The organism is Pantoea sp. NSTU24, assembly GCF_050157905.1.
In the GTDB taxonomy this organism is placed as follows: domain Bacteria; phylum Pseudomonadota; class Gammaproteobacteria; order Enterobacterales; family Enterobacteriaceae; genus Pantoea.
Genome location: NZ_JBKIWZ010000001.1, coordinates 1,481,378 through 1,712,063, shown reverse-complemented (window position 1 = coordinate 1,712,063; position 230,686 = coordinate 1,481,378). Strand labels below are relative to the sequence as shown.

The following is a 230,686-nucleotide window of genomic DNA, read 5'->3' as shown; positions in this document are numbered from 1 at the left end:
GAAGCGGCAACGATCAGCGGCGAAACCGTGCTGGTGCCGAAGCTTTATCTGGCTGCGAATGATACCTCTATTAATAATGGCAGTATCATTGCTGGCAAAACCGTCACAGTGGATGCAGGTCAGGTAAGTAATAACGCTAGCACCCTGTTGGCAAAGAATACCATAACGCTTAACAGTGAGAACGGCGTTGATAATCTTAACCATGCACTTATTAAAGCTGGTGATAATTTAAAAATCAGCGCCGTCAATGATATTAATAATATCGGCTCAGTGATTGGTGGTAAGCGTATTGAGCTCGAAAGCATCAGCGGTAATATTAACAACATCACGCAGATCACGAAAAATGATAATAGTTCAACGCTAAGTCGTTCATTATTTGATGAGCAGGGCGAAAAGGCGATCATTGATTCAATCGATAATCTTATCCTCAATGCAGGTAAAAATATCACCAATCATGGTGCATCGATTTACTCGGGTGGCGATACCTTACTTAACGCAGCTGGGGATGTGTCGATCGGTGCCAACGTTATCGATACCTTTTTTGATAATGGCTGGCGTAATTACACAAGCAAAACATCCATCGCTTCAAGCGTTGAGTCAGTGGGTGCAATGAATATTAAGGCGGGTCGTGATGTAACCATTACCGCGAGCAGCCTTAATGCAGGAGGTAATACCACACTCGCGGCAGCTAACGATCTCAATCTCAAGGGGGTAGACACAAGCCTGAACGATAGTCAGTGGCGGGATAAATCTTACGTAACCGGCAAGGATCGCACTGCTATTAGCAGTGGCGGCAATCTGGTGTTAACCGCCGGACGCGACCTCAGCAGTGACGCTGCAGCAATCGCGGCGGAACAGGATATTGCTCTGGGGGCAGGGCGTGACGTCAATCTGCTGGCCGCTGAAACGGGTTCTGGCAATAGCTACAAATCCGGCAAGAAGGTTGAGATTAATGAGTCAGTACGCCAGCAGGGTACTGAAATTGCCAGCGGCGGCAGTACGACGATTAAAGCGGGTAGGGATATGGTCGCGGAAGCGGCGAGAGTGGATGCACAAGGCGATCTTACTGTTCAGGCAGGACGCGACGTGGCTATCACTACGGCCACAGAAAGCGATTATCACTACGACGAAGAGACAAAGGTTAAGAAAAAGCTCTTTTCTAAAAAAACCACACACACAGTTCATGAAAACTCAGCAACAACTGAACAGTCATCGGCGTTGAGTGGAAACAATATCGCGATTGTCGCCGGACGTGATCTGGGCGTGACGGGTTCAAGTGTAGTAGGCGATAACAGTGTTGCGCTCAAGGCAGGACGTGATCTCGCGATCGGTGCGGCCACTGAAGAGCAGCATATCTACAGCCTGAAAGAAACTAAAAAGAGCGGCATGATGAGCGGCGGCAGTATCGGCGTGACGTTCGGCAGTGCTTCTACTCGCCAGCAGGTTAATCGCGACGGCACAACACAAAGTCAGAGCGCCAGCGCTGTAGGCAGTACCGGTGGTAGCGTCACGTTAATCGCCGGTAATAATGCTCACATCAGTGGTTCAGACGTCATCGCTAAAAAAGACATCAGCGTGGTCGGCGGCTCTGTGAATATCGATACGGGTAACGATCTTGTCAGTCGCCGTCAGGTATATGAGCAGAAGAAAAGTGGCCTGACTCTTCAGCTGACCAGTCCGATTACCGATGCTCTGTTAAGCATCGGAGAACAGGCAAAGTCTGCCAGCGAAGCGGGCGACGATCGTCTTAAAGCACTGGGTGCCGTGAAAGCCCTTGAAAGTGGCTGGGCAATGTCAGGCAAACAGACCATGCAGTCCGGACAGGCTCTTGCCAACGGCAATATGAGTGAGGCGGGGATCAAAATTGAACTCAGCGTCGGCGCGAGTAAGAGTAAATCCTCTTCGGAATATAACGCCAATGCCGTCAAAGGCAGTTCGCTTAATGGCGGCGGCAATATTGCCGTGGTGGCGACCGGTGCCAATGGCAGCAGCGGTGATATTACGCTTTCGGGCAGCGGTATTACCGGCAAGAATGTTACGCTGGCTGCGGCGCACGATCTCAATCTCACGGCGGCAACCAATAACACTGAACAGAAGAGCAGCAATAAAGCGTCTGGCTGGAGTGGCGGCATTCATGTCGCAATAGGTCAAGAGACAGGCATTGGTGTGCAGGCCAGCGGCTTTATGGCCAGCGGCAAGGAGAACGGCAAAACCACCGATTACGTCAACAGCCGGGTGAACGCCAGCAATGACCTCACCCTGAGCAGCGGCAACGATACCGTGCTGTCTGGCGCGCAGGCACTGGGTAACCGGATTGTTGCTGATGTTGGTCATGACCTGACGATGACCAGCCTGCAGGATACCGATGATTACCAAAGTAAACAGCAAAGTGCCAGTGGTGGCTTCAGCTTCACGTTCGGCAGCATGACCGGCTCTGCTGGCCTCAGTCTGAGCCAGAGCAAAGTGAACAGTGAATATGCCAGCGTCGGCGATCAGAGTGGCCTGTTTGCAGGCAACGGCGGTTATGACGTTTATGTGGGTAACCACACCCAGCTGAATGGTGCGGTGATCGCCTCAACAGCACAGTCCGCCAACAATGCACTTTCCACCGGTACGCTGGGCTGGTCAGACATCGACAATCACGCTTCCTATAAAGCCAGTAGCTCATCCATCAGCATGGGGGGAGGCAACGAAAATAATAAGATGTCAGGCGGAGCGATACCTACCTCTGCCAACACTAGTGCCAGCGCATCCGGTACGACACGTTCAGCCGTAGCAGAGGGTGCCATCACGGTGCGTGATAGCCAGGCTCAGACACAGAGTGTCACTGACCTGAGCAGAGACACTGATAACGCCAACGGCCACATCGATAAGATATTTGACAAGGATAAGGTCGCTCGCAAACTTGAGTTCGCACAGGGAATTCAGGAGCTGGGTCAGCGTGTAGCAGGTGATGTCAGCAGTTATAAAATGCAGGCTGCTGAAGATGAGACCAGAGAAAGACTGCTGAAAGCGGACCCAAAAAATGCCGAACTATCTACTGCAGAATTTAACAAGCTGGTTGTAAACGACGCAGGCTACAAGGCCGTTGCAGAGAAATGGGGCACAGGCGGCAGCTATTCGATGGCAGCAGCAGCGGTGACCGGCGTTCTGGGTGGCCTTGGCGCAAGTAATTTGGGTGCAGCCGCAGCAGGTGGAATGGCGCCTTATATAGCTAATAAAATAAAGCACGCTACCAGCACATTTGTTAATGGACAGGAACAGACTAACGTCCTGGCTAACACCATGGCGCACGCAGTCGCAGGTGCCGTGCTGGCGCAGCTTGCAGGCAACAGCGCATCAGCGGGGGCAGCCGGAGCTGCAGGTGGTGAGTTGATGGCCAGAGCGATCCTCAGCTCGATGTATCCTGGCAAGCAGGCCAGCGATCTGACGCAGGAAGAGAAGCAGGTTGTCAGCGCGCTTGGCCAGCTTGCCGCACAGTTGTCAGCTGGAGTAGCATCTGATTCTGTTGAGGGTGGCATTCAGGGGGCTGTAGCAGGGAAAAATGCGGTTGAGAATAATTTCCTGAGCGTGCAGAAAGCCGAAATATTGAATAAATCCATCGAAGATCAGAAAGCCGGTAAAAACCTGTTAGAAGCTTCACAGAATATTGTCAGGTTGACGAACGAAGATCGAGCCAGCAATTTGTTGCTGCAACAGTTCCAATCAGGTCAGCCACTGACAGAAGGCCAGAAGAAAGAGCTGGCTGGATTACTTAACCAATATGGTTATGAACTTCAGTCTCTGTATGGATATACCCCACAGCAAGCGGCTGACGCTATTCACTCACTGATTGCAGGTAAGGCGTTTATCGCCTCAACAGGAAATACAAAAGCGTATAACGAGGCGCTGATTTATCTGAAAGGGTACAGCGTACAATCCGGCCAGGCTGCAACAGGAACGGATGCTTTGCTCGCTTTGCCTGGTGCTCCTGGTGTTATTGCTCGTTCAACGCTGGCAGCCGGTGGCGGTTTTCAAACCGGTACAGGAATTGGCCAGGTAGTCGATGGCAACTACGGCGAAGGTGCACTGAATATAGGTTTGGGCACAGCGGCTATATTTGGTGGTGTTGCAGGAAATAATGCTATATCGAAAGGAGAAACTGGCATTACTTCTCCGAACAGAGAATTAGCATGGACAAATAGTTCTCAACCACTTGATCCTAAAACACCTTCTGCAAATCCTAAAGTGACAGCAGAGTTAACTGACCCACAAACAGGTATAATCTTTACCGATACTAACCAAGGCAGTAGACCTGACTTTTTCTTGGGTGATGCGAGTCGACCAACACTGATTAACGGAAGGATTGTTGCAAAAATTGAAAGTAAAGGTAGAACCTTACCAAATGGAAATATGGCGACAGCTCATGCGGAAGTTGGTGTTATTCAGCAAGCTTTCGAACAAGGTATCACTAAAGGTCGTGATATGACATTAACAGTATCACTAGAGCCGGTGTGTGGTTTTTGCAAAGGTGATATTGCTGCAATGGCGGACAAAGCAGGTTTGAAATCTTTGACAGTAGTCGAAGAAAAAACCCAAACGATTCTATATTGGCAGCCTGGTATGAAATCCATCAAGGAGAAAAAATAGTGATGTTCTTATCCTTAAAATGGACATTCAATAATCAGGGAGGTAAAAAAAGATCACCTGCATGGGAACAGGTTGAAGAATACCTGAGTAAACTTGAAGGCGAAGCAGGAACTCTGACTCTTGTTGCCCTTGATGGTGCAGACGTTGGACCTGATATGCTTCAGGTAAGAGCAGAGAATGGTAATTATATGCTGACTCTTGGTGAAGAAACAGATGATGACTATAGGGTGCGATTTTACTGGGATCAATCCCGGCCTAATGATAAATTATTGATATTGGGTGATTATTGGTCTGAGCAACAATTGACAAAAGACTTTGAACTTGTTGTTAGAGTGTTTAAAGAGTTTTTTGATACTGGTAATGTATCAGGGGATATTTTGAACTGAGATAAGAATCCCGGCCAGTTGGCTAGAGTTCTCAAACATTGAAAATTATCACCTTCCACGGCTGCAATCGGGACACATCAGGTACGATGTTGTGATTGGTTTTTCTTTAACTGCATTGGGTAAAATGGCTTAACAGGCTGAAAAAACGTGCCTGAGAAAAAATTGCCCGCGCTAAAATGCACAGGAAAAATTAGATTATAAAGTGCTCAGTGTTTCAGGATGAATTCTGTTAGATGGCTGATTGCGCCCAGGATAAAGTTGTTGTTGCGAATAATGCTTTGTGGAGCAACCCCGTACATGAGGAAGATGAGCGGAAAGATGAGTGTAGGAATCATTCATTAAAATCATACTGACAAATTCGATGCTCTTGGTATTATTAATGCGGATGGAGAAGCTTTGATAAATGGAATATCCAAAACTTAAGTTCCTAAGATACTGCCAAAGTTACATGAGTTTACAACCCCGGCCCAAGAGTCAGTCATTCCTCAGGGTGAATAAGCAAGCCTGCGCGAACATACGGAAGCACTATTTATTACCCACCAAATACGAATCCTGGTAGTTTCGATTGGGTTTTATGCATGTTCACCTATTTAAGTAGCTTCTACAGTATGATGTTTATCAAATTAAAGAACATTTATTTACGTTTTCTGTTCGAAGTAACAGTTATTAACCCAGGACTTTCGTTTTGTTTTATGGCATTTTTCAGTTCATCACTTTTTTAGCCATAATATTCAGAGGGAAGCATACATTCCAACTGCTTTTACTCATTCATACTCCTGAACCCAAAAGATAAAAGCCCCAGGCATCATTCTCAGGCTTTTACCTCCCGGTTGCCTCATGATTAGTGCGTTGACTGACTGACCAGCGCGGTCAAATCGGCTTCCTTATTAATTACGCTTGCGGAAGAGGCTTTATCAACCAGCTGAGGCAGATATTTCACAAGCAGGTTCAGTGCGTCGCTGGTGTTAATGCCCGTTTGATCAGCAGGTTGTTCAATGACCTCTGGGTTAATCATCTAGTCCCATCCCAGCAATCCGGATCGTATTGCCCCGGGTCAGGTGCTGAAAATCCCTGAATATCGCCAGCCGACTAAGCCAGCGGGTCTGTTATGACGGCGGTTTTTTTTGCGGGTTGCTGCGTATGTAACCTGGTATCTGAAGGATGTGTGCCTGTGCGGGCTAAAGCCAGCTGGCGTTGACGTTATTTGCAGAGGGACATCAAAGAAACAGTGCGCAGGAAACGAAATCCGGGCCGTCTGAAAAGCAAAAAAGCAGCTATCCGGGGATAGCTGCTTTTTCTAATCTGGCTCCTCTGACTGGACTCGAACCAGTGACATACGGATTAACAGTCCGCCGTTCTACCGACTGAACTACAGAGGAATCGTTGGAACGAGGCGAATATTAACGACGTCGCCCGAAGGTGTCAACAGCAAAAAATACATTATCATTCAACTGGCTAGCTTTAAAGCAATGCGATCACGAATTAAGCACTTTGGGCCGTCTCTTCGGCCATTCTGCCCAGGGGATCCTGCTGATAAAAATGCTGAAGATGCTGGTACATGGCCGGAAAGCGTTCAGCCAGCAGAGCCGGGGCCGTAAAAAAGTATTCAGAGAGAACGGCGAAGCACTCTGCCGGATCGCTGGCGGCGTAGGGATCGATAGTCGCTGCCTGTTCACCCACCAGTTCCACTTCCGTTTCAATCTCCGCCATCGCGGCACGCAGGTCGTTTTCCCACTGCGCTACATCACGCAGTGGCATCACAGGCACGCCGCTGGTGTAACCACTGCCGCGCGCATCCAGCTTGTGTGCCACCTCGTGGATGACCAGATTGAATCCGGAGAGATCAAACGAATCCTGAATATCGAGCCAGTTGAGCACCACCGGTCCCTGCGTCCAGCTCTGCCCGGCATGAACGGCGGGGGAACGGTGAACCAGTCCATCCTCATCCTGCCACTGATCTTCAACGCTGAACGGCTCAGGATAGAGGAGTACGTCATGAAACCCGTCCAGCCATTCCAGACCCAGTTTCAGCACCGGCAGGCAGAAGAGCAGGGCGATGCGTACGCTGCGTAGTTCATCCAGCTCAGCACCCGCCATTACCACCAGTTTTTTCTGTTGTAAAAAGCGCGTCGCCAGGGCGACCAGCGCCTGCTGCTCGGTCTCACTGAGCGGGCTGAAGATCGGTTGCGCCAGTCCCTGCTGCCAGGGCAAGGCAACCAGCCTGTCGTTATGCGTTTTCCAGGGCCATTTAAACATCGCAACTCCTGCACAGAACCGGACTCTCTGGCTATCCTGACGGGCCAGATATAAAAATGCCAGCATCAAATGCTGGCATCAGATTCTGACTTCAGGGCTGAAAGCCTATTCAACCTTTTAGCGCGACCGTTGTCTGTGATTTAGCCCGCAAAGCACGGGACTGAAAAGTTACTTTCGTTCAACACGCTGAAATTCAATGACCCAGACCCAGGGGTTCACTTCCCAGCTGGTGGCACCGTACTGCTTTTGCCACGCTTTACGGTACGCCTCTTTGGGTGACTCGGAATTGACGTTCATGGTGAAAAAATTATTCAGGAAGTGAGAGTCGGTCTGTACGCCTTCCGCCATGATGTCATCTTCACTGATATCCTGGATTTTTTCCGCACGCACGCCGGTGATCTCCAGATTGATACGGCTGGCCCAGCGCGGCATGTGGATGGCGGTCTGCCAGCCAAACTCTTCAGCTTCTGGCGTGCTCATCGCATGCTGCCCCAGCTCGTTGCTGTCCGCCCGGTACTGGCAAAATTCCGGCTGACGAAACGGCGTCGGGTCGCGTTCATATTCTGCCAGATCGTGCTCTGGTACCATGGGGCCGCGCCAGGTCTCACGCACCCAAAGAATGTCACCGGGTTTGCCATACGGGCACTGGTAGCTGATGTCTGACATCGACATTATTTTATAGCCATGAAGATGGTTCGCGCTCACATCGAAAGCGTGTACGCCTTCATGGTGATCCTGTCCCGGACCAAAAGCCTGCGTTTTCATAATGCGCCGGGTTTGTGTTTGCTGGCCAACCAACAGGGCACGAACACGCTGTTCGGAAAAAAGAATCGGCCGTTCTTTCATGGATTACCTCTTTTTATTAGTAGAACCCGGTTACTGCTGTAAACGTCCATTTGCTTCACATCTGAGAGTTATCATAAAGGCTTTAAATCAGTCTGCTTAATAATTTTTCGCCTGACAGTCACTTTAATAGCGCCACGGCAGGGGTAGAAAAGCAGCAAAATGCAAAAAGCGCACCAACACTTCAACTGCCAGCGGCAGAAAACGATGAAGAGCACGGATACAGTACGTTATAACGGTAAAAATAGGAACCTTTTCAGTTTTTTTCCCCCCTTGCACGCCACAATTTTACAATTATTGATCACGAAAAAAACAGTTCAGGTAATTCCGTCGACACCTTGCAGGCAGAACAAAACATTACTGATGTTAAACTAATTTTCTTAGCAGCAATTCACTGAGGAAAGGCTGAAAACCGCCGAAATTGCGGTTATTGTGTAACAGAGATGCTATATAGATGATCCAGATCTCATTTTCCTGCCCGACTTTGCAGGCAGCCCCGCTCTTTTTGACCGCACTGTAAAAAAAGTGTCATTAGCCAGTCGCTATGATGGCTTGCCGTTCGCGCACTGATTACGACAGAGAAACCGCTGTCGATTACTACAGGGAGACAGACTATGTCACTTACACTCTGGCAATCTCGTTACGAAAGCTGGTTTCAGGCGAACTGGATCCACGACGATGGCGCGCACGATATCGCCCATCTGCGGCGTGTATGGATGAGCGCACAGCGAATCATGACCGGGACACCGGCCGATCCATTGGTGATAGTCACTGCCTGCTATTTTCACGATGTCGTTAATCTGCCTAAAAATCACCCGGAGCGTCATCTCGCCTCAACGTATGCCGCAGTGGAAACCCAGCGAATACTGCAGCAGGATTTTCCCGATTTTCCGGCTGAAAAAATAGAGGCTGTTATGCATGCCGTGAAAACGCATAGTTTCAGCGCAGGCATACCGCCGCAAACACTGGAAGCGAAGATTGTGCAGGATGCTGACAGACTGGAGTCACTGGGCGCGATAGGGCTGGCGCGGGTCTTTTATACGGCAGGAGCCCTGAATCGGCCGCTGTTCGACAGCCAGGATCCGCTGGGTAAAGATCGCGAGCTGAATGATGTTAAATGGACGCTGGATCACTTCCAGAAGAAACTGCTGCGTCTGCCAGAGACGATGCACACGGAAACAGGTCGCCGGCTGGCGGAACACAACGCAGATTTTCTGGTGCGTTATATGGCGAAACTCTACGCCGAACTGCAGGGCAATCTGACAGGAATTGATGAGGCGGTGCTGCGGGATTTCACGCCATTGCGCGCAGAATATTAAATTTTTATGACAGTATGTTAATCGAAACGGTCATCCGGTAGCGTGTAGCAATAACAAAAAGGAGTGGCGCAATGACCGAAACTGTTAATTTGACGATTAAAATTGACCCTGAACTGAAAGAAACGATCAAACAGCTGGCGCTGGAAAATCAGATTTCAATGAGCCAGGAGATCGTTCAGCGATTGCAGGCCAGTCTGGAAACGCATCCGCATCCGGCTATTGATAGTCAGGACCTCACCGAAGCGTCAGCAGACAAAGCAACGGCTGCTGATGAAAAGGCTGATGGGCTGACTGCGACCGAGCTGAAGCAGATTCGCCTGCTGCTGAAAAAGCAGGGTAAAAAGAAGAAATAAAAAAGAAACCCGTCGAAAGACGGGTTTTTCTTTTCAGCGCGATGATGACATCAGCTGGCGGATATGCGGCAGCAGCAGCTGAGCCACCGCGGCGAACACCGGCACCACCACCGAATTACCAAACTGCTTATACGCCTGCGTGTCTGATACCGGAATGCGGAAGGGCGCCTGGCCTGGCACATCAAAACCCATCAGGCGGGCGCACTCGCGCGGCGAGAGGCGACGCGGACGGCGGGCCATGTTGTCAGCATCCTGAAATCCGGCTTCACCAGACGCACTGTCCCAGCCGCGGTCAATCAGAATCTCTGAGCCATCTTTATAATAACGTGCCGACAGCGTTCGTACACAGCAGTCTGGATTTCGCGGATCGTTCAGGCCAAAACCAAATCCATTGCCACGGGCTTTGTGCTTCTTTGCATACTGATAGAGATAGCGCCACAGCACCGGCGACAGAATATATTTGTCGTCCGGAGCGTGCTCCAGCAGGCTCTGCAGGCTTGGCACCTGCGCAGGATAGAACTGGCGGATATCGCGCAGCGTAAAGTCCTGTTTTTTCAGATCGCGGCGAATGCCCACCAGCACAATGCGTTCACGATGCTGAGGCAGAAAGTGACGCGCATCGATCACTTTGGCATCCGGGCTGCTGGCACCGGCATCGGCGACGTCATAACCCAGCTCATCCAGCGTCTCCATGATTATGGTGAAGGTCCGGCCTTTATCATGGCTTTTCAGGTTCTTCACGTTTTCCAGCACAAAAAATGGCGGCTTTTTGGCGGCCAGAATGCGGGCCACATCGAAGAACAATGTGCCCTGAACCTGACATTCAAAGCCGTGTGCACGGCCCAGCGCATTCTTTTTGCTGACGCCCGCCAGTGAAAAGGGCTGACAGGGGAAACCGGCCAGCAGTACCTGATGATCGGGAATAGCGGCATCAATTGCCCGGTAGATGTCGTCATCACCGGTCAGCCCTTCCGGCTGCGTAACCTGACGGATATCGGTGTTGAAGTGATGCTCCAGCGGATCGCTATAGTGGTTCGCTTTATATGTGCGCACCGCCTCTTTATTCCATTCACTGGTAAAAACGCACTTGCCGCCAATCGCCTCAAAACCTTTACGAATACCGCCAATCCCGGCAAAGAGGTCGATAAAACGGAATTCAGGATTATCATAATGGGCGGGCCGCGATGGCAGCAGCGACTGCAGCAGCCGCTGTTCCGCCTCACTCAGGGGAGGCAGTGAGCTTTTACCCTGACGTATGCGGTTCAGCAGGGCTGGCGTCCAGCCGGTCAATCCGGCCTGTTGCAGGCGGGCCGTGAGATCACGCACCGAATAGATTTCCAGCACCTGCTGCACGCGTTCAGACGCATCGGCAGAGGGAAGGGCGGCAGAGAGTGGTTCAGCGAGGGCGGCGGGATGCATGCATTTTTCCTTAACAGTAAGGCGCCTATGCTATCACTCCCTGCGCTGTGAGGAAATTCCGGGATGTGCTCTGCCATAGCACCCCGGAATCTTCTGCTTTTACGGCCCCGCTTCCAGCGTCAGCCAGCCGCGACTTTCGCTTTTCGCTATGCAGGCTAAAGTTACATAACCAGCAAAAAAGGAGAGGTTATGGCTGATGTTCACTCCAGCGAAACACGCAGCAAAAATATGCGTGCGATTCGCGCTCAGGATACGGCCATTGAGCAGCGTATTGCGCTGTTGCTGAAAGACCGTGGCTTCAGCTATCGCGTGCAGGATAAAAACCTGCCGGGGCGGCCTGACTTCGTTCTGACAGAGCAGCAGGCGATTATTTTTGTTCATGGCTGTTTCTGGCATCGTCATCACTGCTATCTCTTTAAACTGCCCGCGACGCGCACAGAGTTCTGGACCGGAAAAATCAACAGTAATGTTGAGCGCGACCAGCGCTACGTGCGCCAGCTGCAGGCGGCAGGCTGGAAGGTACTGATTATCTGGGAGTGTGCGCTGCGGGGCAAACTGCGCCTGGCAGACCAGGATTTGCTGGAACGGCTGGAGGAGTGGCTGCTGGTGATGTCAGAGAGTGCTGAGATCGATTATCAGGGCATCCATCATTACCACGCAGATTGCTAATCCGCGACATAATTGGTTAGATCTGCGCTTTCTCCGTGGCCAGGAGGCCGAAATGAGCAGCATAAAACTGACGGTAAAACGCCTTTACCAGATCCGTGATGAGCGGATGGTTAATACAAAAGCGACCGCGCGGGTCTACTGCGGGGAAAGGCTGATCGCCACGGAGGAGATCACCGGCATGACCGAAAGCCCGGTCAGTAAATATCTGCATGCGGCAGGCTCAGCAGGCGAAGCGGTGCGGGTAGAGTGGGATTGCGAGGGCATCGCCGAGATGACCGTGACGGAAATTGAACGCTGCCCATGTTGTCAGCATAACGAACCAGACTAAGGATAAGATTTTGGCAGGAACCAGTTTACTCACTTTACTTGATGATATTGCAACACTTCTGGACGATATTTCCGTCATGGGGAAAGTGGCGGCGAAAAAAACGGCAGGCGTGCTGGGTGACGATTTGTCACTGAATGCCCAGCAGGTCACAGGCGTCAAAGCCAATCGCGAGCTGCCGGTGGTCTGGGGCGTAGCCAAAGGGTCGTTTCTCAATAAACTGATCCTGGTGCCACTGGCGCTGATCATCTCCGCGTTTGCGCCCTGGCTGATTACTCCGCTGCTGATGATTGGCGGTGCCTACCTGTGCTATGAAGGCGTCGAGAAGGTGCTGCACAGCCTGCAGCATGACAAGCAGAGTAAATCACCGGAAGCACGGCAGAAGCGACTGGATTCTCTGGCGAATCAGAACCCAGCGGAGTTCGAAAAGAAGAAGATTAAAGGCGCAGTACGGACCGATTTTATTTTGTCTGCGGAGATCGTCGCCATCACACTGGGCATCGTCTCGGAGTCGCCGCTGCTGAATCAGGTTATCATCCTGGCGGGCATCGCAATTCTGGTCACTATCGGCGTTTACGGCATCGTCGCGGCGATTGTGAAAATTGATGACCTGGGCTTCTGGCTGCGTGATAAACCCTCGCGCATTGCACAGGGCATCGGTGGCGTGCTGCTGGCTGCTGCCCCCTGGCTGATGAAGATTCTCACCGTCGTCGGCACGATTGCAATGTTCCTGGTCGGCGGCGGCATTGTGGTGCACGGCATTGCGCCGCTGCATCATCTGATTAAGGATGTCAGCGGCGGCTTTAACGGTTGGATCGCGATGTTGCTCAGTAACGGTGCCAATCTGGTACTGGGCTTTATCATTGGGTCGATCGTGCTGTTGGTGGTCAACCTTATTGCCAGAGTGCGCGGAAAATCGGTATAAAGCGCACTGTGATTTACGGTCAGGAGAATGACAATGAACGACGACATGTTTGAATTTGATATCGACGCACAACTTGAGCAGGCTGAAGCGAAAGCGGAGAAAAAAGCCAGCGAAGTGCCGGACGATTTGGGTGACGAAGCCGACTGCGAAGGTTGCAAAATCTGACCTGAGCGTCAGCGCCTCAACGTTTCTTCAAAGCGGATAATATTTTTTATCCGCTTTTTTTATTTTCCGCATATCTCTCTGCTTAATTCTGAATTTGCCCTTTTTTTGCGTGCCTTAACAGGCAGGAACCCCGTTCGCCTGCTATAAAGGAAATCATCACCCCGGTTATTAACATTGGTAAAAGGAGCGCATCATGGTTTTTGCAATCAGTGAGGAAGTGCAACACAAGGAAGAAGGGCAGACAATGGTGGTGACTGGCTACGCCAGTGGCATGGTCGAGTGCCGCTGGTACGACGGCTATGCGGTGCGCAGTGAAGCTTTCCGCAGTGATGAGCTGCGTGCAACTGCACCGGCGCAGCAGCTGGCGGGCTGAATTTCCAGGCCCGGGCTTGACGACCCAACAGGCCCGGTTTCTGACAGGCGGTGGCGGGCACGTCCTGTGCCGCCCGGTCAGTTTCAGACGTTGCCGTCGTTATCCTCTTCTACGGCCTGATAGATGCGCTGTAAGACATCCGGGAAAGCAGACTGAACCCGACTCCAGCTCGGGATAAAAGGCTTATCATTAGGCCGTTCAATAAAGGCCTGTCCCGCTTCCAGAATCGACTGGGTAAACATCTCTACTGCCGCTTCCTCAACATGCTGATCAAACTTCAGGCCGTTCATTGCCGCCTCATGGTTATACGTCTCCATCATATCCAGCGCATTACGGTAATAAGTCGCTTTCAGCACACGGAACGAATCGCTGGTCAGCGGGACGCCCATCGTCGCGAGCTTACGCAGCAGAGACTGAACGATGTCGTTACTCATGCGTTTCAGGCCTCCCGTACCATCCTCTTCCGCCAGCGGCTGGTGTTTATGATCATAATTGTCAGCAATTTCAACCTGACAGGACTGGCGGGTTGTGTAGTTACGGTAAATCTCCGACAGCACGCCAATCTCCAGCCCCCAGTCACCCGGAATTTTAATGCCATTCAGGACATGCGTCCGCATCGCGAACTCGCCAGAAAGGGGATAGCGGAAGCTCGACAGGTAATCCAGATACTCTGAATGGCCGTAGACTTTCTGCAGCGAGCGCAGCAGCGGGCCGACCAGTAGCCGGCCTACGCGGCCATTAAGTTTGCCATCGGCTACGCGTGCATAGAAGCCTTTACAGAACTCATACTGAAAGGCGGGATTTGCCAGCGGGTAGAGCAGGCGAGCCAGCATCCCGCGCTCATAGGTGACGATATCGCAGTCATGAAGGGCAACACAGCTGGTGCGATCTGAGGCCAGTGTATAACCGGTGCAGAACCAGACATTGCGGCCTTTGCCAGGCTGAGTAGGGGAGAGGCCCTCTTTGTCCAGCTCAGCATCAATCGCCTTCAGGCGCGGGCCATCATTCCAGAGAATGCGATGCCGTTGTGGCAGCCGGGAGAAAAATTCGCGGGCATGCAGAAACTGGTCGCGGTCAGCCCGATCCAGACCGATAACAATCTCATCCAGATAGGGCACTTTTGCCAGCTCATCGACGATATTCGTCAGCGCCGGGCCTTCCAGTTCGGAAAACAGCGATGGCAGGATCAGCCCCATTTTGCGTTTGCGGGCAAAGCGTACCATCTCTTTTTCCAGCGACTCCACGCTGCGGTGGGTCAGATTGTGGAAGTTAGTGATTACGCCATTCTGATAAAAGTCACTCATCGCATCATCCTTACAATGCCCGTGGGCAGCTTATTGAGGTTGAGTCAAAAAATAGTCCAGCCCTTCACGCCAGCCCTCCGGGCCGTGATGCGCCGTGTGATAGACCTGCTGCTGATCGGTGCGCGTGAGCGTGACCGGGGTTTTACTGTAGCCCCGGATCACCACGGCGTAATCCACCGCATCCAGCATCGGGGCATCGTTGGGTCCGTCGCCCAGGCCGATGGTGATGCGCGCCTCGCCGGGTGAGTTGTCCAGCAGCCAGCGCAGCGCTTCGCCCTTGCCGCTGCCTGCGGGCATCACATGCCAGAAACGGCCGCCCTGGGTCAGCGCCAGGCCTTCGGGCCCCAGTGCTTCGCGGAACTGCGCCAGTGCCTCCTCACTGTCGCGCCAGACCACCACCTCGGACGCATCGCGTTGACGCGCCAGTGCCGCATCCGCCTCGCTCAGCCCGGTCATTGAGGCGACGTCCGGGTCAGAGAAGTCATGAAAACCGGTGAAGCGATAAGTCGATTTCATGGCGGCCAGTCGTTCGCAGATTGCTTCATAGTCCAGCGTATGATTCGGGCAAACCCGTTGCTGATCGTGTGTCTGTACCACGGCGCCGTTTTCAGCAATAAAGGGCGAGCCACTGATACCCAGCCTTTTCTGCAACGGTATAATCTCGGCGGCCGTTTTACTGGAACAGATCACCAGCGGCACGGCCTGCTGTTTCAGCGTGGCAAGCCATTCGCTGGCCGCATCCCAGCGATAGGTATGATGGTCGAGCAGTGAACCATCCAGGTCGGTAATAATCATTAACGGCTGATGGAGATCGGGCATAGGCAGGCTCCTTTCATCACGTTCGCGGCTAAAGCAGCGATTTTTCAATATTATAGTTGAATCTGGCGCACACCCTGGCCAATGCGCCGCCCGCGATTAATCCAGGAATAATCTTAAAAAAGAGGGGCAAAAGCAGGGAAGACGGTAAGCAAGCAGGAACTAAGTGGCTGTCTGGCACGGTGTTTTCGGTAACATGGCAACCGTAATTTCCAGATAGTGTGCAGAAATGTGCATATCAGGTACTTGTTTCAGTGGTGGGATAGCGTAATCTTCAGAGGTGTTAAGAATTCCCTGGTGTAACGAATTGAATTTTTACCCGGCCATCCCGCCGGGTATTTTTTTGAAATCGATTTCAGCGGTTGGCTTCACTGGCACGGTAGTCGCAGATGTCGATTTCAAACGCCTCAGCCAGTTCACTGTAAGAGTGAAAAATCCGGCCATCCGCTTCAAGCCGCGGTGCCTGCTCCTGCTCCATATAATCCCGCACTTCGCCCGATGTTCTGGCCTGAATGGCCGCGAGCAATCTTTCGATATCCACCTTCAGTCCGGACGGTTGCCTGTCGCTGTGCTGTTTTTCGTCTGTCATAGTCTGACTCCTGCGTGCAAACAGAGTGATCAGTATAGAACGCGACAATGGCAGCGGAGATCGGACAGATTACAGATAAAAAAAAGCCCGCGCTGCGCGGGCAAAATCCTTGTTACTAACAGGTTGGCTGCACCTCTGGGGGGGCAGCAGCAGACAGAGTGTAAAGGCCCCGGGCGTCAGAAGTCCTGCAGCAAACTGTCAGGAAATCGAAAAGGTGCATCCTTACTCAGATTTACCTGACTTTTCGCCTGACCAGAGCAGATTCGGCTATAGTTAAAGATAAAGCTGATTTATTTCAACACCTAAAGGAAGGGTTATGGATATCTTAAAAATTATTATCGCCATTCTGCTGCCACCTCTGGGCGTGTTTATGCAGGTAGGTTTTGGCGGCGCTTTCTGGCTGAATATCCTGCTGACGCTCTGTGGTTATATCCCGGGTATCGTTCACGCTGTCTGGGTTATTGCCCGTCGCTAGGGCGCTGCATCGCCACGGTTCTTCGTTTAGACTGTATGCAGCTAATCATCAGGAGAACCGATAATGAAGGTTAATGACCGCGTCAGCGTCAAAACCGACGGCGGCCCGCGCCGCACGGGTACTATTCTGGCTATTGAGCCATTTAATGAGGGCACTATGTTTCTGGTAGCGCTTGAAGATTATCCGCTGGGCATCTGGTTTTTCAATGAACTGCACCAGCCGGATGGCATCTTTGTCGAGCCTTATCAGGATGCCTGACCTGACGCGACGTAAAAAAGCCGCCTTCCCGCTAAGGGGCAGGCGGCTTTTTGCTGTCTGAAGCCGGGCGACGGCTGGGGAGCGCAAGGCCCGGCTCCCACTGGCATTCCGGTGAATGCTGCCCGTAGCCTTAACCGGTGAGAATCAGAAGGTTTCCCAGTTATCGTTACCGGCAGCCAGTACCGGACGTGGGGCAATAGCAGGGCTCTTCAACTTTACAGCCTCACGCGCAGGCGCACGGGTAGTTTCAGGCGCTTCCTGCAGACGAAATGCTGCCACGGCCTGGGTCAGTTTACCTGCCTGATCTTCCAGGGAGGCGGCCGCCGCGGTGGCTTCTTCCACCAGAGAGGCGTTTTGCTGGGTCACATTATCCATTTCGGTAACGGCCTGGCTGACCTGCTGAATACCCCGGCTCTGTTCGTCCGATGCCGCCGCAATCTCTGACATAATATCGGTCACGCGACGTACCGCTTCGACAATCTCACCCATAGTGCTGCCAGCGGCGCCAACCTGAAGCGAACCATCATTAATCAGCGTGACCGACTCCGAAATCAGGGATTCAATCTCCTTAGCCGCCTGCGCACTGCGCTGCGCCAGATTGCGCACTTCACTGGCCACGACGGCAAAGCCGCGACCCTGTTCACCCGCCCGTGCAGCTTCAACGGCCGCATTGAGTGCCAGAATATTCGTCTGGAACGCAATGCTGTTAATGACGTTGGTGATTTCGGCAATTTTCTTCGAACTGCCAGAAATATTGTTCATGGTTTTCACCACGCTGCCGACCAGCTCGCCCCCGCTGCGCGCTTTACCGGACGCATCGGCGGCAAGCTGACTGGCGTGATGCGCATTCTCGGCGTTCTGTTTCACCGTCGCGGTCAGCTGCTCCATACTGGCTGCGGTCTGCTCCAGCGCGGCAGCCTGCTGCTCAGTCCGGGACGAGAGGTCAGTGTTACCGGCTGAAATTTCACTGGAACCCTGGTAAATCGCCACCGCACCTTCACGTACGGTTCCCACCGTGGTGACCAGCGCCTGCTGCATAAGCTGCAGGTTATGGATCAGCGTGCCAATTTCACTGCGACCATGAGGCAGAGGCGGGGAGGTCAGATCACCCTGAGCAATACGTTCGATACGCTGCACTGACTGGCGCAGCGGCGTAATGACTACGCGGCGCAGGAAAATAAAGGTCATCAGCACCAGCCCCAGCGCGGCGGCGAAGGCCACCGCCATCGAGATAAAGCCGACGCGCGACTGATGATCCGCCTGTGCATTGATTGCCATCGCCCGGTCAGTACGGATTTTGATCGCCTTCAGCAACACCGCATTGTAGTCATCATCCAGTTTACGGGTGACATCGGTTTCGTGAGCGATGATGCCCTCAAAGCTGCCCTGCTTACCGGCGTCGATCATCGGTATCAGGCCTTTAGTAATGTAAGCGTTAAAGCGCGCCCTGAGGCTGGCATCCAGTTCCGTATCGGCGGGCGATTTTACTTCCCGCGCCTCATAAACGGCGAAGCCCTCTTTTGCCTGCTGTATACGTTTCTCAGCCGCCGCTACATTGGCGCGAAACGCATCCATTTCACCAATACGCGCGGCGGCACCGGCCTGAATAATGGTCAGACGAGCGGTACGAAGGTGGTTGGAACTGTTTGAAAGGCCCATGCGAACCTGAATTTCATTGGTCGCATCATCAAGGGAATGATTGCTCAGAACCAGAAAGTAACTGGCGACACCAATACAGAGTGCAAACAGCAGCAGAATGCCGCCGAAGATCAGGCTAAACAGCGGCACCAGACGGAGATTCTGCCAGAGGCCCGCGTTTTTCTGTCCATCATTATCTACTGCAGTATTCATATCCTTGCTCTCTTAAGGCTGATGTTATAAATCTTAACATCGGCAAAAGAGCGTAAACACTTAACGGCAAGAGTGAGATATAGCTCTCAATTTTAAGCAATAAAAAACCGGCCATTAAGGCCGGTTTCAGCTGCGCGACAATCAGCGAATATTAACGTAAATACCCGAGGTCACATTATCGGTTAAACGCACCACATGATAAATAACCTGTTTATTATGGGTTTTGATTTTGCGTTTAATATTCCCTTTGTGTGACGATACCGTTTTGGCCTTAATTTGCATTTTGTCTGAAATCTGGATGGTGTCATGACCTGACATCCACATTTTCAGCATGTTTGACTCAGTCTGGCTTAGCGTCAACGGGTGCACATCCATGCCCGAAGAGATGCGCGCAGACTGATTAAGTTTTTTCTGCAAATAGGTGCTGAGTAAGGAGTCAAGGGTCGAGGTCTTCATCGATTTTGATGTAATAATCAGGTTCTTACGAACGTAGAGATATTCCTCAAAATGGATATTGCTGATCGCCATGAAGATAAAAAACAGTGTGTCAGGATGCTGCGTAATAATAGTGCGAATGCGTTCGCTGGAGTCTGACTCATGAATGAAACAATCTTCATTAATAAAGACGACACCAGGATTTAATTGCTCACATTTTTGCTGTAGTTGCTCAATATCGGAGACAGACGAGATGTTCTTCTTCTTAACTCCTTTTAAAGACATGTAGTCTGTTAATCCCAGGCGTGTGTAGTTGCAGGAATCCATAATAATAGTTGGCATAATAGCGACCCTCACCAATTTGTTATCCGTTTAAATCAACGATGAATACGCGTTGCGGTACGAGAGAGATTTCTTAGGTACTTTTTTATTCTGCTCGTGCAGTTTGGCAACAGGCAAACGCCCATAAAAGTCTTCATCCCTGACCCGTTCTGCAAAATTTTTGTGCTGCCCTGACGTCACACATTCTCCGGTCATGGCGGGGAGTGCCAATGAAGTGCCGGAGGTAAAGTAAAACGCATTTTTTGAGAGCAAAATCACTATCCCTGAAAACACAGAGCTTTCTGATAGGATAATTCTCAAAATCATTTGTTTTCCGAAAGTGTGACGCCTCAGCGTGCGATGACAATGCCGGAAAAAACATTTTTTAACAAGAAAAATCACTTAAAGTTTTTTTTCTCGAAAAATCAACGCTTTATCGTTATTGCCCGCTAATTCACAGTCTGACTGCTTCTGTGAACCACCCAACTAAAATACGCGAAGCCCGGTTTAATAAGTATTATTTTCAGACTCTGCGCACATTTATCAGAATTTCCTTAGTTGCATTCTGGAAAACATGGTTCGGAAAATGCAGTGATGGTTTTGCGATACTTAAGTTTTGTGATGGGAAGATAGTTAGAAACTTAATGTTCAGGGACGGGACAGTTCCGTCAGGAAGCGGGTGAGTAAATCAAAGACTTCCCCAAACAAATGCTCGCAGAACGGGGCGAGAAGGGGCATCAGCAGGCTAAGGGTTAAAATTCCGACTGTTAAGGTAATCGGGAACCCAATGGCGAAGATTGATAACTGTGGTGAAACACGGTTTAACAAACCTAGTACCAGATTTAGCATGAGTAACAAAACGATTAAGGGTAGCGCTAACATCATGCCATTAAGGAAAATTAATCCGCCCGATTTCACCAGTGCCATAAATGCGTTGGCATTAAGCGGGTGGCCGCCGATCGGCAGCGTATGAAAACTGTCCGCCAGCAGCGAGATCAGCCATAAATGACCGTTAAAGGTCAGGAAAAGTAACATTGCCAGCATGTCGAGAAAACGGGCCAGCACCGGCATGTTAAGACGACTGCCAGGATCAAAAAAGGTGGCAAAGGAAATACCCATCTGCAGACCAATTACCTCGCCCGCGCAGCGCACGGCGGCAAAGGCAAACTGCATAGTGAAACCGAGTGCAATACCAATCAGCATCTGCTGAATGAGCAGCCAGAAACCAGCCGGAGAAAACAGCGTGACATTGACGGCAGGTAACAGCGGCATCAGTAGCCAGGTAATCATTACGGCCAGCCCAATTTTGACACGCTTGCTGACCGATCGTTCACTGAGAATCGGTGCGGTGGCGAACAGCGCCATGATGCGCACCAGAGGCCAGAAGAACTGGCTGACCCACTGAACCAGCTGACTGCTGTCGAGAGTAATCATCAGCCGATGATATAAGGCAGGTTAGTAAAAACGGTACGGATATAGTCCAGCAGCAGGTTCAGCATCCACGGACCGGCAATAATACCGGTAGTGGCGACCGCCAGAATTTTAGGAATAAAGGATAAGGTCTGTTCGTTGACCTGAGTCGCCGCCTGAATCAGGCTGATCAGCAGACCGCTGACCAGCGCGGCCAGCAACAGTGGGGCGGCCAGCATCAGGGCGACGCGCATCGCTTCCTGTCCCATTACCATTACTGATTCAGGTGTCATGTGTTGCTCCGGTAAAAAAGGGGGATCAGGAGTAGAAGCTTTGCGCCAGTGAACCGACCAGCAGCTGCCAGCCATCGACCAGAACAAACAGCATCAGTTTAAACGGCAGCGATATGGTCGCTGGCGGAACCATCATCATGCCCAGCGCCATGAGCACACTGGCGACAACCAGGTCGATGATCAGAAACGGGATGAAGACGGTAAAGCCGATCTGGAACGCGGTCTTGAGTTCACTGGTCACGTAGGCTGGCAACAGAATACGCATCGGCACCGCTTCCGGGCCGGCAATCGGTGCGGTGTTGGCCAGTCGGGCAAACAGGGCCAGATCCGCTTCGCGGGTCTGACGCAGCATAAAGTCACGCAGCGGCTGGGCACCTTTCTCAATCGCCACATCCATGCTGATCTTGTCCTGACTGAAGGGCAGATAAGCATCCTGATAAATTCTGTCGAAGGTTGGCGCCATAATAAAGAACGTCAGGAACAGTGACAGACCGAGCAGCACCTGGTTCGGCGGTGCCGACGGCGTGCCCAGGGCGTTACGCAGTAAACCAAATACAATGATGATGCGGGTGAAGCTGGTCATCATCAGCAGCACCGCCGGAATAAAGGTCAGTGCAGTGATAAAAACCAGCGTCTGAACCGGCAGGGACCAGCTCTGTCCGCCGCCAGGCAGCGAGTGGCTCACCAGGCCCGGCAGCTGGGCATGGGCAGCCGGTGCCAGTACCAGCAGTGGCAGTAAAGGAAGCAGTCGACGCATCATTGTGGTTTTCCGGGACGTTTAACCAGGTTCTGTAATAACTGACGAAAATCCTGTGGCGCACGGTTGTCGGGCGTCACGGAGACCGGCTGACCCGGCGGCAGCGTATGCAGGTGCGTAATCTGCTGGGCGGTAACACCCAGTACCAGGCGGGCATCGGCCGTATCAACGATCACGACGCGTTCACGCTGGCCAACGGAGACGCTGGCGGTGAGCTTCAGCTCCTGGCCACTGACTTTCTTCGGCGCGAAGCCGGCACGACGTGCCAGCCAGGCGCAGGCCAGAATCAATAAAATAATAACGGCTAAAACGCTGCTGACCTGCGCCAGCATTGAGCCGGTTGAGATCGCCTGCGCGTGCGGTGTCGCCGTTTGCAGCGTTTGATTCTGGCTGTTCATAGTCAGGGACTCTTTAGCGACTCAGACGACGCATACGTTCAGACGGGGTGATGATATCGGTGATGCGTACGCCATATTTGTCGTTCACAACTACCACTTCACCCTGCGCGATCAGGTATCCGTTGATCAGAATATCCAGCGGCTCACCTGCCAGGCCATCCAGTGACACCACCGACCCCTGCGTCAGACGCAGCAGCTCTTTGATGGTCATCTTGGTGCGGCCCAGTTCCACGGTCAGCTTCACCGGGATATCCATAATCAGGTCGATATCCTGCAGCGAGCCAGCGACGTTGCCGCTGTCGAATGATTTAAAGACGTCGTCGGTCTGCGGCGCGCTGCTGCTGCTGCCGACCTGCTCATTCATCGCTTCAGCCCACAGATCGTCTGCAGAGATATCGTCAGACGGTTTATTACTGTCAGTCATGGGGCTGTTCCTCGTTCAGCGAATTCAAAATCGGGTTAATCAGGTGTTCGACACGGAGCGCGTACTGGCCATTCATCGTGCCATATTGGCTGGTTAAGACCGGGACGCTATCGACATGGGCGATAATACGTTCCGGCTTCTCAATCGGCAGCACGTCGCCAGGTTTCAGCTGCAGGATCCGTGACAGACGCAGTGAGGTTTCGGCAAAGTGTGCAATCAATTCCAGCTCAGAGTGCTGCACCTGTTTGACCAGGTTGTCGCGCCAGTGGTTATCTTCCTGACGTGAGTTTTCGAGCGGTGGGTTCACCAGCAGCTCGCGCAGCGGTTCAATCATTGAAAACGGGATGCAGATGTTAAATTCACCCACCAGGTTTCCGATCTCCACCTGGAACGGCGTGTTAACCACGATGTCGTTCGGAGAGGTCGTAATGTTGGTGAACTTCACCTGCATCTCTGAACGTACATACTCGACGTCCAGCGGATAAATCGCTTTCCAGGCATCACTGTAACCATCCAGCGCCAGCTTCAGCATGCGGCGGATGACGCGCTGCTCGGTATGGGTAAACTCACGGCCTTCGACTTTGGTCGGAAAGCGTCCGTCGCCACCAAACAGGTTGTCGACGGCAATAAACACCAGGCTCGGTGAGAACACCACCAGCGCCGTGCCGCGCAGCGGTTTCAGGTGGATCAGGTTCAGGTTAGTTGGCACCGGCAGGTTGCGGGCAAACTCATGGTACGGCTGAATCTTGATCGCTCCGACGCTGATATCCGGGCTGCGGCGCAGCAGGTTAAACAGCGCCATACGAAAACTACGGGCAAAACGCTCGTTAATAATCTCCAGCGCCTGCAGACGCTCGCGCACCACGCGGCGCTGGGTATTCGGGTCGTAAGGGCGAATATCGCCTTCCGGCCCCATTTGTTTCTTTTCTTCTTCCACACCGCCACTGTCGCCGTTCAGAAGGGCGTCAATTTCAGCCTGGGAGAGAATACTATCGCCCATTGATTCACCTCAAAATGAAGGCAGTAAACAGCACGTCGTTTACAGCCTGCGGAGGTTGACCTTTTACCAGCGGAGGGGTCAGCACCTGTTTAATTTGTTCAACAAGTGCCTGTTTTCCCTGCTCTGTCGCCAGCGCCGCAGCACTCTGACGCGAGAGCAGCAGCAGCAGACGGCTGCGCACCTCAGGCAGATAATCATTCAGCCGACGACGGGTATCCTCATCGGCCAGACGCAGGGTAAAGCCTACGTAGAGCACGCGGTCAGGATCGTTGTCGGGATTGACCAGGTTAACCGTAAATGTATCAAGTGCAAAAAAGACCGGAGCGGGAGGCGGTTCAACTTTCGCCACCTCAGGCTTATCGCCCTCGTGTTTGTTCATCATTCGCCAGACTGCATAGCCTGCTACGCTGCAAGCGGCCAGCGTCACAATGAGCAACACCGGTATTAAAAGTTTACGTTTGCGGCCTTTTGCTTTTGCGTTATCAGACATGGTTGCAGTTACTTCCTGTGAATTATGGGCAAGCCTCTCGGCTCACGGGACAGATTATCCCGCGTCTTAAGTCAAACCAATGGGAAGAAAAGACGCGGGTTTTACGCTTACCTTCAGCGTTTGTCGCTGTCAGGCAAAAGTGTCGACGGCGCTGTTGCCGCTGACGCGAGCCTGAAGGGCGGCGGGGACGGCAATCGGCGTGATGTCGTTGTCATTGTCCTGGGAGAGGGAGAAGCGGCCATGCTGTCCATCGCGAGGCGCCTCCTGCTGCTGGAAGCTCTGGCCCTGCGCGGAACTGTCACTGCTCACCTGACTCTCGCCCAGGTTGATACCGCTTTCTGCCAGCGCGCTGCGCAGTTGCGGTATCGCGGCTTCCAGCGCCGATCTGACATGGCTGTGGCTGGAAACCAGACTAATTTGTGCCTGGTCGTTATCCAGCTTCAGGCTAATCTGGATAGCGCCAAGGTCTTCCGGATGCAGGCGTAACTCCGCGTTATGCTGACCGTTACGGCTGAACATCACAATCTGCTGACTCAGTGCCTGCTGCCACTCATCGCTGCCCAGTTGCGCATTCAGCATCGGCGTGGCCGGTGTGCTGGTGGTTGCGGAAGCGGTCACAGGCGCAGGCAGGCTGCTGGCGCTGGTCACAGGCAGTGCGGTAAGCGTGTTATCGCCGTTGCTGGCTTGTCCCGCAGCCTGATCGTCCTGTTTCACAAACGTGTTCAGTGCCTGCTGAAAACTGCTGTCGGGCGTCAGGCCATTGCCGGGCGCGCTGTGCGCAGCGGCTGAAGCCGGGCTGGCTGGTCTGCTGAGCACTGGCGAGTCAGGGGTGGCCCCTTTAGCGTCATGCTTGTCATCTTTCCCCGCTGGCGCACTATTCTGTGCACTGTTAAGCAGTGACATCAGCGGGTTCTGTGTTTTGCGGCCGCCATCCACCTGGGCAGTCAGCTCGCCTGCCTCACTACTGGCTGGCGTCGGCGTTGCGGCAGCAGCGGTGGTCGCGCCCGGTAACATCGCGAACAGCGCCTGCACATTCTGCAGGTCGCTGGCGCTCAGGGAGGCCACGTCCGGCTTGTCTTTATCATCGGCTGATTTTGTATCAGCTTTAATATTTTCCGCTGTAAACAGACCGCTTAACGCAGCCGGATTATCCAGCGCCACCATGAGCCCATTCAGAGGGGCCTTTGCGGGCGTGTCTTCTGCCTTTTCTGCTTTGACATCAGCCGATTGCAATGTTTTTCCGGGCTGTTTAGCCAGGCCCAGCAGCTGGTTGCCCAGTGCCGTCAGAAAGTCCTGCGGCAGGGCCTCTTTTCCCGCCGCCGCATCAGCGGAGACGAGGGGGTCTGCGTCGGTTTTCACCGCCGCTTTTGTGGCAATGTGTGGCAACGTGATCATTCGCCTCTCCTCAATGCGGCCCGTTGGGCAAATTCGTCCATCCGTTTCTGGTCGAGACGGTTTTCCTGTCGTGATGCGTTTTCTGCTGCCCGTGTAATCAGGGTCTGATAGGCGTTCAGTCGCTGCTGCTTGTCGCGCCAGTTGATCAGCGCCTGCTCAAGCCGCTGATTCCAGTGATTGAGCTGGTTACGGTGCTGCTCGATCGCTTTTTCCAGCGTCTGAATAAACTGGTGATAGTTAGTCCAGCGGGTGCTGGCGATACCCGATGACATGTCATCATTGAGTTTGTTGCGATATTCGTCCTGATAGTCGAGCAGCATCGTCAGCTGCTCGCTGGCGGCATGCTGGCCGCGACGCATATCGCCTAAGTAGATGGCGGCACGTTCAAGATCCTGCTCCGCTAAATCACGCAGCGTATCGATGGCATTTGCTGTTTTCATTGCCGTTACCTCGCGTTAAAGGGTGTCACTGACCAAACAGCGCATGCAGATGCAGGGTGGCGTCATCGTAATCGCTGCGCTCAAAAATTCCCTGCTGCAGGAAGGCTTCCATCTGCGGATAGAGTTTGATGGCTTTATCGAGCATCGGGTCGCTGCCGGCGGCGTAAGCACCCACGCTGACCAGATCGCGGTTACGCTGGAAGCTGGAGAGCAACTGCTTGAACTGGCGTACCTGCGCATAGTGGTTCTCATCGATCAGATGCGTCATCGCACGGCTGATTGAGGCTTCGATATCGATGGCCGGATAGTGACCCGCTTCGCCCAGCCGGCGCGACAGCACAATGTGGCCGTCGAGAATAGCGCGCGCGGAGTCGGCGATCGGATCCTGCTGATCGTCGCCCTCGGTCAGAACGGTATAGAAGGCGGTGATCGACCCGCCGCCGTCGATGCCGTTACCGGCGCGCTCAACCAGCGCAGGCAGTTTGGCGAAGACGGAAGGCGGATAACCTTTGGTCGCGGGTGGTTCACCAATCGCCAGGGCAATCTCACGCTGTGCCATGGCATAGCGGGTGAGGGAGTCCATAATCAGCAGTACATGCTTGCCGCGATCGCGGAAATCTTCAGCAATGCGCGTGGCATAGGCGGCACCCTGCATACGCAGCAGGGGCGACACGTCAGCCGGGGCGGCGATGACCACGGAACGGGCGCGGCCTTCGGCACCGAGAATATTCTCAATGAAATCTTTGACTTCACGGCCACGTTCACCAATCAAACCCACCACGATGACATCCGCTTTGGTGTAGCGCGCCATCATGCCCAGCAGCACGCTTTTACCTACGCCCGATCCGGCGAACAGGCCCATACGCTGGCCACGGCCGACCGTCAGCAGAGCATTGATCGCCCGCACGCCGGTATCCAGCACGTCGGTAATCGGCGTACGCTGCAACGGGTTAAACGGCGGCGTGATCAGCGGCGCGCGATAGCCGGTATCCGGTGAGGGCAGACCATCCAGCGGGCGGCCACTGCCGTCGAGAACGCGACCCAGCAGTTCCGGTCCCAGCATCAGCTGCTTGCCCGCCTGCGGGTTATCGCCATTCTGACGCGCATAGACCCGCGCGCCCGGTAAAATCCCGTCCACCTCTTCCAGTGGCATCATCAGCAGTTTCTGGCCGTTGAATCCCACCACTTCGCTTTCGATTTCACTGATAGCTTTGCCATCGTTTCGCTCAATAATGCAGGTTGCGCCCAGCGGCAGCTGTAAACCGGTTGCTTCCAGTACCAGACCCGTAGCACGAGTCAGGCGACCATAGCGGCGCACCGGTTGCACCTGAGCAATGCGTTTTTCAAACGCATCGAGCGATCCCAGCCAGCGGTTCAGACGGGTGGTCATTAAATTTCTCCTGGTGCCGCAAGACGGCAGAGTTCCTGCCAGCGCGTGGCGACGCTGGCATCCAGATCCCCATCTTCTGCGCTGAGTTTGCAGCCGCCGGGATGAAGAGTGCTGTCGGCGATCAGACGCCAGCCGTGCAGATCCAGCGTCGGGCCCAGCGTCTGCTCGATGCGCTGTAAGTCATCCGGATGAACACGCAGCTGCGGTTTGCCGCTGAACATCGGTTCCTGCTGCAGTAGGCCCTGAATCTGGCGCAGCAGGGCGGTGCCATCGACGGCGGTCGCCTGGCCGATAACGGAGCGCGCCGCTTCCAGCGCCAGCTGCATCAGACGGGCGGCGATGACGCTGTCCAGGGATTCCAGGGTGTTCTGGAACTCAGTGACCAGCTGCTGCATCCGTGCCTGAAGCGGCGCCTGCTGCTGCTGTGCATCCATCAGGCCCTGCTGAAAACCGGCGTCGTAGCCCGCTTTCTGACCTTCGGTCATGCCCTGCTGATAACCTTCGTTATAGCCCTGGCCCTGAGCCTCTTTACGCATCTGCTGCTGCAGGCGTTCAAGCTGCTGTTGCTGCTCATCCACGCCATCATCAGATTCGGTAAACTCGGGCTCCGGCTCGGCTTCAGGCTCATCGAAACGGCCTAAATCTGTAGGCTGCCACAGCTGCCAGGGACGGGCAGAAAATGCATCAGACATACGTTTCCTCGCCACCACCAATTACCATCTCGCCGGATTCGGCCAGGCGGCGAACCACCAGCAGGATCGCTTTCTGTTCGTTTTCCACCGCAGACATACGCACCGGCCCCCGGTTGGCCAGATCGTCGCGCAGAATGTCGGCTGCCCGGGCTGACATGTTTTTGAGGAACTTCTCGCGCAGTGGCTGTTCGGCACCTTTCAGCGCCACCAGCAGCTGCTCGGACTCCACTTCCTGCAACAGACGCTGGATACTGCGGTCGTCCACTTCCACCAGATTCTCGAACAGGAACATCTCGTCGATAATTTTTTGCGCCAGTTCGCCGTCGAAATCGCGTACCGCTTCGATAACCGCCTCTTCCTGCTGCGTTTTCATCAGGTTGATGATCTCGGCTGCGGTTCTCACGCCGCCCATCTTCGCGCGCTTGAGGTTGGTGCCATCCAGCAGGCCGTTCAGGACTTCGGTCAGCTCGGCCAGCGCGGCTGGCTGTACACCCCCGAAGGTGGCGATACGCAGCATCACGTCGTGACGCAGACGCTCGTCGAACAGCGCCACAATGTCGGCTGCCTGCGAACGTTTCAGGTGCACCAGGATAGTCGCGATGATCTGCGGATGTTCGTCGCGAATCAGATCGGCAGCCGCCTGCGGCTCCATAAAGTTGAGTGTTTCCATGCCGCTGGTGGTGTCGCGCGTTTCCAGAATGTCCTCCAGCAGGCTGGAGGCGCGCTCTTCGCCCAGCGCCCGGGTCAGCACCGAACGCAGATATTCGTTGGAGTTCAGGCTCAGCGCCGCGAACTGCTCGGCATCCGCTTCGAACTCCCGCAGGACTTCGGTCAGCTGTTTATGCGATACCTGACGCATGTTGGCCATCGCGCCGCTCAGGTGCTGCACCTCACGCTGGTTCAGGTGTTTGAAGACTTCCGCCGCGCGCTCTTCACCAATGGTCATCATCAGGATGGCGCTTTTTTCAGTTCCGGTCAGACTCATAGCTCTTTACTCATCCATTCACGAATGACCAGCGCTACCACACGCGGATCGTTTTCTGACATGTCGCGGATGCGTTGACTCATCACTTCTGCGCTCATGCGGTTGTTAGACTTACGTTCCTGGTCCAGCTCATCTTTGCTGAGCTGCACGCTGAAGGCTTCTTCTTCCGGTTTCTCAGCTGCGCGAGCGGCAATCGCTTCAGCAGCGGCTTTATCAGCGGCCTGCTTACGCATCAGATGCGGACGGACCATTTTGCGATAGAGAATGAAGGCAATCAGGGCAATCAGCAGCCACTTACCGGCATCCATCAGCTGTTCAAAGAACGACTGCTGTTGCCAGAAGGGCAGGTCAACACTCATTGGCTCAGTGGTGTTGAACTGCGAGTTCACCACGTTGACGCTGTCGCCACGGTTCTGGGAGTAGCCCATCGCTTCGCGCGTCAGGTCTTCAATCTGTTTCAGCTGCTGCTCATTCAGCGCAACGGCTTTACCTTTATCATCCGCACGGTAGTTCACCACCACGGCAACCGACAGCCGCTGCACGTCACCGACATTCATTTTGGTGTGACGAATGGTGCGATCCAGCTCGTAGTTCACCGTATCGTCACGGCGGGAATTCGTCGGCGACGCGCTGGCTGCGGCGGTGCTGGTGGTCTGAGTAGCGTTACTGGCCGCGTTATTCTGTCCGTTTGCGTTCTGGCCATTGGCCGCATTGTTGTTCGGTGTTGTCACCGGCGCAGTATTGGCTGGTGCAGGCTGATTAGAGAGTGCGCCTGGTACGCCGCCCGGATACGGAGAGCCTGACTGGTCGCTGGTGCTGGTCTGACGCGAACGGATAGCCGTGTTCGACGGGTTAGCGTTAGGCTGATATTTCTCATCCGTCTGCTCACTGGTGTCGAAGTTAATCTGTGCGGTAACCTGCGCGTGCACATTACCCTGGCCGAGAATCGGATTCAGGATCGCTTCGATACGCTGCTGGTAACGTGCTTCAACTTCTGCGGCATATTTCAGCTGTGCATCATTAAGATCGCGACCGGCGGCATCGGAGCGGGTCAGCAGGCGACCGGTCTGATCAACAACGGTGACATTGCCCGGGGGTAAACCTGCGACGCTGCTCGACACCATGTGGGCGATCGCCTGAATCTGACCTTCATCCAGCGCGCGTCCGGGCTGCAGGGTTAAGGTGACAGAGGCGGAAGGTGCTTTTTGCTCGCGCACAAACAGGGTGGGTTTTGGCATCGCCAGATGAACACGGGCAGCTTTAACCGGACCGAGTGATTCGATAGTGCGAGCCAGTTCGCCTTCCAGCGCACGCTGGTAATTCACCTGCTCGCTGAACTGGCTGATACCAAACTTCTCTTTATCCAGCAGCTCAAAGCCCACCGAGCCGCCTTTTGGCAGACCCTGCTGAGCCAGACGCAGACGCAGTTCATGCACATTCGCTTCCGGCACCATCAGCGCGCCGCCATTTTCGGCGAAACGGTAAGGAATGTTCATCTGCGTCAGCTGCGTGACGATGGCACCGCCATCCTCATCGGAGAGATTGTTGTAAAGGACGCTGTAGCTGGGCTGCTTCGCCCACAGCACCATCGCGATCACAATCGCCACCACTGCGGCAGCGGCAACGATTAAAGGGATACGCGGATTTGCGCGCAGGCGAGCGAGCAGGTCACCGAAGCCTTTCTTATCTTGTTCTGTTGTGGCGGCTGTGCTCGCATTCATGACCGATTCCTGCCTGACGTAATTGACCGGGTAAGTTGAGATGGCAAAACAGACTCCCTGACCTGCGTAGATAAAATTTCCACTTCAATGCCAGGCATTATTAGGTGATAAGCAAAATTCGATGGGTGGATAAGGTAGGTTTTTTGCTGTCATTTAGCGGCTTTGTCTCATTGACAACGTGCTAACTTTTGAGAACAGAAAACAGGCTTCCCTCTTTAAAAGGTATCGTTCATGTCTATTCAGGCAATCGACGGCGTACTGCAGCAGCTGCAGGCGACCTCACTGCAGGCCAGCAATCGCAGCAGTGAAACCCCCAATCAGATTGATTTTGGCGCCACCATGAAAGCGGCGCTGGATAAGATCAGTGAAACCCAGACCACCGCCCGTACCCAGGCGCAGGATTTTGAGATGGGGAAACCCGGTATCGCCCTGAATGATGTGATGGTCGATCTGCAGAAATCCTCGATCTCTATGCAGATGGGTATTCAGGTCAGGAACAAACTGGTTTCAGCGTACAGTGAAATCATGAATATGCAGGTTTAGGCGGGTAACTGTCTGAAGATGCTAAGGTTTATCATACTGCCACTTTAGTGGAGCACGTATGTAGCACAAGATCGCTCATTTTCGTATTGATGAGCGATAGCTGGTCAGTGTTGTTCTCTGATATCCAGGCGCCATAAACCCGGTACACCATCTGCGCATCGGAGTGACCCGTTTGCGATGCAACGTAGTTCGGGTTTGCGCCTGCTGAAAGAGCCCAGCATGCGAACGTGTGACGGGACTGATAGGCTTTCCGGTGACGCAGGCCTGCACGCCTCAGTGCGCCGGTCCATATCTGTCCCAGTGACTCTGTTGAGTAATATGCTCCCGACCTTCCGTTGACTGCGTTCACGCCGGGATTGAACACGAATGTCTTTTGCTCCTCAATTCGCTCGCCATACTCCCTGGTATGAAAAGTGAATGAGATCTGAGGGTACATTCTGGTCACCTCCCTTTGATCACGCAGAATATCAACGGCTGCATCTGGCAGGCATATAACCCGGTTTCCTGCTTCTGTTTTGGGCGGCGTGAATAACCCCTGTGGCGTAAGGTTGCGGCTGACTGTCAGCGTCTTCGCCTCAAGGTCTACATCCTCCCAGGCCAGCGCACATATCTCTCCGTGGCGTAAACCCGTCAGGATTGCAAGCGACCATATATTTGTCGTCTGTCGTGTTGAGCATGCCGCGATGAGGCGAGGGTACTCCTCACGCGTTATTGTGTCCTGCCGCTTATTCGACTTCTTCAGAGGCTTAATGCCCGTCATCGGATTTGCTTCTATAGACCCGTTGCCATGAGCAAAGGCGAAGATCGCTTTCAGATCTGCCATGCTGGCGTTAACCGTGGCCGCCGTCCTGCCTTTCTTTTCTATATTCATCTTCTTGCCGGTAAAGTAGCTGCCATTGAGAAGTTCAATGCGCAGGTTGAGCAGGTCTTTTTGCATGACAGACCGGATGTCCTTTCCGTTGCCTGTGATATCCAGTGTAACTCTGACGCGACGCTCTGTTGTGACATAGGAGCTATTTGCCCAATCAGGCTTTTTAAGTTTAAGCCATAAATCCGCCACCTCACTGATAGCTATCGACCCGGACGAGCCAAATTCGCTCTTGAAAAGAGGTGAATCGGGAAACTCTTTCCTGTAGTCAAAGGTCCCTGTCTTGATGCGGTAGACAATGTTGCTACGTAACTCGCCTGCCATCTTCCTGTTTTTGGGAGTGTCGAGAACCCCGATCGCCTCCCACCGTCTTTGCCCTTCATACATGAACCAGATTCGAAGATGATTCTTGTTGGGGGCCACTCCTGTTGGACAACCCCACCGACACTTACATCCTGATTCAGGCCATTGATGATCATCAGGCGTTTGTGTCCGCGAAGGTCAACACTACGTTGGCAGCCGGTTACACGGTGGCAGACCTGCATGCTGCCACAATGCAGAGCTTCCAGCCTTTCGGCGTCACTCAGGGCATCACAGCTCAGATGGCGGATACCGTATTCCCCCGCGGTCGCGTGATGTATGGCATGGCGCGGGACGTGATGAGTAACGTGGCTGACCCGTGCAAAGCTAACTGACAGATTGTGGATGGTCAGGCGCAGATGGTCAGCACTGAAAAGTACATCCATGAGGCGATCGTACTGAACAGCCGAACCGGCCTCGTCGGTATGCTTCAGCAGACAATGGGCGCGGGCGTTAACGTCCGCTGCCTGATCAACCCCAACATCAGGGTAAGCGGCCTGATTGAACTGGACCAGGCTCCCGTATACCGCACAGCGCTATCCAGCGATGAAGTTCAACGATCAGGCGGTCACATATTTGAGACCGAAAATAACGGGAATCTGAGCGTTAACGTAACACTGCAACAGCCCGCAAGTATTGCGACCGATGGCGTGTATATCGTGCATACCATCAGTTATACAGGTGATACACACGGACAAGCCTGGTATATGGATTTGATGTGCAGCGCCAGAGGTTTTGCAGACCTCCAGACGAACACGGCACTCAACAGGACATTCTGACGGTGAAATCTAAATTTACACTGACGCTGTTACTAATCATGGCCTCACCATCATTAACGGTTTTAGCAGACCCTCAATGTGGACCATTCCACCTTGGTACTAGATGAGATAAAGAGGGTTGGGCCAGAATCAATTGAGCAAAGCTAACCAGCCAAAAGGTGACCTTTCTTAGGCAGCAGGGTGATTACGACAACATCCAGATGCGGTGGATGGTTCCGCGCACAGACTATCCTGGCTACTACGGCATGGACTATGTTAAGCGTAATGGAAAAGCTTTACTAAATGTAGAAGCGATCCGCAGCAGTATGGACTAACCAAGAGTTTTTGGCTCGTTTAAACGTCGTAAGTTAAATTGATGCAATTCCAATAGGATTTATCCCATTAGCTATTCCAAAGTGTTTAGAAACTGTTAATATTCTCATCCTCATTGCTTTAGGGATAATGGAATGTCATATATTGATTCGAACTTGGTAGGTAATGAAGCGGTTCTATACCGTGGTAAAGTAACGCTTTGGGCTTGGTTGCCTTGGCTGATTTGGGGTGTAATATTGGGATTTGCCACGATTGTTGGCTTTTTATTAATCCCGTTAGGTTATTTAATAATCAGATCGAACGAAGCTGGCGTTACAAACAAGAGACTCATCGCGAAGTCTGGTCTAATTCGCAGGGACACAGTCGAAATCCCGATAAAAAAAGTGTCCAGCCTTCAAGTGAAGCAAGGCATCATTGGTCGCATGCTGGGTTACGGCACTCTTATCATTAGTGATGTCGGCGCTGCACATGCCCCTATCAGATACATTAGGGAACCTATGAAGTTCAGACAAAGGTTCTTCGAGGTTCAGGAGGAGTTGGAAAGCTCCTGAGAATTCAGCTAACCCGCTTCGGCGGGTTTTTTTATGCCTGGAGTAAGTCTGCCAGTATCACCACAATCACAGGCTGGCGGTGAATCGCAGGCCTATAAAGCGCTATCAGACTCCATCTTCGCCATGCTCCGTGTTTCGATGCCCGGCATTATCCAGACCTTTGACCCAATCGTCTGTACCTGCACTGTTCAGCCTGCCATCAGCGGGCAAACAGCTGACGAACTGGGCAACTTTAAGTCTGCACCGCTGCCTTTGCTTCTCGACGTCCCGGTAGTGTTCCCGCGTGGTGGCGGATGCACGATCACTTTCCCGGTAAAAGAGGGTGACGAGTGTCTGGTCATCTTCAGTGACCGATGCATTGACTTCTGGTGGCTGAACGGCGGAATTCAGGAGCCGGTAGACCCGAGGCAGCATGACCTTTCAGACGCCTTCGCAATCATCGGCCCGCAATCGCAGGCCGAAGTGATCAGCAACATTAGTTCCTCAACGCTGCAAATGCGCACCGATGACGGAGCGGCCTATATCGAGCTGGACCCGAACAGCCATGCAGTAAATATCGTCGCTCCGGGCGGCCTGAACGTAACAACCCCTCTTGCGAAGTTCAGCCAGGCAGTAACGATAACAGGCCTTCTGACGTGGATGGGCGGCATGGTGGGCAGCCTTGCGACAGGTACCGCAGCAAAAATTACCGGCGCAATCGAATTCATTAGCAGTCTTAAATCCAACGGCAAAGACATCAGCGACCAGCATACGCATAACGGCGTTCAGTCTGGCTCTGGCAATTCCGGCAAGGTGAACTGATGCGATACAGACGCGAAGATGAGAAGGGTGATTACACCTTCGGTAAAGGTGATGACACCTGGCTAATTAACTCACCAGAATGCGTTGCTCAGGCAGTTAGGACGCGATTTCTGCTCTGGTACGGACAGTGGTTCCTCGATACGACAGAGGGCACTCCATGGGTTCAGTCAGTGCTGGGTAAGCAGAAGCCTGAAACCTATAATCTGGCTATCCGTAAACGGATACTTGAGACGCCCGGCGTGAACTCAATCAAGTCATTCGATACCAGCCTCAATACCTCTTCCCGACGTGTGATTTTCACCACAACTATCGACACCATCTACGGAACGACGACCGTCACAAGCGAGGCATAATGGCTCTCAATCTCGACACGCTGGGGCTCTCCGCTACGGTGACCGCCTCAGGGATAAGTGCGCCTGATTACCAGACAATCCTGAGCACTATCACTGAATACTTTCAACAGATTTACGGCACCGATGCCTACCTGGAACCGGACAGCAAAGACGAGCAGATGGTGGCTTTAGTGGCCCTGGCTGTACATGACACCAACAACATGGCTATTCAGGTTTACACCTCATTCTCTCCATCTACCGCCATGTCAGATGCGCTTACCCGCAATGTTAAAATCAACGGCATCACGCGCAAACCATCGATGAATTCAACGGTAGATCTGACCCTTAGCGGAACTGCCGGCACAACAATCACCAACGGCTCAGTGAAGGATGCGAACGGCGTTATCTGGAATCTTCCCGCTAGTGTGACTATCGGCGTTGGTGGGTCGGTTTCGGTAACAGCAACAAGCGCAGTGGCTGGTGCGGTGGCGGCGGTTATTGGCTCAATTACGCAGATCAACACGCCTACGCGCGGCTGGACTGCGGTCACTAACTCAGTTACGGCCACAGTAGGTTCTGATGCAGAAAAAGACTCAGCACTGCGTATCAGACAGGTCCAGAGCGTTGCTATCCCATCCCTGACACCATTTGAGGCAGTAGATGGTGCGCTGGCCAATGTGTCCGGAGTAACCCGCCACAAGTTTTATGAGAATCACACGGGCGCAGCGGACGCTAATGGTATTCCCGGCCACTCTATTGCAACCATAGTGGAGGGTGGTGATGTCACGCTGATAGCGCAAACCATACGGGGAAAAAAGGGTCAGGGCGTGGGGACGTTCGGCAGCACAACGACTCAGGTGCCAGACAAGTACGGCAACCCCCATGCCACCAGTTTTTCACGGCCCACCAATGTTCCGATTTACGTGGCGCTGGTCCTCAAGGTTTTCACCGGTTACACCACGCAAATTGGCGAGCAGATTAAGCAGGCGATAGCAGACTACATCAACTCGCTTACGATAGGAGATGACGTCCTTCTCAGCCGCCTTTATTCACCTGCAAACCTTGGCGTGGTCAGTGGTGGAAATGCCCGTTATTACGACATCAACAGCCTGCAGATAGGAAAGTCAGCCGGTGCGGTATCTGCTTCAAACATCGTCATCGCCTATAACGAATCGGCCACCGGCAGCACAGCAAACATCTCTATCACGGTATCGCCATGAGTAAATATACCGACCGGATTACCAACTACCACAGGGGAAAGCCCCTGTTTGTTGAGCATGTTGATTTGTCGACCCGTCCACTTAGCGACATTTGCGACGCGATGTATGAGCTGATTTCAGCGTTTGATATTGATGAGGCAATCGGCGTGCAGCTTGATGCGCTGGGTGAATGGATCGGCAGAAGTCGTATTGTCAGCCAGCCAATATCAGGGGTTTATTTCTCATTCGATACTGCGGGGCTGGGTTGGGACCAGGGTGTCTGGCAGGGGCCTTATGATCCCGATGCGGGTTACACCAGCCTTAGCGACGACACCTACCGCATCATTCTCAAGGCAAAAATAGCCATCAACAACTGGGACGGACAAAACGACTCACTTCCTTCGATTCTTGAAACCGCCCTGGATGGCTCCGGCCTGAAAATGCAGATTGTCGACAATCAGGACATGACTATTTCTGTATGGGTATTTCCTGAAGTGGACATTTCTCAGGTCTCTCTCGAGTTACTGGCCGTAATCAGGCAAGGCTATCTCACCGTTAAAGCCGCAGGCGTTTGGGCTGGCGACATACAAACCCCTTCAATAAAAACCCCATCAGTAGGAACCCGATTTTTTGGTTTCGACATGGATAACGAATATATCGCCGGATTTAATGATGGCGCATGGGAGACAACACTGTAATGGCTACGAATAACTTTAAGGCGTTTGGTATCGGCGCTGGCGCCAATGTTACAAGCCAGGCGGATTATGAGGCGCTGGCCGCATTGCTGACCGGATTCCAGTCAGGTAAGGCGTCATCTGCGCAAATCAATAAGGCCTTACGCCAGTCATCAACAATGGCGTATGTGCTGGCACAGTTTATTGCCGACTCAGCGTCGGTTGATGTGCTGGATAATGGTACTCCTGTCACTATACTCGCAAACCTCAAGTCCTCTATGACAGCCCTCACTCCCGGCAGGCTTCTTAATGTTCAGGTGTTTACATCCAGCGGAACCTACACCAAAACAGCTGGAACAAAAAAGTAAGAGTAAAGGCCCTTGGCGGTGGTGGTGCCGGCGGAGGAACGGAAGTTACATCTTCATCTCAGATTGCTGCTGCGTGGGGTGGCAATTCTGGAGCTTATGCAGAAAGCACCATGATTGATGTATCTGCTGTAGCTTCGGTGGCAGTGACTGTTGGATCTGCTGGGGTGCCAGTTACAGGGGGCGCTGGTGGTGCAGGCGGTGCAGGCGGGCAAAGCACGTTCGGAACGTATTTGATAGTGCCCGGGGAAGCTGGCGGCTTTATTGGTCAGACTGGTGCAGGGATCAGCGCTGGGGTTGATATGGATGCAGGTAGCGGCCCATCAGGAAGCGGCCTTGCTTTTGGCACTCCAGCCTCTGTAGGAGTAGGCCCTCTTTCATTAAGCGCTACAGTAGGACAAAGTACGCTTAAGTCGGGAAGGGGTGCAGACAGTAAGCTTGGAGTTGGTGGCGGAGGAATTCGTGGGTCTAACGTGGCTAAATCTGCCTTTGGATATGGTGCGGGCAGGGGCGGTTCTGCTGTTGGCCGATCAGCTTCCGTAACCACTGCAGGCGGAAACGGGACCAGTGGGATAATTATCGTAGAGGAGTACGCATAATGAGCCATTACGCTTTAATCAAAGATGGATTGGTAGAGAATGTTGTGGTCTGGGATGGCGAGGGTGATATATTTTCTGAATATACAACTTATGAACTGTCAGGTGGAGAGGTTGCAGCGCCAGGCTTCTCAGCGACTAAAAACAGCAAGGGTAATTGGACATTCAAAGCCCCGGAAGTGAAGTTAACTCCTCAACAACAATCAGAATTGAATATCATTTCCGCACAATCCGAATATGATAGGGTATCGTCGAAAATAAATTCTATTAGGGGTCAAATTGAAGATGAAGACTTTGCGACTATCTCAGAGGATAATCTAAATAAACTCCTTGTTACTTGGACTGATTATAGAAAATCCCTAAGGTCTTACATTGCATTAGGTGACGGGAGTAAAGACGTTCCACTCCCGCCTGAAGATTGATTCGTAACTCTTCGTTATACAATGTCAGGTGAAAAACCTTCTGTAAACACTTAACCTGTTAAGCGTCAGGCCAAACAACAAGGAAAGAACAGATACAGCAAAGAAAAGTAAAAATTGATTTGCTATATGAGATTTCAAAATCAGATAGAAAAAATAGTGAACAAAATAAATGCTTGATGCCGTGCATGCTATGTTGAACGGGAGGTTAATGTTTACGTTTAGGGTTAGCACAAAAGTATAAACTGCTACAAACGGAGCAAGTAGTAATAAATCATTATCATAAATACCCAATTTTAGCCTGGAAAACCCCTCAAGCAAAAGCATAACGGTAAGAAGCAAGAGGACTGCCAGGCCTGGGTAACCGGTCTTGAATGAAAGTCTTTGCTTCTTTAATGCCGCCCCCATGGCAATCAGTGGGAAGCCAAATGTTAAAAAGTTTCTATAAAATAAAATGGAATATTCGCCATGTTCGATGTTTGACTGTATCATAAACCCAATAGCATAAAGTGAAAATGCTATGATGTTAACTTTCTTATTCGAGTGCAATAAATAGTAAACGGCTATCCCAAGTATTAATGCAGGCATAAACCATAGATGCCGCCATCCTTTCACAAAGATATATAAGGACTCCCAGAGGTACCCACTAGCAGAAAGTGGTTTTGTGGATATATCTGATATTTCGAAAGGCAAATAAAACACGCACCATGCGATATACAATGTCGCGAGCCTGAAAACAGCCTTCTTAATATCTACTGATCTTGGGTTTGCGGTAAAATAATATCCGGCAGCAATAAAGAAAAATGGTACGGCAACCCTTGCTACGCTCTGCGTCAGAAGGTAATCAAAAACCCCATCAGGAGTTATTGTATGAATTGAGATTACAAGGATGGCCATCAAAATCTTTAATAAATCGATAGCGTTGTTTCTTCCCTGCGTAGCCATAAACAGAACCTGATTAGCGATAAGTTATCTCATTATTATGCACTAATGATGAGCCCCATTGAACGAAAAAAGCCCGGCGATCAGGCAATGACTCAGCCGCGCCTCTCTGAGCAGACTGCGGGGTGGGTAATTTGAGGTTAGTCACGCCCAACCGAAGGTGCCAGTCTAAAAAGCCAGCACTCTCCGCAGCTTTACAAATTTGCTACCCGCTTCGGCTTGATCAAATCCACTGATCGATATCACTGTTTATCCACACAGCATTCGTCAGGGGAGGATTTAGCATGGCGAGAGAGAGTGACATACGCGGCGCATTTATGGCTGCGATAAAGAAAGACAGCCGGGGTAGACAGATTGTCACCACAGCGGCGTTCCAGAAGCAACTGGATGATGTTAACCATGTGTGGACGCTGGCGGAGTGCAACCGGTGGATTCGGTACTATCAGAACTTCTTCTTCGAACTGATTACAGAGGAAAGCGAGAATAAGACCTGGGCGCTTCGCAACATGGGATATGTGAGGTAACTATGGGATTTCCATCACCTGCAAGCGACTATATTGAGAAGCGCATCGACCTTAACGACATACTGATGCCGCACCGGAACAACATGATATTGATTGAGACGCCGGACGGGTTCGTGCTGGCCGATAAATCAGTAAAGCCAAAGCCGGGCGATAAGGTGGCATTTCAGGCGGGCGAGTTCCCGCAGTTGGGCAGGCTGTTCCGGACGGGCATCATTACCCTGGACGGTGAGGCGATCGACGGAGAAGGGCTGGAGGGAATTATCGTGCTGGGGAAGGTGACTGCGGAGGTCTTGTCTGTGCATGAGCCCAGCAGGCCGATAATTTAGCCGTAGCACACATGTAGCACAAAAAAATACCGCAAATCACCTCAAAACCACCAACGCGGCAGTTTGTGACTTGCGGTATGTCTCTGTAAAACCACGCTTCAACGCACATCAACCTGATACACTAAATATTCAAAGTGAAATTATGAATATGCAGGTTTAAGTAGCCTGAGCGCACTCAGCAAATCTGTCCGGAAATCTCAGTTCTTTGCCGCCACACTTTCAGCATCTGAACGTCGTGGCTGCTGAGCCAGAGGTGATGAGATGACCACTGACGGCTATACTTCTCCTCATTCCAGGCGGTGGCAGAGAAAGCCTGTTTCATCTTTGCTGCACCTTTTCCGGCACTCAGCAGGACGCTCACCCTATGTTGAAAAAAATTGCCCTTATCGCCTGTTTAGCCAGCCTCTCTCCCGCAGCCCTTGCCACCACGCAGTGCGGGCCATTTACCCTTAAACCTGACAGCAGTGGATGGTTCTTCGTAAATGGTGAGCGCGCAAAAACACAGAAGGTGACATTTACAAAACAGAAGGGCGATTACGACAACGCCACAATTAAACTGCGGGTCAAAAACAGCCGGGCGCCGGGAATGGTGGATATGGAGCAGACGACACGGGAGGGTAAGGGGTTGTTAAGAGCCGAGATTGTCCGTACCAGTCAGAGTCAGATTCGTATACGCGGCGCTTACGACTGTGAAAGGTCAAACTAAACTGACGCAGACGGGATTCCGGATAGTTTTAGCTGCTAAAACAGCCTGACCGGACTGGCGTCTGGTGAAAAGAGGCAGCAGAGAATCTGCGAGCTGCAAACGGCCGTAATGTGTCCTCAGTCCCTCCCGGTAATTAGCGCGCCCATCGGACGCGCCACACGTCTTAGCTCGCTTTAAACGGATCTTTTTTATCATCCTGGCTGTCGTCATTTTTACGCGGCACTTCGCCATGGTCTTTAGGCGCATCCGTTGCAGGATGGTCGTCTTCTTCATACATGTTACCTGCATGAGGAGCACCCTCTGGCAGACTTTTGCTGACATCACCTTCTTTATTACGTTCTTCGTTCGAATTGTGCTTAAACATGCGTCGCTCCTTTTATTAGTGTCTTAAGTTTAGACCAGCCAGTACAACCTGACAGACTCAGGTGCGTTAAGTTAGCAAAGTCTTTTAAGCTCTGACTGTGTTGCGGGTTACCGATCCGGCCTGAATAAAGAGAAGAGCTGTATAAACCCCGTAAGCAGGTCGGTGTGATCAGCCGTTTCGCAGAGGCAAGTACCGCCTGAAACAGGGAATAAGGCATGCCATCTTCGATAAATAAATTCGATTGAAGTGATTCATAAAAAGAATATAGTGACCCGCGTTACCAGGAGATGGATATAATGTTAAGAGACTATTTAAAGATTGCAGCGGACGATCAACTGATTGAGCAACACACGCGGAGCCTGAAAAACCGTGGTCAGGAAGAGATCACAGAGTGGATTATCATCAACAGTCAGGGAATAAAGATCGGCAGCGTTACCCTGTTTGACAAGCTCAGTACACGCCGCTCCTGGCCGGTCAGTTATCGCATCATGCAGACTGATCGGCAGGGCAACGTGGTGGTTGATAAACTGACTGACGCCCTGTAACAGCGCTCACGACAGTCAGCTGCTGATACTGAGCCTGCTCCACAGTCTATATCTGACGGTAGCGGCGCAGTTCAACCAGTGTGCCTATCAGTTTCAGGCTGTCCCGAGTGGAATGCAGATCGGGGAAGTTAATGTTAACCGGGGCCAGTTCAAACTGCATGACGCCATCCTGTGAACCGCGCTGACGCCAGGTACGCAGCAGGGGAGTCTGCTGCTGCAGGGCCAGCACGCAGTCGCCAGGCTGGGGTAACTGCGTGGGGTCGATAATCACCACATCATTTTGCAGGATGGCGGGCGTCATTCCCTGTTCCTCAACGCGAAAAGCAAAACTCTGCTGCGCAAGCGCCATGTCGTTATGCATCAGCCATTCACACTTCACAGCATCCGCATCCGCCAGCCATTGCGTCACGTTCCGCTGAGCCAGTAAAGGGATTTGATGGAGACCACTCCAGGCGCTTTCGCTGAAAACAGGACCATCCCCATCTATCAGAAAAGCTGGTGCGCAGCCCAGCGCTTCAGCGAGCCGCAGCAGGTTCTCACCACGCGGCAACGTCTCCTCTTTTTCCCACTGTGATATAGCGACATGGGACACTTTTACCTGTTGAGCCAGTTGCTTCTGCGTCAGTTCCAGTGCTTTACGGCGAAGTCGGATGCGGTCACCCAGCGTTCTGTTTTTCATCGGCTTGACTTTTTGATTAAGTTTGCCTTAAGTATACTTAAGTCTGGCATTTAAGCAATCTTAAATTCATGACGGGGATTGTGCCTGATAAGCACGAAATAAGTTCCAGAGACCTTACCGGGTAAAGGGGTGTGGCATGGAAAGTAGTCTGATTACCAGTATGGGTGCGTTAGTTCTGGGTGGGGGGGCAGCAGCACTGTTCTGGAAGCCATTACTGGCAGGTATTGCTTCTATCGTGACCAGTAATCGTGCTGGTGGCGAAATTATCACCAGCTATAAAGAGCAGGTGCTGTTGCTGAAAGAGAGTAATCAACTGATGCGGGAGGAGAACGACGAGTTGCGCGAACGTCATGATAAGAATCTGCGCCGGATTGCGACACTCGAAACCGATCTTCGATTAATCAAAAATGCGGTAGGCATTTTGCTGGCCATGACGGAAACCGATCAAAACAACAAGTTCCGTATTGAGATTGATCGGCTTATCTCAACTCTGGAGGATCGCAGTGATGACAACCATTAAAGACATTCATGCTCCGGTGTCAAACCGGCGCAAGATCATTCTGGGCAGCATTCTTCTGGGCTGTTCAATGATTTGCATCCTGATGACGATAATTTTTCTCTATGTCAGTAACTCCGCCAACAAGCGAGTAGAGGAGATCCGGGCAGATTACGGGGCAATGGCTGCGCGACGGGATGATCGTGTCGATACGCTGACGACGCAGGTAGCAACTCTTCAGAAGAAACTGGATGCCATTCCCGACCGCACCGCCGACAAGGCGGTCATTAAAGTCAAAAAGGTAGTGGTGGATGGAGAACTGCCACCGGTCAAATCAAACGCAAAACCGTAACTTCCGATAATTCTTAGTGCGGCTTCGCTATTATCGACTACATTTAAATCTCGCGGCGACATTTTATCTCTTAATGTATGCCGATTGATTGGCCGGTTGATGAACCGCTAAGCCTAATCACTTTGGATAACTGACCAGAAGGAAATTCAGCATGAGCGATTCAACTGAAACCAAAACCAAAACTGAATATCTGCGTGACGTGACCTCTCAGCTTAAAGAGATGCGCCACTACGCGCAGACCAACACCGAAACGCTCTCCAGCCACTGGTTAGCCTTTGATGCCGGTGAGTACAAAGACAAAACTAACGCCGATAGAATCGATGCGTTGCTTAACAAGCAGGGAAAACTGCTGGAAGATCTGGATGCCGCCATTCAGGACATCGAGATCGAAATCAATCACAGTGAGCAGGAGAGCTGAGTTTTCTCCCGCTAACTGATGCGGTGGCCGTTAAGGGATTACTCGGCCACCAGCCACATTTCCGCTTCGTCGAACATCTCTTCAACAATCCGCGCAACTGTCGCTTTATCGTTCTTACTTAAATCAGTCTCAATGGCGTTACGCTCCATCGGCTTAACCCTGACTTCAAGATCAGGAAACACCCGATGCACCCGCTTTTCCAGCTCTTCACGAATCATTTCGCGGGCCCCTGGCAAACCGGCAACGTTGCGCTTGTCATAAATCAGTTCAACAAACATGATGGCAATCCATTCTGAGCAAAATCGCTGATCTATGATACTGTAAATAAAAACAGTATCAAGGCGGTACAGCCAATTTCGGGCAAAATTTTCTCGGGAAAGCAGGCATCATCTTCGGCTGGCAAAACAGGTGTGCCTCACGACATAATGGCGGCTTACTTTTCAGGAGGTGCGCGATGCGACAACTGGTGATTGATATTCTGCTCAAGCTGGCAAAAATGGACGTTGATGCAAAGGAGCTGACCGCACAGCTGGAGGCTCAGTCCCTGCTGGTTGCTGCGCTGCTGGTACAGGCGAAACAGGATAACTCACTGACCATCACTGAGACGGTACAGGATGCCATTATCACTGCATCGCAGTCTTCAGCTGAATTTATGCAGTCCGATGTTGACCTGTTGCTGACGCATATCAATCGTCTGCTGGCCGTAGCAAGCTATGTGGAAGTGAAAGGCAGGATTGCAGAAGAAAGAGAATAAACGACGGGCCTCTGCGCGTCATCGGGACCGCGCAGAGGCACGCTACTTTCAGGGCCAGTTAACACCAGTGTAATATTTTAAAAAGCGCTTTCCGGCTTGTTATACACTCCGTCGTGCGACGGCCCTGCAGAATGAATCTGGCCCCTGACTGCGGTGCCAGTCAGAGTTCGTTTTTGATACAGAACGCTTCCCAGCTCATCCCCAGCGATTCCGCATGAGATTTGAGATAGGTTTCAATTGCTTCCGCCGCAACCGCTTTATCGGGTTCGGCGAGCTGAATAGAGAAGATCATCCCATCCAGATTCTTCTGCCGTAAAAAAGCGGCATAGATGCGTTCTGCATGCCATGCGCGCAACTCGCGCAGCGACAGGTTGGCGGCACGGGCATCGCTCTCTGTTAATTCATCTAGCGCAGCCTGGAAGTCGGGGTGCGCGGTAAAAAACATATCGCGCGCCTGGGCATAGTAGGCTTCTGGCGTTTTCATACTTATATTCCTGAAAAAAGTAGTGCAGCGCGTCAGTGTAGCGGGTTGTGTTTCGGTTGTCAGGCGCGACAAAGCCGGCGTTCCTTAACCTTACAGCACGTGTTCTGCTGGCCGACCCGGGCATCTGGCATGCGCTGACGGTGAAATGCGGCTTTTATTGCCTCTTCGTCTGATACCAGACGCCAGATACCTTGCGTAACGCGGTGGAAAAATTATAACGTAGCCGCCATTGACGCGATTTTAGGGATTAAACATGAAAAAGTGGATGCTGATTGCTGCGCTGGCATTGGGTGGCTGTGCGCAGATCAACGATTATGAAAATGCGGTGCAGACGCCGGCACCTGCGGATTTGCAGGGGAACTGGCAAACCGTCGGCCCGCAGAGCAGCCTTGTCAGTGACCAGGCCATCGGCAGTCTCTTAATTACTGCGGAGGGGACCACGCTGGATTGTCGTCAGTGGCAGCGGGTGATCGCGAAACCGGGCAAACTGACCCGACTGAATGGGGATTATGTCAACGTTACGCGTCAGATGCGCGTGATGCCGCTGAACGTGGATAACGGCGAGCTGAAATATGACGGGCTGACCCTGCGCAAAGTTGAACGTCCGACCGTTGAGTGTCAGCAGGCGATGAAAGAAGTGGCGAAACAGCCTAAAGCAGCGGTCATTCAGAATATCGAACCACAGCTACTGCGCACGGCGATCACCGAACATAACGCCGGTTAACCCCCCCCTGAAATGCACCGCCCCGAAGGACAGATGGCGTACGTCACGCCTCTGCCCGCCGGGGCGGTGCTGTTTTTGCTGTGTAACTTATTCTGCTAACACCCAGACGCTGACGCTGCCGCCATTGCAGGCAAAGACCGCAGTGCCGTGCTCGTCGGCGGTAATCGTCTCTTCACGGTTACCCAGATGATCGCGCCAGACCTTACCGGCAAAGCCATCACCCATCGGCACGCTTTTCTCACCCGCATCGCCATTTGACATGATGACGACACAGCCCGGCTGGGTTTCGGTGCCGCTGCGGCTGAACGCCACACAGTTCGGATGATCAAAATAGTCGGTCTGGACACCCCAGCCATACTGCTGACGGGCACGAATTAACCCTTCCAGCTCCGGGATCACCGGCATTTCGATTTTGTGCTTCTCGCCGTCGCCGCCTTCATCCTCATAAGTCGCACCGAACAGATCCGGATAAAAGATAGTCGGCACGCCCTGTTCGCGCAGCAGAATCAGTGCATAAGCCAGCGGTTTAAACCAGGCTTCAACCGGCGCTTCCAGCGACTGCAACGGCTGGGTATCGTGGTTGGCCACAATGGTCACTGCATGCCATGGATCGGCCACCACCAGCGAGTTAGCAAAAATCTGGCTCATGTCGTAGGCGCTGCCAGCGGTAGAAGCCTGATGGAAGTTCATGTGGAGGGGGGCATCAAACAGCATGGTTTTGCCTTCCACCTGATGCACATACTCCTGCAGTTTCTCCGTTTCAAATGACCAGTATTCCGCCACAATAAACATCGGCTCCTGGGCGGCTTCCTGAATATGGTCGATCCACTCTTTATAGAACCAGGCGGGGATATGTTTTACCGCATCCAGGCGGAAGCCGGTGCAGGGCACCTGTTCCATCACCCAGCGCGCCCAGTATTTCAGCTCTTCCCTGACCGCGTTATTACGAAAATCGATGTTGGCACCCATCAGATAATCGAAGTTACCCAGCTCATTATCGACCTGATCGTTCCAGCCTTCGGCGGTGTAGTCATTGATGACTTTAAAGACGCCGTTTTCGTCCGGATTTTCGATGTGGTCTACGCCGCTGAAGCATTTGTGATCCCAGATGAATTTCGAATACTTTCCTTCACGCGCCGGAAAGGTGAATTTGGTCCAGGCCTCACACTCTACGACCTCGTCATAGATTTCATCACGGTTGTCCGGATTGACGCGGTTGACGCTGATCGCCTCTTTCTCATCGGCGCCCATTTTGTGGTTCAGCACAACGTCCAGCAGCACCCCAACGTTATGGCTGCGCAGCGCCTCTGTTGCCGCCAGTAACTGCTGTTTATCACCATATTTGGTAGCAACGCCGCCTTTTTGATCGAATTCACCCAGGTCAAAAAGGTCATAGGTGTCGTAACCGACAGAATAGCCTCCTGAATCCCCTTTGTAGCTCGGAGGGAGCCACGCCATCGTAATGCCAATTTCACTGAGCCAGGCTGCACGTTCGGCAACTTCAGGCCACAGTTTGCTGCCATCCGGGTAATACCAATGGAAAAACTGTAATAACGTCGGGTTTTGCATTTACCACACTCCAGGGGATGATGAAAAGTAAGTATGGAGTAAGCGGCAGAAAAGAGACGCCGCGCAGAAAAATAATTCTGGCGGCGTGAGGAGCAGACTTTCAGGAGAGGGTTTCGCGCGGCACCATGACGACACCGCCTTGCTTACCATAGGCAGAGAGCACCGATTTCTGGCGGCTGCTCTGATTCACTAACGAGGCCAGCTCATCCATCCGCGCCTGCAGCAGGCGTTTCACTTCACTTTCATTATCGAGGATGCGGCGCAGCACCGGGCGTAACAGCGCCTGCGTCTGAGAAGAGGGTGACATCGCCTCTGTCGAGTGCGCTAAATTCTGCACCGCGCTGACATACTCCGTCTCCCTGTTGATCAATTCATCCCATTCGCCCTGTGCCGCATGATGCAGCATCCCCTGGCTGAGATCGAGTAACTGTTGGTAAACGGTAAGCAGATGCGGTGCAGTTGTCATTAAACGGCGTCCTGAACAGGGTTAGGTTGAACCACTTCTTTCCACGCGTCAGCGATGTTGCGCAGGAGGCCTTCGACCTCCTCGATTGCGGCCACATCATTATGCAGGTTGGCCTCTAAGAGGCGACGCGTCATATAGTTGTAAAGATCCAGCAGGTTATCTGCCAGCTCATCACCACGGTTTTCAGCCAGACCCTCTTTCAGGCCTGCTTCGATAATATTGATGGCTTTGGAGATCGATTTGCCTTTGCCTTCAATATTGCCATCCTGCATAAACAGGCGTGCGCGGATTAACGCGCTCAGTGCGCCGTCGAACAGCATGACCACCAGCTGCTGCTGGCTGGCACTCATGACGGCACTTTCGACGCCAATTTTTGCATAGGCTTTGGTGCCTGTAGCGGTGTACATGGTCACTCCTATGATTTATTAGAAGAACTTGACGTATCGAACTGCTGCGTCAGATAGGTGCTGGTCGAGTTAAGTTTACTGATTGCCATATCCAGCTGAGTAAACTGCGTCTTATAACGGGCGATGTCTGCATCTATACGATCGCTGGTGGTGTTATAAAGCGCGGTTAAATTATTCAGGGTCTTACTCACACCGTCGGTGGCAGCCTGAACAATTCCTTTTGAAGACAGCCATTCGGTCAGTTTGGTGTCCATTTTTGCGGTAATGCCGGTTTTGCCGTCACCCACAATCATCTCTTTCACGCCCGGCGCATCTTTATTCAGGGCGGCACTGAGCTTGGTCGAGTCCAGCTTCAGTGAGCCGGTCGTCGGATCGGTAGTCACGCCAATCTGGCCCAGTGATTTATATTCAGAGGAGCTCTGCGCATTGGTCAGCAGGCTTTTCAGCTGGGTCTGAATGGTCCGGAGCGTGCTGTCACCGAGCAGCGCACCGTTGCTGCTGTCCTGCGAATCGGTATTAGTATCGACCTTGGTGTACTTGGTCAGCGTATTAAACTGATCCAGCAGGGTATTATAAGCATCCACCCAGGTGCTGATGGCGGTAGACGCTTTTGAGGTATCTTTGGTGATCGTCAGCGTCTGATCGCCCACCGTCTGCGCCGTCAGATTCAGCGTAATGCCTTCCAGCGCGTCGCTGATCTGGTTGCTGCTGTTTTCAATGGCGATGTTGTTCACGGTCAGTTTTGCATTCTGTGCCGCCACGCTCTGCGTCATCGGATTGCTGCTGGCGGTGGCGTCAAAGCCGACGATCCCCTGCAGGGTGCTGTCGCCAGTAACGGCAACAGAAGCTACCGCATTATCGCTGCCGGTCTTGTTGGCACTCATGGAAAGGCGGAAGCTGCCATCGGAGACTTTGATAATCGTGGCGGTCACGCCAGCGTTAGCGCCGTTAATCGCATCGCGCATGCCGGTCAGCGACGTCTGGTCGTTAGTAAGCGTGACGCTTTTGCTGGTGCCATCTTTCAGGGTAATCGCAATGCTGCGACTGGCCACGGAGCTGTCGCCCAGCGCAGCAGTGTTGCTGCTCTGCACTGCCGAGGTCAGAACCTGCGCCTGTGCCAGCTGCGTCACGTTAATCGAATATTTACCGGCTACGGTGCTGCCAGACGTCGTGGCGCTGAACGCGCTTGAGCTGCTGGTCGCGGTCGTGGCGGTAAAAAGGTCGGCGCTGTTCAGCTTGCTGTTTGCGGTCTGAAACGTGGTCAGTGCGCTTTTCAGCGTGGAGTAAGCGCTGAGCTTGGCGGTGTAAGCCGACTGCTGCGTTGAGATAGGTTTCAGCGCTGCTTTTTCAGCGGTCTGCAAACTGTCCAGCATCGTACTGAGCGGCAGGCCGGAGCCAACACCGAGATTGCTAATACTAGCCATGTTTAATCCTTTATAAGGTCGACAGGGAAATTGATACCGGAGTTATCGGCCTTGATGAAGGAAAGTTTAAGGCTATTTGCCTTAGGGTAATGAGTTAAATAAGCACTATAGAGAAGGGCAATTCAGCGGCTAGAAAATTGATGAATTAAGTCTAAAGAAGTCGGAACTGGTGGCGATAACTTCCAACGTGACAGGCAGAAGCAGAAAAGTTCGCCTGGTACTAAAAAAATTCTAAAGGTTGTTTGACGGCAGACGATAACAACCTTGACGGCGCTGAAGCCGGCGGGTTGAAGCCCACACCTTAACCGAAAGACTTGATTAACAGGAAAATTTATCATGGCCCAAGTCATTAATACCAACAGCCTCTCGCTGATCACTCAGAACAACATCAACAAGAACCAGTCAGCTCTGTCTACCTCTATGGAGCGTCTGTCTTCTGGTTTACGTATCAACAGCGCGAAAGATGACGCTGCTGGTCAGGCGATTGCCAACCGTTTCACCTCTAACATCAAGGGCCTGACTCAGGCTGCGCGTAACGCTAACGACGGTATCTCTGCTGCGCAGACGACTGAAGGCGCACTGTCAGAAATCAACAACAACTTACAGCGTATTCGTGAGCTGACTGTACAGGCTTCAAGCGGTACTAACTCTGATTCTGACAAATCTTCAATCCAGGACGAAATCAAATCACGTCTGGACGAGATTGACCGCGTATCCGGTCAGACTCAGTTCAACGGCGTGAACGTGCTGGCTAAAGACGGCAAAATGAACATCCAGGTTGGCGCTAACGATGGCGAAACCATCACTATCGACCTGAAGAAAATCGACTCCAAGACCCTGGGTCTGGACAGCTTCAACGTTAACGGTCCTTCAAGCACCCCATCAGGTGCAGTTGCAGCTGACTTCAAGGCGGCATATGGTTCAACCACCAACGTAACAGGCGCAACAGTTTCTGAATCAACTGCTAATTCACTCTCTACCCGTCTGGGTGTGGCTGCCTCTGGTGTTGCTGTAGATACTACTCAGGTTTACAAAGATGATAGTGGCAAAATGTTTGCTAAAGTCACTGTTACTTCAGCAAGTGCTGCTGAAACCAACAACCTGAAAGCAAACGGCTTTGACATCGCCAGCGGCGCGTCTAAAGACTTCTTCGTAGCGGTTGACCCGCAGTCAGCAGATACTTCTGCTTCTGGCACTGATGGCAAAGCTGTATTCAAACTGGATACCGCCAACATGAGCCTGTCAAGCCTGACCACGGGTGCTTCATCAAGCCCACTGGCTAAACTGGACGAAGCAATTGCGAGCGTGGACAAGTTCCGTTCTTCACTGGGTGCGATTCAGAACCGTCTGAACTCAGCCGTGACTAACCTGAGCAACACTACGACTAACCTGTCAGCTGCACAGTCTCGTATCCAGGATGCTGACTACGCAACTGAAGTATCAAACATGTCTAAAGCGCAGATCGTACAGCAGGCGGGTAACTCCGTGCTGGCGAAAGCTAACCAGGTTCCACAGCAGGTTCTGTCTCTGCTGCAGGGCTAATCGACTCCTCCGGGAATCAATGAAAAAAACCCCGCTCTGGCGGGGTTTTTTTTTGCCTGTAAAAAATGAGTCCGCAGCCGTTAAGCCAGATTGGGCCCTGTTTGCTGTTTTACTTCTCCGATTGAACGCGTATCTGGAGATTATGCTAAAGCAAAATGTGTACTGCTCTGAGTCGGTCATGGCCAGGAGGAGTCAGTGAGAGAGAGTAAAATGCATCAACATGAGCTTGTCAGCGTTATCATTACCGCACGCACGCCCACCTGGTTCACCCAGGCACTGGACAGCGTGCTGAGCCAGGATTACCCGCACATTGAAATCATTGTGGCGGATACCAGCGACAGCCCGTTCATTCATAAAAAACTGCAGGACTACCTTCCACAACACGGTCATTTTCTCCGCTATGAGAAGGTCGATGAGAAAACCGTGGCGGTTTATGAAGCAGCCGTGCGGGTGGCGAAGGGCAAATATATTAAGTTTCTGTCAGACGCCGATCTGCTTAAACCTGCCTGCGTTTCCACGCTGGTTTCCGGTCTGAATGCCTTTCCTCAGTGCCGCGTGGCGGTTTCCAGCCGTGAACGCGCAGGCCCACAGGGGGAGACGCTGCCCGCGCTTATCTCGACCGCACCCTTAATCAGCGAAAACAGCATTATTCATGGTCAGGATCTGCTGCGTAATCAGACACAGAAAGCGTACAGCCTGCCGGGCGAGTTAACCGCCGCGCTGTTTCACCGCGACGATCTGACGCAGAGCCTGATTGAAGAATCGTTGCTCACCACGGGTGAGTCCGCGTTGCAGGCGATCCCGGCGCTGGTCATCTTTCACCGTCTGCTCAGGCATACGCATCTTCTCTGGTTTGCCGCACCGCTTTGCAGCGTGCGCGCTTCTGACGTCGGACGTCAGCCTCATCAATGTGAAGGTGATGAGATCTTCAGAATCGGGCGTGACGTTTTATACGAGAAGATTCGTCAGGAGAGCGGATCGGACGATGCTGAACCTGCACTTCATCTGGCGCGGGTGGCTCAGGTTGAACAGCCTGACGCCTTTATCATTAAAAATCTCTCTGAAGAACAGCAGAAGAATTTTACGTTAGCGATCCTGGCGTCGTGGCGGAACTCGCGTACCCTGAATCCTTTACAGCAAGACATGTTAGAGGATATTGCCGCGGCAAACGCGCATCCCATCAGCGTTGCCTTTTTCATTACCGTCACCGAAGAAACCGTTGCGGGCCTTGAACCGCTGTTAAGGTTCATCAGCCAGATAGCGATACCTGGCGTCGGGTTTGAGCCGGTCCTGATTACGATCGGTGTCTCCCCGGACACGCGGACTGAATGCCATGCCGCCACACAGCAAAGCCGGATCGCTGTCATCAATCAATGCATCCAGGCGCGTCAGGATGACTGGGTCATGTTTCTGGATGCCAGTTGCACCTTACATGCGTCCGGATTGATTGCTTTAAGCACCATGCTGCTCGTTCAGAACGCCTTTTTAGCGATCTACGCGGATGAATTCTTCTATATCGACGGGGCGCCGATAGGGGCCGCTTTCCGGCCAGATTTCAATCTCGACTTATTACTGAGTTCGCCTAAAACCATGGCGCAGCATTGGCTGTTCCGCCGGGAGTTACTCTTAGCAGCAGAGGGTCTGGATGCCCGCTATCCCTCATCCGCTGAGTTTGATCTTATTGTTAAGCTGATCGAATCGCAGGGGTTTGAAGGAATCGGCCACCTGGCGGAGCCGTTGTTAACCGGTTATCTGGAAAGCAGAGATATTCTCGAAGATGTGTCGATCATCGAGCGACATCTGCAGAACCGCGGCTACCCCGAGGGGAGAGCGGCACTGGATAAATTCTTTAATTACCGCTTGCGCTATAACCATCCCGACAAGCCGGTTGTGTCGATTGTGATTCTGGCAAACTGGCATCTTGCCTCGTTGATTAGCAGCGTCACCACGCTGCTGGAAAAAACCACCTGGCACAATTATGAACTGATTCTGGTCGCTGATAATCAGCGCACGCCTGAGCGGGATCAATGGTTATCGGACATCGCTCGCGTGGATCCTGCACGGATCAAAACCGTGAGCTATGACGGTGTCTTCAGTCACGGCCCGATGGCAAATCTGGCTGCTGAGCAGGCCATCGGTGAATATCTTGTTTTTATGCATTGTGAAATGGCCATCACGGATGGTGAGTGGCTGGATAATCTGCTTAATCATGGACTGCGGCCTGAAGTCTTTGCTGTTGGCGCTAAGCACCTCTCGTCTGAGAACAAAATCAGGCATGCAGGCTATATCCTGGGCGTCAATGGTGCTGTCGGTGAAGTTTTCCGTGGAAATGACGATCGTGACGCGAATTATCTGGGACGGATGAATGTGGATCAGAACTACAGCGCCGTATCCGGCGATCTGGTACTGATGCGCAAAGCCGTATTTGATGAGCTGGGCGGGTTCGATCGCGAGCAGCGTTTATATGGCGATGTGGACCTCTGTCTGAGAGCACGTGAACAAGGGTATCTGACGGTCTGGACACCCTATGCCCGGGTGCATCGGCCTGCCGCACGCACCAGCCCGTTCCCGGATGAAACGGCGCAGGCCTCCAGTAAGCTGAAACAGCTGGAAGAGGACAAAATCTATTCCCGATGGATGCCGGTTGTTGCCCGGGACCCTGCCTATAACGCCAATCTTTCGCTGAGAAGTCGTCACTTTGAATTAAGAAATGATGAGGTCAATGGGCTGCCGGTTAAAGCAGAAAATCTGCCAACCTTCCTGGCACACAATGCGGATATATACGGCTGCGGCCACTACCGCATTACGCAACCGCTTCAGGCGATGGTCGCTGACGGGGTGGCGCAGGGTAAAAGCGGCATGACACTGCTGACATTAAGTGAAATGGGTCAATTCCGGCCCGATAGCCTGATTATTCAGCGTCGCTATTCACCGGCTTTCCATAACTGGATGGAGCGGGTCAGTAAACTGCACCACGTATTTAAAGTGTTCGAACTGGACGATTACATTATTAATTTGCCAATGAAGCATTATGGTCGTCAGGCTTATAAGCAGGAAACGGCAAAATTAATCCGTAAAAGCCTGAGCTATTTTGACCGTTTCGTGGTTTCTACCGCGCCGCTGGCGGACGCAATGAGCAGTATGCATCCTGACATCGTGGTGATTAAAAACCGTCTTCCTGTTGATGCCTGGGGAACGCTTCAGTCTCTGCGCAACCAGGGACAGAAACCCCGTGTAGGCTGGGCGGGCGGGATAAGCCATCGAGGCGATCTTGAAATGATTTTTGATATCGTGCGCGAATTTTCAAATCAGGTTGAATGGGTCTTTATGGGCATGTGTCCGGATAAACTCCGGCCCTACGTGCATGAAATACATACGGGTGTGGATCTGAGTCTGTACCCCGCAGCACTTGCGTCGCTGAATCTTGATCTGGCGCTGGCGCCGGTTGAAGAGAATAGCTTCAATGCCTGCAAAAGTAATCTGCGACTGCTGGAGTATGGTGCCTGCGGCGTGCCGGTAATCTGCAGTAATGTGGCCTGTTACCAGCAGGATGATCTGCCGGTTACGCGCGTGAATAACCGTTTTATAGAGTGGCGCGACGCTATCCGGATGCATCTTGCCGACCCGGCAGCCAGTGCAGGAATGGGGATGAAATTACAGGCCAGCATACGACGTAACTGGATGCTGACAGGCGAGAACCTGCGTGAATGGGCAAAAGCCTGGCAGCCCTGATTGATTCTGAATACCTGAGGCTCTCTGGATTGATGGCAGAGAGCCTGAAACACCCCATACGAAGTTTTCAAAAGTGTTATCAACGCCCCAGCAGGAGTCGTGATGTCTGATTTGAAGCATCCTTATTATATTGTGTCGCCCGATTACCGGGAATCTTCCGGTGGAATTCAGGCGTTACACAAGCTCTGCCATCAGATCAACCTGCACGGGGGCAGCGCATGGATGGTTGACTGCACAGTGGTTAATCCGGCCTGGAATACGCCCAGACTGGATGCAAAAACCTATGAGCAGCATAAAGAAGCTGAGCTCATTCCGGTTGCGGTCTACCCTGAAATTTACTCCGGCAATCTGCTCAATGCTGACGTCTGCGTGCGCTACATGCTGAATCATGAAGCCCTGCTTAACGGAAACCGTCTGGATGAAACAGAAGAGGACCTCTTTTTCTGGTACAGCTCGCAGCTGATCATAAAAGAACCTGAAGTCGATTTTTTAACGATGGTCGGGCCTGACCTGGAAATGTTTTCAGATGATGGCAGAGTTAAAACGACCCGGTTGCTTTATCTCAACAGAGTGCCTGAAGAGAAAGTCGATTTCACCCGTCTGCCTGAAGACATCCTTGTTATCTCGGTTAAAAAGCCTCGCCCGCTTGCTGAACTGGCTGAGATTTTAAAATCGGCGCAGGTGATGTATACCTTTGAGTGGTCCGGGACCTGTAATCTCGCCGCACTTTGCGGCACACCGGTCGTGTCGATGGTGGCTGAAGGTTATGAGAAGCTTGCCATTTCTGAGGCTTCGATTCGTGACATGGGGGGCGCAGGCGTCTGCTTCAGCGACGATGAAGCAGAACTGAACCGCACACGTGCCGGGCTGTATAAAGTCCGCGAGCACATGAATCAGTTTGAAGCGAACTTCTCCCGGCAGTTAATGCACTTTTTCACTGTCACGCAACTGGCCGCGCAGAGAAAGTGTGACGAGAAGTATGTCTCTGCGGCAGCCTGGCTGGCCTCATACTCCGCCTGTTATCCCTCACGCTCAAAAGCGGAACCCGGTTTATCCGTCAGAGTCGTGATGCTGGGGGAGAACGCTTCACCGGCTGCGGCCAGAACGCAATCATCGCTCAGTATGCTGAAGCTGAAGGTAGACAGTTATTCTGAATCTGTGACAGTCGCTCAACAGCAACGTTTCAGCCACTGGTTAACCAGCCTGCTGGCTGATGATGAGCATGAGTGGGTGCTTTTCCTGCACGCCGGCGACAGCCTTTTTCCGGATATTTTCTCTGGCCTCTCGCACTTTAATGAAGAAATCAGTCAGTCACTGGCCTTTTACACTGACCGGGCGTTTCTGAATGCACAGAACAGTCTGACGTCGCTGTTTTTGCCTGATTTCGATCTGGATTATTTTCTGGCGATGCCCGATCATTTTGCCCGAGGCACTTTCTTCCGACGGGAATTGTGCCTTGAGATTGTCAGATCACGCGATATCCCGGCCCAGGCCGTTGAAACCGCGTTTTTATTACAACTTGCCAGTGCTGGCCTGACACAGGACATCCGGCATATTCCGCTGCCGCTGCTTGAAGTCGTGACGCCTGCCAGTCAGGAAAGTGTGACGATGCCTTTGCTGGCAGAGCATCTCGCTGCACGAGGCTACCCGGACGCGTGGGTGAATCGTTCCGGTGACATGCTTTTCTCCATCGACTATCCCAGCCAAAAAAACGATAAACTGACGGTTATTATTGTCGTCGAGGATGAAATCGACCGCGTGAAGCGTCTGCTATCAACTTTCGTCGACAGCGTCAGTGATGTGGACTATGAGATCATTTTCGTCGACAACTTCTCAGGCGATCAGCGTGTCAGAGAATGGCTCTCTGCACTGTCTGAGTTGAACAGCGATATCTTCAGAGTGTTTCTGGTTGATGAAAAAATCAGCGCTGTCAGTGCGCTGAATTATGCACTCTCAGTCGCACGCGGCACATTTGCACTCTGCCTTTCCTGTGGGGTCTATTTTAATAACAAAACCTGGCTTCAGGCGCTGCTGAATCATTGTGGCCGCCCTGATATCCTCGCCTGCGCACCACGTTTACTGAATGAAAATAACCGTCTCTGTTCCTCTGCACTCATAAATGGGCATATCCGGCGACATTATGGTCAGGCTGACGCAGCGCAGTCCGCAGAGGGCGGAGTTACACCGGAGCAGGTCGTTCCGCAGCAATCTCTGCTATTGAGTAGTGAATGCATAATGATACGCACCGCTTCCTTCCATCAGGCTGGCGGGCTTCGTGAAGAATTTACCACTGTCCATGCGGCGATCAGCGATCTGCTGCTCCGGGCGGCAGAAAAAGCGTCTGTGAATCTGTTTGTGCCGATGTCACAGGTCTGTTGCGACAAACTGATGTCAGAGACGGAACTCAGCCTGGATGCGCCAGCTTTTACGGAAAAATGGATTGGGCGTTTAGCGCATGATCCTGGCGACAATCCCAATCTTTCCTGGAACGGCACCGCGTTCGTCAGAGAGAACTGCTGTTTGCGGATAGCGGCGCGGTCAGGCATGGCGCTCAGCGCCCTGTTTATATTCGACCCCGCTGATTTTGTCGGGGCGCATCGGGTGAAAGCGTATGCCCAATCGGTGACGCAGGCGGGAGCAGACAGCGTCGCCGCGGCCAGTCACTCTGTTTCCCTGAGTGAGGTTTACCGGATGAAGCCGGCGTCACTCGTACTTAACGATGTCATGGCGCATCGGCATTCATCACTGTTCAGCAATAAACACCTTCTTCCGGATACGCGATTTGTTGTCGAAGTGACCCGGGCGTCCATGCGTCCGGGTCATCAGCCGTTCGCTTGTGACAGAATCCTGCAGGAGGCCGATTGCTTACTTTTCAGAAACGCCGCCATACTGAAATTATTCCACCATCACAACAGCCTGCTGCAGGCCGACAGACTCGATGCAGCATGGCAGGGGCTGGCTAACGCCGCCCGACAGATTACGGAGAACGGCGGTCAACCCCGGGTCGGCATTGTGCTGACGGATCTGCGGCAGGAAGACTGGCGGCACATTGACACGCTTATCCGGGAAATGAGTGAACAGGTCAGCTGGATTATTTATGGTGCCTGTCCTGACGCATGGAAACCCTATATTCACGAGTATCACCGGAAAGTGCCGCAGAACAGGCTTCCGCAGAAGTTTCAGGCGCTGAATCTCACGCTGGCGCTCGCCCCGCTTGCCGATTGCTGGCAGAACCAGGCGGAAGGGCATCAGGTGATTGCACAACTGGGAGCCTGTGGTTATCCGGTTCTTGCCAGCGATCACGATGCCTATAAAGCGATCAGGCATGTTCAGCGACTCAATAATAAGACGTCGCAGTGGCGATTTATGATTAATAAAATGGTCAATGATCCCCTTGCATCCCGGACGCTGGGTGACAGTCTTTATCAGGAAGTTAACGCTGACTGGATCTATCCGCAGGGTGAACTGCCTGTATGGCTGGCGGCTGACGAGTCGTAACCTCTGGAGGAGGGGGCGCCCGGCGTCTTCCTCCTCTGCCTGTATTTCCGGGTCCGGCAGCATTCAGGTCGTCCCCCCATCCCGTTACAGTTCCCCCCGGGCCTGCCGATAACTCTTCACAGAACAACATCATTTTGATTTCAACTTTGTGGATTGTCTATGCGCTTCAATTATGACCTTTTGCCGGGCGAGAGGCTGACCTTCGAGGAGATCGCCCGACGCTATGCTCTGCAATACCCGGATGACAAAGAACTGACGGCGCGCGCCTTATTAAGTCCCTCAACCGGTCTGCGTACACTGAAGATTCGTGCGGTCTTCGCTCAGGAAGAGAGCAACAGCCCGTTAGAGGATCTGCTGTTTATCTCCAGTGACAACGAGCGAAAAAATTACCTGCGTCGCTTTGAGCACTACCTGAAACAGCATCTCTCGTTTCTCTATTTTCGTCGTAGCGAAAACGAGAAGCGCGAAAACCTGTGGAAGGTGATGGGCAACAGCCAGGTCTTTGCGATGATCGACCCGCAATCGGCCACGGCCCAGAACCTGCTGAGCAGCCGCGGCTATAAGCTGGTGCTGATGCATCAGGATGATGACGAGGCTTACTGGCAGCTCTTTAATCCGCAGGCGAATCCCTGTTTCCCGCAGTCACGGCGCATTCAGTTCATCGTGGTGCTGAGTACACCGCATCTCAAAGTGCCCGCGTCCGTCATGCCGGGAACAGAGGTCGGGCGCCGTGTCAGGGCCCGGGTGTTGCAGCGCGCCAGCCAGGCTGAATTCAGTGCCGGTGTCAAAGCGCGCTACGGTGCCTGCGTCATGACCGGTACTGAACTGACCGAACGGCATAACTGGCCGTGGGTTGAGGCCTGCCATATCGACACGCGAGAGGGCGAGGATGGTCTGCTGGCCGACAACAGCATCGACAACGGCCTGTTTTTGCGCAGCGATTTGCAGCGGCTGTTTATTAACCGATTGATTAGCATTGATGGTGAGTCGGGCGAGATCCAGGTGCACCCGGGTGAGGAGGCGAGGCAGCATATCGCGCCCTGGTATCAGGAGCTGAATGGACGTGTCTGCAGCCTGTGGGCAGCCGTGCCGCCCGCCACGCGGCAACGGCTGCGTGCCCGTCGTTAATTCCGGCTGATGAGTGCAGAAGGATTTGCGCTCTGATGCAACAAAAATGAAATAGCCTTGTTTTACCCCGCCTATTCATCCAATCGAAAGCGCTACAGAATTGGATAATCATGCCGATAACTTCATTAACGCAGGGTAGTCAACGTGAACGATTTCTATACCGCCGAAGGCGTGATGGACAAACATTCGCTCTGGCAGCGCTACGTGCCGCTGGTTCGCCATGAAGCGTTGCGTCTGCAGGTTCGCCTGCCAGCCAGCGTTGAGCTTGACGACCTGCTGCAGGCCGGGGGGATAGGGCTGTTAAACGCCGTGGAGCGCTACGATGCGCTACAGGGCACAGCGTTTACCACCTATGCCGTGCAGCGCATTCGTGGCGCAATGCTCGACGAGCTTCGCAGTCGGGACTGGGCCCCACGCAGCGTTCGTCGTAACGCGCGTGAAGTGGCCGGAGCAATGCATAAAGTGGAGCAGGCGCTGGGGCGTTCTGCTTCCGAGCAGGAAGTGGCGCAGCAGCTGAATGTCTCCATAGAGGAGTACCGGCAAATCCTGCTGGACACCAACAACAGTCAACTCTTCTCCTACGACGAGTATCGGGAAGAGCACGGCGACAGCGCGGAACTGGTGACGGAAGGCCATGAAGAGGCTAATCCGCTTCATCAGCTACTGGAAGGGAGTCTGCGTGAGCGCGTCATTGAAGCGATCGAAGCGTTACCCGATCGCGAAAAGATGGTGCTGACACTGTACTACCAGGAAGAACTGAATCTGAAAGAGATTGGCGCGGTACTTGATGTGGGTGAATCCCGTGTCAGCCAGCTGCACAGTCAGGCGATAAAACGCCTGCGGGCCCGACTTACGGGAGCGCGCTAGCAGTATCAGTTCCTGGCGATTCAAATTATAAGAAACCGGGGACTCAGTAATGGGAGCCAAGACCAAGGCCAGACCGTTAAGTCGTTATCTTAAAGACTATAAACACAGCCAGAGCAATTGTTCACACTGTGGCAAGGTATTAGATCGAATGGCGCTCGTTTTTCGTGGCCAGATCATCAATAAAGAGGCCATCGCCAGAATGGACCAGATGATTGATGAACAGCTGTGGCTGAAACTTCAGCCCGAGCTGACCGCGCTTTGTCGTTTTTGTAGTGATATTTTTTGCAATACTCATCCTAATTATTTCGACATCATGTCATTCAAACAGTATCTGTTTGAGCAGACAGAGATGAGCCCAAGCACGATTCGCGAATATGTGGTGCGTCTGCGTCGGCTGGACGAGATGCTGAAAGCCAAGAATTTCCCGGCCGACAGGCTTCAGGGAAATAGCTGGCATCAGTGTCTGGAAAGTGATCTGCCCGATGCCGGTAATAACAATTATCGCATCGCGTTGCGCAAGTACGATCAGTTCTTAGGCTGGCAGCAGGGTTAACCTGATCTGCTTCGATTGCTCCCCCTTGTGCCTGCGGTACATTGCCTGTTGCCTGCGCGTCGGGTACCGGGAAGGGGGAGCACGGCGCTTCTTTCGTTTTATCATGCTATTACTCTTCGTCCTTTTCCCCCTCCGCTGTCAACGGAATCAGGGTGATCCTTTCTGCATCTTCTGCAACACTGTATAGATTATTCCCGTGCCCGAACGGAGGCCGCTTTGTCTTTACACCTGTTGCACCAGTTTCCTCGTCTTGAACTGCTTGGCGCACCGACGCCGCTGGAACATCTGCCACGGCTGTCCGATTATCTCGGGCGCGATATTTTTATCAAACGCGATGACTTCACCCCGGTGGCAATGGGCGGCAACAAGCTACGAAAACTGGAGTTCCTGGCGGCAGATGCGCTGCGTGAGGGCGCTGATGTGCTGCTGACGGCAGGTGCCATTCAGTCTAACCATGTGCGCCAGACGGCTGCTGTTGCGGCCCGGCTGGGTCTGAAGTGCGTTGCGCTGCTGGAAAACCCGATTGGTACTGACGCTGAAAATTACCTCAGCAACGGCAACCGTCTGTTGCTGGATCTGATGGACGCTGAAGTGAGCATGGTGGAGGCGTTGCACAATCCGGCGGAGCAGTTAGCTGAAGAGGCCACCCGGCTGGAAGCGCAGGGTTTCCGGCCCTATATTGTGCCGGTTGGCGGCTCAAATGCGCTGGGTGCGCTGGGCTATGTCGGGTGTGCCCAGGAGATTGCCCATCAGAGCGAAGGTGTGGTCGATTTCGCCGCTGTCGTCGTCGCCTCGGGCAGTGCCGGGACCCATGCCGGGCTGGCCGTCGGTCTGGAGCATCTGCTGCCCCAGAGCGAACTGGTTGGCATTACTGTTTCCCGTCAGGTTGCGCAGCAGCAGCCGCTGGTTGAGCGGTTACGTGACGCCCTGGCGGAGACGCTGGAAGTCCGGGCCACGGCACCCGTTACGCTGTGGGATGACTACTTTGCGCCACGCTATGGCGAGCCGAATGAGGAAGGGATGGCGGCAGTGAAGCTACTGGCGCGTCTGGAAGGGATCATGCTGGACCCGGTCTATACCGGCAAGGCCATGGCCGGATTGCTGGATGGCATCAGCCAGAATCGTTTCCGTCGTGAAGGTCCGTTACTGTTTATTCATACGGGTGGCGCACCGGCGTTATTTGCTTATCATCCTTCGATCTGAGACAAGTCAATAAAACAGTTTATACTCCGTGCGTTATCATTCTGGACTGGCAGCGACTCGCGGTGCTGCCCTTATAAAAAAACACACACACAATACTGTCAAAAATGGGGTGAATATGTCCTTTTCTCGTACAGGTCGTCAGATGTTGATGGGCGTCATGGCTGTGGCGCTGATTGCGGGCGTTAACGTTAAAACCTTTGCAGCAGAAAACCTGCTGAACAAAATCAAAGAGCGCGGCACGCTGCTGGTGGGTCTGGAAGGCACCTATCCGCCGTTCAGCTTCCAGGATGAAAAGGGCAAGCTGACCGGCTTTGAAGTGGAGTTTGCCGAGCAGCTGGCGCAGCACATGGGCGTTAAAGCGAGCCTGAAACCGACCAAATGGGATGGCATGCTGGCGTCACTCGATGCAAAACGCATCGATGTGGTGATCAACCAGGTCACCATCTCTGATGAGCGTAAGAAGAAGTATGACTTCTCCACGCCGTATACCGTTTCCGGTATCCAGGCGCTGACCATGAAAGCCAATGCCAACACCATTACCAAACCGGCCGACCTGGCGGGTAAAAAAGTGGGTGTGGGTCTGGGCACCAACTATGAGCAGTGGCTGCGTGAGAATGTGAAAGGTGTGGACATCCGTACCTATGATGATGACCCGACCAAATATCAGGATCTGCGTTCTGGTCGTGTGAATGCCATTCTGGTTGATCGTCTGGCCGCGCTGGATCTGGTGAAGAAGACCGGCAATACCATGGCCGTGGCCGGCGACGCCTTCTCGCGTCAGGAGTCGGGCGTGGCGATCCGCAAGGGCAACGAAGACCTGCTGAAAGCGGTCGATCAGGCCATTGCTGAAATGCAGAAAGATGGCTCGCTGAGCAAGCTGTCGCAGAAATGGTTTGGCGCGGACGTGACAAAATAATGCAGGAAAGCCTTCAACTGGTGCTGGATTCAGCACCTTTTTTATTCAAAGGCGCGCTGTTTACGCTGCAGCTCAGCATCGGCGGCATGTTCTTTGGGCTGCTGCTGGGCTTTATTCTGGCTCTGATGCGCCTGTCGCGCATCTGGCCGGTGCGCTGGCTGGCGCGTATCTACGTCTCGATCTTCCGTGGCACACCGCTGATCGCTCAGCTCTTTATGATCTACTACGGCCTGCCGCAGTTTGGCATTGAGCTGGATCCCATCCCCTCAGCGATGATCGGTCTTTCCCTGAATACTGCCGCCTATGCGTCAGAGTCTCTGCGTGGCGCGATTTCATCGATTGAGCGCGGGCAGTGGGAAGCGGCGGCCAGTATCGGCATGACGCGCTGGCAGACGCTGCGTCGGGTTATTCTGCCGCAGGCCGCACGTACCGCACTGCCACCGCTCGGCAACAGCTTTATCAGTCTGGTGAAGGACACCTCGCTGGCCGCTACCATTCAGGTGCCGGAGCTGTTCCGTCAGGCGCAGCTGATCACCTCGCGTACGCTGGAAGTCTTTACCATGTATCTGGCGGCCTCTCTGATCTACTGGGTGATGGCGACGGTGTTATCTGCTCTGCAGAACCGGCTGGAGCAGCATGTTAATCGTCAGGATTCGGAGTCGAAATGAGCGCTATCGAAGTCAGAAAGCTGGTGAAATCTTTTAATGGCCAGAGAGTGCTGCACGATATCGACCTCGATGTGGCTGCAGGTGAAGTGGTCGCGATAATCGGTCCCAGCGGCTCTGGTAAGACGACGCTGCTGCGCAGCATTAACCTGCTGGAAGTGCCGGATAGCGGCACCATCCGGGTCGGTGATATCACTATTGATGCGGCGCTGGCTGAGAGTAAGCAGAAAGAGCAGGTACGTCGTCTGCGTCAGCAGGTCGGGTTTGTCTTCCAGAACTTTAATCTGTTTCCGCACCGTTCGGTGATCGATAACATCATTGAGGGGCCGGTGATTGTTAAAGGCGAAGCGAAAGCGGAGGCAGCAGCCCGCGCCCGTACACTACTGGAAAAAGTGGGACTGCAGGGCAAAGAGGCGAGTTTTCCCCGTCGTCTCTCTGGCGGGCAGCAGCAGCGCGTGGCCATCGCCCGGGCGCTGGCGATGCGGCCGGAAGTCATCCTGTTTGATGAACCCACTTCGGCGCTGGATCCGGAGCTGGTTGGCGAGGTGCTTAACACCATTCGCGCGCTGGCGGAAGAGAAACGCACGATGGTCATTGTCACGCATGAGATGAGCTTTGCCCGCGATGTGGCCGACCGCGCCATCTTCATGGATCAGGGACGGATTGTGGAGCAGGGCGACGCGAAGGCGCTGTTCAGCAACCCCCGCCAGCCACGAACCCGTCAGTTCCTCGACAAATTCCTGAATCAGTAATCACACTGCCTTCTCCGGAAGGCAGTTTTTTATCTGCCCGCCTGAACGTCCCTCACGTCATTTATACCGCTCTCACTGCTGCGCTATCATAATTATTTATTTACGTGTTAAACGTTTTGACACATCTGACAAAACTTTTCTTTTCATCTGGGATTTACTGGCTTCTGCTATTACGTCTTTCTCTTAATTATATTTATCGCTTTATCAAATAATTATTATCTTTTGCGGTGGGTTTGGTCGCGCTTATTCACGCGATGCGTTGCTATTCGTAAGTGTAAGGAAACGTTCTGCTGAGTAAATAACTGTGGCATCAGGGCCACTATGTGTCTTTTAAGAGTTTCGCTACATTCATCATCTGGTCAAAGGCGAATAATTGGCGGATAACGATAAAGCAATAGTGATTTCCTCGCTTTGACTTTTCACTCTTCTGACCTACACAGCAGGAGTCATTGAATGAACCAGATTAAGTCAGACAAAATACTCTGGGTAGACACCCTGAAAGGTGCCTGTATTATGCTGGTGGTGCTCTACCACACGGTGCTGCCCGGTTTTGAAGGAACGCTGAAATACCTCTCTGCCGGATGGATCCCCGCCGAAATATGGATACAGTTTAATACGGTCCTGTCACCACTGCGGATGCCCGCTTTTTTCTTTGTGTCGGGTTTGCTGGCAACGAATGGTATTATTAACCGGCCCTGGAAACAGGTCTTTACCAGTCGCATCACCAATCTCTTTTATCTCTATATTCTGTGGGGATTTATTCAGTGGTGGTCAATTGTCGGTATTTCAACAGAAATAACCGGCCAGCGCATTTCTCAGAACCTTAATGCCGCCTATGCGGGTTCTCTGTGGGAATTTCTCCGGCTGACTTTTATGGCCATGAGTACCTCATGGTATCTGTATGGGCTGGGACTTTATTTCCTGTGTGCCAAAATTTTCCGTGAATATAAGCTGGCCCTGGTAGCCGTTGCGGTTGTGCTGAATTATCTGGCAGTGGAAAAAGTGATCCCTTACTGGGGACCGCAGAGTCTGGCGCAATATTTCCTCTTTTTCCTGCTAGGCGCGTTCTGGAGTCAGACCATGCTGCGGCTGAGTGAATGGCGGCGAGAGAATCTGATGCCCTGGGCGGTGCTGGCAGCGATTGCCGGTATTCATGTGATATTCGGGCTGGATAAGAGTCTGTTCCTGTGCGTGCTGGCAGTGCTCTTCAGTATTGCCGCCTGCCGCTGGCTGAATCAGCATTTCAGTATGCGCTATCTCAACTGGGTAGGGCGTAACACGCTGCAGATTTACGTACTGCATCGTATTTTTATCGAATTCTTTGGAATGACCGCGATCCAGTTTGCGCAGCGGCATCATCTGTTTGAGCAGGCGTGGTTTTCGTGGTTCTGGGCCTGCTTCTATCCGGTTGTCATTGTGGGGCTCTGTTCGCTCAGTTCGGTTGCCATCTGGTCGCTGACCAATCGCGGTGTTGGCCAGTCGCTGTTTGTTTTCCCGACACTGCTGAAAAGGACGCCGGGCGGCGTGAGCAGGGGATAAAGGGAAGTGGTAACAGGCTGGCGCTGGACAAGACTCGGATGGCAGCGGGTTTACGCTGAGCAGGTTTCGCCCGCCAGGCGACAGTGAGTTTCAGGTTGCCCGAGCGGGCGGACGCGTTAAGGGGCGGACGCCCGCCCCTTAACAATCCCGGCGTCCGGCGGCCTCCGCGTCCCGCTTCGCGGGGTGCCCTCGTCACGCCCTGCGGTCTGCGGACCGTCCGGACGCGCCCTCCCTGGCGCGTGCCGTCCTTTCGCCGACGTCCTGTCGGCTCATCCTGGCCTCCGGTTGTTCCGCGGCGCTGCGGACGCCTCCTGAATACACCGTTGCCGGTGGGTTTATTACCAGGACTGGCAGGGGGGATTTTATGGCAGCGGGTATGCTCTGAGCAGGTTTCGCCCGCCAGGCGACAGGGAGTTTCAGGTTGCCCGTGCGGGCGAACGCGTCAAGGGGCGGACGCCCGCCCCTTAACAATCCCGGCGTCCGGCGGCCGCCGCGCCCCGCTTCGCGGGGTGCCCTCGTCACGCCCTGCGGTCTGCGGACCGTCCGGACGCGCCCTCCCTGGCGCGTGCCGTCCTTTCGCCGACGTCCTGTCGGCTCATCCTGGCCTCCGGTTGTTCCGCGGCGCTGCGGACGCCTCCTGAATACACCGTTGCCGGTGGGTTTATTGCCAGGGCTGGCAGGGGGGATTTTATGGCAGCGGGTATGCTCTGAGCAGGTTTCGCCCGCCAGGCGACGGTGAGTTTCAGGTTGCCCGGCGTCCGGCGGCCTCCGCGCCCCGCTTCGCGGGGTGCCCTCGTCACGCCCTGCGGTCTGCGGACCGTCCGGACGCGCCCTCCCTGGCGCGTGCCGTCCTTTCGCCGACGTCCTGTCGGCTCATCCTGGCCTCCGGTTGTTCCGCGGCGCTGCGGACGCCTCCTGAATACACCGTTGCCGGTGGGTTTATTGCCAGGACTGGCAGGGGGACTTTATGGCAGCGGGTATGCTCTGAGCAGGTTTCGCCCGCCAGGCGACGGTGAGTTTCAGGTTGCCCGGCGTCCGGCGGCCTCCGCGCCCCGCTTCGCGGGGGGCCCTCGTCCGCCCTGCGGTCTGCGGACCGTCCGGACGCGCCCTCCCTGGCGCGTGCCGTCCTTTCGCCGACGTCCTGTCGGCTCATCCTGGCCTGCGGTTGTTCCTCCGCGCTGCGGACGCCTCTGTCAGACCGTCGCCTGTAAGTTCTTTTTGTTTTTTTGCATGTAGCGGTGTCTGGCAGACCTGTAGCCAGCCCCGCTATCGGCAAAGCCCGATAAAAAACAGATAAAATGACGGGTACATGCACAAAAGGTGATTGCCTGTGATTAAGCCAGTAAGTCAGGGAAGCCCGGACACCTGCCGCGATAAAAGACCAGACATTAAGAGAAGAAATAACAGCGGGGAGGGAGGCCGTCAGAACCGCTGAACGGATAGGAGATTTCAGGACGAGCGACAGGGATGTCGCGAAGAGGCGGGTTCGCGCCAGGGAGGGCGCGTCCCGCCGGTCCGTGAGAAATCCGGAAAGCGTGAAGGGACCGCGAAGCGGCGGTGATGCAGGCCGGAGCCCGGGGTCAGGGAGGCGCGGCGACTGGCGCCCCCCTGTCGGTCGCCTGCAGAGGCGGGCCTGAAACTGCCCGGCCCGCCAGGCGAACGAAACCCGCACAGCGTAAAACCACTGTCAGGCAAAGCACAGCCCGTTTGCGCAGCCAACTCCCACTGCCCGTCAGACGAACGAAACCCACTCAGCGTAAAACTACTGCAGGCCTCCGTGCCTGATCCACGCAGCGAATGCACCCGCCGCTGGGCGAACAAAAAGAGCTGTTCGCGCAGCGGACCCCTGTTGCACCCTCGTTACCCGATAGTCATCAGGCTGGCATTGCCGCCTGCTGCCGCGGTGTTCACACTTAGCGAACGCTCGATCAGCAGACGTTCCAGCAGCAGATTCGTCTCGCCGCGGGCAAAGCCCTGCACCGATACAATCGCGCCGTCACGCGCCGCGATCTGTTCACACAGCGCGCGCAGCTGATCGGCATCGCCGTGGTAGATCACCGCATCAAACTCTGCCGTTAACGGATCACGCGCCAGTTTAATGCGCGTTTTTACCGCATCCGGTAGCGAGGTCAGCAAGGCGCGATGCAGCTCATCATCCTGCCACAGGGCTTTACTGCCGACGCTGGTTACGGCGGCCAGCTGGATCAGCGCATCCTGCTCATTGTCCGCCAGACAGAGTACACGTTCGCGAGGTAGCAGCGAGAAGGTATTACGCTCGCCAGTCGGGCCAGGCAGGAGCCGGACGACGCCCGCCTGGGCCAGTTCGCTATAGTGCTGGCAGAGTTCAGCCAGAGCAGGCTTCTCTTTCGCCCAGTTGCTCAGTGCCTGATGAGGCCCCAGCAGAGACTGACGCAGCGAACTGTCTGCCGTGCGCTCGGCATCCTGACGATCAAAGGTCCGACGCAGAGCACTATCCGGGCGATTCGCCAGCAGGCGATAGAGGTAGAGCGGGCCACCGGCTTTCGGGCCTGTGCCTGACAGACCTTCGCCGCCAAATGGCTGCACGCCGACCACAGCACCCACCATGTTACGGTTGACGTAAAGGTTGCCGACCTGAGCCTTCGCCGTCACCTGCGCAATGGTTTCGTCAATGCGGGTATGCACACCGAGTGTCAGACCGTAGCCGGACGCATTAATCTGATCAATTACCTGCGGCAGTGCGGTACGGCTGAAGCGAACGACGTGCAGCACCGGACCAAAAATCTCTTTATCCAGATCGCTGACCTGATTCAGTTCAATCAGGGTCGGTTTGATAAAGGTGCCACTGTTCCACTCTTTGCTATCCTGCGGGTTTTCCTGCACCGCCTGATAAACGGTAAAGCCTTTGTTGCGCATCGCCTGAATATGGCGCTCGATATTGGCTTTCGCTTCGGCATCGATCACCGGACCGATGTCAGTTGAGAAACGCTCCGGATTGCCCATGCGGCACTCGGCCATCGCGCCGCGCAGCATCTTCAGCGTATGGTCAGCCACATCCTCCTGAATACAGAGCAGACGCAGGGCAGAGCAGCGCTGTCCGGCACTGTCAAAGGCGGAGGCGACGATATCGACGACTACCTGCTCGGTGAGGGCGGAAGAGTCGACGATCATGGCATTCATGCCGCCGGTTTCTGCGATCAGCGGCGTCGGTCGACCCTGAGGATCAAGACGGCCAGCCAGATTGCGCTGCAGCAGCGTCGCGACCGCCGTTGAACCGGTAAACATCACACCGCGCACCCGCTCGTCGCCGGTCAGCTGCGCACCCACGGTTTCACCCTGGCCCGGCAGCAGTTGCAGCACGCCGGCTGGCACGCCTGCATCCAGCAGAATCTGAACCGCCTGGGCGGCAATCAGCGGCGTCTGCTCGGCTGGTTTAGCCAGCACGCTGTTGCCCGCAGCCAGTGCAGCAGCAATCTGACCGGTGAAGATGGCCAGCGGGAAGTTCCAGGGGCTGATGCAGACCACCGGTCCCAGCGGACGATGCGTTTCGTTGTCAAAATCGTCACGCACCATACCGGCGTAGTAATAGAGGAAATCTACTGCTTCACGCACTTCGGCGATGGCGTTGTTATAGGTTTTACCCGCTTCACGCACCAGGATACCGATCAGTTGCTGCATCTGGCCTTCCATAAGCTGAGCAGCACGTTCCAGAATGGCGGCACGCTCCTGTGGCGGTGTGGCAAACCAGATGGGTCCGCTGTTGACGGCCGCTTCCAGCGCCACGGAAACCTCCTGTTCTGTCGCTTCGCGCACCTGACCCACGCGATCGCTAGGTGCAGCCGGATTGAGAATGTCGCGTAACGCGCCAGCCCCGGCTTCGCCCTCGATCATAGGTTCAGCCATGCAGGGCTGTGCGGCGCTGCTCAGCAGAGCGCTGGAGAGAGAAGCGAGACGATGTTCATTCGCCATATCCAGCCCCGCAGAGTTCACACGGTTTTCACCATAGAGTTCGCGCGGCAGCGGGATCTTCGGATGTGGCAGGCCAATAGCCCCTTCGCTGACGCCGAGTTTTTCAACAGCGCTGACCGGATCGGCGACCAGCTCATCGATTGGCAGCGACGTGTCGGCAATACGGTTGACGAAAGAGGTGTTTGCGCCGTTCTCCAGCAGACGACGAACCAGATAGGCCAGCAGGGTTTCATGGGTGCCGACCGGTGCATAGATACGGCAGGGGCGATTCAGTTTGCCATCCGCCACTTTGCCGACCACCTGCTCGTAAAGAGGCTCACCCATGCCGTGCAGACACTGGAACTCATACTGACCCGGATAGTAGTTATTGCCCGCCAGCTGATAGATCGCCGCCAGCGTGTGGGCGTTATGCGTAGCAAACTGCGGATAGATCAGGCTCGGCACAGAGAGCAGCTTACGGGCACAGGCCAGATAAGAGATGTCGGTATAAACTTTGCGGGTGTAAACCGGATAGCCCTCCAGGCCTTCCATCTGCGCGCGTTTAATTTCGCTGTCCCAGTAGGCTCCTTTCACCAGACGAATCATCAGACGACGACGGCTGCGTTGCGCCAGATCGATGAGCTCATCAATCACAAACGGGCAGCGTTTCATGTAAGCCTGAATCACGAAACCGATACCGTTCCAGCCTTCCAGCTCCGGTTCGAAACAGAGTTTCTCCAGCATATCCAGCGACAGCTCAAGACGGTCGGCTTCTTCGGCATCGATGTTGATACCGATATCATAAGAGCGGGCCAGCAGCGTCAGCGATTTCAGAATCGGGTAGAGCTCCTCCATAACGCGCTCATACTGTGCGCGGCTATAGCGGGGGTGCAGGGCGGAGAGCTTGATGGAGATGCCGGGGCCTTCATAAATTCCGCGACCATTTGAGGCTTTACCAATTGCATGGATCGCCTGCTGATAAGAGAGCAGGTAGGCTTTGGCATCACCTGCCGTCAGCGCTGCTTCGCCCAGCATGTCATAGGAGTAGCGGAAGCCTTTCTCTTCGAGCTTACGCGCATTCGCCAGGGCTTCGGCAATGGTTTCACCGGTGACGAACTGCTCGCCCATCAGACGCATCGCCATATCCACGCCTTTGCGGATCAGCGGTTCGCCACCTTTACCGATAATACGATTCAGTGAGCTTGAGAGATTCGACTCGTTGTGGGTCGACACCAGACGGCCGGTAAACAGCAGGCCCCAGGTCGCGGCGTTGACAAACAGCGACGGGCTGCGGCCCAGATGTGACTGCCAGTTACCATTGCTGATTTTGTCACGGATGAGCGCATCACGCGTGGGCTTATCCGGAATACGCAACAGCGCTTCGGCCAGGCACATCAGCGCCACGCCCTCGTGGGAAGAGAGAGAACTCCTGCAGCAGGCTCTGCACCATGCCGGCGCGTCCGGTTGCACCTTTCTGGTGCCGCAGCCTGTCGGCAAGCTGGTAGGCCAGCTGATGTGTTTTCTCCGCCAGTGCGGCCGGTAAACGCGCCTGCTCCAGCAGCATGGGGACCGCATCGGTTTCCGGGCGACGCCACGCAGCGGTGACGGCGGAGCGGGTCACAGACTGAGGTAAAATCTGCTCTGCGAAGTCGAGAAATGGCTGGTGCATCTCCTCGGGCTGGATGTCTTCAGCCTCAGCGACTGCCTGGGCAGAAAGCGGGATCTCCGGCAGGCTGTCACCGCTCTCCAGCTGGCCCAGATAGGTAAAGATCGCCTGTTTAATCAGCCAGTGTGGCGTACGATCAATACGCTGCGCAGCCAGTTTGATGCGCTCACGTGTTGCGTCATCCAGTTTTACACCCATGGTGGTTGTACCCATGACTCCAGAGCTCCTTAAATAGTGGTTCGGTACGGCGTTGGCTGCACTATCACTTAAGTTGCAACTTTGTGCAACCGTGTTAAATGTGAGCCAGTTAACACCCTTTTAACGTTGTCATTTGTTAAATCCTGCAAGGCGGCACGAATCTTGCTGCAAAATCCTCGCCAGGTTTGCAGGCCCGTTAAACGGCGGGTTTACGGCAGGTAATACTCAGGTGCAACCAGATAACTGTGAGCGAGTGCAACCTATGAGCACGTTTTGACAACTGGTTAGTGAAAACACTGTAACGCCTGTGTTAAATCCATTGTGTGCGCTCCGGCTTTCCGGCAGGATACCGCGCCACTGGGAAATGAGTGACCCCCTGACACAGAAAATTGGCTCGTGCTGCCCCGTTCCGGCAGGCGGATAGCTGACGATTTCTCTGGGATTTCAAATAATAAGTGGAGAGACAGATGAGTGTAAGTACACCAATGCTGGTGACCTTTGTAATTTATATACTCGGGATGGTGTTAATTGGTTTTGCAGCTTACCGCTCAACCAAAAACTTTGACGATTACATCCTTGGTGGCCGCAGTCTGGGTAGTGTGGTCACGGCACTCTCTGCCGGTGCATCAGACATGAGTGGCTGGCTCCTCATGGGATTGCCCGGTGCTATCTTTATCTCCGGTATTTCGGAAAGCTGGATTGCGATTGGTCTGACAATCGGTGCCTGGCTGAACTGGAAAATTGTGGCGGGTCGCCTGCGGGTACAGACCGAACATCACAACAATGCGCTGACCCTGCCGGACTTCTTTACCAGCCGCTTTGAGGATCACAGCAAAATTCTGCGGGTCATCTCTGCCATCGTCATTCTGGTGTTCTTCACTATTTACTGTGCGTCGGGTGTGGTCGCTGGGGCACGTCTGTTTGAAAGCACATTCGGCATGAGTTATGAAACCGCGCTGTGGGCTGGTGCAGCCGCAACCATACTGTATACGCTGATTGGCGGTTTCCTGGCTGTGAGCTGGACCGACACCGTGCAGGCCAGCCTGATGATTTTTGCGCTGATTCTGACGCCGGTCTTTGTGATCATCGCGGTCGGCGGCTGGTCAGATTCCATGGCAGTCATTCAGGCGAAGAGCCTTGAAAATCTTGACATGCTGAAGGGACTGAACTTCGTAGCGGTAATCTCGCTGCTGGGCTGGGGCCTGGGCTACTTCGGCCAGCCGCATATTCTGGCGCGCTTTATGGCGGCGGATTCGCATCGTTCTATCCGGACGGCGCGTCGAATCGGCATGGCGTGGATGGTGCTCTGCCTGGCCGGTGCCGTGGCGGTCGGCTTCTTCGGTATCGCCTACTTCCAGAACAACCCGGCGCTGGCGGCGGGTGTAAACGCCAATGCCGAGCGGGTCTTTATTGAGCTGGCGCGTATCCTCTTTAACCCCTGGATTGCCGGTATCCTGCTCTCTGCTATTCTGGCTGCCGTGATGTCCACCCTGAGCTGTCAGCTGCTGGTCTGCTCCAGCGCCCTGACCGAGGATCTTTATAAAGGCTTCCTGCGTAAAAAGGCGAGCCAGAAAGAGCTGGTGTGGGTCGGGCGTCTGATGGTGCTGCTGGTGGCGCTGATTGCGATTGCGCTGGCTTCCAACCCGGAAAACCGTGTTCTGGGTCTGGTGAGCTACGCGTGGGCAGGTTTCGGTGCCGCCTTTGGTCCGGTCGTGCTCTTCGGTGTCTGCTGGAAGCGTATGAACCGCAATGGTGCGCTGGCCGGAATGATTGTCGGTGCCGTGACCGTGCTGGTGTGGAAGCAGTATGGCTGGCTGGGACTGTATGAAATCATCCCGGGCTTCATTTTCGCCAGCATCGCGATTGTGCTCTTCAGCCTGATGGGACGTGAACCTTCTGCGGCCGCGCAGCAGCGCTTTGCCGCAGCGGAAGCGGAATATCTGGCCAAGTAAGTCAGGCTGCTATCACCCAGGCCCGCCCCGAAAAGGGCGGGCCTTTTTGTTACAAAGATAAATCACCTGAGAATGAAATTATCTCCGCCGGTAACTTGTTTTTTTCGCAGCGATAATGATAATCGGTATCGTTTACACTTTACCTGATTTTACCGTCGACTGACGCTGCTTAACATTCAAGAGGCTGGCAATGTTTGTTCCCTTTCTCATCATGCTGCGTGAAGGCATTGAAGCCGCGCTGATTGTCAGCCTTATCGCCAGCTACCTCAAACGCACCCAGCGCACCCAATGGTTTCCGGCAATGTGGGCTGGGGTGTTTATCGCTGCCGCACTCTGCCTGGGTCTGGGCCTGTTCATTAACGCCACAACAGGTGAGTTCCCACAGAAACAGCAGGAGCTGTTTGAAGGCATCGTGGCGCTGATTGCGGTGGTTATTCTGACCTCAATGGTCTTCTGGATGCGCAAAGTGGCGCGCAACATCCGCGTCGAGCTGGAGCATGCGGTCGACCAGGCGCTGCAACGTTCAGGCCGTGGCGGAATGGCGCTGGTACTGATGGTGTTCCTGGCTGTCGCGCGTGAAGGGCTGGAGTCGGTATTCTTCCTGCTGGCCGCCTTTACGCAGGATGTGGGCTATGCGCCACCGCTCGGCGCCGTGCTTGGGCTGGCAACGGCAGTGGTGCTCGGCATGCTGCTCTACTGGGGCGGTATTCGCCTGAACATGGCGCGTTTTTTCCGCTGGACCAGCGTTTTCATTCTGTTTGTTGCGGCGGGTCTGGCGGCGGGGGCGATTCGGGCTTTTCACGAAGCGGGGCTGTGGAACCACTATCAGTCGGTGGCTTTTGATCTCAGCAATACCTTATCCACCCATTCGCTGTTTGGCACCCTGCTGGAAGGGATACTGGGTTATCAGGAGGCGCCCAGCGTGAGTGAAGTGACGCTCTATTTCGTTTACCTGATTCCGGCAATGATTCTGTTTTTCATGCCTGCGCGGCCTGCTGCGTCGGCCACTGTGTAATACACCATTTAACGGGCGCACCTTGTGTCCGCAACGTGATAGGGAAAGAGAGATGACAATGCATTTCCGCCGCAAAGCACTGCTGCTTCCGCTGCTGGCGATCTCCGCAACGGCTACCGCAGCGGTTCCTCAGGTTACCGTCAGCGTCAATGACAAACAGTGTGAGCCGATGAACCTGACGGTCAAGGCCGGTAAGACCCAGTTTCTGATTAAGAACAACAGCCAGAAAGCGCTGGAGTGGGAGATCCTGAAAGGGGTACTGGTGGTTGAAGAGCGTGAAAACATCGCGCCGGGCTTCAGTCAGAAGCTGACCGCCACGCTGGAGCCGGGCGAATATGAGATGACCTGCGGCCTGCTGAGCAACCCCAAAGGTAAGCTGATCGTCGAAGCGGGTGAGGGGGCGGCAAAAAACACGCCATCGGCGCGTTTGCAGCTCGAAGGCCCGATCACTGCCTATAAAGCCTATGTTACCGGACAGGTCACTCAGCTGGTGAGCAGTACGCAGGCTTTTACGGATGCCGTCAAAGCGGGCGACATTGAAAAAGCTAAAGCGTTGTTTGCCCCGACCCGCCAGTATTATGAGCGTATTGAGCCGATTGCTGAACTCTTCTCTGACCTCGACGGCAGCATTGATGCCCGCGAGGATGATTATGAGAAAAAAGCCGGGGATCCTGAAATTTACCGGTTTCCACCGTCTGGAGAAGGCGCTGTTCGGCGATAACAGCACGCAGGGCATGGCAGGCTATGCGGATCAACTCAATAAAGACGTCAAAGATTTGCAGGTGCGCATCAGCGAACTCGCCTTCCCGCCAGCCAAAGTGGTCGGTGGCGCAGCAGGTCTGATTGAAGAGGTGGCTTCCAGCAAAATTTCGGGTGAGGAAGATCGCTACAGCCGTACCGACCTGTGGGATTTCCAGGCGAATATTGACGGCGCGCAGAAAATTGTGGCGCTGCTGCGTCCGTTGATCAGTAAAGAGAATCCGGCGCTGCTGGCGAAGGTGGATGCCAACTTTAAGAAAGTGGATGCGATCCTGAGCAAATATCGCACTGATGCGGGCTTCGAATCTTACGAGAAACTGACCAGCGCCGACCGTAATGCGCTGAAAGGGCCGATCACCGCGCTGGCGGAAGATCTTTCTTTACTTCGTGGTACGCTGGGTCTGGATTAATCATGAGTCGCAAGGAAGATGATGCGCAGCCTGCGCGTCGTCGTTTATTAAAAGGTCTGGGCCTGCTGGGCGGCGCAGCGGCCCTGGGCGGAGGCTGCCCCTACCACACTGCCCGCGCGGAGAGTTTTTCGCCGGGTACCGTGACACCTCAGGCGCGGCAGCAAAGTCAGCCGTTTTATGGTCAGCATCAGGCAGGTATCACGACACCACAGCAGGCCTCGATGATGCTGGTGGCGTTTGATCTGCTTAGCAGCGATAAGGCGGAGCTGGTGCGTCTGTTCCGTCTGCTGACCCAGCGCATCGCTTTTCTGACCCACGGCGGACCAGCACCAGCGGTAACAAATCCGCAGCTGCCGCCTATGGATTCCGGCATTCTGGGGCCGACGATAGCGCCCGATAACCTGACGATAACCGTTTCGGTCGGTCACGCCCTGTTTGACGACCGTTTCGGGCTGGCCCCGCACAAGCCGGCAAAGCTGCAGCCGATGACGCGCTTTCCCAATGACTCGCTCGATGCCAGTCAGTGTCATGGCGATCTGCTGCTGCAGATATGTGCCAACACCCAGGATACGGTGATTCATGCTCTGCGTGACATCATAAAGCACACGCCTGATTTGCTCGGCGTACGCTGGCGGCGCGAGGGGTTTATCTCTGAGCATGCTGCGCGTAGCCAGGGGCAGGAAACCCCGATCAACCTGCTGGGATTCAAAGATGGCACGGCCAATCCGGATACCCACGACCCGGCGTTGATGAATCAGCTGCTCTGGGTAACAGCCGACCAGCAGGAACCGGCCTGGGCGCGCAACGGCAGCTATCAGGCGGTCCGGCTCATCCGCTTCCATGTGGAAATGTGGGACCGTACGCCGCTGGGAGAGCAGCAGACTATCTTTGGACGGGAAAAGCTGAGCGGCGCGCCGCTGGGGATGAAGCATGAACATGATGTACCGGATTACACCCGCGATCCGGATGGCGAGGTGATCGCCCTGGATGCTCACATCCGTCTCGCGAATCCCCGGACCGCAGAGACGGCCAGCAGTCTGATGTTGCGCCGCGGCTACAGCTACTCGGCTGGGATTTCCGCCGCCGGGCAGCTGGATATGGGCCTGCTGTTTGTCTGCTATCAGCACGACCTGGAGCGCGGTTTTCTCACCGTACAACGGCGTCTGAATGGCGAAGCGCTGGAAGAATATATCCGGCCTTTTGGCGGCGGTTACTTTTTTGCGCTGCCTGGCGTCCCTGATGCCAGCCGTTATTTAGGACAGTCGCTGCTGGAAGCCTGATTAAAATTTAATCGCAATGGGCGTGCCGTTTACTGGCCGCCCATGATTCCCCGTCAGTACGCATCAGGCGGTGAGTTTTTACTGAGATTTAGCGCATTTTCAGAAAATGAGAAATAATCTAACTTTCTGAAATTTATGGCTTTTACATTTTTTCGTAAAACAAATGTTTACCCGCTATTAGCAATTCCTTTGCCAGCAGATAAAATTACAGTTGCAAAGGCCCAACAAAATGGTGCACTTTATTAAACAGGCGTAATCGGATGTGTTGATGTATCACACTGGAGTTCGCGCATGGGTCGATTCTTTTCTGGAAAGTCATTGCCGTTAAATAAATTGCGCCCGAACGCGAGGGCAATTTCGCCTCGTTATCTCTCCCTTTCTTTAACGCTTTCTTTTGTCTTACAACCTGTGCTATCCGGTGTTCAGCGACGCCTGTGCGCGGCTGTATACCTCTTATCCTGTCCTGTCATGGCTCTGAAGGAAGCCAACTGAAACCTCTAAAGCGTTCACGTAATCGCAACGGGCTACGCGCCTGACGCGGGAAATGAAACCAACTGAAAGGTGCCACTATGGGAAGACAGAAAGCAGTGATCAAAGCGCGTCGTGAAGCAAGAAGAGTGCTTCGCAGTGACTCCCGGAGTCACCGTCAGCGTGAAGAAGAGTCGGTCACTTCGCTGGTGCATATGAGCGGACTGGACGCAATTGGCATGGCGCGCGACACGCGTGACCGACTGCCGATTGAGGCCCGCAATGACGCTCAGGCGCACTATCTTAATGCCATAGAAACCAAGCAGCTGATCTTCGCAACCGGTGAAGCCGGATGCGGTAAAACCTGGATCAGCGCCGCGAAAGCGGCTGAGGCCCTGATTCATAAGGATATCGACAGGATTATCGTTACTCGCCCGGTACTTCAGGCAGATGAGGATTTGGGATTTCTGCCCGGTGATATTTCTGAGAAATTCGCCCCCTATTTCCGTCCGGTCTATGACATTCTGGTTAAACGTCTTGGCGCATCATTTATGCAATATTGTCTGCGTCCGGAAATTGCCAAGGTAGAGATTGCGCCTTTCGCCTACATGCGAGGCCGCACTTTTGAAAACGCCGTGGTGATCCTGGATGAGGCGCAGAACGTTACCGCCGCGCAGATGAAAATGTTCCTGACCCGACTGGGCGAAAACGTCACGGTCATTGTTAACGGCGATATTACCCAGTGCGACTTGCCCACTGGGGTGCCTTCTGGTCTCGCAGACGCGCTGGCGCGTTTTGAAGAGGATGAGATGGTTGGCATTGTCCGCTTTGGCAAAGAGGATTGTGTGCGTTCTGCGCTGTGTCAGCGCACCCTGCATGCATATAGTTAGCGTTTGATTGAGTAAGATGTGTAGCGCCCAAACCCGGCTCCGGCCGGGTTTTTTTATTGTTGAATGCTGAAAGCCTGCACAGACATAAGCGTCATAATAGCAGGCTGCCCGCTGTCATCGTCAGTGAAACAACACTCTTTTTGCCGGATGGCTTCCGGTTTCCGCATTGCCAGAAGTGTGATCTGCCGTATGTGATGACTCAGTGCGCGTCTATTATCGCGAATATTTTCCTGCTCCCTGGTTCGCCTTCGCTCAGTAATATCCGTTCTGCAGAGAATGGCTACGACTGCATGGATAGCGGGTTTAAAAACCAGCAGATCGATGCGGTCACAGATCTGCGCGTTACCTGACCTGAAATAGGTGAACTGACTCTCACATTCCCATGAAGCCGGTTGCATGGCTGCTCCACCAGGTTACGGTGAAACCGGTTGCATGGCTAGTGTTCCGGATTACCGCAGAGGCCGTCTCACAGTTGCGTGGGACGCAATGACTGAATAAAAAAGGAAAATTGCATGGCTGTTATCAGGGATTACAACAGGTTAGCAAATGATATTCTCCGGGAAGTGGGCGGGGAAGAGAATATTGTGAGTTTTACTCGCTGTGCCACCCGGCTGAGGCTGGTACTGAATCAAACTCCGGCAGAGGCGAAGCAGAAAGTGCAGAGTCTGCCGGGAGTGATTGCAGTGGTAGAGAGCGGCGGGCAGTTTCAGGTGGTTATCGGCACCCATGTCGCCGACCTGTTTAATGCAATGTCGGGTCTTGTGAAAGAGACAGCCGCTTCTGCCAGTCAGACAGGGAAGACGCGCAGGCTGGATGCTGTGATTGCCACCATGTCGGCCGTCTTCGCCCCGATTGTGTATATTCTGGCGGCAGCCGGTATCCTGCAGGGAGTGCTGATCGTTGTCAGTCTGATTGATGCTGATATTAAAACGACAGGCACCTTTGCGGTGCTCAATTTTATGTCCTGGACGCCGTTTGCATTTTTGCCGGTCTTTATCGCCATGACGGCAGCCCGGCATTTCAAATGTAATCCGTTCATTGCTGTGCTCTGTTGCTGTGCATTGATCAGTCCGGACTGGGCATCGCTGGCCGGACGGATTGCTGGCGGAGAGAGTATAAATTTTCTTTTCTTTCCTCTCTCCAAAACGGTTTATACCTCCTCGGTTCTGCCCCCGCTATTTCTGGTGTGGGCACTCTCCTGGCTTGAACGCCGTGTGGAGAAGGGGATACCGGATGTGGTCAGCCCGCTCTTTACACCGCTGATCTGCTTCGTGATTATTGTGCCGCTGACGCTGATTGTCATCGGACCCATTACCACCTGGGCCGCAATGGGGGTAGCGGGGGGGTATAACGCCCTGTTCCAGGCGGCACCGCCGGTTGCGGCAGCGGTGATTGGTGGCGTATGGCAGATTATCGTTATTTTTGGTGTTCACTGGGGCATTACGCCCGTCATCATGGCGAATTTTGACACACAGGGGTATGACTCTTTTCAGGCTTACCAGACGATCGCGGTGATCGGTCAGATGGCTGCCGTGTTTGGGGTGTTCCTGAAAACCCGCAATATCCAGTTAAAAGCTACCTCCATGTCGGCCGGTATTACGGCTATTTTCGGTATTACAGAACCCGCCATTTATGGCGTGACGCTGCGTTTTAAAAAGCCCTTTATCTGTGGCTGCATCGGGGGTGCGATTGGGGCGGTCGTTGCCAGCCTGTTCGGCAGCCTGTACTACGCCTATGCGGCATTACCAGGCCTGTTTACGCTGGTCAATGCCATCAGTCCGGCTGCGCCGATGTCGTTTATTGGTGAGCTGGTGGGCGCGGTTACCGCGATTGTACTGACTATCCTCATGGTGCAGTTTGTGGGTTTTGACGATCCTGTCAATGAAGAAGTCACGCCATCGCCAGACGGCAAAACCCAGACGACACCGGAACCCGGCCTTGCCCGGAGCATGGATATTCTCAGCCCGTTAAAAGGCAACGTTGTTGCGCTTGAAGACGTGGCTGATGAGACCTTTGCCGGGAAATTTCTTGGCGACGGTGTCGCGATCAAGCCTGAAGAAGGTAAAGTGGTGGCCCCCTGCAAGGCGACAGTCGTGTCATTACTTCCCTCACATCATGCCATTGGACTAGTCTGTGAGAATGGCGCAGAGTTACTGATCCATGTTGGTTTAAATACGGTTGAGCTGCAGGGTGAACATTTCACGCCGTTAGTGAAAGAGGGCGATGTGGTCAGCGCGGGAGCGCCACTGCTTGAGTTCGATCAAATCAGTATTGAACATAAAGGCTATGACCTGACGACACCGGTTCTGGTCGTGAACAGCGACGATTTCACGCTGATGAAGTATCTGTCTCAGGGCGCGGTCGGCAGAGGCGTGCCTCTGATGTCGCTGGCATAAGAAAACGTGAACAGGCTCAGGCGCGACGTGTCGGTTTGCCACGGCTGCGCTTTCCGCCCGGGCCTGTTTTCAGCGGTACAGAAGGTCGGGCAGGAGTCATCCAATCACGGGAGTGTAAACATGGTAACAATACTGGATGTCGCCAGACGGGCCAGCGTCTCCAAAGCAACCGTATCTCGTGCACTGAGCGGTAAAGTCTTTGTGCGGGAAGAGGTGAAAGCCCGGATTCTGCAGGCGGTGGCAGAGACCGGTTATCGGCCCAACAGACTGGCGCGCAATCTGTCGAATAATACGACCCACTCGATCGGGCTGGTCATTACTAACGGGCTCTATAACGGCCCGTTTTTTTCGGGGATGGTTTATCAGGCGGCAACACTCAGCGAGAAGCAAAATCGTCAGCTGGTGCTGGCGGACGGTAAACACAGCGCTCAGGACGAGCGCAATGCCATTGGATTGCTCCTCGAACTTCGCTGCGAAGCCATCATGATCTATCCCAAATATCTTTCCGTCAGCGAACTGGATGAGATCATTGATGAAAATCAGACGCCGATAGTGGTGATTAACCGCGAACTTATCAGAAACCGGCATCGCTGCGTGTTTACAGATCATCGGCGCAGTAGTGAGGAGATGATGGCGCATCTGCTGGCTCAGGGACATACCCGGATTGCCTTTGTCATGGGTAACACGGGTTCGCCCACGGGGGAGCAGCGTTTAGCGGGCTACCGTCATGCGCTGCAGGAGGCGGGGATTAGCCTGGATCCGCAGCTGATAGTGCAGGGTGCCTGGAGTACAGAGAGCGGTTACCAGGCTGGATGTGAGCTGCTGGCACGCAGTGTTCCGTTTACCTGTGTACTGGCCGCCAATGACGATATGGCTATTGGTCTGGCAAAAGCTTTTCAGGAGGCGGGGAAAAGCGTGCCGGAAGCGATCTCGCTTGCCGGATTTGATGATGCGGTCATCGGAAAGTATTACACACCCTCTTTAACGACCGTTCATGTTCCTGTCGATGAAATGATCCGTGATGCGATGGAAATTATATTGCGACCTGAAGAGAGAGCGCTATTTTCGCATCAGGGAACGCTGGTGAGCCGGGACTCAGTCGCTCGCTGTCCTGAAATCTGTTAATGGATGTGGCGGTGAGAGGGGGATGGATTCGCTGCGCTCACCCTGCGGGCAGCGTCGCAGGCGCCGCTGTCCAGCGCGCTGCGCACGCTGTCGCACTCCGGCGGGACTTCTCACCCCCTCTGTGCGGTGCAATAGGCAAAAAAAAAGCCTGAACTTTCGTTCAGGCTCTTCTTCAGAATGTGGCGGTGAGAGGGGGATGGATTCGCTGCGCTCACCCTGCGGGCAGCGTCGTATACGACGCTGTCCAGCGCGCTGCTCACGCTGTCGAACCCCTGCGGGGCTTCTCACCCCCCCTCTGTGCAGTGCAATATGCAAAAAAAAGCCTGAACTTTCGTTCAGGCTCTTCTTCAGAATGTGGCGGTGAGAGGGGGATGGATTCGCTGCGCTCACCCTGCGGACAGCGTCGTATACGACGCTGTCCAGCGCGCTGCGCACGCTGTCGAACCCCTGCGGGGCTTCTCACCCCCTCTGTGCAGTGCAATAGGCAAAAAAAAGCCTGAACTTTCGTTCAGGCTCTTCTTCAGAATGTGGCGGTGAGAGGGGGATGGATTCGCTGCGCTCACCCTGCGGGCAGCGTCGTATACGACGCTGTCCAGCGCGCTGCGCACGCTGTCGAACCCCTGCGGGGCTTCTCACCCCCTCTGCACGGTGCAATAGGCAAAAAAAAAGCCTGAACTTTCGTTCAGGCTCTTCTTCAGAATGTGGCGGTGAGAGGGGGATTCGAACCCCCGATACGTTGCCGTATACACACTTTCCAGGCGTGCTCCTTCAGCCACTCGGACACCTCACCACATTTACTTCGCTGACCGCGCTGGGTCAACGGGGCGCTACTATAGGGAGTCGACTGAAAACGGTCAAGCACTATTTTTTTCTTTTGATCTATTCGCTTAAGCTCTGTACGAATCGATCTGCCCGACCCTGAAACGGGCAATTTACAGGCCCTTATCTGCCGGAATTTTCAACGTTATGGAAAAGCAGACCGAATAAGGGCGACATCCCGGCGAGGCTGCCGGTCCGATGTCACCCTGACGAATCAGCTTTTCACACGGTCAGCAAAACTTTTACGCAGTTTCTGCAGCTTGGGTGGGATTACCGCCATGCAGTAGCCATTGCGCTGACCTGCGCCTTCCCAGTAATCCTGGTGATAGGCTTCCGCCGGATACCACTCTTTCAAAGGCTCGATGGTGGTCACTACCGGCACCTCATGGTCCGCCTGGGCGCGAGCAATGGCGGCGCGCGCTTCCGCTTCCTGTTCCGCATTGGCCGGGAAAATCGCCGAGCGGTACTGCGTGCCGATGTCGTTACCCTGACGGTTAAGCTGCGTCGGATCATGCGTAACGAAGCTGATATCCAGCAGATCGCCGAAGCTCACTTTCTCCGGGTCAAAGCCAATACGAATCGCTTCCGCATGACCGGTGGCCCCGCTGCAGACCTGCTCATAGGTAGGATTAGGCCGGGCGCCACCGGTATAACCACTTTCCACCGACTCAACGCCGATCACATCTTTAAATACTGCTTCGGTGCACCAGAAACAGCCACCTGCGATCACTGCATATTCGATTGCCATAATATTTTACTCCTGTCAGGTCGAAAGAGTTGAATGGGGACGGAATGAGGGGCTTTCAACTACAACAGCATCTCAGGTTTAAAATCGCCGCTCTTATCCAGCATTTTATCGCCCATTACGCTGAACCGGCCTTCACCGGTGTAGTGCAGCGTCGCGGGATACTCCGGCTGTTCGGCGACATGCGCTTTCACGATTTCAAAAATAAACAGGTTATAACGGGCCACCATCGCATCGTCATAGAGCTGGCATTCGAAGCTGGCAAAACATTCGGCAATCATTGGGGCGCCCACCACCTGAGCCGGTTCCGGCGTGAGGTTGAAAGCGCTGAATTTATCGAGCTGGTCACCATGGCTGTTGCCGATGGCGACCACTTCGTCAATCAGCGAGGCGGAGGGGATGTTCAGGACACACTGACCGCTGTGACGGATCAGCTCATGACTGTGATTCATGCCCGCGATCATGCAGCCGACGAGGGAGGGCGAAAACTCCAGCACGGTGTGCCAGCCGAGGGTCATGATGTCGTGGTGATCCTGATACTGCGAACTGAGCAGCACCACCGGACCGGGTTCCAGATATTTGCGGGCTTTACTGACCGGAAAAGCATATTTGTGCATGCGCGGGCTCATGGCGTCACTCCGTCAATGAAACGTAACCATTAAGTGTAGAGCACACGGCAGAGGCAGCAGGCCGGATGACGGGCTATCTGCACGCGCAGAGAGCGGTGAACCAGAATTCTGTGTGGCAGTATCGCGAGCTTAAGGTTTCCTTAATATGCCGTCGCGATACTGTCTGCTCCAACTGAGGAGAATGCGATGAAAACGGTTTCTGCTGACCTGCCTGTAACGACCCCGCGCCCGGTAAGCGAATATGCTGCACTGCTGATTGCTGCGGGGACGGTCATTCTGTTTCTCTCGGCCTGGTTCAGCGCTTAAAACCGGACCACTGCCCGACAGCCGCTTTGATCGCGACGGTTCTCCAGGAAAAACTGGAAGCGGTGTAACTGAACGATGCGGCTGACGATGCTCAGCCCGAGTCCGATCCCGCCATAGCGGCTATCCATCCGGATAAAGGCTTTACTCAGCTCGCCACTTTTACTCTCATCAATTCCCGGTCCCTGATCTTCCACCACCATCATTGGCTGTGGTGACGCGAGCAGATGCACACTGATAGTGCTGTTCTCCGGGCTGTAGCGATGGGCGTTTTCCACCAGATTCCGCAGCAGCATCTTCAGCAGTGTTGCATCACCGCGTACAAACTGTTCCTGCGGCAGGTCGAGCAGCAGCGTCTGATTGTGCGCCTCCAGCATGATGCTCAGCTCCGCCTCCATCGGCAAAATCACATCTTCAATCAGCCCCACGTTCTGATAGGTGCCGGAGGTGAAGGACTGCCCGGCGCGTGCCAGACTCAGCAGCTGCGACACGCTGTGGGTCATCTGATCCAGCCGCTGAACCAGCGGCTGAACTTTGACATCGCTGTGACGTTCGATTAACTCCAGATGCAGGCGCAGACCGGCCAGCGGGGTGCGCAATTCGTGCGCCACATCCGCGGTAAAGAGGCGCTCACGTTCCAGGCTGCTGTTCAGGCGGGCCACCAGCTGGTTGATCGCCTGCGTCACCGCGTCAATCTCATGCACCTGGCTGTGGCATGCAACCGGGTCGAGATTCTCTTCGCTGCGGCTTTCCAGTTCTCTCTGCAGACGATAGAGCGGCCGTGTTATCCATTTCACCGCCTGATAGCAAAGCAGCAGGGTCAGGGTGATCATCACCAGACTCGGCACCGCCAGACTGGCCACGGCTTCGCGGACTTCACGCTCGACGTTGCTGTCCATATTGCGCTTCTGCAGATGCGCTTCCACCAGATACTGAATCTGCTCTTTACTTTCGTGCCAGAGCCAGACCACGCTGATCACCTGGAAAACCAGCAGGATCAGGCCAATAGTCAGGATAAGGCGAAAGCGCATACTGCGATGATCGAAACGTCCTATCATGTTGCCTCACGAAGGCCATCCTGCGTGACAAGCGCATAACCAAAGCCGCGCACGGTGCGGATGGCGCTTTTGCCAATTTTGTCGCGCAGATTATGAATATGCACTTCCAGGGTATTGGTCGAAGGTTCGGTTTCCCAGTTGTAGATATCCTGATAGAGAATTTCGCGGTGAACCGGATTGCCGGCCTTAAGCATCAGCCGCGACAGGATTGCGAACTCTTTAGGCGTCAGGTCCAGCAACACGTCGCTGAGCGAGATCTGACGATGGGTCATATCCAGCGCCAGCGCGCCCACTCTCACCTGGGTATCCCCCTGATTGACATTACGGCGGATCAGGGCACGGATCCGTGCCAGCAGCTCATCCAGCGAGAACGGTTTAATCAGATAGTCATCCGCGCCAGCGTCAAGCCCGGCGATGCGCTCGCTGATGGTGTCGCGTGCGGTCAGGATCAGTACCGGCGTCATCTTCTTCTGCCGCCGCAGACGGATCAGGAAATGGAGTCCATCTTCGTCCGGCAGACCCAGATCCAGCACTACCAGGCTGTAAAGCCCGCTGGCAAAGTGCGCCTCGGCATCGCGTACCCGTGTCACGCCGTCGCAGACATAGCCTTCACCTTCCAGCGCCAGCATCAGCCCCTGCAGCAGCAGGGCGTCATCTTCAACAATCAGTATCTTCATTAGGGTTGGCTCCGACACGACGTCAAAATATCATCCGCAGGTACATATTCGTGGGTTGCGGTGCCGGTTAATCCCAGCAGGGTAGAGAACAGATTATCCTGAGAGAAATCATCTGTCGCGGCCAGTTTAGTCAGGCAGCTGCGGTTAACCGCAAAACGATGCTGATAATCGTCTGACAGCCAGAGCAGCAGCGGGACATGTTTCTGCGTATCCGGCGCGATAGCATAGGGCAGACCATGCAGATAGGCGCCATTTTCGCCCAGCGATTCCCCGTGATCAGAAAGATAGACCAGGCTGGTAGTAAAACGATCCTGATGCGCGCGCAGGATGCCGATGGCCTTATCAACAATGTGATCCACATTAACTATCGTGTTGTCATAGGTGTTGACCAGCTGCTGCTGCGAGCAGTCCTGGATCTGATTGGTATCACAGGTCGGGGCAAACTGACGCAGCTGCGGCGGATAGCGATGGCTGTAGGTCGGCCCATGGCTGCCAATCGTGTGCAGGACAATCACTGCGTTACCTTTCAGCTGGCTGATGTATTCATCCAGACCATGGAACAGGACGTCGTCATAGCATTCGCCATCGATACACATGCCGGGCAGATTCAGGCTGGTCATATCCTGATGCGGAACCCGATCGCAGGCACCTTTGCAGCCCCCGTCATTCTCATTCCATAGCACGCTGATCCCGGCGCGCTGAATCACATCCAGCAGCCCCTCCTGATGGGCGGCCAGTACATCGTCGTAGTGGGCGCGCGGCATGTTGGAGAACATGCAGGGCACCGACACCGCAGTCGCCGTTCCGCAGGAGGTGGTGTGCGGGAAGTAGATTACATCATCTTTTGCCAGCAGCGGATTGGTCAGCCGCGTATAGCCGCCCAGCGAGAAGTTCTGTGCACGCGAGGTCTCGCCCAGAACCAGAATGGTGAGCTGAGGTTTACCGGTGCTGTGGCCGGGCAGCAGATGCGCATCCTCCCCGATGCGTACCAGCGGCACGTTCTGCAGCTCCTGATGCTTATACCAGGAGAGCGTCGCGGCGATGCTGTTTGACGGGCTCAGTGCTTTCACCAGTTCACGGTTATTACGGAACAGCGACGCGTAATCTTTATAGAAGAGCAGAGCAACCAGCACGATCAGCGCGGCCGAAAGGATCAGGCTGAGCAGGCGTGCCAGTACGCCGCGCAACTGCTGCCGTTTTACCCGTGGCCAGAACATCAGCAACGCCATCAGTACGCCCGAGGTCAGCAGTGTAAAAATCAGTTGCGGTGTGATCAGCGCAAAGGTTTCTGAGGCGGTGGTGTCCATCATATTGGTGATCATCGAGCGATCAATCACGATGTGATAGGTCTGAATAAAAAACTGCGCCGAGGCGGAAACCAGAATAAACAGCGCAGCCAGCAGCCTGTCCAGCCAGAAAAATGAGGCCAGGGTCAGCGCGATATTAATGACGCTGAAGGCGACCAGCGGCATCGATAAAAAGACCAGCGTGGTATGAAGGCTATCCAGCGGCATTACCGCCAGCACCTGCCGGTAATAGGCAATATTCAGAAATACCGCGATGTAGATCGCAGCGAAGATCAGCAAGCTGAGGCGGCTAATCAGCGGCCTTTTAAGGGTAAACGCCATGAGAGCAGAAACCAGAGTAATAAAAGTGTCACGATAGTGCGCTTTCAATATTAGGAATACCTTAAGACGCTTAAGGTTTGATCGCGGCCTGTTGTCCCAATTGCAATGCAGGCCATACCCAGGTCATGCCTGGACCGGAGCCGCGCTCGTTAGCCTGAAAGGTACAGGCTGACGAGGCGCTTTTCTGCTTATTTAACCGCAGCGGCTGGCATGAAAACTGCATATTTCTGGCGTAACCCCTATTAATGACTACACTTAACGCGAAGGTGTTCTCAGGTAGTCAGTATTGTCAGCAACGCGTTTGCACGTTTGAGGAGAGTGACCTATCGAATCACCCTGTTTTACCCCTCAATCACCGCCTTTCAGAATTTCCCGCTTGCTGACCTGACTGCGTCAGGACATTCTTGTTTTAACTCAATGTTTTATTCAATACGATTTCAGGAGAAGTGACGTGAATCAGGTGGCAGACCCTCATGCCAGTTACCCGACATTAACGAACGGACAGTACGCCTTCTTTTTTGATGTCGATGGAACGCTGGCAGCAATTCAGTCCCGTCCCGAAGCGGTCTTTATTCCTGAGCAGGTTATCGCCCAACTTCAGCAGCTCTCTGCCCACTCGCAGGGCGCACTTGCGCTGGTTTCTGGCAGACCCATTGAACAACTCGATGCGCTGGCTGCGCCCCTGAAGGGGCCGGCGGCGGGTGTGCACGGTGCTGAACGCCGTGACGCAGAAGGGCACCTGCAGCGCATCAGCCTGCCCGTTGAGGTTGAGCAGTCGCTCAGGACCGAACTGCAGGATGCGATGGCCGCCTGGCCAGGTACCCAGCTGGAAGTCAAAGGCATGGCCTTTGCCCTTCACTACCGCCAGGCAATGCAGCACGAGCAGGATGTCCTGCGTCTGGCCGAACAGTCCATAAGGCGTTTTCCGGGACTGGCGCTCCAGCCGGGAAAATGTGTGGTAGAAATTAAACCGCAAGGTATCGATAAAGGCGCTGCTATCAGCGACTTTATGCAGCAGCCCCCGTTTGCCGGACGGACGCCGGTCTTTATCGGTGACGATCTGACAGACGAGAAAGGCTTTGCCGCCGTGAACGCAGCGCAGGGCATTTCCATAAAAGTGGGTGAGGGTGCCACTCAGGCCAACTACCGGCTTGAAGATGTGAATGCAGTTTACGGCTGGCTGGAAAAAACATTATTACTATCAGAACAAGACAACGTCGGTAAGGAGTTTAGGTTATGAGTCGTTTAGTGGTTGTATCTAACCGTGTCGCCATGCCAGATGGGTCTAAAACCAGCGCAGGCGGCCTGGCCGTCGGCATTCTCGATGCACTGAAAAGCACCGGTGGCTTGTGGTTTGGCTGGAACGGTGAAATCAGCGAATTCACAGGCGAAGAAGAGGAAGAGGTCAGAGTCCAGGAACATGAAGGTATCGAATATGCCTCATTCCCGCTGAGCCAGAATGATTACGATCTCTATTATTGCCAGTTCTCCAATACGGTTATCTGGCCTGCTTTCCATTATCGCCTTGATCTGGTGCAGTTCCAGCGTGAAGCCTGGGAAGGCTACTGCGATGTTAATGATGCGGTGGCGCAGCGTTTAAAACCGCTGATTAAGCCGGACGACATTGTCTGGATCCACGATTATCACTTTTTACCGTTCGCCGCAGCACTCCGTCGCGCAGGCATCAATAACCGTATCGGTTTCTTCCTGCATATTCCTTTCCCGACGCCCGAAATATTCAATGCGCTGCCGCCGCATAAAGAGCTGCTGGAAATGCTGTGCGAATATGACCTGCTGGGCTTCCAGACCGAATCAGATCGCGTGGCCTTCCTCGACAGCGTCAGCCAGCTGACGCAGTTGCAGAACAAAGGCGATAAAAAACATCGTGCCTTTGGCAATACCTTTATGACCGAGGTTTATCCGATTGGGATTGAGCCAGACAGCATTAAAGAGATGGCCGAAGGACCGCTGCCGCCAAAAATGGCCGCAATGAAGAAAGAGCTGGGCGATGCGCGCAATATTATCGCCTGTGAACGTCTCGATTATTCCAAAGGTCTGCCAGAACGTTTCCTCGCCTATGAAGCTCTGCTGGAGAACTTCCCACAGCACCGTGGCAAAATTCGTTACTCGCAGATTGCACCGACGTCACGTGGCGATGTGCAGGCCTATCAGGATATCCGTCATCAGCTGGAAACCGAGGCAGGGCGCATTAATGGTAAGTACGGTACGCTGGGCTGGACTCCGCTCTACTACCTTAACCAGCATTTCGACCGTCGCCTGCTGATGAAAATCTTCCGTCTGACCGATGTGGGTCTGGTAACACCGCTGCGTGACGGTATGAACCTGGTGGCGAAAGAGTATGTGGCGGCGCAGGACCCGGACGATCCGGGCGTACTGGTGCTGTCGCGTTTTGCCGGCGCGGCTAACGAGCTGACGTCAGCGTTAATCGTTAATCCTTATGACCGTGATGAGGTTGCCGCTGCGCTGGATAAAGCGATTACCATGCCGCGCACTGAAAGAATCTCCCGCTACAACGATATGATGGCGGTTTTGCGCAGGAACGACATCACAGCCTGGCGCGAGAGCTTCCTGAAAGATCTGGAACGCATCGATCCACGCAGCGTGGACCACAACACCGTTAACAAAGTCGCGACCTTCCCGAAACTCGCTTGATCACACTGACAGCGGCAGCGGTATCTTCGGGTATCGCTGCCGTTTTACGTTTTTCTTCCGACACGCCCATTTACGCTGCATTGTCATCAGCAAACGCTTTTCTGCGCGCGTTATCCGCTGCAAAGTGTGACCCAGTTCATGCAGGGCTCAGTGCAACCTCCTGTCAGCCTGCGGCTGGTCACTTTCTTTACCTTTTTTACTCAAGTCTGGCGTTGCGCTGCCGATAAAAAAAGAGGCGAAGCATAACCTGTTGTTAATTCATTCGTCTTTCTTATATAAAAGCCTGTTACATCAGGCGCTGGAGCCTTAATACTTTGTCGAAATGAGTTACATACGCTTGCCAGAAACCCGTCATACTGCCGCCTGAGACTTACGCTTTCATTACTCACTTCCTGCGATACTCCCATTAAGTAACTAATTTACCTGCAAATACTCACCGCTATGAACAGCATAAAATGCTGTTAACTCATCGCCAGATGGTTCTAAATAGGGCGATAAAACAATTAGCACACGATATCGATCCCCGCCTGTTCAACGCGTCGAATAACGCTGCAATTACCCTCTATTAAGCCTTTCTCAGGACAAATTGGACTTAAAAACACAATTTTCTGCTCATAAATTGACCAGAAGGTAAGCGATGGTAAAGGGTTGCTGAAGAAATTTGCCTTAAAAGTGTGATCTGCATCACACTTTATCTAAAATTTCATCTGGCTGTCGTTGTATGTCGAAATCAGACGATATAGATTTGCGTTGTTTTCGGATTAGTCCTAAAAAACGTAAGAAGACATCACGGAAGGTGTCCAGAACCCAAAAATAAAATGGCATGGTTTTTTGACCTTCGGTGGGTCTGAAACCCACAAAAAACAGAAGGCAGAAAGCATGGTATTAATGATATCTGAAGGTTTCTTTGCCATCTTTTGATTTAACAAACAGCAGCTCGAACCGCAGGGAACTTTCTGCGATACAGTTACGTCTCATCTCTCAGGATGGAAAATAAATGGGCACCTCTGAAGTACTGAAACATATTTACGACCTCAACTTGTCTTATTTACTGCTTGCGCAGCGTTTAATTAACCAGGATAAAGCTTCTGCAATGTTTCGCCTCGGCATTGATGAGAAAATGGCAAGTGCATTATCTGAATTAACATTACCTGAGATGGTAAAAATGGCGGAAACCAATCAACTGGTTTGTCAGTTCCGTTTTACCGACAGCACAGCGATTAATCGTCTGACACAGGAATCCCGCGTGGATGATTTACAGCAAATCCACACCGGTATTTTATTATCAAGCGGCTTACTGCGTAATGCGTCTAAAGATGATCTGCCTGCTAAAAAGAGAGCAATGTCATGAGTGAAAAAAGTATTGTTCAGGAAGCCCGTGATATTCAACTGGCAATGGAGCTGATCACCTTAGGTGCGCGCTTACAGATGTTAGAGAGCGAAACCCAGCTGAGCCGCGGCCGGTTGATCAAGCTCTATAAAGAACTGCGTGGCAGTCCGCCACCCAAGGGCATGCTGCCGTTTTCGACTGACTGGTTTATGACCTGGGAGCAGAATATTCACGCCTCGATATTCTGTAACGCCTGGAAATTTTTGTTGAAAACCGGTCTGTGCAGCGGCGTCGATGCCGTGATCAAAGCCTACCGGTTATATCTTGAACAATGTCCGCAATCGGACGAGGGCCCGCTGTTGGCGCTGACCCGCGCCTGGACCCTGGTCCGATTCGTTGAAAGTGGCATGCTGGAACTGGCGGATTGTAAGTGTTGCAATGGCAGCTTTATTAATCATACGCATCAGCCCGTTGGCAGCTTCACCTGCAGCCTGTGCCAGCCGCCATCACGTGCCGTAAAAAGACGTAAACTTTCTGCAGAACCTGCCGATATGTTTCCACAACTGCTGGATGAACAGGTTAAACACGCCGTTTAAGTTTGTTCGCATTGTGGAAGTCATCCAGCAGCGGTTAATACCGCTGCTTTTTTTTGCTTGCGGTTCAGGAATAACAGCTGCTGCGCTGGCGTCGCTTCCACCAACACGTTTCGGACGTAAGGAATTTTTGTGCTGATAATTATAGGTTACCTGGTTGTTTTAGGCTCCGTGTTAGGCGGATACGCACTGGTAGGTGGCCATCTGGGCGCGCTTTATCAGCCGGCTGAATTATTAATGATCGGAGGTGCCGGAGCGGGTGCTTTTTTAGTCGGCAACAATGGCAAGTCGATTAAAAAAACGCTGAAGGCGCTGCCTCTGTTATTCCGCGGGTCAAAATACAATAAAGCGGTTTATATGGATTTGATGGCGCTGCTTTATCGCCTGATGGCGAAGTCGCGTCAACAGGGGATGCTGTCGCTGGAACGCGATATTGAAGATCCCAGCCAGAGCGAAATTTTTGCTAATTATCCTCGTATTCTTGCCGATAAACAGTTAGTCGATTTTATCACTGATTATTTGCGCCTGATGGTGAGCGGCAATATGAACGCCTTTGAAATTGAAGCGTTGATGGATGAAGAGATCGAGACCTACGAACACGAATGTGACGTACCAGCGCAAAGTATTGCCGCGGTGGGTGACGGCCTGCCCGCTTTCGGTATCGTGGCGGCGGTAATGGGGGTTGTCCATGCGCTCGCCTCAGCTGACCGTCCGGCGGCGGAACTGGGCGCGCTGGTGGCTCACGCGATGGTAGGAACTTTCCTGGGGATCCTGCTGGCTTACGGATTTATCTCGCCGCTGTCATCGGTGTTGCGCCAGAAGTGTGCGGAAACGACCAAGATGATGCAGTGCATCAAGGTGACCCTGCTGTCGAGCCTCAACGGATACGCGCCACAGATTGCGGTGGAATTTGGTCGTAAAACGCTTTACTCCGCCGAGCGTCCGTCGTTCAGCGAACTGGAAGAGCATGTGCGTAACGCCAAAAACCCGGCTAAACAAACTTCGGACGAGACCTCATGAAACACGGCAATCGCCCAATTGTGCTGATTAAAAAGCGCAAACATAAAGGCCATGAAGGCAGCCACGGATCGTGGAAGATTGCCTACGCCGACTTTATGACGGCGATGATGGCCTTTTTTATGGTGATGTGGCTGCTGTCGATCGCCAACCCGCAGGAGCTGGTGCAGATCGCTGAGTATTTCAAAACGCCGCTGAAGGTGGCTCTGACCGGGGGGGCGCGCAGCAGTGACAGCGAAAGCCCCATTCCGGGTGGCGGTGACGATCCGACGAAGAAAGAGGGTGAAGTGAAGAAAGCTGTCGATATGGATGCCCAGAAACGGCAGCTGGATGAGATTCGCCTTAACCGGCTGCGTGAAAAGCTGGACCAGTTGATTGAAGCCGATCCGCGCCTGAAAGCGCTGCGTCCGCATCTGATTATCAACATGGTGGAAGAGGGGCTGCGTATTCAGATTATCGACAGCCAGAACCGCCCGATGTTTAAGACCGGCCGGGCCGAAGTTGAGCCTTACATGCGCGACATTCTGCGCGCAATAGCGCCGATTCTGAATGATATTCCCAACCGCATCAGCCTGGCCGGGCATACTGACGATTTTCAGTATGCCAGCGGCGACAAAGGCTACAGCAACTGGGAACTGTCGGCTGACCGGGCCAACGCCTCGCGCCGTGAACTGGTGATGGGCGGCCTGGATGGCGGCAAAGTTTTACGAGTGTTGGGCATGGCTGACACCATGCGCCTGAAAAATCGCGGCGGGAATGACGCAGTGAACCGCCGCATCAGCCTGCTGGTGTTGAACCACGACACCGAAGCAGCAATAGAAAAAGAAAACGCAGAAAGTGATGCCGTCCAGATCAGCGATCCGGCGGCGATTGAACAGATTCGCGCACCGCTGGCAACACCAGGCAGCGCGGTGAATACAGCAGCCCCCTCACAACCGAGGTGATTCCCGTGAGTATGGACATCAGCGATTTTTACCAGACGTTTTTTGATGAAGCCGATGAGCTATTAGCGGATATGGAACAACACCTGCTGGGTCTTGACCCGCAGGAGCCAGATTCTGAGCAGCTTAACGCCATCTTCCGTGCCGCTCACTCCATCAAGGGTGGGGCCGGAACCTTTGGTTTTACGGTATTGCAGGAAACGACTCATATCCTGGAAAACATTCTGGATGGTGCTCGTCGCGGCGAGATGCAGCTCAGCACCGACATCATCAACCTGTTTTTGGAAACCAAAGATATTATGCAGGAACAGCTCGATGCTTATAAAACCGCGCAGGAGCCTAACGCGGAGAGCTTTAAATATATCTGTGAAGCATTACGCCAGCTGGCGCTCGAGGCGAAAGGCCTGCCGGTCGACGCGCCTGTGCCTGTCGCGGCTGTCAGCCACGCGCCGGTGAGCGCAGACGCGGCCAGCACGGGCGGCCTGCGTGTCCGCCTGATCGATCTCAAAGAAAAAGAGGTCGATCTGATGCTGGAGGAAATGGGCAATCTTGGCACGCTGACCGACGTGAAGAAGGGCACCAGCACGCTGGATGTCTGCATTGACGGCGTGGGTAAAGATGACATCGTGGCCGTGCTCTGCTTCGTTATCGACGAAGCGCAGATCCACTTCCCTGAGGCAGACGATGCCGCAGCCGTCCCGGTGGCGCTGGCCACCGCGCCGCAGGTTGAAGAGGTTCACACCGCCAGCGTCACCGAACTGCCCGTGGCAGCGGTGAAGCGGGAGAGCAAGCGCGCAGCGGCGCCAGCCAAGTCGAGCGAATCCACCAGTATCCGCGTGGCGGTCGAAAAGGTCGATCAGCTGATTAACCTGGTGGGCGAACTGGTGATTACCCAGTCAATGCTTGCCCAGCGTTCCGGTGAACTCGATCCGGTGGCGCACGGCGACCTGCTGAACAGCATGGGTCAGCTGGAGCGTAACGCCCGCGATCTGCAGGAATCGGTGATGTCGATTCGTATGATGCCGATGGAATATGTCTTCAGCCGCTTCCCGCGTCTGGTGCGTGATCTTGCCAGTAAACTGGGTAAAGAAGTTGAACTGACACTGCTGGGCAGCTCAACCGAACTTGATAAGAGTCTGATTGAGCGCATCATCGATCCGTTAACACACCTGGTGCGTAACAGCCTCGACCACGGTATCGAAACCCCGGAAAAACGCCTGGCAACCGGTAAAACGGCGACTGGCAACCTGACGCTTTCTGCGGAACATCAGGGCGGCAACATCTGCATTGAAGTTTCGGACGACGGTGCAGGCCTGAACCGTGAACGTATTCTGGCAAAAGCCCTCTCTTCCGGTCTGCCGGTTCACGAAAACATGAGCGATGAAGAAGTCGGCATGCTGATCTTCGCGCCGGGCTTCTCTACTGCCGAGCAGGTGACCGATGTCTCAGGACGCGGCGTCGGCATGGACGTGGTGAAACGAAACATCCAGGAGATGGGCGGTCACGTTGAAATCGCTTCGAAGCAGGGCAAAGGGACCACTATCCGTATCCTGCTGCCGCTGACGCTGGCGATCCTGGATGGCATGTCCGTCCGCGTGGCCGACGAAGTCTTTATTCTGCCGCTGAATGCGGTGATGGAATCGCTGCAACCGCGCGCCGAAGAGCTGAAACCGCTGGCCGGTGGCGAGTGTGTACTTGAAGTGCGTGGCGAATATCTGCCGCTGGTCGAGCTGTGGAACGTCTTTGATGTGCAGGGCGCGAAAACCGAAGCCACGCAGGGCATCGTGGTGATCCTGCAGAGCGCGGGCAAGCGTTACGCGCTGCTGGTCGATCAGCTGATTGGTCAGCATCAGGTGGTGGTGAAAAACCTGGAAAGTAACTATCGCAAGGTGCCGGGCATCTCCGCAGCAACCATTCTGGGCGATGGTAGCGTGGCGCTGATTGTTGATGTTTCAGCACTGCAGTCACTTAACCGTGAAAAACGTGTGGCCGGCGCTGCCGCCTGATTGATAACGAAAGGGTAAATATTATGAATGGAATGGCAACCGTGACAAAAATCGCTGGCGAAACTGTCGGCCAGGAGTTTCTGGTCTTCACACTCGGCGACGAAGAGTACGGCATCGATATCCTTAAGGTTCAGGAAATTCGTGGCTATGATCAGGTGACGCGCATCGCGAATACCCCTGATTTTATCCGTGGCGTTACTAACCTGCGCGGCGTGATTGTGCCGATTATCGATCTGCGCGTGAAGTTTGCGCAGCCCGATGTTGAATACAACGAAAACACCGTGGTGATCGTACTGAATCTGGAAAACCGTGTGGTCGGTATCGTGGTTGACGGCGTGTCAGATGTCCTGTCACTGACCCAGGATCAGATCCGTCCTTCACCAGAGTTCGCCGTCACCATGTCCACCGAGTACCTGACCGGTCTGGGTGCCCTGGGTGAACGTATGCTGATTCTGGTTGACATCGAGAAGCTGCTCAGCAGCGACGAGATGGCGCTGGTGGATAATCTGCGCACCGCATAATCACCGCATCACGGGCCGGATATGACCGGCCCGTAATCGTTTCGCCCCGCAATAAATCCTTTAAAATCATCACTTGCGCACGATCCGATCCTAATTTCCTGCCTGCCGCTGCCGATAAACTCAAAGCTACCTTAAATCACCTACTTTTTTCAGGGTTAATTATGTTAACGAAAATTCGCGTTGTCACCAGCCTGTTCATGGTGCTGCTGGTCTTTGGGCTGCTTCAGGCCATATCCGGTTCTGTTTTCTACTCGGCGTTAAGTCACGACAAAGAGAGTTTTGCGGTGTCGCAGCTGGCGACGCAAAACACCCAGTCGCTCAACGATGCCTACATGAGCCTTAACCAGAGCCGGGTACTGCTGACCCGTATTCAGCTGCGTTTTGCCACCAGCAAACTGGAAGGGAAAACTGCAGACGTTGCCGGTCTGTTCGATGAGAGCAAAAGTTTCCTGCGGGCGGCCGACGGCTTCTATAAAGCGTTTAAATCCACGCCGGATACGCCGGGGTTAGATCCGGCGCTCAACAGTCAGCTTGATCAGCGCTACAGCGACTACGCTGCCGCGTTAAACAGCATGCAGGGCGCTCTGCAGGCCAGCGATCTGGCGGCTGCCGGAAAAATTCCTGTCGCGCCCAGCCAGAGTGCCTTCATGACGCTTTACCGCGAATGGCGTGCCGACCAGAATCGGCTGGCGACACTGGGTGTGCAAAAGAACAGCGAAGCCTACAGCCGCATGATGTGGACACTGGCCTTTATCATGGGGGCGGTGCTCGCGGTCATCGTGCTCTGCTGGGTAGGACTGCGCCGAATCGTGCTGACGCCGCTGAACAGCAGTATCAGTCACATTCAGCACATTGCCCAGGGGGATCTGACCCAGCCGATTGAGGTGACGGGGCGCAACGAGATGACGCAGCTTGCGGCCAGCCTGCATGATATGCAGCAGTCTCTGGTGCGGACCGTCACCCAGGTGCGCGAAGGATCGGATGCGATTTTCACCGGCGCCAGCGAAATTGCTGCCGGTAATAACGACCTGTCTGCCCGTACGGAACAGCAGGCAGCCTCGCTGGAGCAGACCGCAGCCAGCATGGAGCAGCTCACCGCGACGGTGAAACAGAATGCTGAAAATGCCCGTCAGGCTTCAAAACTGGCGCTCAGTGCGTCGGAAACGGCTGAAAAAGGCGGCAGCGTCGTGGATGGGGTGGTGAAAACCATGAGCGACATCGCGGGCAGTTCGAAAAAGATCGCCGATATTACCAGCGTCATTGATGGCATCGCTTTCCAGACCAATATCCTGGCGCTGAACGCCGCGGTAGAAGCCGCGCGTGCCGGTGAGCAGGGGCGGGGCTTTGCGGTGGTTGCCGGCGAGGTGCGAAACCTGGCGCAGCGTAGCGCCCAGGCAGCCAAAGAGATTAAGGGACTGATTGATGACTCCGTTAACCGGGTTAATGTCGGTTCTCAGCTGGTCGGCACTGCGGGTGAAACCATGAGCGACATCGTAAACGCGGTTACGCGCGTCACCGATATCATGGGGGAAATCGCTTCGGCATCGGATGAGCAGAGCCGCGGTATCGATCAGGTCGGTCAGGCCGTCACCGAGATGGACCGCGTAACCCAGCAGAATGCCGCGCTGGTGGAAGAGTCCGCCACGGCCGCCGCCTCGCTGGAAGATCAGGCCAGCCGGTTAAGCCAGTCTGTTGCCCTGTTCAGAATAAAACGCGGCGACGTGCAGCAGAGTCTGACGAAACATCTGCCCATCGCGGCGCCGGTCACGGCGGCGCAGATCCCGCGCAAGGCACTGACCGCGCCAGTCAGTGACACGCACTGGGAAACCTTCTGACAGCACGATGCGCATCCTGCGGGATGCGCAGTTTCGGCAAAGGTTATGCTACGTAAAGCCAGACTCAGAAGTACATGCTGATAAAAATAATTACAAAAGCCACTTCTCTCCTGAAAGCGCTTAAAAGCGTTAATCAATCCCGCGAACGCGCCGATATAGCGGCTGCACCTTAATCAACCTCCAGGGGAAAGTGATGTTAAAAAAAATAAAAGTCGTAACCAGCCTGATCGCGGTACTGGTTATCTTTGGCGCGCTCCAGCTGGTTTCGGGCAGCCTTTTCTGGTCAGCACTGCATAAAGACAAAGAAGCGTTTGCGCTATCGCAGGTTTCTAATCGCAATGTCACGGAGATGACCGACGCCTATATTTCGTTAAACAACAGCCGTACCACGCTGAACCGCGGCATGCTGCGCTTACAGACCAGCATGGCATCACAAATGAATGGCGGGCAGCTTGATGAACTGATCGCCAAAGCACAGAAACAGTTAGTGGAAGCCGATCGCCACTTCAAAATCTACTACCACCTGCCGACCACGCCGGGTCTGGATGAAACGCTCGGCGACAAGCTGGAAGCTGACTATGCCAGCTATGAGAATGGCCTGAAGGCGATGGTGAAGAGTCTGCAGGCGCGCGATCTGGAAGGGATGTTCAAAGAGAACATCGAACAGAAACAGGTCGCCATGCAGAGCAGTTATGACCAGTGGCGTACACGCCAGACCGTCCTGTCCGATCAGGGCATGGCACAAAACCAGAGAGCGTTCACGCAGATGATGTGGCTGCTGGCCGTTATTGGCGTGGTCGTGCTGGCGGTGATTATCAGCTGCTGGTTTGGCCTGCGTCAGGTGCTGATTCAGCCGCTGCAGCAGCTACTGGTGCAGATTCGCACCATCGCGTCCGGAGATTTGACGCAGTCAATCAGGGTGGAAGGACGTAACGAGATGAGCCAGCTGGCCGCCGGTATCCATGAGATGCAGCAGTCGCTGGTAATGACCGTCAGCAATGTGCGTGATGGCTCCGATGCCATCTTCACGGGGGCCAGTGAAATCGCCGCGGGGAATAATGATCTTTCTGCCCGCACTGAAGAGCAGGCCGCCTCCCTGGAGCAGACCGCCGCCAGCATGGAGCAGCTCACCGCCACGGTAAAGCAGAATGCCGATAACGCCCGTCAGGCGTCACAGCTGGCGCTGACTGCCTCTGAAACCGCGCAGCAGGGCGGTAAAGTGGTGGATGGCGTGGTCACGACCATGAAAGAGATTGCGGGCAGTTCAAAGAAGATTGCTGACATCATCAGTGTGATTGATGGCATCGCTTTCCAGACTAATATCCTGGCGCTGAACGCGGCGGTCGAGGCGGCCCGCGCCGGTGAACAGGGGCGCGGTTTTGCCGTGGTCGCCGGTGAAGTACGCAGCCTGGCGCAGCGCAGTGCCCAGGCCGCCAAAGAGATTAAAGGGCTGATTGAAGATTCTGTTTCTCGTGTCAACAGCGGCTCACTGCAGGTGGAACGCGCCGGTAGTACGATGAATGAGATCGTGGGTGCCGTAACGCGCGTCACTGACATCATGGGCGAGATCGCCTCTGCGTCCGATGAGCAGAGCCGTGGCATCGACCAGGTGGGGCAGGCCGTGACCGAGATGGACAGGGTGACGCAGCAGAACGCCTCGCTGGTGGAGGAGTCGGCCACCGCGGCTGCCGCACTGGAGCAGCAGGCCAGCGCATTGACCCAGGCAGTTTCCGTTTTCCGGATTTCCCGCGCCTGATTTTCTCCCCGTCCACGACAGCGGCGGCGTAAAGCCGTCGCTGTGCATAAAGTTCCCCCCTCGCCGCCGATAAATAAACACGAATCGCCAACCAATGAGGTGTTTATGTTCAGTCGAGTACGTGTTGTTTCCGGCCTGCTGTGTGTGCTGGCGCTCTTTGCGCTGCTGCAGCTCTTTTCCGGTGGGATGTTTTTTAAAACGGTTAGTTCAGATAAAGACAATTTTGCTTATAACCAGCGGTTAAACACTCTGCAACAGGCGATGGGGACTTCATGGGTTTCGCTGGTTCAGGCGCGTAATACCCTGAACCGGGCCGGTATCCGTTTTCTGCAGGATGCGCAGATGTCAGGCTCGGGCGCCAGCGTTAAAGAGCTGGTGGCACTGGCCGGCGAGGAGCTGAAACAGGCAGAAGTCAATTATCAGATCTTTAACGACAACCTGTCAGAGCAGGGCAAAACTGCCGAAAATGTGCTGGCATTACAGGCAAACTACAAGGCCTATCACGATGCACTGGCCGAACTGATGGTTTTCTTTACCACCGGCAACTTCAAAGGTTTTGTGGATCAGCCTACTCAGAGCTATCAGGATAAGTTTCAGAAAGATTACAGCGCCTGGCTGGAGCACAACAAGGAACTGGCTCAGCAGGGCGTGGAAGCGAACCAGCAGGCTTACAGCCGTTCAATCACTATCGTCATCGCCACGCTGGCCGTTACGCTGCTGATGATTATCCTGGTCTGGAACCTGATGCGCTCAGTACTGCTTCGCCCACTGCGTCAGAGTATTGAACATATTCAGCACATCGCGCGTGGCGATCTGACCCAGCCCATTGAGATTAACGTCCGTAATGAAATCGGCGAGCTGCTGACGTCGTTACAGCACATGCAGCAGGAGCTGGTGCGCACCGTTCGTACCGTGCGTGACAGCTCGGACGCCATCTATACCGGCGCCAGCGAGATCTCTATCGGCAATAACGATCTTTCTTCCCGCACCGAGCAGCAGGCTGCTTCGCTGGAGGAGACGGCAGCCAGCATGGAGCAGCTGACCGCCACCGTGAAGCAGAATGCCGAAAACGCCCGCCAGGCGTCGAAGCTGGCGCTGACGGCCTCCGAAACCGCGCAGCAGGGCGGCAAAGTAGTGGATGGTGTGGTGACCACCATGAAAGAGATTGCCGGCAGCTCCAAAAAAATCGCTGATATCACCAGCGTCATCGACGGCATAGCCTTCCAGACCAATATTCTGGCACTGAATGCGGCGGTTGAAGCCGCGCGTGCCGGTGAGCAGGGGCGTGGGTTTGCGGTTGTTGCAGGGGAAGTACGCAGCCTGGCACAGCGCAGCGCGCAGGCCGCCAAAGAGATCAAGGCTCTGATTGAAGATTCAGTCAGTCGCGTAGATACCGGATCGGTGCTGGTGGAGAGCGCCGGTGACACCATGAGCAACATCGTCAGCGCGGTCACCCGGGTGACCGACATCATGGGCGAGATTGCCTCTGCCTCAGATGAGCAGAGCCGTGGCATCGACCAGGTGGGCCTGGCCGTCACCGAGATGGATCGTGTAACGCAGCAGAACGCCTCACTGGTGGAAGAGTCGGCAGCAGCTGCTGCTGCGCTCGAAGATCAGGCAAGTCATCTCAAACAGGCCGTATCAGTGTTCAATATTGGTAAAGAATTTGTCGTTCAGGCCGTTAACAAGACAACGGCGATAAAAACGCTTCAGTCAGATGCACCGTTAGCCGTTGGTCGTTCCTCTGCGGCACGCAGTGACGACAACTGGGAAACCTTTTAATCGCCCGTCGCCCGGCCGCCGTTGAGCCGCCGGGCATCGCAGCAGACAGTTATTCTATTCAGTTCGGGCCAGGTGCAGAGATGAAAAAATCGACGGTATTAGATCAAAATGAGACGACAACGCTGCTGTCGCAGATGGTGCAGCGTTTACCGCTCTCCGATACGCATTTTCGCCGTATCAGCCAGCTGATCTATCAGCGTGCCGGTATCGTACTGGCCGACCACAAGCGTGAGATGGTTTATAACCGTCTGGTTCGTCGTCTGCGCACGCTGAATATCGACGACTTTGGTCGCTATCTGGCGCTGCTGGAGTCCGATCCTAACAGCGCCGAATGGCAGGCTTTTATCAACGCCCTGACCACTAACCTGACCGCGTTCTTTCGCGAAGCGCATCACTTTCCGATCCTGGCGGAGCATGCACGCAAGCGCCAGGGCAACTACAGCGTCTGGAGCACCGCGGCCTCAACGGGAGAGGAGCCTTACTCCATCGCGATGACGCTGGCGGAAACGCTGGGCACCGGACCGGGCAAGTTCCAGATCCATGCCAGCGATATCGATACCCAGGTGCTGGAAAAAGCGGTGGCGGGTGTCTATCGCCAGGAGGAGCTGCGTACGCTGTCACCGGCGCAGATGCAGCGTTTCTTTCTGCGCGGCACCGGTCCGCATGCGGGCATGGTACGTGCGCGTCCCGAGCTGGCCAATCTGGTCACCTACGCGCAGCTGAACCTGCTGGCGAACGACTGGTCGCTGCCGGGACCCTTTGACGCCATTTTCTGCCGCAATGTGATGATCTATTTCGATAAAGAGACGCAGGAGAAGATTCTGCGTCGGTTTGTTCCCCTGCTGAAGCCCGGCGGCATCCTGTTCGCCGGACACTCTGAAAACTTCAGTCAGATCAGTAAAGAGTTCTGGCTGCGTGGACAAACTGTCTATGGACTGACGAAGGAAAGATGATGAGCAAAATCACCGTGATGTGCGTGGATGACTCTGCGCTGATGCGGCAGTTGATGACCGAAATCATCAACAGCCATCCGGATATGGAGATGGTCGCGACAGCGCCCGATCCCCTGGTCGCCCGCGATTTAATCAAACAGTTTAATCCGCAGGTGCTGACGCTGGATGTGGAAATGCCGCGCATGGATGGCCTCGATTTCCTGGAAAAACTGATGCGGTTACGGCCGATGCCCGTGGTGATGGTCTCATCGCTGACCGGCAAAGGCTCTGAAATAACCCTGCGGGCACTGGAGCTGGGGGCGGTCGATTTCGTCACCAAGCCGCAGCTGGGGATCCGTGAAGGGATGCTGGCCTACAGCCAGATGATTGGCGACAAAATCCGCGCGGCTGCCCGTGCCCGCGTGCACAACCGGGCCGCGATGCCGGTGCCCGCGTCGCTGAAGGCGGGGCCGCTGCTGAGTAGCGAGAAGCTGATTGCGATTGGCTCCTCGACGGGGGGGACTGAGGCGATTCGCCATGTGCTGCAGCCGTTACCGGCGACCAGCCCGGCGCTGCTGATAACGCAGCACATGCCGCCAGGCTTTACCCGCTCCTTTGCCGAACGTCTGAACAAGCTCTGTCAGATCACGGTAAAAGAGGCCGAAGATGGCGAACGTATTCTGCCGGGCCACGCCTACATCGCGCCAGGCGCGATGCACATGGAGCTGGGGCGCAGCGGTGCCAACTATGTCGTGAAACTGAATGAAGGGCCACCGGTTAACCGGCACAAACCTTCTGTGGATGTGCTGTTTAAATCGGTGGCGACAAACGCTGGCCGGAATGCGGTGGGAGTAATCCTCACTGGCATGGGCAATGACGGGGCCGCCGGAATGCTGGAAATGCATCGGGCAGGCGCCTGGACCATTGCGCAGAATGAGGCCAGCTGTGTGGTATTTGGCATGCCGCGTGAGGCCATTGCCACGGGCGGCGTGAGCGAAGTCGTGGATTTAAGCAACATCAGCCAGCACATGCTGGCGAAAATTAGCGCCGGACAGGCATTGCGTATTTAACAGGCCCGTCCTGCCGGGCGAGACAACTCAGGAGTAGATATGGCTGATAAAAACATGCGCTTTTTGGTAGTAGACGACTTCAATACGATGCGTCGTATTGTACGTAACCTGCTGAAAGAGCTGGGCTTCAATAACGTGGAAGAAGCGGAAGATGGTGTGGATGCCCTCGGCAAACTCAAAGCGGGTGGTTTCGACTTCGTGATTTCCGACTGGAACATGCCAAACATGGATGGCCTGCAGCTTCTGCAGACCATTCGTGCCGACGCGGCAATGAGTTCACTGCCGGTGTTGATGGTGACTGCGGAAGCGAAGAAAGAAAACATCATCGCCGCCGCCCAGGCGGGCGCCAGCGGCTATGTCGTGAAACCTTTCACGGCGGCCACCCTGGAAGAGAAGCTGGGTAAAATTTTCGAAAAACTGGGCATGTAAGGAGATGTGATGAGCGACCTTCCGAAACCAACTATGGATGCCTCGGCACACGACATCATTACCCGCATTGGCTCTCTGACGCGTATGCTGCGCGACAGTCTGCGCGAACTGGGTCTGGATAAAGCCATTGCCGATGCGGCTGAAGCCATCCCTGATGCCCGCGATCGTCTGGACTATGTTGTGCAGATGACCGCACAGGCTGCTGACCGTGCGCTGAACTGTGTTGAAGCAGCACAACCTCATCAGGATAAAATGGAAGCCGGGGCAACCCAGCTGAAAAAACGCTGGGATGAGTGGTTTGAGAACCCAATCGAGCTGAGCGATGCGCGGGAGTTGGTGACGGATACGCGCGCATTCCTCACCGACGTTCCCGGGCACACCTCGTTTACCAACAAGCAGTTGCTGGCCATCATGATGGCGCAGGATTTCCAGGACCTGACCGGTCAGGTTATCAAGCGCATGATGGATGTAATCCAGGAAATTGAGCGTCAGCTGTTGATGGTGCTGCTGGAGAACATGCCAGAAGTCAGCGCAGAGAAGCGTCAGGAGGGCACCAGCCTGCTGAACGGTCCGCAAATCCACGCCGATGCACCGGGCGTGGTTGCGAACCAGGATCAGGTTGATGACCTGCTGGATAGCTTAGGATTTTAATCCCCTGATGGCCCGCCTGCGGGCAGGCCATCAGGCTGCGGTTAAGCAAAAAAGGGTCACCTCCCGGGCGGCCCCTTTTCCCATTGTCAGACTCATCCCCGAAAGAACGCCTGTTTTCCCCATCTTATCTCCGCTTTGACTCAAGCCAGATTTGGCATCCTATGCTCAGAATTCCTGCCAACCGAGGTTTGTCGTGGCTGAAGAAAGCGACGAGGACAAAACAGAATCGCCCACGGCCCACCGACTTGAGAAAGCGCGTGAAGAGGGCCAGATTCCGCGTTCGCGCGAACTGACATCCTTACTGATGCTGCTGGCTGGCATCATGATTCTGTGGATTGGCGGCAACATGATGGCGCACCGGCTGGCGGCGATGATAGCCACCGGCCTGCGTTTCGATCACGGTATGGTCAGGGATGACAAGATTATTGTCGGCCATATCGGCAGCCTCATCACCCAGGCGCTGATGGCGCTGCTGCCGTTGATGGGCGGCCTGGTGCTGGTTGCCATCGCCGCGCCAATGCTGCTCGGCGGCATCGTGTTCAGCGGCAAATCAATTAAGTTTGACCTGAAGAAACTCAGCCCGATGGCAGGTTTCAAGCGGATGTTCGCCGCGCAGGCCTGGACCGAACTCTTTAAAGGCATCCTGAAAACGATCTTAGTGGGTGCGGTGGGCTGGTGGTACATCTGGAGCCACTGGCCTGAGATGCTGCGGTTGATCAGCGAAGCGCCGGTCACGGCCCTGATTCATGGCATGGAGATGATTGCGGTCTGCTGTTCGCTGGTCATGCTGGGGCTGATCCCTATGGTGGGCTATGACGTCTTCTGGCAGCTCTACAGCCACTTCAAAAAGCTGAAAATGTCCATGCAGGAGATCCGCGACGAGCATAAACAGCAGGAGGGTGACCCGCACGTGAAAGGGCGTATCCGCCAGCAGATGCGCGCCGCCGCCCGACGTCGCATGATGGCCGATGTGCCGAAGGCCGACGTGATCGTGACGAACCCGACGCACTACTCGGTGGCCCTGCAATACAACGAGAAGAAGATGAGTGCGCCGAAAGTCATTGCCAAAGGCGCGGGTGAAATCGCCCTGAGAATTCGGGAACTGGGTGCTGAACACCGCATTCCGGTTCTGGAAGCACCGCCGCTGGCGCGTGCGCTGTACCGTCACACTGAAATTGGTCAGCATATTCCCGGCGCGCTCTATGCGGCGGTGGCCGAAGTGCTGGCCTGGGTCTGGCAGTCGCGTCGCTGGAAGCGCGAAGGCGGCCTGATCCCAGCCAAACCAAAAAACCTGCCGGTTCCGGCAGAGATGGACTTTGCAGGAGAGAGCAAAAACGATGGCTAATAACCTGGCCGCTAAACTACGTTTACCGGGCAACCTGAAAGATATGCAGTGGCAGGTGCTGGCCGGGCCGGTGCTGATCATGATGATTCTGTCGATGATGGTTCTGCCATTGCCGCCGTTCATCCTCGATCTGCTGTTCACCTTTAACATCGCCCTGTCGATCATGGTTCTGCTGGTGGCGATGTTTACCCAGCGAACCCTGGAGTTTGCGGCATTCCCGACTATTCTGCTCTTCTCAACCCTGCTGCGCCTGGCGCTGAACGTGGCCTCCACCCGTATCATCCTGATGGAAGGGCACACCGGCGCTGCGGCGGCCGGTCAGGTGGTGGAAGCGTTTGGCCACTTTCTGGTGGGCGGAAACTTCGCCATCGGTATTGTGGTGTTCATCATCCTGGTCATCATCAACTTCATGGTTATTACCAAGGGTGCCGGTCGTATCGCCGAAGTGGGCGCACGCTTTGTACTGGATGGAATGCCCGGCAAGCAGATGGCGATTGACGCCGACCTCAATGCCGGCCTGATCGGTGAGGATGAGGCCAAGCGCCGCCGTGCCGAAGTCACCCAGGAAGCAGACTTCTACGGCTCGATGGATGGTGCCAGTAAGTTCGTGCGCGGTGATGCTATCGCCGGGATCATGATCATGGTGATCAACGTTATAGGCGGCCTGCTGGTGGGCGTGGTTCAGCACGGGATGGATGCGGGACATGCGGCCGAAACCTATACGCTGCTGACCATCGGTGATGGTCTGGTGGCACAGATCCCGGCGCTGGTTATCTCTACCGCGGCCGGTGTGATCGTGACGCGGGTTGCCACCGATCAGGATGTCGGTGAGCAGATGGTCACCCAGCTATTTAAAGATCCGCGGGTTCTGATGCTCAGCGCCGGCGTCATTGGCCTGCTGGGCCTGGTGCCTGGCATGCCAAACTTCGTCTTCCTGCTGTTTACCGCCGCCTTGCTCGGGCTGGCCTGGTGGCTGCGTGGCCGCGAAATGCAGCCGAAGAAGAAACCGGAAGCGGCAGGCGGCATCACCAAAATGCCGGACACGCCTGCCACGACGGAAGCCTCCTGGACTGATGTACAGCTGGAGGATACGCTGGGCATGGAAGTGGGCTATCGCCTGATTCCGATGGTCGATCATCAGCAAAACGGCGAGCTGCTGGGCCGTATTCGCAGTATCCGTAAGAAAGTGGCGCAGGATGTTGGTTTCCTTCCGCCGGTGGTGCACATTCGCGATAACATGGAGCTGCCACCCGCACGCTATCGCATTCTGATGAAAGGGGTAGAGATTGGCAGTGGTGATGCTTACCCGGGCCGCTGGATGGCGATTAACCCGGGTACGGCTGCGGGGTCGCTGCCGGGCGAAGCCACGGTCGATCCCGCCTTTGGGCTGGCGGCGGTCTGGATCGACAGTGCGCTGAAAGAGCAGGCACAGATTCAGGGCTTTACCGTGGTAGAGGCGAGTACCGTCGTGGCAACGCACCTTAACCATCTGATTGGCCAGTACGCCAGCGAACTGTTTGGTCGTCAGGAAGCGCAGCAGCTGCTGGATCGGGTGACGCAGGAGATGCCGAAGCTGACGGAAGATCTGGTGCCAGGCGTGATCACGCTGACCACGCTGCACAAGGTATTACAGAATCTGCTGGTTGAGCGGGTGTCGATTCGCGATATGCGCACCATTATTGAGACGCTGGCGGAACATGCGCCAGTGCAGAGCGATCCGCAGGAGCTGACCAGCGTGGTGCGTGTGGCACTGGGCCGGGCGATTACGCAGCAGTGGTTCCCGGGCAATGATGAGGTGCAGGTTATCGGTCTGGATTCCACGCTGGAACGTCTGCTGCTTCAGGCACTGCAGGGCGGCGGCGGACTGGAGCCGGGTCTGGCCGATCGGCTGTTAAGTCAGGCTCAGGCGGCGCTTCAGCGCCAGGAGATGCTGGGTGCGCCACCGGTTCTGCTGGTCAATCATCCGCTGCGTGCGCTACTGGCGCGCTTCCTGCGTCGCAATCTGCCTCAGCTGGTGGTGCTCTCAAACCTTGAGCTGAGCGACAACCGCCAGATCCGCATGACGGCAACCATCGGAGGCAAATAATGCGCGGACTGATAATGTGTCTGATGTGGCTGCCCCTGATGGCGCAGGCGGGCGGGGGGGCCTGGAGCGCCAGCGCCAACGGCCCGCCGCTGGCAAATCGCGGCAGCTGGCAGCGGTCGCAGCCGCTGGTTCCGCCTGCGGATATTGCGGGTGAAGTCAGCGTCATCAGCTGGCGTTATCAGCTGAGCAGAGCGGCGCCAGCCGGGCTGGAAGTGCGGCTGTGTGGTGAGCAACGCTGCGCAACACTGGAGGGGGCCAGCGGTATCACGCGTGGACTGGCCCATCTGAACGCCCGTGAAACTCTGCACATGGTGTTTGGCTTTGCGGGCAGCGGGGCGCTGCCACCCGGATTGCGGGTGGTGAGCAGCGAAGTGATGGTGAATTACGAGTAGCAGCCGGGCGGGGGCCAGCATGGCTATGGCTTCCGCGATTTGTTGCCGCTATAAGCTGGAAGGCGTGACGCTGCAGTGGCAGCGTCCGCCTGATGCCGGCTCGTCATCCTGATAACGTTCTGCATTCTGCGATCGGTTCTGTTCCATCAGTCTTTGACCGCCAGCCGTTCATTTCCCATCGCTGTGCGTTTCCCACTGAATCTGCTCTCCCGATCATCAATCGCCACGAATCTGTGCGCAGTTTTCCCTCAGGCGTTGACACCTTTCATCCCTTCCGCAGAGTAACGACCGCCTTTTATCTCTACCTGCTGATGGAGGGTGTTCAGCAACCGGATATCGTCCGCGTCCAGCATCAGCTCGGCGGCTTTCGCGTTCTCGGTCAGATAGGCCAGCTGTTTTGTGCCCGGGATTGGCACAATCTTTTCATACTGAGCCAGCAGCCAGGCGAGCGCGATCTGTCCGGTGGTGGCGTGATATTTTTCCGCCAGCGGCGTCATTACCTTCAGCATTCGCAGATTGTGATCGAGATTTTCCTGACGGAAGCGGTCATTATTTTTACGGAAATCGCCCTCGGCAAAATCGCTGTTTCTGCGGTATTTACCGGTCAGAAAACCCCGGCCCAGCGGCGAGTAGGGCACCAGGCCGATACCGAGTTGTCTCACCATCGGCAGGATCTCCGCTTCGATATCACGCGTCCAGAGCGAATACTCGGTCTGCAGGGCGGACAGCGGATGGACGGCATGAGCCCGCGCAAGCGTAGAGGCCGACGCTTCGCACAGTCCGATGCGGGCAATTTTCCCCTCCTGCACCAGACGGCTGAGGCACTGCATGCTCTCCTCTATCGGTGTCGCCGGGCTGATGCGATGCAGGTAGAAAAGATCGATACGTTCGACACCCAGCCGTTTCAGGGAAGCCTCGCAGCAGCGGATAATATAGTCAGGCTGATTATTGATGGTGCGGGCATACGCCTCCTCTGCCGGACGTTCGATACCGCATTTAGTGGCGATGCTGACATTCAGCCGCCTGGCCGGGCTCAGGCCTGCCATAAACTGCCCGATCAGCTGCTCATTGTGGCCGCGACCATAGAGATCGGCGCTGTCGATAAAGGTGATTCCATGGTCGTGCAGCTGGTTCAGCAATTGCAATGACTGGCGGTCATCGGTCTGACCATAAAATTCACTGAGCCCCATCGCGCCATAGCCGATGGCGCTGACATTCAGATCCTGACCTAATGTGCGCTTTTTCATTGTTTCTCCTCGTAAGTGAGAAGCGATTGTTTCACTCCCGACGGGCGCAATGAATTGCTCTTTGCGTTATACAAAAAAGGTATCACCAGGAGGGATAAAACAGGGCGACGGGCGGTTTTCCTCACCACACCAGGCGGCTGTGAGGATCAGGGAGAGAGGTGCTGCAGGGCAGTGAGGACAGCCGTGTTTTTTTCACCAGCCCGAATGACAGCGTAAAGATCAATCGCCAGTGAGTCAGCGGCCCCGGCGGTGAGCGGACGGTAGCAAAGCCCGGCCTGATTAAAGGTACACGTTGACTGAGGCAGCAGGGCAAATCCCCGGCCGCGGGCGATGTGCGACAGCATCAGCAGGGAGTCATCTGGCTCTCTTACGCGTTTTAGTGTCAGGTTCAGCGTGGAAAAGTAGCGCTCACATTTGTCATAAAACAACGGGTTGGCGCTGCGCGAAAACCAGAACAGTGGCAGATCAGCCAGCATAGCCAGCGAAACCTGCACCTGCTGGCTGGCTGCGTGTGCGGCGGGTATCGCTGCCAGCAGCGGTTCACGGCAGAGCCACACGTACCGCAGGTCGCGGGTTTCAGATCCTTTCTCGCCGGTAATCACCAGATCCAGACTGTTGCGGGCCAGACTCTGCAGCAGCTGGACGGATGTCTGGGTGGGCATCTCGATCTCATCGCGGGCCTGAAGTCCCGTGAGCTGCTGACTGAGGGGGGTAATCCGTTCAATGTTCAGCGTCCGGGTCAGGCCGATGCGTACGCGGGAAGCCGCGGGCTGTGCAGCCTGCGTCAGTGCGCTCAGTGCGCTCAGGATGGCTTCAGCTTTTGCCACCAGCGCCTGCCCCGCATGGGTCAGCGTCACCTCATGCGTATTGCGGTCAAACAGCGCCTGCCCCAGCAAATCTTCCAGACTCTGAATCTGTCGGGTCAGCGGTGGCTGCGTCATACTGAGCCGCTCTGCGGCACGGCGAAAATTAAGTTCGTGCGCGACGGCCAGAAAGCACTGCAATTGCTTAATCGTGGGAAGGTGACTGCTGATGAGATGCATGGCGACAGACACGAGATCATCCTGCGGCTGAATAGCGGACGTTCAGAAAAGGAGACAGGATCAAAAACGGAGAGGGTAGCCCTCTCCGTTTCAGCGATTACATACGCTCGACGGTGTCGATGCCCAGCGTATCCAGACCCTGCTTCAGCGTTTTCGCGGTCAGCGCGGCCAGCTGCAGTCGGCTCAGACGAACGGCGTCCGATTCGGCGCTGAGGATCGGGCAGTGCTCATAGAAGCCAGAGAACAGCCCGGCCAGATCGTAGAGGTAGGCACACATAACGTGTGGCGTGCCGTCGCGCGCCACCTGCATGATGACTTCTTCAAACTGGAGCAGACGCGTGGCAAGCTGTGCTTCACGCTCTTCACCGATCACGATCTCTGCATCCAGCGAATCGGCGTCGATACCTGCCTTGCGGAACACGGAGAGGACGCGGGTATAGGCGTACTGCATGTAAGGTGCCGTGTTGCCTTCAAAGGCCAGCATATTGTCCCAGTCGAAGATGTAGTCCGTCGTGCGGCTCTTGGAGAGGTCGGCATATTTCACCGCACTGATCCCGACGACTTCCGCCAGCGCTTTGACTTCCTCTTCGCTCATCTCCGGGTTCTTCTCACGCACCAGCGTGTAAGCGCGCTGCCAGGCTTCATCCAGCAGGTCGGCGAGCTTAATAGTGCCGCCGCTACGGGTCTTGAACGGACGGCCATCTTTGCCCAGCATCATGCCAAACGCATGATGCTCCAGCGGCACCGATTCCGGCACGTAGCCCGCTTTACGGACGATAGTCCAGGCCTGCACCAGATGCTGATGCTGACGGGAATCGATGTAGTAGAGCACGCGGTCGGCTTTCAGGGTTTCATAACGGTATTTCGCACAGGCAATGTCCGTGGTGGTGTAGAGGTAGCCACCATCCTTTTTCTGGATGATAACGCCCATTGGCTCACCTTCTTTGTTCTGGAACTCATCCAGGAACACCACGGTGGCGCCTTCACTCTCGACCGCCAGGCCTTTCTGCTTCAGATCGGCGACGATGCCGGGCAGCATATCGTTGTAGAGGCTTTCACCCATCACGTCGTTGCGCGTCAGGGTGACGTTCATCCGATCGTAGATTTTCTGGTTCTGGCTCATGGTGATGTCGACCAGCTTCTTCCACATCTGACGGCAATACTCATCACCGCCCTGCAGTTTCACCACGTAACCGCGCGCGCGCTCGGCAAATTCAGGATCTTCGTCATAGGTGCGTTTAGCTTCACGGTAGAAGCCTTCAAGATCGGCGAGCGCCATCTCGGCGTGATCTTCATTCTGCTGCTTTTCCAGGAACGCAATCAGCATACCGAACTGCGTACCCCAGTCACCGACGTGGTTGGCGCGGATCACATTGTGACCCAGGAACTCCAGCGTGCGCACTGCGGCATCACCGATGATAGTGGAGCGGACGTGGCCGACATGCATCTCTTTCGCCACGTTAGGCGCAGAATAGTCAACAACGATGGTCTGTGGCTCAGCCAGCTGCACGCCCAGGCGGGGCAGGGTCAGCACTTCGCGGGCCTGTTTTGCCAGCCAGGCGTGGTCAAGGAAGATATTGATGAAGCCCGGGCCGGCGATTTCAACTTTACTGGCGATACCGGTCAGATCGAGGTGCTGAATAACCGTTTCCGCTAACTGTCGCGGTGCCTGTCCCAGCTTTTTTGCCACGGCCATGATGCCGTTAGCCTGATAATCTCCAAACTGAACCCGTGCGGACTGACGAACCTGCGGTTCGCAATCGGCGGGTGCGCCGGCTAAAACCATTGCCTGACTGACTTTTTCGGAAAGAAGTGCCTGAATATTCACCGCGTTACCTTCATGTGCTGAACAACGCCCTGCCTGTGCAGCCGGGCTGTCTTCATCTTGCCTGAACCGGGCACGTTACCAGGATAGCGAAACGGATACGGCAGACAAAACGGAAAAAAATGAGGGGAAAAGTATACGTGAAATGTGAGTGGGCGTCAGTAGTTGGATGAGGTGGGGAAACAGAGCTGAATGAGATGTTTCCCGGAGGCGTTAACGGCGTCGTAAATGACGGCGAGGGTTCTTTACGCTTTTATCTTCACGCACCTTCCAATGGCGGGAAATTGCAAATCCCATCAGTGCGATAAGGACAGCGACAACGATGAGCATAGACATAGAGCCATTCCTTTTGGTTGTGTTAGGTCAAATTTATAGGAAGGCGCTAAGGGCTGCAATTGTTTCGTCTTCAAATAAGAGTTATCTTATTGTATAAAAGAACGCCATTTAAATCATGTGGTTATATGACTTTCATCAAGCAATCCATGGTCCTAAACAGAAGATAAATCCGAAATGAAAGCTGTTATTATAGGGTTTTGCGTTAAATTTCCGGTCAAATAAGATGAATCTTATCATTATATGACGCTCAGCAGGCGGCGCACAATAAACCAGACTGATTATAAATGCTAAACAAATTATGAGGAATCACGGAAGTGAAAAGATCTTTTCCGACAGAATTGGATGATTTAAAGACAGATTTAGAACGTTTTGAAGAATCGTTGCTGAATTTTGCACAGCGACTGGGTCTGCGCCTTAACGATCTTGAAATCGATCATATTGCTGTGCGTTGTCACCAGGACACCACCGCAATGCGCTGGCAGCAAGGCTTGCAGCTGATTGGCCATCAATTTTCGGCAGCCACGATCAACGGACGGCAGATTTGCCTGTTTAAGCTGCATGATCCACTGCGTGTCGCTGAACGGGAGATCGATGTGATAGAGCTGCCGTGGCCGGGTGAAAAACGGTATCGCCATGAGGGCTGGGAGCATATCGAGGTGGTGCTGCGTGGCGATCATCAGACGCTGGGGATGCGCGCCATGGCGTTACTGTCAGACGATGCGCTGACGCAGCCGGGAATCTCTTTTAAAACCAGCTCACCTCGGGGCGAGAATGAGCGTCTGCCCAATCCGACTTTGGCAGTGACGGATGGACAGACGACTATCAAGTTTCATCCATGGCGACTGGAAGAGATTGTTGCCAGCGAACAGCCCTAAATGCGGGCGGCTAGCGCGCGCTTCAGGCGCGCAACGGCCTCATCCAGCAGTGCCCGGGTACAGCCAAAATTGAGGCGGACAAACTGATCGTTACCAAACTCGCGTCCGGCCGTCAGGCCGAGTCCATATTTTTCAAAATAGAGCGCAGGACTGGCGACGTTCAGCGCGCTGGCGTCAATCCAGGCAAGATAGGTTGCCTCCGGTGAGGCGACGCTCAGGCCGTTCATCTTATTGACCTGCGACACCAGCCAGTCACGGTTGCTGCGCAGATAGGCATTCTGGGCCTTCAGCCAGGGCTCCCCCTCACGCCAGGCAGCAGCGGCGGCCGTGAGGGCAAGAATATCCACCTCCGGCACAATGCCGCGACGCAGCCGGTTAAAGCGGGCACGCAGTTCTGCATTGGGTATGATGGCAACAGAAGCACCCAGACCGGCGATATTAAAGCTCTTTGAAGGCGACATCAGCGTGACGCTGCGCTGTGCCGCATCTTCGCTCAGAGAAGCAAAAGGAATGTGCTGCGCGCCCGGCTCCAGCAGCAGATCGCTGTGGATCTCGTCAGAGCAGACAATCAGATCATGCTTCTGCGCAAATTCCAGCTGGGCTTCCAGCTCCTTGCGGCGATAAACGGTCCCGCCCGGATTCTGCGGATTGCAGAGCATTAACAGTCTCGCCTTTCCGGTCAGCGCCGCTTCCGCGCTCTCCATATCCAGCACCCAGCGTTCCTCTTGCAGCGTCAGAGGCAGGTTGATCTGACCCCGCTCGGCCAGTCTGGCGGCACCGCGAAACGGCGGATAGATGGGCGTGGGCGCCACGGTCATCTCATCAGGGGCGGTAAACGCCCGCACGGCCAGATTCAGCGCGCTGACCACGCCCGGCAGCACCACAATCCATTCAGGATTAACGTGCCACTGATAGCGCGAGGCAAGCCACGACAATGCGCTGTCGATAAAGGCGACGGGCGTGTCGCCATAGCCAAAAATTCCATGTGCGGTGCGGGTTTTAATCGCCTCAATCACACATTCAGGCGATCGGAAATCCGTATCGGCTACCCACAGCGGCAGAATGTCCTGGTCCGCATATTTGTTCCATTTAAGGCTATCGTTGTGACGACGGTCTATCCGTTGGTCGAAATTGAATGCCATAGTTAACTTTCCCGGTAAACTCATTCCAGCAGCCAGACTAACTGATGAATCTGCCCTGAACCAGAGTCATGTAAAGGAGAAGAGAATGACCACACTGGAAATTTGCTGCTATGGCGTGGATTGCGCCGTGACCGCACAGCAGGCGGGGGCCGATCGGGTTGAACTCTGCGCCGCGCCGCGTGAAGGTGGACTGACCCCGTCGATGGGTGCACTGCAGGCTGCCTGTCGCGATATTTCGATTCCGGTTCATCCCATTATCCGGCCCCGTGGCGGCGATTTCTGCTATACCGCCCGCGAATTTGAGACGATGAAATCTGACGTAGCGCTTGTTCGTGAACTCGGCTTTCCCGGTCTGGTTATCGGGATGCTGGATGAGGATGCTCACGTTCATCTGGGGCAGATGCGACAGATTATGGCGCTGTGTGATGGCCTGGCCGTGACCTTTCATCGGGCTTTTGACCTCTGTCACAGTCCGAGGCGTGCCCTGGAGACGCTCACGGATTTAGGGGTGGCGCGTATTCTCACTTCCGGTCAGCAGCAGAGCGCGGAAAACGGAATTGCGCTGCTCAGGGAACTAAATGAGAGCAGCACGGGTCCTATTATTATGGCGGGCGCGGGCGTACGCCTCAGCAATCTGCAAAAGTTTCTTGATATGGGGATTAATGAAGTCCACAGCTCGGCCAGTCACCTGATGGTGTCGCCGATGCGCTACCGCAAAGCGGGTGTCTCCATGTGTTCCGAAGCCGAAACCGATGAGTTCAGCCGCTATTGTGTCGATGGCGACGTGGTGGAGGCGATGAAAAGCGTGATGCAGATGAGCACCGTTCGGGTCGCCTGAACCACAACAGATTTTGCCGCGCAGCACGCCGATCATTGACGTGATGTTTGCAAGTACCAAACCCCAGTACGCTTGCTGGGGTTCTTTTTGTGCAACGTCTGCTGACCGGTATTTACGCTCACGCATTCCTGCAGCTGAGCGATTATCATCCCTTTTATCCCGTTCTGGCCTTGATGCCCTGAAAGTCAGCTGGAGGTTCAGCCAGGCGCACATCAGATTGTCAGTGGCGGGGCACGGCGGACAAAATTCGGCAGGTTCAACGACGGTCTGGCATTGCAGCGTTTACACTGAAAACATCCTTGTCCGGAGCTCGCCCTATGAAATGGAATCTGGAAGCGCTTCTTATTCTGACGCTGACGGCAGTCTGCAGCAGCCATGCTGCGGCCCGTGGATGCAACGTGGCTGCCGTGGCTAACAGCAATCAGCTGATTTTGCTGGGCGGCAATGCCAGAGGTGCCGTGAAGCAGGTGGTCGCCGGGGAATTTGGTAAAGATGTGAATTCGCAAAAGCGGGTACTGGGTCAGTTTGATGCCTGCGGCGAACTCACAGTGGCCGACATTAGCTATGACAAAAGTGAACGCAACGTGACCCTCAGTATGGAGCAGCACATTGCCCGCGTGCAGGGCGGCTGGGTTGCCGAGTATGCGTGGCTGGTTAAGGTGCTTAAGGCGGGTAAAGAGGAGGTGGTTGAAAACCGGCAGGGGACAATCAACTGGCAGAAGGGCGAGCACGGCAACATCACCAGCGCCTCTGACCGCTTTACCACCATGGGCAGGCGCGGCTTTACCGATACCACCTATCGCTATGATCGCCAGTTTCGGCTCGAAAAGAGCGTGGCGCGCGGCAGCGATCCGCTGAGCAACGGTGAGTTTTACTATCACTGGAATCCCCAGGGGCTGGTGACGCATACTACCTCTGCCCGCGGCAGTGACCGCTACAGTTACGATGCGCAGTGGCGGGAACGGCGTCTTGATACCCTGGAAACTACACCGCTCAGCACCATTCACTCAGTGGATGAGTGCCAGTCATGGGATGAGGTCGGCAACTGCACCCTGAGCTACCAGCATGAGACGGAAGTCTTCACGCGCGGCACCCTGAAACGCCATCTCAGTTCCGCTTACAAATATGAGTACTGGGATTCGCCACCTGCGGCGGGAGAATAGCAGGCGACCAGACAGTCGCCTGTTGAGGGGTTATTGCACCGTCCGGCTGAACGCATCCAGTGCCAGCAGCGCATTGGCGATATCTTCGGGCGAGAGATGGGGATTAAGGTTTTTCAGCGTATCGCCGTCGCTGTTCGCCAGGGCACCAATCTTCACCAGATTATCCCAGCTTTCATTCTCCAGATGCATCTCCTTAAGCGTCGTCGGCATGTTGATCGCGCGATAGAAGCGAATATAGCGGGCAATTTCTTCATCCGGACGCTGCTCCAGCACCATCTGCGTCAGCGTGCCATAGGCCACTTTCTCGCCGTGGGTCAAATGGTGGATTTCGCCATCTATCGCGGTAAATCCATTGTGGATCGCGTGGGCGCCAGCCAGTCCCCCGTTTTCAAAGCCCAGTCCTGAGAGTAGCGTGTTCGCCTCGACCACCGCTTCCACGGCGGGCGTAACCCGTTTTTCGGTCACGGCGATATAGGCGCTGTAGCCCCACTTCAGCAGCGTCTCTTCACAGGTGCGGGCAATCGCCAGTCCGGCCAGGGTCGGATCCCCATTGACCATCGATTTGGCATGCGAACGCGCTACCGCCTGCGCTTCAACCCAGGTGGCCAGGCCATCAGCAATGCCCGACGCGAAGAGGCGGGCCGGGGCGCTGGCGCAGACTGCCGTATCAATTAGCACCAGGTCAGGGTTTTTACTGTAAAAGCGATAGCTTTCGAAGACCCCGCTGTCGGAATAGATCACTGACAGGGCGCTGCAGGGAGCATCAGTGGAGGCGATCGTCGGTACGATCGCCACCGGCTGTTTCAGCTCATCCGCTATCGCTTTCACGGTGTCCAGCGTTTTACCGCCGCCCAGCCCGACCACCACGTTACAACCCTGATCCTGCGCCAGCTTACTGAGGCGGGTGATCTCGTTGCTGGAGGCTTCACCATTAAATTGCTGCCAGCTGAAGCCAATACCGGCCGACCGGAGCGTCTGCTGCGTTCGTTCACCAATCAGCTTCCAGACGACCTCGTCCGCCACCAGAAATGCCTGATCGCCCAGTTCGGCCAGCCAGGTCCCCAGCTCATCCAGCACACCGGCGCCCTGTACATATTTGCGGGGTGACGAAAAAATAAATTTGCTCATAACCACAACTCCGTGACAGGAATGAATTAACCTGATCCAGCCTGGCACATTCTGGTCATCCTGGCAGATGGCCTGCGGCACCCGGTCACCCGAACGGTTTCGCGGTGCGACCCCCCCTGCAAGGAACAATGGAGACGTGATGATGACCGCCACGCTGTTTTCTTTTCTGTTTGCGATAACCATTCTGACGCTGACCCCGGGCTTTGATACGGCGCTGGTGCTGCGCACCGCGCTTGCGCAGGGCTGGCAGCGCGCCTGGGTCACGGCCTCTGGTGTTACGCTGGGCTGTCTGCTGTGGGGGATTGCAGTAGGATTCGGGCTGGGCGCGCTGCTGATGGCCTCTGAACTCGCCTATAACCTGCTGAAGTGGACTGGCGCAGGCTGGCTGTTTTATCAGGGGATCAGATTACTGCTCAACCCGCGCCAGCAGCCGGTGGCAACGGAAGATGAGGTGCCGGTCAGGCCGCAGGGTTATCCTGCCTGCTTTCTGCGGGGATTAACGGGAAACCTGCTGAACCCGAAAGTGGGTGTGTTTTATGTCACCTTCCTGCCGCAGTTTATTCCGGCGGGTGCGTCAGTCGCGCTCTGGTGCAGCCTGATGGCGCTGGCACACATGGTGCTGGGGCTGGTCTGGAATGCGGTGCTGATTGCGGGCAGCCGCTATTTTTCGCACCATCTGCGCAAACCGCCGGTCCTGAAGATGATGGATCGCCTGACCGGCTGCGTGTTTATCGGCTTTGCGGCGAAACTGGCGTTGTCGCGCCGCTAAGCGCTTAAGGTTTGGTGGCGACCAGCACGGCGCGCAGAGGCGCGGGATAGCCCTCAACCGTTTTGCTGGGGTCCCCGGGGTCGAGGAATTCCGCCAGCGACTCACTGGTCATCCAGTCGGTACGGCGCTGCTCTTCCGTCGTGGTGCGGGCGAAATCGACGATACGCACATCGACAAATCCGCTTTTTTCCAGCCAGCTCTTCAGGGCGTCAGCAGACGGGATAAAGAAGACGTTGCGCATCTGCGCGTAGCGCTCGCCCGGCACCAGCACCTGATTGACATCCCCCTCGATGACCAGCGTCTCCAGTACCAGTTCACCGCCGCTCACCAGCTGATTCTTCAGCTGCAGCAGGTGATCCAGCGGGGAACGACGGTGATAGAGCACGCCCATCGAAAAGACGGTATCAAAGGCCTGCAGCGCGGGAAGCTGCTCGATGCCCAGCGGCAGCATGTGCGCCCGGCGATCGTCATTCAGCAGCTTACGCACCGCTTCGAATTGCACCAGGAACAGCTGCATCGGATCGATACCGACCACCAGCTGCGCGCCTGCACCAATCATCCGCCACATGTGATAGCCGCTGCCGCAGCCTACATCCAGCACCGTCCGACCCGCCAGTGGGGAGATGTGCGGCATGACGCGTTCCCACTTCCAGTCCGAGCGCCATTCAGTATTGATATGGGTGCCATAGAGGAAATAGGGGCCTTTACGCCATGGCATCAGGTTGCGCAGCAACTTTTCGATGCCCTGACGATGACGGTCGCTGATGTCATCGCGATCGGCGGTCACGCTGTGCAGCAGGTCGAGCTTTTGCGGTTCCAGCAGCGGCAGATACTCCAGCGACTTGTACCAGTCACGGAAGTGCCCGTGCAGGTTTTCACGCTGCCATTCGCTGATCTGTGCCGGTAACACTTCCAGCCACTTCGCCAGAGGACCCACGGCGATTTGCTGATAAAAACGGGCAAAGTCGATCATTTCAACGCCACCAGGGAACCAAAGTTAAAGCACTGGAACCAGAGTTCGGCGTGCGGGAAACCGGCCTGTTTGAGGCGGGCTTTATGGGTTTCAACGCTGTCTGTCAGCATCACGTTTTCCAGCATGCTGCGTTTCTGACTGATCTCCAGTTCGCTGTAGCCGTTAGCGCGTTTAAAATCGTGATGCATGTTGAACAGCAGTTCCCCGACGTCGGCATCTTCAAAACTGAATTTCTCCGACAGCACCAGCGCGCCACCCGGTTTCAGTCCCTGCCAGATCTTCTGCAGCAGCGCCAGGCGGGCAGGCGGTTCCAGAAACTGGAGCGTGAAGTTAAGCACCACCAGCGAGGCATTTTCGATGGGGACATCGCGGATATCGGCTTCCAGCACCGTGACGGGCGTGTCAGCGCGAAAAGCATCCAGATGACGACGACAGCGTTCGACCATCGCCGGGGAATTATCCACGGCAATGATCTGGCAACCCGGTACATGGATATTGCGGCGTACCGACAGGGTCGCCGCGCCCAGCGAACAGCCCAGATCGTAAACCTGGCTGTCGGGGGTGACAAAACGTTCAGCCAGCATACCAATCATCGAAATGATGTTGGAGTAGCCCGGCACCGAGCGCTGAATCATGTCAGGAAAGACTTCAGCAACGCGCTCGTCAAAGGTCCAGTCGCCCAGTTTTGCAATGGGCGCTGAAAAGAGTTGATCGCGGTCAGACATATCGAAAATCCGAAGAGACGACGGAAAGGGCGCTATTCTGGCAGAAAGTGGGGCGGGCTGCACCCCTTAACCCCGGCTGGCTTAATGCAGCGACAGAACCAGATCCCACGGCAGGTAGATCAGGTTAAAAATCACCATGCCGCACAGCGAAAACAGCGTCAGCATCATGCCATATTTGCGTCCCGCCATTGCGCTGCTGCGCAACCCCCAGGCATGTAGCAGGCGGCTGATGAAAAACAGCAGGCCGGTAAGATGCACCATCCAGATATCGGCGCCGTTCATCTCCATCATGACCAGCAGCAGCAGCGCCAGCGGAACGGTTTCGATGGCATTGCCGTGAATCCGAATCGCTATCTTTAAGTCGTGATAGCCACCATCGCCATAGGCCACATGATAGAAACGACGATAACGCACCACGTCGAGCGTGAATTTCATCACCAGTATTGCACCCAGTACCACATATAATGCGCTAATCATCGTAACTCCTGTCACCCTCGATAAAGTGGTTAGTCTAGCCAGCGGAGCGGGCGCTGTCCTGTTTCGTCACTAAAACAGTGAGGTCTGTTGCGGCCAGTCTGGTCCGTTGCCAATGCCGGGGTCAATCTGCTGCAGCTGCGGCCAGAGTGCCTGAACCAGCGGAAAAACCTGGCCCATATCAGGCGTATGCAGAAACAGCATCACGTCGCCCTGCTGTTGCCATGCCAGCAGCTTATCGTGCCAGATCTGAAACAGTGGCACGCTCTCATCCACGCTGTCGCTGCCGATAAACCGCACCATCGGCTGCGATCCGGTGCGCAGGGCGTGTGGCGGTACGCGAGGCTTCTGGGAACGTGCGACCAGCGCGGCCGGACTCTGTGAGGTGGAGGCGTGCACCGGACGGCTGTCGAGCATCACCCGGTTGACGCCGCGTGCCAGCAGACCCCGATTCAGTGCCCGCTCCGCGTCACCCTTGGCAAAGAACGCCGGATGGCGGACCTCGACGCCGTAATGAAAGCGACGCGGCAGGCTATCCAGGAAATGCCAGAGCGTCTCCAGCCCGGCCGGAGAGAAGCTGGCCGGCAGCTGCAGCCAGTACTGACCGATCCGGTCGGCCAGCGGCTCCATCAGGCGCAGAAAATCGGTCAGCAGATCGTCGCTGTGCTGCAGTGCCGCCTGATGGCTGATGGTATTGGGGAACTTAAAGCAGAAGCGAAACGCCTCGTGCGTCATGTCGCGCCAGCGCATCACTGTTTCAGCATTGGGCAGCGCATAAAGCGTGGTATTTCCCTCTACACAGTGGAAATAGCGGGCATAATCCGCCAGGCTCCCGATACCCCAGCGTTTCCAGTGTGAATGCTGCCACTGAGGCAGGCCAATACGAAGTGTCACGCGCGCTCCTGACGACGGGTTAAGATAGCCCATTATCCTTCAGCGTCAGGCTAAGGGGCAAATGCACACAGGAAATCGGCGCTTTGGCGTGGATCTGCTTATCCTGCCTGCCTTTTTCCATTATAATAGCCGCCATTTTTGCGACAGCATCACATAAGGCAACGCGGCTGGATGCTGTCAGCTGCAGCGGCGAAGTTAAAAGGATAGTGTTATGCGTACAGAATATTGCGGACAGCTCAATCTGTCTCATGTGGGTCAGCAAGTCACCCTTTGCGGCTGGGTAAACCGCCGTCGCGATCTGGGCAGTTTGATCTTTATCGATATGCGCGACCGCGAAGGTATCGTGCAGGTGTTTTTTGATCCCGATCGTGAGGACGCGTTTAAGCTGGCTTCTGAACTGCGTAACGAATTCTGTATCCAGGTAACCGGTATCGTTCGTGCGCGTGATGAGAAGAACAAAAACAGCGATATGGCGACCGGCGAAGTGGAAGTGTTCGCCCAGGCGCTGACCATTATCAATCGCTCTGAGCCCCTGCCGCTGGACTCGAACCAGACCAACAGCGAAGAAGCGCGTCTGAAGTACCGCTATCTGGATCTGCGTCGTCCTGAGATGGTGACGCGTCTGAAAACGCGCGCAAAAATCACCAGCTTTGTCCGTCGCTTTATGGATGATGAAGGTTTCCTGGATATCGAAACCCCGATGCTGACCAAAGCGACCCCTGAGGGCGCGCGTGACTATCTGGTGCCGAGCCGGGTTCACAAAGGCAAGTTTTATGCGCTGCCGCAGTCACCACAGCTCTTTAAACAGCTGCTGATGATGTCCGGTTTTGACCGCTACTATCAGATCGTCAAATGTTTCCGCGATGAGGATCTGCGTGCTGATCGTCAGCCAGAATTTACGCAGATCGACGTCGAAACCTCCTTTATGACCGCGCCTCAGGTGCGTGAAATTATGGAGCGCCTGATCCGCAACCTGTGGCAGGATGTGCAGGGCGTTGACCTTGGTGAATTCCCGCAGATGACCTTTGCGGAAGCGATGCATCGCTACGGTTCCGATAAGCCGGATCTGCGTAACCCAATGGAGCTGGTGGATGTCGGCGATCTGCTGAAAAACGTCGAGTTTCAGGTCTTCTCTGGCCCGGCGAACGACGCCAAAGGCCGCGTCGCCGCGCTGCGTGTGCCTGCCGGTGCGCAGCTGAGCCGCAAGCAGATTGATGAGTACGGCAAATTTGTAGAGATTTACGGCGCAAAAGGCCTCGCGTGGATGAAGGTTAATGTCCGTGCTGACGGTCTGGAAGGCGTACAGAGCCCGGTTGCCAAGTTCCTGAATGCTGAGATTGTCGAAGGCATTCTGAGCCGCACCGGCGCGCAGGATGGCGACATCATCTTCTTTGGTGCCGACCGTGCCAAAGTAGTGGCTGATGCCCTGGGGGCGCTGCGCCTGAAAGTGGGTCGCGATCTCAGCATCACCGACGAAAACGCCTGGGCACCGCTGTGGGTGATTGACTTCCCGATGTTCGAAGAGGACGAAGAGGGCGGTCTGGCGGCGATGCACCATCCGTTTACCGCACCGAAAGAGATGAGCGCCTCAGAGCTGGCCGCCGATCCGACCCGTGCCGTGGCGAATGCCTACGACATGGTGATCAACGGTTATGAAGTGGGTGGCGGTTCCGTGCGTATCCACAACGGCGAAATGCAGCAGACGGTCTTCAGCATTCTGGGCATTGAAGCGAACGAGCAGCGCGAGAAATTTGGCTTCCTGCTGGATGCGCTGAAATTCGGTACGCCACCGCATGCAGGCCTGGCTTTTGGCCTGGATCGCCTGACCATGCTGCTGACCGGTACCGACAACATCCGTGACGTTATCGCCTTCCCGAAAACCACGGCAGCGGCCTGCATGATGACCGAAGCACCAAGCGAAGCAAATCCGGCTTCACTGCTGGAGCTGGGCATTCAGGTCGTGAAAAAAGAAAAGCTCGAGAACAAATAATGGGCTACAAACACCCGGTTTCAGTGCTGGTCGTAATTTCGGCGCAGGATACTGGCCGGGTGTTAATGCTGCAGCGGCGTGACGATCCCACGTTCTGGCAGTCGGTGACCGGCAGCCTGGAACCGGGGGAGCTGCCGCTGGCGACCGCCTGTCGTGAAGTGAATGAAGAGGTCGGTATCGACGTCGTGGCTGAGCGGCTGGAAATAGAGGATTGTCAGCGTCAGATTGACTTTGAAATCTTCCCCCATTTCCGCCATCGCTACGCGCCGGATGTCACCCATAATCACGAACACTGGTTTCGCCTGCAACTGCCGCAGGAGCGGGAGATCATCCTGACCGAACATCTGGCGTTTCGCTGGCTGGCGGCGGCGGAGGCAGCAGCATTAACCCGATCATGGAGTAATCGTCAGGCAATTGAAGAATTTGCCTGAGTGCGCGTCACTGCCCGCCTTTCCGGCGGCCGGTCGCGTATATTTTATCACTATGGTGAGTTTTAACAGGACTGCACCAGGCTATTAAACAGTCAGGCGTAATCGGTGCCGCGAGGTTGTCCGCCGCCAGCGTGAAGTCGTCAGCGCACGATTGTGCGTGTCGGGAATTTACGCAGCTCACCCCGCCGGGGATGCCCTTATCAGGCAGACAGGCTGATCCTGTCAGAGCCGTGCCGGAGGCGCAGTCCGCAGCGCAGAGCGTCTGCACCCTGTAAAAGATCGGAGAATAGAGAAATGGCTGGACACAGTAAGTGGGCAAACACCAAACACCGTAAGGCGGCACAGGACGCCAAGCGCGGCAAAATCTTCACCAAAATTATTCGTGAACTGGTGACGGCAGCCAAGCTGGGCGGCGGTGATCCGGGCTCTAACCCGCGTCTGCGTGCCGCGATGGATAAAGCACTGGCGAACAACATGACGCGTGACACCATGGATCGCGCTATCGCCCGCGGTGTGGGCGGCGAAGACAACGCTAACATGGAAACTATCATCTACGAAGGCTACGGTCCGGGCGGCTCCGCCATCATGATCGAATGCCTGAGTGACAACCGTAACCGTACCGTGGGTGAAGTGCGTCATGCTTTCACCAAAACCGGTGGTAACCTTGGCACGGATGGCTCGGTGGCCTATCTGTTCAACAAAAAAGGCGTGATCTCCTATGCACCGGGTCAGGATGAAGATGCGGTGATGGAAGCGGCACTGGAAGCGGGCGCCGAAGATGTTGTCAGCTATGACGACGGCGCAATCGATGTGTTCACCGCCTGGGAAGAGATGGGCACGGTGCGTGATGCGCTGGAAGCCGCAGGCCTGAAAGCCGATACCGCCGAAGTGTCCATGATCCCGACCACCAAAGCGGAAATGGATGCCGAGACGGCACCAAAACTGCTGCGTCTGATCGACATGCTGGAAGATTGCGACGATGTGCAGGAGGTTTACCACAACGGTGAAATCTCAGACGAGGTGGCGGAAACGCTGTAATGGCGTCTGCTGTCATCACGTTAACCGGAGAAGCGTAATGTCGATTATCCTGGGTATCGATCCCGGCTCACGCATCACCGGTTATGGCGTTATCCGTCAGACTGGCCGCCAGCTCACTTATCTGGGCAGCGGCTGTATCCGCACCAATACCGCCGAGTTGCCCGCCAGACTGAAGCTGATCTACGCGGGCGTCTGTGAAATCATCACGCAGTTTTCACCCGATTTCTTCGCCATCGAACAGGTGTTTATGGCGAAGAATGCCGACTCGGCACTGAAACTGGGGCAGGCGCGCGGGGCCGCCATTGTGGCCGCGGTCAATCACGATTTGCCGGTGTTTGAATACGCTGCCCGTCAGGTTAAGCAGACGGTAGTCGGGATCGGCAGCGCCGAAAAGAGCCAGGTACAGCACATGGTGCGCACCCTGCTCAAGCTGCCCGCCAATCCGCAGGCGGATGCTGCTGATGCGCTGGCGATTGCTATCACGCACTGCCACGTCGCGCAGAATGCGGCACGGATGAGCGACAGCAAGCTGGTGCTGACGCGTGGACGATTACGTTCCGGTTAGCGACCCGCGCGCAGAGCTGACTCTCAGGCTGGATATTCATCCAGCCTTTTTTATGTTATAAAATCCGCCACATTCGTCAGTTAAGGAAGCATTCAGGTGATAGGTCGTTTACGGGGCAATATTCTGGAAAAGCAGCCGCCACTGGTGCTGCTTGAGGCACACGGCGTAGGCTATGAAATTCACATGCCCATGACCTGTTTTTATGAGCTGCCTGAACTTCAGCAGGAAGCCATAATTTTCACCCACTTCGTGGTACGTGAAGATGCTCAGCTGCTGTTTGGTTTCAACAGCAAGCAGGCGCGCGCACTGTTTCGTGAATTAATCAAAGTTAATGGCGTCGGGCCGAAGCTTGCGCTGGCCATCCTCTCCGGTATGTCAGCGCAGCAGTTTGTTACGGCGGTAGAGAAAGAGGAGATCGCCTCGCTGGTGAAACTGCCAGGCGTCGGTAAAAAGACCGCCGAGCGCCTGGTCGTTGAGATGAAAGACCGCTTCAAAGGGATGCACGGCGACTTGTTTGGTGGCGACGCCGCCTTTACCCTCACCACGCCGGGTCCGGAGCCGGAAACGAACGATGCCGAATCCGAAGCGGTTGCAGCGCTGGTATCCCTGGGTTATAAACCGCAGGAAGCGAGCCGTATGATCAGTAAAGTCGGTCGACCGGATGCGGATTGCGAAACGCTGATCCGCGAAGCACTCCGCGCCGCCATTTGAGGTAAGTCATGATTGAAGCCGACCGTCTGGTCTCTGCTGCCAGCGTTAACGAAGAAGAGTTGATCGACCGCGCAATACGCCCGAAACTGCTGAACGAATATGTCGGTCAGCCGCAGGTGCGCGAGCAGATGGAAATTTTCATCAAGGCAGCACAGCTGCGCGGCGATGCGCTCGATCACCTGCTGATCTTCGGGCCGCCGGGGCTGGGAAAAACCACGCTGGCGAACATCGTGGCCAACGAGATGGGCGTGAATCTGCGCACCACCTCTGGCCCGGTGCTGGAGAAGGCCGGCGATCTGGCCGCGATGCTGACCAACCTTGAACCGCATGACGTGCTGTTTATCGACGAAATTCATCGCCTTTCACCCGTTGTGGAAGAGGTGCTCTATCCGGCGATGGAAGATTATCAGCTGGACATCATGATTGGCGAAGGGCCGGCTGCGCGCTCGATCAAACTCGACCTGCCGCCGTTCACCCTGATTGGCGCCACGACCCGTGCAGGCTCGCTGACGTCGCCGCTGCGCGACCGTTTTGGCATCGTCCAGCGACTGGAGTTTTATCAGGTAAAGGATCTGCAGCACATCGTTGGCCGCAGCGCCGCCTGTCTCGGCCTGGCGCTGAGTGACGACGGGGCGCTGGAAATTGCCCGTCGTGCGCGCGGCACACCGCGCATCGCCAACCGCCTGCTGCGCCGGGTGCGTGACTTTGCCGAGGTGCGGGCCAATGGCGATCTCAGCGGTGAGGTTTCCTGCAGTGCGCTTGATATGCTGAATGTCGACAGTGAAGGGTTCGATTATATGGACCGCAAGCTGCTGCTGGCGATCATCGACAAGTTTATGGGCGGGCCGGTCGGGCTGGACAACCTTGCGGCGGCGATTGGTGAAGAGCGCGAAACCATTGAAGATGTGATTGAACCTTTCCTGATTCAGCAGGGATTCATTCAGCGCACGCCGCGTGGCCGCCTGGCCACGCAGCACGCGTACCGTCACTTCGGCATTACGCGCGAAGAGTAGTTACATGGCCGGTTTGCGCACCATGCTGATGATGAACAGGATGGCAGCGCAGAGTACCACGGACGGTCCGGCAGGGGTGTCGTAAAAGGCGGAGAAGGTCAGCCCGCCGGTGACGGCAATCACGCCGATGATTACGGCGGTGGCTGCCATCCCTTCCGGTGAACGCACGAAACGGCGCGCGGTCGCGGCCGGGATAATCAGCAGTGAGGTGATAATCAGTGCGCCGACAAACTTCATCGCCACCCCGATAGTCAGCGCCGTGACCAGCATCAGTATCAGGCGGGTGCGCTGAATGTTCACGCCATCGACCTGCGCCAGTTCCGGACTGATGGTCATCGACAGCAGGGAACGCCACTGCCACGCCATGACCAGCAGCACCACAATCACGCCGCCGCCCATCATCCAGAGATCGTCCGGCGTCACCGCCAGCAGATCGCCAAACAGATACGCCATCAGATCCACACGGACATTCTTCATCAGGCTGACCACCACCAGACCCAGAGACAGGGCGCTGTGCGCCATGATGCCCAGCAGAGTATCGATAGCCAGATGCGGACGGCGTTCCAGCCAGACCAGTCCCAGCGCCAGGCAGACGGTCACCAGAATCACCGCGTAGTAAGGATTTACGTTCAGCAGCAGGCCAAACGCCACCCCGAGCAGCGAGGCGTGCGCCAGCGTATCGCCAAAGTAGGACATCTTGCGCCAGACCACAAACGAACCCAGCGGACCGGCCGCCAGCGCCAGCATCACGCCGCCAATCCAGCCCGGTAACAACAACTCAATCATGATGAACCCTGTCCTTTGCGTAAAACGATACGTCCCTGAAGGTCGTGACGGTGATTGTGATGGTGACGGTAGATCGCCAGCTCCTGCGCGCCGCGCGGGCCGAACATCGCGATAAACTCCGGATGCTGCGAGACCGCCTCCGGCGTGCCGGAACAGCAGATGTGATGGTTCAGGCACAGGACTTCGTCGGTTTTTGCCATCACCAGGTGCAGATCGTGGGAAACCATCAGCACGCCACAATTCAGTTCAACGCGCAGCTGATTGATCAGGTCATAAAGTGCCACCTGACCGTTTACATCCACGCCCTGCATCGGTTCATCCAGCACCAGCAGCTGAGGCTGATTCAGCAGCGCACGCGCCAGCAGCACACGCTGGGTTTCACCACCCGAGAGTTTCTGCAGCGGTGAATGCAGCAGATGGCCCGCCTGCACCCGCTTCAGGGCGGGCAGGATGTCCGCATTTTTGCTGCCCCGCGTCAGACGCATAAAGCGTTCAACCGTGACCGGCAGGGTCGGATCGATATGCAGTTTCTGCGGAACATAGCCGACACGCAGGCCGGGCAGACGCTGAACGCTACCGCTGCTCGGGGCAAGCAGGCCGAGCACAACGCGCACCAGCGTAGATTTCCCGGCACCATTAGGACCCAGCAGGGTGAGAATACGACCCGGCTGCAAGGCCAGGCTGACGCCGGATAACACATTACGCTGGTTAAATTTTATCGAAACGTTTTCGAGTGTGACAAGTGAGGTCATAGTATTTACAGGTTGCACAGAATTTCGAATGTTATAATATCACATTCCACTTCATGGTCACGATGGAATGACGCAATATGTTACATAATAAAAAGGGCGCAATTTTCGCCTTGTCTGCTTTATCCGTTACCGCGCTGTTGAGCCTTCCTGCACAATCCGCTGTAGTGGCATCAATTAAACCGGTCGGCTTTATCGCCTCCGCCATTGCCGATGGGGTCACGCCGGTTGAAGTCCTGCTGCCGGACGGCGCGTCTGAGCACGACTATTCTCTGCGTCCCTCTGACGCAAAACGTTTAAAAAACGCAGAGTTAGTCGTCTGGGTCGGGCCTGAAATGGAAGCGTTTATGGCTAAATCTGTGGCTGAACTTCCGGCGCAAAAAAATCTCGCAATGGTCAACATCGACGGCGTAAAACCACTATTGATTAGCGGTGGTGAAGATGAAGATGAGCACGCAGCGGAAAAATCTGAAGATCATGAGGCCGAAGCGCACCATCATCATCATGGCGAGTTTAATATGCACCTGTGGTTGTCGCCAGAGATTGCGCGCAAGACCGCGGTTGCAATCCATGCAAAATTATTGGAACTTATGCCACAAGATAAAGCCAAACTTGACGCCAACCTCCAGCAGTTTGAGGTAGCGTTGGCGGACACGGACAAACGCGTCAGCGCACAGCTTGCTCCGGTTAAAAATAAAGGATATTTCGTTTTTCACGACGCTTACACGTACTTTGAAAAACACTACGGTCTCTCGCCTGCCGGGCACTTTACCGTGAATCCTGAAATTCAACCGGGCGCTCAGCGTTTACACCAGATACGAACACAGTTGGTTGAGCAAAAGGCGGTCTGCGTCTTTGCTGAGCCACAATTCAGGCCAGCAGTCATCGATGCTGTTGCCCGCGGAACGCAGGTGCGCAAAGGCACGCTCGACCCGCTGGGCACAGATATCAGCTTAGCCAAAGACAGCTATGTGAAATTCCTCTCACAACTGTCAAGCCAGTATGAACGCTGCCTGAATGGAGCATGAGGAATAGGTAAAAGTGCAGCAGATAGCCCGCTCTGTCGCCCTCGCATTTAACAATTTGCCGCGCCCCCACCGCGTTATGCTGGGTTCATTAACCGTTGTAACTCTGGCCGTCGCTGTCTGGCGGCCTTATGTTTACCATCCCACCGATGACGTGACACCGATTGTCAAAACCATCGATCTGGATAAAAACGAACTCCGAACGCTGTTGCCGGAAGCCAGTGAGCCGATTGATCAGAGCACGCCGGAACCGGACGAAGAGTTGCCTGCCGATGATGTCGACACCGATGTGCCGGAAACGGCAGGTGTCCACGACTATACCGTCTCCTCCGGTGATACGCTCAGCAGTGCCCTTAATCAGTATGGCATCGACATTGGCGACATCAACGCGCTGGTGGTGAGCGATCGCGATCTGCGTAATCTGCAGGTGGGTCAGCAACTGAGCTGGACGCTGGATGACGATGGCGGCCTGAAAACCCTGAATTGGGAGATTTCCCGCCGCGAAACCCGCATTTATGAGCGCACGCCGAAAGGCGGCTTTACAATGCGCGCCGAGATGCAGAAGGGCGAATGGCGCAACAGTGTAATGCAGGGTGAGGTGCGAGGCAGTTTCGCGGCCAGCGCTCAGCGTGCCGGTCTGACCGGCGCCGAAGCCAGTGGCGTCATTAAGGCGCTGCAGTGGCAGATGGATTTCCGCAAGCTGCGTGCGGGCGACCAGTTCAGCGTACTGATGTCACGTGAAATGCTGGATGGCAAGAGCGCGCAGAGTCAGTTGCTGGGTGTCCGCCTGCGCAGTGGGGGAAAAGATTACTACGCTTTCCGGGCTGAAGATGGCAAGTTCTACGATCGCAGTGGTTCCGGTCTGGCGCGCGGCTTTATGCGCTTCCCGACGGTGAAGCAGTATCGTGTGTCGTCGAACTTTAATCCGCGTCGTCTCAATCCGGTTACCGGTCGTATTGCACCCCACAAAGGGGTCGACTTTGCCCTGCCTATCGGCACGCCGGTACTGGCCGTGGGTGATGGCGAGATCGTCGTGGCGAAAAATGGCGGTGCGGCGGGTAACTATGTCGCGATTCGTCATGGCCGTCAGTACATGACACGTTACATGCACATGAAGAAAGTCCTGGTGAAGCCGGGCCAGAAGGTGAAGCGTGGCGACCGAATCGGTCTGTCAGGCAATACCGGACGTTCTACCGGGCCGCACCTGCATTTTGAAATCTGGATCAACAATCAGGCAGTGAACCCGTTAACCGCCAAACTTCCGCGTATGGAAGGTCTGACCGGCAAAGCGCGCAGCGATTATCTGGCGCAGGTGAAGACCTGGCTGCCTCAGCTTGGCCTGAAGTAAGCGGACTGGTCAGCGCATGTAAAAACCGACGGTTTTTCCGTCGGTTTTTGCTATCCGGCGCAGGACGATTGCAAATTTTCAGGTGGTCACTATCATTAGCCGGTCATTGCTTGAGGCGAGTGCATGGAAACCCGTAAAAAAAATAACATTGAATTTATTCCCGTTTTTGAACGTTCTTTTTTAAAACCACAATACTGGGGCAGCTGGCTGGCCATTGGCGCGCTGGCCGGGCTGGCTTATCTGCCGGCCAAAGTGCGCGATCCGCTGCTGGGTCGTTTAGGCCGCTTTGCCGGTAAGCTGGCAAAAGGGGCGCGTCGTCGTGCCCTGATTAACCTCTATTACTGTCTGCCGGAACTCAGCGAGGCGCAGCGCGCCACGGTGGTCGATGAGATGTTTGCGACTGCGCCGCAGGCGATGACCATGATGACCGAGCTGGTGCTGCGTGACCCGGCGCGTATCCGTGAGCGGGTTGAGTGGCATGGCCGTGAAATCATCGATCAGATGAAGGCTGAACAGCAGAATGTCATTTTTCTGGTGCCTCACGGCTGGGCGGTGGATATTCCTGCCATGCTGCTGGCGTCTGAAGGCCAGAAGATGGCAGCCATGTTCCACAATCAGAGTGACCCGCTGCTGGACTACGCCTGGAACACCGCTCGCCGTCGTTACGGTGGCCGGATGCACGCCCGGAATGACGGCATCAAACCTTTTATCAGTTCGGTACGACAGGGTTACTGGGGCTATTATCTGCCTGACCAGGATCACGGTGCTGAGCACAGCGAGTTTGTTGATTTCTTCGCAACCTATAAAGCGACGCTGCCTGCGGTAGGGCGGCTGATGAAGGTGTGCCGCGCCCGCGTGATCCCCCTGTTCCCGGTCTATAACAGCAAAACTCATAAGCTTGAGATCTATGTCCGTCCGCCGATGGACGATCTGCTTGAAGCCGATGACCGCCAGCTGGCCCGACGGATGAATGAGGAAGTCGAGGTGCTGGTCCGTCCGCATCCCGAACAGTACACCTGGATACTGAAGCTGCTCAAAACCCGTAAAGAGGGCGATATTGAACCCTATGCGCGCAAAGAGCTCTATCCACGCAAATAGCAGAAAGGCCGCGCAGGCGGCCTTTTTATTGTTATTCAATCCATGCCAGGCGTCGAAGACGTCAGATACAGGAAACCGGGGCGGGAAGCGTTACGTGTCAGGATGTCAGGCCTGCGATGCTTTGCCGAAGGCCTGAATGGACTCTGCGAACGGTTTTACAGTGCCTTCAGCGTGCTGCGACGTTTACGCTCGCGCATAAACAGCGTCACCAGCCCAAACCAGAGCACGCCGCTGGAAAAGTTGATCAGGCTGAACCACAACATGCCGCCGCTGAAGTAACCGCTCTTCGCCAGCTCAATCCCTGCCGCCAGTGTCATAATACTGATCATCCCCAGCATTGCCGCCACGCTGCCTTTACCTTCCTGACTCGCATAGAGCGTCAGGCGATAGAGTCCGGCGTTGACCATGCCCGCGCCAAAGGCGTAGAGGCTCAGCCCGGTCGTCACCAGCAGCCAGGCATGGCTGTTTAGCAGGCTTGCCACCAGCGCCAGACTCAGGCCGATCAGAATCGGCCAGGCGGCATACATCACCGGCCGCTCGATTGGCACCCGGCCGGCCAGTTTACTCAGCGTCAGGTTGCCTGCGATCATCGCCATAAACACCGGCAGCTGCAGCAGGGCATACTGCATGCGTGAGAGCCCCTCGTCATGCATCAGAATGACCGGGGAGAGCGCCACCCAGGTCAGAATCGGAATAAACACCAGCCCGATGGCAAACGAGCCCGACATCACCAGCCGGTCTTTCATCAGCCGGCCATAGTTACGCGCCAGATTGGGCAGGGCAATGGAATGACTGCGGTCGCCTGCGGTTTCCGGCATGACGCGCCACAGCACCGCAAACGCCACCACGCTACAGGCGGCAAACAGCCAGAACATGCTACGCCAGCTGCCCACGGTGAGCCACGCGGCACCGGCCAGCGGGCCAGCCAGCGGGGCCAGCAGCGCCACGTTAGCCATCAGCGCCATCATACGCACGGCCAGAGCTTCATCAAACGCCTCCTGAATCGCTGCGTAACCGACCGCGCCAATAAAGCAGAGGCTGATACCCTGAATAAAGCGCAGGCTGACAAACTCTTCAATTGAGCTGACCCAGTGGGTCAGAATACAGGCGACGGCAAAGAAGAGGATGCCCGTGAGCATCACCGGGCGGCGGCCATATTTATCAGAGAGCGGGCCGAGCAGCCATTGCAGCACCACGCCGCCAATCAGATAAGCAGTCAGTGAGGTAGAGACCCATTCCGCGCCGACGGAAAATTCGCGGGTGACGATCAGCATGCCCGGCTGGATCATGTCATGCGCGATATAGGTAGCAAATTCGAACAGCACCAACGCCAGAGGAAAGAGTAACATTCGGCCGGTAAGCTGGCCGATGGGGTGAAAACGGGCCATCTGGCCTCCTTGTCAGAAAAGAAAACGCGACTGCCAGGCAGTCGCGTTGTAGATTCTACACCGACAATGTTAACGCAGGCGCAATTAATCCACGCGCAGTACACGCGACGTGTTGGTGGTGCCGGTTGCCCCCATGACATCGCCCTGCGTCACAATGACCAGATCACCGGAGACCAGGAAGCCTTTGTCACGCAGCAGGTTAACGGCATCGTGTGCCGCCGCCACGCCGTCGTTGTTGCTGTCGAAGAAGACCGGCGTCACACCCCGGTAAAGTGCAGTGAGGTTCAGCGTGCGTTCATGGCGTGACATGGCGAAAATCGGCAGGCCCGACGTGATACGTGAGGTCATCAGCGGCGTACGACCTGACTCTGTCATGGTGATAATCGCCGTTACGCCCTGCAAATGGTTTGCGGCATACATCGAGGACATCGCGATCGTTTCTTCGATGTTGTCGAACTGCACATCCAGACGGTGCTTGGAGACGTTAACGCTGGGGATCTTCTCCGCGCCCAGACAGACCTTCGCCATCGCCGAGACGGTTTCAGCCGGGTACTGACCTGCCGCCGTTTCAGCGGAAAGCATAACCGCATCCGTTCCATCCAGTACGGCGTTCGCCACGTCCATGACTTCGGCCCGGGTTGGCATCGGATTGGTAATCATCGATTCCATCATCTGCGTCGCGGTAATAATGGTGCGGTTTAGCTGACGGGCGCGGCGGATCAACGCTTTCTGAATGCCGACCAGTTCCGGATCGCCAATCTCAACGCCCAGGTCGCCACGCGCAACCATCACGACATCTGACGCCAGAATAATGTCATCCATGGCTTCCTGGGTGGCGACAGCTTCAGCACGTTCCACTTTGGCGACCAGCTTCGCATCACAACCCGCCTCACGCGCCAGGCGGCGGGCCAGGTTCATATCTTCACCACAGCGTGGGAAGGAGACAGCCAGATAGTCGACCTGAATTTTCGCCGCGGTAATGATGTCAGCTTTATCTTTTTCGGTCAGTGCTTCTGCAGACAGGCCGCCACCCAGCTTATTGATGCCTTTGTTATTCGACAGCGGGCCACCTACGGTCACTTCCGTGAACACTTTCATCTGCTGAACTTCCAGAACCTTCAGCTGCACGCGGCCATCATCCAGCAGCAGGATATCGCCAGGCACCACATCTTCCGGCAGCCCTTTATAATCAATACCGACGCGCTCTTTGTCACCTTCGCCTTTACCCAGGCTGGCATCCAGCAGAAAACGGTCACCGATATTCAGGAAAACTTTACCTTCCTTAAAGGTCGACACGCGGATTTTTGGGCCCTGCAGGTCGCCGAGGATAGCGACGTGGCGACCCAGTTTTGCGGCGATTTCGCGCACCTTATCGGCACGTAACTGATGATCTTCTGGCGTGCCGTGAGAGAAGTTGAGACGTACAACGTTCGCACCGGCGGCGATGATTTTTTCGAGGTTATTATCACGATCGGTAGCCGGGCCGAGGGTTGTAACGATTTTGGTTCTTCTGAGACGTCTTGACATCGAGGACTCCGTAAACATTTAAGCGTGCCCCGGTGGGAGGACACAACAGGGTTATCTATTCTATATGATCGATGGGTTGTGATACGACTCACATTGTAAATGTGATGTTAATTATTTGCTGATTATCCTCTTCCCGCGGTGTGAGCTTTTAATAACACGACGCTTTAAATGCCTTTTTCACGCCCTTCAGGTTTCCCCAAAGGGGCGACCGTTCCAGGCAAGAACCCGTCGCCGGAACAGCGATCGCGGTCAGCTGCGCCAGGCACAATACCATCGGCAAACAGGCATCAGTCTCTCCCGGCAGATCAGGCATAAAGCAATTGCTTCATGAGCCGGAATAAATCGTGAGGCGTGATGACAATAATGGTGGAACCGTTTACACGGGCCAGGCGAGCCAGTTCTACCATATTTTTTATGCGCCAAGAATGTGAAATGAGAACAAAAACGTCACCGGCTCGACTATTTACGCAACTCATGCGCTGGATCACAATATCGCCTGGGCTGACGGCCAACAGACTTACGCGCGGAGTGGTAAAGGCATTGCGCACAATCATTCTGTCAATCGCCGGTCATAAAAGGCATATCTGCTGGCCTGCACGGGTCAGATGACGCGGTGGCAGAGGCGGGCTGTTCAGCTGACGCTGATCGGGTTGCAGACCGGTCTGGGTCGCTTCAGCGTCGGGGGGAGTCGCTCTCTGCCTGATTGTCGCCGACCCTTACGCCTTACCCGTTCGTGTCTGTTATCAGAGGCGGCGCCTGGCCCTGATGCCGGAAAAGCAAGGCCCGGTCATGTCTGTACGTTTCAATTATTGCAGTTGCCGATAAGGGAAGAATGAAACGCTGTCGCATTCACACCTGGCAAACGCAACGGCGGACAAGCCAGCCGCCGCCTGATTTGCGATACTTTGTTCTGTGCCAGCACCTCTGACACCCGCAGAAACAGAAAAAATTCGCCATCCGCACGGGTCATCACACGCACCAGGCTTATCCGGTTCAGAGTTAATGCGGTTGACCCGGCGAGTCGGTTTACCTGGCGCGGGGAAAAAAGTAGAGTGTGCTCAGTAAAATAATAACCTGGACCCGGTGGCGAAGGATGCATCCCCACCGGACTATCCTGCAATGAGGAGAGGAAAATGGCGGTAACACAAACAGCCCAGGCATGCGATCTGGTGATTTTCGGTGCCAAAGGCGATCTTGCACGCCGTAAACTGTTGCCTTCACTGTATCAGTTAGAGAAAGCGGGGCAGATCCACGCTGAAACCCGCATCATTGGGGTGGGCCGTGCCGAGTGGGACAAAGCGGAATACACCAAAGTGGTACGTGAAGCGCTGGAAACCTTCATGAAGGAGAAGATTGACGAAGCGCTGTGGGACAAACTCAGCAATCGTCTCGACTTCTGCAACCTCGACGTTAACGACACCACGCACTTCCCGAAACTGGGCAAGATGCTGGACCAGAAGAACCGCACCACCATTAACTACTTTGCGATGCCGCCAAGTACGTTTGGCGCGATCTGTCAGGGGCTGGGCACCGCGAAGCTGAATGCAAAACCGGCGCGCGTGGTAATGGAGAAGCCGCTGGGCACCTCGCTGGAGACCTCGCAGGAGATCAACGACAGCGTTGGCGAATATTTTGATGAAAGCCAGGTGTTCCGTATCGACCACTATCTCGGCAAAGAGACCGTGCTGAACCTGCTGGCGCTGCGTTTTGCCAACTCTATCTTCGTCAACAACTGGGATAACCGCACCATCGACCACGTGCAGATCACCGTGGCCGAAGAGGTGGGGATCGAAGGCCGCTGGGGTTACTTCGACAAAGCCGGTCAGATGCGTGACATGATCCAGAACCACCTGCTGCAGATCCTGACCATGATCGCTATGTCGCCGCCATCCGATCTCAGCGCTGACAGCATCCGTGATGAGAAAGTTAAAGTCCTGCGCTCGCTGCGCCGCATCGACCAGACCAACGTGCGCGAAAAAACCGTTCGCGGTCAGTACACCGCAGGCTTCGTACAGGGTAAAAAAGTGCCGGGCTATCTGGAAGAAGAGGGGGCGAATAAGTCCAGCTCAACGGAGACCTTTGTGGCTATCCGCGTGGATATCGACAACTGGCGCTGGGCGGGCGTCCCGTTCTACCTGCGTACCGGTAAGCGTCTGCCGACCAAATGCTCCGAAGTCGTGGTTTATTTCAAAAACCCGGAAATGAACCTGTTCAAGGATTCCTACTCTGAGCTGCCGCAGAACAAGCTGACGATTCGTCTGCAGCCGGATGAAGGGGTGGATATCGAAATCCTGAACAAAGTGCCGGGTCTGGATCACAAGCATAAGCTGCAGACCACCAAGCTGGACCTGAGCTACTCCGAAACCTTTAACCAGTCGCACCTGGCCGATGCCTACGAGCGTCTGCTGCTGGAAAGCATGCGCGGTATTCAGGCGCTGTTTGTCCGCCGTGATGAGGTGGAAGCGGCGTGGACCTATGTGGACTCCATCATTAACGCCTGGGCCGCCGATGGCGACTCGTCCAAGCCGTATCAGGCGGGAACCTGGGGGCCGGTGGCATCGGTCGCGATGATCACCCGCGACGGTCGTTCCTGGAATGAGTTTGAATAACTGACGTCATGAGAAAGCCCGCAATGCGGGCTTTTTTTGGGCCGGTGCCCGCCCGCCTGAGACAGAGAAAAATGAACTGCTGTTTCAAAATAATGGCTGAATGATAGACGCTCAGGAAGCGGATCATGTATGGTAGTGACGAAATTTACAGGGCAGGAGCGGATGCTCCATGATCGGGCCGCAATCCCGATGTTATCCGACAAGGGGAATTGATGAAAAACTGGAAAATGAGTGCTGAACAGATTCTGACCACCGGACCCGTGGTGCCGGTCATCGTTGTCAATAAGCTGGAGCATGCGGTGCCGATGGCGAAGGCGCTGGTGGCAGGTGGCGTGAAAGTGCTGGAAGTCACGCTGCGCACGCCTGTCGCGATGGATGCCCTGCGTGCGATGATCAGGGAGGTGCCGGAGGCAATCGTCGGCGCGGGCACGGTCATCAACCCGCAACAGCTGCAGGAAGTCACCGAGGCTGGTGCGCAGTTTGTCATCAGCCCTGGCGTAACGGAATCCCTGCTCAAAGCCGCCGTCGAAGGGCCGGTTCCGTTGATTCCGGGGATCAGCACCGTCTCTGAATTAATGACCGGTATGGACTACGGTTTACGCGAATTTAAGTTTTTCCCGGCGGAAGCGAATGGCGGGGTAAAAGCGCTGCAGGCGATTGGCGGGCCATTCCCGCAGGTGCGTTTCTGTCCGACCGGCGGCATCTCTCCCGCAAATTACCGTGACTATCTGGCGCTGAAAAGCGTGCTCTGCATCGGCGGCTCCTGGCTGGTGCCGAACGACGCACTGGAAGCGGGCGACTGGGATCGCATCACCCGCCTGGCTCGTGAAGCCGTAGCGGGCGCGAAGTAAGTGATGGCGGTGAGCGTCTGCTCACCGCCTGCGTTCACCCCTGGACGGTGACGGCATTGGCGCTGGCAACCGCCCGCGCAATCGCCTGAGTCGTACTGTCACCGCTGGCCAGCGCGACGCCCAGCCGCCGCTGCCCGCTAATCTCCGGCTTGCCGAACAGGCGCAGTTGCAGACCCGCACCCAGCGCCGCTTCAATATTTGCAAACTGCACATTCTGGCTGGTCAGTTGCGGCAGGATCACGGCGGACGCAGAGGGACCATACTGGCGGATCCCGCCAATCGGCAGACCGAGAAAAGCCCGCACGTGCAGCGCAAACTCTGACAGATCCTGTGAGATCAGCGTGACCATGCCGGTGTCGTGAGGACGCGGCGAGACTTCGCTGAAGACCACCTCATCCCCGCAGACAAACAGCTCAACGCCAAACAGCCCATAGCCACCGAGCGCCTTCACCACCTGCGCGGCCACATCCTGCGCCCGCTGCAGCGCCACATCGCTCATCTGCTGCGGCTGCCAGGATTCACGATAGTCCCCATCTTCCTGGCGGTGGCCAATCGGCGCACAGAAATGGATGCCATCAACGGCGCTGATCGTCAGCAGGGTGATCTCGAAGTCAAAATTCACCACGCCTTCCACAATGACGCGACCGGCACCGGCGCGGCCGCCCTGTTGCGCATAGTCCCAGGCCTGATTAAGCTGGCTGGCGTCACGGATAAAGCTCTGACCTTTACCGGAAGAACTCATGACCGGCTTCACGATGCAGGGGAAGCCAATCTCAGCGGCGGCATCATCGAAGCTCGCCTTGCTGTCGGCAAAGCGGTAGCGGGAGGTCGGCAGGGATAACTCTTCGGCGGCCAGACGACGGATGCCTTCGCGATTCATAGTGAGCCGGGCGGCGCGGGCAGTCGGCACGACACGCTGACCCTGCTGCTCAAGCTCAACCAGCGTATCGGTAGCGATCGCCTCGATTTCTGGTACAACAAAGTCTGGCTTTTCTTCTGCGATCAGCGCGGCCAGAGCTGCACCATCCAGCATGTTAATCACATGGCTGCGATGTGCGACGTGCATCGCTGGGGCATCGGCGTAACGATCCACCGCGATCACCTCCACACCCAGACGCTGACACTCCAGCGCCACCTCTTTTCCCAGTTCACCTGAACCCAATAACATCACGCGCGTCGCTGCCGGGCGCAGCGCGGTTCCGAGAGTTGTCATACATTCACCTAAGCAGTCAGAATTCGGCCGCAGTATAAACGAAAACGTTTGCGTTCTCATCTTTCCTCTCCGTTACGCTGCCGTTTGCCTTACTTTTCCCGCTCTGACGTTTCCTGACATCCGTTTCGCCAGGATAGCAGGCTGATACGGTAAAAGGAGTGAATGATGACTAACTGGTTGCAACAGATTCAGTCCGTACTGGCGAAAAAGGGGGGTGAGGGTAAAGCAGGCGGCAGCTTAAGCGATATGCTCGCGCCCGGCGCACTGGGCGGTCTGGCCGGGATGCTGATCGCCAGTAAATCGTCGCGCAAACTACTGACGAAATATGGCGGCAAAGCGCTGATCATCGGCGGTGGAGCGGCGGCAGGCGCGGTACTGTGGAGCAAATATAAACAGCGGGTCAGCGAAGCGCATCAGAATGAGCCTGACTTTGGCGTGGCGCAGACGCCGACAGACAAGCGCGCTGAACGCCTGGTGACGGCGCTGGTCTTTGCCGCCAAAAGCGACGGGCATATCGACGATCAGGAGCGTGCTGCTATTGAACAGAATATTCATCAGTCCGGCTACGGTCAGGATGCGGAGCAGCTGATTCAGAAGGCGATGAACCGCCCGCTCGATCCACAGTGGCTGGCCGCCGATGTCAGAAATGAGGAGGAGGCGCTGGAACTCTACTTCCTGAGCTGCGCGGCTATCGACATCGATCACTTTATGGAGCGCAGCTACCTCTCTGCGCTGGGCGACGCGCTGAAAATCCCACAGGATGTCCGCGACGGCATTCAGCAGGACCTTAATGCAGAAAAAGCCCGGCTTTCCGCCGGTTAATCTTTTTAACACGCCGCTGGCAGGGCAGGTTACCCCCCTGTCAGCGGAACCCGTTAAACCCATCTCTGGCTTCCGGCGGCTGAAGTGTTACGCTTACAGATCATGACGTTCACGGAGAGAGATGGATGAAAGCCCCCATCGCAAAAAAAATTCCTCATGAGATGACGCTGCATGGCGAGACGCGCGTTGACAACTATTACTGGCTGCGCGACGACAAACGTGAAAACAGCGAAGTCCTTGATTATCTGCGTGCCGAGAACAACTACGGCAAAAAGATCATGGCATCACAGCAGCCGCTGCAGGAGCGGGTGTTAAAAGAGATTATCGATCGGCTGCCGCCTGAAGATCACTCGGTGCCTTATATCAAAAATGGCTACCGCTATCAGAGCCGTTATCAGAGCGGCAACGAATATCCGGCCTATTACCGCCAGCCTGCCGACAGTGATGAATCCGGGGAGTGGAGCCTGCTGCTGGACGCCAACCAGCGTGCTTCTCACAGCGAGTTCTACACCATGGGCGCACTGCATATCAGCCCGGACAACCGGTTGATGGCGCTGGCGGAAGACTTCCTGTCGCGACGTCAGTATGGCATCCGGTTCCGCAACCTTGAGAGCGGCAGCTGGTATCCTGAAGTGCTGAGCAACGCTTCTTCCAGCTTTGCCTGGGGCAACGACTCGCGCACCGTCTACTATGTGCGCAAGCATCCGCAGACGCTGCTCTCCTATCAGGTCTGGCGCCATGAGCTGGGCACGCCGCAGTCAGATGACCAGCTGGTCTATGAAGAGCTGGATGACACTTACCATCTCAGCGTGCACAAAAGTACCTCAAAACAGTTCATCATGATCGCGCTCTACAGTACCAACACCAGCGAAATTCAGCTGATCGACGCGAATTTTCCTGATGCGCAGCCGCATGTCTTTCTGCCGCGCCGCCGCGACCATGAGTACAGCATCGACCATTATGATCATCAGTTTTATATTCGCTCTAACCGGGAAGGCAAAAACTTCGGGCTCTATCGCAGCCGCTATCTGGATGAGACGCGCTGGGAGACGCTGATTCCGGCACGGGAATCAGTGGTGATGGAAGATTTTCAGCTGTTCCGCGACTGGCTGGTAGTGGAGGAGCGTCAGCGGGGCTTAACCAGCCTGCGGCAGATAAACTGGGCGACTGGCGAAACCAGCGGTATTGCCTTTGACGATCCGACCTATGTCACCTGGCTGGCCTATAACCCTTCGCCGCGCACCAGCAAACTGCGTTACGGCTATTCATCCATGACGACACCGACCACGCTGTTTGAGCTGGATATGGACACTGGCGAACGACGTATCCTGAAACAGAGTGCGGTAAAGGGCTTCAACGCAGATGATTACAAAAGCGAGCATCACTGGATTAAAGTCAGTGACGGCACCGAAGTCCCGGTGTCGCTGGTCTATCACCGCAAGCATTATCAGCCGGGTCAGAACCCGATGCTGGTCTATGGCTACGGCGCTTACGGTAGCAGCATGGACGCCGATTTCAGCGTCAGCCGCCTGAGCCTGCTGGATCGCGGTTTTGTCTATGCGCTGATTCAGGTCCGTGGCGGTGGTGAGCTGGGACAGCAATGGTATGACGGTGGCCGCCTGCTGAATAAAATGAACAGCTTCACCGATTTTACTGAGGTAACAGAGGCGCTGGTGGCACGCGGCTTCGGCCACCCGGAACGGCTCTACGCGATGGGCGGCAGCGCAGGCGGCCTGTTAATGGGCGCGGTGATTAACCTTGCACCGCAGCTGTTTCACGGTGTCGTGGCGCAGGTGCCGTTTGTGGATGTGGTGACAACGATGCTCGATGAGTCGATCCCGCTGACGACCGGCGAATATGACGAGTGGGGCAATCCCAACGATCCAGACTATTATCGCTACATCCGCCAGTACAGCCCTTATGACAATGTGGAGGCAAAAGCCTATCCCCATCTGCTGGTCACCACCGGACTGCACGATTCGCAGGTGCAGTACTGGGAACCAGCCAAATGGGTGGCGAAATTGAGATCGCTGAAAACGGATAACAACCTGCTGCTGCTCTGCACCGATATGGATGCCGGACACGGCGGTAAGTCGGGGCGCTACAAAGCCTATGAGGGAATTGCGATGGAATATACCTTCCTGCTGGGGCTGGCGCAGGGCTCATTGCCGCCAGCTCAGGATTACTGAAGCTCGCTCAGGTATTTTCGCAGCGCCTGTCGCAATGGCGGGCGCAAATCGCTGACATTATCCAGTACCCACTTCAGGTAGCCCGGATCTTTACGGGCTATCACCGCAATGGCCTGGCCGCGATACTTGCCGAACGGCAGGATGTCGTCGCGCTGGGCTGCCGGCTGTGAACGGACGATCATTTCGGACGCGCTCCAGCCCGAAGTTTCCATGATGCGGATGAGCAGCGCGGCTGTGACATAACAGTCATAGAGCGCGCGGTGGGCGTGCAGGTCGGCAGGCGGCGTCACATCCAGCTTCAGTGAATGACGCAGCGCCTGGTTGCCATACTTAATGCCCGGCCAGAGCTGACGCGCCAGCTGCATTGTACAGATCCATTCGCCGAACATTTCCGGCAGCATCCGCCGGTCAAAGCTGGCGTTATGCGCCACATAAAACGCACTACCGTAATAGCGCGGGATCGCCTCTTCAATGGTCGGTTTACCCGCCACCATCGCTTCGGTGATGCGATGGACTGCCATCGCCTGACGGCTGATGGGGCGGTCAGGCAGAATAAGATCGCTCATAGGATTAACAATCTGACCGTCCACCACATCCACGGAGGCGACTTCGACCACGCCGCCCTGCAGGCCGCAGGTTTCGGTATCGATAACGCGGAACATCATGATTTCATCTTCGGTTCGTAAGGCAGGCGTGACAGGCTGAGTGACGCCTGGCGGTAGTGCATCAGACGCTGACGGAACCAGTCACGCAGTGCTTCTGGCTGTTCCTGCACGACCATTTCGGCAACTACCGGCATGTTATAGCGCTCTTTAAACGCCACGCCCGCGGCCGCCAGGTCGACATTAATCCTGTCTTTCTCTTCCGGGGTCAGTCGGGCAAGGTTATGGCTCATAATATTCTCCTGAGGATAGCGGGCAAAAGTAATGTTTTCGCCGGTCTGAATCAAGAATAAAGGATCGCATTGCTGGCCTCGACAGTGCAAATACAGCGGCGTATCCTTTTGCCTTGTTTGTCGCCCCGGCGGCAGTTAACAGGATGATCTTATGCAGAAAAAACCTATTTCTCGTGTGGTTATTGCGCTGGTGGCCGCCGGCACAATGGCATTCAGCTCACTGGCTGCCGCGCACGCACATCTTCACGCCTCGGTGCCTGCTGACAACGCACAGGTTACATCCTCTCCCGATGCGCTGACGCTGGATTTCAGCGAAGATATTGAAGCCGCTTTCAGCGGCGTGACGCTGGTGGACAGCCATCAGAAGCCCATTACCACTGATAAAGCCCGCGTGGCCGCTGACCAGAAAAAACAGCTGATTGTGGGCCTGCCGCAGCCGCTGAAGGCAGGTAACTATCAGGTTAACTGGCATGTCCTGTCGGTCGATGGACACAAAACGTCAGGACACTATCGTTTCAGCGTGAAGTAACGCGGGTGACCACCCTCTGGATAATGTTGCGGGCGTTGCACTTCGCCGCCGTGATGCTGATGACGGGCAGTGCCTGCTACAGCGCGCTGCTGGCGCCCCGGCGTTATCGCCCGCAGCTGACGCAGCGACTTTTTCCGCTGATGAAGGGAAGTGTCTGGCTGGCGCTGCTCACAGCGCTGGCGATGCTGAGCAGTCAGACTGTGCTGATGAGCGGTGACAGCACACATCTGGCCGACGCCGATATCTGGCTGGCGGTACTGAGCACGCATTTTGGTACGGTCTGGCAGGGTGAGATTCTGTTCAGTCTGCTGGCCGCTGGCGCGCTGTTCGTGACCTGCAGCGTTCGCTCTCAACTGCTATTGCTGGCGGGCGTGCTGCAACTGGTCGCGATGGCGATGATTGGGCATGCCGCGATGCGTGATGGCTGGCCAGGCGTACTGCAGCAGTGCAACCATGCGCTGCATCTGATTGCGTCAGCGTTCTGGGCAGGAGGATTACCGCCCCTGTTACTGCTGATGCGCGAGGCACGTCAGATCGATCGCCGCACTGATGCCATCCGCACTATGATGCGGTTTTCACGCTACGGGCACCTTGCGGTCGCGCTGACGTTGCTGAGCGGGGTCATCAACAGTCTGATGATCGCGGGCTGGCCGCTGGCCTGGCAGAATTCGCGCTATATTGAGTTGCTGCTGTATAAAGTGCTGCTGGTTGCCCTGATGGTCGGCGTGGCACTGATTAATCGCTACTGGCTGGTTCCGCGCTTTCGCCGGGCGGGCAGCGGCACACAGCAAAAATTTATTCGCATGACGCAGCTTGAACTGCTGCTGGCGTGCGGAGTGGTTGGGCTGGTCAGCGTCTTTGCCACGCTGTCGCCAGCCTGAAATCGTTAAGAAAGAAAAGGGTAGTTATGTTGCTGAAGAAAGTGGTTCCCGCCATGCTGTTGTTATCCCTCTGCGGCCAGGCGCTGGCGGCACAAATCATTACCGTCAGCCGCTTTGAGATTGGCAAGGACAAGTGGCCCTTCAATCGTGAAGAGGTCATGCTGACCTGCGAGAAAGATGGGGCGCTGTTTGCCATCAACCCGAGCACCCTGATGCAATATCCGTTAAACGATATCGCAGACCAGCTATTTAAGAACAAACAGGTGAAGGCGCAGCCAATCAGTGTGATCCAGAGCGAAGATAAAGCGCATCCGGGCCAGATGATGAGCCTGCAGCCGATCATCGAGCGCACCCAGGCATTGTGCGGTAAATAGATCTATCGGGTGCGGCAGCCCGCTGCGCCTGACCTTTTTTGCCGTTGCGATCACAAACTGATCCGGTTTATGGCCCCTGGCCCTCCGCTTACTGGCATTTCCCCCGCGCTGATCTAACCTTAAGTGGCAAGGCGTCACCGCCTTCATAAATGCCAACTTTTAGCGCACGGCTCCCTGAGAGCCATTTCCCTGGACCGAATACAGGAATCGTATTCGGTCTTTTTTTGATCCCTTGATTTATAAATAGCTGTTGTTAGCGGTAACGGAATTTCCTGAAGCCACCCTATTCAATCTATACCATCACATATTTCTGATCGTGTGATCCGAGACTTTCTATTCACTAAAAGGTTTGCAGGGCCGTTGTTAAAATATTTTCCATTTTCTGCCTCATATAAACGGCTGACAGGTCCTGTTATTAGCTGACGTGTCAGGGTTTTAGTGTCAGACTTTTTTCGATCACCTCATGCGCTTTTGCAAATTTTCCTGTCGATAGAAAACAGAAGATATGTGGCTTAAGTAAAGCATAGTGTTACTTATTTAAGTTATGCGGACACCTTGAGGATAATCATGGGTTCAGCGTTCGTTGAATAAAGAGCCTGGTAACTCATTATACCCACTCAAAGTCTGGTGTCTCCTCGGGAGTCGCCGCCATTCAAACGATAATTTCTAATTAACATACTGTTAAATAATGTGTTTTAAACTATTAGCCAGCATCACTAGATCTGTTTCTGGCGACATGATAAACAATATTTTCACACCATAACGATTAATACAGCCCGCCAAAGCGGGCTATTTAATCCACTATCAGGCAGCCATCTTGCGGCACTGCTCTGCACAGTGGTGGCAGGCTTTCGCACATTGCTGGCAATGATCATGCTTATGCCGGGCGCACACATCCCCACACTCCTGACATAATTCAGCACACAACAGGCAGACTTTTTTCGCGTGCTCACTTTTTAACGTCATAAACTGCGCTGCTAACCGGCAGAGACTGGCACACTGAATATCCGTCCGGATACAATCCCGCATCATATCCAGGTCGTCCTCTTCAAGGCATGACGCCGCACAGTTGTCACAGGCCGCAGCGCATAAATAGCAGGCCTCTATACATTTTTTCAACGCTTCTGACATAGTGTTTTCCTCGATTAGGGTTGACCTTTTAAGCCTGGAAAAGATGCTGATTTATGCAACCATCTGATTCGTTGCTAAATATTGCAGCACTTCGCTTAGACGATACTTTCTCCCTTAATGACAGGCGCTGTGCTGCATCAGACAATACCAATTTCAAAGAGAGGGCACCTGAGTTCACGCGAATGCGCTTTCCGGGCGAACATTCTGATGAAAGCTTAGTGACGCGGGGCAGGGTGAACATTCGTAGCGCAGGGTAAAAATCCTACCCAGCTCGCAAAAGCAAAATCAACATCGCAGGCACCGACTCCACTGCCTGTCTGTCATCTTGCCATCACCTCCGTCTGGCTTATTCTTACTCTTCAATCAAATGGAGGAACGTTTATGAAAGCGGCAATTGCTAATAGTGAACATCAGGTTGAGGTAGTTGAGAAGACGCTGCGTCCTCTCAAAACCGGTGAGGCCCGGCTCAGGATGGAATGCTGCGGCGTATGCCATACCGATTTACATGTGAAAAACGGTGATTTCGGTGACAAAACCGGCGTGACTCTGGGTCATGAAGGGATCGGTATCGTTGAAGAAGTCGCGCCCGATGTAACCTCCCTGAAACCGGGTGACCGGGCCAGTGTCGCCTGGTTCTTCAAAGGCTGCGGGCACTGCGAATATTGCAACTCCGGAAATGAGACGCTCTGTCGGGATGTCGTCAATGCCGGTTACACGGTGGATGGCGGTATGGCGGAAGCGTGCATCGTCGTGGCCGACTACTCCGTCAAAGTGCCTGAAGGTCTCGATCCCTACGCTGCAAGTAGCGTGACCTGTGCCGGTGTCACCACCTATAAGGCGGTGAAGGTCTCTGAGGTAAAACCGGGTCAGTGGCTGGCCATTTATGGTCTGGGCGGGCTGGGCAACCTTGCACTGCAATATGCAAAAAACGTTTTTAACGCGAAGGTCATTGCCATTGACGTCAGTGACGGGCAGCTGGCATTGGCGAAAGAGATGGGAGCCGACCTGGTCGTTAACTCGGCCAGTGAAGATGCGGCGCGCTTTATTCAGGAAAAAACGGGTGGGGCGCATGCGGCCCTGGTCACGGCCGTGGCCAAAGCGGCCTTCAACTCAGCGGTGGATGCCGTCAGAGCAGGCGGACGGGTTGTCGCTGTCGGACTGCCACCGGAAGCGATGAGCCTGAATATCCCACGTCTGGTTCTCGACGGGATTCAGGTAGTGGGATCGCTGGTCGGCACGCGTAACGATCTGGCGGAAGCATTCCAGTTTGCTGCAGAAGGCAAGGTGGTGCCTAAAGTAACAAAAAGGAAGATTGGTGAGATTAATACCATCTTCGATGAGATGATTCAGGGAAAAATCCGCGGCAGGATGGTGATCGATTTTAGCGGTCAGGCAGAAGAGTAAACCCCTGCTGTCAAAGGCCGATGCCCGCCTGTTGCGGGCATTTTTGTGCCTGATTGTCCCGCACTTTCCTTTCTGACGCGCGTCATTCCTTTACGCATAAAGATCAATCAGCCCGGCTTTATGTTTCATGATGTGATTTTCACTTGAACTTTACCGGTAACATTCTAACTTAAAGAGGGAGTCTGATTACACACAGAGTGAAGAGGGTTATTTATGGCGAAGCATCATTTCTTTAAAACCATTGAAATTGCAGCCGTTGTGCTGTTTGTTCTGATTCTGGCGTATCTGGCAATCACCGGTCTGATGTCTTCAGCTGGTCTGGATCATGCCTGGCCTTATCCCAGTAAGTAACTGAATGCGGCACCAGGGAAACCATTAACACATAAATATAATGATCACTTTTGCCCGTTTCATGCGAGGCTTTACAGCAGAACAGCAGAACAGCAGAACAGCAGAACAGCAGAACAGCAGAACAGCAGAGCGTGCGAAATATGAAACAGGATATCGTTATGCGCTCTATCGACAGGCAGGGGCGATGCCTGCACGATTAGCCCGTTACTCTTTTTATTCCTGCCACCAAAAAGTAAAAACCCCGCCATCGCGAGGTTGAAAGTATTTACACCAGACTGACCGAAAGCAGCGTCAGCTCTTCGGTATCCAGTGACAGACTCTTTTTCGTCTCAAACATAAAGGTTTCCAGCGCCTCTTCCACATTGTCGCCCTCCATAAAGGCGTGTGTCGTGACATGGTTTTCGCCCTCGGGCTTAATCACATAGGAAACAAACCACTTCTTCTTTTCCATACTATCTATCCTCTGCTTAAAGGTGAGGCCGTATTCCGGCATTGCCCGGATTTCCGCTGGCGGCAGCAGAAACGGCATGGCGTCTGTCTGACGAAAGCTAATCCAGCGGAGCAGGGTGCAGCAGGTCGATCACATCATCTATTTCATTGCTGGCCGCATGGCGATCGAGGGCAACGGCATAGTATCGTCCTTTACAGTAGTGCTTTGTGACCGTTACCCGATGGCCGGTCTTACTGTCGGCTTCACCGCCACCCGGAGTCTGCAGATGGGGCGGAATCACCAGTTCACTTTCAAGTTGTTCTGCGTCAACGATCACCGCGCCACCGTCACTCGACAACAGCAGATGCTGAATGCTCATGTTCTCTCCTCTGGGTCAGATTGCTAACCGGAAAAGTGTAGTTCACCGCAGCAGGGATGCGGGTTTCCGTTCAGGGGAAGTGATGAACCGTGGCCATAAAAAAAGCCCCACGGGGGGCTTAGTTAAACCGTGTCTGCTTTATCTTACTGTGTCTGTTCAGTCAGTTTCGGCTTCAGCACGCGCTTACCCATGCGGATGCCCGGCTTCTCAACATATTGATAAAGCACAGAAGCCAGTGCATAGGTCAGCGGAATCGTGGAAACGCAGACAATCAGGAAGCGCGTCATATCGCTCTTCATTTCAATGTCTGTGTGATTGAGCAGCTGCGCAATCACGGGGATCACAATCAGCAGGTGCAGCAGATAGACTGAGAACGACACGTCGCCCAGCCAGGTGCTGAGACGGTTGTTCAGCAGCTTACGCGGCAGAGTGATAAGTGTTGCCATCAGGCTGCCCTGCGGGTACTGCCACAGGATCGCCGCCATCCCGACAATCATCAGCGCTTCCATAATCACCTGCAGTTTAATCACGCCCATCCCCATTGCCACGCTGGCGACCGGACCGAGCAGCGCAAAGGCGACGTAGAACAACAATTTCCGGCGCACGGCCTCCGCCAGCAGCATCCCGGCAAGGAACATGTGCAGTTTTATCAGAATCATTGAAGGCATCGCGAACGCCTCATAATAATCCGCGAGCAGATAACGTCCGGCGCAGCAGAGCGCCATGATGCCGATCAGCGAGGCGGCATAACCCAGGCGCAGCGTGATCAGCATGATAAACGGGAACAGCAGATAGAACTGCATCTCCAGCCCGATGCTCCAGTCAGGCAGCACGGTGTTAAAGCCATATTGCGGCAGCAGGCCAAACAGGAAACTGAAGTGGGTCAGGATATTCGCCAGTGACTGGTCACTGTAACGCGACGATTCGGTGGCGGTGCCGGAATAAAAATGGGCAATGGTGTCGCGCATCTCGCCAAACCACGGGCCGTAAATCAGAGCGATAATTAACAGCAGATAGTAGAGCGGCGCGATACGGAAGAAGCGGCGGATCCAGAATGTTTTAATGGTCTCTGCACGCTGCCAAGGCTCTTTCTGCTGGCGCTCAACGTAGTTTTTCGCCATCAGATACCCGGACAGCAGAATAAACAGATCCACCCCGATGCCAGGCGAAGAAATAAGCGTGATGTGGCAATGGATCAGTAAGCTGATGTGGCCAACCAGCACCCAGAGAGAGGCAAGGCCGCGTAATCCCTCCAGCTCGGTAGACCAGCCGCGTGTGGCAGACATAATTCTTCCTCGTGTCATTCCGTTTCTGCCGCTCACTAAGCCTTAAGGCGGAAGTTATGTAAACGGACCTTTACAAAAGTGAGAAAATTCCGACCACGACATGGCGGTGAAATCAACCGAAATGGCACAAAAAAAGCACAGAAAGATAAGGATGTGCAGGGCATATTCTGAAGCAGAATACATGTCTTAAAACCCAGTCAGACCCGCTTCCGCAGGAGCATGACGGCCAGTATCAGGGCCAGGCCCGGCCACTCTTTTGGGCGCAGGTATGGATTAAAAAATAGCCATGCTGATTAAGGTGTAGCGATAATTCCGAAAGCGTCCCCGATGGCACAGGCGATCGACAGATCGCTTCCTTTTCTGCCTGAGCGAGCGCACTGACTGTCAGCTGGACTTAGCCAGGCAACAGCAGGCCCTGAAGCGGTTTGCTGAAACCATCAGAATATTTAAAGAATAGGTTCGCGGCAGACTCCAGCGCAATCCCCAGCACCAGCCAGCCGCAGGGATGAAATCAGCGCGCTACGTGCTTTATCTGCGCTAATGAATGGGGCCAGTCCTGAGCAAGACATTGCCGCCAGTCAGGGGCATCAGTCCGCCAGCTTTCAGAAGTAACAGCGACGCCTCAAACTTTCATCACAGCCGTCAGACAGATTCTCAGGGGGCTGGTGACAGGAAACTGATGGCAGGCGATGTAAGGGAAAAAAAATGCCGGGCAAAACGTGCCCGGCAGTGATTAAGTGACAATGTAACGCTTTTAGTCGGCGCGCTGTGGTGCGGTGCGAACCGGCGCGTCACCTGCGACATGGTAGGAGGCCGTGCTGCGCGGCAACGGCTCACGTCCGCGAATCATATCGGCAATTTTCTCGCCGATCATGATGGTCGTGGCGTTAAGGTTACCGGTGATGATCAGCGGCATGATCGACGCATCTACTACGCGTAAACCCTGCAGGCCATGCACACGCCCTTCACCATCGACGACGGCCATCGAGTCGTTACCCATCTTGCAGGTGCCGCACGGGTGATAGGCGGTTTCGCCGTGATTACGCACGAACTCGTCCAGCTGCTCGTCGGTCTGGCAATCCAGTCCCGGACTGATTTCACGGCCACGATACTTATCCAGTGCTGGCTGGTTAATGATCTGGCGGGTAATACGAATGGCATCACGGAACTCATGCCAGTCCTGCTCATGCGACATATAGTTGAACAGAATCGCCGGATGACGACGCGGGTCGCGTGACTTCAGGCGGACATGACCGCGGCTTGGCGAGCGCATTGAACCGACGTGACACTGGAAACCGTGCGCATCAACGGCGTTGGAGCCGTTATAGTTGATCGCCACCGGCAGGAAGTGATACTGAATATTCGGCCAGCTGAACTCTTCGCGGCTGCGGATAAATCCACCTGCTTCAAACTGATTGCTGGCGCCGATGCCGGTACCGTTGAACATCCACTCGGCACCGATTTTCGGCTGATTCCACCATTTCAGCGCAGGATAGAGGGAAACCGGCTCTTTACACTCATACTGCAGATACATCTCCAGGTGGTCCTGCAGGTTCTCACCCACGCCTGGCAGATCATGCACCAGCGGGATATCAAACTGCTTCAGCAGTTCCGGTGAACCTACGCCGGACCGTTGCAGGATCTGCGGGGAGGCGATCGCTCCGGCGCAGAGCAGGACTTCGCGACGTGCTGTCACTTTGTGGATGGTGTTGCTGTCACCCTGCAGATACTCGACGCCGACCGCACGTTTGCCGTCAAAGACAATACGGTCGGTGGTCGCGTGCGTCACAATCTTCAGATTCGCACGGCCTTTCGCCATATCGAGATAGCCACGCGCGGTACTGGAGCGACGACCGTTCGGGGTAACGGTGCGGTCCATCGGACCAAAACCTTCCTGCTGATAGCCGTTCAGGTCGTCCGTGCGCGGATAACCTGCCTGCACACCCGCTTCGATCATCGCTTCAAACAGCACGTTGTTGCCCGCTTTCGGGGTCGCGACGCACACCGGGCCGTCGCCGCCGTGGAAATCGTTCGGTCCGATATCACGGGTTTCCGCTTTACGGTAGTAGGGCAGGCAGTCCAGATAGCTCCAGTGCTCCAGACCGGGCGCCTCGGCCCAGCCATCGAGGTCCATTGCGTTACCACGGATGTAACACATGCCGTTAATCAGTGATGAACCGCCCAGGCCTTTACCGCGACCGCACTCCATGCGGCGGTTATTCATATAGGGCTCTGGTTCGGTTTCATAGGCCCAGTTATAGCGTTTTCCCTGAAGCGGGAAGGCCAGTGCCGCAGGCATCTGGGTACGAAAATCAAAACGGTAGTCCGGGCCGCCCGCTTCCAGCAACAGGACACTCACGTTGCTCTCTTCGGTCAGGCGGGTCGCCAGCACATTTCCTGCGGATCCGGCTCCAATAATGATGTAATCATATTCCATTCGTCGTTCCTCAGGTTAAGGGATTAAAAGACTGACTGAAAACGGGTCAGCTCAACCTGAACTGACTTGACCTGGGTATAGCTCTGTAGCGTCATCAGGCCATTCTCGCGGCCGATACCGGAATGCTTGTAGCCGCCCACCGGCATCTCTGCGGCGGATTCGCCCCAGGTATTGATCCAGCAGATACCCGCTTCAATCTGATGAATGACACGGTGCGCCCGGTTGAGATCCTGGGTCACCAGACCCGCGGCCAGACCGAATTCGGTGTTGTTGGCGCGGCGGATCACTTCCTCTTCGCTTTCGTAGCTCAGGATCGACATTACCGGTCCGAAGATCTCCTCACGAACGATCTTCATCTCATCGCGGCAGTCGGTAAAGACGGTCGGCGCAACCCACGCACCCTGGTCAAAATCGCCACCGGTCAGACGTTTGCCGCCGCACAGGACGCGCGCCCCTTCGGCAATGCCGGATTCGATGTAACGCATCACGTTGTCACGATGACTGAAGCTGACCAGCGGGCCGAAGTTGGTCGCCGGATCGCGCAGATCGCCAGCCTGAATGCGGGCCACACGTTCGCTGATCTTCGCCTCAAACGCAGCCTGCAGTTTTGCCGGAATAAAGACGCGGGTGCCGTTGGTGCAGACCTGGCCGGAGCTGTAGAAATTCGCCATCATGGCGATGTCGGCAGCAAGATCGAGGTCGGCATCATCAAAAATAATCAGCGGTGATTTGCCGCCCAGCTCCATTGTGACCTCTTTCAGCGTAGAGCCGGCCGCATTGGCCATGACTTTTTTACCGCTGACGACGCCGCCGGTGAATGACACTTTGTCGATGCCAGGGTGCTCTGTCAGTAACTGGCCCGTGACCGAACCCATGCCCGGCAGGACGTTAAACACGCCATCCGGCAGGCCCGCTTCGGTGTAGATTTCCGCCAGCTTCAGGGCGGTGAGCGGCGTCACTTCGCTGGGTTTAAAGATCATTGCGTTACCGGCCGCCAGCGCAGGCGCAGATTTCCACAGGGCGATCTGAATCGGGTAGTTCCAGGCACCAATCCCCGCGACTACGCCCAGCGGTTCGCGACGGGTGTAAACAAAGGAGGTGTCACGCAGGGGGATCTGCTGACCTTCAAGCGCCGGAACCAGACCCGCGTAATATTCCAGCACGTCTGCACCGGTCACGATATCTACGCTGGCTGTTTCACTGTAAGGCTTACCGGTGTCGAGCATCTCCAGCTCGGCCAGCTCGTCGTTACGCTCACGCAGAATATCCACGGCACGACGCAGGATGCGCGAACGCTCCATAGCGGTCATCGCGGCCCAGATTTTCTGGCCTTTTCTGGCGGCAGCAACGGCGCGATCGACATCTTCCTGGCCGGCGGCATGAACCTCTGCCAGTACGTCGCCGTTGACCGGATTGATCGTCTGGAACGTTTCGCCAGACGCTGCGGCAACATAAGCGCCATCGATGTAGAGTTTCTGCTCGGTAAATCGGGACATGTTTTCTCCTTCCGTTATTCGTGCTCGCCAGCCAGTTGCTGACGGATGAATTGAGTGGTCAGTGTGCGGGCGATGACCGGGCTGAAAGGCTTCCCACTCAGCGCGGCGCGCAGCCAAAGACCGTCGATCAGGGCGGCCAGACCGTGTGCGGCCAGTCGAGCCGATTCCAGCGGCAGTTCACGCCGGAACTCAACCACCAGCGTGGAGTAGAGCCGCCGGCTGCTGACCCGCTCAAGGCGGTTAAGCTGGGGCTGATGCATGCTGCTCGACCAGAAGTCGAGCCAGGCTTTCATCACGGCGGTGTGCACCTGGGTTTCGTCAAAGTTACCGTCGACGATGGCACACAGCCGCTGCTCTGCAGAGGCATCGGCCAGTGGCTTTAACCGTGCCAGCACCGCTAACCGCAGCTGACGCGTGACATCACGCATCGTGGCTTCCAGCAATCCGTTCTTGTCTTTGAAATAGTGACTGATGATGCCGGTTGAAACCCCCGCCCGACGGGCGATCTGGGCAATCGTGGCATCATTAATCCCGACTTCATTAATCGTGCTCAGGGTCGCATCAATCAGTTGCCGACGTCGTATCGGCTGCATCCCTACCTTTGGCATAGCTCCCGCTCCACCCTCAAATCGAGCCCCTATTAAAACTTTTTTTGATTGCACGTTCAATATAAAAAGAAAAGTTGTTAGGATGCTGTTCTTTAAATGTAGCGTAAGCGAAGCGGCATTGAGTGCTAAAATAGACTTGTTTGGTGCATGCTTTAACAGGAAGTCACAGATAGAAACATAGCCGTAGGGCCCGCTAACCGGGGACGGCACAACGTATCCATTGCGTATTTTCAGGACATTAACCAGAGGTAATCGATGAATAATCCACCTGCCGGTGAAAAAGACAGACTCAATCCCGTTGTATTTTATACCTCTGCCGGATTGATTCTGACGTTTTCACTCGTGACGATTCTCTACAGTGAAGTGGCCGCGAGCTGGATCCTTAAAGCGGTCAACTGGGTTTCCGCCACCTTTGGCTGGTATTACATGCTGGCTGCCACGCTTTATATCGTCTTTGTGCTCTACATGGCGTGCTCACGTTTTGGCTCCATCAAACTCGGACCAGAGCACTCCAAACCCGAATTCAGCGTGCTTAGCTGGTCAGCAATGCTGTTCGCCGCCGGGATCGGCATCGACCTGATGTTCTTCTCGGTCGCCGAACCGGTGACGCAATATATGCAGCCGCCGGAGGGCGCAGGGCAGACCCTGGAGGCCGCCCGCCAGTCGATGGTCTGGACGCTGTTCCACTACGGTCTGACCGGCTGGTCGATGTATGCCCTGATGGGCATCGCGCTGGGCTACTTCAGCTACCGCTATAATCTTCCGCTGACCATCCGTTCGGCGCTCTATCCCATCTTTGGTAAGCGTATTTATGGGCCGATTGGCCATACGGTGGATATCGCCGCGGTCATCGGCACCATCTTCGGTATCGCCACCACATTAGGGATAGGGGTCGTGCAGCTGAACTACGGCCTGAAAGTGCTGTTTGATGTACCGGAAGGCCTGACGGCGCAGACGGCACTGATCGTGCTTTCCGTGGTGATCGCCACCATCTCGGTGACCTCGGGCGTGGATAAGGGGATCCGTTTTCTCTCCGAGCTTAACGTCATCATGGCGCTGGGCCTGATTCTGTTTGTGCTGTTCTTCGGCAACACGGAGTTCCTGCTGAATGCGCTGGTGCTGAACGTCGGCGACTATATCAACCGCTTCATGGGCATGACGCTGAACACCTTTGCCTTTGACCGGCCAACGCAGTGGATGAACAGCTGGACACTCTTTTTCTGGGCCTGGTGGGTTGCCTGGTCGCCGTTTGTCGGCCTGTTTCTGGCGCGTATCTCCCGTGGCCGTACCATCCGTGAGTTTGTGCTGGGCACCCTGATCATTCCGTTCACCTTTACGCTGCTGTGGCTGTCGGTGTTTGGTAACGCGGCGCTCTATCAGATCATTCATGGTAACGCGGGCTTTGCGCAGGAAGTGATGGCGCATGCGGAGCGCGGCTTCTACAGCCTGCTGGCGCAGTACCCGGCCTTTAAACTCAGCGCCTCAATTGCCACCATCACCGGAATGCTTTTCTATGTCACTTCGGCGGATTCCGGCTCGCTGGTGCTGGGTAACTTCACCTCGCGGCTCAAAGACATCAACAGCGATGCGCCTAACTGGCTACGTATCTTCTGGTCGGTAGCGATTGGCGTACTGACGCTGAGTATGCTGATGACTAACGGGATCACAGCCCTGCAGAACACCACGGTTATCATGGGGCTGCCGTTCAGCTTTGTGATCTTCTTCGTGATGGCCGGACTGTTTAAATCGCTGAAAATTGAAGACCACCGCCGGGCCAGCGCCACGCGTGACACCGCGCCTTATCTGGCCCATGCCACCGACCGTCTGACCTGGAAGAAGCGTCTGTCGCGCCTGATGAACTACCCTGGCTCGCGCTACACTCAGCAGATGATGGAAAAAACTATCTTCCCGGCGATGCAGGAGGTGGCGAAAGAGCTGGAACTGCGTGATGGCCGGGTATCGCTGGAAAGCGTTGCGCCGGATGAGGCCAATCCGATCGGTTATCTGGATCTGCGCGTTCATCTGGGCGAAGAGCAGGACTTTATCTATCAGGTCTGGCCGCAGCAGTACTCCATTCCGGGCTTTACCTACCGCGCCCGCAGTGGCAAGTCGACTTACTACCGACTGGAAACCTTCCTGCTGGAAGGCAGTCAGGGTAATGACCTGATGGATTACAGCAAAGAGCAGGTAATCATCGATATCCTCGACCAGTACGAACGACACCTGAACTTCATCCATCTCAACCGTGAAGCACCGGGCAGCAACATCAGTTTCCCGAGCGTCTGACCCCGGGCCCGCCAGCTTATCACTGGCGGGCTTTTTTTTGGCCGCGCCAGCCTTCAGGCGCAGCCGGAATCGGCTATAGTCAGGCGTGACTGATTCGATGCCAGTGATTGCAGACAGGGAGTCCCATGGGAAAAATATTCAGTACGTTTCTGCCGCTTTACACCACCACGCTGCTGATGCTGCTCGGCTCCGGTCTGCTGACCACCTATGTGTCGCTGCGGCTGGCCAGCGAGCAGGTTAACGGCGCGATGATCGGGGCCATTATTGCGGCGAACTACATCGGGCTGGTGATTGGCGGCAAGGTCGGCCATAACCTGATCGCCCGCGTCGGCCATATCCGCGCTTATGTCGCCTGCGCCGGCATTATCACGGCCTCGGTGATCGGTCACGGGCTGACGGACGTGGTGCTGCTGTGGGTCTTTCTGCGTCTGATTATCGGCCTCTGCATGATGTGCCAGTATATGGTGCTGGAGAGCTGGCTCAACGACCAGGCGGAATCCTCCCAGCGCGGCATGATTTTTGGTTTATATATGGTCGCGACCTATCTCGGCTTGAGCGGTGGCCAGGTGGTGCTGAGCCTGCAGACCGGCTTCGGTGTCAGCACGCTGCTGATTGTTGCGCTCTGTTTCGCACTCTGTCTGGTGCCCATTGCGCTGACGACCCGCACCCACGTCAGGCCGATGACGCCAGCACCGATGGAACTGGGCTATTTTCTGCGGACCATTCCCCGGCTTCTGAGTACCACGCTGGTCACCGGCATGGCGATCGGGGCTTTCTATGGCCTGGCGCCGGTTTACGCCAGCAGCAAAGGCTTTACCACCAGCCAGACCGGTTATTTCATGAGTCTGACAATTTTTGCCGGGCTGGTGTCGCAGTTCCCGCTGAGCTGGCTCTCTGACCGCTTTGACCGCCAGCGGCTGCTCTTCCTGATCGCGATGCTGTTTGCAGTAGCCTGCGTGCCGCTGGTGGTACTGCCGCATCTGACCTTCCACTGGATGATCGGCATCGCCTTTGCCGCCAGCATGATGCAGTTCGCGCTCTATCCGCTGCAGGTGGCGCTGGCCAACGATCAGGTTGCTGCCGAACGGCGTGTATCGTTAACCGCCTGTCTGCTGATGGCGTTTGGCATCGGGGCCAGTATCGGGCCGCTGATGGTCGGCGCGCTGATGCAGCCCTTTGGCAGTAATATGCTCTATCTCTTCTTTGCGCTCTGCGCGCTGGTGATTGGCGGACTGAGTTACACCCGCGCGCCGCGGCCGCTGCCCACGACTGAAGTGCCGTTGCCCCATGTGGTGATGCCGGACAGTCTGGCGACCTCGCCGCTGGGTGCAGCCCTGATCCCGACGCTGGAAGAGGAGGTGATCCAGGCGTCGATGGGGGGGCAGGAACCGGCAGAGGAGCGCGGGGACGATGTGGCGGATGATGCCCTCGCGGAGGATGAATCAGTCATTAGTGGCTTTATTGATGATGACCTGGCTGATAATGATCTGATGGCGGATAAGGTCAGTGATGAAAAAAATTGCTCAGTAGATGATGATGAGGAGAGGCGGCACCGCTAGCCGTGGTCGGATCGCCTGCGGCGGATGACCACTGCAGACCATCGGTCGCCTTATCCGACATCTGACCGTGCGCCCCGGTTTCCGGGAGGCGAATAAAACATTTTCAGGAGAGCCTATGCTGGAACTTCGTCCCAATTGTGAACGCTGCGACAGCGATCTGCCGCCATCTTCGCTGGCGGCCCATATCTGCTCGTTTGAATGCACCTTCTGTGCGACCTGTACTGAGCAACTCGCGCACCATTGCCCCAACTGTGGCGGTGAGCTGGTGCGCCGTCCGGTGCGACCGGCCGATAAGCTGGTAAAATTTCCCGCCAAAGTACGGCAATAAAATCATCCGGGTGTCCTGTTTCGTCAGGCAGGGCCGGGCGTACAGGCGCAGATGTCAGCACGATGTGCGTAATGGCAGCAACAAAATCGGGTGTTTGAGTGACAGTGTCACTATTGTGGGGAGGCATTGCTCGATACTCAACGCAAGATGATTATCGGCACGTTAATCACCCGCGTTTTAACCGGCATCGCATTGTTGAAAAAGCCTGCCGCTTAACAGCTGCCGGCAGGCTTTATGCTGCGGCGTTCAGCGGAACAGCCGTCCATCGCGCACCAGTTCACGGGGATAGCTGTTTTTGATTCGGCTGCCCACTTTCTTTGCCAGCCCCAGCGGCTGCTGCTGATAGGTGACAATCATCTCATTGCTGGCAGGCGCCGTTTCCGGGTAAATATCCCGGCCGCGATACCACTCTTCCGCTTCTGCTGCCGTGAGTTCAAAACGCTGGTCTGCCTCGGGCTGCGCCAGTGCCACCACCGCCTCATGCTGCCAGCGATAGCCTTTTGCAAAGGTTTCCGCCAGCTTCAGACCAATGCGCGAAAAGCGCACCTTACCCAGCATAGGCGTGACAGCGTGCGGGAACAGCCAGATCTCTTTGTCCCGCTGCCACAGCGTTAGCGACGCATCCCATTTCAGTGATACCGCAGCAGCGGCGGCGACAATCTCACTTTCCTGTTTACGGCTGAGATGGGAAAAGGGCAGTTTGCCGACTTTATAGCCTGGAGCAGGCAGCGGCGCGACCGACGCGGTTTTACGCAGGCGGGCGACAAAGAAGCCTTCACTGTCAAAAATATGCGGGAAAACATGCAGATAGCCTTCCGGCGTCGCGGCCTGGTCCGCGCCGTGAAACAGTTCATTCAGCGGCAGGATGTCGACTGCGCCGGGATAGCGCTGTAACAGCCAGGCGATCACCTGCTGATTCTCGATCTGATTCAGGGTGCAGGTGGAGTAGACGAGCGTACCACCGGGTTTAAGGGCATGAAACGCACTGTCGAGCAGATCGCGCTGGGTTGCGGCAATCGCTTCCGTACTGGCCAGCGTCCAGTTTTTTAGTGCGTCGGCATCTTTGCGGATCACGCCTTCACCTGAGCAGGGCGCATCCAGCAGAATGGCATCAAACTGTTCCGGCAGAGCCGGACCAAACACCCGTGCGTCAAAGTGGGTCAGTGCGCTGTTGCTGACGCCGCAGCGGCTGATATTGGCATGCAGGACTTTTACCCGGCTGGCGGAGAATTCATTTGCCAGGATGACACCCTGATTATGCATTCGTGCAGCAATCTGGGTGGTTTTCGAGCCTGGCGCGGCGGCCATGTCCATCACGGCGCTGACGTCAGGCTGCGCATCGAACAGTGCGGTCACCGGCAGCATGGAGCTGGCTTCCTGAATATAAAACAGTCCGCTGAGATGCTCTGCCACACTGCCCAGCGGCAGGCTCTCATCTTCCCGGCTGATCCAGAATCCCTCTTCGCACCACGGCACCGGCGTCAGCTGCCAGCCGTAGTCAGCCGTCAGGGTCAGGAAGTCAGACACGCTGATCTTCAGGGTGTTGACGCGCAGGCTGCGGCGCAGCGGTTGCTGGCTGATGGCAATAAACTGGTCGAAACTCGCCTCATCGGACAGGCTCTGACGTATTAATGAGAGAAAATCGGCGGGGAAAAGCACAGAAGCATCTGACACGGGCACATTCCAGTAAAGGCAAAGGCGGCAGTGTATCACGCAGAAAGTAAACGGGCAGCCAGGCCGCCCGTTTCAGGGAAAATAAGTGCAGGGCTATGAGCTGATGCGGTTTCAGGCGGGTGAACGGGCTCAGGGAGCCGGCATCTTTTGGAAAGACGCAAGCGTTGCCCGCTCTGACGGGCACTGTGCGGAAATGGGCGCACCGCATTCAGGAGATGCGCTCTATCCGGGGCAACGCGTTACATTGTTTAAAAAATCATCCGGCGCGTTTGTCCTGCTGTCAGGGATTGCGCCGGGCGTGTGCTCTCATTGCTTCATTTTCTGAGCCGTCTGACCGGTTTCCGGCATGACCAGACTCAGCGGGGCGATGGAATGGCCGTTCCCCAGTTGCGCCACTCTTTCGGCGCTTCATCCTGTAAAAGGAAGTGCTTATCCGGGGTCGCCTGCGGTGCCAGCGGTACCGTAGGTGGCGTCGCAAACTGAATGCCGCCACGGATAAACTGCTGGAAAGTACCGGTTTTCACCACGCCGCCCACCAGACCAAAGTCGAGATTGTAGCCGGAGGCCAGCCAGAATACCGAATTGTTCCGCACCAGATGCTGATACTTCTTACTGATGCGCAGGGCAATCTGCACGCGATCCGCCATATTCCCCAGTGAGGTGCCGGTTACGGTACCCACTTCCACACCCCGGAACAGCACCGGCGTGCCCAGCGACAGGGAGCCTGCCTCCGTGGCATCGACATAAATATTCAGGCCGTTCAGATAGCGTGAATCGGTGATGGTGCTCTCCTGCAATTCAAACGACCGCGCGGCGCTGCCTTTACCCGGATCGACGTTGACATAAGGCTGCAGCAGCGTCTCCAGATGGTTGACGCCCGCCGCAGAGATCTCCGGAGAGACGACCGAGAAGCGGCTGCCCATGCGGGCAAAATCGTTAACATACTCAGGGTAGAGTACCGCTTTCGCCACCACCTGATTGTTATCTTTGCTTAACGACAGAGACTCCACCTGGCCGACGTTAATCCCCAGATATCGAATGGGCATCCCGGCTGAAAGCTTGCTGGCGTCGTAGGTGTGCAGCGTAATCTGGCTGCCGACCGCCCGGGCCGCCGTTTCGGAAGCATAAAGCACCCGTCTGGCCCCTTTGACAGACTGTGCACCACTCATGTTGTCAAAGCTGATCGCGCCTTTCAGCGCCCGGTTCAGCGGAGAGGCCTGCACAGTCAGGCCGCTGCCGTTCAGGCTGACGCGCGCGCCGCCTTCGGCCCAGAAGACGCTTTCGCTGGTCAGCAGCTTGCGATACTCCGGCTTGATATGCACCGCAATATCAAAGGCGTCGGCGCGCGGCGTCACTTTCACAATCTCGCCGACCTGATATTTGCGGTAAAGCACCACTGAACCCGCCTGCACGTCAGGCAGACTGTCCGCCGTCAGCATCAGCGTAGTAGACGGGCCATCGCCGGTAATACCTTCATCCGCTTTTTCCGCGTCAGCAAACAGCGGATAGGTATGTTTGGGTTCGCCTTTTTTACCCGGCTCCAGCCGGATTCCGCCATCGACCCACTCACGGGCGCTGGCACCTAACACCTGCATTCCATCCAGACCAAACTTCACATCGAGGCGGCTGTTGACGATAAACTTGCTGTCGCCGTGTACCAGGTTGCGATTCTCCGGGTTGATTGCCACCACGAAATTGACACCGTTTTCATCCAGTGAACGCGACATTACCTGACCGATCTGCATCCCGTGCAGCATCAGCGGCTGCCCCTGGTCAATGCCATAGCTTTCCGGCGCGCTGAGCCTGACCGTGAGCACATTCGGCTTCTGCAGCAGGGTTTCATTCGCTGCCAGTACGGTAAAATGCTGCTGCGGCTCGCCTTCACCCGGCACCAGCTCCAGCGTATTGCCGGTCAGTAGTGCGCTGAGGCTGGTGTCGGTCAGGCTGATTTTCGGGCTGTGCATCTCAATCCGCGTGCCGCTGCGCATCAGGCCGACCACGGAAGGATCGATGGTCAGCTCACCCGTGACTTTACCCCCATCCTGCAGGTTGAGTTTCGTCAGTGTGCCGACCTCCAGTCCCTGATAAACCAGTGGTGTGCTGCCCGCTTTCAGGTTTTTACCGTCAGGCAGATCCAGGGTGATCAGCACGCCGCGCTGGCTGTGCGCGAGGTCAGGATAGAGCCGGTAGTGCTGCTCCGCTTTCGCCGCCTGCGCGCCCTCTGGCGAGTCAAAGGCGATAGCGCCATTGACCAGCGCCGCCAGGCTCTCCAGCTGAACCTTTGCGCCGCTCAGGCTGACGTCGGCGTTGACGCCCGACACGTTCCAGAAGCGACTGCTGGTTTTCACCAGATTGACAAAACGACGGTCGATCAGCACATCGATCGCCACCCCGTCACTCTTGCTGTTGATGTTGTAGTCATAGACCCGGCCCACCGGAATTTTACGGTAGTAGACCAGCGATCCGGTGTTGAGCGAGCCCAGATCGGGCGCATGCAGGTGGATCAGCAGTTCGCCGGTATTGACCCGGTATTTCGGCTGCGTATCCAGCGCGGTAAAGGCTTCGCTGGGTTTACCTTTGCCCGGCATCATCCCGATGTAGTTACCGCCCACCAGCGCATCCAGCCCCGACACCCCCGCCAGGGAAGCTTTCGGCGTCACCAGCCAGAACTGCGTATCTTCACGCAGCGCATCGCGCATGTCGCTTTTGATGCTCGCTTTGATCTGAATGCTGCGATAGTCGTCGCTGAGATTAATGCCCTGCACGGTGCCCACTTCCACGCCCTGATAACGAATCGGGGTGCGGCCCGGCACGATCCCATCCGCCGTCTGGAAATTAATGGTGATGGTGGTGCCGCGCTCCTGATAATTGGTCCAGAGCAGCCAGCCGGCGATCAGCATCGCAATAATCGGCAGCAGCCAGAAGGGCGAAATCTTACGCTTATTGCGCAGCGTGGCGTTAGTCGGTGTAGTCGGCGTTTCCTGTTGCATGTGCATCCCAGAGCAGGCGGCTATCCAGCCACTCAACAGACATTATGGTCAGGATGACGGCCGCGCCAAAAAACAGCGCCGCCGGTCCCATGGTAAAAGCCAGCAGCTGGTCACGGTTGACCAGCGACATGGTTAATGAAATGACAAACAGATCGAGCATCGACCAGCGGCCCACCCAGGTGACGAACCGCAGTAACAGGATGCGGGTTCTGAGCCCCTGTTCACAGCGAAAGTGAATGCTGAGCAGCAGCGTCAGCATGACCAGCACCTTGGTAAAGGGCACCAGAATACTGGCGATAAACACAATCGCGGCCACCGGCACATTGCCTTCCCCCAGCGACAGGATGCCGGAGAAGATCGTATCCTCGCGGCGCGACCCGTTCACGTAGACCACCGAAATGGGCATCAGGTTGGCGGGGATCAGCAACACAATCGACGCAATCAGCGCGGCCCAGGATTTTTGCAGGCTGTGCCGACGCCGGAAGTCGAGCGGGGTATGGCAGCGCGGACAGCGGCCACGCGCGTCGGGCAGGCCGGTGTTGTGGCAGTTCAGGCAGACCTGCATCGCGTCGCGGGCCATATTCCCCGGCCGCTGCGGGTAGAAATGCTCCCACAGCTGCTCCATATTCAGATGGATCAGCGTCAGCACGCTGAGCACCGTCAGGGCAATGTAGGCCGCCAGCCCGTAGCCAATCTCCAGCGAAGCATAGTCCTGCACTTTAATGGACGCCACGGCGATACCGATCAGATAGATATCGAGCATCACCCACTCTTTGAGCTTCTCCAGCATCAGCAGCACGGGCCGCAGGTTCATCCCCAGGCGCTGCCCGATGCCGAGATAACAGATGCCGGCCACCAGCGTGACCGGCGCGCCGATGGTGCAGAACGCCACCATCGAGGCGGTCAGCACATCGCCCTGCTGGGTCATCTGGATAACGCCCTCCAGCACGCTGGCATTAATGCGCATCCCAAGCAGCCGGATATCGACCAGCGGCATTGAGAAGGCGAAGGGCATTAATACAATCATGGTAGCGGCCATAGCCATCAGGCGGGTCATGGACCAGTCGCGACCGCTGAGAATTTCGGCATTGCAGCGCGGGCAATAGGCCGACTGATGCGATTTCACATCCGGTAAGGAAAAAAGGGTATCGCATTGCGGACAACGCTGATAACGTGCGTGAGGCAATGTCTGGCTGATAGCGTGAATTTTCATAGGGTGAGGCAGTCTTCGCTCTTCAGAAGTCACTATTATTGGTCATCAGGACATTGTCTGTGTGCCTGTCTCGGGCATCACGCTTCGATCCACAGAATGCTAAGGTTATAGCAACTAACGCGATGATTCACCTTGTGGCTCTGGATATTTAAAACTTATTTTTAACGAACGGGCTCAATCACTCCGTTCAGATGTCATTGGTAACGGTTAAATAATGAACAAAACTGCCTTTTACGCCGATTTGAATCGCGATATGCGCGCCTTGCTGGCGGGAGAAACGGCGTTCCTCGCCGCAATGGGTAACTTCAGCGCGCTGCTGTACGAACGTCTCGAAGGGGTGAACTGGGCCGGTTTCTATCTGCTGACGGAAGCTGATACGCTGGTACTGGGCCCGTTTCAGGGCAAAATCGCCTGTGTGCGCATTCCGGTTGGTAAAGGTGTATGTGGCACGGCGCTGGCAGAAGAAAAAGTGCAACGCGTGGATGATGTGCATGCTTTCCCAGGCCACATCGCCTGTGACGCTGCCAGCAATGCTGAGATTGTGATTCCTCTGAAAGTGAATGGCACGGTGGTTGGCGTGCTGGACATTGACAGCGTAGTGTTCAATCGCTTTGACAGCGACGACGAATCGGGCCTGGTCACACTGACAGATGGGCTTTGTGAAGTGCTTGCGAACAGCGACTTAGAAAAATATCTGCAGCTGACACGCAGCTAATCGACTGGATCACATGGCATTTAGCGATGTTGTCATTATAATGTCGCCTGTTCATGCCTGCGCTGGTCGGCAAACCCGTTGTAATCAGGAAATTTCATGGAAAATCAACCTAAGTTGAATAGCAGTAAAGAAGTTATCACGTTTCTGGCGGAGCGCTTTCCGCACTGCTTTAGCGCTGAAGGCGAAGCGCGTCCGCTCAAAATCGGTATCTTTCAGGATCTGGTCGAGCGTGTTCAGGGCGAAATGGGTCTGAGCAAAACGCAGTTGCGTTCTGCACTGCGTCTCTATACGTCAAGCTGGCGTTATCTGTACGGCATCAAAGCCGGCGCCATTCGTGTCGATCTCGACGGCAACGCCTGTGGCGTACTGGACGAGCAGCACGTTGAGCATGCTCGCAAACAGCTGGAAGAAGCCAAAGCGCGTGTTCAGGCGCAGCGTGATCAGCAGCGCGCCGCACGTCGTGAAGCTGGCGAGGGTGAAGAGAACGCGGCACCGCGTCGTGCCCGTAAGCCGGCTGCCCGTAAGCCTGCAGAAAGCGATGCACCGCGTAAACCGCGTCCTCAGAACACGGCACCGCGTGCGACCGCCTCACAGCATCGCAAGCCCGCTCCACGTCCGGAGCAGGAAGCTCAGCCCATCACTGATACCTCAACTTTGCAACCCGGCCAGAGTATTAAAGTTAAAGCAGGCAAAAGTGCGATGGACGCTACCGTTCTGGAAGTATCGAAAGACGGCGTTCGGGTCCAGCTCGCTTCCGGCATGGCAATGATTGTGCGCGCAGAACACTTGCAGTTCTGAAACGGAGGCTAACCCCGGCATGAACACCCTTTTAAAAGTTGGACTTATTGCGGGCCTGCTGTTAGCAGGCCCCACCTTCGGCGCGGAGAACATTACGCGCGCCGATCAGATCCCCCAGCTTCACGAAGATCCGCAGGACCCGACGGTCAGTGAGCGCGTAACCTCGCGCTTTACCCGTTCCCACTACCGCCAGTTCGATCTGGATCAGAACTTTTCAGCGAAGATTTTCGACCGCTATCTGAACATGCTCGACTACAGCCATAACGTGCTGCTGGCGTCGGATGTGGCGCAGTTTGCCAGCAAAAAAGGAACGGTTGGCGATGAGCTGCGCAGTGGCAAACTGGACCTTTTCTACGATCTCTACAATCTGGCGCAGAAACGCCGTTTTGAGCGCTACCAGTATGCGCTGACGGTGCTGGCTCGCCCGATGAATTTCAGCGGCAATGACACTATCGACATTGATCGCGCAAAAGCGCCCTGGCCAAAAGATGAAGCGGAACTTAACGCGCTCTGGGATGCCAAGGTCAAATATGACCAGCTGAGTCTGAAGCTGGCAGGCAAAGACGATAAGGAGATTCGCGACGTTCTGACCAAGCGTTACAACTTCGCAATCCGTCGTCTGGCCCAGAGCAACGGCGAAGACGTTTTCCAGCTGGTGATGAACGCCTTTGCCCGCGAGATTGATCCGCACACCAGCTATCTGTCGCCGCGTAACACCGAACAGTTCAACACCGAAATGAGCCTCTCTCTGGAGGGAATCGGTGCCGTGCTACAGATGGACGATGACTACACCGTCATCAACTCAATGGTTGCAGGCGGCCCGGCTGCCAAAAGTAAAGCTATCACCGTAGGCGATCGCATCGTAGGTGTGGGTCAGCCTGGTAAGCCGATCGAAGATGTGATCGGCTGGCGTCTGGATGATGTTGTCGCCAAAATTAAAGGACCAAAAGGCAGTAAAGTCCGCCTTGAAATCCTGCCAGCCGGAAAGGGCACGAAAACCCGTACTGTGACGCTGACGCGCGAGAAAATCCGTCTGGAAGATCGCGCGGTGAAAATGAGCGTCAAAAATGTCGGCAAACAGAAGGTGGGCGTGCTTGATATTCCGGGCTTCTATGTCGGCCTGACCGATGACGTAAAAGTGCAGCTGCAGAAACTGCAGAAGCAGAACGTTGACAGCGTAGTGATCGATCTACGCACCAACGGCGGTGGCGCACTGACTGAAGCCGTGTCACTTTCCGGTCTGTTTATTCCGAGCGGTCCGGTGGTGCAGGTTCGCGACAACAACGGCCGTGTACGCGAAGACAGCGATAACGACGGCGTGGTTTACTATAAAGGTCCGCTGGTCGTGCTGGTCGATCGCTTCAGTGCCTCGGCCTCTGAGATCTTCGCTGCTGCAATGCAGGATTATGGCCGCGCGGTGATTGTCGGTGAACCGACCTTTGGTAAAGGCACCGTACAGCAGTATCGCTCGCTGAATCGCATCTACGATCAGATGCTGCGTCCGGAGTGGCCTGCGTTAGGTTCTGTTTCCTACACCATTCAGAAGTTTTATCGCATCAACGGCGGCAGCACCCAGCGTAAAGGCGTTACGCCCGATCTGCTGATGCCAACCGGCGTGGAAGCGGCTGAAACCGGTGAGAAATTTGAGGATAACGCCCTGCCGTGGGACAGCATCAAGGCCGCAACCTATACCCGAACAGGTGATGTTAAACCGCTGGTTGCGCAGCTGACGAAGCAGCATGCTGAGCGTATTGCTCAGGATCGCGAATTCCAGTACATCATGAAGGACATTGCGCGTTTCAATGCCATGAAGGATAAACGTAACATCGTTTCACTGAATCTGGCGCAGCGCGAGAAAGAGAATCGCGAAGATGATGCGTCACGTCTGGAACGTATTAACGCGCGCTATCAGGCCGAAGGCAAAAAACCGCTGAAAAATCTGGACGAACTGCCGAAAGATTATAAAGAGCCCGATCCTTACCTCGATGAGACGGTAAAGATTGCGAACGATCTTGCGCAGCTGGAAAAATCTCAGCCCGAGACACCGGCGGCAAAATAACCCGCTATTGTCCTGAAAAGCACCGCTTAGCGGTGCTTTTTTTTGCCTGTGGGAAAGTTTCCGGTTATCCGGAATCCGGGCGATAAAAGACGCCGGAATGCCTGGCCCGGATTCAGACGTGTCAGAATGTAAAGTTATGTCTTTTTAGGCACTTAAACGTTAAGGTTGCTTGAAAACCCGCGCAATGCCCATAGGATAGGGATCCGCGTATAGGCGCGTGAACAACTGAGGAAGATTAACCAAAATGATGCGTATTGCTCTTTTCCTGATGACCAACCTGGCTGTGATGTTGGTATTCGGGCTGATTCTCAGCCTGACAGGGATCCAGTCAAGCAGTGTTCAGGGTCTGATGATTATGGCAGGTCTGTTTGGCTTTGGCGGTGCGTTTGTTTCACTGCTGATGTCGAAGTGGATGGCACTGCGATCGGTTGGCGGTGAAGTGATTGAACAGCCACGCAACGAAACCGAGCGCTGGCTGATGGAAACCATTGGCCGTCAGGCCCAGCAGGCGGGCATTGCGATGCCCCAGGTGGCGATCTATCACGCCCCGGACATCAACGCCTTTGCCACGGGCGCGCGGCGTAATGCCTCGCTGGTCGCCGTCTCGACCGGCCTGCTGCAGAACATGAGCCGCGACGAAGCGGAAGCGGTGCTGGCGCATGAAGTGTCGCACATCGCGAACGGCGACATGATCACCATGACGCTGATTCAGGGCGTGGTGAACACCTTCGTAATTTTCGTATCACGTATTCTGGCGCAGATTGCGGCGGGCTTTATGTCCGGCAACCGTGACGATGAGGAGAGCAGCAACGGCAACCCGCTGGTCTACTTTGCGGTTTCAATGGTACTGGAGCTGGTGTTTGGTATTCTTGCCAGCATCATCACCATGTGGTTCTCCCGTCACCGTGAGTTCCACGCCGATGCCGGTTCAGCGAAGCTGGTAGGACGTGAGAAGATGATTGCCGCGCTGCAGCGCCTGAAAACCAGCTACGAGCCGCAGGAACCCAGCAGCATGATGGCGTTCTGTATCAACGGCAAAGGTAAATCCTTTAGCGAGCTGTTTATGTCGCACCCGCCGCTGGACAAACGTATCGAAGCATTGCGCAGTGGCCAGTATCTGAAATAGTGCGCAGCAGCATAAAAAAGGCGACCTTCGGGTCGCCTTTTTATTTTGCCGCCATCAGGCGCGGCGTTGCGTCATACGCGACACGCTGACCAGTGCCGCAATGGCGGCGAAACTGCCCGCCAGCAGCAGCGACGCATGTGTACCCTGTTCGTCGAACAGATTAAACATCAGGGCAACCAGTGCCGCGCCCATACTCTGCCCCAGCAGACGCGCGGTGCCCAGCATACCGCTGGCACCGCCGCTACGATGACGGGGCGCCGACGTCACAATCGTATGATTGTTGGGTGACTGAAACAGCCCGAACCCGGCACCGCACAGCATCATGCGCCAGATAATATCGCCATCAGCCGGTGCGGCGGGCAGCCAGGCAAGCAGGAACAGTCCCAGGGCGAACATAGCCAGGCCGATGCCGCCCAGCAGACCGGCGTGGAAGCGTTCAATCAGCCGGCCTGCAATTGGGGCAAAAATCATCGTCGCCAGCGGCCACGGCGTCAGCAGCAGACCTGTTGCCACTTCACTGCGCTGCAAAACGTTCTGCAGAAAGAAGGGCAGCGAAACCATCGCCAGCATCTGCGCGCAGAAGGAGCAGACCGAGGTGCCCATCGACAGGCTGAAGATCGGAATGCGCAGCAGATCCACCGGTAACAGCGGCACCGCCATGTTGAGCTGACGCCGGATAAAGAACCAGCCGATAATCAGCAGCGCCAGCACCTCCGCCAGCACCAGCAGATGACGCTGACCCTGGGCAAAACCGCTCAGGGAAGAGATGATCAATCCAAAGAACAGTGCGTTCAGGATGGCACTGGGTACGTCGAATTTCTGTGTCGTTGTCTTCTGCGGATTATCCGGCAGGGTGCGTAGCGCCAGCCAGAGTGCCACGGCGCCCAGCGGCACGTTGATCAGAAACAGCCATTTCCAGCTTGCCACTGACAGGACAGCCGCCGCCACGGTAGGGCCGGCCGCCGTTGACACCGCCACTACCAGTGAGTTGATCGCCATACCGCGCCCCAGATAGCGCTGTGGATAGATAATGCGTATCAGCGCGGTATTCACACTCATCAGTGCCGCGCCACCCAGCCCCTGAAGCACCCTGGCACAGGTCAGCATGGTCAGTGAAGTTGAAAAGGCGCAGAACAGCGAGGTGGCAATAAACAGCGCCAGACCTGCCTGATAGACACGACGATAGCCGAGCATGTCGCCGATAAACGAGAGCGACAGCAGCGAGACGATAATAGCAATCTGATAAGCATTCACAATCCAGATTGACTGTGCCGGGCTGGCATTCAGTTCACGCGAAATGGTCGGCAGCGCAACGTTGGCAATGGCGCCATCCAGCACCGCCATCGTCAGACCGAGGGCGATGGTAAGAATTGCCCGATAGCGCTGTGCGACGGGTAATCCATCCTGCGGGGGAGAGAGGGTCATAAGTAAGTTACTGAAGAGGGTGAATATCATCATGCTAATGAAATCAGCCGGAAAATGCAGCGGCCTGCTGAATAAAAACTGTCTTAAAATATGACTTAATGGTTAAAGGATTGCTGCCCTGAGGGGGCTCCCTCTATACTGAGCATCCGTTCCATTTTTTTTGAAACAGCTCAACAAGGTGCGCGATGTCTTCCGTTGACAATGATAAACAGCCCGATTCAGTCTCGTCCGTTCTCAAAGTGTTTGGCATTTTGCAGGCGCTGGGTGAGGAGCGCGATCACGGTATTACCGACCTCGCGCAGCGTGTGATGATGTCCAAGAGCACCGTCTATCGTTTTCTGCAAACCATGAAGTCACTGGGCTATGTGGCGCAGGAAGGCGAGAGTGAAAAGTACTCGCTGACGCTGAAGCTGTTTGAACTGGGCGCGAAAGCGCTGCAGAACGTTGATTTAATTCGCAGCGCCGATGTGCAGATGCGGGAGCTGTCGCGCCTGACCCGGGAAACCATTCATCTGGGTGCACTGGAAGAAGACAGCATTGTCTATATTCACAAAATCGACTCGCTCTACAATCTGCGCATGTATTCGCGTATTGGTCGCCGGAATCCGCTGCACACGACCGCCATTGGCAAAGTGCTGCTCGCCTGGCGCGATCGCAGCGAGGTGGATGAAATACTGCGGCAAGTCGAGTTCAGGCGCAGCACCGCCAATACGCTGGTAAGCGCAGAGGCGTTGCTTGCTGTGCTGGATCAGGTCAGAGCGCAGGGATACGGCGAAGATAATGAAGAGCAGGAAGAGGGGTTACGCTGCCTCGCCGTACCGGTGTTCGACCGCTTTGGCGTGGTGATTGCCGGGCTCAGTATCTCTTTCCCCACCATCCGGTTTTCAGAGGATGCCCGCCAGGATTATGTCAATATGCTGCACCGGGCGGCGCGTACGCTCTCCGCCGGGATGGGCTACCACGACTATCCATTCTGAGCAAAAGCGGGCCATCCGGCCCGCTCATCATTAATTGTCGATCACCTCTCCGCTTTTCTTGAGCAGCGGACAATCTGTGACGCCGACCACGCCACTGTCAGTATGCAGATACTGCGCACTGATCACACCACGCGCAGTCAGGTAACTGCACTGCAGGCCGAGGCCAGCCGCATTTTTCGTACTGCCGGTCAGCACCCCGTAGCCGGTAAACAGCATCGCCAGCCAGATAACCGCCAGCAGGCCTATTGCGCGAACAAACAGTTTCATGAAGTCTCCTTGAGAAAATAGCTCAGCGCCTCACATGGTGCTGCCGGGTATAATGATATCAGCATGCCCGGCTTTTCTGACGGAATCGATCAGAGATAACTGAAACGGCAAATTCTGCATTGCAGTTTGCCCCATTATCTTTTGCAGTGGCGACAGGTAGAATAGACCGCTGCAACGTTCTGGCATTTCCACTTAGTTTTATGAGGCAGTTATGAATGAGTTAGCCGCAAATTCGGGATCGCTGGTCAGTTATGGCCTGCTGGTCATTATGGTGATTGTGGCGTTTATCGCCTGGTTCTTTGTGAACCGGGCCAGTGTGCGTGCCGGTGAACAGATCCGGTTACTGGAGTCGCTGCTGGAGGAGCAGAAGAAACAGAATCAGCTGCTGCGCCGGCTGGTCGAGATGCAACCCGGAGCCGGGATGCATAAAACCGATGATAAACAGGATAAGCGGGATTTTATCCGGTTAATTCCGGAACGTTAATCACAGCAGGGAGGCGGGATGGCCTGGAAAAATCCGTGGTATGACAGCAGCAAAGTGCACCATACACCTCAGGGCTTTACCAATCCTGAGCCAGATCTGCGGCAGCCGGGCGATCTCAGGCGCTGGCGACGGGAGCGCAAAGCTGAAGGATTGCCGCTGCCGCCCCGGCAGGGCTACGCGGCTTTTGTGGAAGAGTGGTGGCAGCCTGCTGATTTCAGCGGCAGCGACGATCGTATCTGGTGGCTCGGTCATGCCGCCGTACTGCTGCGCCTCAGCCAGCGCTATATCCTTATCGATCCGGCCCTCTCGCCCCGTGCCTCGCCGTTGCCGTTTGCCGGTCCGCAGCGGAAAACACCTGCGCCACTCAGCATCGGCGATTTGCCACAGCTTGATGTGGTGCTGATTTCACATAATCACTACGATCACCTCGACCGGCCAACGGTGAAGGCAATTATCCGCCATTTTCCGCAGGCGAACTTTATTGTGCCGCTGGGGCTGGCGGAATGGTGCAGGGCACGCGGCGTCAGGAAGGTGCATGAGCTTGACTGGTGGCAGACGATCACGCTCGATGATATCTGTTTTGATGCCGTCCCGGCGCGTCACTGGAGTATGCGGACGCCCTGCGACCGCAACCGCTCACTCTGGTGCGGCTGGGTTGTCCGCTCAGCCACCTGCCGTTTCTGGTTTTCCGGCGACAGTGGCTACAGCGACAGCCTCGCTGAAATTCCCTCCCGGCTGGGCCCGTTCACGCTGGCAGCGCTGCCGATTGGCGCCTACGCCCCGCGCTGGTTTATGGCCGGACAGCACATGGATCCGGATCAGGCGGTGGCGCTATGGCAAAAGGCTGGCAGGCCAATGACGCTGCCCATCCACTGGGGCGTTTTTGAGCTGGCTGATGAATCGCTGGATGCGCCGCCGCAGGAACTGGCGCAGGCGCTATGCCGGGCACAGGAGCGCAACGGTAACTTTGCGCCATGGCGAATAGGCGAAAGCCGCAGCCTGAATAACCCCGCCCAGGAATCATCCTAAAGCCTGCCGGATAAATAAAAGCCAGCATTTTTTATCCGGCATCAATTTTTTTCAAATCGAAAGTTAAATTCTTAATAAGTAAAATGGCTCCTGATGCTTTTATTTGGAGCAGCGCTTATGTCTGGCTCCTGCTTTTGGTGCAAAAAAAGTGTTAATTGTACGAAATAAAAGATGCTGTACAGGATTGGCGGTCGATTTCACCTAACACAAAAGGGTACCGCTTCGCTTATTAATTCTGCTTCTGCCATATTTATGCAATATTAATTTCTTATGATATCCATCAGGTTAGCCCTGGATACTGCATGCGGAAAAGGGTATCAGGCCGGGCTAAGGCGTTATTCACGCCGCCTTTTGTTCTGTGTCCCGAACAGGCAATGTAACTCTTCTGCCAATTGTGTGCGCAGCCTCGCTGAGGCATTAAAAATGGCTTGCCATTATTTTTGGGATATGTGATAACAATTCGTGGGTTAAACGAGGTACAGTTCTGTTTATGCATGGCATCTTCAGTAAAGAAGTACGAGTAAAGACGTTGACGTTGAATACCGCTTCCTTGCCGAACCTTAATTAGTGCCTCATGCAGTAATGTCTCTGGTTTTTCTGTAAGACAGCCCCCGGGCTTAATAAACATCTAAAGGAATTTGCAAAATGGCAAAGATTAAAGGTCAGGTAAAGTGGTTCAACGAGTCTAAAGGTTTTGGCTTCATCACCCCGGCTGACGGCAGCAAAGACGTGTTCGTACACTTCTCTGCTATCCAGGGTAATGGTTTCAAAACCCTGGCTGAAGGCCAGAGCGTTGAGTTTGAAATTCAGGATGGCCAGAAAGGCCCGGCAGCTGTTAACGTCACTGCTATCTGATTCGATGCCAGCCCGGTGCCTCGCACCCTGATCTGGAATTGCAAAGCCCTGGCTGCACAGCCGGGGCTTTCTTTATGCTTCCGATGCGTAAACGATAAGGTTACACTGCGCCGCGTTATCTGATGCCGGAGCACCTTATGTCCCTGATTTGTCCTCTTTGTCACGCTTCTCTTACCCTGAATGCACGCAGCTGGTGCTGCGAAAATCGTCATCAATTCGACCAGGCGAAGGAAGGGTATGTCAATCTGCTGCCCGTTCAGCATAAACGGTCGCGGGAACCGGGTGACAGTGCAGAGATGATGCAGGCAAGGCGGGAATTTCTTGAGGCAGGCTATTACCAGCCGCTGCGGGACCAGGTCGTCACACTACTTGCGTCCGTACTGCAGCAGCCTGCGTGCCATATTCTGGACATCGGCTGCGGAGAGGGGTACTACACTGCGGCACTGGCTGAAGCTGCCGGTGAAAAGGCAGAGATCTATGGGCTTGATGTCGCCAGAACGGCGATCCGGCTGGCGGCAAAGCGCTATCCGGCCGTACGTTTCTGCGTTGCCTCCAGCCAGCGCTTACCCTTTGCCGATGGTTCACTGGATGCGATAGTGCGGATTTATGCGCCCTGCAATGAAGCCGAGCTGGCGCGCGTGCTGAAGCCAGGGGGGCTGGTGCTGACCGTTACACCTGGCCCGCATCATCTGCAGCAGTTTAAAGCGTTAATCTATCGTGAAGTGCAGCTGCATGTGCCGGAGCAGAAATCCTATCCCGGCTTCCGTCAGCTGGCACAGCATGCGCTGCGCTATCCGATGGCGCTGACCGGTGCGGCGGCAACGACGCTGCTGCAGATGACACCGTTTGCCTGGCGTGCACGCGAGTCGGTCTGGCAGACCCTGCAACAGTGTGAGCAGTTCAGCTGCGACGCGGATTTTACCCTGACACTCTGGCAGCGCGACTAACGCGCCTCCACCAGCGTATGATAGATGCGCTCAAGATCGTCGAGCTGCTGCACCGCAATCAGCAGCCGGCGCTGCTCCAGCTGCACCACCAGAATGCCATCCTCAGAAAGATTCATGCCCTGAATCCGCCGGTAATCGACCCAGACACCGGCATAAAACAGCCCCGCGTTTTTCATCAGTAGCATGGGCTTACGCAGCCAGAAAAGCCAGAACGCCAGAAAACTCAGCACCATCAGCAGGGTGGTAGTAAGTGGCGGCCCCTGATGGCTGAGGTTGTTCCAGAGCAGGATCAGCAGCAGCCCGATAAAAATCAGGCTGTCTGTTTTATGCTGTCGCCGCAGCGTCACCTGCAGCCGGGTCGGACCGTGACGGCGGGGCAGAATCACCTCATGATAAATCGCGAACAGGAGCAGGACGGTGATACAGAGCGCGATCAGTGCATCAGTTAACGACATGTCAGCGGCCTCAGAGCGGGTAAGATCAGCCGGGAGGGGCCCGGCTCATGCTGTCTGAGCCGGACGCCGGGATGCCCGGCAGTGTGCGATTACAGACCGAGCAGGCCGATCCAGTAGCCGAAGATACCGATGGCGAAGAAGCCGACGATAATCCACAGCGCATTCACCTTACGGCGCAACAGCCACATGCAGCCAAAGGTGAGCAGCAGCGGTACGATGCCCGGCATCAGCTGATCGAGAATCGATTGCACCGTGGTAACGGTGGTTTTACCGGTCGAGTCGGTGATGCGTGACACCACCAGCGGGATATTAACGTGCGTCCACTTGTTGACCAGCGCCCCCATTACAAACAAACCTAGGATTGAGGCACCTTCCGTCAGTTTCTGCAGAAAACCTCCCCCCATGTCGCTGACGATATTGATCCCTTTGCGATAGCCGTAGGCCACGCCATAGTAACGGGTCAGCAGGCGCGCCAGATTGAACAGCACAAAGAACAGCAGCGGGCCCAGCAGGCTGCCGCTCATGGCGATACCGGCACCCAGTGCGGCAAAGACCGGACGCACCGTGCCCCAGAAAATAGGGTCGCCCACGCCGGCCAGTGGCCCCATCAGCCCGACCTTCAGACCGTTAATCGCCCCATCGTCGATGGCTGCGCCGTTAGCGCGCTGCTCCTCCATTGCCATCGTGACGCCCAGAACCGGTGCGGCCACATAGGGATGAGTATTAAAGAACTCCAGATGCCGCTTAATCGCCTGCTTACGCGCCTCATTATTCTCTGGATAGAGACGGCGGATCACCGGCACCATCGAAAAGCAGAAGCCCAGCGCCTGCATGCGTTCAAAGTTCCATGAACCCTGGAACAGGTTGGAGCGTAGAAAGACGGCGCGGACATCGCCGGGAGTCAGTTTCTTTTCGACCCTGTTTATATCGACCATATACTCACCTGTTCCTTAATCGAGTTCGTTATCGAGATCGTTTGTGGTCGCGGCAGCGGCAGGCGCACCCGCCGTACGGTTATATTTCGGACTGAGCTGGATATAGAGTATCGCCATAACCACGCCAATAACGCCCAGCGCCACCAGGTTGAAGCTGGTGAAGGCCGCCGTGACAAAGCCCAGGTAGAAGAAGGGCATCAGGTAGCCCGCGCGCATCATGTTGATGACCATCGCGTAACCGACGACCACAATCATGCCACCCGCGATATTCAGCCCGTTGGTCACCACTTCCGGTATTGAACTGAGCAGCGCGTGCACCGCGCTGGTGCCAACTGAAATCGCCACGATAAGCGCCGGAATGGCGATACGCATTGCCTGCAATAGCAGGGCAGAGACATGAATCCAGGAGATAGCGGTGAGATTGCCCTTTTCGGCGGCTTTGTCTGCCGCGTGCTGGAAAGCAACCGTCAGCGTTCGCACGATAATCGTGAGCACCTGTCCGGCGGCGGCCAGCGGGATCGCCAGCGCGATACCGGCACCCACGCTCTGACCGCCCGCGATAACCAGAATGGTCGAAATAATTGAGGCGAGGGCGGCATCGGGTGCTACCGCAGCACCGATATTCATCCAGCCCAGCGCAATCATCTCCAGCGTGCCGCCGATAATGATGCCGGTTTTCATATCTCCCAGTACGATACCAATCAGGGTGCAGGCGACCAGTGGGCGGTGAAACTGAAACTCATCCAGAATCGAACCCATTCCGGCAATACAGGCAACAATAAAAATTAAAATAATCTGTAGCGAGGTTATTTCCATCATACTTCGTGTCCTCAGCAGGATAACGGTAACGCGCCCGGAAAAGCAGGCGCAGATGGGCGTCTGTTACGCATCGACTTTCGCAATCAAATCCATCATTTTCAGCTTCTGGTCGCTGGACACTTTGCGAACTTCCAGCTCTATATGGCGTTCATTAAGTTTGTGGAAGGCGGCAATATCTTTCCCATCGACTGAAACCGCATTGTTGACCTGCGTCTTTCCCTGACGGAATGCCATCCCACCGATATTGACGGATGTAATCTCCACGCCCTGTTCCACCACCCGCACAACATCGGTCGGATTGGTAAACAACAGCATGACACGATCCTGTCCATACTTCGGGTTATTCCACACCCGCACCATCTTATCGACATCCACCACATGTGCCGTCACGCCCGGCGGAGCGACCTGGGTCAGCAGTGTTTTACGTACGTGATCGTTAGCCACCTCATCGCTGACTACAATAATGCGCTGGACGTTAGTCTCTTTGGTCCAGCGCGTCGCTACCTGTCCATGGATCAGGCGGTCGTCAATGCGCGCCAGACCAATTTTCATGTGATCGCCCGGTGTCATCGGCTTCAGTGACGGCGCCGTGACGGCCGGTTTAACGGGGGCGGGGGCAGTTTCCGTGGCTTTCAGGGCTTTTACCCCCTCGCGACCGGTCTCGACCGCCACCGCTACCAGCGCCTCAAACGCCAGGTTATCGTCACGCGCCATCAGCGTTTCGACCAGCATCGGAATATTGACGCCAGCGACGACCTCAGACTGTGGCCGGTCAACCACTATCCGACTTGCCGCGTTAAACGGACTGCCGCCCCAGGTATCGACCAGAAACAGCACCCCCTGGCCGGTATTGAGTTCGGCCAGCGTTGCCTCATATTTTTCAATCAGCGTGTCTGCATTTTCACCGGGCACAAAATCTATCCAGCCGACATTTGCCTGCTCGCCCAACAGCATTTCTGCTGTTTTCAGCAGTTGTTCCGCGGCCCAGCCGTGTGTACCAATTACAATTGCAATGGTCACCTGCTACCTCCGTTTGCTAACGATGCTCATCTGAGGGGATGAACGGTTCTGAATTTTGCTCTGATTATCGGTTAACCGGATGCTCTGACGTCCAGGTTCAGCGTCGAAAAAAGGGGATTACGTTGGTAAAAGCCATGAAGTCGGGATTTATTTTATTGTGCGAAAAAATAAATGATGTGACGTCTGTCTGTTATTTATCCGCTTCCGGATCCCGCATGCCTGTTTATGCGACCGGGCATCTCTGTTGCAGATTGTAAAAATGAGAAAATTTTTTGACGCCGTTTTCCGAACTGATACATTAACGTTCTGTTTATTACTCAGGAGTATCGGGCTTCAGCCCACCTTTATGGATCGTCACCGACGTCGCTTAATCTGTTCTTTGCGCCTGCTGGCGCGTCACCTCTCGCCTGACGGCGTTTTCCACGTTTACCCGACTATCCGGATGTCACGCTTTGCTGCGCTGACAGGCTTCGGCTTGTCTGGTCCCCTGTTCTGGAGTCATAAATAATGGAATTTTTATTCGACCCCTCAATCTGGGCGGGTTTACTGACGCTGGTGGTGCTGGAAATTGTTCTCGGCATCGACAACCTGGTCTTTATCGCCATTCTGGCCGACAAGCTGCCGCCAAAGCAGCGCGATAAAGCGCGCCTGATTGGTCTGTCGCTGGCGCTGGTGATGCGTCTGGGCCTGCTGTCGCTGATCTCCTGGATGGTGACGCTGACGACACCGCTGTTCAGCGTGGGTGGTTTCAGTTTCGCGGGCCGCGATCTGATCCTGCTGGCCGGTGGACTGTTCCTGCTGTTTAAGGCGACGATGGAACTGCATGAACGGCTGGAAAACCGTCAGCTCGACGGTTCCGGCAATCGCGGCTATGCCAGTTTCTGGGCGGTCGTCACGCAGATTGTGGTGCTGGACGCCGTCTTCTCGCTGGACGCCGTGATCACCGCCGTGGGGATGGTGAACCATCTGCCGGTGATGATGACCGCCGTGGTGATTGCGATGGGTGTGATGCTGCTGGCGTCGAAGCCGTTAACCAATTTCGTTAACGCGCATCCGACCGTGGTGGTGCTCTGCCTGAGCTTCCTGCTGATGATCGGTCTGTCGCTGGTGGCGGAAGGCTTTGGTTTCCATATTCCGAAAGGTTACCTCTACGCGGCTATCGGCTTCTCGATCCTGATCGAGCTGTTCAACCAGATTGCCCGCCGTAACTTTATCCGCCATCAGTCGAATCGCCCGATGCGCGAGCGCACCGCCGAAGCGATTCTGCGCCTGATGGGCGGTCGCAATCGCGCCCAGACCGCCAGCAGCAACAGCGGATCCAGTGAAGAGGTGGCGTTGGCGGAAGCAATGCCGCAGGAGGCGTTCAAAGATGAAGAGCGCTACATGATCAACGGCGTCCTGACGCTGGCGTCGCGGTCGATTCGCAGCATCATGACGCCGCGCGGTGAAATCTCCTGGGTCGACGCGAACCGTCCGGTTGATGAGATCCGCATGCAGCTGCTCGATACGCCGCACAGCCTGTTCCCGGTCTGCCGGGGTGAACTGGATGAGATCGTCGGCGTGGTACGTGCCAAAGAGCTGCTGGTGGCGCTGGATCATGGGGTGGATGTGGCGACCTTCGCGGCCAGCACGCCAACCATCGTGGTGCCGGAAACGCTGGACCCGATCAACCTGCTTGGCGTGCTGCGTCGCGCCCGGGGCAGTTTCGTCATCGTTACCAACGAGTTTGGCGTCGTGCAGGGGCTGATTACCCCGCTGGATGTTCTGGAAGCGATCGCGGGTGAATTCCCGGATGAGGACGAAACGCCCGATATCATTGCCGATGGCGATGGCTGGCTGGTCAAAGGGGGCACGGATCTGCACTCGCTGCAGCAGTTGCTCGACTTCCATGAGCTGGTCGATCCGGCAGAAGATCATGCGTCACTGGCGGGCCTGCTGATTGCCCAGAAAGGGCAACTGCCGCTGCCGGGCGATGTTATTGACATCACGCCGTTACATTTCCAGATTATTGAGGCGACCGATTACCGTATCGATCTGGTGCGTGTCACCAAAGATAAGCCGCATGATGAGGAGGAAGAGGCGTAGTTGCCTGCGGCAGGTTTAATCTGCCACTCTGACCTCTGACAGCCGCTGCCTGACCGCCGCGGCTGTTTTTTTTCCTGTCCCCGGCGCGGGCTCAGGGCCGGATATCCGCCTGCCAGGCGGCCAGCCAGGCCGGGAAATCCTCCAGCGGCATCGGACGGGCATAGAAGTAGCCCTGCAGATGATCTACACCACGCTCACGCAGGTAGGCTGCCTGCTCGGCCGTTTCCACCCCCTCGGCGACCAGACTGATGTTCAGGCGCTGAGCCAGAGAAATCACCATATCCGTTACCGTGGCGTTAATGGCGTCTGTGCCGACGGCCGCCGTAAAAATTTTGTCGATCTTCAGCACATCGGGGTGCAGATCTTTCAGATAGGAGAGCGAACTGTGGCCGGTGCCGAAGTCATCAATCGCCAGCCGCACGCCGATATCATGCAGCTGCGCAATCACCGACTGATCAACGACCGGCAGCGCATCCCGCTCAGTGAGCTCCACCACCAGTTTCGGCACGGGCATAGCGGGCCACCAGAGAGTCTGCAGATCCTCAAGGATGGCACGATCGCGGAAGTGGCTGGCAGCCACGTTAATGGCGATATGGAAGTCAGGATCCTCAGGCAACTGCGGTAATGCGCTGACTACCTCGTTCAGCACAAAGCGTGTCAGCGGTTTAATCAGATTCTGCCGTTCGGCCAGCGGAATAAAGACATCGGGAGCAATCCAGCCCTGACGGGCATTGTGCCAGCGTAACAGCAGCTCAATGCCGTCACACTCGCCGCTTTTGCTGTTAATCAGCGGCTGACAGTACACCATAAATTCGCGCGCCGTGATGCCATAACTGATCTGCCAGCTCAGGCTCATGCGATTCGCGGTGGCCAGCCAGACGATATAGCCAATCAGCAGGCTCAGCAGTAGCGCCAGCGGCAGCTGTGAAGGCAGCGTGGCCAGCGCCAGCCGGGTCGGCGAGGGACCATAAAGCGTCAGGCTAAAAGGATAACGCAGCGAGTGCTGTTCGTAGCTCACCTCATCGTCTGCCGGCACCGTGGCTTCAATCAGCGGATTACCATACTCCAGGCTTTGACCATTGACGTTCAGAATGGCGCGCTCCACCCAGGGCAACTCCGGCTCCAGCAGGTAATTACTCATCATTTCGATATTGATAACCTGCAGAATGCCGGAGCGGTTATCCAGACTTCTGGGTGTCCACAACAGGAGCACCGGCGACCCTTTCAGCAGATAGCGATCAGTAGAGAGCTCCATACGCTGATTGTTGAAGGCCAGGTCGGGATACGTTTCACTGAAGGGAATGGCGCGCGGACCATAGATGCTGGAGCAGTAGAGCATATCGTTGTCGACCAGCAGAATCGCCCTGACCGTCTGAAGAGAGGAGATTTTCTCAATAAGCGGAAAGCGGGCGTCATGGCAGGGAACGCCAACCAGACCCAGCATATTATTTGCTGACACCTCCAGCGGGGAGAACATCCGGTCAAACCGCATAATGGCTTTGTCGGCAAAATCCATCGCCTGCTGCTCAATACGCGACTTTTCTTCAATATAGCGGAAAACCAGCGTCAGAATCAGCACCAGAGTGGCGATCAACAGCGCGATGAGCAAACGCTTGCGTCTGAACTGTCCAACATGCTGCTGGGCAATAAACATCAGTTTCCACCTTCCCCAAAGCCAGAAAAAAGCAACACAACGGGATGAGTATCGGCACGAACAGGCCAGAACTGAGGCCGTAATGCAGAAAAGCGGGTCTGGAAAGCAGGGCAAGCCGGACGGCTGTGCGGAAAATACTTTACCGTGTAATCCTGCGCTGAGATAGCGCAGGATACGGATTTTATTACGTTTGCACGTTATGTAAACAGACAGAGGGGCGTATTAATCGCACTGAACCTTAATTGCCAGACCACCACGTGAAGTTTCACGGTATTTGGCATTCATATCCTTACCGGTTTCATACATGGTTTCGATAACCTTATCCAGCGAAACGCGTGGTTCGCTGGTGCGGCGAAGTGCCATCCTCGCGGCATTAATCGCTTTCACTGAGGCAATCGCGTTGCGCTCAATGCAGGGCACCTGAACCTGTCCTGCCACCGGATCGCAGGTGAGCCCCAGATTATGCTCCATGCCAATCTCAGCGGCGACGCAGACCTGCTCCGGACTGGCACCCAGCAGCTCCGCCAGACCGGCGGCCGCCATTGAGCAGGCGACACCGACTTCACCCTGGCAACCCACTTCGGCACCGGAGATAGAGGCATTCATTTTATAGAGCACGCCAATCGCGCCGGAGGCAAGAAAATAGCGCAGGAAAATATCAGGCGTGACCGGCTCAATAAAGTGATCGTAGTAGGCCAGCACCGCAGGCACAATACCACAGGCGCCGTTAGTGGGTGCGGTGACCACGCGTCCACCTGCGGCGTTCTCTTCATTGACGGCCAGTGCAAACATATTGATCCAGTCAATGACGATCATCGGATCGCTGGAATGTTTGGTGGAGGAGGTGAGCAGACGACGCAGAGAGGCAGCACGGCGCGGAACCCGCAATGGGCCCGGCAGCACGCCTTCGGTATTCAGACCACGATCGATACAGGCCTGCATCGTCTGCCAGATGGTGGCGAAATAGCTCTGGATCTCCTCACGGCTATGCAGCGCCAGTTCGTTTTTCATTACCAGACCTGAGAGTGACAGGCCGGTTTCGCGGCAGTGAGCCAGCAGATCTTTGGCAGAGTGGAAAGGCCAGGGCACAGAGACTTCATCCAGAGCCGACTGGCCGAAGTGCTCTTCGTCGACAATGAAACCGCCACCCACAGAGTAGTAGGTTTTTGACAGAATCAGCAGATCACCCGCAAATGCGAGCAGGCGCAGGCCATTCTCATGCAAAGAGAGGTTCTCACTGCGAAACACCATGCCGCCTTCGCGCGGGAAGTCCACCTCATGCTCGCCTTTCGCCAGCAGCAGCCGCTCACGCTGTTCGACATCCTTAATAAAGGCGGGGATGGCATCAATGTCCACTGTATCGGGTGATTCGCCTGCCAGACCCATAATAATGGCGATATCGGTGTGATGGCCTTTGCCGGTCAGGGAGAGCGATCCATACACATCCACGGCGATCCGGGTTACCTCCTGCAGCTTTCCCTGTTCGCTCAGCAAATCCACAAACTGTTTACCCGCTTTCATCGGGCCGACAGTATGCGAACTCGAGGGGCCGATGCCCACTTTGAACATGTCGAAAACACTAATCACAGGTGACACTCCTCACAATTATTATCAGTCTGCCGGGGCAGTTTATGGCGCTAATAGTAATGGTCATGCACCGGAAAAGAGCAGCTTTTCGCATGAAATAAACTTATCAAAACCAGTAGAAAAAATTATAACGCACCCCGACAGGTTGCTGGTATGTCAGGGCGCTAAATGAAAAGAAGGGGTCAGAAGGCAATCTGTGTACTCAGTGAACGGATAATTCCCGCGGTCATGCCCCAGACCAGATAATCCTGATAGCGTGACAGCCAGACCGGATGACGCCCGCCCGCCCGGTTAATCTCCAGCGCACTGTAGCGGCTGAGCTGGAGGGCTTCGGCCAGCGGCATCTCAAAGGCGCTGCTGACCTCATCCGGATTGAGGGTTAACCGCAGACCTGCCGGGATGATCCCCAGCACCGGCGTCACCTGAAAACCGGTGCTGCTGCTCACGGCAGGCAGCAGACCTAACACCTCGACCTGCTGCGGCTCCAGTCCGACCTCTTCCTGGGCTTCACGCAGTGCCGTGGCAATCAGCGAGGCGTCAGTGGCATCCTGCATTCCGCCGGGAAAGGCAACCTGCCCGGCATGTTTGCGCAGCGCGTGCGAGCGTTGCGTCAGCAGCAGGCCTGGCTCAGGGCGCGCCACGACCGGCACCAGCACAGCGGCATGGCGACCGGAGAGGTGCAGCGTACTGCGGGCAGGCGGCTGCAACAGAAAACGGCTTCGAAAGGTATCAAGCGTCAGGGCCAATGGCGCCTCCGGTCTGTTCCAGTGCTGGTAAAATCCGGCTGACTTTATCGAGCGTTTCCTGGTATTCCGCCGCCGGATCGCTGTCAGCCACCAGGCCGCCACCGGCGGCACAGTAAATCTGCTGGCCCTCGGCGATCAGCGTGCGGATGGTGATGCTGGTATCCATTCGTCCGCAGAGACTGAGATAGCCGATGCTGCCACACCAGGCATTGCGGCGCTGAGGTTCCAGTTCATCAATAATCTCCATCGCCCGGATTTTAGGCGCACCGGTTATTGAGCCGCCCGGGAAACAGGCGCGCAGCAGATCGGTGGCCTGCAGGGTGTCAGGCAACTGCGCCCGTACCGTGCTGACCAGATGATGGACCGCAGGGAAGGGCTCAACCGCAAACAGCTCCGGCACCGTCACCGAGCCGGGCACGGCGACGCGGCCGATATCGTTGCGCAGCAGATCAACAATCATCAGGTTTTCGGCACGATCTTTCTCCGCGTTGCGCAGAGCCTCAGCCTGTTGCGCATCGGCAACGGGATCGCTACAGCGCGATCGGGTGCCCTTAATCGGACGCGTTTCAATCTGTTTCTGGTTCAGCGACAAAAAACGCTCGGGCGACAGGCTGAGAATTGCACTGTCAGGCAGACGCAGAAACGCGCTGAACGGCGCGCGGTTGGCCGCATTCAGCCTGGTGAATGCCTGCCACTCATCGCCCTGATAACCCGCCTGAAAGCGCTGCGCCAGGTTAACCTGGTAACAGTCGCCCGCCTGAATATAGGCCTGCACCCTGTCAAAGCGTGCGGCATAGTCGGCATAACTCAGGTTCGAACGCCAGCGACTGGTCAGTGAAAAGGGTTCGGCCCTGCGCGCAGGCCAGGCTGCCAGCCACGCGGCACGTGCTGCCACGTTCTCAGTTGCCACCAGCGTCAGTGTCTGCTGATGATGATCGGCGATAAGTGCCCAGTCATAGATCCCCACCGCCATGTCCGGCGTCGTCAGATCGGCGGCGGCATGCTGTGGCAGGCATTCAAACCGGCGGCCCAGATCATAACCAAACAGGCCCAGCGCCCCGCCCTGAAAAGGCAGGGCTTCACTGGCCACCGGCGTTACGCCGAGCGCATCACACTGCTGCTGAACCAGCAGCAGCGGATCGGCAGTGGATTCCCGGCTGCCGCTCCGGTCGCTGAGGGTGGTGGTCGCTCCCCGGGTAACCAGCGTCGCACGTGGATCAGCGGTCAGAATATCAAAGCGGTTATCGCTGTGGCTGGCCTGTGCAGAAGAGAGCAGCATCGCCCACGGCAAATGGGAGAGCGGCGCGAAGCGCTGGGTCAGCGCATCCGGGGTGTAATCAAGCGTCAGGGTTTCAACAATCATCGTGCAGAGAAATCAGCAGGCTAAGAGGCGGTCAGACTGACATATTTTTTCCTGACTGGCACCTGTTAGTTCCGCGTGGGATACTGTCAGCCCCAACGCAGGAGTAGAACATGATCACAGGATTACCGGCGCTCTCTCATGAGCAGCAACAGCAGGCCGTCGAACGCATTCAGGAATTAATGGCAGACGGACTGACGAGCGGTCAGGCGATTGCCCAGGTGGCGCAGGAAATTCGCGAGAGCCATACGGGTGAACAGATTCGGGCGCTATTCGACGACGAAGATGACGAAAACGAAGAATAACACCCGGCGTGATTAGCGGGCGGCGATAATCTTGATTTCGATTTTATATTTGGGATTTAACAGCCCGGCCTGCACCGTGCAGCGCACGGGCGCATGGCCCGGGGAAACCCAGGCGTCCCACGCGCGGTTCATCGCAGGAAAATCGGCTTTATCGACGAGAAAAAGCGTCGCATCGAGGATTTTGCTTTTGTCGCTGCCCAGCCGGGTCAGCATCGCATCAATGACGGCCAGCGCATTCGCGGTCTGCGCTTCGGCATCGGCGTCCAGGTTTTCTGGCACGCTGGTGTAATAGATCGTGTCATTATAGATGACAGCCTCGGACATGCGGTGTTCCGGATCAATGCGGGTAATGCTCATCGGTTTCTCCCTGGTTATTTGCGCATTAGCCTGACACACTCCTGACACCGCTGTCACTCTTTACGCCTACAGGCAGCGCTGAACAATCGCCTTCCTGTCCGCCATCACCTCAGGCGCCATCATGAAGGTAGTGAAATATTTCACATCTGATCCTTTCCGGTGAGAGGAGATGTCCGCAAAGATAGAGTCTTCCCAGGTGTAAACACTGATGTCGCTGCCTCTGGGCTGGGTGTGAGTGGTGTTATCGCGGGCAATGACGGTCGTCGTCGACCAGCCGCGATAGATACAATCGCTGAGCTGGGGAGCCGTCCGGGTGCTCTGTCCCTGAAATATCGGTTGCTGCTGACGTGCCTGGTCAGGGGTGGGTGTCTGGCAGCCGCAGAGCAGCAGCATGCCAGACAGAAAGCCGATGCGAAAAAAGGTCATAGCATTCCTCCGCCCGGAGCAGGCAGTCAGGTTTAAGCCAGCTGCTTAATACTGTCTGATTGACAATATTAGGCACGTCGCAGCACGTCAGCCCCGGAGGACATATTCCGGTATTGCGCTGATTTCATCAGTATAATTCGCGAGTTCGTTTCGAGAGTGTGATCCGCTCTATTTGATAACTTCATCACATTGTCACCGGACCGCATGAACAGCCCGGAAACGGGGTTAAATCTGTGCCCGGTGCTGACCAGCGGAAGCAAAATGAGAACTGGAGGCAGGACAAGCTGAAAAATGTTATAAATCAAATAAAAGCTAGCGCCACAGAAAGAGGATGAGCACATGGCGAATACGCAGTATCTGTTTTGGGTTATGGCAGGCGCACTGACGCTTCTGTTTGTTGTGGTTTCAGCTTTTGTCGGTCTGTCTAAAGGCCGCAAACAAGGCGTAATCACATTTATTGTACTGTTTATCGTCATGCTGGCGGGTGCGCTCTATATCCGAGCCTGATTCAGGCGCACCAGTGCGCTGTCATACTGACAGGCTTCACCGCCCGGCAGGCGTAAAGCACGGTTACAGCGTGAGGTCCGGGTTTATTTTTTATAGGGTGAATGCTTCAAACCCGAAAGCGGATCACTGTCAGACCAGTCAGGGCGTTCACCCGACATTATTGCCCGACGCTGAGCCGGGTTGATTTCCGTAGCGACGGGCGGTAAGAGAACCTGGCTGTGCTGTGTGGCCGACGCTGCAGGAGGTTCTGTGTTCAGAGAACACCCGCTGAGGGTGAGAAGCATCAGTGTGCAGTGTGCAGTGTGCAAATTTTAACATTAAATACCTCCTGGTTTTTTAATGAAATATGAAAGCCCGGCAACGGCGCCTTAGCTCTTTTTTCTGACCGCAAAAGCAGGTTGACTCTGTTCACTTCCAGCGGCCAGATTCAGTGCGGATGTTATCAACAAAATATAAGGTGAAAATAAGCACTGCAATGGCAGTAATATATTCTCTTTCGAACCTATCTGTTTTTCTGTTCATTCATAATAAAGAACCGATCTCTCAACAACAATATGCGTTGAACTCCAATTGATACTTTGTTTAAATTCTGAGGTTACAGGTCTCTGCCTTCGGCTTTGTTCCGGGCATATTATGTCCGGAGAAGGTGCGGCGTATCTTTCTCCCGGCTCAGCTGAACGCGCTGCAGGCTTATTGCTTCATCGCCGGATTAGGATTGAGACGTGTATAGCGTGACCTGTTAATCCTGCTCAATGAACACCACTGCAGACGTCAGGCAATAAGAAACACCGGGTTTACAGATCTTACATTATCAGTGACTTATCTTTTTTTACCTCTCTGACAGCAGAAGTGTGCAGAACTCAGCTACACTTAACGCAAATAGCAAAATTGCTATTTTAACACCGGAGGTAATTATGTCTGAACGTCCTGATTACGTTGAACCCCTGCCAGATGATGCTGAAATCTATCCGGAAGACGAGGGAGAGGATGAAGAAATCGACCCGTCAGAGAAAGATGTCTGATTAGCCTGAGCAAGGTTTCTGGTCGGTTTACCCATCTGTATGCCTCGTATACCGCAAAACGGCTTTCTGGCTGTTTTGCGGTTCTTGCCTGAGTCGTAACACAGTTTGTAGCGCTTGCTCTGATTGCGCTTTTGTTAAAACTCCGATTTTGATTCAGACAACTGATACTCACAAAGTAACGCATAAACGCGTTAACTGGTTGCGTTAATTTAAAGAATTCGTCTTGTATGTTAATTTAATTAACACTGATAAACATAATGCACCGATTATTTTTCTTAAGTGCTAATTAATCGCATTTTGTTATCTTGCTGAAGTCAGTGCTCAGCGAATATTATCCCTGGTGAAATTCAGCGGGTTAATATGGGATAAAATGAGAAAATTTAAATTAGTCAGTTTTTTTATCGCGCTGGCGTCTGCCAGCCTGGCCAATGCGGCGGAACAACACTGGAGTTATGAAGGGAAAGCAGGGCCTGAGCACTGGAGTGAATTGTCTCATGATTTCCATCTTTGCCATGAAGGAAAATCGCAGTCACCCATTAATATTAAAGATCCTATAGATGGCCATCTGCAGACGCTGAATTTGGCCTACCACACGTCGGCTGAGAAAGTCATTAATAACGGCCATACCATTCAGGTGACCGTGGATGAAGACGATGATTTTATGCTGGATAATGAAAAGTTCACGCTGCGGCAGTATCACTTTCATACCCCCGCCGAAAATCGGATTAATGGGCAGATTTTCCCTCTGGAGGCCCACTTTGTTCACAGCAAAGAGAATGGTGACCTGGCAGTGGTGGCCGTCATGTTTGAAGTCGGCAAAGAAAATTCTGCGCTGGTTCCTCTGATTGACGCGATGCCAAAAAAAGAAAATCAGCAGGTTACTATTAATCGTCAGGTCGATTTGCGCGCACTTTTTCCGGAGGACCTGCACTACTATCGCTTCAGCGGTTCACTGACAACCCCGCCTTGCAGCGAAGGGGTACGCTGGCTGGTGATGAAACAGCCCGTTACGCTCTCTCAGCCGCAGCTTGATGCTTTTAAAACAGCGTTGAAAACGACCAACAATCGTCCTCTGCAGCCGCTTAATGGTCGCATGATTGTTGAGTAGCAGGCGATTGCTGTCTCTCCTTACTCTGTGACCACGCTGTCGGGTCTGACGGCACCCTGCACACTTCTCATAAGGCGGCGATTGGCCGCCTTTCAGTTAGTAATAAGCCTGAATCAAGAAGACTGCCGATGCAGTCTCAAACGCTGATGTCACTTAACTAATTGAAAATTATCCATTTTGATTTGTCATTCCAATACTGACATAATTACAGTGTTTTTGCCGTTCTTAGTGAGGGTATGTGGCAGACGATTTTGCAGTGGATGGCGCACTGGCGCAGGCGATCGCAGGTTTCAGGCCGCGAGAAGCACAACGTCAAATGGCGCAGGCGGTTTCGGACGCCGTAAAACAGCAGGGCGAACTGGTGGTTGAAGCCGGAACCGGTACCGGCAAAACGTATGCCTATCTGGCGCCCGCGTTGCGGGCCGGTAAAAAAGTGATTGTCTCCACCGGTTCCAAAGCGCTACAGGACCAGCTCTATGGCCGCGATCTGCCCACCATGACCCGCGCGCTGAAGTTCAAAGGCAAAACCGCTCTGCTGAAAGGGCGATCTAACTACCTCTGTCTGGAACGCATGGAACAGCAGTCGATGGCGGGAGGCGATCTTACCGTTCAGGCGCTGACCGACATGGTGACGCTGCGAAGCTGGTCATCTCAGACCGAAGATGGTGATATCAGCAGCTGTGCTGGTGTGACTGAAGACAGCCCGGTCTGGCCACTGGTCACCAGCACAAATGACAACTGCCTCGGCACCGATTGCCCGCGTTATAAAGAATGTTTCGTAGTCAAAGCGCGAAAGCGCGCGATGGACGCGGATGTCGTGGTGGTGAATCACCATCTGTTTCTCGCTGACCTGGTGGTAAAGGAGGGGGGCTTTGGCGAACTGATCCCCGAAGCGGACGTGATGATATTCGACGAAGCCCATCAGCTACCCGATATCGCCAGCCAGTATTTTGGTCAGCAACTCTCCAGTCGCCAGTTACTCGACCTCGCCAAAGACATTATCACCGCCTACCGCACTGAAGTGCGCGATGCCCAGCAACTGCAGAAATCAGCTGACCGGCTGGCCCAGTGCGCGCAGGACTTTCGGCTGGCATTAGGCGATCCCGGCTTTCGAGGTAATCTGCGCGAGCTGCTTAGTGATAACGCGATTCTGCGCATGTTCACGCTGCTGGATGACGCGCTTGAGCTTTGCTATGACGTCATCAAACTGTCGCTGGGCCGATCCGCACTGCTGGATGCTGCTTTTGAACGGGCCGCACTCTATCGGGACCGACTGAAACGTCTGCGGGCAATTAACGAACCGGGCTACAGCTACTGGTATGAATGTACATCACGTCACTTTATTCTGGCGCTGACGCCGCTGTCGGTAGCCGAGCGTTTCCGTGAAGTGATGGACAACCGCAAGGCTGCATGGATATTTACCTCCGCGACGCTGGCGGTCAATGAGAACATGGCCCACTTCGCCGAACGGCTGGGGGTCAATGCGGCGAAGAGCCTGATTCTCAACAGCCCGTTCGATTTTGCGAAGCAGGCGCTGCTCTGCGTGCCGCGCAATCTGCCGGAGCCTAACCGCCCCGGCGGCGCGCGTCAGCTGGCCGCGATGATGAAGCCGCTGATCGATGCCAACAAAGGCCGCTGCTTCTTTCTCTGCACCTCGCACCTGATGATGCGGGAACTGGCGGCCGAGTTCCGCGCCTCAATGACGCTGCCGGTGCTGGTGCAGGGTGAAACCAGCAAAGGCCAGTTACTCAAACAGTTTATCGAAAAAGGCAACGCCCTGCTGGTGGCGACCAGCAGTTTCTGGGAGGGCGTGGATGTGCGTGGGGATGCGTTGTCGCTGGTGATCATCGACAAACTCCCCTTTACCTCGCCGGAAGATCCGCTGTTAAAAGCCAGGATGGAAGATTGCCGTATCCGCGGCGGTGATCCCTTCGCCGACGTGCAGTTGCCGGATGCGGTAATCACCCTGAAGCAGGGCGTGGGACGTCTGATTCGCGACACGGACGATCGCGGTGTGCTGGTGATCTGCGATCAACGGCTGGTGTCGCGGCCTTATGGCGCACTGTTCCTCAACAGCCTGCCGCCGACGCCGCGCACCCGGGACATCGCGCGCGCGATCGCCTTTATCCGCCAGCAACCCAAACCCGATGCGTAATTTTGTGCTAAAATGCGCGCCGTTTTTCTTTCTTCTGAGGTAGTCATGTCAGCCCGAATTTTAGCGCTGGATACGGCAACAGAAGCCTGTTCAGCCGCTTTGCTGAATCAGCAACAGATTGATGCCCGATTTGAGATCGCCCCGCGCGATCACACCCAGCGCATTCTGCCGCTGGTTGAAGAGCTGCTGCTGGCGCAGCAGCTGGAACTGACCGGGCTCGACGCGCTTGCGTTTGGTCGGGGGCCTGGCAGCTTTACCGGCGTGCGCATTGGCATTGGGATAGCGCAGGGACTGGCCCTGGGTGCCGCTCTGCCGATGATCGCCGTATCGACCCTGGCGACGCTGGCGGAAGGCGCATGGCGTCTGCACGGTGCCACGCGGGTATTAACCGCGATTGATGCGCGTATGGGTGAGGTTTACTGGGCCGAATATCAGCGCGATGAGCAGGGCGTCTGGCAGGGTGAGTTGACAGAAAGCGTGCTTTCGCCCGAGGCGGCCCTGGCCCGCATGCAGGCGCTGTCCGGCGAATGGATGACCGCAGGCACCGGCTGGCAGGCTTATCCGGCTCTCCAGCAGGGCCATCCGCTGACGCTCAGCGCCAGTGACGTGACCCTGCCTGCCGCAGAGGATATGCTGCCGCTGGCAGCCCGGGCGCTGGCCCGTAGTGAGACATGCCTGCCTGAAACAGCAGAGCCTACCTACCTGCGTAATGAGGTCGCCTGGAAAAAGTTACCTGGCCGGTAAAAGAGACGCAACTTATTGTTATGCGTCCAGTCTAATCTTTACCTGATGGGAGAAACTCTATGTCGTCAATCTGTGGTAAAGGGCTTTCAGGTCTGCTGCTGACCTGTGTGCTGGCGTTAACGGGGTGTGTCTCTATTCCTGACACGTTGCAGGGCAGTTCACCGCAGCCGCAGCAGGATCTGTTGCGTGTGATGAGCGACCCGGCGCTGTTTGTCGGGCAGGAGTCGCGCTTTGGCGGCAAGGTCGTTAATGTTACGAATCTGAATGGCAAAACACGGCTGGAGATTGCGGCTCAGCCGCTGGACGACAGCGCAAGACCGCGACTGGGTGCCGCCTCGGTTGGCCGTATTTATGCCGATATTCACGGTTTTGTTGATCCGGTGGATGTCCGGAATCAGTATGTCACGGTGCTGGGCACACTGAAAGGGACCGAGCAGGGCAAAATCGGAGAGGCAGATTACAAATTCGTCGTCATCGATGTGCGCGGCTACCAGCGCTGGCGGCTGACGCAGCAGGTGATGGCGCCGCCTCAGCCTGTGGATCCCTGGATCTGGTATGGGCCTACCCGCCATCACGGTGGCTACTGGGGACCTAATCCCTACTGGGGCATGATCAACACTGGCCCGACAGAGGTGCAGACCATTCTGACCGAATAAGTGTGAAAATTGAGTCTTTTCAGCCCGGTCGCGGTGCTCGCTACCGGGCTTTTTATTTGTCTGTTTTATCAGCACGAAATTTAGTGATGGACTTCGCAACCTCAACATGCCGAAACAGGCAAACTGGTACAATCAGTTAAAATATTGTTAACAAACCGGATTGGCTGAGGCAGCGATGGAAATACAACATAATTATCGGGGTGGATCCTTGAATAAGGTTTGGCTGAAACGCTACCCGGCAGATGTGCCTGCCGAAATAAGTGCAGATCGTTATACTTCTCTGGTCGATCTGTTTGAGCAGGCCGTGAAACGCTACGCCGATCAACCCGCTTTTCTGAACATGGGTCAGAAGATGACCTTTCGGCAGCTGGAGGAGAAAAGCCGCGCGTTTGCCGCCTACCTCCAGCAACGGCTGGGCCTGAAAGCCGGTGACAGGGTGGCGCTGATGATGCCCAATCTGCTCCAGTACCCAGTGGCCCTGTTTGGTGTGCTGCGTGCGGGGATGGTCGTGGTCAATGTGAATCCACTCTATACGCCGCGCGAGCTCAAGCATCAGCTCAATGACAGTGGCGCCAGCGCCATTGTTATCGTTTCCAACTTTGCCCACACGCTGGAAAAAGTGGTGGCTGAAACCCCGGTTCGCCATGTCATTCTGACCCGGATGGGGGATCAGCTGGCACCCGTCAAAGCTACGCTGGTCAATTTTGTCGTCAAATATGTGAAGAAGCTGGTACCGAAATACCACCTGCCGGGCGCTATCTCATTCCGCCAGGTGCTGGAGGAGGGGGGCTCGCTGCCTTATCAGCGCCCGACGGTGTCCAATGACGATCTCGCTTTCCTGCAGTATACCGGCGGTACAACCGGCGTCGCGAAAGGGGCGATGCTGACCCATCGCAACATGCAGGCAAATATTGAACAGACCCGCGCGACCTATGGCAAAATGCTGCGTGACGGTAAAGAGTTTGTAGTCACTGCATTGCCGCTTTATCACATCTTTGCCCTGACCGTGAATGGCCTGCTTTTCCTTGAACTGGGTGGGCAGAACCTGTTGATTACCAATCCGCGCGATATTCCCGGCTTTGTAAAAGAGCTGGGTAAAGTGCCGTTTACCGCCATTACCGGCGTGAACACGCTGTTTAACGCGCTCCTCAACGATGAGCAGTTTAACAAGCTTGATTTCTCGACGCTGCGCCTCTCCGCGGGCGGCGGGATGGCGGTGCAGAAAGTAGTGGCTGAACGCTGGGAAAAACTGACCGGCCACTACCTGCTGGAGGGCTACGGCCTGACCGAGTGTTCGCCGCTGGTGTCGGTGAATCCTTATGACATCAGCTGCCACACTGGCAGTATTGGCCTGCCGGTTCCGTCGACCGATGTCCTGATTCTGGATGATGCCGGTAATGAAGTGTCACCGGGTGAACCTGGCGAGCTCTGCATCCGCGGCCCACAGGTGATGCTGGGCTACTGGCAGCATCCGGAAGCCACGGCGGAGGTGCTGAAAAATGGCTGGCTCCACAGCGGTGATATTGTTACCGTTGATGAGGAGGGCTTTATTCGCATCGTGGACCGCAAAAAAGATATGATTCTGGTGTCAGGCTTCAATGTCTACCCGAATGAAATCGAAGATGTGCTGATGCAGCACCCTAAAGTGCGTGAAGCCGCAGCGATTGGCGTGCCGAGCGATCTTTCGGGTGAAGCGGTGAAAGTCTGCATCGTCAAAAAAGAGGCCTCGCTGACCAAAGAAGAGGTGCTCGACCACTGTCGCCGTCAGCTGACCGGTTATAAGGTGCCGAAAATCATTGAGTTTCGGGATGAGTTGCCCAAAACCAACGTTGGCAAGATATTGCGACGCGAACTGCGCGACGAGGCAAAGCCCGGGCGCTGAAGCAGAACTGAATTGAGGTTGAACGCCGGCGTGTCCGGCGTTTTTATTGTGTTTAACAAGGAGCGCCGCGCGTTGTGGGCTGCGGTGAAAACAAGACGTGAACTATTCTCTTATCGACCAGGATGATCAGCTGGCAGACGTGTGTCACAAAGCGCGCCAGCACGCGGCAGTGGCACTGGATACCGAATTTGTCCGCACCCGTACGTACTATCCTCAGCTGGGTCTGATCCAGCTGTTTGACGATCAGCAACTGGTGCTGATTGATCCGCTGAATATCCGTGACTGGTCGCCCTTTATCGAACTGCTGACAGATACCCGCGTGACTAAATTCCTGCATGCCGGCGGGGAAGATCTGGAAGTGTTCCTGCACCGCTTTGGCGTCCTGCCAGCGCCGATGATCGACACGCAGATTCTGGCGGCCTTTTCAGGCCAGCCGCTCTCATGGGGCTTTGCCGCGATGGTCGCGCACTTCACCCAGGTTGAACTTGATAAAAGTGAGTCACGCACAGACTGGCTGGCTCGCCCGCTGACTGAGCGCCAGTGCGCTTATGCAGCCGCGGATGTTCACTATCTGCTGCCGATTGCCCGTCAGCTGATGGCCAATACTGAGGTGGCCGGTAATATGGCGGCGGCGCTCAGCGAGTGCGAAAACCTCTGTCAGCGCCGTCTCGATACGCTGGCACCGGATGAGGCCTGGCGGGACATCACCAATGCCTGGCAGCTGCGTCCTCGTCAGCTGGCGGCGTTACAGCGGCTGGCGGCCTGGCGTCTGAAGCTGGCGCGTGAAAAGGATATGGCCGTGAACTTTGTGGTGCGCGAAGAGCATTTGTGGAAGGTTGCCCGCTTTATGCCCGGATCTCTGGGTGAACTGGATCATCTGGGACTCTCGGGTCACGAGATTCGTTTCCATGGCAAAACGCTGGTGGCGCTGGTTGCCGAAGCCGCGTCACTGGACGAGGGAGAATTACCTGCGCCGCTGGGCAATCTGATTGAACATCCGCACTATAAGCAGGTGTTTAAAGCCGTGAAGGCGCTGGTGCAGCAGGTGAGTGAGCAGAGTGGGTTCAGCCAGGAGTTGCTGGCATCACGTCGTCAGATCAATCAGGTTCTCAGCCAGCACTGGGGTCTGAAGCCGCAGGGACGTCAGCCGGAACTACTCGCCGGATGGCGGGGAGCGCTGTTGAAACCTGGCATTGATGCCATTCTGGCAGACAGCTGACCGATGAAATTTCCCCTGCCAGAGCGCAGGGGAAATTCAGGAAACGGTCAGCGTCATTTCGTCACGTCATCCGTCTCCGGCAGGGTGACGTTAAGCTCCAGAATGGAGATATCATCCCCTTTCTGATCCAGCTGCACCGTCACCATCTCCGGGTCGATCTTCACATATCTGCAAATCACTTCCAGAATGTCGCGCTTAAGTTGCGGAAGATAGTGGGGCTCACTGTCGCCCCTTCTCCGTTCTGCCACGATAATCTGCAGCCTTTCCTTGGCTATATTGGCAGTGTTCTTCTTCCGGGATAAAAAGAAATCAAGTAATGCCATGGTTTATCCCCCGAACAGGCGTTTCAGGAAACCCTTCTTCTCTTCTTCAATAAAGCGGAAGGGGCGTACTTCACCGAGCAACCGTTCAACGGTATCGGCATAGGCTTTGCCAGCATCAGACTCGCCGTCAAGAATCACCGGCTCGCCCTGGTTAGAGGCGCGTAAAACGGACTGATCTTCAGGGATCACACCGACCAGAGGAATGCGCAGGATTTCCAGCACATCTTCCATGCTCAGCATGTCGCCACGGCTTACACGGCCAGGATTGTAGCGGGTCAGCAGCAGATGCTCCTTAACCGGGTCCTGACCGTTTTCAGCGCGACGGGATTTGGACGAGATGATGCCGAGAATCCGGTCGGAGTCGCGGACCGAGGAGACTTCCGGGTTGGTGGTAATGATGGCTTCATCGGCAAAATAGAGTGCCATCAGTGCACCGGTTTCGATACCCGCTGGCGAGTCACAGACAATGAAATCAAACTCCATTGCGGCTAAGTCGTTCAGGACTTTTTCAACACCTTCACGGGTCAGCGCATCTTTATCGCGGGTCTGTGACGCAGGCAGGATATAGAGCTGCTCGGTACGCTTGTCGCGAATCAGTGCCTGATTCAGCGTGGCATCACCCTGAATGACGTTGACGAAATCGTAGACCACGCGGCGCTCGCAGCCCATGATCAAATCCAGATTACGCAGACCGATATCAAAGTCGATCACAACCGTCTTTTTGCCTTTCTGCGCTAAACCGGTGGCGATGGCCGCGCTTGACGTGGTCTTACCAACGCCCCCTTTACCGGATGTAACTACAATAATGCGCGCCATAAATGTTGATTTCCTTAACAAAAGAAAAGGGGCCTAATTAAGTGTCTGGATAGTCAGCGCGCCATCCTGCAGGCACAGGCGCGCAGCTTTACCAAAAAATTCTTGCGGGATCTGATCCATGATCCAGTACTCTCCGGCAATCGAAACCAGTTCGGCAGCCAGATGGGTACAGAAAATCTGGCAGTTGCGATCACCGCTGGCGCCTGCCAGCGCACGACCGCGCATCATGCCGTAAATGTGAATATTGCCGTCGGCGACCAGTTCGGCCCCGGCGCTAACGCTGCTGGTGACGATTAAGTCGGCGTCACGCGCATAAATCTGCTGGCCCGAGCGCACCGGGGTATTCACGATGCGGGTTTTGGCCGCCACCGCTTCGGCCGCCACAGGCTGGGGTTCAGGAACCGGTGCAGGGGCTGTCGCCTCACTACGCGGCCGGGCCTCTTTGCCTTCTGCCAGTACCGGCAGGCCAGCCCGAACGATGACGCGCTTAAGAGCATCATCCTTGCAGCCGCTCACGCCGACAATGCGTAAGCCGGTGGCGAGAATCGCCTGCTGCAGTTGCTTCCAGTTAACATCCGCACTCAGTGTGGCCACGTTAAGCACCACTGGCGCGTTCTTCAGGAAATCTGGCGCCTGGTCAATCTTGTCCTGAAGTGCCTTGCGAATCACCACGGGGTCATGGTGATGCAGGTGGACAACAGACAGGGTGAAACTGCTACCTTTAAATTCGATTGGCGTTTGCGACATCAGTCCCGACTCAGTCCTGTTTTCACTACCGTCAGCCGGGCGATGATAAAATCATCGTTTAAGCGCTCACGGTGAATATTCGAAGTTCTGCAAGCATGGTATAGTTACCGCTATATTCAGACAAGCCTCAACGCCGGTTAATTCGAGTAAAAAATATGTTTTGTGTGATCTACAGAAGCCCGTTACGTGACCAGACTTATCTCTATGTTGAAAAAAAAGACGATTTCTCGCGCGTTCCGGAAGCGTTGCTGAAAGGTTTTGGCAAGCCGCAGCTTGCGATGGTGCTGAAGCTGGAAGGCCGCGACAGGCTGGCCAATGCAGATATCAATAAAGTTAAGCAGGGATTAAGCGAGCAGGGCTATTATTTACAGCTTCCCCCACCGATTGAAAGTCTGCTAAAAATTCATTTACAGGCGGATAAAAAAGTTTAACTCAGATTCTTCTGTAAATATTAATCCTGCCAGCGCGATGCTGTCAGGATAATATGGCTTTAATTCTGTGCAAAATAGATGGCGCCGCTTATCAGTTTCTTGCTCTGCTTAAATTTCCTGCCTGAATGTTCTTCCCGGTTTGCTCATAACTTCAGCGCCTGTGCCTCTCTGTTTACGCTTTTTGACAAATTCCACCCCCCGGACCGGTAAAAGGAGCTTATTATCACGCCATGAGGCTGGCATGACGATCAGTCCGTGAGCAAACATCAATCCGCCAGCAACGCTGGCATCACACCTAACCTGAACAGGGGATGAGCATGTATCAGCATCGGAACTGGCAAGGCGCGTTAATCGATTTTCCGGTCAGCAAAGTGGTTTGCGTCGGCAGTAATTATGCAAAACACATTAAAGAGATGGGCAGTGCAACGCCGACTGAACCGGTTATTTTCATTAAACCGGAAACCGCACTGTGTGATCTGCGCCAGCCGCTCTCAATTCCCGACGGCTTTGGCGAGGTTCACCATGAAGTAGAGCTGGCGGTGCTGATCGGTGCAACCCTGAAACAGGCCAGTGAGGCGCATGTGGCGAAGGCCATTGCAGGTTATGGTGTGGCGCTGGATCTGACGCTTCGGGATCTGCAGGCCGGACTGAAAAAAGCGGGCCAGCCGTGGGAGAAATCCAAAGGCTTCGATAACGCCTGTCCGATTTCCGGTTTTATTCCGGCCGCCGGGTTCAGTGGCGACCCGCAGAATAGTGAGCTTAAGTTGCTGGTTAATGGCGACGTCCGACAGCAGGGTAATACCGCGGATATGATTCATAAAATCCTGCCGCTGATTGCCTACATGAGTCGCTATTTTACGCTGCGTGCAGGCGACGTCATCCTTACCGGCACGCCGGAAGGGGTAGGCCCGATGCGTTCAGGGGATCAGCTGGAAGTCTCCATTGCGGGCCACGGCATCAGCACGCGCGTACTCTAAAAACTTGCATCACTGTGGCAGAGGCTTTATAAGGTGCGTTTCAGGCACAATCCGGACAATCATCATGAGTGACACCCCTTTCTGGCAACACAAACGCCTGGCCCAAATGAGCGATGAGGAGTGGGAATCCTTGTGTGATGGTTGCGGTCAGTGTTGCCTGAACAAGCTGCAGGACGCCGACACGGATGAAATCTACTTCACCAACGTCGCCTGTAATCAGCTCAACATCAAAAGCTGCCAGTGCCGCAACTATGAGCGCCGCTTCGAATTAGAAGAGGATTGTATTAAGCTCACCCGCGAAAATCTGACCACCTTTGACTGGCTGCCGCGCACCTGCGCTTACCGGCTGCTGGGCGAGGGCAAACCGCTGCCAGCCTGGCATCCGCTGCGCGCCGGTTCGAAAAGCGCCATGCATGCGCAGCGCATCTCGGTGCGTTATATCGCGGTGCGGGAGAGTGAAGTGCGGGACTGGGAAGACCATATTATTGACCGGCCTGATCGCAACGGCTGAATGCCGCAAAGACGGATACAAAAAAGGCTGCTACGGGCAGCCTTTTTTCTGTCAGCGACCAAACAGATCGCGTTGTTTTGGTCTGAACAGCTGAGCAATCAGCACCAGCGCCGCCACGAGCAGATAACCGGCAAAAACCACAATCATCCACTGTGGCATACCCAGCGTCAGGAACGTCCAGCTGCGTTCTGCGCAATCACCGCTGGCCAGAAAGACTGACGGCAGCCATCTGTCGAGCGGCAGGAAGCTGGGAAAGCGGGCTGCAAAATCGCAGGTGGTAAAAGGATTCGGATGAAGCTGAATCATCGTATGTTCATAAGCGAGGCGCAGACCTTCCCAGGCACTGTAAAGCCAGAGGGCCAGCGCGCCCAGACGTAACGGCGATTTCGGCGCGATTGTCCCAACCAGCCCTGCGGCCAATACGCCGAACAGCGCATTACGCTCATAAATGCACATCACGCAGGGTTTCAGGCCCATAACGTGCTGAAAAAAGAGTGCCGCCATTTCCAGCGCCAGCGCAGTCAGGGCCAGTAATAACCAGGCGCCGCGACCGCGTGAACAGCGATTCAGATATCTCAACATAGTGCATTCCCTGTAAACGTGAATGCCACGCAGTGTAAACCAAAAGCGCAGGCAAACCAGCTACGGCCAGGGAAAAATCGTGTGTAAACATGACCTGATACTGATCCGGGGCAGGTTACTGTCAGATAAGCCGGAACGGCAGCGGTGGGGGCCTGCTGGAAGCGGCATCAGTCATAAGACGCGACCGGAAAGACGGGCATCTGCCGGAACACCTGCGGCCGACATCCGTCCGGCGTTTATCCGGCCCCGGTGCCAGGAGAGAGAAAGGTCATCACCGTCGTTTTCTGCCTCGGGGCATTGGCTGGCAGAAAATCGCCTGTCTGCCATTCAGCAGCCTGCTATCAGCCAGTCTGAAATATGCGTCCGCGCCCGGTTTTAATGGTGATGCAGTCTGTATCCGCTATAGGGCGTCTGGTATGATGAGTGCCCATCATGATGAGAAAAGCAACGAGAACACATTGCTATGGTTATAAAGGCTCAGAGTCCAGCGGGATTTGCTGAAGAGTATATTATAGAAAGCATCTGGAACAGTCGCTTTCCGCCCGGGTCAATCCTTCCTGCTGAGCGTGAGCTTTCTGAATTAATTGGTGTGACGCGCACCACACTACGTGAAGTGCTGCAGCGCCTGGCGCGCGATGGCTGGCTCACGATCCAGCATGGCAAACCCACGCGGGTCAACGATTTCTGGGAAACGTCCGGACTGAACATTCTGGAAACGCTGGCCCGTCTCGACCATGACAGCGTGCCAGTGCTGATTGACAACCTGCTGTCAGTGCGCAGTAACATTTCATCCATCTTTATCAGCCGTGCGCTGCGCCATCATCCGGATAAAGCGCGTGAAGTGCTGGAAACCGTCAGCGCGGTCGCCGACCAGGCCGATGCCTATACCGAACTCGACTATCGGGTTTTCCGCGGGCTGGCTTTTGCCTCAGGCAACCCGATTTACGGTCTGATCCTCAATGGTCTGAAAGGTCTCTATACGCGTGTAGGTCGCCACTACTTCTCGAATCCCGAAGCCCGTCAGGTGGCGCGTGATTTCTATCTGAAACTGCTGGCGCTGTGTGACACCTCGCCTGGGCAGGATGAAATTGTTGAGGTGGTGCGTAACTATGGCCGCCGAAGCGGTGAAATCTGGCACAGCATGCAAAAGAATCTGCCTGACGATCTCGGCAACAAACGTTAAAAAAACCGGACCCTGCGTCCGGTTTTTTTATCTCTTCAGAGTGCCACACCCCGGGGTGGATTCCGATCCAGCAGTTCGACGCTGCCATCCTCATTCTGCTGTTCCAGTATCACATCAAATCCCCACAGACGGTGTACATGCTTCAGCACTTCGCGGCGGCTTTTATCCAGTGGCGTGCGGCCCTGCGGCACATAGCGCAGCGTCAGGGAACGATCGCCACGGAGATCGACGTTATAGACCTGGATATTGGGTTCCAGATTACTCAGATTGTACTGGGCGGAGAGCTGCTGACGAATCGCCCGGTAACCCGCCTCGTCATGGATAGCGGCGATTTCGAGATAGTTGTTGCGGTCATCGTCCAGCACGGTAAACAGGCGGAAGTCACGCATCACCTTTGGCGACAGGAACTGACTGATGAAACTCTCATCCTTGAACTCGCGCATCGCGAAATGCAGCGTGTCCAGCCAGTCGGATCCGGCGATATCCGGGAACCAGTAGCGATCCTCTTCCGTCGGTGACTGACAGATTCGCTTAATGTCCTGCATCATGGCAAAACCTAATGCATAGGGGTTGATGCCGTTGTACCACTGACTATTGTAGGGCGGCTGATAGACGACGTTGGTGTGGCTGTGCAGGAACTCCATCATAAAGCGTTCCGACACTTTGCCCTCATCGTACAGGTGATTAAGAATGGTGTAATGCCAGAAGGTTGCCCATCCTTCATTCATTACCTGCGTCTGTTTCTGTGGATAGAAATACTGGCTCACCTTGCGCACGATGCGCAGGATCTCGCGCTGCCACGGCTCCAGCAGCGGGGCGTTCTTTTCCATAAAATAGAGCAGGTTTTCCTGCGGCTCAGAGGGGTAGCGGGCCGCTTCAAAGGGCACTGCCTCTTTTTCACGGCGTGGCAGCGTGCGCCAGAGCGTATTCACCTGACTCTGCAGATACTCTTCGCGGCTCTTCTGCCGGGCTTTTTCCTCCTGCAGAGAGATTTTCTGCGGGCGTTTGTAGCGATCGACGCCATAATTCATTAAGGCGTGGCAGGAATCGAGCAGGCGTTCAACCTCTTCGACGCCGTAACGCTCTTCGCAGTCGCTGATGTAATTTTTCGCGAACAGCAGGTAGTCGACGATTGAACCGGCGTCGGTCCAGCTGCGGAACAAGTAGTTATTTTTGAAGAACGAGTTGTGACCGTAGCAGGCATGCGCCATCACCAGCGCCTGCATGGTCATGGTGTTCTCTTCCATCAGATAGGCGATGCAGGGGTTGGAGTTAATGACGATTTCATAGGCCAGGCCCTGCTGACCATGCTTGTAGCGCTGCTCGGTCTCGATAAACTTTTTACCGAAGGACCAGTGAGAGTAGTTGATGGGCATACCCACGCTGGAATAGGCATCCATCATCTGTTCTGAGGTTATGACTTCGATCTGGTGCGGGTAGGTATCCAGCCGATAGAGTTTAGCCACCCGGTCGATCTCGGCTAAATAGACATCCAGCAGGTCGAATGTCCAGTCTGGTCCGTCATTGAGTCGTTTGCTGTCTCTGATGGCTTCGTCAAAGATTGTCGTCATAGCGCACCTCTTGTTGGCAAACCGGCTGACCCGAAAGACAACCCGTTCTGGTTATTTAAGGCTTCGTCCTGAAAAAGGGAACCCAAAAAAACTAGGCGAACACAACAATGATAGCCCACTGTCGCCTATCCGAAATGCGAACTCAAATGAAATCTTTGGCACAAAATCATTCAGATAGAAGCAATAAGATATTTATCAGATTTAAATACGGTTTATTAATAATTAATTGGTCTTTTGTCCTGTTTATAAGTGGATTGTATGGGGTTGAAGGATTCTCCTGAAACAGGCGGTTTTCACTGGCTTTGCTGTCATTTATTTCTGCATTCAGGGATTAATACGCATAAATCGCTGAAATCGGGCCTGCAGCAAGATTTTAGTTAACTGAAAAGTAAAAAAGATGTGAAATAGATGGTGAAATTCCGGGGTGGTAGCCGCTGTATTAATACGCTGGCTATCATCATTTGAACAGTGAATTATGCTTTTAGAGGTCGGGTGCTATGCACGTTGTCATTCTTGGAAGTGGGGTAGTCGGTGTGGCCAGCGCCTGGTATCTGGCCCGGGCCGGACATCAGGTCACCGTCATCGATCGTCAGCCTGCGGCGGCGATGGAAACCAGTGCGGGCAATGCCGGTCAGATCTCACCGGGCTACGCTGCCCCCTGGGCGGCGCCCGGCGTGCCACTGAAAGCGGTAAAGTGGATGTTTCAGCGTCATGCGCCACTGGCTATCCGGCTGGATGGCAGCAGTTTTCAGCTGGAGTGGATGTGGCACATGTTGCGCAACTGCGACATCAATCATTACCAGCAGAATAAAAGCCGGATGGTGCGGATCGCCGAATACAGCCGGGACTGCCTGAAAGCGTTACGCAGTGAAACCGGTATCGCTTATGAAGGCCGTCAGGGCGGAACGCTGCAACTCTTCCGCACCCAGCAACAGTTCGACAGTGCCAGTAAAGATATTGCCGTGCTGCGTGATGCGGGCGTGCCCTATGAGCTGTTAGAGGCGCACGAACTGTCGCGTGTTGAACCCGCGCTGGCAGCGACGCAGCATAAGCTCACAGGGGGGCTGCGCCTGCCCAATGATGAAACCGGCGACTGCCAGCTCTTTACACAGCGGCTGGCGAAGATGGCCGAAGAGGCGGGGGTGGTTTTCCGCTACAACACGACCGTTGATCACCTGCTGCGCGACGGCAACCGCATCTATGGTGTGAAATGTGGCGACGAAATCGTCAAAGCAGACAGTTACGTGGTGGCGTTTGGCTCCTATTCGACTGCGCTGTTAAGGAATGTAATCGACATTCCGGTCTATCCATTAAAAGGTTACTCACTGACCATTCCGATAAAAAACCCGGATGCAGCACCGGTCTCAACCATCCTGGATGAAACCTACAAAGTGGCGGTAACCCGGTTTGACGATCGCATCCGCGTCGGGGGAATGGCGGAAATTGTTGGTTTTAACACCAGACTCACCGAAGCACGACGGGAAACGCTGGAGATGGTCGTCAGTGATCTCTATCCTGAGGGCGGTCATGTCGCACAGGCAAGTTTCTGGACCGGCCTGCGCCCGATGACGCCGGACGGCACGCCGATCGTAGGTGCCACGCCCCTCTCTAATCTCTACCTGAATACCGGGCACGGTACACTGGGCTGGACGATGGCGTGTGGATCGGGGCAGCTACTGGCCGATCTTATCTCCGGTAAAAAACCTGCTATTGCCGCCGATGACCTGGCGGTGTTTCGCTACTTACCCGGTTTCGCGGCGGCATCATCCCCGCTGCGTAACGCTAACGCCACTCGTTAAGTATTCAGGGAGAGGAAGATGTCACGTCCGATTGTCGCGTCCATTAACCAGCAGGCGCTTCGTCACAACCTGACGATTGTGCGTCAGGCGGCCCCCGCATCACGCGTCTGGTCAGTGGTCAAAGCGAATGCCTACGGCCACGGCATAGATCGCGTGCGCGAAGCGTTATCTGCCACTGACGGCTTTGCGCTGCTCAATATGGAAGAGGCGATTCAGCTGCGTGAGCAGGGCTGGAAAAAACCGATTCTGCTGCTGGAGGGCTTTTTTCATCCGGACGACCTGCACCTGATCGACCGCTACCGCCTGACGACCAGCGTTCACAGTAACTGGCAGATCACCGCGCTGGCCGCGGCCAGGCTCTCTGCGCCGGTGGATATCTACCTCAAGGTCAACAGCGGCATGAACCGGCTGGGCTTCCGGCCGGAACAGGTTAACAGCGCCTGGCAGAAGCTGCGTGCGCTGAGTAACGTGGGTGAGATGACGCTGATGGCACACTTTGCCGATGCGGAAAATCCCGAGGGGCTGATTGCCCCGCTGCAGCGTATCGAACAGGCGGCAGAGGGGCTGAACTGCCCACGCTCTCTTTCTAACTCCGCCTGTACGCTGTGGCATCCGGAAGCGCACTTTGACTGGGTTCGTCCTGGCATCGTCCTTTATGGCGCATCGCCCAGCGGCGACTGGCAGGATATCGCCGGCAGCGGCCTGCAACCGGTGATGACCCTGAGCAGCGAGATTATCGCAGTGCAGCAGCTTCAGGCGGGCGATGGCGTCGGTTACGGCTACCGCTACCGGGCCAGCAGCGCCCAGCGGATCGGCGTCGTCGCCTGTGGTTACGCCGACGGCTATCCGCGTCATGCGCCGACCGGCACGCCCGTCTGCGTGGATGGCGTGATGACGCAGGTGGTGGGCGCGGTTTCCATGGATATGATTACGGTGGATCTGACCCCCTGTCCTCAGGCGGGCATCGGTTCAGCTGTCGAGCTGTGGGGCGAGCAGGTCAAAATCGATCAGGTTGCTAAAGCGGCCGGGACGGTAGGGTACGAGCTGATGTGTGCGCTCGCCCCCCGCGTTCCTGTGACGATTATTTAAGCGCAGTCAGCGTGCCGCGCATCTTTCTGCTGCAGCGCCAGGCGATGAACGCCAGCGCTGCACCCACCAGCATCATCAGGCTTAGTGAGAGTTTCTCCGCCACTGGCAGCGCCACAATTATCAGGCTGCCTGCCGCACCGCCCGCCATCTGAATAAAGCCCTGCAGGGCCGACGCGACGCCCGCCTGCTGCTGATACGGCTCCAGCGCATAGCTGGTGGCGGGGCCGACGGTAAAGGCCAGACCGGCCACCGCCACGGCCACCGGGAACATATAGAGCGCCCAGTGCGTCTGCATTGCTGTCGGGAAGACCTGCATACCGGCAACCAGCAGCAGCGCGCCTGTCAGCATGGTCAGAAAGCCCATCGCCAGACAGAAAGGGCGACCCGCTTTACGGATTGCTTTATTGACAAACAGGCTGACAAACATGATCCAGAAACCGTTCGCGCCAAAAGCAAAGGAGAACTGGATCGGCGTCAGGCCGCCTTCGCTCATCAGCACCTGGGGTGCCAGCGACACATAGGTCAGCACCATGCCCAGCGCTCCGGCGTTAGCAAATGCGAATGCCAGAAAGCGAGGCTGACGCAGGATTGCGGCATATTGTTTAACCGGCAGGCCTTTAACGCGCAGGGTGTCTGCCGGGCGGGTTTCAGGCAGCCAGATGAGCACCAGCAGGGTAATCAACACGCCGTAGCCACAGAGGAACCAGAAGGGCGCGCGCCAGTCGAAGGCGCTGGCCAACAGGCCGCCCAGCAGCGGCGCCAGAGCCGGAACAATGTTCAGCGCGCCATTGAGGAAGCCATAGGCGCGGGCGGCATCTTCACCGCTGAGGCGGTCCCGCACACCGCTGAAGGCGACAACCGCGCTGCAGCAGACACCGCAGCCCTGCACCAGACGCGCAATGACAAACAGTGGAAAGGAGGTTGCAGTCGCCGCGATGACACTGCCCGTGATATAGAGTGCCAGGCCCAGCAGGGCGATGGGCTTACGGCCATAGTTGTCCACCAGCGGACCTGTCACCAGTTGTCCCAGACCCATTACCAGCAGGAACAGAGGAATCGTGGTCTGAACCAGCGACACCGGTGTATTCAGACCCACGGCGATTTGCGGCAGCGTGGGCAAATAGAGATCGATGCCTAAAGGTGCCAGCAGCACCAGGCTTAATAACAGCAGAGTAAATTTTTGCATAACAACCAGAGGGTAAACGGTCTGTTAAAAAACGATCGCAAAGGGTAATGATTCGGGGGCAAAAAAGATAGAGGCAAGGGGGGCGGAAAGTGCGATGCCTGCTGAAACAGGCATCGCAGGGTCAGACTCAGTAAGCACCGTCGCGGCGCAGCACGACACCGGCGGTTTTAAACAGAATGGCGATATCGGTCCAGAGCGCCCAGTTCTTGACATACCAGGAGTCAAAATAGACGCGGGTATCGTAGTCGATATCATTTCGTCCGCTGACCTGCCAGAGTCCGGTCATGCCGGGTTTGGCCATCAGGTAATAGTCGACATCACCGGCATAGCGCTCCAGTTCGGCTTCAATCACCGGACGCGGGCCCACCAGGCTCATCTCACCGCGAATCACGTTCCACAGTTGCGGTAACTCATCAAGGCTGGTTTTACGCAGGAACCCACCGATAGCGGTAATACGCGGATCGTTCTTCAGCTTGAAGTCTTTGTCCCACTCTCTTCGCGCCTCTTCGCTGGTCGCCAGTAACTTCTCCAGCACCTCTTTAGAGTTGGTCACCATCGAACGGAACTTGAGGCATTTAAATTTCTTACCGTTCTGACCAACCCGTTCGTGACCATAGATCGCATTGCCGCCATCCCGCTTCACCATAAAGCAGAGCAGGGCGAAGACAGGACCGAGGAACAGCAGTAGCATTGATGCCACCACGATATCAAAGGCGCGCTTCATGAAGCGGGAGGAGTGCTTCGCCAGGTTGTTGCTGACGCGCAGGATCATCACTTCATGGCTGAAAATGAATGACATGTCGGTGCCATAAAGCGGCACACCGCGCAGCGTCGGAATGACAGAAACCGACCGGCAATTCATCTTCGACAGGAATTTCAGCCAGCGATCGCGCATGGGTTGCTGCTCATACTCCATGGCAACGATAAACTGCACGTTGTCACGGTCGATAGTCTGCCAGTTGATATCTTTCCAGGTGATCACCGGCACGCCGTTGACGCTCTGCCCGGTCGGCACATCATCAACCGAGATAAACGCCTGCACGTTATAGCCCAGAATCTCCTCGCTCTGCAGGGCCGCGTAAGCTTCAGTGGCGTTGCGGCCTGAACCGATAATAATCGTCTCTTTCTGCCACTGGCCTGCCTTGTTGATGGCACGTTTGACCATCGCCCGCATCAGCGGCAGCAGCAGCAGGGCGTAAGTCCAGCTAAAGACCCACACCATGCGCGAGAAGTCCCATTTTGAGAAGGCGATCAGTGCGAGGTCGAGCAGCGAAAAAACGAATAAGGTTTTAACAATCTCTTTCAGCTCAAACCAGAAAGGTTTGCGATAGGTATAGTGGCGCAGACGAACCCAGAACCAGCCGGTACAGAGCACCGACATAATAAACTGCGCAATAAAGCGATATTCAATCTGATGAGGGGGGATAAAGGTGTCCAGCTCGCCCCAGATACCCTGAATCGTGGCGGCAGATAAAAATAAAGCCAGATTGAGTGCAATCAGATCGGAAAAACTCAGGGCGAATTTCACGATGATATTTTTGCGCGTGCCGCTCCATGAGCGGCTCGGGCTATTCATTATCAATGTACTTGCCATAAAACCTGCTCTCTTTCTTAAGTAAAAGATGCCTGATTAAAATCAGGTACGCGCTCAGGAGTGGGCTGCTGAAAATTTAAAAATTCATTTTCAGTCTGGTGCAGTCAGTCAAGCCAATACAGCTGCAGAAAGGTAACGATTAAAACGTGATACTACTCACGAAATGTTGCAGCAATGAGATTGAGTATGCAGGAGATACTTGACAAGGTTAATACGGAAAAAATCTGAAAACGGTGAAAGTGAGTAAAGTTTTAAACGAGTAATCTTTTGATTTATTTAGATAAAATAAGAAGAGGTTCAGTTATAACTAAACTGTTTAAGACACCTTTTAGGAATTACCGCCAGGGCGTTTGACTGGCGGTAATGAAAAAGCTCAGGCAGGTTTTTTTAAAATCCAGCGGTCCTGCTGTTTATCGTAATGACCGATTTGCAGATCCACAGGTTCCCCGTCGATCCAGGCGGGCACGCTGGTATCGCGATCCCAGCCGTCAAGTTGAGTAATTAAGCCGGGATTGGTATGACAGGGGATACTGACGGTGTTGGTATTTTCACCCTCAAGATCGGCATCAACAATCTCATAACGACCTATTTTAACAACGTGTCCCATTCCTCTCTCCCGTTTTTACTGATAACGAGCGTTAAGCTTAGCGTATCAACAGAAAATAACGTGGCTGAATGATTAGGATTATTCCTTCTCTTCAGCCGGACGGACACCAATCTTAACAATACGGTTATCCTCTTTTTCCGCCACGGTCCAGGTCAGCTGATTCCATTCCACCTGGTCACCGACGACTGGCGAGCCTCCCAGCATCGCCAGCACCAGCTGACCCAGTGACTGTTGATCGTTGGTATCCTCATCCAGTTCCAGACCATAAATCTGCGCAACATCACGCAGACGCGCTTCCGCATCAAGAATAAAGTCCCCAAAAAAACGCTGGTCGAGTGAAACCGGCGGCGTCTGGCTGAACATCTTGCCCAGTGCGGGCAGGTCGCGCTCACGGCCGATGACACAGATTACGTCATTTTCCTTCAGCCGCGTGCCGCCGTTGGGGTGCATCAGCACATTGTCCCGGAACAGCGCGGCGATGCGGGTCTCACGCGGCATCTGCAGGTCACGAAGGGCTGCGCCCACGCACCATTTATCTGCACTGAGCTGATAGACAAACTGCTCCCACGGATTCTCCGGATGGATATCCAGGCCGATACGGCTGATGGGCGAGGCGGTCGGCGGCACGACCACTTTCGCTTTTCTGGCGGCGAAGCCCAGCGAGGTGCCCTGCAGCATCAGGGAGACCAGCACCACAAAGAAGGCGATATTAAAATAGAGCGAGGCATTCTCCAGCCCGGCCATCATCGGGAATACCGCCAGGATGATCGGCACCGCACCGCGCAACCCGACCCAGCTGATAAAGAACCGCTCGCGGGTGGTGAAGCTGCGGAACGGCATCAGGCCGATAAAGACCGACAGCGGACGCGCCACCAGGATCAGCCACAGCGACAGGATCATTGCGGGCAGGGCGATATGCCAGAGGTCGGACGGCGTCACCAGCAGCCCCAGCACGATGAACATACCAATCTGACTGAGCCAGGCCATGCCGTCAAAAGTCTGCAGGATGCCGTGACGGTTGCGAATCGGACTGTTGCCCAGCAAAAAACCGCATAGATAGACGGCGAGGATGCCGCTGCCCTCAAGCACCGTCGTCAGGGCAAAGACCAGAATGCCGCCGCTCAGTGCCAGCAGAGGATAAAGACCCCCGGCCAGGCTGATACGGTTTATCAACTGCTGCAGTGCCCAGCCGCCGCCCAGACCCAGCACGATACCCAGACCGAACTGCTGCACCAGATGGACCAGGAACATCCAGTCGAGGCCGCTGCGGCCCTGTTCAATCATCTCTATCAGGGTGATAGTCAGAAAGACCGCCATCGGGTCATTGCTGCCCGATTCGATCTCCAGAGTAGAGCTGACACGCTCGTTCAGTCCTTTATCACCCAGCAGTGAAAAGACGGCGGCGGCGTCGGTAGAGCCGATAATGGCGCCAATCAGAAAGCCCTGCATCATATCGAGGTTGAACAGCCACGCAGCCACGACGCCGGTCAGACCGGCGGTAATCATCACGCCAACGGTCGCCAGCGACAGTGCAGGGCCCAGCGCCACCTTAAAGGAGGTCGCTTTAGTGCGCATCCCGCCATCCAGCAGAATGATGGCCAGCGCCAGGTTTGAGATCAGATAAGCTGCCGGATAGTTATCGAAGGCAATCCCGCCGATGCCATCCACCCCGGTCAGCATGCCCAGGGCGAGGAAAATGACCAGAATCGGGATGCCCAGCCTGGATGAAAACGAGCTCAGCAAAATACTCGATGCGACCAGCACAGAACCGATGATAAACAGACTGTAGACAATAGTGTGGTCCAAACCCGGTCTCCTGAGATATGACAGTGTGATAGCGAAACTGCTGACAAATATCCATGCTATCTCTGAAAGATAATGTTTTATCAAAGAGTTGTCATTGTGAAAATGTCTATTATACGCATTGTTTAACCCGCAGAGGTATCAGATTAATGTGAAGAATGAGGGGGTTGGCAGGCAAGCGGAAGAAAACAGACAGTTTTAACAGGTTATTCAGCGGATAAAAAAGCCGGTGATTAACCGGCTCAGTGTTTAGCGTGCCTAAAATCGATGGACGCGCGAACGCAAAAAAGGCACTACGGACGCCGGATAGCCTCACTGCGCTGTCATGACAGACCTGTTGGGCAGGGCGAACATGACAGGCGCACATCCAGGCATTTCACCCCGCTGGTTGCCTCAGGCCTCCGTTGCCTGCTTATGAAACAACGATCGGAATACCGGATAGATGTCCTCCGGCTCACGAATGTGTTCAATAGCAAAGTTATCAAACATCGCCTGCAGATGTTCATACTCGCGCCATAGCGTCTGATGCGCCCGGCGTGTGATCTCAATATAACTGTAGTAACGCACCACCGGCAGAATCTGCTTTGCCAGGATTTCATGGCAAAGCGGGGAGTCATCGGCCCAGTTGTCGCCATCGGACGCCTGCGCGGCATAGATGTTCCACTGCGCCGGGTCATAACGCTCTTTGACCACCTCATCCATCAGCTTCAGGGCACTGGAGACGATAGTGCCGCCGGTCTCCTGCGAATAGAAGAACTCCTGTTCATCCACCTCTTTCGCCTGAGTATGATGGCGGATATAGACCACATCCACATTTTTGTAGGTGCGACTCAGGAACAGGTAGAGCAGGATATAAAAGCGTTTTGCCATATCCTTGGTCGCCTGATCCATAGAACCGGAGACATCCATCAGACAGAACATAACCGCCTGGCTGGAGGGCTCAGGGCGTTTCTCAAAATTCTTGTAGCGCAGGTCGAAGGTGTCAATAAAGGGCACCCGTTCGATGCGCGCGCGCAGCTCAGCGATCTCATTGCGCAGGCGCTCTTCCTCCAGCAACTGAGCGGGTTCGCTTCTCTCTACCTCCAGCAGGGTCTCTTCCAGTTCGTGCAGCATCCGGCGTTTACCTGCTGTCATTGCCGTACGCCGCGCCAGTGAGTTCTGCAGTGAACGCACAACGCTGATGTTGGCCGGTACTCCGTTAGAGGTGAAACCGGCGCGATGGGTTTTATACTCATTCAGCTGACGATGCTGATTCCTGCGTAAATTGGGCAGCGCCAGATCTTCGAACAACAGGTCCAGGTACTCATCCTTAGAAATCTGAAAAACAAACTCATCCTGACCTTCGCCATCCTGACTGGCATTGCCCTGGCCACTGCCGCCACCACCACCGCCACCCTGTGGACGTTCGATGCGGTCATTCTGAACGAAATGGTCATTGCCCGGATGGACCCGATGGCGATTGCCGCCGCGTCCCTGATGAAAAATCGGCTCATTAATGTCGTCAATCGGAATTGAGACAGATTCACCGCTGCTAACGTCGGTCACCGAGCGTTTATTAATGGCCTCGGAAATCGACTGCTTGATTTGTGACTTGTAACGGCGCAAGAAGCGCTGGCGGTTAACCGCGCTCTTGTTTTTGCCGTTCAGCCGGCGATCGATGAAATAGGCCATGGTGTTCCCCCAAACTACATTGTAAGCAGGCCGGGCGAACCCGACCTTTTCAGACCGGTATCACTTACCGGCAAGCTTACAGACTCTGATCAGGACGATTTACGCACACGCAGATACCATTCACAGAGCAGGCGAACCTGCTTGCGGGTATAGCCTTTTTCCATCATGCGATCGACAAAATCATCATGTTTTTTCTGCTCATCCGTCGAGGTCTTGGTGTTAAACGAGATAACCGGCAGTAACTCTTCCGTGTTGGAGAACATTTTCTTCTCAATCACGGTGCGCAGTTTTTCGTAACTGGTCCAGTTCGGATTGCGCCCGTTGTTGTGTGCCCGGGCGCGCAGCACGAAGTTGACGATCTCGTTACGGAAATCTTTCGGATTACTGATGCCAGCAGGTTTCTCAATTTTTTCCAGCTCGGCATTGAGCGATTCACGGTCAAAAAGCTGACCGGTGTCGGGATCGCGGTATTCCTGATCCTGAATCCAGAAGTCGGCATAGGTCACGTAACGATCAAAGATGTTCTGACCATATTCAGAGTAGGATTCGAGATAGGCGGTCTGGATCTCTTTGCCAATAAATTCAGCATATTTCGGGATCAGGTAGCCTTTAAGGTGCTCAAGATATTTCTCTGCCTGCTCCTGCGGGAACTGCTCGCGTTCGATCTGCTGTTCCAGCACGTAGAACAGATGCACCGGGTTAGCCGCTACCTCAGCGTGATCGAAGTTAAACACGCGCGACAGAATCTTAAAGGCAAAACGGGTAGAAAGACCGTTCATTCCCTCATCCACGCCGGCATAATCGTGGTACTCCTGCCAGGATTTCGCTTTGGGATCCGTGTCTTTCAGGCTTTCGCCGTCATAGACCCGCATCTTGGAGTAAATACTGGAGTTTTCCGGATCTTTCAGTCGGGACAGGATAGAGAAGCGTGCCAGCGTTTCCAGCGTGCCGGGCGCGCAGGGCGACGTCGCCAGCTCACTGTGGGCAAGCAACTTATCGTAGATTTTGATCTCTTCAGAAACCCGCAGGCAGTAAGGCACTTTGACGATATAGACGCGGTCAAGAAACGCCTCATTATTCTTGTTGTTGCGGAACGTAACCCATTCAGATTCGTTGGAGTGGGCCAGAATAATGCCGTTGAAAGGCAGGGCAGAGATCCCCTCGGTACCGTTATAGTTCCCTTCCTGGGTCGCCGTCAGTAACGGGTGAAGCACCTTGATAGGAGCTTTGAACATCTCAACGAATTCCATAATGCCCTGGTTTGCCCGGCAGAGCGCGCCGGAGTAACCGTATGCGTCGGGGTCATTCTGGGCATGGTTTTCCAGTTTGCGGATGTCCACTTTACCGACCAGCGCGGAAATATCCTGATTGTTCTCATCGCCGGGTTCCGTTTTGGCTATTGCCAGCTGTTCCAGAATTGACGGCCAGACCTTGACGACCTTGAAGCGTGAGATATCACCACCGAAATCGTGCAGACGTTTCGCCGCCCACGGCGACATAATCGTGCCCAGGTAACGACGCGGCACGCCATACTCTTTTTCGAGAATATGCGCATCTTCCTGGGGATTGAACAGGCAAAGCGGATGGTCGTTCACCGGGCTGCGCTCGCCGTCGGCGCTCAGCACATAAATCGGCACCCGCTGCATCAGCGATTTCAACCGTTCCGCCAGCGAGGATTTACCGCCGCCGACCGGGCCCAGCAGATAAAGGATCTGTTTCTTCTCTTCCAGTCCCTGAGCGGCATGTTTCAGGTAGGAGACAATCTGCTCGATGGCTTCCTCCATGCCGTAAAACTCCTCGAACGCCGGATAGCGTCCCATCACACGGTTGGAAAATATTCTGGAAAGGCGAGGCTCCTGAGCAGTGTCGACCATTACCGGCTCTCCGATAGCCATTAACAGTCGTTCTGCCGCGTTGGCGTATGCACTGCGATCCTGCTTACAGATGGCAAGAAATTCCTGCAGTGTGAACTCTTCGTCCTTGGCCGCTTCATAACGCTGACGATAGTGATCGAATATATTCATAGCGATGCCCGTCCTTTCGTTTTTAGCACAGGTAAGGAGCGTAATTAGAGACTTAAAGCAGCTCCCGGAAGATATTCTTTGTTGAGTACAGCAACCCTTATGCCAACCTGATCTTTTTTATCGGTATACACAACTTTTGTGGTTACTCTGCTCGGTAAAAATCTCTGCTGTTACTTCTAACTGTAGATGGCTTCTAGGAAATTTCCTCCATGGGTTGGGGTGAAAAAGTGAGTGTTCAGAACTAATTTAGTTTGTTGTGAGATGAGTTCATATTGCTGATGCATTAACTTAACGTGTTTTTAACCATTAATGCCACTTTACTTGATGAAGGGCTTAAAGGATTTCGATATAAGTTAATCCAGCCGTAAAAAACCGTTAGACTTCCTGTTTGATTGTTATATTTATGGAATGAATAAATTGTGAACCAATTCAAATTTAAGACGCTTGTTGCCCTTCTGCCCTGTTATTTACTGCTGCCGCAGGCCAGTGCCGCTCCGCTTTCCGTGGGCGCATCTGTCATCTACGCTGAGTCGCCTTATCGGGGGGGCAGGACCGTTATCTGCCAGTTCCGGTAATCAACTACGAAGGCGAAAACTTCTGGTTTCGCAGTCTGCAGGGCGGTTATTACCTCTGGAAAGATCCGCAGGACCAGCTGTCGCTGACGCTGCTGGGTTCGCCGCAGGAATATAAACCCAGTGACAACGACCTGGGCGACATGAAAGGGCTGGATAAGCGCCGCATGACGCTGATGGGCGGCCTGACCTATCGTCACACCGCAGACTGGGGAATCGTCCGTACCGCATTGCTGGGTGATGTGCTGAATAACAGCAACGGTATGATCTGGGATTTAACTTACCTTTATCGTTTCCAGATGGGTGACTTCAGCCTGACGCCAGGTATTGGTGCAATGTGGAACAGCGCCAATCAGAACCGCTATTACTATGGCGTGTCAGGACACGAAAGCGCCCGCACCGGCATCAGCCGCTATAATCCGGATGACAGCTGGTCGCCTTATGTTGAGCTGACCGCCAGCTATCAGATTGCGACGCAGTGGAACATCGGCGTCACAGGCCGCTACACACGCTTCGATAGCGAAATCAAAGACAGCCCGATGATTGAGAAGAGCGGGCAGACGACTCTCTGGACAGGCGTCAGCTACAGCTTCTGATAACGCACCACAAGAGGGCATTTATGGCCCTCTGTTTTTTTATGGGGCCCTGAAAAGGGGCGGGAGAGCAGAATGCGTAATACGATAAATTTTGCCGGATTCGATACGCTGCCGGTCATCGGTCAGGGCACCTGGTACATGGGCGAAACCGCCTCGCAGCGGGCCGCTGAAGTTGCGGCGTTGCAGGCCGGACTGGATTGCGGACTGCGGCTTATCGATACCGCTGAAATGTATGCGGAAGGCGGGGCTGAAGAGGTGGTTGGTGAGGCGCTGCACGGACGTCGCGAACAGGCGCTGCTGGTCTCTAAGGTCTATCCGTGGAACGCGGGTGAGGTGGATGCCGTCGACGCCTGTGAGCGCAGCCTGCGGCGCCTGCAGACGGATTACCTCGACCTCTATCTGCTGCACTGGCGTGGCAATATTCCGCTGGAGGAAACCCTGCGCGCCATGGAACGTCTGCAGCAGCAGGGCAAAATCCGGCACTGGGGCGTCTCAAACTTCGACACTGAAGATCTGGCGGAGCTGTGGGAGGAACCCGGCGGAAATTACTGTGCGACTAATCAGGTGCTTTATCATCTCGCGTCACGTGGTATTGAGTCTGACCTGCTGCCCGCCTGTCAGCAGCGCGGGATACCGGTTATGGCCTATTGCCCGCTTGCCCAGGCAGGCCGGTTACGTGAATCACTGTTTACCGATCCGCTCCTGACGCAGATTGCACAGCAAAAGAGCATCAGCGTGCCGCAACTCCTGCTGGCCTGGGTCATTCGCCAGCAGGGAGTGATCGCGATTCCCAAAGCCAGCTCAGTCGCTCACGTTCAGGAAAATGCGGCTGCGCTGGAAATAATGCTGACCGATGAGGAACTGGCGCGCATCGATCGTGCCTGGCCAGCACCCCAGCACAGGGTGCCGCTGGATATTGTTTAGCTGCCTGCGATCTCGCTGGCGGCGGCTTTCTTCCTGAGGCGGAAGGTGGTGGCCAGCCGTGCCGGCTTTTCACCTGCGCTGCGCATAGGTTTGCTGATACGCGCGGTCTCCACACACACCATGGTTTTATAACCTTCGTTCGCCATATCCGCCATGCTGCAGGAAAGCTCTACCCCAGGATTCCAGGTGACAACGTCACTGTGATAATGGTGGTAAACCTCAATCTGGCGCTGACCTGACGTGTCATTAATGACGGCGCAATCCTGCGGAGCGGTAAAGATGCGGTCTATTCTTCCCGGATAGCGCTGCTTACCGTCACTGCTGCCTGTCTGCTCATTATTGACCTTATCAATAAAGCTGTTGCCCAGACCGGAGACTTCAACGCCCTGAATATCGCTGACGGTGAAATAGCTGTGCAGCGCCGCGGTCGCCTCAAAGTCACCGTAGGCTTCCAGTTCAATTTCGCAGTGCTGACCCAGGCGGAAGCGGGCAATCAGGGTGAACTCGTGCGGCCAGAGCTTCAGCGTCTGTGGCGTGCTTTCCAGCACCAGCGTCAGCATTACGCCTTCTTCGTTTTCATCGTGGGCAGTCAGTTTCCACGGCTGGGTACGGGCAAATCCGTGCGCCGGTTCACCCGCCGGGCCAAACCACGGCCAGCAGATCGGTACGCCGCCGCGGATCGCCTTACCGGGCGTAAACAGGCTCTTATCACTCAGCCAGATCACGGGTTTTTCACCGCTGGGCTGCCAGGCGATGAGATGGGCACCCTGTAGCGTGATGGCTGCACGGACCCTGGGATGACTCACCACAATCGTCGGCAGGTCACCAGCCTGACGCTGTGAAAGGTAAGGAGAGATCTGCGTGACCACCGGCAGAGAAAACAGTTTGTCTTGCATGTTCGATTCCTTCCTGTACGGATCAAAAAAGGGCGACCGAAGTCGCCCTTATTCTCAATGATGAGTGGCTGCCTTATTTGGCAGAAACCAGTGCAATCAGGTCGAGAACTTTGTTTGAGTAGCCAGTTTCGTTGTCATACCAGGAAACCAGTTTCACAAAGTTATCGTTCAGCGCGATACCTGCTTTAGCATCAAATACGGAAGTCAGTACTTCGCCGTTGAAGTCGGTAGACACGACATCATCTTCAACATAGCCCAGCACGTCTTTCATCTCGCCTTCTGCAGCCGCTTTAATCGCTGCACAGATCTCTTTATAAGAGGCCGCTTTTTCCAGACGCACGGTCAGGTCAACAACGGAGACGTTAGGGGTTGGTACGCGGAATGCCATGCCGGTCAGTTTGCCATTCAGCTCTGGCAGAACTTTACCAACTGCTTTCGCTGCGCCGGTTGATGAAGGAATGATGTTCTGTGATGCGCCGCGACCGCCGCGCCAGTCTTTGTGAGACGGGCCATCAACGGTTTTCTGGGTTGCGGTAGTCGCGTGAACAGTGGTCATCAGACCTTCAACGATGCCGAATTTGTCGTTGATGACTTTTGCCAGCGGAGCCAGGCAGTTGGTGGTGCAGGATGCGTTAGAAACGATATCCTGGCCTTCATATTTGTCGAAGTTTGCACCACGAACAAACATCGGCGTGTCATCTTTAGATGGGCCGGTCAGAACAACTTTCTTCGCCCCTGCAGTGATGTGTTTACGCGCAGTTTCGTCGGTCAGGAAGATACCGGTTGCTTCAGCAACAACGTCAACGCCCACTTCATCCCACTTCAGGTTGGCTGGATCTTTCTCAGCGGTAACACGGATTTTTTTACCGTTCACAACCAGGGCGCCATCCTGAACTTCTACGGTGCCGTCGAAACGACCATGCGTAGAGTCATACTTCAGCATGTACGCCATGTAATCCGCGTCCAGCAGGTCGTTGATAGCAACGATTTCGATGTCAGAACGTTTCTGAGCAGCACGGAAAACGATGCGACCGATACGGCCAAAACCGTTGATACCTACTTTGATAGTCATATATTCCACCAGCTATTTGTTAGTGAATAAAAGGTTGCCTGTAAAATTACAAAAACCTTACCAGGCGTCAAGCGGAATCGTGTCAATTGTTGCGACAAATCAATTCGCCTGAGAGGAATTATTTGGTGCGCAACCGCTTGCGCGCCGCCAATGATATCGCGCTTCTTTGAATCGATCGCCGACTATATAGGGATGTTCCGGATAAAAGGTGATCAAAGTCACAAATCCGCTCAGCGGACGACGGAGGAGGTGGGTGAGCACAAAAAAAGACCCGGGTCATGTTGATCATTTGTTAGAATAATAGTCGAATTTTTCAGAATGGCACTGCCCGGAAATCTTAAAATGGCTAAAGACACCGCACCCGAAGCAAAAATTGCGCAGCTGACCGAAATGCAGCGTTACGTGACTCAGCATCGCGGAACGGAACCGCCTTACAGCGGTGCACTGCTGCACAACAAACAGGAAGGGATTTATCACTGCCTGGTCTGCGAGGCGCCGCTTTTCCTCTCAGAAACCAAATATGATTCAGGCTGTGGCTGGCCGAGTTTTTATGAGCCGGTCAGTGACGATGCGATTCGCTATATTGACGATAACTCCCACGGCATGCAGCGCGTCGAAATCCGCTGCGGCAGTTGTGATGCGCATCTTGGACATGTATTCCCGGATGGCCCGCAGCCGACTGGTGAGCGCTACTGTGTCAACTCTGCCTCGCTGAATTTCACCGATGAGCAGGGCGTACAGACGAAAGGGTAAGACGATGAAGGAACAACTCGAAGCCATGCTTGCGTCAATGACGCCGGAAGTTTACCAGCGGCTGGCCACAGCAGTTGAGATTGGTAAGTGGCCGGATGGCGTAGCGTTAACCCAGGAGCAACGTGATAACTGCCTGCAACTGGTGATGATGTGGCAGGCCAGACACAACGATATGCCACAGCACATGACCATTGCCAGGGGAGGGGAGATGGTTATGAAGTCGAAAAAAGAGCTGAAGGAAGAGTTTGGTATCGACGCCGACGTGACCCGCATCCATCTGCACTGATGGCAAATAAAAAGCTGGCGTCCTGCCAGCTTTTTTATCGTTATCAGATCAGAATCGCGCCCTGAGCAGTCATCTGTGCAAATGCAATCTCGCTGTCTTCAGGATTCAGGTTGACACCCCGGCAGCCCTCTTTGACCACCTCGACGTGATATCCCAGCTCCAGCGCATCCAGCACGCTATATTTAACGCAGTAATCGGTCGCCAGTCCCAGCATCACCAGATGGGTGATCCCACGTTCGCGCAGCCAGCTATCCAGCTCGGTTTTGCGGCGGTGGCCATTGTCAAAAAAGGCGCTGTAGCTGTCGACATCCTGATCCTGCCCTTTATGGAAGGTTGCATCAAACAGCGAGCGATTCAGGCCCGGATGGAAGTCTGCGCCCGCCGACCCCTGAACGCCATGGTCGGGCCACCAGATCTGAGCCAGTCCGTTTAACTCGCCCAGCGTGTAGACCGGCTCGCCGGAAACAGAGGCGAAGCTGCCGTGGTCGGCCGGATGCCAGTCCTGCAGAGCCACGACGCACTCACCCTGTTCATGAAACAACCGTGCATAACGATTGGCCACCTCAACGGTGTGATCGCCCTCGTGAACAGCCATCGGGCCGCCCGGGCAGAAATCGTTCTGGATATCAATAATGATAAGAGCCCGTTTCATGACATGTTGCTCCATTTTAATCTTCAGTCAGTTCGCCGCGCAGATTCTGCTGCATCTTCGCGCGAATCTGATCGGGAGAGAGATCCTGGCTCAGTAAGTAGTGCAGCTTAGTCAGCGCGGCTTCTACCGTCAGATCAAATCCGCTGATCACCCCCGCATGTTCCAGCGCATTGCCGGTGGCATAGCCACCCATGTTAACTTTGCCAGAAATACACTGGGTCAGGTTTACCACCACGATGCCACGCTCGCTGGCCTGCTGAAGTTCTGCCAGAAACTCTTTGTTCTGGGGAGCGTTGCCTACGCCATAAGAGCGCAGAATCAGCGCCTTAACTGGCTGACGCAGGAAGTTGCGCACGACGTCTGCAGAGATCCCCGGATAGATAGTGACCACGCCGATGGGCTGTGGCGTAATGGTATGAACGTGCAGCTCCCCCTGATGGGCAGGGGCGGGCGGTGTATTGAGGCGGCGAATATGAATGCCCGCTTCCAGCAACGCGGAAAGGTTAGGCGAGGCAAACGCGTTGAAGCCGTCGGCATGCGCCTTGGTGGTACGGTTACCGCGATAAAGCGTGTTATTGAAGAACAGCGATACTTCGCAAATCGGGTAATTAGCAGCAACATAGAGAGAGTTCAGCAGGTTCTGCTGACCGTCCGAGCGCAGCTCCGCCAGGGGGATTTGTGAGCCGGTCACGATCACGGGCTTGGCCAGATTCTCCAGCATGAAGGAGAGCGCCGAGGCGGTAAACGCCATGGTGTCGGTGCCGTGCAGAATCACAAAACCGTCGTAGCGATCGTAATTCTGCCGGATATCTTCGGCGATAGACTGCCAGTCCTGTGGCGTCATGTCGGAGGAGTCGATCAGCGGTTGATATTCGTGAATGGTGAAATCAGGCATCTCAGGGCGATGGAACTCTGGCATGTTTGCCAGCTGCTCCTGCAGGTGTCCGGAAACCGGAATATAACCCTGCGCCGAGCGCTGCATACCGATGGTTCCGCCCGTGTAGGCTACGTAGATGTTTTTCTTTTGCATTAGAGAACTCAGACTCGCCATAAAAGGCGCAGTATAAGGTGAATAGCGGGGAAAAGCAGCCCGACCAGCGGCCGGGCTGCGAGGTTTATCGCACTTCGCCGCAGTTCAGGCAGAAAGCGTAACGATTCTGTGGATCGTTCAGACGGTCAGAAAGGCCCGGTTGTGCTTTCACTGCGCTCATCACATCCAGCATCGGTGCAGGCAGCCAGGCTTTCAGCGTATCGGGCAGAATGGCCTGTACAGAGGCACTCATCTGGCCCAGCATCATATCCAGGAAGCTCGGGTCATCCTGATACCAGCTCAGTTCTGGCTTGCTCACCTTCGCCAGCTCACCCGCTTTCTTCACGGCATCATCGAAGTCACCCAGCGCATCGACCAGACCATTGGCTTTTGCATCGCTGCCGGTCCAGACATGGCCCTGGGCAATCGCATCAATCTGTTCAGGCGTTTTGTGACGCGATTTCGCCACCAGACCGACAAAGTTGCGATAACCATTTTCAATGGTCAGCTGCATCAGCTGCTGAACTTCCGGCGGCAGAGCTTTGGTGGTGGAGACATCCGCCAGCGGCGAGGTCGCCACGCCATCGGTGTGAACGCCGATGCTGTCCAGGCTGTTCTCCAGCGTATTGATCACGCCAAAGATACCAATCGAACCGGTCAGCGTGCTGGGGTTCGCCACGATGTAGCTGGCTGGCGTTGAAATCCAGTAGCCGCCGGAAGCAGCCATTCCGCCCATCGATACCACGATAGGCTTGCCAGCTGCCTGCGCTGCCGCCAGCTCTTCACGAATGGCTTCCGACGCAGTGACGCTGCCACCCGGACTGTTAACCCGCAGAATAATTGCTTTAATCTTCGGATCGAGGCGCGCATCGCGGATCTGCGCCGCCGTGGTGTCGCCACCGACGTTGCCCGGCGTCTCTTCGCCATCCATGATGGCGCCGCTGGCCATGATCACCGCGATATTGCCATCCTGCTGCGTGGCGGCCTGTTTCACCGGATAGTCATAGATGCTGACGCTGCGATAGTCGTTGCTCTGCTTATCCAGCCCAAAGGTCTTGATCAGCGCCTGATCGGCCGCCGCACGCGATCCCAGCACATCGACCAGTTTGTTATCCAGCGCATACTGCGCCGTATCACCCCTGACCGCGTTCAGTCCGGCAATGATCGCCGCCGCGCCCGGGAAGAGCTGCTCCGGTGTAATCTGACGGTTAGCCGCGACGGTATTCAGGTAGTTCTGCCAGAGCTGACCGATCCAGCGGCTGTCAGCATCCCGTGCAGCCGGAGACATATCGTCACGCAGGAAAGGCTCGACCGCCGACTTGTAGGTGCCGACGCGGAAGACGTGCGAGGTGACTTTCAGCTTCTCCAGCAGCGTTTTGTAGTAGAGGCCGTTGGTGGCGAAACCGTGCAGATCGACCGTGCCCTGCGGCGACAGATAGATGCGGTTGGCGTAGCTGGCCAGATAGTATTGTGCCTGGCTGTAGCTGTCGCCCAGAGCATAAATCGGCTTGCCGCTGTCGCGGAATTCACGCAGCGCCTTACCGACATATTGCAGTGAAGGCTGATCGCCACCGGCAAACTCACGCAGGTCGAGGACGATGCCTTTGATATTGCTGTCATCTTTAGCCTGACGGATCGCGTCAACCACATCAAACAGCGAATTTTCCTGCAGGCGGTCACTGCTGGCGCCCAGAAGCTGGCGACCGATTTTACTCAGGCGGTTGCTGACTGAGGGTTTATCGACCAGCACACCGCTGAGATCGACCTTCAGCGCGCCCTGCTGAATCGGCGCTGAACTGCCGCCGGAGCCGCTGACCTGCAGCCAGATCCCGACACCTATCACAATCAAAAAGATCAGGAAAATGTTCAGAATAAATTCCCTGATAAAATTCAGTACCCGCCAGCTCCAGCGGAACAGACCTGCAATTATTCGCCACAATGTGCGCATCCGACTCTCCATAAATATGTAGCAGGAAGTGGCCGCCGCGCGGCCCGGACTTCCCCGACGAGCTCATCCTAAAGAGCGGCGTGTTAAAAGTCAGCAGGAAATCACTGCGTACTGTTACAAAAAATCTGCCTGTGCCAGGATAATGGCAACATGACAGAAATCGGGAGAGAAACATGGACGCACTGGAGTTACTGGTCAACCGCCGTTCGGCTTCACGCCTGACGGAACCGGCACCGGCGGGCGACGCACTGGAAAATATCCTGCGCGCGGGTATGCGCGCGCCGGATCACGGCACGCTGCAGCCCTGGCGCTTTATTATTGTCGAGGGGGAAGGACGCGACCGGATGAGCCAGTTGCTTGAGCAGGCCGCGCGCGATCAACAGCTCGATGAAAAAGGGATAAACAAGGCAAGTCAGGCGCCGTTCCGCGCGCCGATGATCATCACGGTCGTGGCCCATTGCGAAGCGCATCACAAAGTGCCGCGCTGGGAACAGATCGCCTCAGCCAGCTGTGCCGTCATGGCCATGCAGATGGCGGCGGTAGCCCAGGGTTTTAACGGCATCTGGCGCAGCGGTATCTGGACCGACGATGAGCGCGTACGACAGGGATTTGGCTGCCGCGAACAGGATGCCATCGTTGGCTTCCTCTATCTCGGCACTCCGCAGCTGAAATCCAGCACCACGGTTCTTCCGCCGGATACTGCGCCATTCGTGCGCTACTTCTGACCTGCCAGCCTGCGGCAGGGCAATCGCTGTCCCTGCCGTCTGCACGGTTCCTGTGCGAACGATCGCTAAGGCCGTGCGCCATGCTTACACCCGCGTCCCAGCCAGGCTAACATAGCGCCAGGCGTTCAACCGATAGTGGATAACCGGTTATCACCGCGTTCCCCCTGATGTTAAGGATTATCTGATTCAATGCGTTTGTTTATTGCGGAAAAACCGAGCCTTGGGCGTGCTATCGCAGATGTGCTGCCAAAACCGCATCGACGCGGTGACGGCTTCATTGCCTGCGGTAACGATCAGATTGTCACCTGGTGTGTGGGGCACCTTCTGGAGCAGGCGCAGCCTGACAGTTATGACAGCCGCTATGCGCGCTGGTCGCTGGCCGATCTGCCGATTATTCCGGAGAAATGGCAGTTACAGCCGCGGCCTTCGGTGGCAAAGCAGCTGAAAGTGGTGGAAGGATTACTGGCGCAGGCGAATGAAGTGGTGCATGCCGGTGACCCGGATCGCGAAGGGCAGCTTCTGGTGGATGAGGTGCTCGATTACCTGAATCTGTCGGCTGAAAAGCGCAGCAAAGTGCAGCGCTGTCTGATTAACGATCTTAACCCTCAGGCGGTGGACCGCGCCGTAAACCGGCTGCGTGAAAACCGCGAGTTCATTCCGCTCTGCGTCTCTGCGCTGGCGCGTGCTCGTGCAGACTGGCTCTATGGCATCAATATGACCCGCGCCTGGACGTTGCTGGGCCGCAATGCAGGCTACGATGGCGTACTGTCGGTGGGCCGTGTTCAGACGCCCGTGCTGGGGCTGGTCGTGCGGCGCGATGAAGAGATCGAAAACTTCGTGCCAAAAGATTACTTCGAAGTGAAGGCGCATATCGTGACGCCAGAAGGCGCCCGCTTTGTCGCCAGCTGGATCCCCAGCGAAGCCTGTGAACCCTGGCAGGATGAAGAGGGACGGCTGCTGAAACGTGCGCTGGCCGATCATGTGGTCGCGCGCATCACTGGCCAGCCAGCGATCGTCTCCGCTTACAGCGATAAGCGGGAAAACGAGGTGGCACCGCTGCCATTCTCCCTGTCCAGCCTGCAGATTGAGGCGGCAAAACGTTACGGACTGAGCGCGCAGACGGTGCTGGATACCTGTCAGCGCCTGTATGAAACCCACAAACTGATTACCTATCCACGTTCGGACAGCCGCTATCTGCCCGAAGAACATTTTGCCGGTCGCCATGCGGTGTTAAAGGCAATCCAGTCACATCAGTCCACCCTGATGCCGCCGGCCGATTTTGATGCCGATCGCCGGAACCGCTGTTGGGATGATAAAAAAGTCGATGCGCATCACGCCATTATCCCCACGGCCCGATCCGGTGCAGTTAAACTGACTGAAAACGAACAGCATATCTATGAGCTGGTGGCGCGGCAGTATCTGATGCAGTTCTGCCCGGATGCGGTTTTCCGTAAATGTGTCATCGACCTCGATATCGCAGGCGGTAAATTCGTGGCGAAAGCGCGTTTTCTGGCGGAGGCGGGCTGGCGATCGCTGCTGGGCAACAAAGAGCGGGATGAGGAGAACGATGGTATGCCGCTGCCGGTGGTGGCGAAAGGGGATGCGCTGCTTTGCGAGCGGGGCGAAGTGGTGGCGAAGCAGACTCAGCCGCCGCGGCCGTTTACCGATGCCACCATTCTTTCCGCCATGACCGGCATCGCGCGTTTTGTTCAGGATAAAGAATTAAAGAAAGTCCTGCGTGCGACCGATGGTTTAGGAACGGAAGCGACACGCGCCGGGATTATCGAACTCCTGTTTCGTCGTAGCTTCCTGGTGAAAAAAGGGCGTTATATCCACTCGACCGAGGCGGGACGCGCCCTGATTCACTCCCTGCCCGATCTGGCAGCACGCCCCGACATGACGGCGCAGTGGGAATCCACACTCACGCGCATCAGTGAAAAAGCCTGCCGCTATGATGATTTTATGCAACCGCTGGTTCAGACTTTGACCGGTCTGATTCAGCAGGCGCGACAACAGCCGTCGGCGCATGCATTTCGGGGATTACCGTCCACCGGACAAAAACGTCCGGTGCGCAAAACCAGGCGTAAAGTAAAGGAGACGGAATGAGACGTTATTCACTATTTGTGGTCGTGGCCCTGTCGCTCGCGAGCGGGCTGGCGCAGGCCAACGGTCGTTATCAGTCGATGCCACAGGGTAACAACGGTGTGAATACGGATGTGGTGGTGGATATGCCACCGGAGGCCTGGACGCAGGCTGAGCGGCGTCAGCCGGACTGTCTGCGCTGCTGCATCTTCGAAAATCGCAACTATACAGAAGGCGCAGTGGTGAAATCAGAGGGTGTATTGCTGCAGTGCGTACGCGATGTGCACTCTCTGGGTACCAACAACCTGATCTGGAAAATTGTGAAATAACCGTCGCGTGGCGTTCTGCCACGCGACGCTCAGTCAGAAGCGGAAGGTTGACCAGACAGGGGCGTGGTCAGACGGCTTCTCCATGCTACGGATAGCATAGTCGATGCCGCTCTCCACGCAGTACGTGGCCAGGTTTTTGCTGGCCAGCAGCAGATCGATACGCAGTCCGCGGTTGTCATCGAACCCTTTCGAACGGTAGTCGAACCAGGAGAAGCGGTCTGCGACCTCCGGATTCTGCTCACGCCAGGTATCCACCAGACCCCAGCCCAGCAGACGTTCCATCCACTCGCGCTCTTCCGGCAGGAAAGAGCACTTGCCCGTGCGCAGCCAGCGCTTGCGGCTCTCCTCACCGATACCGATATCCAGGTCGGTGCTGCTGATATTCATGTCGCCCATAATCAGAACCGGTTTGTCTGCAGGCAGATCGTCGGTCAGCAGACGCTGCAAATCGTGGTAGAACTTCTCTTTGGCAGGAAACTTGGTGGGGTGGTCACGACTTTCACCCTGTGGGAAGTAGCCATTGATCACCGTGATATCGCCAACCGGGCTGGGGAGTTCGGCGATGATCAGGCGGCGCTGGGCCTCCTCGTCGTCACCCGGGAAGCCACGGCTGACTGAAACGGGCTGAGCTTTGGTCAGCAACGCGACGCCGTAGTGGCCTTTCTGCCCGTGATAGAAGACGTGATAGCCGAGCTTTGACACCTCCTCCAGCGGGAACATGTCATCATGGACTTTGGTTTCCTGAAGACCGATAACATCGGGTTGATGCTGTTCGACGAGCGCCTGAAGCTGATGCGGGCGGGCACGCAAGCCGTTGATGTTAAATGAAACAAATTTCATGAGTTCGACCATTGTTCAGCAAGTGATGGGCGACGATGGTAGCGATTTTTGCCGGAAAAGTCATGGCGGAACAGGCGGAGATGCACCGCAAGCACAAAAGGGACGATGAACAGAAAGTGTGGGGGAAAATATACACAGGGCACGTTGTCTCGCAATTCCGACCCGAACCTTAATCGAAGGTTCTCATCCCTCTCCCCGCAGAACAGGAAACGCAGGAATTTTTGATGGGATAGGGTGCGATATACGAGATGGTGGTGGGAGAAGGATGATTCAGCGCGTTGCGCCTCACCCTGCGGGCCGCGCTGAAGCGCGTTGTCTCGCAAGCTCGACCCGAACCTTAATCGAAGGTTCTCATCCCTCTCCCCGCAGAACAGGAAGCGCAGGAATTTTTGATGGGATAGGGTGCGATATACGAGATGGTGGTGGGAGAAGGATTCGAACCTTCGAAGTCTGTGACGGCAGATTTACAGTCTGCTCCCTTTGGCCGCTCGGGAATCCCACCTGGGATATGGCTGGCTTAAGC

Annotated in this window: 214 protein-coding genes, 3 tRNA genes, 4 other RNA genes and 4 pseudogenes (1 of these 225 only partly in view); 124 read left to right on the top strand and 101 right to left on the bottom strand. The window is 55.1% G+C overall.

The features are described from left to right. On the top strand, positions 1–4,629 hold the final stretch of the coding sequence (locus ACLHDD_RS08330) for a hemagglutinin repeat-containing protein (RefSeq protein WP_427103724.1). Its footprint begins 7,611 nt before the window's first position; 4,629 of the gene's 12,240 nt are visible here — the last part of the coding sequence; the start codon falls outside the window, past its left edge; it ends in the stop codon at positions 4,627–4,629. A 2-nt stretch (positions 4,630–4,631) separates the two neighbouring features. Next, positions 4,632–5,015, top strand: coding sequence for a DUF6911 family protein (locus ACLHDD_RS08325; RefSeq protein WP_427103723.1), 384 nt, complete (start codon positions 4,632–4,634; stop codon positions 5,013–5,015). Positions 5,016–6,318: 1,303 nt separating this feature from the next. Here the strand turns inward: ACLHDD_RS08325 and ACLHDD_RS08320 are convergent. The 3 genes from ACLHDD_RS08320 to ACLHDD_RS08310 all read right to left on the bottom strand — a co-directional run bounded on the left by ACLHDD_RS08320 (position 6,319) and on the right by ACLHDD_RS08310 (position 8,117). Next, a tRNA-Asn gene (locus ACLHDD_RS08320) sits at positions 6,319–6,394 on the bottom strand. A gap of 103 nt (positions 6,395–6,497) precedes the next feature. After that, on the bottom strand, positions 6,498–7,271 hold the full coding sequence (gene mtfA, locus ACLHDD_RS08315; protein ID WP_427103722.1) for a DgsA anti-repressor MtfA: 774 nt from the start codon (positions 7,269–7,271) through the stop codon (positions 6,498–6,500). 168 nt (positions 7,272–7,439) lie between these two features. Next, positions 7,440–8,117: a hypothetical protein gene (locus ACLHDD_RS08310; RefSeq protein ID WP_427103721.1), complete on the bottom strand. Its 678-nt coding sequence runs from the start codon at positions 8,115–8,117 to the stop codon at positions 7,440–7,442. A gap of 611 nt (positions 8,118–8,728) precedes the next feature. Between ACLHDD_RS08310 and ACLHDD_RS08305 the strand changes: the two genes are divergently transcribed. Together ACLHDD_RS08305 and ACLHDD_RS08300 are read left to right on the top strand one after the other, a co-directional pair. Continuing rightward, entirely contained in the window at positions 8,729–9,433 is a 705-nt protein-coding gene (locus ACLHDD_RS08305; RefSeq protein ID WP_427103720.1) for a phosphohydrolase, read from the top strand. A 71-nt stretch (positions 9,434–9,504) separates the two neighbouring features. Continuing rightward, the gene (locus ACLHDD_RS08300) at positions 9,505–9,786 is read left to right on the top strand and encodes an Arc family DNA-binding protein (protein WP_427103719.1); all 282 of its coding nucleotides are present in this window, start codon (positions 9,505–9,507) and stop codon (positions 9,784–9,786) included. Positions 9,787–9,819: 33 nt separating this feature from the next. On the opposite strand, the gene dcm is transcribed toward ACLHDD_RS08300, so the two are convergent. Further along, a complete protein-coding gene (gene dcm, locus ACLHDD_RS08295; RefSeq protein ID WP_427103718.1) occupies positions 9,820–11,205 on the bottom strand; it encodes a DNA (cytosine-5-)-methyltransferase in 1,386 nt (461 codons plus the stop codon). A gap of 189 nt (positions 11,206–11,394) precedes the next feature. Between dcm and ACLHDD_RS08290 the strand changes: the two genes are divergently transcribed. The 5 genes from ACLHDD_RS08290 (at position 11,395) to ACLHDD_RS08270 (ending at position 13,662) form a co-directional block, all read left to right on the top strand. Beyond that, positions 11,395–11,874, top strand: coding sequence for a very short patch repair endonuclease (locus ACLHDD_RS08290; RefSeq protein ID WP_427103717.1), 480 nt, complete (start codon positions 11,395–11,397; stop codon positions 11,872–11,874). A gap of 52 nt (positions 11,875–11,926) precedes the next feature. Then, the gene (locus ACLHDD_RS08285) at positions 11,927–12,202 is read left to right on the top strand and encodes a hypothetical protein (RefSeq protein WP_427103716.1); all 276 of its coding nucleotides are present in this window, start codon (positions 11,927–11,929) and stop codon (positions 12,200–12,202) included. A 10-nt stretch (positions 12,203–12,212) separates the two neighbouring features. Beyond that, complete coding sequence (locus ACLHDD_RS08280) at positions 12,213–13,124, top strand: DUF808 domain-containing protein (RefSeq protein WP_427103715.1); 912 nt, start codon at positions 12,213–12,215, stop codon at positions 13,122–13,124. A 33-nt stretch (positions 13,125–13,157) separates the two neighbouring features. After that, positions 13,158–13,289 carry a hypothetical protein gene (locus tag ACLHDD_RS08275; protein ID WP_003854444.1) on the top strand — a complete coding sequence of 44 codons (132 nt, stop codon included), beginning with the start codon at positions 13,158–13,160 and terminating at the stop codon, positions 13,287–13,289. Between the two features lie 193 nt (positions 13,290–13,482). Further along, positions 13,483–13,662, top strand: coding sequence for a YodC family protein (locus ACLHDD_RS08270; RefSeq protein WP_427103714.1), 180 nt, complete (start codon positions 13,483–13,485; stop codon positions 13,660–13,662). A gap of 83 nt (positions 13,663–13,745) precedes the next feature. Here ACLHDD_RS08270 and ACLHDD_RS08265 read toward each other — a convergent pair whose 3' ends face one another. The 3 genes from ACLHDD_RS08265 to ACLHDD_RS08255 form a co-directional block, all read right to left on the bottom strand. Then, positions 13,746–14,966: a glycosyl transferase gene (locus ACLHDD_RS08265; protein WP_427103713.1), complete on the bottom strand. Its 1,221-nt coding sequence runs from the start codon at positions 14,964–14,966 to the stop codon at positions 13,746–13,748. A gap of 30 nt (positions 14,967–14,996) precedes the next feature. Beyond that, positions 14,997–15,785, bottom strand: a complete 789-nt coding sequence (locus ACLHDD_RS08260) for a mannosyl-3-phosphoglycerate phosphatase-related protein (protein ID WP_427103712.1) — start codon at positions 15,783–15,785, stop codon at positions 14,997–14,999. Positions 15,786–16,137: 352 nt separating this feature from the next. Further along, complete coding sequence (locus tag ACLHDD_RS08255; RefSeq protein WP_427103711.1) at positions 16,138–16,371, bottom strand: DUF2525 domain-containing protein; 234 nt, start codon at positions 16,369–16,371, stop codon at positions 16,138–16,140. A 316-nt stretch (positions 16,372–16,687) separates the two neighbouring features. Between ACLHDD_RS08255 and ACLHDD_RS08250 the strand changes: the two genes are divergently transcribed. Both ACLHDD_RS08250 and dsrB read left to right on the top strand, forming a co-directional pair. Then, positions 16,688–16,846 carry a YqaE/Pmp3 family membrane protein gene (locus ACLHDD_RS08250; RefSeq protein WP_111141183.1) on the top strand — a complete coding sequence of 53 codons (159 nt, stop codon included), beginning with the start codon at positions 16,688–16,690 and terminating at the stop codon, positions 16,844–16,846. Between the two features lie 63 nt (positions 16,847–16,909). Continuing rightward, positions 16,910–17,104: a protein DsrB gene (dsrB, locus tag ACLHDD_RS08245; protein ID WP_427103710.1), complete on the top strand. Its 195-nt coding sequence runs from the start codon at positions 16,910–16,912 to the stop codon at positions 17,102–17,104. Between the two features lie 144 nt (positions 17,105–17,248). Here dsrB and ACLHDD_RS08240 read toward each other — a convergent pair whose 3' ends face one another. The 16 genes from ACLHDD_RS08240 to fliF all read right to left on the bottom strand — a co-directional run bounded on the left by ACLHDD_RS08240 (position 17,249) and on the right by fliF (position 31,106). Further along, the gene (locus ACLHDD_RS08240; RefSeq protein WP_427103709.1) at positions 17,249–18,955 is read right to left on the bottom strand and encodes a methyl-accepting chemotaxis protein; all 1,707 of its coding nucleotides are present in this window, start codon (positions 18,953–18,955) and stop codon (positions 17,249–17,251) included. Positions 18,956–19,096: 141 nt separating this feature from the next. Beyond that, a complete protein-coding gene (rcsA, locus tag ACLHDD_RS08235) occupies positions 19,097–19,732 on the bottom strand; it encodes a transcriptional regulator RcsA (protein WP_313656180.1) in 636 nt (211 codons plus the stop codon). A 30-nt stretch (positions 19,733–19,762) separates the two neighbouring features. Next, complete coding sequence (locus ACLHDD_RS08230; RefSeq protein ID WP_427103708.1) at positions 19,763–20,038, bottom strand: hypothetical protein; 276 nt, start codon at positions 20,036–20,038, stop codon at positions 19,763–19,765. A 321-nt stretch (positions 20,039–20,359) separates the two neighbouring features. Continuing rightward, positions 20,360–21,145, bottom strand: a complete 786-nt coding sequence (gene fliR, locus ACLHDD_RS08225) for a flagellar biosynthetic protein FliR (RefSeq protein ID WP_313656184.1) — start codon at positions 21,143–21,145, stop codon at positions 20,360–20,362. Continuing rightward, positions 21,145–21,414 (bottom strand): flagellar biosynthesis protein FliQ, encoded by a 270-nt coding sequence (gene fliQ / locus ACLHDD_RS08220; RefSeq protein WP_003854466.1) that lies wholly within the window; start codon positions 21,412–21,414, stop codon positions 21,145–21,147. The genes fliR and fliQ overlap by 1 nt, the downstream gene beginning before the upstream one ends. 25 nt (positions 21,415–21,439) lie before the next feature. Then, complete coding sequence (fliP, locus tag ACLHDD_RS08215; protein WP_427105188.1) at positions 21,440–22,171, bottom strand: flagellar type III secretion system pore protein FliP; 732 nt, start codon at positions 22,169–22,171, stop codon at positions 21,440–21,442. Continuing rightward, positions 22,171–22,569 (bottom strand): flagellar biosynthetic protein FliO, encoded by a 399-nt coding sequence (gene fliO, locus ACLHDD_RS08210; RefSeq protein ID WP_427103707.1) that lies wholly within the window; start codon positions 22,567–22,569, stop codon positions 22,171–22,173. Before fliO ends, fliP begins: the two co-directional genes overlap by 1 nt. A 13-nt stretch (positions 22,570–22,582) precedes the next feature. Beyond that, positions 22,583–22,993, bottom strand: coding sequence for a flagellar motor switch protein FliN (gene fliN / locus ACLHDD_RS08205; protein WP_111142212.1), 411 nt, complete (start codon positions 22,991–22,993; stop codon positions 22,583–22,585). After that, positions 22,986–23,993, bottom strand: a complete 1,008-nt coding sequence (gene fliM / locus ACLHDD_RS08200; protein WP_427103706.1) for a flagellar motor switch protein FliM — start codon at positions 23,991–23,993, stop codon at positions 22,986–22,988. The genes fliN and fliM overlap by 8 nt, the downstream gene beginning before the upstream one ends. Positions 23,994–23,997: 4 nt before the next feature. Continuing rightward, positions 23,998–24,483: a flagellar basal body-associated protein FliL gene (gene fliL, locus ACLHDD_RS08195; RefSeq protein ID WP_279768036.1), complete on the bottom strand. Its 486-nt coding sequence runs from the start codon at positions 24,481–24,483 to the stop codon at positions 23,998–24,000. A 129-nt stretch (positions 24,484–24,612) separates the two neighbouring features. Continuing rightward, a complete protein-coding gene (locus ACLHDD_RS08190) occupies positions 24,613–25,878 on the bottom strand; it encodes a flagellar hook-length control protein FliK (RefSeq protein WP_427103705.1) in 1,266 nt (421 codons plus the stop codon). Further along, on the bottom strand, positions 25,875–26,318 hold the full coding sequence (fliJ, locus tag ACLHDD_RS08185) for a flagellar export protein FliJ (RefSeq protein ID WP_427103704.1): 444 nt from the start codon (positions 26,316–26,318) through the stop codon (positions 25,875–25,877). Before fliJ ends, ACLHDD_RS08190 begins: the two co-directional genes overlap by 4 nt. A 25-nt stretch (positions 26,319–26,343) precedes the next feature. Beyond that, positions 26,344–27,708: a flagellar protein export ATPase FliI gene (gene fliI / locus ACLHDD_RS08180; protein WP_140916955.1), complete on the bottom strand. Its 1,365-nt coding sequence runs from the start codon at positions 27,706–27,708 to the stop codon at positions 26,344–26,346. Then, positions 27,708–28,400 (bottom strand): flagellar assembly protein FliH, encoded by a 693-nt coding sequence (gene fliH, locus ACLHDD_RS08175; protein WP_427103703.1) that lies wholly within the window; start codon positions 28,398–28,400, stop codon positions 27,708–27,710. The genes fliI and fliH overlap by 1 nt, the downstream gene beginning before the upstream one ends. Next, positions 28,393–29,385, bottom strand: coding sequence for a flagellar motor switch protein FliG (fliG, locus tag ACLHDD_RS08170; RefSeq protein ID WP_313656195.1), 993 nt, complete (start codon positions 29,383–29,385; stop codon positions 28,393–28,395). Before fliG ends, fliH begins: the two co-directional genes overlap by 8 nt. Beyond that, positions 29,382–31,106 (bottom strand): flagellar basal-body MS-ring/collar protein FliF, encoded by a 1,725-nt coding sequence (gene fliF, locus ACLHDD_RS08165; RefSeq protein WP_427103702.1) that lies wholly within the window; start codon positions 31,104–31,106, stop codon positions 29,382–29,384. Before fliF ends, fliG begins: the two co-directional genes overlap by 4 nt. Positions 31,107–31,337: 231 nt before the next feature. On the opposite strand from fliF, the gene fliE reads away from it, so the two are divergent. Continuing rightward, a complete protein-coding gene (gene fliE / locus ACLHDD_RS08160) occupies positions 31,338–31,649 on the top strand; it encodes a flagellar hook-basal body complex protein FliE (protein WP_427103701.1) in 312 nt (103 codons plus the stop codon). A 31-nt stretch (positions 31,650–31,680) separates the two neighbouring features. Here fliE and ACLHDD_RS08155 read toward each other — a convergent pair whose 3' ends face one another. Then, positions 31,681–32,904, bottom strand: a complete 1,224-nt coding sequence (locus tag ACLHDD_RS08155) for a tyrosine-type recombinase/integrase (RefSeq protein ID WP_427103700.1) — start codon at positions 32,902–32,904, stop codon at positions 31,681–31,683. 44 nt (positions 32,905–32,948) lie between these two features. On the opposite strand from ACLHDD_RS08155, the pseudogene ACLHDD_RS08150 reads away from it, so the two are divergent. The 8 genes and pseudogenes from ACLHDD_RS08150 to ACLHDD_RS08115 form a co-directional block, all read left to right on the top strand. Further along, positions 32,949–33,656 (top strand): annotated as a pseudogene (locus ACLHDD_RS08150) (hypothetical protein); the annotation flags it as partial. Between the two features lie 446 nt (positions 33,657–34,102). Beyond that, the gene (locus ACLHDD_RS08145; RefSeq protein ID WP_427103699.1) at positions 34,103–34,519 is read left to right on the top strand and encodes a PH domain-containing protein; all 417 of its coding nucleotides are present in this window, start codon (positions 34,103–34,105) and stop codon (positions 34,517–34,519) included. A gap of 48 nt (positions 34,520–34,567) precedes the next feature. Further along, entirely contained in the window at positions 34,568–35,320 is a 753-nt protein-coding gene (locus ACLHDD_RS08140) for a Gp138 family membrane-puncturing spike protein (protein ID WP_427105187.1), read from the top strand. Further along, a complete protein-coding gene (locus ACLHDD_RS08135) occupies positions 35,320–35,673 on the top strand; it encodes a hypothetical protein (RefSeq protein WP_427103698.1) in 354 nt (117 codons plus the stop codon). Before ACLHDD_RS08140 ends, ACLHDD_RS08135 begins: the two co-directional genes overlap by 1 nt. Further along, a complete protein-coding gene (locus ACLHDD_RS08130) occupies positions 35,673–36,872 on the top strand; it encodes a baseplate J/gp47 family protein (RefSeq protein WP_427103697.1) in 1,200 nt (399 codons plus the stop codon). The genes ACLHDD_RS08135 and ACLHDD_RS08130 overlap by 1 nt, the downstream gene beginning before the upstream one ends. After that, complete coding sequence (locus tag ACLHDD_RS08125) at positions 36,869–37,549, top strand: DUF2612 domain-containing protein (protein WP_427103696.1); 681 nt, start codon at positions 36,869–36,871, stop codon at positions 37,547–37,549. The genes ACLHDD_RS08130 and ACLHDD_RS08125 overlap by 4 nt, the downstream gene beginning before the upstream one ends. Further along, on the top strand, positions 37,549–37,893 hold the full coding sequence (locus tag ACLHDD_RS08120) for a hypothetical protein (protein ID WP_427103695.1): 345 nt from the start codon (positions 37,549–37,551) through the stop codon (positions 37,891–37,893). The genes ACLHDD_RS08125 and ACLHDD_RS08120 overlap by 1 nt, the downstream gene beginning before the upstream one ends. A 595-nt stretch (positions 37,894–38,488) precedes the next feature. Beyond that, positions 38,489–38,908, top strand: a complete 420-nt coding sequence (locus tag ACLHDD_RS08115) for a hypothetical protein (RefSeq protein WP_427103694.1) — start codon at positions 38,489–38,491, stop codon at positions 38,906–38,908. Positions 38,909–38,932: 24 nt separating this feature from the next. Here ACLHDD_RS08115 and ACLHDD_RS08110 read toward each other — a convergent pair whose 3' ends face one another. After that, on the bottom strand, positions 38,933–39,850 hold the full coding sequence (locus tag ACLHDD_RS08110; RefSeq protein ID WP_427103693.1) for an acyltransferase family protein: 918 nt from the start codon (positions 39,848–39,850) through the stop codon (positions 38,933–38,935). A 281-nt stretch (positions 39,851–40,131) separates the two neighbouring features. On the opposite strand from ACLHDD_RS08110, the gene ACLHDD_RS08105 reads away from it, so the two are divergent. The 3 genes from ACLHDD_RS08105 to ACLHDD_RS08095 all read left to right on the top strand — a co-directional run bounded on the left by ACLHDD_RS08105 (position 40,132) and on the right by ACLHDD_RS08095 (position 41,403). Then, positions 40,132–40,371, top strand: a complete 240-nt coding sequence (locus ACLHDD_RS08105; RefSeq protein WP_427102777.1) for a hypothetical protein — start codon at positions 40,132–40,134, stop codon at positions 40,369–40,371. A gap of 2 nt (positions 40,372–40,373) precedes the next feature. Continuing rightward, complete coding sequence (locus ACLHDD_RS08100; protein ID WP_427103692.1) at positions 40,374–40,697, top strand: phage repressor protein; 324 nt, start codon at positions 40,374–40,376, stop codon at positions 40,695–40,697. Between the two features lie 364 nt (positions 40,698–41,061). Next, entirely contained in the window at positions 41,062–41,403 is a 342-nt protein-coding gene (locus tag ACLHDD_RS08095; RefSeq protein ID WP_427103691.1) for a hypothetical protein, read from the top strand. Positions 41,404–41,566: 163 nt separating this feature from the next. Here ACLHDD_RS08095 and ACLHDD_RS08090 read toward each other — a convergent pair whose 3' ends face one another. Further along, a complete protein-coding gene (locus ACLHDD_RS08090; protein ID WP_427103690.1) occupies positions 41,567–41,767 on the bottom strand; it encodes a hypothetical protein in 201 nt (66 codons plus the stop codon). Between the two features lie 296 nt (positions 41,768–42,063). On the opposite strand from ACLHDD_RS08090, the gene ACLHDD_RS08085 reads away from it, so the two are divergent. Then, the gene (locus ACLHDD_RS08085) at positions 42,064–42,312 is read left to right on the top strand and encodes a hypothetical protein (RefSeq protein ID WP_427103689.1); all 249 of its coding nucleotides are present in this window, start codon (positions 42,064–42,066) and stop codon (positions 42,310–42,312) included. Positions 42,313–42,358: 46 nt separating this feature from the next. Here ACLHDD_RS08085 and ACLHDD_RS08080 read toward each other — a convergent pair whose 3' ends face one another. Next, the gene (locus ACLHDD_RS08080; RefSeq protein ID WP_427103688.1) at positions 42,359–42,991 is read right to left on the bottom strand and encodes a helix-turn-helix domain-containing protein; all 633 of its coding nucleotides are present in this window, start codon (positions 42,989–42,991) and stop codon (positions 42,359–42,361) included. Positions 42,992–43,127: 136 nt separating this feature from the next. Here ACLHDD_RS08080 and ACLHDD_RS08075 point away from each other — a divergent pair, with 136 nt between their 5' ends. The 3 genes from ACLHDD_RS08075 (at position 43,128) to ACLHDD_RS08065 (ending at position 44,257) form a co-directional block, all read left to right on the top strand. Then, entirely contained in the window at positions 43,128–43,511 is a 384-nt protein-coding gene (locus ACLHDD_RS08075; RefSeq protein ID WP_427103687.1) for a hypothetical protein, read from the top strand. Further along, positions 43,498–43,839: a hypothetical protein gene (locus ACLHDD_RS08070; RefSeq protein WP_427103686.1), complete on the top strand. Its 342-nt coding sequence runs from the start codon at positions 43,498–43,500 to the stop codon at positions 43,837–43,839. Before ACLHDD_RS08075 ends, ACLHDD_RS08070 begins: the two co-directional genes overlap by 14 nt. Before the next feature lie 151 nt (positions 43,840–43,990). Continuing rightward, the gene (locus ACLHDD_RS08065; RefSeq protein ID WP_111139970.1) at positions 43,991–44,257 is read left to right on the top strand and encodes a hypothetical protein; all 267 of its coding nucleotides are present in this window, start codon (positions 43,991–43,993) and stop codon (positions 44,255–44,257) included. Positions 44,258–44,295: 38 nt separating this feature from the next. Here the strand turns inward: ACLHDD_RS08065 and ACLHDD_RS08060 are convergent, their stop codons facing one another. Further along, a complete protein-coding gene (locus ACLHDD_RS08060) occupies positions 44,296–44,535 on the bottom strand; it encodes a DinI-like family protein (RefSeq protein WP_427103685.1) in 240 nt (79 codons plus the stop codon). A 176-nt stretch (positions 44,536–44,711) separates the two neighbouring features. Between ACLHDD_RS08060 and iraP the strand changes: the two genes are divergently transcribed. Beyond that, positions 44,712–45,011: an anti-adapter protein IraP gene (gene iraP / locus ACLHDD_RS08055; RefSeq protein WP_293771432.1), complete on the top strand. Its 300-nt coding sequence runs from the start codon at positions 44,712–44,714 to the stop codon at positions 45,009–45,011. 160 nt (positions 45,012–45,171) lie between these two features. On the opposite strand, the gene ACLHDD_RS08050 is transcribed toward iraP, so the two are convergent. Then, positions 45,172–45,495: a DUF6388 family protein gene (locus ACLHDD_RS08050; RefSeq protein WP_427103684.1), complete on the bottom strand. Its 324-nt coding sequence runs from the start codon at positions 45,493–45,495 to the stop codon at positions 45,172–45,174. A 253-nt stretch (positions 45,496–45,748) separates the two neighbouring features. Between ACLHDD_RS08050 and yedD the strand changes: the two genes are divergently transcribed. Further along, positions 45,749–46,219 (top strand): lipoprotein YedD, encoded by a 471-nt coding sequence (gene yedD / locus ACLHDD_RS08045; RefSeq protein WP_427103683.1) that lies wholly within the window; start codon positions 45,749–45,751, stop codon positions 46,217–46,219. Between the two features lie 87 nt (positions 46,220–46,306). Here yedD and amyA read toward each other — a convergent pair whose 3' ends face one another. From amyA to fliD, 4 genes are all read right to left on the bottom strand, one after another. Then, on the bottom strand, positions 46,307–47,788 hold the full coding sequence (amyA, locus tag ACLHDD_RS08040; protein WP_427103682.1) for an alpha-amylase: 1,482 nt from the start codon (positions 47,786–47,788) through the stop codon (positions 46,307–46,309). Between the two features lie 100 nt (positions 47,789–47,888). Further along, positions 47,889–48,254, bottom strand: a complete 366-nt coding sequence (gene fliT / locus ACLHDD_RS08035; RefSeq protein ID WP_427103681.1) for a flagella biosynthesis regulatory protein FliT — start codon at positions 48,252–48,254, stop codon at positions 47,889–47,891. Then, positions 48,254–48,661, bottom strand: coding sequence for a flagellar export chaperone FliS (fliS, locus tag ACLHDD_RS08030; RefSeq protein WP_427103680.1), 408 nt, complete (start codon positions 48,659–48,661; stop codon positions 48,254–48,256). Before fliS ends, fliT begins: the two co-directional genes overlap by 1 nt. A gap of 8 nt (positions 48,662–48,669) precedes the next feature. Next, entirely contained in the window at positions 48,670–50,085 is a 1,416-nt protein-coding gene (fliD, locus tag ACLHDD_RS08025) for a flagellar filament capping protein FliD (RefSeq protein ID WP_427103679.1), read from the bottom strand. A 336-nt stretch (positions 50,086–50,421) separates the two neighbouring features. Between fliD and ACLHDD_RS08020 the strand changes: the two genes are divergently transcribed. From ACLHDD_RS08020 to ACLHDD_RS07970, 11 genes are all read left to right on the top strand, one after another. Beyond that, the gene (locus tag ACLHDD_RS08020) at positions 50,422–51,627 is read left to right on the top strand and encodes a FliC/FljB family flagellin (RefSeq protein ID WP_427103678.1); all 1,206 of its coding nucleotides are present in this window, start codon (positions 50,422–50,424) and stop codon (positions 51,625–51,627) included. 195 nt (positions 51,628–51,822) lie between these two features. Further along, the gene (locus ACLHDD_RS08015) at positions 51,823–55,359 is read left to right on the top strand and encodes a glycosyltransferase (RefSeq protein WP_427103677.1); all 3,537 of its coding nucleotides are present in this window, start codon (positions 51,823–51,825) and stop codon (positions 55,357–55,359) included. 102 nt (positions 55,360–55,461) lie between these two features. Continuing rightward, a complete protein-coding gene (locus ACLHDD_RS08010) occupies positions 55,462–58,857 on the top strand; it encodes a glycosyltransferase family 2 protein (RefSeq protein WP_427103676.1) in 3,396 nt (1,131 codons plus the stop codon). A gap of 159 nt (positions 58,858–59,016) precedes the next feature. Beyond that, complete coding sequence (locus ACLHDD_RS08005; protein WP_427103675.1) at positions 59,017–59,985, top strand: HNH endonuclease signature motif containing protein; 969 nt, start codon at positions 59,017–59,019, stop codon at positions 59,983–59,985. Positions 59,986–60,129: 144 nt separating this feature from the next. Beyond that, the gene (locus tag ACLHDD_RS08000; protein WP_427103674.1) at positions 60,130–60,852 is read left to right on the top strand and encodes an RNA polymerase sigma factor FliA; all 723 of its coding nucleotides are present in this window, start codon (positions 60,130–60,132) and stop codon (positions 60,850–60,852) included. Between the two features lie 49 nt (positions 60,853–60,901). Then, entirely contained in the window at positions 60,902–61,405 is a 504-nt protein-coding gene (gene fliZ, locus ACLHDD_RS07995) for a flagella biosynthesis regulatory protein FliZ (RefSeq protein WP_111139956.1), read from the top strand. Between the two features lie 216 nt (positions 61,406–61,621). Continuing rightward, positions 61,622–62,608, top strand: a complete 987-nt coding sequence (locus ACLHDD_RS07990) for a D-cysteine desulfhydrase (protein ID WP_427103673.1) — start codon at positions 61,622–61,624, stop codon at positions 62,606–62,608. 115 nt (positions 62,609–62,723) lie between these two features. Further along, positions 62,724–63,524: a cystine ABC transporter substrate-binding protein gene (tcyJ, locus tag ACLHDD_RS07985; RefSeq protein ID WP_427103672.1), complete on the top strand. Its 801-nt coding sequence runs from the start codon at positions 62,724–62,726 to the stop codon at positions 63,522–63,524. Then, complete coding sequence (tcyL, locus tag ACLHDD_RS07980; protein ID WP_313656230.1) at positions 63,524–64,192, top strand: cystine ABC transporter permease; 669 nt, start codon at positions 63,524–63,526, stop codon at positions 64,190–64,192. The genes tcyJ and tcyL overlap by 1 nt, the downstream gene beginning before the upstream one ends. Next, complete coding sequence (gene tcyN / locus ACLHDD_RS07975) at positions 64,189–64,941, top strand: L-cystine ABC transporter ATP-binding protein TcyN (RefSeq protein WP_313656232.1); 753 nt, start codon at positions 64,189–64,191, stop codon at positions 64,939–64,941. The genes tcyL and tcyN overlap by 4 nt, the downstream gene beginning before the upstream one ends. A gap of 453 nt (positions 64,942–65,394) precedes the next feature. Next, positions 65,395–66,480, top strand: coding sequence for an acyltransferase family protein (locus ACLHDD_RS07970; protein WP_427103671.1), 1,086 nt, complete (start codon positions 65,395–65,397; stop codon positions 66,478–66,480). A 1,860-nt stretch (positions 66,481–68,340) separates the two neighbouring features. Here the strand turns inward: ACLHDD_RS07970 and putA are convergent. Beyond that, positions 68,341–72,286 (bottom strand): annotated as a pseudogene (gene putA, locus ACLHDD_RS07965) (trifunctional transcriptional regulator/proline dehydrogenase/L-glutamate gamma-semialdehyde dehydrogenase). Positions 72,287–72,738: 452 nt separating this feature from the next. Here putA and putP point away from each other — a divergent pair. From putP to ACLHDD_RS07925, 8 genes and pseudogenes are all read left to right on the top strand, one after another. Beyond that, positions 72,739–74,223 (top strand): sodium/proline symporter PutP, encoded by a 1,485-nt coding sequence (putP, locus tag ACLHDD_RS07960; RefSeq protein WP_427103670.1) that lies wholly within the window; start codon positions 72,739–72,741, stop codon positions 74,221–74,223. A 190-nt stretch (positions 74,224–74,413) separates the two neighbouring features. Further along, positions 74,414–75,238: an iron uptake transporter permease EfeU gene (gene efeU, locus ACLHDD_RS07955; RefSeq protein ID WP_427103669.1), complete on the top strand. Its 825-nt coding sequence runs from the start codon at positions 74,414–74,416 to the stop codon at positions 75,236–75,238. 52 nt (positions 75,239–75,290) lie between these two features. Next, positions 75,291–76,407 (top strand): annotated as a pseudogene (gene efeO, locus ACLHDD_RS07950) (iron uptake system protein EfeO). Between the two features lie 2 nt (positions 76,408–76,409). Continuing rightward, complete coding sequence (gene efeB / locus ACLHDD_RS07945) at positions 76,410–77,687, top strand: iron uptake transporter deferrochelatase/peroxidase subunit (RefSeq protein WP_427103668.1); 1,278 nt, start codon at positions 76,410–76,412, stop codon at positions 77,685–77,687. Positions 77,688–78,256: 569 nt separating this feature from the next. Beyond that, on the top strand, positions 78,257–79,045 hold the full coding sequence (gene phoH / locus ACLHDD_RS07940) for a phosphate starvation-inducible protein PhoH (RefSeq protein ID WP_427103667.1): 789 nt from the start codon (positions 78,257–78,259) through the stop codon (positions 79,043–79,045). A gap of 56 nt (positions 79,046–79,101) precedes the next feature. Continuing rightward, positions 79,102–79,395: a hypothetical protein gene (locus tag ACLHDD_RS07935; protein WP_427103666.1), complete on the top strand. Its 294-nt coding sequence runs from the start codon at positions 79,102–79,104 to the stop codon at positions 79,393–79,395. Positions 79,396–79,557: 162 nt separating this feature from the next. Continuing rightward, positions 79,558–81,441 carry a beta-glucoside-specific PTS transporter subunit IIABC gene (locus ACLHDD_RS07930; RefSeq protein WP_427103665.1) on the top strand — a complete coding sequence of 628 codons (1,884 nt, stop codon included), beginning with the start codon at positions 79,558–79,560 and terminating at the stop codon, positions 81,439–81,441. Between the two features lie 120 nt (positions 81,442–81,561). Further along, positions 81,562–82,566, top strand: a complete 1,005-nt coding sequence (locus ACLHDD_RS07925; protein ID WP_427103664.1) for a LacI family DNA-binding transcriptional regulator — start codon at positions 81,562–81,564, stop codon at positions 82,564–82,566. 180 nt (positions 82,567–82,746) lie between these two features. Here the strand turns inward: ACLHDD_RS07925 and ACLHDD_RS07920 are convergent. The 9 genes from ACLHDD_RS07920 to eptA form a co-directional block, all read right to left on the bottom strand. Further along, positions 82,747–82,874: non-coding RNA, RtT sRNA (locus ACLHDD_RS07920), on the bottom strand. A gap of 47 nt (positions 82,875–82,921) precedes the next feature. Further along, positions 82,922–83,049: non-coding RNA, RtT sRNA (locus ACLHDD_RS07915), on the bottom strand. Between the two features lie 45 nt (positions 83,050–83,094). Next, positions 83,095–83,222: non-coding RNA, RtT sRNA (locus tag ACLHDD_RS07910), on the bottom strand. Positions 83,223–83,268: 46 nt separating this feature from the next. Continuing rightward, positions 83,269–83,356: transfer RNA gene (locus tag ACLHDD_RS07905), tRNA-Ser, on the bottom strand. Between the two features lie 243 nt (positions 83,357–83,599). Beyond that, positions 83,600–84,133 carry a peptide-methionine (S)-S-oxide reductase MsrA gene (gene msrA / locus ACLHDD_RS07900; protein WP_313655564.1) on the bottom strand — a complete coding sequence of 178 codons (534 nt, stop codon included), beginning with the start codon at positions 84,131–84,133 and terminating at the stop codon, positions 83,600–83,602. 59 nt (positions 84,134–84,192) lie between these two features. Continuing rightward, complete coding sequence (locus ACLHDD_RS07895; RefSeq protein ID WP_427103663.1) at positions 84,193–84,759, bottom strand: flavin reductase family protein; 567 nt, start codon at positions 84,757–84,759, stop codon at positions 84,193–84,195. Positions 84,760–85,061: 302 nt separating this feature from the next. Continuing rightward, the gene (gene pmrB, locus ACLHDD_RS07890) at positions 85,062–86,120 is read right to left on the bottom strand and encodes a two-component system sensor histidine kinase PmrB (protein WP_427103662.1); all 1,059 of its coding nucleotides are present in this window, start codon (positions 86,118–86,120) and stop codon (positions 85,062–85,064) included. Then, a complete protein-coding gene (gene pmrA / locus ACLHDD_RS07885) occupies positions 86,117–86,797 on the bottom strand; it encodes a two-component system response regulator PmrA (RefSeq protein ID WP_313655567.1) in 681 nt (226 codons plus the stop codon). Before pmrA ends, pmrB begins: the two co-directional genes overlap by 4 nt. Then, a complete protein-coding gene (gene eptA / locus ACLHDD_RS07880; RefSeq protein ID WP_427103661.1) occupies positions 86,797–88,425 on the bottom strand; it encodes a phosphoethanolamine transferase EptA in 1,629 nt (542 codons plus the stop codon). Before eptA ends, pmrA begins: the two co-directional genes overlap by 1 nt. Positions 88,426–88,876: 451 nt before the next feature. Here eptA and otsB point away from each other — a divergent pair, with 451 nt between their 5' ends. The 18 genes from otsB to flhE all read left to right on the top strand — a co-directional run bounded on the left by otsB (position 88,877) and on the right by flhE (position 109,784). After that, positions 88,877–89,665, top strand: a complete 789-nt coding sequence (gene otsB, locus ACLHDD_RS07875; protein WP_427103660.1) for a trehalose-phosphatase — start codon at positions 88,877–88,879, stop codon at positions 89,663–89,665. Further along, entirely contained in the window at positions 89,662–91,098 is a 1,437-nt protein-coding gene (otsA, locus tag ACLHDD_RS07870; RefSeq protein WP_427103659.1) for an alpha,alpha-trehalose-phosphate synthase, read from the top strand. The genes otsB and otsA overlap by 4 nt, the downstream gene beginning before the upstream one ends. 997 nt (positions 91,099–92,095) lie before the next feature. Beyond that, positions 92,096–92,449 (top strand): flagellar transcriptional regulator FlhD, encoded by a 354-nt coding sequence (gene flhD / locus ACLHDD_RS07865; RefSeq protein WP_427103658.1) that lies wholly within the window; start codon positions 92,096–92,098, stop codon positions 92,447–92,449. Continuing rightward, positions 92,446–93,024 (top strand): flagellar transcriptional regulator FlhC, encoded by a 579-nt coding sequence (gene flhC, locus ACLHDD_RS07860; protein WP_427103657.1) that lies wholly within the window; start codon positions 92,446–92,448, stop codon positions 93,022–93,024. The genes flhD and flhC overlap by 4 nt, the downstream gene beginning before the upstream one ends. A gap of 129 nt (positions 93,025–93,153) precedes the next feature. After that, positions 93,154–94,041, top strand: a complete 888-nt coding sequence (motA, locus tag ACLHDD_RS07855; RefSeq protein ID WP_128085060.1) for a flagellar motor stator protein MotA — start codon at positions 93,154–93,156, stop codon at positions 94,039–94,041. Then, entirely contained in the window at positions 94,038–94,982 is a 945-nt protein-coding gene (motB, locus tag ACLHDD_RS07850) for a flagellar motor protein MotB (protein WP_427103656.1), read from the top strand. The genes motA and motB overlap by 4 nt, the downstream gene beginning before the upstream one ends. 11 nt (positions 94,983–94,993) lie before the next feature. After that, positions 94,994–96,985 (top strand): chemotaxis protein CheA, encoded by a 1,992-nt coding sequence (cheA, locus tag ACLHDD_RS07845; protein WP_427105186.1) that lies wholly within the window; start codon positions 94,994–94,996, stop codon positions 96,983–96,985. A 23-nt stretch (positions 96,986–97,008) separates the two neighbouring features. Then, positions 97,009–97,506: a chemotaxis protein CheW gene (gene cheW / locus ACLHDD_RS07840; RefSeq protein ID WP_427103655.1), complete on the top strand. Its 498-nt coding sequence runs from the start codon at positions 97,009–97,011 to the stop codon at positions 97,504–97,506. A gap of 161 nt (positions 97,507–97,667) precedes the next feature. Further along, positions 97,668–99,341: a methyl-accepting chemotaxis protein gene (locus ACLHDD_RS07835; protein ID WP_427103654.1), complete on the top strand. Its 1,674-nt coding sequence runs from the start codon at positions 97,668–97,670 to the stop codon at positions 99,339–99,341. Positions 99,342–99,534: 193 nt separating this feature from the next. After that, the gene (locus tag ACLHDD_RS07830) at positions 99,535–101,097 is read left to right on the top strand and encodes a methyl-accepting chemotaxis protein (RefSeq protein ID WP_427103653.1); all 1,563 of its coding nucleotides are present in this window, start codon (positions 99,535–99,537) and stop codon (positions 101,095–101,097) included. A 105-nt stretch (positions 101,098–101,202) separates the two neighbouring features. Next, complete coding sequence (locus tag ACLHDD_RS07825; RefSeq protein WP_427103652.1) at positions 101,203–102,879, top strand: methyl-accepting chemotaxis protein; 1,677 nt, start codon at positions 101,203–101,205, stop codon at positions 102,877–102,879. An 80-nt stretch (positions 102,880–102,959) separates the two neighbouring features. Beyond that, positions 102,960–103,832, top strand: coding sequence for a protein-glutamate O-methyltransferase CheR (gene cheR, locus ACLHDD_RS07820; protein WP_313655581.1), 873 nt, complete (start codon positions 102,960–102,962; stop codon positions 103,830–103,832). Then, on the top strand, positions 103,832–104,881 hold the full coding sequence (locus ACLHDD_RS07815) for a protein-glutamate methylesterase/protein-glutamine glutaminase (protein WP_128085068.1): 1,050 nt from the start codon (positions 103,832–103,834) through the stop codon (positions 104,879–104,881). The genes cheR and ACLHDD_RS07815 overlap by 1 nt, the downstream gene beginning before the upstream one ends. A 39-nt stretch (positions 104,882–104,920) precedes the next feature. Then, positions 104,921–105,310, top strand: a complete 390-nt coding sequence (gene cheY, locus ACLHDD_RS07810; protein ID WP_010258559.1) for a chemotaxis response regulator CheY — start codon at positions 104,921–104,923, stop codon at positions 105,308–105,310. Positions 105,311–105,319: 9 nt separating this feature from the next. Then, a complete protein-coding gene (cheZ, locus tag ACLHDD_RS07805; protein ID WP_427103651.1) occupies positions 105,320–105,961 on the top strand; it encodes a protein phosphatase CheZ in 642 nt (213 codons plus the stop codon). A 193-nt stretch (positions 105,962–106,154) separates the two neighbouring features. Beyond that, a complete protein-coding gene (flhB, locus tag ACLHDD_RS07800) occupies positions 106,155–107,306 on the top strand; it encodes a flagellar biosynthesis protein FlhB (RefSeq protein ID WP_427103650.1) in 1,152 nt (383 codons plus the stop codon). Next, positions 107,299–109,392, top strand: a complete 2,094-nt coding sequence (gene flhA, locus ACLHDD_RS07795; protein WP_427103649.1) for a flagellar biosynthesis protein FlhA — start codon at positions 107,299–107,301, stop codon at positions 109,390–109,392. The genes flhB and flhA overlap by 8 nt, the downstream gene beginning before the upstream one ends. Beyond that, on the top strand, positions 109,392–109,784 hold the full coding sequence (flhE, locus tag ACLHDD_RS07790) for a flagellar protein FlhE (protein ID WP_427103648.1): 393 nt from the start codon (positions 109,392–109,394) through the stop codon (positions 109,782–109,784). The genes flhA and flhE overlap by 1 nt, the downstream gene beginning before the upstream one ends. Before the next feature lie 248 nt (positions 109,785–110,032). On the opposite strand, the gene ACLHDD_RS07785 is transcribed toward flhE, so the two are convergent. The 3 genes from ACLHDD_RS07785 to argS all read right to left on the bottom strand — a co-directional run bounded on the left by ACLHDD_RS07785 (position 110,033) and on the right by argS (position 113,902). Continuing rightward, complete coding sequence (locus ACLHDD_RS07785; RefSeq protein ID WP_427103647.1) at positions 110,033–111,031, bottom strand: aldo/keto reductase; 999 nt, start codon at positions 111,029–111,031, stop codon at positions 110,033–110,035. A gap of 146 nt (positions 111,032–111,177) precedes the next feature. Next, positions 111,178–112,086 (bottom strand): LysR family transcriptional regulator, encoded by a 909-nt coding sequence (locus ACLHDD_RS07780; RefSeq protein ID WP_427103646.1) that lies wholly within the window; start codon positions 112,084–112,086, stop codon positions 111,178–111,180. A gap of 85 nt (positions 112,087–112,171) precedes the next feature. Beyond that, positions 112,172–113,902 (bottom strand): arginine--tRNA ligase, encoded by a 1,731-nt coding sequence (gene argS, locus ACLHDD_RS07775; protein WP_427103645.1) that lies wholly within the window; start codon positions 113,900–113,902, stop codon positions 112,172–112,174. Between the two features lie 647 nt (positions 113,903–114,549). On the opposite strand from argS, the gene ACLHDD_RS07770 reads away from it, so the two are divergent. Then, complete coding sequence (locus ACLHDD_RS07770) at positions 114,550–115,110, top strand: VOC family protein (RefSeq protein ID WP_427103644.1); 561 nt, start codon at positions 114,550–114,552, stop codon at positions 115,108–115,110. Here ACLHDD_RS07770 and ACLHDD_RS07765 read toward each other — a convergent pair. Beyond that, entirely contained in the window at positions 115,107–116,252 is a 1,146-nt protein-coding gene (locus tag ACLHDD_RS07765; RefSeq protein ID WP_427103643.1) for a MalY/PatB family protein, read from the bottom strand. The two genes, ACLHDD_RS07770 and ACLHDD_RS07765, sit on opposite strands and share 4 nt — an antisense overlap. An 85-nt stretch (positions 116,253–116,337) precedes the next feature. Between ACLHDD_RS07765 and cutC the strand changes: the two genes are divergently transcribed. Further along, positions 116,338–117,090, top strand: coding sequence for a copper homeostasis protein CutC (gene cutC / locus ACLHDD_RS07760; protein WP_427103642.1), 753 nt, complete (start codon positions 116,338–116,340; stop codon positions 117,088–117,090). 317 nt (positions 117,091–117,407) lie between these two features. Next, a complete protein-coding gene (locus tag ACLHDD_RS07755) occupies positions 117,408–118,253 on the top strand; it encodes a hypothetical protein (protein ID WP_427103641.1) in 846 nt (281 codons plus the stop codon). A 30-nt stretch (positions 118,254–118,283) separates the two neighbouring features. Here ACLHDD_RS07755 and ACLHDD_RS07750 read toward each other — a convergent pair whose 3' ends face one another. Continuing rightward, positions 118,284–119,381, bottom strand: coding sequence for a glycerol dehydrogenase (locus ACLHDD_RS07750; protein WP_427103640.1), 1,098 nt, complete (start codon positions 119,379–119,381; stop codon positions 118,284–118,286). A gap of 142 nt (positions 119,382–119,523) precedes the next feature. On the opposite strand from ACLHDD_RS07750, the gene ACLHDD_RS07745 reads away from it, so the two are divergent. Continuing rightward, positions 119,524–120,150, top strand: a complete 627-nt coding sequence (locus tag ACLHDD_RS07745) for a LysE family translocator (protein WP_427105185.1) — start codon at positions 119,524–119,526, stop codon at positions 120,148–120,150. A gap of 4 nt (positions 120,151–120,154) precedes the next feature. Here the strand turns inward: ACLHDD_RS07745 and cmoB are convergent, their stop codons facing one another. The 4 genes from cmoB to ACLHDD_RS07725 form a co-directional block, all read right to left on the bottom strand. After that, the gene (gene cmoB / locus ACLHDD_RS07740) at positions 120,155–121,123 is read right to left on the bottom strand and encodes a tRNA 5-methoxyuridine(34)/uridine 5-oxyacetic acid(34) synthase CmoB (protein WP_427103639.1); all 969 of its coding nucleotides are present in this window, start codon (positions 121,121–121,123) and stop codon (positions 120,155–120,157) included. Beyond that, the gene (gene cmoA / locus ACLHDD_RS07735) at positions 121,120–121,848 is read right to left on the bottom strand and encodes a carboxy-S-adenosyl-L-methionine synthase CmoA (RefSeq protein ID WP_313655597.1); all 729 of its coding nucleotides are present in this window, start codon (positions 121,846–121,848) and stop codon (positions 121,120–121,122) included. Before cmoA ends, cmoB begins: the two co-directional genes overlap by 4 nt. Before the next feature lie 81 nt (positions 121,849–121,929). Continuing rightward, positions 121,930–122,325, bottom strand: a complete 396-nt coding sequence (locus ACLHDD_RS07730; RefSeq protein ID WP_427103638.1) for an MAPEG family protein — start codon at positions 122,323–122,325, stop codon at positions 121,930–121,932. 69 nt (positions 122,326–122,394) lie between these two features. Beyond that, on the bottom strand, positions 122,395–123,216 hold the full coding sequence (locus ACLHDD_RS07725; protein WP_427103637.1) for a DUF72 domain-containing protein: 822 nt from the start codon (positions 123,214–123,216) through the stop codon (positions 122,395–122,397). 211 nt (positions 123,217–123,427) lie between these two features. Here ACLHDD_RS07725 and aspS point away from each other — a divergent pair, with 211 nt between their 5' ends. The 6 genes from aspS (at position 123,428) to ruvB (ending at position 128,964) form a co-directional block, all read left to right on the top strand. Next, positions 123,428–125,206, top strand: coding sequence for an aspartate--tRNA ligase (aspS, locus tag ACLHDD_RS07720; RefSeq protein WP_427103636.1), 1,779 nt, complete (start codon positions 123,428–123,430; stop codon positions 125,204–125,206). Continuing rightward, positions 125,206–125,637, top strand: coding sequence for a dihydroneopterin triphosphate diphosphatase (gene nudB, locus ACLHDD_RS07715; RefSeq protein ID WP_427103635.1), 432 nt, complete (start codon positions 125,206–125,208; stop codon positions 125,635–125,637). Before aspS ends, nudB begins: the two co-directional genes overlap by 1 nt. Before the next feature lie 294 nt (positions 125,638–125,931). Continuing rightward, on the top strand, positions 125,932–126,675 hold the full coding sequence (locus tag ACLHDD_RS07710; protein ID WP_427103634.1) for a YebC/PmpR family DNA-binding transcriptional regulator: 744 nt from the start codon (positions 125,932–125,934) through the stop codon (positions 126,673–126,675). Between the two features lie 37 nt (positions 126,676–126,712). Then, positions 126,713–127,240: a crossover junction endodeoxyribonuclease RuvC gene (ruvC, locus tag ACLHDD_RS07705; RefSeq protein WP_111139784.1), complete on the top strand. Its 528-nt coding sequence runs from the start codon at positions 126,713–126,715 to the stop codon at positions 127,238–127,240. A 96-nt stretch (positions 127,241–127,336) separates the two neighbouring features. Further along, positions 127,337–127,951 carry a Holliday junction branch migration protein RuvA gene (gene ruvA / locus ACLHDD_RS07700; protein ID WP_427103633.1) on the top strand — a complete coding sequence of 205 codons (615 nt, stop codon included), beginning with the start codon at positions 127,337–127,339 and terminating at the stop codon, positions 127,949–127,951. Between the two features lie 8 nt (positions 127,952–127,959). Next, positions 127,960–128,964: a Holliday junction branch migration DNA helicase RuvB gene (gene ruvB, locus ACLHDD_RS07695; RefSeq protein WP_111139782.1), complete on the top strand. Its 1,005-nt coding sequence runs from the start codon at positions 127,960–127,962 to the stop codon at positions 128,962–128,964. Here ruvB and znuB read toward each other — a convergent pair whose 3' ends face one another. Both znuB and znuC read right to left on the bottom strand, forming a co-directional pair. After that, positions 128,965–129,750 carry a zinc ABC transporter permease subunit ZnuB gene (gene znuB, locus ACLHDD_RS07690; RefSeq protein WP_427103632.1) on the bottom strand — a complete coding sequence of 262 codons (786 nt, stop codon included), beginning with the start codon at positions 129,748–129,750 and terminating at the stop codon, positions 128,965–128,967. After that, a complete protein-coding gene (gene znuC / locus ACLHDD_RS07685) occupies positions 129,747–130,502 on the bottom strand; it encodes a zinc ABC transporter ATP-binding protein ZnuC (protein WP_427103631.1) in 756 nt (251 codons plus the stop codon). The genes znuB and znuC overlap by 4 nt, the downstream gene beginning before the upstream one ends. Positions 130,503–130,579: 77 nt before the next feature. Between znuC and znuA the strand changes: the two genes are divergently transcribed. From znuA to lpxM, 3 genes are all read left to right on the top strand, one after another. After that, positions 130,580–131,527, top strand: coding sequence for a zinc ABC transporter substrate-binding protein ZnuA (gene znuA / locus ACLHDD_RS07680; RefSeq protein WP_427103630.1), 948 nt, complete (start codon positions 130,580–130,582; stop codon positions 131,525–131,527). Positions 131,528–131,540: 13 nt separating this feature from the next. Then, entirely contained in the window at positions 131,541–132,872 is a 1,332-nt protein-coding gene (gene mepM / locus ACLHDD_RS07675) for a murein DD-endopeptidase MepM (RefSeq protein WP_427103629.1), read from the top strand. 123 nt (positions 132,873–132,995) lie between these two features. After that, positions 132,996–133,970: a lauroyl-Kdo(2)-lipid IV(A) myristoyltransferase gene (gene lpxM, locus ACLHDD_RS07670; protein WP_427103628.1), complete on the top strand. Its 975-nt coding sequence runs from the start codon at positions 132,996–132,998 to the stop codon at positions 133,968–133,970. Positions 133,971–134,125: 155 nt separating this feature from the next. On the opposite strand, the gene ACLHDD_RS07665 is transcribed toward lpxM, so the two are convergent. From ACLHDD_RS07665 to ACLHDD_RS07655, 3 genes are all read right to left on the bottom strand, one after another. Next, positions 134,126–135,358 carry an MFS transporter gene (locus ACLHDD_RS07665; RefSeq protein ID WP_427103627.1) on the bottom strand — a complete coding sequence of 411 codons (1,233 nt, stop codon included), beginning with the start codon at positions 135,356–135,358 and terminating at the stop codon, positions 134,126–134,128. 84 nt (positions 135,359–135,442) lie between these two features. Continuing rightward, positions 135,443–136,885 (bottom strand): pyruvate kinase, encoded by a 1,443-nt coding sequence (gene pyk / locus ACLHDD_RS07660; RefSeq protein WP_427103626.1) that lies wholly within the window; start codon positions 136,883–136,885, stop codon positions 135,443–135,445. A 305-nt stretch (positions 136,886–137,190) separates the two neighbouring features. Then, complete coding sequence (locus ACLHDD_RS07655) at positions 137,191–137,439, bottom strand: SIS domain-containing protein (RefSeq protein ID WP_427103625.1); 249 nt, start codon at positions 137,437–137,439, stop codon at positions 137,191–137,193. Between the two features lie 579 nt (positions 137,440–138,018). Here ACLHDD_RS07655 and zwf point away from each other — a divergent pair. Then, entirely contained in the window at positions 138,019–139,494 is a 1,476-nt protein-coding gene (zwf, locus tag ACLHDD_RS07650; protein WP_111139774.1) for a glucose-6-phosphate dehydrogenase, read from the top strand. A gap of 212 nt (positions 139,495–139,706) precedes the next feature. Beyond that, a complete protein-coding gene (locus ACLHDD_RS07645; protein ID WP_427103624.1) occupies positions 139,707–140,345 on the top strand; it encodes a bifunctional 4-hydroxy-2-oxoglutarate aldolase/2-dehydro-3-deoxy-phosphogluconate aldolase in 639 nt (212 codons plus the stop codon). 34 nt (positions 140,346–140,379) lie between these two features. Here ACLHDD_RS07645 and purT read toward each other — a convergent pair whose 3' ends face one another. After that, complete coding sequence (purT, locus tag ACLHDD_RS07640; protein ID WP_427103623.1) at positions 140,380–141,558, bottom strand: formate-dependent phosphoribosylglycinamide formyltransferase; 1,179 nt, start codon at positions 141,556–141,558, stop codon at positions 140,380–140,382. A 165-nt stretch (positions 141,559–141,723) separates the two neighbouring features. On the opposite strand from purT, the gene ACLHDD_RS07635 reads away from it, so the two are divergent. Together ACLHDD_RS07635 and ACLHDD_RS07630 are read left to right on the top strand one after the other, a co-directional pair. Continuing rightward, positions 141,724–142,380: a tellurite resistance TerB family protein gene (locus ACLHDD_RS07635; protein ID WP_427103622.1), complete on the top strand. Its 657-nt coding sequence runs from the start codon at positions 141,724–141,726 to the stop codon at positions 142,378–142,380. A 125-nt stretch (positions 142,381–142,505) separates the two neighbouring features. Continuing rightward, positions 142,506–144,569: a prolyl oligopeptidase family serine peptidase gene (locus tag ACLHDD_RS07630; RefSeq protein WP_427103621.1), complete on the top strand. Its 2,064-nt coding sequence runs from the start codon at positions 142,506–142,508 to the stop codon at positions 144,567–144,569. Here the strand turns inward: ACLHDD_RS07630 and exoX are convergent. Continuing rightward, entirely contained in the window at positions 144,563–145,234 is a 672-nt protein-coding gene (gene exoX / locus ACLHDD_RS07625; RefSeq protein ID WP_427103620.1) for an exodeoxyribonuclease X, read from the bottom strand. The genes ACLHDD_RS07630 and exoX overlap by 7 nt on opposite strands. Then, positions 145,231–145,464: a DNA polymerase III subunit theta gene (locus tag ACLHDD_RS07620; protein WP_427103619.1), complete on the bottom strand. Its 234-nt coding sequence runs from the start codon at positions 145,462–145,464 to the stop codon at positions 145,231–145,233. Before ACLHDD_RS07620 ends, exoX begins: the two co-directional genes overlap by 4 nt. A 151-nt stretch (positions 145,465–145,615) precedes the next feature. On the opposite strand from ACLHDD_RS07620, the gene copC reads away from it, so the two are divergent. From copC to ACLHDD_RS07605, 3 genes are read left to right on the top strand one after another with little or no spacing between them, the layout of a single operon-like run. Continuing rightward, the gene (gene copC, locus ACLHDD_RS07615; RefSeq protein WP_427103618.1) at positions 145,616–145,993 is read left to right on the top strand and encodes a copper homeostasis periplasmic binding protein CopC; all 378 of its coding nucleotides are present in this window, start codon (positions 145,616–145,618) and stop codon (positions 145,991–145,993) included. A gap of 5 nt (positions 145,994–145,998) precedes the next feature. Further along, positions 145,999–146,874, top strand: coding sequence for a copper homeostasis membrane protein CopD (gene copD / locus ACLHDD_RS07610; protein WP_427103617.1), 876 nt, complete (start codon positions 145,999–146,001; stop codon positions 146,872–146,874). A 26-nt stretch (positions 146,875–146,900) separates the two neighbouring features. Then, entirely contained in the window at positions 146,901–147,248 is a 348-nt protein-coding gene (locus ACLHDD_RS07605; protein WP_427103616.1) for a YebY family protein, read from the top strand. Positions 147,249–148,052: 804 nt separating this feature from the next. Here ACLHDD_RS07605 and ACLHDD_RS07600 read toward each other — a convergent pair. Then, positions 148,053–148,379, bottom strand: a complete 327-nt coding sequence (locus ACLHDD_RS07600) for a four-helix bundle copper-binding protein (RefSeq protein ID WP_427103615.1) — start codon at positions 148,377–148,379, stop codon at positions 148,053–148,055. A gap of 381 nt (positions 148,380–148,760) precedes the next feature. On the opposite strand from ACLHDD_RS07600, the gene adhP reads away from it, so the two are divergent. From adhP to ACLHDD_RS07585, 3 genes are all read left to right on the top strand, one after another. Continuing rightward, positions 148,761–149,783 carry an alcohol dehydrogenase AdhP gene (gene adhP / locus ACLHDD_RS07595; protein WP_427103614.1) on the top strand — a complete coding sequence of 341 codons (1,023 nt, stop codon included), beginning with the start codon at positions 148,761–148,763 and terminating at the stop codon, positions 149,781–149,783. 213 nt (positions 149,784–149,996) lie between these two features. Further along, positions 149,997–150,134, top strand: coding sequence for a hypothetical protein (locus ACLHDD_RS07590; RefSeq protein WP_427103613.1), 138 nt, complete (start codon positions 149,997–149,999; stop codon positions 150,132–150,134). Between the two features lie 40 nt (positions 150,135–150,174). Next, the gene (locus tag ACLHDD_RS07585; RefSeq protein ID WP_427103612.1) at positions 150,175–150,393 is read left to right on the top strand and encodes a hypothetical protein; all 219 of its coding nucleotides are present in this window, start codon (positions 150,175–150,177) and stop codon (positions 150,391–150,393) included. A 6-nt stretch (positions 150,394–150,399) separates the two neighbouring features. Here the strand turns inward: ACLHDD_RS07585 and ACLHDD_RS07580 are convergent, their stop codons facing one another. From ACLHDD_RS07580 to betI, 6 genes are all read right to left on the bottom strand, one after another. Then, on the bottom strand, positions 150,400–150,585 hold the full coding sequence (locus ACLHDD_RS07580; protein ID WP_427103611.1) for a hypothetical protein: 186 nt from the start codon (positions 150,583–150,585) through the stop codon (positions 150,400–150,402). Between the two features lie 97 nt (positions 150,586–150,682). Beyond that, a complete protein-coding gene (locus tag ACLHDD_RS07575) occupies positions 150,683–150,943 on the bottom strand; it encodes a hypothetical protein (RefSeq protein WP_427103610.1) in 261 nt (86 codons plus the stop codon). Positions 150,944–151,086: 143 nt separating this feature from the next. Further along, the gene (locus ACLHDD_RS07570) at positions 151,087–152,229 is read right to left on the bottom strand and encodes an acyltransferase family protein (RefSeq protein ID WP_427103609.1); all 1,143 of its coding nucleotides are present in this window, start codon (positions 152,227–152,229) and stop codon (positions 151,087–151,089) included. A gap of 754 nt (positions 152,230–152,983) precedes the next feature. Then, positions 152,984–154,666 carry a choline dehydrogenase gene (gene betA / locus ACLHDD_RS07565; protein ID WP_427103608.1) on the bottom strand — a complete coding sequence of 561 codons (1,683 nt, stop codon included), beginning with the start codon at positions 154,664–154,666 and terminating at the stop codon, positions 152,984–152,986. A 23-nt stretch (positions 154,667–154,689) separates the two neighbouring features. Next, the gene (betB, locus tag ACLHDD_RS07560) at positions 154,690–156,162 is read right to left on the bottom strand and encodes a betaine-aldehyde dehydrogenase (RefSeq protein ID WP_427103607.1); all 1,473 of its coding nucleotides are present in this window, start codon (positions 156,160–156,162) and stop codon (positions 154,690–154,692) included. Positions 156,163–156,176: 14 nt separating this feature from the next. Next, a complete protein-coding gene (gene betI / locus ACLHDD_RS07555; protein ID WP_427103606.1) occupies positions 156,177–156,770 on the bottom strand; it encodes a transcriptional regulator BetI in 594 nt (197 codons plus the stop codon). Positions 156,771–157,025: 255 nt separating this feature from the next. Between betI and ACLHDD_RS07550 the strand changes: the two genes are divergently transcribed. The 3 genes from ACLHDD_RS07550 (at position 157,026) to ACLHDD_RS07540 (ending at position 160,943) form a co-directional block, all read left to right on the top strand. Then, the gene (locus tag ACLHDD_RS07550) at positions 157,026–159,056 is read left to right on the top strand and encodes a choline transporter (protein ID WP_427103605.1); all 2,031 of its coding nucleotides are present in this window, start codon (positions 157,026–157,028) and stop codon (positions 159,054–159,056) included. A 125-nt stretch (positions 159,057–159,181) separates the two neighbouring features. Continuing rightward, positions 159,182–160,615 carry an MFS transporter gene (locus tag ACLHDD_RS07545; protein ID WP_427103604.1) on the top strand — a complete coding sequence of 478 codons (1,434 nt, stop codon included), beginning with the start codon at positions 159,182–159,184 and terminating at the stop codon, positions 160,613–160,615. A gap of 115 nt (positions 160,616–160,730) precedes the next feature. Beyond that, positions 160,731–160,943, top strand: a complete 213-nt coding sequence (locus ACLHDD_RS07540; RefSeq protein ID WP_427103603.1) for a DUF1272 domain-containing protein — start codon at positions 160,731–160,733, stop codon at positions 160,941–160,943. A 246-nt stretch (positions 160,944–161,189) separates the two neighbouring features. Here ACLHDD_RS07540 and rsmF read toward each other — a convergent pair whose 3' ends face one another. Then, on the bottom strand, positions 161,190–162,617 hold the full coding sequence (gene rsmF / locus ACLHDD_RS07535; protein WP_427103602.1) for a 16S rRNA (cytosine(1407)-C(5))-methyltransferase RsmF: 1,428 nt from the start codon (positions 162,615–162,617) through the stop codon (positions 161,190–161,192). A gap of 85 nt (positions 162,618–162,702) precedes the next feature. Here rsmF and ACLHDD_RS07530 point away from each other — a divergent pair, with 85 nt between their 5' ends. After that, on the top strand, positions 162,703–162,942 hold the full coding sequence (locus ACLHDD_RS07530) for a hypothetical protein (protein ID WP_427103601.1): 240 nt from the start codon (positions 162,703–162,705) through the stop codon (positions 162,940–162,942). 31 nt (positions 162,943–162,973) lie between these two features. Here the strand turns inward: ACLHDD_RS07530 and ACLHDD_RS07525 are convergent, their stop codons facing one another. Then, entirely contained in the window at positions 162,974–165,607 is a 2,634-nt protein-coding gene (locus tag ACLHDD_RS07525) for an MlaD family protein (protein WP_427103600.1), read from the bottom strand. Further along, a complete protein-coding gene (gene yebS / locus ACLHDD_RS07520) occupies positions 165,576–166,820 on the bottom strand; it encodes a membrane integrity lipid transport subunit YebS (RefSeq protein WP_140917265.1) in 1,245 nt (414 codons plus the stop codon). The genes ACLHDD_RS07525 and yebS overlap by 32 nt, the downstream gene beginning before the upstream one ends. A gap of 214 nt (positions 166,821–167,034) precedes the next feature. On the opposite strand from yebS, the gene ACLHDD_RS07515 reads away from it, so the two are divergent. From ACLHDD_RS07515 to htpX, 4 genes are all read left to right on the top strand, one after another. After that, positions 167,035–167,535, top strand: a complete 501-nt coding sequence (locus ACLHDD_RS07515; RefSeq protein ID WP_111138849.1) for a GAF domain-containing protein — start codon at positions 167,035–167,037, stop codon at positions 167,533–167,535. A gap of 96 nt (positions 167,536–167,631) precedes the next feature. Then, on the top strand, positions 167,632–168,333 hold the full coding sequence (proQ, locus tag ACLHDD_RS07510; protein ID WP_427103599.1) for an RNA chaperone ProQ: 702 nt from the start codon (positions 167,632–167,634) through the stop codon (positions 168,331–168,333). A gap of 19 nt (positions 168,334–168,352) precedes the next feature. After that, a complete protein-coding gene (gene prc, locus ACLHDD_RS07505; RefSeq protein WP_427103598.1) occupies positions 168,353–170,392 on the top strand; it encodes a carboxy terminal-processing peptidase in 2,040 nt (679 codons plus the stop codon). A 244-nt stretch (positions 170,393–170,636) separates the two neighbouring features. After that, positions 170,637–171,518, top strand: a complete 882-nt coding sequence (gene htpX / locus ACLHDD_RS07500) for a protease HtpX (protein ID WP_313655649.1) — start codon at positions 170,637–170,639, stop codon at positions 171,516–171,518. Between the two features lie 54 nt (positions 171,519–171,572). Here htpX and ACLHDD_RS07495 read toward each other — a convergent pair whose 3' ends face one another. Further along, positions 171,573–172,943: an MFS transporter gene (locus tag ACLHDD_RS07495; RefSeq protein ID WP_427103597.1), complete on the bottom strand. Its 1,371-nt coding sequence runs from the start codon at positions 172,941–172,943 to the stop codon at positions 171,573–171,575. A 185-nt stretch (positions 172,944–173,128) separates the two neighbouring features. On the opposite strand from ACLHDD_RS07495, the gene kdgR reads away from it, so the two are divergent. Further along, the gene (kdgR, locus tag ACLHDD_RS07490; RefSeq protein ID WP_427103596.1) at positions 173,129–173,920 is read left to right on the top strand and encodes a DNA-binding transcriptional regulator KdgR; all 792 of its coding nucleotides are present in this window, start codon (positions 173,129–173,131) and stop codon (positions 173,918–173,920) included. Between the two features lie 30 nt (positions 173,921–173,950). Here kdgR and ACLHDD_RS07485 read toward each other — a convergent pair whose 3' ends face one another. After that, complete coding sequence (locus ACLHDD_RS07485) at positions 173,951–174,187, bottom strand: YobH family protein (RefSeq protein ID WP_313655652.1); 237 nt, start codon at positions 174,185–174,187, stop codon at positions 173,951–173,953. A 211-nt stretch (positions 174,188–174,398) separates the two neighbouring features. Between ACLHDD_RS07485 and ACLHDD_RS07480 the strand changes: the two genes are divergently transcribed. The 4 genes from ACLHDD_RS07480 to rlmA all read left to right on the top strand — a co-directional run bounded on the left by ACLHDD_RS07480 (position 174,399) and on the right by rlmA (position 177,502). After that, positions 174,399–174,671, top strand: coding sequence for a YebO family protein (locus ACLHDD_RS07480; protein ID WP_427103595.1), 273 nt, complete (start codon positions 174,399–174,401; stop codon positions 174,669–174,671). Between the two features lie 18 nt (positions 174,672–174,689). Beyond that, positions 174,690–175,700 carry an MBL fold metallo-hydrolase gene (locus tag ACLHDD_RS07475; protein WP_427103594.1) on the top strand — a complete coding sequence of 337 codons (1,011 nt, stop codon included), beginning with the start codon at positions 174,690–174,692 and terminating at the stop codon, positions 175,698–175,700. A gap of 645 nt (positions 175,701–176,345) precedes the next feature. Continuing rightward, positions 176,346–176,555, top strand: coding sequence for a transcription antiterminator/RNA stability regulator CspE (gene cspE, locus ACLHDD_RS07470; RefSeq protein WP_003852684.1), 210 nt, complete (start codon positions 176,346–176,348; stop codon positions 176,553–176,555). Between the two features lie 137 nt (positions 176,556–176,692). Beyond that, positions 176,693–177,502, top strand: coding sequence for a 23S rRNA (guanine(745)-N(1))-methyltransferase (gene rlmA / locus ACLHDD_RS07465; protein WP_427103593.1), 810 nt, complete (start codon positions 176,693–176,695; stop codon positions 177,500–177,502). On the opposite strand, the gene ACLHDD_RS07460 is transcribed toward rlmA, so the two are convergent. The 4 genes from ACLHDD_RS07460 to manX form a co-directional block, all read right to left on the bottom strand. Continuing rightward, positions 177,499–177,957, bottom strand: coding sequence for a DUF986 family protein (locus tag ACLHDD_RS07460; RefSeq protein ID WP_427103592.1), 459 nt, complete (start codon positions 177,955–177,957; stop codon positions 177,499–177,501). The two genes, rlmA and ACLHDD_RS07460, sit on opposite strands and share 4 nt — an antisense overlap. A gap of 89 nt (positions 177,958–178,046) precedes the next feature. Further along, positions 178,047–178,892 carry a PTS mannose transporter subunit IID gene (locus ACLHDD_RS07455; RefSeq protein WP_427103591.1) on the bottom strand — a complete coding sequence of 282 codons (846 nt, stop codon included), beginning with the start codon at positions 178,890–178,892 and terminating at the stop codon, positions 178,047–178,049. A 15-nt stretch (positions 178,893–178,907) separates the two neighbouring features. Further along, positions 178,908–179,708: a PTS mannose/fructose/sorbose transporter subunit IIC gene (locus ACLHDD_RS07450; protein ID WP_427105184.1), complete on the bottom strand. Its 801-nt coding sequence runs from the start codon at positions 179,706–179,708 to the stop codon at positions 178,908–178,910. 66 nt (positions 179,709–179,774) lie between these two features. Further along, positions 179,775–180,731, bottom strand: a complete 957-nt coding sequence (manX, locus tag ACLHDD_RS07445; RefSeq protein WP_427103590.1) for a PTS mannose transporter subunit IIAB — start codon at positions 180,729–180,731, stop codon at positions 179,775–179,777. A gap of 507 nt (positions 180,732–181,238) precedes the next feature. Here manX and ACLHDD_RS07440 point away from each other — a divergent pair. Then, positions 181,239–182,816 carry a TerC family protein gene (locus ACLHDD_RS07440; RefSeq protein WP_427103589.1) on the top strand — a complete coding sequence of 526 codons (1,578 nt, stop codon included), beginning with the start codon at positions 181,239–181,241 and terminating at the stop codon, positions 182,814–182,816. 91 nt (positions 182,817–182,907) lie between these two features. Here ACLHDD_RS07440 and ACLHDD_RS07435 read toward each other — a convergent pair whose 3' ends face one another. The 4 genes from ACLHDD_RS07435 to pabB all read right to left on the bottom strand — a co-directional run bounded on the left by ACLHDD_RS07435 (position 182,908) and on the right by pabB (position 188,166). After that, positions 182,908–184,470, bottom strand: coding sequence for an EAL domain-containing protein (locus ACLHDD_RS07435; protein ID WP_427103588.1), 1,563 nt, complete (start codon positions 184,468–184,470; stop codon positions 182,908–182,910). 222 nt (positions 184,471–184,692) lie between these two features. Further along, positions 184,693–186,057: an L-serine ammonia-lyase gene (locus ACLHDD_RS07430; RefSeq protein ID WP_427103587.1), complete on the bottom strand. Its 1,365-nt coding sequence runs from the start codon at positions 186,055–186,057 to the stop codon at positions 184,693–184,695. A gap of 182 nt (positions 186,058–186,239) precedes the next feature. Next, positions 186,240–186,803 (bottom strand): CoA pyrophosphatase, encoded by a 564-nt coding sequence (locus ACLHDD_RS07425; RefSeq protein WP_427103586.1) that lies wholly within the window; start codon positions 186,801–186,803, stop codon positions 186,240–186,242. Next, entirely contained in the window at positions 186,787–188,166 is a 1,380-nt protein-coding gene (gene pabB / locus ACLHDD_RS07420) for an aminodeoxychorismate synthase component 1 (protein ID WP_427103585.1), read from the bottom strand. Before pabB ends, ACLHDD_RS07425 begins: the two co-directional genes overlap by 17 nt. Before the next feature lie 110 nt (positions 188,167–188,276). Here pabB and ACLHDD_RS07415 point away from each other — a divergent pair, with 110 nt between their 5' ends. Beyond that, positions 188,277–188,468, top strand: a complete 192-nt coding sequence (locus tag ACLHDD_RS07415; RefSeq protein ID WP_427103584.1) for a YoaH family protein — start codon at positions 188,277–188,279, stop codon at positions 188,466–188,468. Positions 188,469–188,480: 12 nt separating this feature from the next. On the opposite strand, the gene ACLHDD_RS07410 is transcribed toward ACLHDD_RS07415, so the two are convergent. Together ACLHDD_RS07410 and ACLHDD_RS07405 are read right to left on the bottom strand one after the other, a co-directional pair. Next, positions 188,481–188,825, bottom strand: coding sequence for a RidA family protein (locus ACLHDD_RS07410; RefSeq protein WP_427103583.1), 345 nt, complete (start codon positions 188,823–188,825; stop codon positions 188,481–188,483). A 66-nt stretch (positions 188,826–188,891) separates the two neighbouring features. Then, positions 188,892–189,251, bottom strand: coding sequence for a hypothetical protein (locus ACLHDD_RS07405; RefSeq protein WP_427103582.1), 360 nt, complete (start codon positions 189,249–189,251; stop codon positions 188,892–188,894). Positions 189,252–189,590: 339 nt separating this feature from the next. Between ACLHDD_RS07405 and ACLHDD_RS07400 the strand changes: the two genes are divergently transcribed. From ACLHDD_RS07400 to rnd, 7 genes are all read left to right on the top strand, one after another. After that, positions 189,591–189,758, top strand: a complete 168-nt coding sequence (locus ACLHDD_RS07400) for a hypothetical protein (RefSeq protein ID WP_427103581.1) — start codon at positions 189,591–189,593, stop codon at positions 189,756–189,758. 1,392 nt (positions 189,759–191,150) lie between these two features. Then, entirely contained in the window at positions 191,151–191,888 is a 738-nt protein-coding gene (locus tag ACLHDD_RS07395) for a carbonic anhydrase (protein ID WP_427103580.1), read from the top strand. Between the two features lie 238 nt (positions 191,889–192,126). Continuing rightward, on the top strand, positions 192,127–194,043 hold the full coding sequence (locus ACLHDD_RS07390; RefSeq protein WP_427103579.1) for an ATP-dependent DNA helicase: 1,917 nt from the start codon (positions 192,127–192,129) through the stop codon (positions 194,041–194,043). Between the two features lie 45 nt (positions 194,044–194,088). After that, on the top strand, positions 194,089–194,787 hold the full coding sequence (gene tsaB / locus ACLHDD_RS07385) for a tRNA (adenosine(37)-N6)-threonylcarbamoyltransferase complex dimerization subunit type 1 TsaB (RefSeq protein ID WP_427103578.1): 699 nt from the start codon (positions 194,089–194,091) through the stop codon (positions 194,785–194,787). A 59-nt stretch (positions 194,788–194,846) separates the two neighbouring features. Then, the gene (locus tag ACLHDD_RS07380) at positions 194,847–195,443 is read left to right on the top strand and encodes a Slp family lipoprotein (RefSeq protein ID WP_313655672.1); all 597 of its coding nucleotides are present in this window, start codon (positions 194,847–194,849) and stop codon (positions 195,441–195,443) included. Positions 195,444–195,651: 208 nt separating this feature from the next. Further along, positions 195,652–197,325 (top strand): long-chain-fatty-acid--CoA ligase FadD, encoded by a 1,674-nt coding sequence (gene fadD, locus ACLHDD_RS07375; RefSeq protein WP_427103577.1) that lies wholly within the window; start codon positions 195,652–195,654, stop codon positions 197,323–197,325. Between the two features lie 97 nt (positions 197,326–197,422). Further along, positions 197,423–198,544 carry a ribonuclease D gene (rnd, locus tag ACLHDD_RS07370; RefSeq protein WP_427103576.1) on the top strand — a complete coding sequence of 374 codons (1,122 nt, stop codon included), beginning with the start codon at positions 197,423–197,425 and terminating at the stop codon, positions 198,542–198,544. 53 nt (positions 198,545–198,597) lie between these two features. Here the strand turns inward: rnd and minE are convergent, their stop codons facing one another. From minE to minC, 3 genes are read right to left on the bottom strand one after another with little or no spacing between them, the layout of a single operon-like run. Beyond that, positions 198,598–198,867 (bottom strand): cell division topological specificity factor MinE, encoded by a 270-nt coding sequence (gene minE / locus ACLHDD_RS07365; RefSeq protein WP_111138877.1) that lies wholly within the window; start codon positions 198,865–198,867, stop codon positions 198,598–198,600. 3 nt (positions 198,868–198,870) lie between these two features. Further along, entirely contained in the window at positions 198,871–199,683 is an 813-nt protein-coding gene (gene minD, locus ACLHDD_RS07360) for a septum site-determining protein MinD (RefSeq protein ID WP_427103575.1), read from the bottom strand. A 33-nt stretch (positions 199,684–199,716) separates the two neighbouring features. Continuing rightward, the gene (gene minC, locus ACLHDD_RS07355) at positions 199,717–200,430 is read right to left on the bottom strand and encodes a septum site-determining protein MinC (RefSeq protein ID WP_427103574.1); all 714 of its coding nucleotides are present in this window, start codon (positions 200,428–200,430) and stop codon (positions 199,717–199,719) included. 155 nt (positions 200,431–200,585) lie between these two features. Here minC and ACLHDD_RS07350 point away from each other — a divergent pair, with 155 nt between their 5' ends. From ACLHDD_RS07350 to ACLHDD_RS07340, 3 genes are all read left to right on the top strand, one after another. Further along, positions 200,586–200,861: a YcgL domain-containing protein gene (locus ACLHDD_RS07350; protein WP_111138880.1), complete on the top strand. Its 276-nt coding sequence runs from the start codon at positions 200,586–200,588 to the stop codon at positions 200,859–200,861. A 317-nt stretch (positions 200,862–201,178) separates the two neighbouring features. Beyond that, positions 201,179–201,838, top strand: a complete 660-nt coding sequence (locus tag ACLHDD_RS07345; protein WP_427103573.1) for a fumarylacetoacetate hydrolase family protein — start codon at positions 201,179–201,181, stop codon at positions 201,836–201,838. 64 nt (positions 201,839–201,902) lie between these two features. Then, positions 201,903–202,349: a YcgN family cysteine cluster protein gene (locus ACLHDD_RS07340; RefSeq protein WP_427103572.1), complete on the top strand. Its 447-nt coding sequence runs from the start codon at positions 201,903–201,905 to the stop codon at positions 202,347–202,349. Positions 202,350–202,400: 51 nt separating this feature from the next. Here ACLHDD_RS07340 and dsbB read toward each other — a convergent pair whose 3' ends face one another. Beyond that, positions 202,401–202,931 carry a disulfide bond formation protein DsbB gene (dsbB, locus tag ACLHDD_RS07335; RefSeq protein ID WP_427103571.1) on the bottom strand — a complete coding sequence of 177 codons (531 nt, stop codon included), beginning with the start codon at positions 202,929–202,931 and terminating at the stop codon, positions 202,401–202,403. A gap of 463 nt (positions 202,932–203,394) precedes the next feature. On the opposite strand from dsbB, the gene fadR reads away from it, so the two are divergent. Then, positions 203,395–204,114, top strand: coding sequence for a fatty acid metabolism transcriptional regulator FadR (gene fadR, locus ACLHDD_RS07330; protein WP_111138884.1), 720 nt, complete (start codon positions 203,395–203,397; stop codon positions 204,112–204,114). Between the two features lie 35 nt (positions 204,115–204,149). Here fadR and ACLHDD_RS07325 read toward each other — a convergent pair whose 3' ends face one another. After that, complete coding sequence (locus tag ACLHDD_RS07325; RefSeq protein ID WP_427103570.1) at positions 204,150–205,685, bottom strand: SpoVR family protein; 1,536 nt, start codon at positions 205,683–205,685, stop codon at positions 204,150–204,152. Between the two features lie 497 nt (positions 205,686–206,182). On the opposite strand from ACLHDD_RS07325, the gene ACLHDD_RS07320 reads away from it, so the two are divergent. Next, positions 206,183–207,484, top strand: a complete 1,302-nt coding sequence (locus tag ACLHDD_RS07320; protein WP_427103569.1) for a D-amino acid dehydrogenase — start codon at positions 206,183–206,185, stop codon at positions 207,482–207,484. Between the two features lie 18 nt (positions 207,485–207,502). After that, the gene (gene dadX, locus ACLHDD_RS07315; protein WP_427103568.1) at positions 207,503–208,573 is read left to right on the top strand and encodes a catabolic alanine racemase DadX; all 1,071 of its coding nucleotides are present in this window, start codon (positions 207,503–207,505) and stop codon (positions 208,571–208,573) included. Here the strand turns inward: dadX and ACLHDD_RS07310 are convergent. The 6 genes from ACLHDD_RS07310 to yeaG form a co-directional block, all read right to left on the bottom strand. Next, positions 208,566–209,759 carry a multidrug effflux MFS transporter gene (locus ACLHDD_RS07310; protein ID WP_427103567.1) on the bottom strand — a complete coding sequence of 398 codons (1,194 nt, stop codon included), beginning with the start codon at positions 209,757–209,759 and terminating at the stop codon, positions 208,566–208,568. The genes dadX and ACLHDD_RS07310 overlap by 8 nt on opposite strands. 127 nt (positions 209,760–209,886) lie before the next feature. Beyond that, positions 209,887–211,353, bottom strand: a complete 1,467-nt coding sequence (gene wbaP, locus ACLHDD_RS07305) for an undecaprenyl-phosphate galactose phosphotransferase WbaP (RefSeq protein WP_427103566.1) — start codon at positions 211,351–211,353, stop codon at positions 209,887–209,889. 373 nt (positions 211,354–211,726) lie between these two features. Next, a complete protein-coding gene (locus tag ACLHDD_RS07300; RefSeq protein WP_427103565.1) occupies positions 211,727–211,960 on the bottom strand; it encodes a DUF1480 family protein in 234 nt (77 codons plus the stop codon). A 78-nt stretch (positions 211,961–212,038) separates the two neighbouring features. Continuing rightward, positions 212,039–213,766: a potassium/proton antiporter gene (locus ACLHDD_RS07295; RefSeq protein WP_427103564.1), complete on the bottom strand. Its 1,728-nt coding sequence runs from the start codon at positions 213,764–213,766 to the stop codon at positions 212,039–212,041. Positions 213,767–214,156: 390 nt separating this feature from the next. Continuing rightward, positions 214,157–215,434: a YeaH/YhbH family protein gene (locus ACLHDD_RS07290; protein ID WP_427103563.1), complete on the bottom strand. Its 1,278-nt coding sequence runs from the start codon at positions 215,432–215,434 to the stop codon at positions 214,157–214,159. An 89-nt stretch (positions 215,435–215,523) separates the two neighbouring features. Continuing rightward, positions 215,524–217,458: a protein kinase YeaG gene (yeaG, locus tag ACLHDD_RS07285; RefSeq protein ID WP_111141829.1), complete on the bottom strand. Its 1,935-nt coding sequence runs from the start codon at positions 217,456–217,458 to the stop codon at positions 215,524–215,526. Between the two features lie 419 nt (positions 217,459–217,877). Between yeaG and ACLHDD_RS07280 the strand changes: the two are divergent. Both ACLHDD_RS07280 and ACLHDD_RS07275 read left to right on the top strand, forming a co-directional pair. Further along, positions 217,878–218,626, top strand: a pseudogene (locus tag ACLHDD_RS07280) (MipA/OmpV family protein). A 72-nt stretch (positions 218,627–218,698) separates the two neighbouring features. Further along, positions 218,699–219,550, top strand: a complete 852-nt coding sequence (locus ACLHDD_RS07275; RefSeq protein WP_427103562.1) for an aldo/keto reductase — start codon at positions 218,699–218,701, stop codon at positions 219,548–219,550. Here the strand turns inward: ACLHDD_RS07275 and ACLHDD_RS07270 are convergent. Then, positions 219,547–220,446 (bottom strand): D-hexose-6-phosphate mutarotase, encoded by a 900-nt coding sequence (locus ACLHDD_RS07270; RefSeq protein ID WP_427103561.1) that lies wholly within the window; start codon positions 220,444–220,446, stop codon positions 219,547–219,549. The two genes, ACLHDD_RS07275 and ACLHDD_RS07270, sit on opposite strands and share 4 nt — an antisense overlap. 73 nt (positions 220,447–220,519) lie before the next feature. Then, positions 220,520–221,518: a glyceraldehyde-3-phosphate dehydrogenase gene (gene gapA / locus ACLHDD_RS07265; RefSeq protein ID WP_111141837.1), complete on the bottom strand. Its 999-nt coding sequence runs from the start codon at positions 221,516–221,518 to the stop codon at positions 220,520–220,522. 342 nt (positions 221,519–221,860) lie between these two features. Between gapA and msrB the strand changes: the two genes are divergently transcribed. After that, positions 221,861–222,271: a peptide-methionine (R)-S-oxide reductase MsrB gene (msrB, locus tag ACLHDD_RS07260; protein ID WP_427103560.1), complete on the top strand. Its 411-nt coding sequence runs from the start codon at positions 221,861–221,863 to the stop codon at positions 222,269–222,271. Between the two features lie 4 nt (positions 222,272–222,275). Then, positions 222,276–222,557, top strand: coding sequence for a YeaC family protein (locus tag ACLHDD_RS07255; protein ID WP_427103559.1), 282 nt, complete (start codon positions 222,276–222,278; stop codon positions 222,555–222,557). A 43-nt stretch (positions 222,558–222,600) separates the two neighbouring features. Here ACLHDD_RS07255 and pncA read toward each other — a convergent pair whose 3' ends face one another. From pncA to sppA, 3 genes are all read right to left on the bottom strand, one after another. Beyond that, positions 222,601–223,209 carry a bifunctional nicotinamidase/pyrazinamidase gene (gene pncA / locus ACLHDD_RS07250; RefSeq protein WP_427103558.1) on the bottom strand — a complete coding sequence of 203 codons (609 nt, stop codon included), beginning with the start codon at positions 223,207–223,209 and terminating at the stop codon, positions 222,601–222,603. A gap of 16 nt (positions 223,210–223,225) precedes the next feature. Further along, complete coding sequence (ansA, locus tag ACLHDD_RS07245; RefSeq protein ID WP_427103557.1) at positions 223,226–224,239, bottom strand: asparaginase; 1,014 nt, start codon at positions 224,237–224,239, stop codon at positions 223,226–223,228. A gap of 85 nt (positions 224,240–224,324) precedes the next feature. Beyond that, positions 224,325–226,187, bottom strand: a complete 1,863-nt coding sequence (sppA, locus tag ACLHDD_RS07240) for a signal peptide peptidase SppA (RefSeq protein ID WP_427103556.1) — start codon at positions 226,185–226,187, stop codon at positions 224,325–224,327. Between the two features lie 173 nt (positions 226,188–226,360). On the opposite strand from sppA, the gene ACLHDD_RS07235 reads away from it, so the two are divergent. The 3 genes from ACLHDD_RS07235 (at position 226,361) to ACLHDD_RS07225 (ending at position 229,323) form a co-directional block, all read left to right on the top strand. Beyond that, the gene (locus tag ACLHDD_RS07235; RefSeq protein ID WP_427103555.1) at positions 226,361–226,912 is read left to right on the top strand and encodes an NAD(P)H nitroreductase; all 552 of its coding nucleotides are present in this window, start codon (positions 226,361–226,363) and stop codon (positions 226,910–226,912) included. 189 nt (positions 226,913–227,101) lie between these two features. Further along, complete coding sequence (locus ACLHDD_RS07230; protein WP_427103554.1) at positions 227,102–229,018, top strand: DNA topoisomerase III; 1,917 nt, start codon at positions 227,102–227,104, stop codon at positions 229,016–229,018. Continuing rightward, the gene (locus ACLHDD_RS07225) at positions 229,015–229,323 is read left to right on the top strand and encodes a DUF1496 domain-containing protein (RefSeq protein WP_427103553.1); all 309 of its coding nucleotides are present in this window, start codon (positions 229,015–229,017) and stop codon (positions 229,321–229,323) included. Before ACLHDD_RS07230 ends, ACLHDD_RS07225 begins: the two co-directional genes overlap by 4 nt. 33 nt (positions 229,324–229,356) lie before the next feature. Here the strand turns inward: ACLHDD_RS07225 and xthA are convergent, their stop codons facing one another. From xthA to ACLHDD_RS07210, 3 genes are all read right to left on the bottom strand, one after another. Continuing rightward, on the bottom strand, positions 229,357–230,163 hold the full coding sequence (gene xthA / locus ACLHDD_RS07220) for an exodeoxyribonuclease III (RefSeq protein ID WP_427103552.1): 807 nt from the start codon (positions 230,161–230,163) through the stop codon (positions 229,357–229,359). A gap of 249 nt (positions 230,164–230,412) precedes the next feature. Continuing rightward, positions 230,413–230,539: non-coding RNA, RtT sRNA (locus ACLHDD_RS07215), on the bottom strand. Positions 230,540–230,580: 41 nt separating this feature from the next. Then, positions 230,581–230,665, bottom strand: a tRNA-Tyr gene (locus ACLHDD_RS07210). Positions 230,666–230,686 lie beyond the last annotated feature (21 nt).

Bases quoted from the DNA above. Each gene is read 5' to 3' on its own strand.
- fliI (WP_140916955.1), bottom strand. From the start codon at position 27,708: ATGACCACCCGTCTGAACCGCTGGCTGGGATCGCTCGATGCGTTTGAA.
- ACLHDD_RS07480 (WP_427103595.1), top strand. From the start codon at position 174,399: ATGAATGAGTTAGCCGCAAATTCGGGATCGCTGGTCAGTTATGGCCTG.
- ACLHDD_RS07665 (WP_427103627.1), bottom strand. From the start codon at position 135,358: ATGGCCCGTTTTCACCCCATCGGCCAGCTTACCGGCCGAATGTTACTC.
- lpxM (WP_427103628.1), top strand. From the start codon at position 132,996: ATGGAAACCCGTAAAAAAAATAACATTGAATTTATTCCCGTTTTTGAA.
- ACLHDD_RS08010 (WP_427103676.1), top strand. From the start codon at position 55,462: ATGTCTGATTTGAAGCATCCTTATTATATTGTGTCGCCCGATTACCGG.
- ACLHDD_RS07590 (WP_427103613.1), top strand. From the start codon at position 149,997: ATGGCGAAGCATCATTTCTTTAAAACCATTGAAATTGCAGCCGTTGTG.
- ACLHDD_RS07570 (WP_427103609.1), bottom strand. From the start codon at position 152,229: ATGTCTGCCACACGCGGCTGGTCTACCGAGCTGGAGGGATTACGCGGC.
- ACLHDD_RS07925 (WP_427103664.1), top strand. From the start codon at position 81,562: ATGGTAACAATACTGGATGTCGCCAGACGGGCCAGCGTCTCCAAAGCA.
- ACLHDD_RS07460 (WP_427103592.1), bottom strand. From the start codon at position 177,957: ATGTCGTTAACTGATGCACTGATCGCGCTCTGTATCACCGTCCTGCTC.
- ACLHDD_RS08265 (WP_427103713.1), bottom strand. From the start codon at position 14,966: ATGAGTGACTTTTATCAGAATGGCGTAATCACTAACTTCCACAATCTG.
- ACLHDD_RS08060 (WP_427103685.1), bottom strand. From the start codon at position 44,535: ATGTTTGTTGAACTGATTTATGACAAGCGCAACGTTGCCGGTTTGCCA.
- ACLHDD_RS07785 (WP_427103647.1), bottom strand. From the start codon at position 111,031: ATGAAAAAGCGCACATTAGGTCAGGATCTGAATGTCAGCGCCATCGGC.
- proQ (WP_427103599.1), top strand. From the start codon at position 167,632: ATGGAAAATCAACCTAAGTTGAATAGCAGTAAAGAAGTTATCACGTTT.
- znuB (WP_427103632.1), bottom strand. From the start codon at position 129,750: ATGATTGAGTTGTTGTTACCGGGCTGGATTGGCGGCGTGATGCTGGCG.
- yeaG (WP_111141829.1), bottom strand. From the start codon at position 217,458: ATGAATATATTCGATCACTATCGTCAGCGTTATGAAGCGGCCAAGGAC.
- ACLHDD_RS07340 (WP_427103572.1), top strand. From the start codon at position 201,903: ATGAGTGACACCCCTTTCTGGCAACACAAACGCCTGGCCCAAATGAGC.
- fliZ (WP_111139956.1), top strand. From the start codon at position 60,902: ATGGGAGCCAAGACCAAGGCCAGACCGTTAAGTCGTTATCTTAAAGAC.
- rcsA (WP_313656180.1), bottom strand. From the start codon at position 19,732: ATGCCAACTATTATTATGGATTCCTGCAACTACACACGCCTGGGATTA.
- fliN (WP_111142212.1), bottom strand. From the start codon at position 22,993: ATGACTGACAGTAATAAACCGTCTGACGATATCTCTGCAGACGATCTG.
- yebS (WP_140917265.1), bottom strand. From the start codon at position 166,820: ATGAAAATTCACGCTATCAGCCAGACATTGCCTCACGCACGTTATCAG.
- eptA (WP_427103661.1), bottom strand. From the start codon at position 88,425: ATGGCGTTTACCCTTAAAAGGCCGCTGATTAGCCGCCTCAGCTTGCTG.
- ACLHDD_RS07605 (WP_427103616.1), top strand. From the start codon at position 146,901: ATGTTGCTGAAGAAAGTGGTTCCCGCCATGCTGTTGTTATCCCTCTGC.
- ACLHDD_RS07655 (WP_427103625.1), bottom strand. From the start codon at position 137,439: ATGATTGTGCGCAATGCCTTTACCACTCCGCGCGTAAGTCTGTTGGCC.
- fliS (WP_427103680.1), bottom strand. From the start codon at position 48,661: ATGTACACCGCTACAGGCACCAAAGCCTATGCAAAAATTGGCGTCGAA.
- ACLHDD_RS07300 (WP_427103565.1), bottom strand. From the start codon at position 211,960: ATGGGACACGTTGTTAAAATAGGTCGTTATGAGATTGTTGATGCCGAT.
- ACLHDD_RS07275 (WP_427103562.1), top strand. From the start codon at position 218,699: ATGCGTAATACGATAAATTTTGCCGGATTCGATACGCTGCCGGTCATC.
- pabB (WP_427103585.1), bottom strand. From the start codon at position 188,166: ATGATTGTTGAAACCCTGACGCTTGATTACACCCCGGATGCGCTGACC.
- cutC (WP_427103642.1), top strand. From the start codon at position 116,338: ATGACCACACTGGAAATTTGCTGCTATGGCGTGGATTGCGCCGTGACC.
- aspS (WP_427103636.1), top strand. From the start codon at position 123,428: ATGCGTACAGAATATTGCGGACAGCTCAATCTGTCTCATGTGGGTCAG.
- ACLHDD_RS07515 (WP_111138849.1), top strand. From the start codon at position 167,035: ATGAACAAAACTGCCTTTTACGCCGATTTGAATCGCGATATGCGCGCC.
- ACLHDD_RS07270 (WP_427103561.1), bottom strand. From the start codon at position 220,446: ATGCAAGACAAACTGTTTTCTCTGCCGGTGGTCACGCAGATCTCTCCT.
- betI (WP_427103606.1), bottom strand. From the start codon at position 156,770: ATGCCAAAGGTAGGGATGCAGCCGATACGACGTCGGCAACTGATTGAT.
- minE (WP_111138877.1), bottom strand. From the start codon at position 198,867: ATGGCATTACTTGATTTCTTTTTATCCCGGAAGAAGAACACTGCCAAT.
- ACLHDD_RS08075 (WP_427103687.1), top strand. From the start codon at position 43,128: ATGGAAAGTAGTCTGATTACCAGTATGGGTGCGTTAGTTCTGGGTGGG.
- cheA (WP_427105186.1), top strand. From the start codon at position 94,994: ATGGACATCAGCGATTTTTACCAGACGTTTTTTGATGAAGCCGATGAG.
- pyk (WP_427103626.1), bottom strand. From the start codon at position 136,885: ATGTCAAGACGTCTCAGAAGAACCAAAATCGTTACAACCCTCGGCCCG.
- dadX (WP_427103568.1), top strand. From the start codon at position 207,503: ATGTCACGTCCGATTGTCGCGTCCATTAACCAGCAGGCGCTTCGTCAC.
- wbaP (WP_427103566.1), bottom strand. From the start codon at position 211,353: ATGGCAAGTACATTGATAATGAATAGCCCGAGCCGCTCATGGAGCGGC.
- ACLHDD_RS07710 (WP_427103634.1), top strand. From the start codon at position 125,932: ATGGCTGGACACAGTAAGTGGGCAAACACCAAACACCGTAAGGCGGCA.
- fliH (WP_427103703.1), bottom strand. From the start codon at position 28,400: ATGTCTGATGCATTTTCTGCCCGTCCCTGGCAGCTGTGGCAGCCTACA.
- ACLHDD_RS08190 (WP_427103705.1), bottom strand. From the start codon at position 25,878: ATGATCACGTTGCCACACATTGCCACAAAAGCGGCGGTGAAAACCGAC.
- ACLHDD_RS07545 (WP_427103604.1), top strand. From the start codon at position 159,182: ATGGGAAAAATATTCAGTACGTTTCTGCCGCTTTACACCACCACGCTG.
- ACLHDD_RS07745 (WP_427105185.1), top strand. From the start codon at position 119,524: ATGACCGCCACGCTGTTTTCTTTTCTGTTTGCGATAACCATTCTGACG.
- ACLHDD_RS08125 (WP_427103696.1), top strand. From the start codon at position 36,869: ATGAGTAAATATACCGACCGGATTACCAACTACCACAGGGGAAAGCCC.
- ACLHDD_RS08065 (WP_111139970.1), top strand. From the start codon at position 43,991: ATGAGCGATTCAACTGAAACCAAAACCAAAACTGAATATCTGCGTGAC.
- ACLHDD_RS08310 (WP_427103721.1), bottom strand. From the start codon at position 8,117: ATGAAAGAACGGCCGATTCTTTTTTCCGAACAGCGTGTTCGTGCCCTG.
- ACLHDD_RS08070 (WP_427103686.1), top strand. From the start codon at position 43,498: ATGACAACCATTAAAGACATTCATGCTCCGGTGTCAAACCGGCGCAAG.
- iraP (WP_293771432.1), top strand. From the start codon at position 44,712: ATGCGACAACTGGTGATTGATATTCTGCTCAAGCTGGCAAAAATGGAC.
- ACLHDD_RS07320 (WP_427103569.1), top strand. From the start codon at position 206,183: ATGCACGTTGTCATTCTTGGAAGTGGGGTAGTCGGTGTGGCCAGCGCC.
- ACLHDD_RS08155 (WP_427103700.1), bottom strand. From the start codon at position 32,904: ATGTATGAAGGGCAAAGACGGTGGGAGGCGATCGGGGTTCTCGACACT.
- nudB (WP_427103635.1), top strand. From the start codon at position 125,206: ATGGGCTACAAACACCCGGTTTCAGTGCTGGTCGTAATTTCGGCGCAG.
- cheR (WP_313655581.1), top strand. From the start codon at position 102,960: ATGAAAAAATCGACGGTATTAGATCAAAATGAGACGACAACGCTGCTG.
- ACLHDD_RS08290 (WP_427103717.1), top strand. From the start codon at position 11,395: ATGGCTGATGTTCACTCCAGCGAAACACGCAGCAAAAATATGCGTGCG.
- cspE (WP_003852684.1), top strand. From the start codon at position 176,346: ATGGCAAAGATTAAAGGTCAGGTAAAGTGGTTCAACGAGTCTAAAGGT.
- tsaB (WP_427103578.1), top strand. From the start codon at position 194,089: ATGTCAGCCCGAATTTTAGCGCTGGATACGGCAACAGAAGCCTGTTCA.
- ACLHDD_RS08230 (WP_427103708.1), bottom strand. From the start codon at position 20,038: ATGATTTTGAGAATTATCCTATCAGAAAGCTCTGTGTTTTCAGGGATA.
- ACLHDD_RS08110 (WP_427103693.1), bottom strand. From the start codon at position 39,850: ATGGCTACGCAGGGAAGAAACAACGCTATCGATTTATTAAAGATTTTG.
- ACLHDD_RS07255 (WP_427103559.1), top strand. From the start codon at position 222,276: ATGAAGGAACAACTCGAAGCCATGCTTGCGTCAATGACGCCGGAAGTT.
- minC (WP_427103574.1), bottom strand. From the start codon at position 200,430: ATGTCGCAAACGCCAATCGAATTTAAAGGTAGCAGTTTCACCCTGTCT.
- msrA (WP_313655564.1), bottom strand. From the start codon at position 84,133: ATGGCAATCGAATATGCAGTGATCGCAGGTGGCTGTTTCTGGTGCACC.
- xthA (WP_427103552.1), bottom strand. From the start codon at position 230,163: ATGAAATTTGTTTCATTTAACATCAACGGCTTGCGTGCCCGCCCGCAT.
- ACLHDD_RS07645 (WP_427103624.1), top strand. From the start codon at position 139,707: ATGAAAAACTGGAAAATGAGTGCTGAACAGATTCTGACCACCGGACCC.
- ACLHDD_RS08300 (WP_427103719.1), top strand. From the start codon at position 9,505: ATGACCGAAACTGTTAATTTGACGATTAAAATTGACCCTGAACTGAAA.
- ACLHDD_RS07230 (WP_427103554.1), top strand. From the start codon at position 227,102: ATGCGTTTGTTTATTGCGGAAAAACCGAGCCTTGGGCGTGCTATCGCA.
- ACLHDD_RS07630 (WP_427103621.1), top strand. From the start codon at position 142,506: ATGAAAGCCCCCATCGCAAAAAAAATTCCTCATGAGATGACGCTGCAT.
- ACLHDD_RS07970 (WP_427103671.1), top strand. From the start codon at position 65,395: ATGAACCAGATTAAGTCAGACAAAATACTCTGGGTAGACACCCTGAAA.
- ACLHDD_RS07435 (WP_427103588.1), bottom strand. From the start codon at position 184,470: ATGTTTATTGCCCAGCAGCATGTTGGACAGTTCAGACGCAAGCGTTTG.
- cheW (WP_427103655.1), top strand. From the start codon at position 97,009: ATGAATGGAATGGCAACCGTGACAAAAATCGCTGGCGAAACTGTCGGC.
- htpX (WP_313655649.1), top strand. From the start codon at position 170,637: ATGATGCGTATTGCTCTTTTCCTGATGACCAACCTGGCTGTGATGTTG.
- ACLHDD_RS08115 (WP_427103694.1), top strand. From the start codon at position 38,489: ATGAGCCATTACGCTTTAATCAAAGATGGATTGGTAGAGAATGTTGTG.
- ACLHDD_RS07750 (WP_427103640.1), bottom strand. From the start codon at position 119,381: ATGAGCAAATTTATTTTTTCGTCACCCCGCAAATATGTACAGGGCGCC.
- ACLHDD_RS08255 (WP_427103711.1), bottom strand. From the start codon at position 16,371: ATGACAGACGAAAAACAGCACAGCGACAGGCAACCGTCCGGACTGAAG.
- fliR (WP_313656184.1), bottom strand. From the start codon at position 21,145: ATGATTACTCTCGACAGCAGTCAGCTGGTTCAGTGGGTCAGCCAGTTC.
- ACLHDD_RS07755 (WP_427103641.1), top strand. From the start codon at position 117,408: ATGAAATGGAATCTGGAAGCGCTTCTTATTCTGACGCTGACGGCAGTC.
- tcyL (WP_313656230.1), top strand. From the start codon at position 63,524: ATGCAGGAAAGCCTTCAACTGGTGCTGGATTCAGCACCTTTTTTATTC.
- minD (WP_427103575.1), bottom strand. From the start codon at position 199,683: ATGGCGCGCATTATTGTAGTTACATCCGGTAAAGGGGGCGTTGGTAAG.
- ACLHDD_RS07310 (WP_427103567.1), bottom strand. From the start codon at position 209,759: ATGCAAAAATTTACTCTGCTGTTATTAAGCCTGGTGCTGCTGGCACCT.
- ACLHDD_RS08005 (WP_427103675.1), top strand. From the start codon at position 59,017: ATGCGCTTCAATTATGACCTTTTGCCGGGCGAGAGGCTGACCTTCGAG.
- zwf (WP_111139774.1), top strand. From the start codon at position 138,019: ATGGCGGTAACACAAACAGCCCAGGCATGCGATCTGGTGATTTTCGGT.
- ACLHDD_RS07485 (WP_313655652.1), bottom strand. From the start codon at position 174,187: ATGAAACTGTTTGTTCGCGCAATAGGCCTGCTGGCGGTTATCTGGCTG.
- ACLHDD_RS07450 (WP_427105184.1), bottom strand. From the start codon at position 179,708: ATGGAAATAACCTCGCTACAGATTATTTTAATTTTTATTGTTGCCTGT.
- phoH (WP_427103667.1), top strand. From the start codon at position 78,257: ATGGGAAGACAGAAAGCAGTGATCAAAGCGCGTCGTGAAGCAAGAAGA.
- ACLHDD_RS08270 (WP_427103714.1), top strand. From the start codon at position 13,483: ATGGTTTTTGCAATCAGTGAGGAAGTGCAACACAAGGAAGAAGGGCAG.
- flhC (WP_427103657.1), top strand. From the start codon at position 92,446: ATGAGTGAAAAAAGTATTGTTCAGGAAGCCCGTGATATTCAACTGGCA.
- fliT (WP_427103681.1), bottom strand. From the start codon at position 48,254: ATGACAACTGCACCGCATCTGCTTACCGTTTACCAACAGTTACTCGAT.
- amyA (WP_427103682.1), bottom strand. From the start codon at position 47,788: ATGCAAAACCCGACGTTATTACAGTTTTTCCATTGGTATTACCCGGAT.
- fliE (WP_427103701.1), top strand. From the start codon at position 31,338: ATGTCTATTCAGGCAATCGACGGCGTACTGCAGCAGCTGCAGGCGACC.
- fliQ (WP_003854466.1), bottom strand. From the start codon at position 21,414: ATGACACCTGAATCAGTAATGGTAATGGGACAGGAAGCGATGCGCGTC.
- flhE (WP_427103648.1), top strand. From the start codon at position 109,392: ATGCGCGGACTGATAATGTGTCTGATGTGGCTGCCCCTGATGGCGCAG.
- mtfA (WP_427103722.1), bottom strand. From the start codon at position 7,271: ATGTTTAAATGGCCCTGGAAAACGCATAACGACAGGCTGGTTGCCTTG.
- ACLHDD_RS08325 (WP_427103723.1), top strand. From the start codon at position 4,632: ATGTTCTTATCCTTAAAATGGACATTCAATAATCAGGGAGGTAAAAAA.
- ACLHDD_RS07765 (WP_427103643.1), bottom strand. From the start codon at position 116,252: ATGGCATTCAATTTCGACCAACGGATAGACCGTCGTCACAACGATAGC.
- ACLHDD_RS07815 (WP_128085068.1), top strand. From the start codon at position 103,832: ATGAGCAAAATCACCGTGATGTGCGTGGATGACTCTGCGCTGATGCGG.
- otsA (WP_427103659.1), top strand. From the start codon at position 89,662: ATGAGTCGTTTAGTGGTTGTATCTAACCGTGTCGCCATGCCAGATGGG.
- ACLHDD_RS07235 (WP_427103555.1), top strand. From the start codon at position 226,361: ATGGACGCACTGGAGTTACTGGTCAACCGCCGTTCGGCTTCACGCCTG.
- ACLHDD_RS07525 (WP_427103600.1), bottom strand. From the start codon at position 165,607: ATGCAACAGGAAACGCCGACTACACCGACTAACGCCACGCTGCGCAAT.
- tcyJ (WP_427103672.1), top strand. From the start codon at position 62,724: ATGTCCTTTTCTCGTACAGGTCGTCAGATGTTGATGGGCGTCATGGCT.
- ACLHDD_RS08090 (WP_427103690.1), bottom strand. From the start codon at position 41,767: ATGTTTAAGCACAATTCGAACGAAGAACGTAATAAAGAAGGTGATGTC.
- ACLHDD_RS07600 (WP_427103615.1), bottom strand. From the start codon at position 148,379: ATGTCAGAAGCGTTGAAAAAATGTATAGAGGCCTGCTATTTATGCGCT.
- purT (WP_427103623.1), bottom strand. From the start codon at position 141,558: ATGACAACTCTCGGAACCGCGCTGCGCCCGGCAGCGACGCGCGTGATG.
- ACLHDD_RS08080 (WP_427103688.1), bottom strand. From the start codon at position 42,991: ATGAAAAACAGAACGCTGGGTGACCGCATCCGACTTCGCCGTAAAGCA.
- fliG (WP_313656195.1), bottom strand. From the start codon at position 29,385: ATGAGTCTGACCGGAACTGAAAAAAGCGCCATCCTGATGATGACCATT.
- fliM (WP_427103706.1), bottom strand. From the start codon at position 23,993: ATGGGCGATAGTATTCTCTCCCAGGCTGAAATTGACGCCCTTCTGAAC.
- fliP (WP_427105188.1), bottom strand. From the start codon at position 22,171: ATGCGTCGACTGCTTCCTTTACTGCCACTGCTGGTACTGGCACCGGCT.
- dcm (WP_427103718.1), bottom strand. From the start codon at position 11,205: ATGCATCCCGCCGCCCTCGCTGAACCACTCTCTGCCGCCCTTCCCTCT.
- ACLHDD_RS07620 (WP_427103619.1), bottom strand. From the start codon at position 145,464: ATGAGCCATAACCTTGCCCGACTGACCCCGGAAGAGAAAGACAGGATT.
- ACLHDD_RS07455 (WP_427103591.1), bottom strand. From the start codon at position 178,892: ATGGTCGATATAAACAGGGTCGAAAAGAAACTGACTCCCGGCGATGTC.
- ACLHDD_RS07325 (WP_427103570.1), bottom strand. From the start codon at position 205,685: ATGACGACAATCTTTGACGAAGCCATCAGAGACAGCAAACGACTCAAT.
- ACLHDD_RS07580 (WP_427103611.1), bottom strand. From the start codon at position 150,585: ATGGAAAAGAAGAAGTGGTTTGTTTCCTATGTGATTAAGCCCGAGGGC.
- ACLHDD_RS07540 (WP_427103603.1), top strand. From the start codon at position 160,731: ATGCTGGAACTTCGTCCCAATTGTGAACGCTGCGACAGCGATCTGCCG.
- ACLHDD_RS07415 (WP_427103584.1), top strand. From the start codon at position 188,277: ATGATCACAGGATTACCGGCGCTCTCTCATGAGCAGCAACAGCAGGCC.
- fliD (WP_427103679.1), bottom strand. From the start codon at position 50,085: ATGGCTAGTATTAGCAATCTCGGTGTTGGCTCCGGCCTGCCGCTCAGT.
- fliL (WP_279768036.1), bottom strand. From the start codon at position 24,483: ATGTCTGATAACGCAAAAGCAAAAGGCCGCAAACGTAAACTTTTAATA.
- ACLHDD_RS07835 (WP_427103654.1), top strand. From the start codon at position 97,668: ATGTTAACGAAAATTCGCGTTGTCACCAGCCTGTTCATGGTGCTGCTG.
- ACLHDD_RS08130 (WP_427103697.1), top strand. From the start codon at position 35,673: ATGGCTCTCAATCTCGACACGCTGGGGCTCTCCGCTACGGTGACCGCC.
- dsbB (WP_427103571.1), bottom strand. From the start codon at position 202,931: ATGTTGAGATATCTGAATCGCTGTTCACGCGGTCGCGGCGCCTGGTTA.
- ACLHDD_RS08285 (WP_427103716.1), top strand. From the start codon at position 11,927: ATGAGCAGCATAAAACTGACGGTAAAACGCCTTTACCAGATCCGTGAT.
- efeB (WP_427103668.1), top strand. From the start codon at position 76,410: ATGAGTCGCAAGGAAGATGATGCGCAGCCTGCGCGTCGTCGTTTATTA.
- ACLHDD_RS07585 (WP_427103612.1), top strand. From the start codon at position 150,175: ATGATCACTTTTGCCCGTTTCATGCGAGGCTTTACAGCAGAACAGCAG.
- ACLHDD_RS08120 (WP_427103695.1), top strand. From the start codon at position 37,549: ATGGCTACGAATAACTTTAAGGCGTTTGGTATCGGCGCTGGCGCCAAT.
- ACLHDD_RS07895 (WP_427103663.1), bottom strand. From the start codon at position 84,759: ATGAGCCCGCGCATGCACAAATATGCTTTTCCGGTCAGTAAAGCCCGC.
- pmrA (WP_313655567.1), bottom strand. From the start codon at position 86,797: ATGAAGATACTGATTGTTGAAGATGACGCCCTGCTGCTGCAGGGGCTG.
- ACLHDD_RS07225 (WP_427103553.1), top strand. From the start codon at position 229,015: ATGAGACGTTATTCACTATTTGTGGTCGTGGCCCTGTCGCTCGCGAGC.
- cmoA (WP_313655597.1), bottom strand. From the start codon at position 121,848: ATGTCTGACCGCGATCAACTCTTTTCAGCGCCCATTGCAAAACTGGGC.
- ACLHDD_RS08145 (WP_427103699.1), top strand. From the start codon at position 34,103: ATGTCATATATTGATTCGAACTTGGTAGGTAATGAAGCGGTTCTATAC.
- ACLHDD_RS08085 (WP_427103689.1), top strand. From the start codon at position 42,064: ATGTTAAGAGACTATTTAAAGATTGCAGCGGACGATCAACTGATTGAG.
- flhA (WP_427103649.1), top strand. From the start codon at position 107,299: ATGGCTAATAACCTGGCCGCTAAACTACGTTTACCGGGCAACCTGAAA.
- sppA (WP_427103556.1), bottom strand. From the start codon at position 226,187: ATGCGCACATTGTGGCGAATAATTGCAGGTCTGTTCCGCTGGAGCTGG.
- ACLHDD_RS07575 (WP_427103610.1), bottom strand. From the start codon at position 150,943: ATGAGCATTCAGCATCTGCTGTTGTCGAGTGACGGTGGCGCGGTGATC.
- efeU (WP_427103669.1), top strand. From the start codon at position 74,414: ATGTTTGTTCCCTTTCTCATCATGCTGCGTGAAGGCATTGAAGCCGCG.
- ACLHDD_RS08100 (WP_427103692.1), top strand. From the start codon at position 40,374: ATGGGATTTCCATCACCTGCAAGCGACTATATTGAGAAGCGCATCGAC.
- dsrB (WP_427103710.1), top strand. From the start codon at position 16,910: ATGAAGGTTAATGACCGCGTCAGCGTCAAAACCGACGGCGGCCCGCGC.
- flhD (WP_427103658.1), top strand. From the start codon at position 92,096: ATGGGCACCTCTGAAGTACTGAAACATATTTACGACCTCAACTTGTCT.
- ACLHDD_RS07290 (WP_427103563.1), bottom strand. From the start codon at position 215,434: ATGGCCTATTTCATCGATCGCCGGCTGAACGGCAAAAACAAGAGCGCG.
- yedD (WP_427103683.1), top strand. From the start codon at position 45,749: ATGAAAAAGTGGATGCTGATTGCTGCGCTGGCATTGGGTGGCTGTGCG.
- ACLHDD_RS08275 (WP_003854444.1), top strand. From the start codon at position 13,158: ATGAACGACGACATGTTTGAATTTGATATCGACGCACAACTTGAGCAG.
- ACLHDD_RS07350 (WP_111138880.1), top strand. From the start codon at position 200,586: ATGTTTTGTGTGATCTACAGAAGCCCGTTACGTGACCAGACTTATCTC.
- cheZ (WP_427103651.1), top strand. From the start codon at position 105,320: ATGAGCGACCTTCCGAAACCAACTATGGATGCCTCGGCACACGACATC.
- msrB (WP_427103560.1), top strand. From the start codon at position 221,861: ATGGCTAAAGACACCGCACCCGAAGCAAAAATTGCGCAGCTGACCGAA.
- prc (WP_427103598.1), top strand. From the start codon at position 168,353: ATGAACACCCTTTTAAAAGTTGGACTTATTGCGGGCCTGCTGTTAGCA.
- ACLHDD_RS07345 (WP_427103573.1), top strand. From the start codon at position 201,179: ATGTATCAGCATCGGAACTGGCAAGGCGCGTTAATCGATTTTCCGGTC.
- kdgR (WP_427103596.1), top strand. From the start codon at position 173,129: ATGTCTTCCGTTGACAATGATAAACAGCCCGATTCAGTCTCGTCCGTT.
- betA (WP_427103608.1), bottom strand. From the start codon at position 154,666: ATGGAATATGATTACATCATTATTGGAGCCGGATCCGCAGGAAATGTG.
- ACLHDD_RS07440 (WP_427103589.1), top strand. From the start codon at position 181,239: ATGGAATTTTTATTCGACCCCTCAATCTGGGCGGGTTTACTGACGCTG.
- ACLHDD_RS08020 (WP_427103678.1), top strand. From the start codon at position 50,422: ATGGCCCAAGTCATTAATACCAACAGCCTCTCGCTGATCACTCAGAAC.
- ACLHDD_RS07410 (WP_427103583.1), bottom strand. From the start codon at position 188,825: ATGAGCATTACCCGCATTGATCCGGAACACCGCATGTCCGAGGCTGTC.
- putP (WP_427103670.1), top strand. From the start codon at position 72,739: ATGAGTGTAAGTACACCAATGCTGGTGACCTTTGTAATTTATATACTC.
- ansA (WP_427103557.1), bottom strand. From the start codon at position 224,239: ATGCAAAAGAAAAACATCTACGTAGCCTACACGGGCGGAACCATCGGT.
- cheY (WP_010258559.1), top strand. From the start codon at position 104,921: ATGGCTGATAAAAACATGCGCTTTTTGGTAGTAGACGACTTCAATACG.
- tcyN (WP_313656232.1), top strand. From the start codon at position 64,189: ATGAGCGCTATCGAAGTCAGAAAGCTGGTGAAATCTTTTAATGGCCAG.
- ACLHDD_RS07730 (WP_427103638.1), bottom strand. From the start codon at position 122,325: ATGATTAGCGCATTATATGTGGTACTGGGTGCAATACTGGTGATGAAA.
- ACLHDD_RS07930 (WP_427103665.1), top strand. From the start codon at position 79,558: ATGGCTGTTATCAGGGATTACAACAGGTTAGCAAATGATATTCTCCGG.
- ruvB (WP_111139782.1), top strand. From the start codon at position 127,960: ATGATTGAAGCCGACCGTCTGGTCTCTGCTGCCAGCGTTAACGAAGAA.
- fadR (WP_111138884.1), top strand. From the start codon at position 203,395: ATGGTTATAAAGGCTCAGAGTCCAGCGGGATTTGCTGAAGAGTATATT.
- fliF (WP_427103702.1), bottom strand. From the start codon at position 31,106: ATGAATGCGAGCACAGCCGCCACAACAGAACAAGATAAGAAAGGCTTC.
- ACLHDD_RS07405 (WP_427103582.1), bottom strand. From the start codon at position 189,251: ATGACCTTTTTTCGCATCGGCTTTCTGTCTGGCATGCTGCTGCTCTGC.
- ACLHDD_RS07830 (WP_427103653.1), top strand. From the start codon at position 99,535: ATGTTAAAAAAAATAAAAGTCGTAACCAGCCTGATCGCGGTACTGGTT.
- cmoB (WP_427103639.1), bottom strand. From the start codon at position 121,123: ATGATCGACTTTGCCCGTTTTTATCAGCAAATCGCCGTGGGTCCTCTG.
- znuC (WP_427103631.1), bottom strand. From the start codon at position 130,502: ATGACCTCACTTGTCACACTCGAAAACGTTTCGATAAAATTTAACCAG.
- ACLHDD_RS07475 (WP_427103594.1), top strand. From the start codon at position 174,690: ATGGCCTGGAAAAATCCGTGGTATGACAGCAGCAAAGTGCACCATACA.
- ACLHDD_RS08305 (WP_427103720.1), top strand. From the start codon at position 8,729: ATGTCACTTACACTCTGGCAATCTCGTTACGAAAGCTGGTTTCAGGCG.
- ACLHDD_RS08050 (WP_427103684.1), bottom strand. From the start codon at position 45,495: ATGAAAACGCCAGAAGCCTACTATGCCCAGGCGCGCGATATGTTTTTT.
- exoX (WP_427103620.1), bottom strand. From the start codon at position 145,234: ATGATGTTCCGCGTTATCGATACCGAAACCTGCGGCCTGCAGGGCGGC.
- fliO (WP_427103707.1), bottom strand. From the start codon at position 22,569: ATGAACAGCCAGAATCAAACGCTGCAAACGGCGACACCGCACGCGCAG.
- ACLHDD_RS08250 (WP_111141183.1), top strand. From the start codon at position 16,688: ATGGATATCTTAAAAATTATTATCGCCATTCTGCTGCCACCTCTGGGC.
- ACLHDD_RS07395 (WP_427103580.1), top strand. From the start codon at position 191,151: ATGAGAAAATTTAAATTAGTCAGTTTTTTTATCGCGCTGGCGTCTGCC.
- ACLHDD_RS07825 (WP_427103652.1), top strand. From the start codon at position 101,203: ATGTTCAGTCGAGTACGTGTTGTTTCCGGCCTGCTGTGTGTGCTGGCG.
- ACLHDD_RS08260 (WP_427103712.1), bottom strand. From the start codon at position 15,785: ATGCCCGATCTCCATCAGCCGTTAATGATTATTACCGACCTGGATGGT.
- betB (WP_427103607.1), bottom strand. From the start codon at position 156,162: ATGTCCCGATTTACCGAGCAGAAACTCTACATCGATGGCGCTTATGTT.
- gapA (WP_111141837.1), bottom strand. From the start codon at position 221,518: ATGACTATCAAAGTAGGTATCAACGGTTTTGGCCGTATCGGTCGCATC.
- znuA (WP_427103630.1), top strand. From the start codon at position 130,580: ATGTTACATAATAAAAAGGGCGCAATTTTCGCCTTGTCTGCTTTATCC.
- rlmA (WP_427103593.1), top strand. From the start codon at position 176,693: ATGTCCCTGATTTGTCCTCTTTGTCACGCTTCTCTTACCCTGAATGCA.
- ACLHDD_RS08135 (WP_427103698.1), top strand. From the start codon at position 35,320: ATGCGATACAGACGCGAAGATGAGAAGGGTGATTACACCTTCGGTAAA.
- ACLHDD_RS08095 (WP_427103691.1), top strand. From the start codon at position 41,062: ATGTTGAAAAAAATTGCCCTTATCGCCTGTTTAGCCAGCCTCTCTCCC.
- copC (WP_427103618.1), top strand. From the start codon at position 145,616: ATGCAGAAAAAACCTATTTCTCGTGTGGTTATTGCGCTGGTGGCCGCC.
- motB (WP_427103656.1), top strand. From the start codon at position 94,038: ATGAAACACGGCAATCGCCCAATTGTGCTGATTAAAAAGCGCAAACAT.
- fliJ (WP_427103704.1), bottom strand. From the start codon at position 26,318: ATGAAAACAGCAAATGCCATCGATACGCTGCGTGATTTAGCGGAGCAG.
- ACLHDD_RS08105 (WP_427102777.1), top strand. From the start codon at position 40,132: ATGGCGAGAGAGAGTGACATACGCGGCGCATTTATGGCTGCGATAAAG.
- pmrB (WP_427103662.1), bottom strand. From the start codon at position 86,120: ATGATAGGACGTTTCGATCATCGCAGTATGCGCTTTCGCCTTATCCTG.
- ACLHDD_RS07380 (WP_313655672.1), top strand. From the start codon at position 194,847: ATGTCGTCAATCTGTGGTAAAGGGCTTTCAGGTCTGCTGCTGACCTGT.
- ACLHDD_RS08240 (WP_427103709.1), bottom strand. From the start codon at position 18,955: ATGAATACTGCAGTAGATAATGATGGACAGAAAAACGCGGGCCTCTGG.
- ACLHDD_RS07550 (WP_427103605.1), top strand. From the start codon at position 157,026: ATGAATAATCCACCTGCCGGTGAAAAAGACAGACTCAATCCCGTTGTA.
- ACLHDD_RS07400 (WP_427103581.1), top strand. From the start codon at position 189,591: ATGGCGAATACGCAGTATCTGTTTTGGGTTATGGCAGGCGCACTGACG.
- pncA (WP_427103558.1), bottom strand. From the start codon at position 223,209: ATGAAACGGGCTCTTATCATTATTGATATCCAGAACGATTTCTGCCCG.
- ACLHDD_RS07635 (WP_427103622.1), top strand. From the start codon at position 141,724: ATGACTAACTGGTTGCAACAGATTCAGTCCGTACTGGCGAAAAAGGGG.
- adhP (WP_427103614.1), top strand. From the start codon at position 148,761: ATGAAAGCGGCAATTGCTAATAGTGAACATCAGGTTGAGGTAGTTGAG.
- ACLHDD_RS07495 (WP_427103597.1), bottom strand. From the start codon at position 172,943: ATGACCCTCTCTCCCCCGCAGGATGGATTACCCGTCGCACAGCGCTAT.
- ruvC (WP_111139784.1), top strand. From the start codon at position 126,713: ATGTCGATTATCCTGGGTATCGATCCCGGCTCACGCATCACCGGTTAT.